Annotated in this window: 201 protein-coding genes, 3 tRNA genes, 3 pseudogenes and 1 CRISPR repeat array (2 of these 208 only partly in view); of the genes and pseudogenes, 132 read left to right on the top strand and 75 right to left on the bottom strand. The window is 71.9% G+C overall.

Annotated elements, in window-relative coordinates; genetic code table 11:
- From ACGFRB_RS17945 to ACGFRB_RS17925, 5 genes are all read left to right on the top strand, one after another.
- A protein-coding gene (locus ACGFRB_RS17945; RefSeq protein WP_393244003.1) for a response regulator transcription factor crosses the window boundary here: on the top strand, positions 1–18 show its 3' portion. 654 nt of this gene lie to the left of the window's left edge; 18 of the gene's 672 nt are visible here — the last part of the coding sequence; the start codon falls outside the window, past its left edge; its stop codon occupies positions 16–18.
- The gene (locus ACGFRB_RS17940; RefSeq protein WP_393244001.1) at positions 15–1,436 is read left to right on the top strand and encodes an ATP-binding protein; all 1,422 of its coding nucleotides are present in this window, start codon (positions 15–17) and stop codon (positions 1,434–1,436) included. The genes ACGFRB_RS17945 and ACGFRB_RS17940 overlap by 4 nt, the downstream gene beginning before the upstream one ends.
- Positions 1,437–1,870: 434 nt before the next feature.
- Complete coding sequence (locus ACGFRB_RS17935; RefSeq protein WP_393243999.1) at positions 1,871–2,569, top strand: DUF4232 domain-containing protein; 699 nt, start codon at positions 1,871–1,873, stop codon at positions 2,567–2,569.
- Positions 2,570–3,244: 675 nt separating this feature from the next.
- Positions 3,245–4,462: a Shedu anti-phage system protein SduA domain-containing protein gene (locus ACGFRB_RS17930; protein WP_393243997.1), complete on the top strand. Its 1,218-nt coding sequence runs from the start codon at positions 3,245–3,247 to the stop codon at positions 4,460–4,462.
- Positions 4,459–4,785 carry a hypothetical protein gene (locus tag ACGFRB_RS17925; protein WP_393243995.1) on the top strand — a complete coding sequence of 109 codons (327 nt, stop codon included), beginning with the start codon at positions 4,459–4,461 and terminating at the stop codon, positions 4,783–4,785. The genes ACGFRB_RS17930 and ACGFRB_RS17925 overlap by 4 nt, the downstream gene beginning before the upstream one ends.
- A gap of 64 nt (positions 4,786–4,849) precedes the next feature.
- Here the strand turns inward: ACGFRB_RS17925 and ACGFRB_RS17920 are convergent.
- A tRNA-Gly gene (locus ACGFRB_RS17920) sits at positions 4,850–4,920 on the bottom strand.
- 157 nt (positions 4,921–5,077) lie between these two features.
- On the opposite strand from ACGFRB_RS17920, the gene ACGFRB_RS17915 reads away from it, so the two are divergent.
- From ACGFRB_RS17915 to ACGFRB_RS17905, 3 genes are all read left to right on the top strand, one after another.
- Positions 5,078–5,251 carry a hypothetical protein gene (locus ACGFRB_RS17915; protein WP_393243993.1) on the top strand — a complete coding sequence of 58 codons (174 nt, stop codon included), beginning with the start codon at positions 5,078–5,080 and terminating at the stop codon, positions 5,249–5,251.
- 116 nt (positions 5,252–5,367) lie between these two features.
- Positions 5,368–5,943 (top strand): dCTP deaminase, encoded by a 576-nt coding sequence (gene dcd, locus ACGFRB_RS17910; RefSeq protein ID WP_363005659.1) that lies wholly within the window; start codon positions 5,368–5,370, stop codon positions 5,941–5,943.
- 10 nt (positions 5,944–5,953) lie between these two features.
- Positions 5,954–6,451, top strand: a complete 498-nt coding sequence (locus ACGFRB_RS17905) for a phosphoribosyltransferase (RefSeq protein ID WP_361228841.1) — start codon at positions 5,954–5,956, stop codon at positions 6,449–6,451.
- 121 nt (positions 6,452–6,572) lie between these two features.
- Here ACGFRB_RS17905 and ACGFRB_RS17900 read toward each other — a convergent pair whose 3' ends face one another.
- The 3 genes from ACGFRB_RS17900 to ACGFRB_RS17890 all read right to left on the bottom strand — a co-directional run bounded on the left by ACGFRB_RS17900 (position 6,573) and on the right by ACGFRB_RS17890 (position 10,981).
- Entirely contained in the window at positions 6,573–7,670 is a 1,098-nt protein-coding gene (locus ACGFRB_RS17900; RefSeq protein WP_393243991.1) for a Yip1 family protein, read from the bottom strand.
- Between the two features lie 209 nt (positions 7,671–7,879).
- A complete protein-coding gene (locus ACGFRB_RS17895) occupies positions 7,880–10,144 on the bottom strand; it encodes a (Fe-S)-binding protein (RefSeq protein WP_363005655.1) in 2,265 nt (754 codons plus the stop codon).
- A gap of 120 nt (positions 10,145–10,264) precedes the next feature.
- Positions 10,265–10,981: a sugar transferase gene (locus ACGFRB_RS17890; RefSeq protein WP_393243989.1), complete on the bottom strand. Its 717-nt coding sequence runs from the start codon at positions 10,979–10,981 to the stop codon at positions 10,265–10,267.
- A 241-nt stretch (positions 10,982–11,222) separates the two neighbouring features.
- Between ACGFRB_RS17890 and dnaK the strand changes: the two genes are divergently transcribed.
- The 4 genes from dnaK to ACGFRB_RS17870 are packed head-to-tail and all read left to right on the top strand — an operon-like array spanning position 11,223 to position 15,395.
- Positions 11,223–13,064 (top strand): molecular chaperone DnaK, encoded by a 1,842-nt coding sequence (dnaK, locus tag ACGFRB_RS17885; RefSeq protein ID WP_363005653.1) that lies wholly within the window; start codon positions 11,223–11,225, stop codon positions 13,062–13,064.
- On the top strand, positions 13,064–13,708 hold the full coding sequence (gene grpE / locus ACGFRB_RS17880) for a nucleotide exchange factor GrpE (protein WP_363005651.1): 645 nt from the start codon (positions 13,064–13,066) through the stop codon (positions 13,706–13,708). The genes dnaK and grpE overlap by 1 nt, the downstream gene beginning before the upstream one ends.
- A 30-nt stretch (positions 13,709–13,738) precedes the next feature.
- Complete coding sequence (gene dnaJ / locus ACGFRB_RS17875; RefSeq protein ID WP_363005649.1) at positions 13,739–14,923, top strand: molecular chaperone DnaJ; 1,185 nt, start codon at positions 13,739–13,741, stop codon at positions 14,921–14,923.
- 4 nt (positions 14,924–14,927) lie between these two features.
- Positions 14,928–15,395, top strand: coding sequence for a heat shock protein transcriptional repressor HspR (locus ACGFRB_RS17870; protein WP_363005647.1), 468 nt, complete (start codon positions 14,928–14,930; stop codon positions 15,393–15,395).
- A 129-nt stretch (positions 15,396–15,524) separates the two neighbouring features.
- Here the strand turns inward: ACGFRB_RS17870 and ACGFRB_RS17865 are convergent, their stop codons facing one another.
- Complete coding sequence (locus ACGFRB_RS17865; protein ID WP_363005645.1) at positions 15,525–16,505, bottom strand: helix-turn-helix transcriptional regulator; 981 nt, start codon at positions 16,503–16,505, stop codon at positions 15,525–15,527.
- Between the two features lie 131 nt (positions 16,506–16,636).
- Here ACGFRB_RS17865 and ACGFRB_RS17860 point away from each other — a divergent pair, with 131 nt between their 5' ends.
- On the top strand, positions 16,637–17,026 hold the full coding sequence (locus tag ACGFRB_RS17860) for a hypothetical protein (RefSeq protein ID WP_363005643.1): 390 nt from the start codon (positions 16,637–16,639) through the stop codon (positions 17,024–17,026).
- Entirely contained in the window at positions 17,023–17,355 is a 333-nt protein-coding gene (locus tag ACGFRB_RS17855) for a (2Fe-2S)-binding protein (RefSeq protein ID WP_361228814.1), read from the top strand. Before ACGFRB_RS17860 ends, ACGFRB_RS17855 begins: the two co-directional genes overlap by 4 nt.
- Before the next feature lie 256 nt (positions 17,356–17,611).
- On the opposite strand, the gene ACGFRB_RS17850 is transcribed toward ACGFRB_RS17855, so the two are convergent.
- Positions 17,612–18,025 (bottom strand): pyridoxamine 5'-phosphate oxidase family protein, encoded by a 414-nt coding sequence (locus ACGFRB_RS17850; RefSeq protein ID WP_361228811.1) that lies wholly within the window; start codon positions 18,023–18,025, stop codon positions 17,612–17,614.
- A gap of 176 nt (positions 18,026–18,201) precedes the next feature.
- Between ACGFRB_RS17850 and clpB the strand changes: the two genes are divergently transcribed.
- The gene (clpB, locus tag ACGFRB_RS17845) at positions 18,202–20,811 is read left to right on the top strand and encodes an ATP-dependent chaperone ClpB (protein ID WP_393243985.1); all 2,610 of its coding nucleotides are present in this window, start codon (positions 18,202–18,204) and stop codon (positions 20,809–20,811) included.
- 81 nt (positions 20,812–20,892) lie between these two features.
- Here clpB and ACGFRB_RS17840 read toward each other — a convergent pair whose 3' ends face one another.
- Positions 20,893–21,447, bottom strand: coding sequence for a hypothetical protein (locus tag ACGFRB_RS17840; protein WP_393243983.1), 555 nt, complete (start codon positions 21,445–21,447; stop codon positions 20,893–20,895).
- 180 nt (positions 21,448–21,627) lie between these two features.
- Between ACGFRB_RS17840 and ACGFRB_RS17835 the strand changes: the two genes are divergently transcribed.
- Entirely contained in the window at positions 21,628–22,176 is a 549-nt protein-coding gene (locus ACGFRB_RS17835; protein ID WP_361228799.1) for a YbjN domain-containing protein, read from the top strand.
- 116 nt (positions 22,177–22,292) lie between these two features.
- On the opposite strand, the gene ACGFRB_RS17830 is transcribed toward ACGFRB_RS17835, so the two are convergent.
- Positions 22,293–22,556: a type II toxin-antitoxin system Phd/YefM family antitoxin gene (locus ACGFRB_RS17830; protein WP_393243980.1), complete on the bottom strand. Its 264-nt coding sequence runs from the start codon at positions 22,554–22,556 to the stop codon at positions 22,293–22,295.
- Between the two features lie 138 nt (positions 22,557–22,694).
- Complete coding sequence (locus ACGFRB_RS17825; RefSeq protein WP_393243978.1) at positions 22,695–24,542, bottom strand: NlpC/P60 family protein; 1,848 nt, start codon at positions 24,540–24,542, stop codon at positions 22,695–22,697.
- A gap of 357 nt (positions 24,543–24,899) precedes the next feature.
- On the opposite strand from ACGFRB_RS17825, the gene ACGFRB_RS17820 reads away from it, so the two are divergent.
- A complete protein-coding gene (locus tag ACGFRB_RS17820; protein ID WP_363005634.1) occupies positions 24,900–25,628 on the top strand; it encodes a response regulator transcription factor in 729 nt (242 codons plus the stop codon).
- Here ACGFRB_RS17820 and ACGFRB_RS17815 read toward each other — a convergent pair whose 3' ends face one another.
- From ACGFRB_RS17815 to ACGFRB_RS17795, 5 genes are all read right to left on the bottom strand, one after another.
- Complete coding sequence (locus ACGFRB_RS17815; protein ID WP_393243976.1) at positions 25,629–27,332, bottom strand: sensor histidine kinase; 1,704 nt, start codon at positions 27,330–27,332, stop codon at positions 25,629–25,631.
- 314 nt (positions 27,333–27,646) lie between these two features.
- On the bottom strand, positions 27,647–28,870 hold the full coding sequence (locus ACGFRB_RS17810; protein WP_393243974.1) for an ABC transporter permease: 1,224 nt from the start codon (positions 28,868–28,870) through the stop codon (positions 27,647–27,649).
- Entirely contained in the window at positions 28,867–29,586 is a 720-nt protein-coding gene (locus ACGFRB_RS17805) for an ABC transporter ATP-binding protein (protein WP_393244160.1), read from the bottom strand. Before ACGFRB_RS17805 ends, ACGFRB_RS17810 begins: the two co-directional genes overlap by 4 nt.
- A 71-nt stretch (positions 29,587–29,657) precedes the next feature.
- Positions 29,658–30,896, bottom strand: a complete 1,239-nt coding sequence (locus ACGFRB_RS17800) for a peptidoglycan-binding protein (RefSeq protein WP_393243972.1) — start codon at positions 30,894–30,896, stop codon at positions 29,658–29,660.
- A gap of 94 nt (positions 30,897–30,990) precedes the next feature.
- The gene (locus ACGFRB_RS17795) at positions 30,991–31,581 is read right to left on the bottom strand and encodes a hypothetical protein (protein WP_393243971.1); all 591 of its coding nucleotides are present in this window, start codon (positions 31,579–31,581) and stop codon (positions 30,991–30,993) included.
- Positions 31,582–31,772: 191 nt separating this feature from the next.
- Between ACGFRB_RS17795 and ACGFRB_RS17790 the strand changes: the two genes are divergently transcribed.
- Positions 31,773–32,258, top strand: a complete 486-nt coding sequence (locus ACGFRB_RS17790) for a prevent-host-death family protein (protein ID WP_393243969.1) — start codon at positions 31,773–31,775, stop codon at positions 32,256–32,258.
- Positions 32,255–32,605 (top strand): hypothetical protein, encoded by a 351-nt coding sequence (locus tag ACGFRB_RS17785; protein ID WP_393243967.1) that lies wholly within the window; start codon positions 32,255–32,257, stop codon positions 32,603–32,605. Before ACGFRB_RS17790 ends, ACGFRB_RS17785 begins: the two co-directional genes overlap by 4 nt.
- Before the next feature lie 75 nt (positions 32,606–32,680).
- Here the strand turns inward: ACGFRB_RS17785 and ACGFRB_RS17780 are convergent, their stop codons facing one another.
- Positions 32,681–33,853: a pyridoxal phosphate-dependent aminotransferase gene (locus tag ACGFRB_RS17780; protein ID WP_393243965.1), complete on the bottom strand. Its 1,173-nt coding sequence runs from the start codon at positions 33,851–33,853 to the stop codon at positions 32,681–32,683.
- Positions 33,854–33,976: 123 nt separating this feature from the next.
- On the opposite strand from ACGFRB_RS17780, the gene ACGFRB_RS17775 reads away from it, so the two are divergent.
- From ACGFRB_RS17775 to ACGFRB_RS17735, 9 genes are all read left to right on the top strand, one after another.
- Positions 33,977–34,270, top strand: a complete 294-nt coding sequence (locus tag ACGFRB_RS17775) for a hypothetical protein (RefSeq protein ID WP_393243963.1) — start codon at positions 33,977–33,979, stop codon at positions 34,268–34,270.
- 442 nt (positions 34,271–34,712) lie between these two features.
- Positions 34,713–35,231 (top strand): DUF2617 family protein, encoded by a 519-nt coding sequence (locus ACGFRB_RS17770; protein ID WP_361228781.1) that lies wholly within the window; start codon positions 34,713–34,715, stop codon positions 35,229–35,231.
- Positions 35,232–35,313: 82 nt separating this feature from the next.
- Entirely contained in the window at positions 35,314–37,194 is a 1,881-nt protein-coding gene (locus tag ACGFRB_RS17765; RefSeq protein WP_393243961.1) for a spermidine synthase, read from the top strand.
- 130 nt (positions 37,195–37,324) lie between these two features.
- Entirely contained in the window at positions 37,325–38,410 is a 1,086-nt protein-coding gene (locus ACGFRB_RS17760) for an SRPBCC domain-containing protein (RefSeq protein WP_393243959.1), read from the top strand.
- 232 nt (positions 38,411–38,642) lie between these two features.
- Positions 38,643–39,437 (top strand): aldose 1-epimerase, encoded by a 795-nt coding sequence (locus ACGFRB_RS17755; RefSeq protein ID WP_393243957.1) that lies wholly within the window; start codon positions 38,643–38,645, stop codon positions 39,435–39,437.
- Between the two features lie 93 nt (positions 39,438–39,530).
- The gene (pyrE, locus tag ACGFRB_RS17750) at positions 39,531–40,079 is read left to right on the top strand and encodes an orotate phosphoribosyltransferase (RefSeq protein WP_363005616.1); all 549 of its coding nucleotides are present in this window, start codon (positions 39,531–39,533) and stop codon (positions 40,077–40,079) included.
- A 241-nt stretch (positions 40,080–40,320) separates the two neighbouring features.
- Positions 40,321–41,343, top strand: coding sequence for a class II fructose-bisphosphate aldolase (gene fbaA / locus ACGFRB_RS17745; RefSeq protein WP_361228769.1), 1,023 nt, complete (start codon positions 40,321–40,323; stop codon positions 41,341–41,343).
- 218 nt (positions 41,344–41,561) lie between these two features.
- Positions 41,562–42,746 carry a MalY/PatB family protein gene (locus ACGFRB_RS17740; RefSeq protein ID WP_393244158.1) on the top strand — a complete coding sequence of 395 codons (1,185 nt, stop codon included), beginning with the start codon at positions 41,562–41,564 and terminating at the stop codon, positions 42,744–42,746.
- 157 nt (positions 42,747–42,903) lie between these two features.
- The gene (locus tag ACGFRB_RS17735) at positions 42,904–44,520 is read left to right on the top strand and encodes a DHA2 family efflux MFS transporter permease subunit (protein WP_393243955.1); all 1,617 of its coding nucleotides are present in this window, start codon (positions 42,904–42,906) and stop codon (positions 44,518–44,520) included.
- A 123-nt stretch (positions 44,521–44,643) separates the two neighbouring features.
- Here the strand turns inward: ACGFRB_RS17735 and ACGFRB_RS17730 are convergent, their stop codons facing one another.
- Complete coding sequence (locus tag ACGFRB_RS17730; protein WP_363005612.1) at positions 44,644–45,069, bottom strand: DUF3151 domain-containing protein; 426 nt, start codon at positions 45,067–45,069, stop codon at positions 44,644–44,646.
- A 379-nt stretch (positions 45,070–45,448) separates the two neighbouring features.
- Between ACGFRB_RS17730 and ACGFRB_RS17725 the strand changes: the two genes are divergently transcribed.
- From ACGFRB_RS17725 to ACGFRB_RS17700, 6 genes are all read left to right on the top strand, one after another.
- A complete protein-coding gene (locus tag ACGFRB_RS17725) occupies positions 45,449–46,240 on the top strand; it encodes a DUF3152 domain-containing protein (RefSeq protein ID WP_393243953.1) in 792 nt (263 codons plus the stop codon).
- A 131-nt stretch (positions 46,241–46,371) separates the two neighbouring features.
- On the top strand, positions 46,372–47,238 hold the full coding sequence (locus ACGFRB_RS17720; RefSeq protein ID WP_363005608.1) for a tryptophan 2,3-dioxygenase family protein: 867 nt from the start codon (positions 46,372–46,374) through the stop codon (positions 47,236–47,238).
- Positions 47,231–48,553 (top strand): kynureninase, encoded by a 1,323-nt coding sequence (kynU, locus tag ACGFRB_RS17715; protein WP_393243950.1) that lies wholly within the window; start codon positions 47,231–47,233, stop codon positions 48,551–48,553. The genes ACGFRB_RS17720 and kynU overlap by 8 nt, the downstream gene beginning before the upstream one ends.
- Before the next feature lie 155 nt (positions 48,554–48,708).
- Entirely contained in the window at positions 48,709–49,578 is an 870-nt protein-coding gene (locus tag ACGFRB_RS17710) for an alpha/beta hydrolase (protein ID WP_393243948.1), read from the top strand.
- A gap of 159 nt (positions 49,579–49,737) precedes the next feature.
- Positions 49,738–51,204 (top strand): sensor histidine kinase, encoded by a 1,467-nt coding sequence (locus ACGFRB_RS17705; RefSeq protein ID WP_393243946.1) that lies wholly within the window; start codon positions 49,738–49,740, stop codon positions 51,202–51,204.
- Positions 51,201–51,863: a response regulator transcription factor gene (locus ACGFRB_RS17700; RefSeq protein ID WP_361228749.1), complete on the top strand. Its 663-nt coding sequence runs from the start codon at positions 51,201–51,203 to the stop codon at positions 51,861–51,863. The genes ACGFRB_RS17705 and ACGFRB_RS17700 overlap by 4 nt, the downstream gene beginning before the upstream one ends.
- 115 nt (positions 51,864–51,978) lie before the next feature.
- On the opposite strand, the gene ACGFRB_RS17695 is transcribed toward ACGFRB_RS17700, so the two are convergent.
- A complete protein-coding gene (locus ACGFRB_RS17695) occupies positions 51,979–53,613 on the bottom strand; it encodes an ABC transporter permease (protein ID WP_393243944.1) in 1,635 nt (544 codons plus the stop codon).
- The gene (locus tag ACGFRB_RS17690) at positions 53,610–54,560 is read right to left on the bottom strand and encodes an ATP-binding cassette domain-containing protein (RefSeq protein WP_393243942.1); all 951 of its coding nucleotides are present in this window, start codon (positions 54,558–54,560) and stop codon (positions 53,610–53,612) included. The genes ACGFRB_RS17695 and ACGFRB_RS17690 overlap by 4 nt, the downstream gene beginning before the upstream one ends.
- Before the next feature lie 209 nt (positions 54,561–54,769).
- Between ACGFRB_RS17690 and ACGFRB_RS17685 the strand changes: the two genes are divergently transcribed.
- The gene (locus ACGFRB_RS17685) at positions 54,770–55,210 is read left to right on the top strand and encodes a GbsR/MarR family transcriptional regulator (protein ID WP_393243940.1); all 441 of its coding nucleotides are present in this window, start codon (positions 54,770–54,772) and stop codon (positions 55,208–55,210) included.
- Positions 55,211–55,701: 491 nt separating this feature from the next.
- A CRISPR array of direct repeats spans positions 55,702–56,157; the repeat unit is 29 nt; unit sequence GGGACCACCCCCGCGTGCGCGGGGATCAC.
- A 322-nt stretch (positions 56,158–56,479) separates the two neighbouring features.
- Positions 56,480–57,673 (top strand): collagen binding domain-containing protein, encoded by a 1,194-nt coding sequence (locus ACGFRB_RS17680; RefSeq protein WP_393243938.1) that lies wholly within the window; start codon positions 56,480–56,482, stop codon positions 57,671–57,673.
- Positions 57,674–58,320: 647 nt separating this feature from the next.
- Here the strand turns inward: ACGFRB_RS17680 and ACGFRB_RS17675 are convergent.
- Together ACGFRB_RS17675 and ACGFRB_RS17670 are read right to left on the bottom strand one after the other, a co-directional pair.
- On the bottom strand, positions 58,321–60,327 hold the full coding sequence (locus ACGFRB_RS17675) for a hypothetical protein (RefSeq protein WP_393243936.1): 2,007 nt from the start codon (positions 60,325–60,327) through the stop codon (positions 58,321–58,323).
- A 52-nt stretch (positions 60,328–60,379) separates the two neighbouring features.
- Entirely contained in the window at positions 60,380–61,234 is an 855-nt protein-coding gene (locus ACGFRB_RS17670) for a diacylglycerol kinase (protein WP_393243934.1), read from the bottom strand.
- A gap of 144 nt (positions 61,235–61,378) precedes the next feature.
- Between ACGFRB_RS17670 and ACGFRB_RS17665 the strand changes: the two genes are divergently transcribed.
- The 3 genes from ACGFRB_RS17665 to ACGFRB_RS17655 all read left to right on the top strand — a co-directional run bounded on the left by ACGFRB_RS17665 (position 61,379) and on the right by ACGFRB_RS17655 (position 63,928).
- A complete protein-coding gene (locus ACGFRB_RS17665) occupies positions 61,379–62,662 on the top strand; it encodes an adenylosuccinate synthase (RefSeq protein ID WP_363005592.1) in 1,284 nt (427 codons plus the stop codon).
- A 376-nt stretch (positions 62,663–63,038) separates the two neighbouring features.
- On the top strand, positions 63,039–63,569 hold the full coding sequence (locus ACGFRB_RS17660) for a DUF6232 family protein (RefSeq protein WP_363005590.1): 531 nt from the start codon (positions 63,039–63,041) through the stop codon (positions 63,567–63,569).
- The gene (locus ACGFRB_RS17655; protein ID WP_393244178.1) at positions 63,566–63,928 is read left to right on the top strand and encodes a hypothetical protein; all 363 of its coding nucleotides are present in this window, start codon (positions 63,566–63,568) and stop codon (positions 63,926–63,928) included. Before ACGFRB_RS17660 ends, ACGFRB_RS17655 begins: the two co-directional genes overlap by 4 nt.
- 264 nt (positions 63,929–64,192) lie before the next feature.
- On the opposite strand, the pseudogene ACGFRB_RS17650 reads toward ACGFRB_RS17655, so the two are convergent.
- A pseudogene (locus tag ACGFRB_RS17650) lies at positions 64,193–64,354 on the bottom strand (TerD family protein); the annotation flags it as partial.
- A gap of 373 nt (positions 64,355–64,727) precedes the next feature.
- Here ACGFRB_RS17650 and ACGFRB_RS17645 point away from each other — a divergent pair.
- Positions 64,728–65,027, top strand: a complete 300-nt coding sequence (locus ACGFRB_RS17645; protein WP_363005584.1) for a DUF6342 family protein — start codon at positions 64,728–64,730, stop codon at positions 65,025–65,027.
- A 104-nt stretch (positions 65,028–65,131) separates the two neighbouring features.
- On the opposite strand, the gene ACGFRB_RS17640 is transcribed toward ACGFRB_RS17645, so the two are convergent.
- The 3 genes from ACGFRB_RS17640 to ACGFRB_RS17630 form a co-directional block, all read right to left on the bottom strand.
- Positions 65,132–65,608 (bottom strand): hypothetical protein, encoded by a 477-nt coding sequence (locus tag ACGFRB_RS17640; RefSeq protein ID WP_393243931.1) that lies wholly within the window; start codon positions 65,606–65,608, stop codon positions 65,132–65,134.
- Positions 65,609–65,968: 360 nt separating this feature from the next.
- Positions 65,969–67,936 (bottom strand): serine/threonine-protein kinase, encoded by a 1,968-nt coding sequence (locus ACGFRB_RS17635; RefSeq protein WP_393243929.1) that lies wholly within the window; start codon positions 67,934–67,936, stop codon positions 65,969–65,971.
- Positions 67,937–68,018: 82 nt separating this feature from the next.
- Entirely contained in the window at positions 68,019–69,500 is a 1,482-nt protein-coding gene (locus ACGFRB_RS17630) for a substrate-binding domain-containing protein (protein WP_393243927.1), read from the bottom strand.
- A 246-nt stretch (positions 69,501–69,746) separates the two neighbouring features.
- Between ACGFRB_RS17630 and ACGFRB_RS17625 the strand changes: the two genes are divergently transcribed.
- The gene (locus ACGFRB_RS17625; protein WP_393243925.1) at positions 69,747–70,700 is read left to right on the top strand and encodes an NADP-dependent oxidoreductase; all 954 of its coding nucleotides are present in this window, start codon (positions 69,747–69,749) and stop codon (positions 70,698–70,700) included.
- 34 nt (positions 70,701–70,734) lie between these two features.
- Here ACGFRB_RS17625 and ACGFRB_RS17620 read toward each other — a convergent pair whose 3' ends face one another.
- Together ACGFRB_RS17620 and ACGFRB_RS17615 are read right to left on the bottom strand one after the other, a co-directional pair.
- Complete coding sequence (locus ACGFRB_RS17620) at positions 70,735–70,974, bottom strand: DUF397 domain-containing protein (protein ID WP_393243923.1); 240 nt, start codon at positions 70,972–70,974, stop codon at positions 70,735–70,737.
- Positions 70,971–71,804, bottom strand: coding sequence for a helix-turn-helix domain-containing protein (locus tag ACGFRB_RS17615; protein ID WP_393243921.1), 834 nt, complete (start codon positions 71,802–71,804; stop codon positions 70,971–70,973). The genes ACGFRB_RS17620 and ACGFRB_RS17615 overlap by 4 nt, the downstream gene beginning before the upstream one ends.
- Positions 71,805–71,988: 184 nt before the next feature.
- Between ACGFRB_RS17615 and ACGFRB_RS17610 the strand changes: the two genes are divergently transcribed.
- The 6 genes from ACGFRB_RS17610 (at position 71,989) to ACGFRB_RS17585 (ending at position 76,830) form a co-directional block, all read left to right on the top strand.
- Positions 71,989–72,378 carry a hypothetical protein gene (locus ACGFRB_RS17610; RefSeq protein ID WP_393243919.1) on the top strand — a complete coding sequence of 130 codons (390 nt, stop codon included), beginning with the start codon at positions 71,989–71,991 and terminating at the stop codon, positions 72,376–72,378.
- A complete protein-coding gene (locus ACGFRB_RS17605; RefSeq protein ID WP_393243917.1) occupies positions 72,375–72,719 on the top strand; it encodes a hypothetical protein in 345 nt (114 codons plus the stop codon). Before ACGFRB_RS17610 ends, ACGFRB_RS17605 begins: the two co-directional genes overlap by 4 nt.
- A 262-nt stretch (positions 72,720–72,981) precedes the next feature.
- Positions 72,982–74,343, top strand: coding sequence for an aspartate aminotransferase family protein (locus tag ACGFRB_RS17600; RefSeq protein ID WP_363005566.1), 1,362 nt, complete (start codon positions 72,982–72,984; stop codon positions 74,341–74,343).
- A gap of 396 nt (positions 74,344–74,739) precedes the next feature.
- Positions 74,740–75,444 carry a GntR family transcriptional regulator gene (locus ACGFRB_RS17595; protein WP_393243915.1) on the top strand — a complete coding sequence of 235 codons (705 nt, stop codon included), beginning with the start codon at positions 74,740–74,742 and terminating at the stop codon, positions 75,442–75,444.
- Between the two features lie 186 nt (positions 75,445–75,630).
- The gene (locus ACGFRB_RS17590) at positions 75,631–76,284 is read left to right on the top strand and encodes a hypothetical protein (RefSeq protein WP_393243913.1); all 654 of its coding nucleotides are present in this window, start codon (positions 75,631–75,633) and stop codon (positions 76,282–76,284) included.
- A gap of 60 nt (positions 76,285–76,344) precedes the next feature.
- Positions 76,345–76,830: a GNAT family N-acetyltransferase gene (locus ACGFRB_RS17585; protein WP_393243911.1), complete on the top strand. Its 486-nt coding sequence runs from the start codon at positions 76,345–76,347 to the stop codon at positions 76,828–76,830.
- Between the two features lie 93 nt (positions 76,831–76,923).
- Here the strand turns inward: ACGFRB_RS17585 and ACGFRB_RS17580 are convergent, their stop codons facing one another.
- A complete protein-coding gene (locus ACGFRB_RS17580) occupies positions 76,924–77,694 on the bottom strand; it encodes an SLATT domain-containing protein (RefSeq protein ID WP_363005560.1) in 771 nt (256 codons plus the stop codon).
- Positions 77,695–78,087: 393 nt separating this feature from the next.
- On the opposite strand from ACGFRB_RS17580, the gene ACGFRB_RS17575 reads away from it, so the two are divergent.
- From ACGFRB_RS17575 to ACGFRB_RS17550, 6 genes are all read left to right on the top strand, one after another.
- A complete protein-coding gene (locus ACGFRB_RS17575) occupies positions 78,088–78,426 on the top strand; it encodes a YbaB/EbfC family nucleoid-associated protein (protein WP_363005798.1) in 339 nt (112 codons plus the stop codon).
- A gap of 209 nt (positions 78,427–78,635) precedes the next feature.
- Positions 78,636–79,235: a recombination mediator RecR gene (gene recR / locus ACGFRB_RS17570; protein ID WP_363005558.1), complete on the top strand. Its 600-nt coding sequence runs from the start codon at positions 78,636–78,638 to the stop codon at positions 79,233–79,235.
- A gap of 47 nt (positions 79,236–79,282) precedes the next feature.
- The gene (locus ACGFRB_RS17565; RefSeq protein ID WP_363005556.1) at positions 79,283–79,972 is read left to right on the top strand and encodes a DUF5063 domain-containing protein; all 690 of its coding nucleotides are present in this window, start codon (positions 79,283–79,285) and stop codon (positions 79,970–79,972) included.
- Positions 79,973–80,320: 348 nt separating this feature from the next.
- Positions 80,321–81,601 (top strand): aspartate kinase, encoded by a 1,281-nt coding sequence (locus tag ACGFRB_RS17560; RefSeq protein ID WP_361237637.1) that lies wholly within the window; start codon positions 80,321–80,323, stop codon positions 81,599–81,601.
- A gap of 482 nt (positions 81,602–82,083) precedes the next feature.
- A complete protein-coding gene (locus tag ACGFRB_RS17555) occupies positions 82,084–82,767 on the top strand; it encodes a SigE family RNA polymerase sigma factor (protein ID WP_363005554.1) in 684 nt (227 codons plus the stop codon).
- Positions 82,764–84,269, top strand: coding sequence for a hypothetical protein (locus ACGFRB_RS17550; protein WP_393243908.1), 1,506 nt, complete (start codon positions 82,764–82,766; stop codon positions 84,267–84,269). Before ACGFRB_RS17555 ends, ACGFRB_RS17550 begins: the two co-directional genes overlap by 4 nt.
- Before the next feature lie 237 nt (positions 84,270–84,506).
- On the opposite strand, the gene ACGFRB_RS17545 is transcribed toward ACGFRB_RS17550, so the two are convergent.
- Both ACGFRB_RS17545 and ACGFRB_RS17540 read right to left on the bottom strand, forming a co-directional pair.
- Entirely contained in the window at positions 84,507–85,247 is a 741-nt protein-coding gene (locus ACGFRB_RS17545; protein ID WP_393243906.1) for an SURF1 family protein, read from the bottom strand.
- A 219-nt stretch (positions 85,248–85,466) separates the two neighbouring features.
- Positions 85,467–87,359, bottom strand: coding sequence for a prolyl oligopeptidase family serine peptidase (locus ACGFRB_RS17540; RefSeq protein WP_393243904.1), 1,893 nt, complete (start codon positions 87,357–87,359; stop codon positions 85,467–85,469).
- Between the two features lie 237 nt (positions 87,360–87,596).
- Here ACGFRB_RS17540 and ACGFRB_RS17535 point away from each other — a divergent pair, with 237 nt between their 5' ends.
- Positions 87,597–87,986 carry a hypothetical protein gene (locus tag ACGFRB_RS17535; RefSeq protein ID WP_363005546.1) on the top strand — a complete coding sequence of 130 codons (390 nt, stop codon included), beginning with the start codon at positions 87,597–87,599 and terminating at the stop codon, positions 87,984–87,986.
- On the opposite strand, the gene ACGFRB_RS17530 is transcribed toward ACGFRB_RS17535, so the two are convergent.
- Positions 87,983–89,434: an MFS transporter gene (locus ACGFRB_RS17530; protein ID WP_393243902.1), complete on the bottom strand. Its 1,452-nt coding sequence runs from the start codon at positions 89,432–89,434 to the stop codon at positions 87,983–87,985. The two genes, ACGFRB_RS17535 and ACGFRB_RS17530, sit on opposite strands and share 4 nt — an antisense overlap.
- A 22-nt stretch (positions 89,435–89,456) precedes the next feature.
- On the opposite strand from ACGFRB_RS17530, the gene ACGFRB_RS17525 reads away from it, so the two are divergent.
- From ACGFRB_RS17525 to ACGFRB_RS17510, 4 genes are all read left to right on the top strand, one after another.
- Positions 89,457–90,110 carry a MerR family transcriptional regulator gene (locus ACGFRB_RS17525; RefSeq protein ID WP_393243900.1) on the top strand — a complete coding sequence of 218 codons (654 nt, stop codon included), beginning with the start codon at positions 89,457–89,459 and terminating at the stop codon, positions 90,108–90,110.
- A 105-nt stretch (positions 90,111–90,215) separates the two neighbouring features.
- Positions 90,216–91,049, top strand: coding sequence for a class I SAM-dependent methyltransferase (locus ACGFRB_RS17520; protein ID WP_393243898.1), 834 nt, complete (start codon positions 90,216–90,218; stop codon positions 91,047–91,049).
- A 128-nt stretch (positions 91,050–91,177) separates the two neighbouring features.
- Positions 91,178–92,272 (top strand): YdcF family protein, encoded by a 1,095-nt coding sequence (locus ACGFRB_RS17515; protein WP_393244156.1) that lies wholly within the window; start codon positions 91,178–91,180, stop codon positions 92,270–92,272.
- A gap of 244 nt (positions 92,273–92,516) precedes the next feature.
- Positions 92,517–92,798: a hypothetical protein gene (locus ACGFRB_RS17510; protein WP_363005536.1), complete on the top strand. Its 282-nt coding sequence runs from the start codon at positions 92,517–92,519 to the stop codon at positions 92,796–92,798.
- Positions 92,799–92,851: 53 nt separating this feature from the next.
- Here ACGFRB_RS17510 and ACGFRB_RS17505 read toward each other — a convergent pair whose 3' ends face one another.
- A complete protein-coding gene (locus ACGFRB_RS17505; RefSeq protein WP_393243896.1) occupies positions 92,852–94,012 on the bottom strand; it encodes a serine/threonine-protein kinase in 1,161 nt (386 codons plus the stop codon).
- Between the two features lie 441 nt (positions 94,013–94,453).
- On the opposite strand from ACGFRB_RS17505, the gene ACGFRB_RS17500 reads away from it, so the two are divergent.
- The 4 genes from ACGFRB_RS17500 to ACGFRB_RS17485 are packed head-to-tail and all read left to right on the top strand — an operon-like array spanning position 94,454 to position 97,516.
- Entirely contained in the window at positions 94,454–95,443 is a 990-nt protein-coding gene (locus tag ACGFRB_RS17500) for an AfsA-related hotdog domain-containing protein (protein ID WP_363005534.1), read from the top strand.
- Positions 95,440–96,132 carry an HAD-IA family hydrolase gene (locus ACGFRB_RS17495; RefSeq protein WP_393243894.1) on the top strand — a complete coding sequence of 231 codons (693 nt, stop codon included), beginning with the start codon at positions 95,440–95,442 and terminating at the stop codon, positions 96,130–96,132. The genes ACGFRB_RS17500 and ACGFRB_RS17495 overlap by 4 nt, the downstream gene beginning before the upstream one ends.
- Positions 96,117–96,317: a hypothetical protein gene (locus ACGFRB_RS17490; RefSeq protein WP_393243892.1), complete on the top strand. Its 201-nt coding sequence runs from the start codon at positions 96,117–96,119 to the stop codon at positions 96,315–96,317. Before ACGFRB_RS17495 ends, ACGFRB_RS17490 begins: the two co-directional genes overlap by 16 nt.
- On the top strand, positions 96,314–97,516 hold the full coding sequence (locus ACGFRB_RS17485; protein ID WP_363005530.1) for a cytochrome P450: 1,203 nt from the start codon (positions 96,314–96,316) through the stop codon (positions 97,514–97,516). Before ACGFRB_RS17490 ends, ACGFRB_RS17485 begins: the two co-directional genes overlap by 4 nt.
- A 134-nt stretch (positions 97,517–97,650) precedes the next feature.
- Here the strand turns inward: ACGFRB_RS17485 and ACGFRB_RS17480 are convergent, their stop codons facing one another.
- Entirely contained in the window at positions 97,651–98,010 is a 360-nt protein-coding gene (locus ACGFRB_RS17480; protein ID WP_363005528.1) for a helix-turn-helix transcriptional regulator, read from the bottom strand.
- 202 nt (positions 98,011–98,212) lie between these two features.
- On the opposite strand from ACGFRB_RS17480, the gene ACGFRB_RS17475 reads away from it, so the two are divergent.
- The 3 genes from ACGFRB_RS17475 to ACGFRB_RS17465 all read left to right on the top strand — a co-directional run bounded on the left by ACGFRB_RS17475 (position 98,213) and on the right by ACGFRB_RS17465 (position 102,450).
- Entirely contained in the window at positions 98,213–99,685 is a 1,473-nt protein-coding gene (locus tag ACGFRB_RS17475) for an MFS transporter (protein ID WP_393243890.1), read from the top strand.
- 5 nt (positions 99,686–99,690) lie between these two features.
- Positions 99,691–101,286 (top strand): FAD-dependent monooxygenase, encoded by a 1,596-nt coding sequence (locus tag ACGFRB_RS17470; protein WP_393243888.1) that lies wholly within the window; start codon positions 99,691–99,693, stop codon positions 101,284–101,286.
- A gap of 141 nt (positions 101,287–101,427) precedes the next feature.
- Entirely contained in the window at positions 101,428–102,450 is a 1,023-nt protein-coding gene (locus tag ACGFRB_RS17465) for an aldo/keto reductase (protein WP_393243886.1), read from the top strand.
- 158 nt (positions 102,451–102,608) lie between these two features.
- Here the strand turns inward: ACGFRB_RS17465 and ACGFRB_RS17460 are convergent, their stop codons facing one another.
- Positions 102,609–104,015 (bottom strand): hypothetical protein, encoded by a 1,407-nt coding sequence (locus tag ACGFRB_RS17460; protein ID WP_393243884.1) that lies wholly within the window; start codon positions 104,013–104,015, stop codon positions 102,609–102,611.
- 417 nt (positions 104,016–104,432) lie between these two features.
- Complete coding sequence (locus ACGFRB_RS17455) at positions 104,433–104,732, bottom strand: hypothetical protein (RefSeq protein ID WP_393243882.1); 300 nt, start codon at positions 104,730–104,732, stop codon at positions 104,433–104,435.
- Positions 104,733–105,911: 1,179 nt separating this feature from the next.
- On the opposite strand from ACGFRB_RS17455, the gene ACGFRB_RS17450 reads away from it, so the two are divergent.
- On the top strand, positions 105,912–106,553 hold the full coding sequence (locus ACGFRB_RS17450) for a hypothetical protein (protein ID WP_393243880.1): 642 nt from the start codon (positions 105,912–105,914) through the stop codon (positions 106,551–106,553).
- Positions 106,554–106,706 carry a hypothetical protein gene (locus tag ACGFRB_RS17445; RefSeq protein ID WP_329533063.1) on the top strand — a complete coding sequence of 51 codons (153 nt, stop codon included), beginning with the start codon at positions 106,554–106,556 and terminating at the stop codon, positions 106,704–106,706.
- Positions 106,707–107,091: 385 nt separating this feature from the next.
- Here ACGFRB_RS17445 and ACGFRB_RS17440 read toward each other — a convergent pair whose 3' ends face one another.
- A complete protein-coding gene (locus ACGFRB_RS17440) occupies positions 107,092–108,135 on the bottom strand; it encodes a serine hydrolase domain-containing protein (protein WP_393243878.1) in 1,044 nt (347 codons plus the stop codon).
- 110 nt (positions 108,136–108,245) lie between these two features.
- Positions 108,246–108,524, bottom strand: a pseudogene (locus ACGFRB_RS17435) (glycosyltransferase); the annotation flags it as partial.
- Here ACGFRB_RS17435 and ACGFRB_RS17430 point away from each other — a divergent pair.
- Positions 108,508–109,692: a LacI family DNA-binding transcriptional regulator gene (locus ACGFRB_RS17430; RefSeq protein WP_393243876.1), complete on the top strand. Its 1,185-nt coding sequence runs from the start codon at positions 108,508–108,510 to the stop codon at positions 109,690–109,692. The pseudogene ACGFRB_RS17435 and the gene ACGFRB_RS17430 overlap by 17 nt on opposite strands.
- A gap of 70 nt (positions 109,693–109,762) precedes the next feature.
- Here the strand turns inward: ACGFRB_RS17430 and ACGFRB_RS17425 are convergent, their stop codons facing one another.
- From ACGFRB_RS17425 to ACGFRB_RS17415, 3 genes are all read right to left on the bottom strand, one after another.
- Positions 109,763–111,775 (bottom strand): hypothetical protein, encoded by a 2,013-nt coding sequence (locus ACGFRB_RS17425; protein WP_393243874.1) that lies wholly within the window; start codon positions 111,773–111,775, stop codon positions 109,763–109,765.
- A gap of 272 nt (positions 111,776–112,047) precedes the next feature.
- A tRNA-Pro gene (locus ACGFRB_RS17420) sits at positions 112,048–112,121 on the bottom strand.
- A 212-nt stretch (positions 112,122–112,333) separates the two neighbouring features.
- A complete protein-coding gene (locus tag ACGFRB_RS17415; protein ID WP_363005507.1) occupies positions 112,334–113,275 on the bottom strand; it encodes a metallophosphoesterase in 942 nt (313 codons plus the stop codon).
- Between the two features lie 74 nt (positions 113,276–113,349).
- On the opposite strand from ACGFRB_RS17415, the gene ACGFRB_RS17410 reads away from it, so the two are divergent.
- Positions 113,350–113,814 carry a GatB/YqeY domain-containing protein gene (locus ACGFRB_RS17410; RefSeq protein WP_363005505.1) on the top strand — a complete coding sequence of 155 codons (465 nt, stop codon included), beginning with the start codon at positions 113,350–113,352 and terminating at the stop codon, positions 113,812–113,814.
- Positions 113,815–113,917: 103 nt separating this feature from the next.
- Here ACGFRB_RS17410 and ACGFRB_RS17405 read toward each other — a convergent pair whose 3' ends face one another.
- On the bottom strand, positions 113,918–116,227 hold the full coding sequence (locus ACGFRB_RS17405; RefSeq protein ID WP_393243871.1) for a transglycosylase domain-containing protein: 2,310 nt from the start codon (positions 116,225–116,227) through the stop codon (positions 113,918–113,920).
- Positions 116,228–116,599: 372 nt separating this feature from the next.
- Here ACGFRB_RS17405 and ACGFRB_RS17400 point away from each other — a divergent pair, with 372 nt between their 5' ends.
- On the top strand, positions 116,600–116,944 hold the full coding sequence (locus tag ACGFRB_RS17400; RefSeq protein ID WP_363005501.1) for a WhiB family transcriptional regulator: 345 nt from the start codon (positions 116,600–116,602) through the stop codon (positions 116,942–116,944).
- 279 nt (positions 116,945–117,223) lie between these two features.
- Here ACGFRB_RS17400 and ACGFRB_RS17395 read toward each other — a convergent pair whose 3' ends face one another.
- Both ACGFRB_RS17395 and ACGFRB_RS17390 read right to left on the bottom strand, forming a co-directional pair.
- Entirely contained in the window at positions 117,224–118,624 is a 1,401-nt protein-coding gene (locus ACGFRB_RS17395; RefSeq protein ID WP_393244154.1) for an ArsA-related P-loop ATPase, read from the bottom strand.
- Positions 118,625–118,719: 95 nt separating this feature from the next.
- Positions 118,720–119,817, bottom strand: coding sequence for an ArsA-related P-loop ATPase (locus ACGFRB_RS17390; RefSeq protein ID WP_393243869.1), 1,098 nt, complete (start codon positions 119,815–119,817; stop codon positions 118,720–118,722).
- Between the two features lie 259 nt (positions 119,818–120,076).
- Between ACGFRB_RS17390 and ACGFRB_RS17385 the strand changes: the two genes are divergently transcribed.
- The 5 genes from ACGFRB_RS17385 (at position 120,077) to ACGFRB_RS17365 (ending at position 123,735) form a co-directional block, all read left to right on the top strand.
- The gene (locus tag ACGFRB_RS17385; RefSeq protein WP_005314434.1) at positions 120,077–120,238 is read left to right on the top strand and encodes a DUF4177 domain-containing protein; all 162 of its coding nucleotides are present in this window, start codon (positions 120,077–120,079) and stop codon (positions 120,236–120,238) included.
- Positions 120,235–120,711 carry a RidA family protein gene (locus ACGFRB_RS17380; protein WP_393243867.1) on the top strand — a complete coding sequence of 159 codons (477 nt, stop codon included), beginning with the start codon at positions 120,235–120,237 and terminating at the stop codon, positions 120,709–120,711. The genes ACGFRB_RS17385 and ACGFRB_RS17380 overlap by 4 nt, the downstream gene beginning before the upstream one ends.
- 145 nt (positions 120,712–120,856) lie before the next feature.
- A complete protein-coding gene (locus ACGFRB_RS17375) occupies positions 120,857–121,840 on the top strand; it encodes an NUDIX hydrolase (RefSeq protein ID WP_393243865.1) in 984 nt (327 codons plus the stop codon).
- Complete coding sequence (locus ACGFRB_RS17370; RefSeq protein WP_363005493.1) at positions 121,837–122,667, top strand: MBL fold metallo-hydrolase; 831 nt, start codon at positions 121,837–121,839, stop codon at positions 122,665–122,667. The genes ACGFRB_RS17375 and ACGFRB_RS17370 overlap by 4 nt, the downstream gene beginning before the upstream one ends.
- 183 nt (positions 122,668–122,850) lie before the next feature.
- Positions 122,851–123,735 carry a prohibitin family protein gene (locus ACGFRB_RS17365; RefSeq protein ID WP_363005491.1) on the top strand — a complete coding sequence of 295 codons (885 nt, stop codon included), beginning with the start codon at positions 122,851–122,853 and terminating at the stop codon, positions 123,733–123,735.
- Between the two features lie 118 nt (positions 123,736–123,853).
- Here the strand turns inward: ACGFRB_RS17365 and ACGFRB_RS17360 are convergent, their stop codons facing one another.
- Positions 123,854–124,528: a Crp/Fnr family transcriptional regulator gene (locus ACGFRB_RS17360; RefSeq protein ID WP_046910193.1), complete on the bottom strand. Its 675-nt coding sequence runs from the start codon at positions 124,526–124,528 to the stop codon at positions 123,854–123,856.
- A 213-nt stretch (positions 124,529–124,741) separates the two neighbouring features.
- Here ACGFRB_RS17360 and nth point away from each other — a divergent pair, with 213 nt between their 5' ends.
- From nth to ACGFRB_RS17345, 3 genes are all read left to right on the top strand, one after another.
- Positions 124,742–125,647 (top strand): endonuclease III, encoded by a 906-nt coding sequence (nth, locus tag ACGFRB_RS17355; RefSeq protein WP_393243862.1) that lies wholly within the window; start codon positions 124,742–124,744, stop codon positions 125,645–125,647.
- A 182-nt stretch (positions 125,648–125,829) separates the two neighbouring features.
- A complete protein-coding gene (locus ACGFRB_RS17350; protein WP_363005488.1) occupies positions 125,830–126,528 on the top strand; it encodes a CoA pyrophosphatase in 699 nt (232 codons plus the stop codon).
- 46 nt (positions 126,529–126,574) lie between these two features.
- Positions 126,575–127,774 carry a MarP family serine protease gene (locus tag ACGFRB_RS17345; protein ID WP_363005486.1) on the top strand — a complete coding sequence of 400 codons (1,200 nt, stop codon included), beginning with the start codon at positions 126,575–126,577 and terminating at the stop codon, positions 127,772–127,774.
- Positions 127,775–127,957: 183 nt separating this feature from the next.
- Here ACGFRB_RS17345 and ACGFRB_RS17340 read toward each other — a convergent pair whose 3' ends face one another.
- The 6 genes from ACGFRB_RS17340 to ACGFRB_RS17315 form a co-directional block, all read right to left on the bottom strand.
- Positions 127,958–128,146, bottom strand: coding sequence for a hypothetical protein (locus ACGFRB_RS17340; protein WP_393243859.1), 189 nt, complete (start codon positions 128,144–128,146; stop codon positions 127,958–127,960).
- 111 nt (positions 128,147–128,257) lie between these two features.
- Complete coding sequence (locus ACGFRB_RS17335; RefSeq protein ID WP_393243857.1) at positions 128,258–129,205, bottom strand: alpha/beta fold hydrolase; 948 nt, start codon at positions 129,203–129,205, stop codon at positions 128,258–128,260.
- Positions 129,202–129,696 (bottom strand): phage holin family protein, encoded by a 495-nt coding sequence (locus tag ACGFRB_RS17330; RefSeq protein WP_393243855.1) that lies wholly within the window; start codon positions 129,694–129,696, stop codon positions 129,202–129,204. Before ACGFRB_RS17330 ends, ACGFRB_RS17335 begins: the two co-directional genes overlap by 4 nt.
- Positions 129,697–129,742: 46 nt before the next feature.
- Positions 129,743–131,167, bottom strand: a complete 1,425-nt coding sequence (nhaA, locus tag ACGFRB_RS17325; RefSeq protein WP_393243853.1) for a Na+/H+ antiporter NhaA — start codon at positions 131,165–131,167, stop codon at positions 129,743–129,745.
- 213 nt (positions 131,168–131,380) lie between these two features.
- Entirely contained in the window at positions 131,381–133,336 is a 1,956-nt protein-coding gene (acs, locus tag ACGFRB_RS17320; protein WP_363005476.1) for an acetate--CoA ligase, read from the bottom strand.
- 192 nt (positions 133,337–133,528) lie between these two features.
- Positions 133,529–135,049: a carbonic anhydrase gene (locus ACGFRB_RS17315; RefSeq protein WP_393243851.1), complete on the bottom strand. Its 1,521-nt coding sequence runs from the start codon at positions 135,047–135,049 to the stop codon at positions 133,529–133,531.
- Positions 135,050–135,305: 256 nt separating this feature from the next.
- Here ACGFRB_RS17315 and ACGFRB_RS17310 point away from each other — a divergent pair, with 256 nt between their 5' ends.
- Positions 135,306–136,640, top strand: a complete 1,335-nt coding sequence (locus tag ACGFRB_RS17310) for a hypothetical protein (RefSeq protein ID WP_393243849.1) — start codon at positions 135,306–135,308, stop codon at positions 136,638–136,640.
- On the opposite strand, the gene ACGFRB_RS17305 is transcribed toward ACGFRB_RS17310, so the two are convergent.
- Positions 136,618–137,604: an ATP-binding protein gene (locus tag ACGFRB_RS17305; RefSeq protein WP_393243847.1), complete on the bottom strand. Its 987-nt coding sequence runs from the start codon at positions 137,602–137,604 to the stop codon at positions 136,618–136,620. The two genes, ACGFRB_RS17310 and ACGFRB_RS17305, sit on opposite strands and share 23 nt — an antisense overlap.
- A 102-nt stretch (positions 137,605–137,706) precedes the next feature.
- Here ACGFRB_RS17305 and ACGFRB_RS17300 point away from each other — a divergent pair, with 102 nt between their 5' ends.
- Positions 137,707–138,525: an oxidoreductase gene (locus ACGFRB_RS17300; protein WP_393243845.1), complete on the top strand. Its 819-nt coding sequence runs from the start codon at positions 137,707–137,709 to the stop codon at positions 138,523–138,525.
- Positions 138,526–138,916: 391 nt separating this feature from the next.
- Here ACGFRB_RS17300 and ACGFRB_RS17295 read toward each other — a convergent pair whose 3' ends face one another.
- On the bottom strand, positions 138,917–139,756 hold the full coding sequence (locus ACGFRB_RS17295) for an HAD-IB family hydrolase (protein WP_363005468.1): 840 nt from the start codon (positions 139,754–139,756) through the stop codon (positions 138,917–138,919).
- A gap of 450 nt (positions 139,757–140,206) precedes the next feature.
- Here ACGFRB_RS17295 and ssd point away from each other — a divergent pair, with 450 nt between their 5' ends.
- From ssd to ACGFRB_RS17260, 7 genes and pseudogenes are all read left to right on the top strand, one after another.
- On the top strand, positions 140,207–141,385 hold the full coding sequence (ssd, locus tag ACGFRB_RS17290; RefSeq protein WP_393243843.1) for a septum site-determining protein Ssd: 1,179 nt from the start codon (positions 140,207–140,209) through the stop codon (positions 141,383–141,385).
- Positions 141,382–142,533, top strand: a complete 1,152-nt coding sequence (locus ACGFRB_RS17285) for a TadA family conjugal transfer-associated ATPase (RefSeq protein WP_393243841.1) — start codon at positions 141,382–141,384, stop codon at positions 142,531–142,533. The genes ssd and ACGFRB_RS17285 overlap by 4 nt, the downstream gene beginning before the upstream one ends.
- A 91-nt stretch (positions 142,534–142,624) precedes the next feature.
- Positions 142,625–143,500: a type II secretion system F family protein gene (locus ACGFRB_RS17280; protein WP_393244152.1), complete on the top strand. Its 876-nt coding sequence runs from the start codon at positions 142,625–142,627 to the stop codon at positions 143,498–143,500.
- Positions 143,497–144,255, top strand: coding sequence for a type II secretion system F family protein (locus ACGFRB_RS17275; RefSeq protein WP_393243839.1), 759 nt, complete (start codon positions 143,497–143,499; stop codon positions 144,253–144,255). The genes ACGFRB_RS17280 and ACGFRB_RS17275 overlap by 4 nt, the downstream gene beginning before the upstream one ends.
- Positions 144,256–144,467: 212 nt before the next feature.
- Positions 144,468–144,665 (top strand): DUF4244 domain-containing protein, encoded by a 198-nt coding sequence (locus tag ACGFRB_RS17270; protein ID WP_363005790.1) that lies wholly within the window; start codon positions 144,468–144,470, stop codon positions 144,663–144,665.
- Positions 144,652–145,008: a TadE family type IV pilus minor pilin gene (locus ACGFRB_RS17265; protein ID WP_393243837.1), complete on the top strand. Its 357-nt coding sequence runs from the start codon at positions 144,652–144,654 to the stop codon at positions 145,006–145,008. Before ACGFRB_RS17270 ends, ACGFRB_RS17265 begins: the two co-directional genes overlap by 14 nt.
- Positions 145,005–145,304, top strand: a pseudogene (locus ACGFRB_RS17260) (Rv3654c family TadE-like protein); the annotation flags it as partial. The gene ACGFRB_RS17265 and the pseudogene ACGFRB_RS17260, both read left to right, overlap by 4 nt.
- Positions 145,305–145,344: 40 nt before the next feature.
- Here the strand turns inward: ACGFRB_RS17260 and ACGFRB_RS17255 are convergent.
- Positions 145,345–147,921, bottom strand: a complete 2,577-nt coding sequence (locus tag ACGFRB_RS17255; RefSeq protein ID WP_393243835.1) for a DEAD/DEAH box helicase — start codon at positions 147,919–147,921, stop codon at positions 145,345–145,347.
- Between the two features lie 79 nt (positions 147,922–148,000).
- Here ACGFRB_RS17255 and ACGFRB_RS17250 point away from each other — a divergent pair, with 79 nt between their 5' ends.
- From ACGFRB_RS17250 to ACGFRB_RS17180, 15 genes are all read left to right on the top strand, one after another.
- Positions 148,001–148,354, top strand: a complete 354-nt coding sequence (locus ACGFRB_RS17250; RefSeq protein ID WP_361234308.1) for an STAS domain-containing protein — start codon at positions 148,001–148,003, stop codon at positions 148,352–148,354.
- A gap of 96 nt (positions 148,355–148,450) precedes the next feature.
- Positions 148,451–148,909, top strand: a complete 459-nt coding sequence (locus ACGFRB_RS17245) for an ATP-binding protein (protein ID WP_361234305.1) — start codon at positions 148,451–148,453, stop codon at positions 148,907–148,909.
- Between the two features lie 482 nt (positions 148,910–149,391).
- Positions 149,392–151,746: a sodium-translocating pyrophosphatase gene (locus ACGFRB_RS17240; protein WP_393243832.1), complete on the top strand. Its 2,355-nt coding sequence runs from the start codon at positions 149,392–149,394 to the stop codon at positions 151,744–151,746.
- Between the two features lie 244 nt (positions 151,747–151,990).
- Positions 151,991–152,728 (top strand): small secreted protein, encoded by a 738-nt coding sequence (locus ACGFRB_RS17235; RefSeq protein ID WP_393243830.1) that lies wholly within the window; start codon positions 151,991–151,993, stop codon positions 152,726–152,728.
- 253 nt (positions 152,729–152,981) lie between these two features.
- Complete coding sequence (locus ACGFRB_RS17230; RefSeq protein ID WP_393243828.1) at positions 152,982–154,574, top strand: methyltransferase; 1,593 nt, start codon at positions 152,982–152,984, stop codon at positions 154,572–154,574.
- The gene (locus ACGFRB_RS17225; protein ID WP_393243826.1) at positions 154,571–155,587 is read left to right on the top strand and encodes a winged helix-turn-helix domain-containing protein; all 1,017 of its coding nucleotides are present in this window, start codon (positions 154,571–154,573) and stop codon (positions 155,585–155,587) included. The genes ACGFRB_RS17230 and ACGFRB_RS17225 overlap by 4 nt, the downstream gene beginning before the upstream one ends.
- A gap of 122 nt (positions 155,588–155,709) precedes the next feature.
- Complete coding sequence (locus ACGFRB_RS17220) at positions 155,710–156,753, top strand: ATP-binding cassette domain-containing protein (RefSeq protein WP_393243824.1); 1,044 nt, start codon at positions 155,710–155,712, stop codon at positions 156,751–156,753.
- A 50-nt stretch (positions 156,754–156,803) separates the two neighbouring features.
- Positions 156,804–157,571, top strand: coding sequence for an ABC transporter permease (locus ACGFRB_RS17215; RefSeq protein WP_393243822.1), 768 nt, complete (start codon positions 156,804–156,806; stop codon positions 157,569–157,571).
- Positions 157,572–157,582: 11 nt separating this feature from the next.
- Complete coding sequence (locus tag ACGFRB_RS17210) at positions 157,583–158,374, top strand: ABC transporter permease (RefSeq protein ID WP_393243820.1); 792 nt, start codon at positions 157,583–157,585, stop codon at positions 158,372–158,374.
- A gap of 249 nt (positions 158,375–158,623) precedes the next feature.
- Entirely contained in the window at positions 158,624–158,821 is a 198-nt protein-coding gene (locus ACGFRB_RS17205) for a hypothetical protein (RefSeq protein ID WP_393243818.1), read from the top strand.
- 711 nt (positions 158,822–159,532) lie between these two features.
- Positions 159,533–162,418, top strand: a complete 2,886-nt coding sequence (gene topA, locus ACGFRB_RS17200; protein ID WP_393243816.1) for a type I DNA topoisomerase — start codon at positions 159,533–159,535, stop codon at positions 162,416–162,418.
- Positions 162,419–162,702: 284 nt separating this feature from the next.
- Positions 162,703–166,116, top strand: a complete 3,414-nt coding sequence (gene tmk, locus ACGFRB_RS17195; protein ID WP_393243814.1) for a dTMP kinase — start codon at positions 162,703–162,705, stop codon at positions 166,114–166,116.
- 168 nt (positions 166,117–166,284) lie between these two features.
- Complete coding sequence (locus tag ACGFRB_RS17190) at positions 166,285–167,487, top strand: DNA polymerase III subunit delta' (RefSeq protein ID WP_393243812.1); 1,203 nt, start codon at positions 166,285–166,287, stop codon at positions 167,485–167,487.
- Between the two features lie 248 nt (positions 167,488–167,735).
- On the top strand, positions 167,736–169,310 hold the full coding sequence (locus ACGFRB_RS17185; RefSeq protein WP_393243810.1) for an alpha/beta hydrolase: 1,575 nt from the start codon (positions 167,736–167,738) through the stop codon (positions 169,308–169,310).
- Positions 169,311–169,406: 96 nt separating this feature from the next.
- Positions 169,407–169,480, top strand: a tRNA-Thr gene (locus tag ACGFRB_RS17180).
- A gap of 105 nt (positions 169,481–169,585) precedes the next feature.
- Here ACGFRB_RS17180 and ACGFRB_RS17175 read toward each other — a convergent pair.
- Positions 169,586–169,849, bottom strand: a complete 264-nt coding sequence (locus ACGFRB_RS17175) for a hypothetical protein (protein ID WP_393243808.1) — start codon at positions 169,847–169,849, stop codon at positions 169,586–169,588.
- 267 nt (positions 169,850–170,116) lie between these two features.
- Here ACGFRB_RS17175 and ACGFRB_RS17170 point away from each other — a divergent pair, with 267 nt between their 5' ends.
- Complete coding sequence (locus ACGFRB_RS17170) at positions 170,117–170,737, top strand: HNH endonuclease (protein WP_393243806.1); 621 nt, start codon at positions 170,117–170,119, stop codon at positions 170,735–170,737.
- A gap of 20 nt (positions 170,738–170,757) precedes the next feature.
- On the opposite strand, the gene ACGFRB_RS17165 is transcribed toward ACGFRB_RS17170, so the two are convergent.
- Both ACGFRB_RS17165 and ACGFRB_RS17160 read right to left on the bottom strand, forming a co-directional pair.
- On the bottom strand, positions 170,758–173,268 hold the full coding sequence (locus ACGFRB_RS17165) for an FtsX-like permease family protein (RefSeq protein WP_393243804.1): 2,511 nt from the start codon (positions 173,266–173,268) through the stop codon (positions 170,758–170,760).
- Positions 173,262–174,158: an ABC transporter ATP-binding protein gene (locus tag ACGFRB_RS17160; protein ID WP_393243802.1), complete on the bottom strand. Its 897-nt coding sequence runs from the start codon at positions 174,156–174,158 to the stop codon at positions 173,262–173,264. Before ACGFRB_RS17160 ends, ACGFRB_RS17165 begins: the two co-directional genes overlap by 7 nt.
- A 151-nt stretch (positions 174,159–174,309) precedes the next feature.
- Between ACGFRB_RS17160 and ACGFRB_RS17155 the strand changes: the two genes are divergently transcribed.
- Together ACGFRB_RS17155 and ACGFRB_RS17150 are read left to right on the top strand one after the other, a co-directional pair.
- A complete protein-coding gene (locus ACGFRB_RS17155) occupies positions 174,310–175,599 on the top strand; it encodes a sensor histidine kinase (protein WP_393243800.1) in 1,290 nt (429 codons plus the stop codon).
- Entirely contained in the window at positions 175,599–176,243 is a 645-nt protein-coding gene (locus ACGFRB_RS17150; protein WP_363005424.1) for a response regulator transcription factor, read from the top strand. The genes ACGFRB_RS17155 and ACGFRB_RS17150 overlap by 1 nt, the downstream gene beginning before the upstream one ends.
- A 168-nt stretch (positions 176,244–176,411) precedes the next feature.
- On the opposite strand, the gene lepB is transcribed toward ACGFRB_RS17150, so the two are convergent.
- The gene (gene lepB / locus ACGFRB_RS17145; protein ID WP_363005422.1) at positions 176,412–177,212 is read right to left on the bottom strand and encodes a signal peptidase I; all 801 of its coding nucleotides are present in this window, start codon (positions 177,210–177,212) and stop codon (positions 176,412–176,414) included.
- 246 nt (positions 177,213–177,458) lie between these two features.
- On the opposite strand from lepB, the gene ACGFRB_RS17140 reads away from it, so the two are divergent.
- Together ACGFRB_RS17140 and ACGFRB_RS17135 are read left to right on the top strand one after the other, a co-directional pair.
- Positions 177,459–178,154: a pyridoxamine 5'-phosphate oxidase family protein gene (locus ACGFRB_RS17140; protein ID WP_393243798.1), complete on the top strand. Its 696-nt coding sequence runs from the start codon at positions 177,459–177,461 to the stop codon at positions 178,152–178,154.
- A 239-nt stretch (positions 178,155–178,393) separates the two neighbouring features.
- Positions 178,394–178,753 (top strand): VOC family protein, encoded by a 360-nt coding sequence (locus tag ACGFRB_RS17135; RefSeq protein ID WP_393243796.1) that lies wholly within the window; start codon positions 178,394–178,396, stop codon positions 178,751–178,753.
- 73 nt (positions 178,754–178,826) lie between these two features.
- Here the strand turns inward: ACGFRB_RS17135 and ACGFRB_RS17130 are convergent, their stop codons facing one another.
- Together ACGFRB_RS17130 and ACGFRB_RS17125 are read right to left on the bottom strand one after the other, a co-directional pair.
- Complete coding sequence (locus ACGFRB_RS17130; protein WP_393243794.1) at positions 178,827–179,780, bottom strand: sigma factor-like helix-turn-helix DNA-binding protein; 954 nt, start codon at positions 179,778–179,780, stop codon at positions 178,827–178,829.
- Positions 179,781–179,914: 134 nt separating this feature from the next.
- Positions 179,915–180,316: a DUF6479 family protein gene (locus ACGFRB_RS17125; RefSeq protein WP_361234241.1), complete on the bottom strand. Its 402-nt coding sequence runs from the start codon at positions 180,314–180,316 to the stop codon at positions 179,915–179,917.
- Between the two features lie 265 nt (positions 180,317–180,581).
- Between ACGFRB_RS17125 and ACGFRB_RS17120 the strand changes: the two genes are divergently transcribed.
- Positions 180,582–181,091 carry a SigE family RNA polymerase sigma factor gene (locus ACGFRB_RS17120; protein WP_361234238.1) on the top strand — a complete coding sequence of 170 codons (510 nt, stop codon included), beginning with the start codon at positions 180,582–180,584 and terminating at the stop codon, positions 181,089–181,091.
- A 327-nt stretch (positions 181,092–181,418) separates the two neighbouring features.
- Positions 181,419–182,732 carry a hypothetical protein gene (locus ACGFRB_RS17115; RefSeq protein ID WP_393243792.1) on the top strand — a complete coding sequence of 438 codons (1,314 nt, stop codon included), beginning with the start codon at positions 181,419–181,421 and terminating at the stop codon, positions 182,730–182,732.
- Between the two features lie 662 nt (positions 182,733–183,394).
- Here the strand turns inward: ACGFRB_RS17115 and ACGFRB_RS17110 are convergent.
- Together ACGFRB_RS17110 and ACGFRB_RS17105 are read right to left on the bottom strand one after the other, a co-directional pair.
- Positions 183,395–185,107 (bottom strand): bifunctional 3'-5' exonuclease/DNA polymerase, encoded by a 1,713-nt coding sequence (locus ACGFRB_RS17110; protein ID WP_393243790.1) that lies wholly within the window; start codon positions 185,105–185,107, stop codon positions 183,395–183,397.
- Positions 185,108–185,305: 198 nt separating this feature from the next.
- The gene (locus ACGFRB_RS17105; protein ID WP_393243788.1) at positions 185,306–186,586 is read right to left on the bottom strand and encodes a LuxR C-terminal-related transcriptional regulator; all 1,281 of its coding nucleotides are present in this window, start codon (positions 186,584–186,586) and stop codon (positions 185,306–185,308) included.
- A gap of 262 nt (positions 186,587–186,848) precedes the next feature.
- Between ACGFRB_RS17105 and ACGFRB_RS17100 the strand changes: the two genes are divergently transcribed.
- The 3 genes from ACGFRB_RS17100 to ACGFRB_RS17090 all read left to right on the top strand — a co-directional run bounded on the left by ACGFRB_RS17100 (position 186,849) and on the right by ACGFRB_RS17090 (position 189,000).
- Positions 186,849–187,766, top strand: coding sequence for an NADP-dependent oxidoreductase (locus ACGFRB_RS17100; RefSeq protein ID WP_393243786.1), 918 nt, complete (start codon positions 186,849–186,851; stop codon positions 187,764–187,766).
- Between the two features lie 181 nt (positions 187,767–187,947).
- The gene (locus ACGFRB_RS17095; RefSeq protein WP_393243784.1) at positions 187,948–188,424 is read left to right on the top strand and encodes a hypothetical protein; all 477 of its coding nucleotides are present in this window, start codon (positions 187,948–187,950) and stop codon (positions 188,422–188,424) included.
- Positions 188,425–188,490: 66 nt separating this feature from the next.
- Complete coding sequence (locus ACGFRB_RS17090) at positions 188,491–189,000, top strand: DUF4265 domain-containing protein (RefSeq protein WP_363005404.1); 510 nt, start codon at positions 188,491–188,493, stop codon at positions 188,998–189,000.
- A gap of 54 nt (positions 189,001–189,054) precedes the next feature.
- On the opposite strand, the gene ACGFRB_RS17085 is transcribed toward ACGFRB_RS17090, so the two are convergent.
- Complete coding sequence (locus ACGFRB_RS17085) at positions 189,055–189,582, bottom strand: nuclear transport factor 2 family protein (RefSeq protein WP_393243782.1); 528 nt, start codon at positions 189,580–189,582, stop codon at positions 189,055–189,057.
- Between the two features lie 17 nt (positions 189,583–189,599).
- Positions 189,600–190,295, bottom strand: a complete 696-nt coding sequence (locus ACGFRB_RS17080) for a hypothetical protein (protein ID WP_393243780.1) — start codon at positions 190,293–190,295, stop codon at positions 189,600–189,602.
- A 192-nt stretch (positions 190,296–190,487) separates the two neighbouring features.
- On the opposite strand from ACGFRB_RS17080, the gene ACGFRB_RS17075 reads away from it, so the two are divergent.
- From ACGFRB_RS17075 to ACGFRB_RS17065, 3 genes are all read left to right on the top strand, one after another.
- Positions 190,488–191,693, top strand: coding sequence for a DUF2786 domain-containing protein (locus tag ACGFRB_RS17075; RefSeq protein ID WP_393243778.1), 1,206 nt, complete (start codon positions 190,488–190,490; stop codon positions 191,691–191,693).
- Positions 191,694–192,176: 483 nt separating this feature from the next.
- Entirely contained in the window at positions 192,177–194,222 is a 2,046-nt protein-coding gene (locus ACGFRB_RS17070) for an FUSC family protein (protein ID WP_393243776.1), read from the top strand.
- Between the two features lie 323 nt (positions 194,223–194,545).
- Positions 194,546–194,767: a DUF397 domain-containing protein gene (locus tag ACGFRB_RS17065; RefSeq protein ID WP_361234364.1), complete on the top strand. Its 222-nt coding sequence runs from the start codon at positions 194,546–194,548 to the stop codon at positions 194,765–194,767.
- A gap of 343 nt (positions 194,768–195,110) precedes the next feature.
- Here the strand turns inward: ACGFRB_RS17065 and ACGFRB_RS17060 are convergent, their stop codons facing one another.
- Positions 195,111–195,626 (bottom strand): ATP-binding protein, encoded by a 516-nt coding sequence (locus ACGFRB_RS17060; RefSeq protein WP_393243775.1) that lies wholly within the window; start codon positions 195,624–195,626, stop codon positions 195,111–195,113.
- A gap of 329 nt (positions 195,627–195,955) precedes the next feature.
- Between ACGFRB_RS17060 and ACGFRB_RS17055 the strand changes: the two genes are divergently transcribed.
- The 4 genes from ACGFRB_RS17055 (at position 195,956) to ACGFRB_RS17040 (ending at position 199,917) form a co-directional block, all read left to right on the top strand.
- Positions 195,956–196,828: a helix-turn-helix transcriptional regulator gene (locus ACGFRB_RS17055; protein ID WP_363005392.1), complete on the top strand. Its 873-nt coding sequence runs from the start codon at positions 195,956–195,958 to the stop codon at positions 196,826–196,828.
- 162 nt (positions 196,829–196,990) lie between these two features.
- Entirely contained in the window at positions 196,991–198,451 is a 1,461-nt protein-coding gene (locus tag ACGFRB_RS17050) for an aldehyde dehydrogenase family protein (RefSeq protein WP_393244149.1), read from the top strand.
- A gap of 211 nt (positions 198,452–198,662) precedes the next feature.
- A complete protein-coding gene (locus ACGFRB_RS17045) occupies positions 198,663–199,229 on the top strand; it encodes a DinB family protein (RefSeq protein WP_393243773.1) in 567 nt (188 codons plus the stop codon).
- 73 nt (positions 199,230–199,302) lie between these two features.
- Positions 199,303–199,917 (top strand): PadR family transcriptional regulator, encoded by a 615-nt coding sequence (locus tag ACGFRB_RS17040; RefSeq protein ID WP_393243771.1) that lies wholly within the window; start codon positions 199,303–199,305, stop codon positions 199,915–199,917.
- Between the two features lie 34 nt (positions 199,918–199,951).
- Here ACGFRB_RS17040 and ACGFRB_RS17035 read toward each other — a convergent pair whose 3' ends face one another.
- Entirely contained in the window at positions 199,952–201,370 is a 1,419-nt protein-coding gene (locus ACGFRB_RS17035; protein WP_363005386.1) for a glutamate decarboxylase, read from the bottom strand.
- A gap of 96 nt (positions 201,371–201,466) precedes the next feature.
- The gene (locus ACGFRB_RS17030; protein ID WP_393243769.1) at positions 201,467–202,789 is read right to left on the bottom strand and encodes an ion channel protein; all 1,323 of its coding nucleotides are present in this window, start codon (positions 202,787–202,789) and stop codon (positions 201,467–201,469) included.
- Positions 202,790–202,915: 126 nt separating this feature from the next.
- Here ACGFRB_RS17030 and ACGFRB_RS17025 point away from each other — a divergent pair, with 126 nt between their 5' ends.
- Positions 202,916–203,677: a MerR family transcriptional regulator gene (locus ACGFRB_RS17025; RefSeq protein ID WP_393243767.1), complete on the top strand. Its 762-nt coding sequence runs from the start codon at positions 202,916–202,918 to the stop codon at positions 203,675–203,677.
- Between the two features lie 102 nt (positions 203,678–203,779).
- Here the strand turns inward: ACGFRB_RS17025 and ACGFRB_RS17020 are convergent, their stop codons facing one another.
- Positions 203,780–204,148 (bottom strand): YbjQ family protein, encoded by a 369-nt coding sequence (locus ACGFRB_RS17020; protein WP_361233793.1) that lies wholly within the window; start codon positions 204,146–204,148, stop codon positions 203,780–203,782.
- 358 nt (positions 204,149–204,506) lie between these two features.
- On the opposite strand from ACGFRB_RS17020, the gene ACGFRB_RS17015 reads away from it, so the two are divergent.
- Positions 204,507–205,568 carry a VTT domain-containing protein gene (locus tag ACGFRB_RS17015; protein ID WP_393243765.1) on the top strand — a complete coding sequence of 354 codons (1,062 nt, stop codon included), beginning with the start codon at positions 204,507–204,509 and terminating at the stop codon, positions 205,566–205,568.
- A gap of 66 nt (positions 205,569–205,634) precedes the next feature.
- Here the strand turns inward: ACGFRB_RS17015 and ACGFRB_RS17010 are convergent, their stop codons facing one another.
- The gene (locus tag ACGFRB_RS17010; protein ID WP_393244147.1) at positions 205,635–207,305 is read right to left on the bottom strand and encodes a threonine/serine exporter ThrE family protein; all 1,671 of its coding nucleotides are present in this window, start codon (positions 207,303–207,305) and stop codon (positions 205,635–205,637) included.
- A 131-nt stretch (positions 207,306–207,436) separates the two neighbouring features.
- The gene (locus ACGFRB_RS17005; RefSeq protein WP_361233783.1) at positions 207,437–207,928 is read right to left on the bottom strand and encodes an inorganic diphosphatase; all 492 of its coding nucleotides are present in this window, start codon (positions 207,926–207,928) and stop codon (positions 207,437–207,439) included.
- 105 nt (positions 207,929–208,033) lie between these two features.
- On the opposite strand from ACGFRB_RS17005, the gene dacB reads away from it, so the two are divergent.
- From dacB to folE, 6 genes are all read left to right on the top strand, one after another.
- Positions 208,034–209,590 carry a D-alanyl-D-alanine carboxypeptidase/D-alanyl-D-alanine-endopeptidase gene (gene dacB / locus ACGFRB_RS17000; RefSeq protein WP_393243763.1) on the top strand — a complete coding sequence of 519 codons (1,557 nt, stop codon included), beginning with the start codon at positions 208,034–208,036 and terminating at the stop codon, positions 209,588–209,590.
- Positions 209,591–209,913: 323 nt separating this feature from the next.
- On the top strand, positions 209,914–211,065 hold the full coding sequence (locus ACGFRB_RS16995) for a zinc-dependent metalloprotease (RefSeq protein WP_393243761.1): 1,152 nt from the start codon (positions 209,914–209,916) through the stop codon (positions 211,063–211,065).
- A gap of 306 nt (positions 211,066–211,371) precedes the next feature.
- Positions 211,372–212,445: a tRNA lysidine(34) synthetase TilS gene (tilS, locus tag ACGFRB_RS16990; protein ID WP_393243759.1), complete on the top strand. Its 1,074-nt coding sequence runs from the start codon at positions 211,372–211,374 to the stop codon at positions 212,443–212,445.
- 50 nt (positions 212,446–212,495) lie between these two features.
- Complete coding sequence (gene hpt / locus ACGFRB_RS16985) at positions 212,496–213,035, top strand: hypoxanthine phosphoribosyltransferase (protein ID WP_361233823.1); 540 nt, start codon at positions 212,496–212,498, stop codon at positions 213,033–213,035.
- Between the two features lie 201 nt (positions 213,036–213,236).
- Positions 213,237–215,258: an ATP-dependent zinc metalloprotease FtsH gene (gene ftsH, locus ACGFRB_RS16980; protein WP_363010819.1), complete on the top strand. Its 2,022-nt coding sequence runs from the start codon at positions 213,237–213,239 to the stop codon at positions 215,256–215,258.
- Positions 215,259–215,389: 131 nt separating this feature from the next.
- Positions 215,390–215,995 (top strand): GTP cyclohydrolase I FolE, encoded by a 606-nt coding sequence (gene folE, locus ACGFRB_RS16975; RefSeq protein ID WP_363010821.1) that lies wholly within the window; start codon positions 215,390–215,392, stop codon positions 215,993–215,995.
- Between the two features lie 115 nt (positions 215,996–216,110).
- On the opposite strand, the gene ACGFRB_RS16970 is transcribed toward folE, so the two are convergent.
- The 6 genes from ACGFRB_RS16970 to ACGFRB_RS16945 all read right to left on the bottom strand — a co-directional run bounded on the left by ACGFRB_RS16970 (position 216,111) and on the right by ACGFRB_RS16945 (position 221,281).
- On the bottom strand, positions 216,111–216,611 hold the full coding sequence (locus tag ACGFRB_RS16970; protein WP_393243756.1) for a DUF3180 domain-containing protein: 501 nt from the start codon (positions 216,609–216,611) through the stop codon (positions 216,111–216,113).
- A gap of 52 nt (positions 216,612–216,663) precedes the next feature.
- On the bottom strand, positions 216,664–217,263 hold the full coding sequence (gene folK / locus ACGFRB_RS16965; RefSeq protein WP_363010825.1) for a 2-amino-4-hydroxy-6-hydroxymethyldihydropteridine diphosphokinase: 600 nt from the start codon (positions 217,261–217,263) through the stop codon (positions 216,664–216,666).
- A complete protein-coding gene (gene folB / locus ACGFRB_RS16960; RefSeq protein WP_363010827.1) occupies positions 217,260–217,619 on the bottom strand; it encodes a dihydroneopterin aldolase in 360 nt (119 codons plus the stop codon). Before folB ends, folK begins: the two co-directional genes overlap by 4 nt.
- Positions 217,620–217,897: 278 nt before the next feature.
- The gene (locus ACGFRB_RS16955; RefSeq protein WP_393243753.1) at positions 217,898–218,485 is read right to left on the bottom strand and encodes a nuclear transport factor 2 family protein; all 588 of its coding nucleotides are present in this window, start codon (positions 218,483–218,485) and stop codon (positions 217,898–217,900) included.
- On the bottom strand, positions 218,482–219,345 hold the full coding sequence (gene folP, locus ACGFRB_RS16950; RefSeq protein ID WP_363010831.1) for a dihydropteroate synthase: 864 nt from the start codon (positions 219,343–219,345) through the stop codon (positions 218,482–218,484). Before folP ends, ACGFRB_RS16955 begins: the two co-directional genes overlap by 4 nt.
- 34 nt (positions 219,346–219,379) lie before the next feature.
- The gene (locus ACGFRB_RS16945) at positions 219,380–221,281 is read right to left on the bottom strand and encodes a phosphatidylglycerol lysyltransferase domain-containing protein (RefSeq protein WP_393243751.1); all 1,902 of its coding nucleotides are present in this window, start codon (positions 221,279–221,281) and stop codon (positions 219,380–219,382) included.
- Positions 221,282–221,458: 177 nt separating this feature from the next.
- On the opposite strand from ACGFRB_RS16945, the gene ACGFRB_RS16940 reads away from it, so the two are divergent.
- Positions 221,459–222,571, top strand: a complete 1,113-nt coding sequence (locus ACGFRB_RS16940) for an alpha/beta hydrolase-fold protein (RefSeq protein WP_363010835.1) — start codon at positions 221,459–221,461, stop codon at positions 222,569–222,571.
- Between the two features lie 103 nt (positions 222,572–222,674).
- On the opposite strand, the gene ACGFRB_RS16935 is transcribed toward ACGFRB_RS16940, so the two are convergent.
- The gene (locus ACGFRB_RS16935; protein ID WP_393243749.1) at positions 222,675–223,793 is read right to left on the bottom strand and encodes an ABC transporter ATP-binding protein; all 1,119 of its coding nucleotides are present in this window, start codon (positions 223,791–223,793) and stop codon (positions 222,675–222,677) included.
- A gap of 151 nt (positions 223,794–223,944) precedes the next feature.
- On the opposite strand from ACGFRB_RS16935, the gene ACGFRB_RS16930 reads away from it, so the two are divergent.
- From ACGFRB_RS16930 to ACGFRB_RS16915, 4 genes are all read left to right on the top strand, one after another.
- Positions 223,945–224,652, top strand: coding sequence for an ABC transporter permease (locus tag ACGFRB_RS16930; protein ID WP_393243747.1), 708 nt, complete (start codon positions 223,945–223,947; stop codon positions 224,650–224,652).
- A gap of 1 nt (position 224,653) precedes the next feature.
- Positions 224,654–225,508, top strand: coding sequence for an ABC transporter permease (locus ACGFRB_RS16925; RefSeq protein WP_393243745.1), 855 nt, complete (start codon positions 224,654–224,656; stop codon positions 225,506–225,508).
- Positions 225,501–226,505, top strand: coding sequence for an ABC transporter substrate-binding protein (locus ACGFRB_RS16920; RefSeq protein WP_393243743.1), 1,005 nt, complete (start codon positions 225,501–225,503; stop codon positions 226,503–226,505). Before ACGFRB_RS16925 ends, ACGFRB_RS16920 begins: the two co-directional genes overlap by 8 nt.
- A gap of 131 nt (positions 226,506–226,636) precedes the next feature.
- A protein-coding gene (locus ACGFRB_RS16915; protein WP_393243741.1) for a hypothetical protein crosses the window boundary here: on the top strand, positions 226,637–226,969 show its beginning. It continues 930 nt past the right edge of the window; 333 of the gene's 1,263 nt are visible here — the first part of the coding sequence; its start codon is at positions 226,637–226,639; the stop codon falls past the right edge of the window.

Genomic DNA, 226,969 nt, shown 5'->3' with positions numbered 1-226,969 from the left:
CTCGAAACCGGCTCGTGACGGCGCCCGCGGCCGGTGCCGGGACGCCTGGCGCCACTGTCGGGAAGCCGGCCTCCGGTATCCGGCTGGGGCCGCTGCGCCGGATCCCCATCGTGCTGCGTCTCGTGCTGGCGGTCGCCGCCGCCATGACCGTCGTCCTCGTCTCGGCGGCGGGATTCGTCTACTGGCGGGTCGAGTTCGCTCTGGACCAGCAGCTCGACGGCGACCTCTCGGCGTACGAGGCGGACCTGGTCCACTCCCTCACCGGCCGTACCCCGGCGCCCCGCGGCCCGGAGGGCAGCGTCTACCAGATCGTGCGGCCCGACGGACGCGTCCTGCACGCCGGCCCGGAACTGAGCGACGAGCGGTTGCTCACTCCTGCCGACCTCGCCGCGGTGGCCCGTGGTGCCACCGTCCAGCACGACGTCGGCGCACTGCTGCCCATCGATCCCGCCGCACTGCGGCTCCGGGCGACCCGGGTCCGGCTGCCCGGCCGGACGCTGGTCGTCGTCGCCGCCATGGAGCGTGCCCATCGCGACGAGGCCCTGCGTGAACTGCTCGCCCAGCTCGCCATCGCAGCCGGTCTGACCCTGCTGGCGTCCTCGCTTGTCGGCTACCGCACCGCCCGCGCCGCCCTCGGACCGGTCGAACGCTACCGCCGCAGTGCCGCCGAACTCGCCGATCACACCGCGGGTACCCGCCTGCCCGTCCCCGCGGACCGCGACGACGAACTCACCCGCCTCGGTCACACCCTCAACGGCATGCTCGACCGGCTGGAGGACGCCGCCGAGCGCGAGCGCCGATTCCTCGCCGACGCCAGCCACGAACTGCGCACGCCGCTCGCGCTGCTGCGTGCCGAACTCGATGTCGCCCTGCACCGCCCGCGTACCGCCGCTGAACTCACGGACACCCTCGCGGCGGTGGACGCCGAGGTTCAACGGCTGGTCGATCTGACCAACGCGCTCCTCGACCTGGAGGAGATCGGCGGTACGGAGCGCGTCACCCGCACCCCCGTGGACGTGGAGAGCCTGGTGCGGTCCACCGTCGACCCGTACCGGACGAACGCCGGCCGCGGCCGGCGTGCCCTGACCGTCGACGCCGAGTCCGTCACGGCACGGGTGGACGCCCGCTGGATCCGGCCCGCTCTCGGCAACCTCATCGACAACGCCCTGCGCCACGGGACCGGGGACGTGCGCATCACCGCCGTCGTCCGGGACGGGCGGCTGCGCCTGTCCGTGGCCGACGAGGGCACGGGCTTCCCGCCCGGATTCCTGCCGCACGCCTTCGACCGGTTCAGCCGCGCCGAGACCAGCCGGAGCACCCCCGGGTCCGGGCTGGGGCTGGCGTTCGCCGCCGCCGTCGCGGCGTCGCACGGCGGCGTCGCCCATGCCGACAACACGGCCGACGGCGCCGTCGTCACCCTGGACATCCCCTGCTGAGCTGGACCGCTCCCGCCGCGGCGGCCCGGCCTCCGGGTGGTCATGAGGCCGACTACGGCAGGCGCATGCACGCGGGACCGACGCGCGAGTCCGGGCGGCTCGCAACAAGCCGAAGGCCCCACTGGGGCAGGTGCGAGAAGCCTGACGCTTCGGGGTCGGGGAGGCCGGAACGTCTCCCCGACCCCGAAGACAGGTCATCCCGGAGTGTCTGCGGGGCCAGGGTCTCTCGTTTGGATCATCGTGCGGACCAGAGGAAGGGCAGGTGCCGCCGTGTCGAGGGACGGCAGCAGGGCGTAAGTGAGGCGGTAGCCAGACGCAAGCGGCAGACGGAATGCTTCATATGCCAGCAGGTCAAGCGGGGGAGCGGCTCGCCGCGCGTTCCCGGGCCGTGACTGCACCTCCGTACTCGACCGCCACACATTCGGGGAATTCACGTGCATACGACGTTCCACTCCCGCAAGCGCACCGCCGCCATCGGCGCAGCACTCACCGCCGTCCTCACTCTCGCCCTCACCGCCTGCAACGGCGACAGCGGCGCGTTGGGCAGCACGCAGGCCGGCCCCACCGCGTCGGCGGACAAGGCGGGCGGCACCGGTGGGGCGGGCAAGGCGGACCAGAGCGCCGGCATCGGCACCGGCACCGGTGGGAGCGACCAGAGCGCCGGCGCCGGCACCGGCACCGGCACCGGTGGCAACAGCGGCGGCAAGGTCGACATGTGCCGCTCCGGCGTGCTCGACGCCACCGCCGCCAACAACACCACGGACGAGACGAACGGCGTCGTCACCGTCACCTTCAAGAACTTCGGCAGCGCCGACTGCCGCATCAGCGGCTTCCCGGGTGTCGATATCAAGACGTCCCTGGGCGACACCGTCTCCGTGGACCGCAACGGCGAGCAGGCCGTACCGCAGATCCTCCAGGAGGGCGATACCGCCGCCTTCAACATCACGTTCCCGGTCAACAACACCGGCGGCACGGGCGTGAAGCTGACCGACCTCGTGGTGACGCCCCCGAACGAGACCGAGCCCTTCACCCTGAGGTGGCCGGCGGGCACGCTCGCCGCCACTGACGGCGAGGACGGCGGGAAGATGGAGATCAGCCCGGTGAGCAAGGTCAGCGACTCACCGGCCGGCTGACCCCGCTCAGGAATTGCCGCGGGGGCGCCACCATGATGTGGAACGCGTGCGCCCACCCCTCCGCCACCCCGGAGAACAGCAGCGTGAAGTGCTCCTGCCCACGTTGACCCCTCGCCAGTTCCCGCGGTGGCGAGTCGCCCTGTGGCGTGCGGACGCGTCTCCGGCCAGGGCATTCCTGGAGGTCAGGGCACGCGGAGGGCACGGTAGGCCCCGAGAGGTCCGGACGACGAAGGCCCAGGTCGTTGACCTGGGCCTTCGTTCAAGAGCGGATGACGGGAATCGAACCCGCGCTATAAGCTTGGGAATCACCCGGAACTTGGACCCGCTTATGGCCTCTCACCTGCGCGAACGTTCTGTGCTGGCCGCAGCTGGGCCGCTTCGTCCTGTCCTCGGTTGACCGCTGTTCACCGCCTCTACTGGCACGTAGTGGCACGCCCCTTTGGGTGCCGCGCGGGTGCGTCGGTGACCACCTCATGACGGGGTGAGACGTCAGATCGAGACAACGGCGGAACCTCAGGTCTCGGACCTGGGGCTGCTGTTTACTGCTCCCAGGGACACGGTTGGGGCACAGAGCGCGGGGGCCTCACCCCTGCGGAGACTCGATTGTTCGAGCCGGTCCGGCCACGATCTACCCAACCCGGCGTCGTTGTCAGTGCCTCCTCCTAAGGTCACCGCATGACGACATTCCGTTCCGGTTTCACGCTCTGGCAGATGGTCAGGGGAGCTCGGGAGCTCACTGAGCACCCGAGCGTGCTGGAGCGCATCGATGCAGTGCTGCGCGTCATGGGTCCTGCCTTCGGCGGAACTGGGTACGGCAAGGGCAGGCCGTTGGTGAACGCCTTGGAAGATGTTGCCCAAGAATCGGTCCTGATCGGAGACTTCGCTCTTGCGCGGCGGTTCCAGCGCTTCGCCGCATACGCCGGCGGCGAACTGTTCCTCGAAATTCTGGAGAACTACTACGACGAGGATGCTCGGCATCGTAGCGAGGAAGGCATGCGGAGGCTGGTGGCCATGGGCGCCGATCGAGCGGTGGCCGTTCTGGACGCTCTCTCCAAGGACAACCCCGAGGCGACGGTGGCCGATGCACGGGACCTCTTTCGCGGTATAGCCCTGTCCGTGGACCACTTGGGTCTCGGTACGGGAGAGGGTGGGATTCGGCTGCCCACTCGAGAGAGGAGGCGACTCCAGCAGTACGGGCACATGGAGCTGGTCCTGAGGAACCTGCCGCGACCGGCCTCGACCGAGGCGGCGCGGATGGTGGGCGACTTCCTCGCGGATGCCGACGCGGGGTTGCTCGCTCAGTTGCTGGAGCTGAAGGCCCGGCGAGCGGGTCTCGACGCTCTGCGTGCTGTGGTGGAGGACGAGACGAGTTCGGAGAGCGCCCTTCACGCCCGTCTGAAGAATCAGGAGTGGATCTTCGGCGGTGCCTATGTGGCAGAACTGGCACGTCGGCAGTACACCGCGGACGCGATTCTGGATATCCCTCTTCTGCGTGGTGATGGGTCTCTTCACGTGGTGGAACTCAAGCGCGCCAACATCAAGGATCTGGTGATCCGCCGCAGCGGCCACCTCATGTTGGGTGCCGCGGCCCACCACGCGGTGTCGCAGGCGCAGAACTACCTCCGCACCATGGACGAGAACCGCAAGGCCATCCTCGCGGACCATGGAGTTGATACCCGTAGAGCCTCGGCAACGGTTGTGATTGGGCACCCGCGATTTGTCAGTGGGGGCATTACCCCACAGGACATTGCGGAGACATTCCGCACCTACAACACACACACGGCACGCATTGAAGTGATCACGTACGAAACCCTGCTGGAGTCAGCAGCCCGGATGCTGGCCCTCGCATCGGCGCAGCAGAATCAGGACCCGACCGAGGAGCCCACGGCGTGACCGAAGACAACCGGCCTGGGATCGAACAGCTGCTGGCCCGCCTGTGCGGTGGAGTGATTGCAGGCAAGGACTACGTCGGCTACTTCCTCAACGAGCACGGAGAAGAGCTCGTCTTTGCCCAGCGCAGAGGAGAGAAGACCGCCCGGTTTTGGCACAGCGACGCCGACTGGCAGATGTTCCGCGTCGGCGACCACTCAGTACGGGTCGGCAGCGTGATGGGCGGGGTGATCACCGTCGGCGACCTGATCATCGATCGCAATGAGGCGACATGGCTGTCCTCATGCCTTGCTGCCTCCCGCCACCTGCGTCAGAAGCGCGGCTGACACGTAGCTCGGAGAACGGGCAATAACGAAGCCCCAGGCCGCTGACCTGGGGCTTCGTCCGAAGAGCGGATGACGGGAATCGAACCCGCGCTATAAGCTTGGGAAGCTCATGTTCTACCATTAAACTACATCCGCGCGTATGCCGCTCGAAGATCGAAGCCGCATCGTCGCACACTGTACCCCATCCCGCACGCCAGGCGAAGTCCGGATTCCCGGGGTGCCGGGTCGGGTGGGGTCCTGTTGATCCCCTAATGTGGCTGTCTCGTCCACCACTTGTCGGGGAAGGGACTTGATGGGTTCGATGGAACGCACCGTCGTCCGCTGTGCCGAAGGGCACGTGTTCAGTACTGCTTCGTTCCCGCTCCAGCGGCTCGGTGCCGGGCGGCTGGGGCCCGGGCGGCTGATCCGGTGTCCACAGTGCGCGCGGTTGCGGCACGCCGTGCCGGTGGAGTTCGAGCAGCGCTGACGTGCGGCCGGAATGCGGCTGACGTGCGGCTGAGGTGACCGGGGTCTCCCCGGGAATCCGGGGCGTGGGGCCTTCCCGATTGGGGGAGCTCCGCGCCCTCTGCGTATCGTGGGAGGGTGCTTCTCTCAGACAAGGACATCCGGGCCGAGATCGACGCAGGCCGGGTGCGCATCGACCCGTACGACGAATCCATGGTGCAGCCCTCGAGCATCGACGTGCGGCTCGACCGCTTCTTCCGGGTGTTCGAGAACCACCGCTACCCGCATATCGACCCCGCCATCGAGCAGGTCGACCTCACCCGCGAGGTCGAGCCCGAGGGCGACGAGGCGTTCATCCTGCACCCGGGCGAGTTCGTGCTCGCCTCGACCTACGAGGTCATCACGCTGCCGGACGACATCGCCTCCCGCCTGGAGGGGAAGAGCTCGCTGGGGCGGCTCGGTCTGGTGACGCACTCGACCGCCGGGTTCATCGACCCCGGCTTCTCGGGGCACGTGACCCTGGAGCTGTCCAACCTCGCGACCCTGCCGATCAAGCTCTGGCCGGGGATGAAGATCGGGCAGCTGTGCATGTTCCGGCTCAGCTCGCCGGCCGAGCACCCCTACGGGAGCGAGCGTTACGGGTCCCGGTACCAGGGCCAGCGGGGGCCGACGGCCTCGCGCTCCTTCTTGAACTTCCATCGGACCCAGGTGTGAGGCAGCCGGCATGACTGAAGTACGCGAGAACCTGACGTACGAGGGCTTCGGCCTCGCCGTCCGTGAGCTGGCCCAGACGATCGCCGACGACGGCTACGAGCCCGACATCGTGCTGTCCATCGCCCGCGGCGGTGTCTTCGTCGCCGGCGGTCTGGCATATGCCCTGGACTGCAAGAACATCCACCTCGTGAACGTCGAGTTCTACACCGGCGTCGGCACCACGCTCGAGATGCCGGTCATGCTCGCGCCCGTCCCGAACGCGATCGACTTCTCCGACAAGAAGGTCCTGATCGCCGACGACGTCGCCGACACCGGCAAGACGCTCAAGCTCGTGCACGACTTCTGCAAGGACCACGTCGCCGAGGTCCGCTCCGCCGTCGTCTACGAGAAGTCGCACTCGCTCGTGAAGTGCGAGTACGTCTGGAAGAAGACCGACGACTGGATCAACTTCCCCTGGTCGGTCCAGCCGCCCGTCGTCAGTCGCGTGGGCCAGGTGCTCGACGCCTGATCGCGGGCGTCCGCATCCGCATTCGTACGGACGAGGAAGGGCCCTGCCGGAACGTTCCGGCAGGGCCCTTCCCCATCTGTATCCGTGAAGCGAGACGTACGCGCGCGTGGCGGGCGGACTCCTACAGTGTGCCCAGCTTGATCAGGCTCAGCAGCGCCACCAGCTGGATCGCCGAGGCGCCCAGCGCCTTGGGCCAGGGCAGGTCGTGCGAGCGGCTCACCATGACCGTGAACAGCGCGCCCGCCGCCAGCCAGGTCAGCCAGCCGAGGATCTGGACCACGGCGTTGTCGCCGCCCGCGAAGAGGGCGACGAGCAGCCGCGGGGCGTCCGTGAGGGACATGATCAGCATCGACAGGCCGACGGTCGGCTGCCAGGAGCCGTCGCCGCCGAGCTGGCGGGCCAGGGTGTGGGTGACCATGCCGAGGACCAGTCCGCCGAGGACGAAGCCCACGCCGGTCAGCAGGATGTACGGGACGACCGTGGACAGCGTCGCGTTGATCGCGTCCTCGCGGGCCTGGTCGAAGCCGAAGACGGCGAGCAGGCCGTACAGGAACGTGACGATGAGCGCCGGGCCCCAGACCGGGTGGTCCCGCGTCTGCAGGAACGTATCGGCGGGGCGCGTCACGATGCCGCTCAGCAGGGCCTTCCAGGGCAGCCTCGGGCCGACCGGGACGGGTGCGGGACCGGGGCCCGCCTGGTACGGGGCGTCCTGCCCGTAGGGGTCCTCGTGGATGCTGAAGGCCTGGGTGTGGCCCGGGTTGTTCGCGGCGTACTGCTGCTGAGGGTGGGGCGCCTGCGGGGCGTGCGGGTCGCCGAAGTACTCCGGCTCGCCGTGCGCGGCGGGACCGCCGCCCTGCCGCCGGCCGCGGCCCTGGCCTTGGTCGTAACCCTGGTCGTACCCCTGGCCCTGGCCGTACTCCCGGCCGTAGCCCTGACCCTGACCACCCTGGCCCTGGCCGTACCCCTGGTCGTAGCCCTGACTCTGGCCCTGGCCGTACCCCTGGTCGTGCCTCTGCCCGGGCCGGCCCTGCCCCTGCCGGCCCTGACTCCGACCCTGGCCCTGCCCCTGCCCCTGCTGCCCCCACTGCACCGGCTGCTGCTGGTGCTGCCGAGGGTACGACGGCGGGGGCGCCTGGTACCCGTACGGCGCCTGCTGAGGTTGCTGCGGTTGCTGCGGGGGGCCGCCCGGCCGGCCGCGTCCGTTCCTGAATCCAGCCACGTCCATGAACGTACCCCGTCCGGGCGTGACCTGGTCCTTCCGGGGCAGAGTGCCGCAGAGCTGTGACATCCCCTAGGGGATCTCCGGGGATCTCCGGGAACCCCGGGAGGCCTCGTGCGAAGACGCCCGTGAGCAGCGGAGAGAAGCGGAAAGGGCCGCCCCCGCGCTCTTCGCGCGAGGACGGCCCTCCTTGGTGCCCGGGTACGGCGTTACGCGGCCGGCTCCGGCTCCGGGGCGTCCGCCGGGGCGCCCTCGGCCGGGTCCGCCGGCGTCTTCACCGAGTCGAGGAGCAGCTGGGCCACGTCCACGACCTGGAGGCTCTCCTTGGCCTTGCCGTCGTTCTTCTTGCCGTTCACGGAGTCCGTGAGCATGACGAGGCAGAACGGGCAGGCGGTGGAGACGATGTCCGGGTTGAGGGACAGGGCCTCGTCGACGCGCTCGGTGTTGATGCGCTTGCCGATCCGCTCCTCCATCCACATCCGCGCGCCGCCGGCGCCGCAGCAGAAGCCGCGCTCCTTGTGGCGGTGCATCTCCTGCTGACGCAGGCCCGGGACGGCCGACATGATCTCGCGCGGGGGCGTGTAGACCTTGTTGTGGCGGCCCAGGTAGCACGGGTCGTGGTAGGTGATGAGGCCCTCGACCGGGGTCACCGGGACGAGCCGGCCCTCGTCGATGAGGTGCTGGAGCAGCTGGGTGTGGTGGATGACCTCGTAGTCGCCGCCGAGCTGCGGGTACTCGTTGGCGATGGTGTTGAAGCAGTGCGGGCAGGTCGAGACGATCTTCTTCGAAGCCTTCGGCTTCTTCGTCGACTCGTCCTCGTCATCCTCGCCGAACGCCATGTTCAGCATCGCGACGTTCTCCTGGCCGAGCTGCTGGAACAGCGGCTCGTTGCCCAGCCGGCGCGGGGAGTCACCCGTGCACTTCTCGTCGCCGCCCATGATCGCGAACTTGACGCCCGCGATGTGCAGCAGCTCCGCGAAGGCCTTGGTGGTCTTCTTGGCGCGGTCCTCCAGGGCGCCGGCGCAGCCGACCCAGTAGAGGTAGTCGACCTCGCTGAGGTCCTCGACGTCCTTGCCGACGATCGGGACCTCGAAGTCGACCTCCTTGGTCCACTCGACGCGCTGCTTCTTGGCGAGACCCCAGGGGTTGCCCTTCTTCTCCAGGTTCTTGAGCATCGTGCCCGCCTCGGACGGGAACGCGCTCTCGATCATCACCTGGTAGCGGCGCATGTCGACGATGTGGTCGATGTGCTCGATGTCGACCGGGCACTGCTCGACGCAGGCGCCGCAGGTGGTGCAGGACCACAGGACGTCCGGGTCGATGACGCCGTTCTCCTCGGCGGTGCCGATGAGCGGACGCTCGGCCTCGGCGAGCGCGGCGGCCGGCACGCCGGCCAGCTGCTCCTCGGTGGCCTTCTCCTCGCCCTCCATGGTCTTGCCGCCACCCGCGAGCAGGTAGGGCGCCTTGGCGTGGGCGTGGTCGCGCAGCGACATGATGAGGAGCTTCGGCGAGAGCGGCTTGCCGGTGTTCCAGGCCGGGCACTGCGACTGGCAGCGGCCGCACTCGGTGCAGGTGGAGAAGTCGAGGATGCCCTTCCAGGAGAACTGCTCGACCTGGGAGACGCCGTAGACGTCGTCCTCGCCCGGGTCCTCGAAGTCGATCGGCTTGCCGGCCGAGGTCATCGGCTGGAGCGCGCCGAGGGCGGTGGAGCCGTCCGCGTTGCGCTTGAACCAGATGTTCGGGAAGCCGAGGAAGCGGTGCCAGGCGACGCCCATGTTGGTGTTGAGCGAGACCGTGATCATCCAGGTGAAGGACGTGACGATCTTGAGGGCGGCGAAGAAGTACGTGAGGTTCTGGACCGTGCCGAGGTCGGCGCCGTCGATCAGCGCGATGAGCGGGTACGAGGCGAAGAAGCCCGGCTCCCAGCTGGTCACGTGGTGCTGGACACCCTCAAGGGCGCGCAGCGTCATGATGCAGACGCCGACGATGAGGATGACGGCCTCGACGAAGTAGGCCTGGCCCGTCTTGGAGCCCGCGAAGCGGGACTTGCGGCCGGCCTGGGTCGGCTTGCTGAGCTGGCGGATCACGATGAGCGTGACGATGCCGAGGACGGTCATCAGGCCGAGGAACTCGGTGAAGATCTCGTACGGCAGCCAGTCGCCGATGATCGGGATCAGCCAGTCGGCCTGGAAGAGCTGGCCGAAGGCGTTGACGATCGTGAGCAGAAGGGAGAAGAAGCCCACCGCCACGAACCAGTGCGCGACGCCGACGACGCCCCAGCGGTTCATCCGGGTGTGGCCGAGGAATTCCTTGACCAGCGTGATGGTGCGCTGCTTCGGGTCGCCGGTGCGCGTCCCCGCGGGCACCGGCTGACCCAGCCGCACGAAGCGGTAGATCTGCGCGATGGCGCGGCCGAACAGCGCGACGGCCACCACCGTGATGACGATCGACACGACGATCGCGGCGAGTTGCATGTGGGGCTCCTCGGGCGGGCCTCAGCTTCGGGCCTACTAAGCGGTAACTTATTGAGTCCGTGCTGAGGGTACCCGTTTGGGGCGCCGTACTGTAGCGGACCAAACGGTGATCTGTATCGCTCAGGCGACCCTTGCCCGGCGGCCGGAAGTGCGGCCCTCCGCGCGGGTCGTCGAGTGACGGCGACGGACTGCTGGAAGCGTACGCGCCAGGATGGCCAGATCCATGCCGAGCCAGTGATGGTCCACATAGTGGAGATCCAGGAGTTCGCGCTCCTCCCAGGGCAGCTCCGAGCGTCCGCTGATCTGCCAGAGACCGGTCATTCCGGGGCGTACGGAGAGCCGGCGGCGCCCCTCGCCGCGCGACTCCCGGTGGCCGGGAGCCAGCGGGCACGGCCCGACGAGCGACATATGCCCGCGTACGACGTGCAGCAGTAGCGGCAGTGAGGCCAGCGGGCCCTTCATGCGGAACGTCAGCAGGGTGAAGGGGGCGTCGTCCCGGCCCGCGACCGGGCGGCGGCGCAGGACGCCGTTTCCCGGCGCTACGCGCGCGCTGCCGCGGGCGTCCGCCCCTGCGCGCGCGTTCCCTGTTCCTGTACGCGGCTCTCCCGTACGCGGCCCCACGCGCGCGAGGCTCTGGGCCTCCCGCATGCCCCGGGCGTCCCGGCCGTTCCGCGCGCCCCAGACGCCCCGCGCGCCCCGCGCGGGACCGGGCCAGGCGTTTCGGGCGTTCCGTGCGTCCTTGAGGGCGAGGGAAAGAGCGAGGGCGGCGGCGACCGGGGAAAGCAGGACGAGGAGGGCGAGTCCGACCGTGAGATCCAGCGCGCGCTTCGCCGTCATGCACCCACACCTTCCGGTTCCGGGCGAGAACATGGGATATGTCCGGACCCTCTCATGTCGTACCCGTTCCGCCCGGGAACGACGCGCGCGTCCCCCTCGTTGAGCGGAGGAGAGGGGGAAGAGTTGAGCGGGTGAGACTCAAGTCTGTTGACGCGGGAGCGGGAGTTGTGCATCCTTGAGTCAGCTTCACTCAAGTCAGTCAGCGACAGCAGGCAGACAGCATTCAGCTGGAGGAATCGAAATGGCACGTGCGGTCGGCATCGACCTGGGTACGACTAACTCCGTCGTCAGCGTTCTCGAAGGCGGCGAGCCCACCGTCATCACCAACGCCGAGGGCGCCAGGACCACGCCGTCCGTCGTCGCCTTCGCCAAGAACGGCGAGGTGCTCGTCGGCGAGGTCGCCAAGCGTCAGGCGGTCACCAACGTCGACCGGACCATCCGGTCCGTGAAGCGTCACATGGGCACCGACTGGAAGATCGAGCTGGACGGGAAGAGCTTCAACCCGCAGCAGATGTCCGCCTTCGTCCTTCAGAAGCTGAAGCGCGACGCCGAGGCCTACCTGGGCGAGAAGGTGACCGACGCGGTCATCACCGTCCCGGCGTACTTCAACGACTCCGAGCGTCAGGCGACGAAGGAGGCCGGCGAGATCGCGGGCCTGAACGTCCTGCGCATCGTCAACGAGCCGACCGCCGCCGCCCTGGCGTACGGCCTCGACAAGGACGACCAGACCATCCTCGTCTTCGACCTCGGTGGCGGCACCTTCGACGTGTCCCTCCTGGAGATCGGCGACGGTGTCGTCGAGGTGAAGGCCACCAACGGTGACAACCACCTCGGTGGTGACGACTGGGACCAGCGCGTCGTCGACTACCTGGTGAAGCAGTTCCAGTCCGGTCACGGCGTGGACCTGTCCAAGGACAAGATGGCCATCCAGCGTCTGCGCGAGGCCGCCGAGAAGGCGAAGATCGAGCTGTCCTCCTCCACGGAGACCTCGATCAACCTGCCCTACATCACGGCGTCCGCCGAGGGCCCGCTGCACCTGGACGAGAAGCTCACCCGCGCCCAGTTCCAGCAGCTCACCTCCGACCTGCTGGAGCGCTGCAAGACGCCGTTCCACAACGTCATCAAGGACGCGGGCATCGCGCTCTCCGAGATCGACCACGTCGTTCTCGTCGGTGGCTCCACCCGTATGCCGGCCGTCGCCGAGCTCGTCAAGGAGCTGACCGGCGGCAAGGAGGCCAACAAGGGTGTGAACCCGGACGAGGTCGTCGCCATCGGCGCCACCCTCCAGGCCGGTGTCCTCAAGGGCGAGGTCAAGGACGTCCTGCTGCTCGACGTCACCCCGCTGTCCCTCGGTATCGAGACCAAGGGCGGCATCATGACCAAGCTGATCGAGCGCAACACCACGATCCCGACCAAGCGCTCCGAGATCTTCACGACGGCCGAGGACAACCAGCCGTCCGTGCAGATCCAGGTCTACCAGGGCGAGCGCGAGATCGCGGCCTACAACAAGAAGCTCGGCATGTTCGAGCTGACCGGTCTGCCGCCGGCCCCGCGTGGCGTCCCGCAGATCGAGGTCGCCTTCGACATCGACGCCAACGGCATCATGCACGTGACCGCCAAGGACCTGGGCACGGGCAAGGAGCAGAAGATGACCGTCACCGGCGGCTCCTCGCTGCCGAAGGACGAGGTCGACCGGATGCGCCAGGAGGCCGAGCAGTACGCGGAGGAGGACCACCGCCGCCGCGAGGCCGCCGAGACCCGCAACCAGGGCGAGCAGCTCGTCTACCAGACCGAGAAGTTCCTCAAGGACAACGAGGACAAGGTCCCGGGTGACGTGAAGTCCGAGGTCGAGGCCGCCGTCGCCGAGCTGAAGGAGAAGCTCAAGGGCGAGGACGGCGCCGAGATCCGTACGGCCACCGAGAAGGTCGCGGCCGTCTCCCAGAAGCTCGGTCAGGCTCTCTACGCCGACGCGCAGGGCGCCCAGGCCGCCGGTGGCGCCGAGGGTGCCCAGCAGGCCCAGGACGACGACGTCGTCGACGCCGAGATCGTCGACGACGAGAAGCCGAAGGGCGGCGCAGCCTGATGTCGGAGGAGAACGCGGGCTTCGAGGAGAAGCCCGACGTCCCCGCCGACGGCACGCCCGAGGAGACCGAGGCCGCCGACTCCGCCGCGAAGGCGGACGGGGCGGCCCCGGCCGGGGACACTGCGGACGTCGGCCTGCTGGCCCAGCTGGACCAGGCCCGTACGGCGCTCTCCGAGCGCACCGCGGACCTCCAGCGGCTCCAGGCCGAGTACCAGAACTACCGGCGCCGGGTCGAGCGGGACCGGGTCACGGTCAAGGAGATCGCCGTCGCGAACCTCCTGTCCGAGCTCCTGCCCGTCCTCGACGACATCGGCCGGGCCCGCGAGCACGGCGAGCTGGTCGGTGGCTTCAAGTCGGTCGCCGAGTCGACGGAGAGCATCGTCGCCAAGATGGGTCTCCAGCAGTTCGGCAAGGAGGGCGAGCCCTTCGACCCGACCATCCACGAGGCCCTGATGCACAGCTACGCGCCGGACGTCACCGAGACGACCTGCGTGGCGATCCTGCAGCCGGGGTACCGGATCGGCGAGCGGACCATCCGGCCCGCCCGCGTGGCCGTCGCCGAGCCCCAGCCGGGCGCGGCTCCGGCCGGCAAGGACGAAGAGAAGAAGGCCGACGAGGAGAGCGGTGGCCCCGAGGCGGGCTGACGCGACGATCGTCCGAGAGGAGGGACGTCGATGAGCACGAAGGACTTCGTCGAGAAGGACTACTACAAGGTTCTCGGCGTCCCCAAGGACGCCACCGACGCCGAGATCAAGAAGGCGTACCGGAAGCTCGCCCGCGAGAACCATCCGGACGCCAACAAGGGCGACACCGGCGCCGAGGCGCGCTTCAAGGAGATCTCCGAGGCCAACGACATCCTCGGCGACCCCAAGAAGCGCAAGCAGTACGACGACGCGCGCGCCCTGTTCGGGAACGGCGGCTTCCGGGCCGGCGGCCCGGGCGGCGGCGGCTCGTTCAACTTCGACCTGGGTGACCTCTTCGGGGGCACCCAGGGCGGGGCCGCCGGCGGGCCCGGCGGCTTCGGCGGCGGCATCGGGGACGTGTTCGGCGGTCTGTTCAACCGAGGCGCGGGCGGCGCGGGCACGCGCGTCCAGCCGCGGCGCGGCCAGGACATCGAGTCCGAGGTGACGCTCAGCTTCACCGAGGCGATGGAGGGCGCGACCGTACCGCTGCGGATGTCCAGCCAGCAGCCCTGCAAGGCGTGCTCCGGCACCGGCGACAAGAACGGCACCCCCCGGGTGTGCCCGACCTGTGTCGGCACCGGGCAGGTCTCGCGCGGCAGCGGCGGCGGCTTCTCGCTGACCGACCCGTGCGTGGACTGCAAGGGCCGGGGCCTGATCGCCGAGAACCCCTGCGAGGTCTGCAAGGGTTCCGGCCGGGCCAAGTCCTCGCGGACCATGCAGGTCCGGATCCCGGCGGGCGTGTTCGACGGGCAGAAGATCCGGCTGCGCGGCAAGGGAGCCCCGGGCGAGCGCGGCGGGCCGAACGGCGATCTGTACGTCGTCGTGCACGTCGACGCCCACCCGGTCTTCGGCCGCAAGGACGACAACCTCACCGTCACCGTGCCCGTCACGTTCGACGAGGCGGCGCTCGGCGGCGAGATCAGGGTGCCGACCCTGGGCGGCCCGGCGGTGACGCTGAAGCTTCCCGCCGGCACCCCCAACGGCCGCACCATGCGCGCCCGCGGCAAGGGTGCGGTCCGCAAGGACGGCACCCGCGGCGACCTGCTGATCACGGTCGAGGTCGCGGTGCCGACGGAGCTGGCCGACAAGGCCCGCGAGGCCCTGGAGACATACCGCGAGGCCATGGTGGACATGGACCCCAGGGCAGAGCTGTTCCAGGCCGCGAAGGGAGCATGAGGACATGGAAGGACGCCGCCGACATCCCGGATTCGCCGACCGGGCGTACGAACTGACCGAAGAGACCCCGGTGTACGTCATCTCGGTGGCGGCCCAGCTCTCCGGTCTGCACCCGCAGACGCTGCGCCAGTACGACCGGCTCGGTCTGGTCTCGCCGGACCGTACGGCCGGCCGGGGCCGGCGCTACTCGGCCCGCGACATCGAACTGCTCCGTCAGGTGCAGCAGCTGTCGCAGGACGAGGGCATCAATCTGGCCGGTATCAAGCGCATCATCGAGCTGGAGAACCAGGTCGCGGCACTTCAGTCGCGGGTGGCCGAGCTGTCCAGCGCGGTCGAGGGCGCGGCGGCGGCGATGCGTCAGCGCGAGGCTCAGGTGCATGCCTCGTACCGGCGCGATCTGGTGCCTTACACGGATGTGCAGCAGACGAGCGCGCTCGTCGTGTGGCGGCCGGGGCATCAGCGCGGGCAGTGAACCACCCTCGCGCGCGGGCTCCTTCGTGATCCTTCGCGAGCTGTATCACCAAAAGGCCCCCTCCTCGGAGGGGGCCTTCCGCGTTGGCGGGGGCGAGGGCGGGGCAGCGGCGCCCGCCCGGGCCCGCGCCTACGCCTCGCGTTCGAGGATGCCGGACTGGGCGATCAGATAGCCGAGCTGGGCCCGGCTGCCGCTGCCCAGGGCGGCGGCGAGCTTGGCTATGTGGGCCCGGCAGGTACGCACGTTCATGCCGAGGCGGCGCGCGATGGCCTCGTCGACATGGCCCTCGACGAGGAGCTTGGCGATCGAGCGCTGGACGCCGCTGATGCCGTCCGTCTTGAGGTCGTAAGGGATCTCGTCCCTTATCGGGACGGCGAGCTGCCAGAACTGGTCGAAGACGCCGCTGAGATAGGCGACCAGGCCCGGGTGGCGCAGTTCGAGCGCGATCTGCCGGTCGCGGCTGGCCGGAATGAAGGCGACCTCGCGGTCCACGATGATCAGCCGGTCGATGATCTCTTCGAGCGTGCGGACCTGCACCTCGGGGCCGACGTGTTCCAGGTAGGCGAGGGTGAGTTCGGTGTGCCGGGCGGTGTGCTGGTAGAGCGTGCGCATCCGGATGCCCCGGCCGAGCAGCGGGGCGACCCGGCGCAGGGCCTCGGAGAGGGCGTGCGCGGGCCGGCCGCCGCCGGGCTGGATGGTGAGGAGCTCGCTGCGGCAGTTCGCGACGACGCGGTCCAGCGTGGAGTTGATCCGGTCGATGCCCTCCAGAACCGAAATGGCGTGCGAGGACGGCGCGTCGTGTGGGCTGATGGCCATGAACGGCGCGAAAGTGTCGGAGAGGGCGACGGTCAGCCGCCGGCGGTCCAGGATCTCCCGCTCGATGGGCTGCAGGAGTTGCGCGAGAGCGGCGGACGGCGGGACGGGCCGCAGCCATTGTGGGTCGTCCGGGTCCGGGTGCAGCAGGGAAAGATCGAGGAGGCAGGGCGCCTCCACTACCTCTGACCGGCGTATTCGCCCCGTTCGCAAGGCCGCTGTGTACAGCTCGGACCCCGCCGAGCACAGCTCCTCATGCGAGTGAGGGTGCCCGAATTCGTCCGCCTCTTTCTGCATATGTACACCCCCAGGCTCCTGCATCTCAGGAACATGATGCATGGGTTTGGTGGTGCGCGCGCAGAGACTAAGCCATCGTCTTACTTGCGGGGGTCGGAAATCACGTTTCCTTCAAGTGAGGTTGCTCGGTGATGAAGAAGAAGCTCATAAGCGCGGTGGCTGGAGTCGCCTTCATCGCGGCTGCGTCAGTCGGCGCGGGCATCGCCCTTGACCCGGGCTGGCACACGGCACCCGCCGGCGCGCTCGCAACGGCAGCCGACCCGGGCTGGTCGGTCGCCCCGGCCGGTGGCGTGAAGGATCCGGGTTGGTCGGTCGCCACCCCCGCGGTCGCCAACGACCCGGGCTGGCACGTGAACACCCCCGCCGTGGCCAACGACCCGGGCTGGCACCTGAGCGTCCCGGCCGTGGCCGGTGACCCGGGCTGGTCGGTCGCCACCCCCGCGGTCGCCAACGACCCGGGCTGGCACCTGAACACCCCCGCCGTCGCCGCCGATCCCGGGTGGAGCTTCGTGGGCGCATGAACGTACCCGACGACTCCCGGTTCCGACGGGAGATGGCCTCGGCCTACCGCTCCGGATGGCACTTCATCGACTTGGTCACGGCGATCCCCCACCGTGGTGACTCATTGATGGTGACCCTTTTCGGAGAGCCGATCGTCATCGCCCGCGAACAGGACGAGGACGTCCGTGCCTATCGCTGCCTGCGCCGCCCGCGAGGTGCGCCGCAGCCCGTCCGCTGCGCGATCCGATACGGAATGATCTTCGTCAATCTCGACCAGCGCGACCATCAACTGGTCGAACCCCAGCTGGTCACCACCGAGGCCATCACCGCCACCCCCCGCAGTGCCTGAACGATTCCCCCGTCGTAGTAGATCGTTCGGGCACTTCCCCCACACAGCGGCGCCATCGCGGACCTGAAACGCGATGGCGCCGCTGTGCTTTTTCCGTCAGTCGCCGGCCGCCGGTCGTCAGTCACCGGCTATCGGCTGCCGGTAGCCGCTCACCGACCGCCGGTTCCGTACGCCCGCCCCACGCGCGCGTACGGGACCGGCGGTTTCGCGTTCTGTCCTGTCCGGGTGTCCGGGTGTCCGGGCGTACGGCAGGCGCTCAGGCCCGGCCCATCGCGCGCGTGAGCGCGATCTCGATGACGACCCGGTCCGGGTTCGGGGCCGGCGTCCGGTCGTAACGGGCCGCGTACCGCTCGACCGCGTCCGCGACGACATCCTCCTCGGTACGGATCCGCGCCACGCCCTCCAGCGTCGCCCAGCGGCCCCCCTCCACCTGGCAGACCGCGACCCGCGCGCCCTCGGGGCCCGCGGCCAGCACGTTGGCGACCTTGCGGCTGTTCTTGTTGGTGATGATCCGGGCGATGCCCTTCTCGCCGCCCTCAGGGTCGTACGTGGCGCCGACGGCCACCACGTGCGGGGTGCCGTCCGGGCGCAGGGTCGTCAGGGTGCAGATGCGGTACTCGCGCCAGAAGTCGAGGTACGAGTCGCCGGGCTTGCTCGGGTCGATGGCCATGCCCGGAAACTACTCCGCGTACGGCCCGCGACACGACCCCGGGGAGGGCGGCTTCGCCGGGCGGCAGGTCGTTCCGACGGCCGGAAAATACCTTGAGCGGAATGGACTCAACTTTGTGTATGTTGGAGGGGTCATAGGAGTCGTAGAGCAGACGGATACCGGAGGAGACCCCGCACGTGGACGCCGAACTGACCAACAGGAGCCGGGACGCGCTGAACGCGGCGAGCAGCCGTGCCGTGTCCCAGGGGCACGCCGATCTGACCCCGGCGCATCTTCTCTTCGCGCTGCTGGCGGGTCAGGACAACGAGAACATCACCGACCTGCTCGCCGCCGTCGAGGCCGACCAGGCCCTCGTGCGCTCCGGCGCGGAGCGGCTGCTCGCCGCCCTCCCGAGCGTCACCGGCTCCACGGTCGCGCCCCCGCAGCCGAACCGCGAACTGCTCGCCGTCGTCGCCGACGCCGCCGAGCGCGCCAGGAAGCTCGGCGACGACTTCGTGTCGACCGAGCACCTGCTCGTCGGCATCGCCGCCAAGGGCGGCCAGGCCGGCCAGGTGCTCGACCAGCAGGGCGCCACGGCGCACCGGCTCCAGGACGCCTTCGAGGCGGCGCGCGGCAGCCGCAGGGTCACCACGCCCGACCCGGAGGGCTCGTACAAGGCCCTGGAGAAGTTCGGCACCGACTTCACCGCCGCCGCTCGCGAGGGCAAGCTCGACCCGGTGATCGGCCGCGACCACGAGATCCGCCGTGTCGTCCAGGTCCTGTCCCGCCGTACGAAGAACAACCCGGTCCTCATCGGCGAGCCCGGCGTCGGCAAGACCGCCGTCGTCGAGGGTCTGGCCCAGCGGATCGTCAAGGGCGACGTGCCCGAGTCGCTGCGCGACAAGCGGCTGGTCTCGCTCGACCTCGGCGCGATGGTCGCCGGCGCGAAGTACCGGGGCGAGTTCGAGGAGCGCCTGAAGACCGTCCTCTCCGAGATCAAGGAGAGCGACGGCCAGATCATCACCTTCATCGACGAACTCCACACGGTCGTCGGCGCGGGCGCGGGCGGCGACTCCGCCATGGACGCGGGCAACATGCTCAAGCCGATGCTGGCCCGCGGCGAGCTGCGCATGGTCGGCGCCACCACCCTCGACGAGTACCGCGAGCGGATCGAGAAGGACCCCGCGCTGGAGCGCCGCTTCCAGCAGGTCCTGGTCGCCGAGCCGACCGTCGAGGACACCATCGCCATCCTGCGCGGTCTCAAGGGCCGTTACGAGGCACACCACAAGGTCCGGATCAACGACTCCGCGCTGGTGGCCGCCGCGACCCTGTCCGACCGCTACATCACCTCCCGCTTCCTGCCCGACAAGGCCATCGACCTCGTCGACGAGGCCGCGTCCCGGCTGCGGATGGAGATCGACTCCTCCCCGGTGGAGATCGACGAACTCCAGCGCGCCGTCGACCGGTTCAGGATGGAGGAACTGGCCCTGTCCAAGGAGACGGACGAGGCCAGCCGCCAGCGCCTGGAGAAGCTGCGCCGCGACCTCGCCGACCGCGAGGAGGAGTTGCGCGGTCTGACCGCCCGCTGGGAGAAGGAGAAGCAGTCCCTCAACCGCGTCGGCGAGCTGAAGGAACAGGTCGACGAGCTGCGCGGCCGCGCCGAACGCGCCCAGCGCGACGGCGACTTCGACACCGCTTCCAAGCTGCTGTACGGGGAGATCCCGGCCCTGGAGCGGGAGTTGGAGGAGGCCACCGAGGCCGAGGCGCGCCAGGAGGCCGCCAAGGGTGCCGAGGGCGCCAAGGACAGCATGGTCAAGGACCAGGTCGGCCCGGACGACATCGCCGATGTCGTCGGCGCCTGGACCGGCATCCCCGCCGGCCGGCTCCTTGAGGGCGAGACGCAGAAGCTGCTGCGCATGGAGGACGAGCTGGGCAAGCGGCTCATCGGCCAGAGCGAGGCCGTCCGGGCCGTCTCGGACGCGGTGCGCCGCACCCGCGCCGGGATCGCCGACCCCGACCGCCCCACCGGCTCCTTCCTCTTCCTCGGCCCGACCGGCGTCGGCAAGACCGAACTCGCCAAGGCGCTCGCCGACTTCCTCTTCGACGACGAGCGGGCCATGGTCCGCATCGACATGTCGGAGTACGGCGAGAAGCACTCCGTCGCCCGTCTCGTCGGCGCGCCTCCCGGCTACGTCGGCTACGAGGAGGGCGGCCAGCTGACCGAGGCGGTGCGCCGGCGCCCGTACAGCGTCGTCCTCCTGGACGAGGTGGAGAAGGCCCACCCCGAGGTCTTCGACATCCTGCTCCAGGTCCTCGACGACGGCCGGCTGACCGACGGCCAGGGCCGTACGGTCGACTTCCGCAACACGATCCTGATCCTCACCTCCAACCTGGGCAGCCAGTTCCTCGTGGACCCGCTGACCAAGCCGGAGGAGAAGCACCGGCAGGTCATGGAGATCGTCCGGGCCAGCTTCAAGCCCGAGTTCCTGAACCGGCTCGACGAGACCGTGGTCTTCTCCGCCCTGGAGAAGGACGAGCTGGGCCGGATCGCCCGCCTCCAGATCGACCGGCTGGCCCGCCGTCTCGCGGACCGCAGGCTCACCCTGGACGTCACGCCCGAGGCGCTGGCCTGGCTGGCCGAGGAGGGCAACGACCCGGCGTACGGCGCCCGTCCGCTGCGCCGTCTGATCCAGACCGCGATCGGCGACCGCCTGGCCAAGGAGATCCTGGCGGGCGAGGTCCGCGACGGCGACACGGTGCGGGTCGACCGCTTCGAGGACGGGCTGATCGTGGGGCGGGCGGAGTAGCGGGAGCCGGGGCGGGCTTACGTGGTGCGGGCCCGGGGCGAGCGCGGGTCCGGGCCAGGTCCGGGGCGGCCCGGGCCGGGCTCAGATGGTGTAGGCCGTGACGGTGACGAGAGCGGTGCCCCCGCCCTCGTACCGCACGGAGACGTTCACGCCGGCCGCGTTCTGCCCCGGGCCGTCGTACCAGGCGATCTCGTGCTCGTCCGACAGCAAGTGGAGGCAGAAGTCCTCGCCCTTCGAGCAGTGCAGGGCGGTCTCGCTCCGGATGCCCGGCCAGGTGCCGGCCACCCAGCCCGCGACCTCGGCCGCGGGCATCCGGAAGTCGGCCTGGTCGTGGACGTCCAGCCAGCTTGACTCGGTGCAGCGGGCGCCCTCGGCGCTCTTCGGCAGCGTCGCCCCCGCCCAGTCCATCACCAGGGCGCAGTCGAGCGGACGGGCTTCGCCGGCCTCGTCCAGGGCCGGCATGGCCCACACCATGAGGGCCACCGGCCCGCCGATCACGACCGCCCCCACGACCGAGACGACGGTCCAGATCCGCGTCCGCCGGCTCCACTGGCTCCACCGGGGCCACCAGCGCCGCCGGGTGGGACGGGGCGGACGCGCCGGATGGGTCGGATGGCCGTGCTGCTTCTCCCCCATGGACCGGATCATGTCAGCCGGGGGTGGTCGTACGGGGCGGGTCGGCCGATCCGGGCGTGGGCCGGGCCCCTGTCCCTGTCCGCCCGCAGCGGATATCGCCGACCCGGCGTGGTGGGGACTTGCCAGCGACCGCCTGCCATGGGAGAGGATGGCGGCTATCCGTACGAAGGGAAGAACCCGGTGAGCATCGACCCGTCCTCGATTCCTAATTTCGGGGCCCAGCCCCAGCCGCAGGCCGGAGGACCGGCGGGCCCCGTCGTTCCCGACCAGGACCTGGTCAAGCAGCTCCTCGAGCAGATGGAGCTGAAGTACGTCGTCGACGACGAGGGTGACCTCGCGGCGCCGTGGGAGGACTTCCGCACGTACTTCATGTTCCGCGGCGAGGCCGAGCAGCAGGTCTTCTCGGTCCGGACGTTCTACGACCGGCCGCACGCCGCGGACGACCGCGCCAAGATCCTCGACGCGATCGACGACTGGAACCGCCGCACCCTGTGGCCCAAGGTCTACACCCACCTCCACGAGGAAGAGGACGGCTCCGCCACCCTCCGCCTCATCGGCGAGGCGCAGATGCTGATCGGCACCGGCGTGGCGCTGGAGCACTTCGTCTCCTCGACCGTCAGCTGGGTCCGCGCGTCGATCGAGTTCGACAAGTGGATCGTCGAGCAGTTCGGTCTGGCCGCGCCGGAGGACAAGGAAGACGGCGCCGAGGGCGAGACCGACTCCGAGTAGTCGCCCCGCAGCCACGCGCGCGTAGCGAGAGCCCGGCCGGGCCCGCGGTCACAGCAGTGATCGCGGCGCTCCGGCCGGGCTCTCGTGTGTTCGGGGGTGGGGCTTGTCAGCCCTTGTCAGTCGTCCGCGGCCGGTTCGCGTACGGTGCCGCCGCCGTTTTCCAGCTCGTCGATGGAGGCGAGCAGGCGACGGGCGTTCGCCGGGCTTCGCAGCAGGTACGCCGTTTCCTTCTCGGATTCGTGGTCCGTGGGGGAGACGATGGCGACCGGCTCGTGCCCGGCCCGGCCTCGGGGGTGGCCGATGAGGCCGGTCTCTTCACGGTCGTCGGTGGCGGGGTTCGGCACCTCGGCGGACCGCGCGCGTGACTCTGGATGGGTCATGGTCTTCATCATCGCCCTCCTCACGTACAAGGAAGTCGTATGCGAGGAGGGTGGGGGGAGGCAAGGACCTCGCCGCCCGTGCCCCCGCCGGTCCCGTGCGCGCGCCGAAAGCCCAAGCCCCCCCTCGGGGACGGCGGCTCAGAAGCGCCGGATCACCCGCAGCGTGTTGGTGTACAGGTCGCCGTTGACCGTCGGGGACTTCGGGGTGCCGTTGAGGATCGACTTGCCGCCGATGTCGCCGATGGTCGGCCCGTTCGGGGACTTGCGGCTGGAGACGAAACGCATCTGGCCGTGCTGGTCCGGGCCCAGGTAGATGCCGATGTGGCCGCCCTGGTCGGAGTCCTCGTCGGTGTCGAAGAAGACCGTGTCGCCGATCCGCAGCCCGTCCAGCGGCGGCACCTGCCCGGTCCCGCTCTCGGCGATCTTCACACCGGGTCCGGAGGCGGCGATGTGCCTGGACTCGCGCGGCAGGTTGCGGCCGTCGAACTGCTGGTAGCGGACCATCGGCAGCCCCATGTGGTGGCCGTAGACCATCCGGACGAAACCCGAGCAGTCCAGCCGGCCGGCGAACTCCGGCCTCGCGGAACGGGTCTCGCCGCTCGCCTCGAAGGTCCAGTCGAGCCCCATGTACTCGTGGAAGTCGGCCCCGACGGTACGCAGCCCGGTCACCGGATCGGCCGGGCTGTAGCCGGCCTCGCCGAGGACCTGGGTGCCCGGGCGGGCGGGGTCGGTGACGGCGGGGAAGAAGGGGCGGTACATGCAGGAGTACGCGAGCGCGTCCGGCGAGGTGTCGCCCGCCCACGCGCGGATCCGCTGCTCGATCGCGGGGGTCCACTCGCCGTCGAAGGGCTCGGGCAGGACCCGTACCCAGGTGTCGTGGGTGATCAGCGGCGCGTCGGTCCAGACGGCCGAGTCGATCCTGAAGTCGTAGACGCGGGCCTGCGGGGCCACGGTGGCGCCGACGGAAGCGAGGCCGCGGACACCGACGCGGCCGGTCGGGAAGACCCGGTAGGAGGGGGCCTCCCCCTGGTCGTACACACTGTGGTGCCAGGTGGTGGGTTCCTCGACCCCGGCGCCGTGCTTCCAGGCACGGGCCCGCAGCAGATCGCCGGCCTTCTCGACCCGGACCCACCAGTGGTCGAACGCCGCGAAGCCGGTGCCGACGGTGACCGCCGCGTTCAGCTCCTTCACGGCGTTCTCCAGCTCCTTCTCCAGGACGAGCCGCACCTCGCCCGCGGGCGTCACGATCAGACGGGCCCGATAGTGGTTGTTCACGTCCTCGGCGGCGAAGACCAGGGCGAGCGAGGCGGTCGCGCCGACCGGCAGCCGGTCGAAGGAGAACCGCGCGGCGGCGTACACGTCGCCGATGGCGCGGTCGGCCAGCAGGGAGAACCGGCTCTGGTTCGGGGAGAGGGTGATGGCCGCCCGGCCCTGTTCCACGAAGAAGTCGGTGGCGGTGCCGTTGTGGTGCGTCCAGGTGCCGCCGCCGGGCGACTGGCCCCAGCCGCCGGTGAGGGTCCGGGAGAACGGGGCGTCGACGGTCTTGGGCTGCTCCGTGAACCAGCGTCTCGGCCCACGCAGCGTCACCGTCCGCGCCTTGGTGGTGAGGGTGGCGAGCACGCCCCGGTCGTCCGAGACCTCGACCCCGCCGGGGACCGTACGGGGGGTCAGGGCGCCCGCCGGGTGCGGGGCGATGTGCCAGGGGTCGGTCGGGTCCGGCAGCATCGGCAGCCGCGTCCAGGGGCCCTGCGGTCCGGCCGTCCCGGCGGCGGAGCCGGCGGCCGTCCCGGCTGCGGTTCCGGCTGCGGTTCCGTTGGCCGGGGCGGCCGGGGCGGCCGGGGCGGCCGGGCTCGCGGGGCTTGCCGGGGAGCTTTCCGCCGCCTGTGCGGCCGGTACGGCGGTCAGCGGCAGCGCTCCGCCCGCCGCCGTCCCGGCGAGGGCGAACAGGGCCGCTCTGCGGCTCGGCTGGAACTTCGGTGTCGACATGCGCGGATACCCCCCAGGTTCCGGAAACGTGATGATCGTTTCGCACGGCGTGGGGGGACCCTACTCAGGCGGAGGGGGCGCGGCCAGGGCCGGGAGCCCGGCCCGACCGGCCGGCGGCAGGGCCAGGGCCAGAGTGAGGGTGAGGGCGAGGCGTAGTCCGGCGGCCCTGCCGCCCCCTTGCCCCGTCGCCCCGCATCGCGGACGGCGGGGCTTCGCGCGTACTGGCCGAAAGGCTCGTACGCGCGCGCCGGACGGCCATCGCGGAGGTGGGGATTCCGGGGGTGCCTTGGTAGGACCTTGGTGGGGCCTTGGCAGGAACGGTTCCGGAGGCGTACAGGGACCCGCTGAGGAGAATCGTTGAGCGCGCGCGTTCTCGTCGCCGAAGACGACGAAAAGCAGTCCCGTCTGATCCGCATCTATCTGGAGCGGGAAGGTCATGCGGTCCAGGTCGCGGCCGACGGCCGGGCGGCGCTGGAGCGGGCCCGCTCGACGGAGCCCGATCTCATCGTGCTCGACGTGATGTTGCCGCTCGTCGACGGGCTGGACGTCTGCCGCATTCTGCGGGCCGAGGGCGTCGAGGTGCCGATCCTGCTGCTGACCGCCCGCAGTACCGAGGAGGACCTGCTGCTCGGCCTCGACCTGGGCGCCGACGACTATCTCAGCAAGCCCTATAGTCCCCGTGAACTCACCGCACGTGTACGGGCGTTGCTGCGCCGGTCGGGGAAGGGGCGGCCGGCCGGGAGCGAGCTGCTGCGTGTCGGCGTGGTGGAACTGGACACCGCCCGCTTCGAGGTACGGGTGGCCGGCCGGCCGGTGGTGCTGACCGCCAAGGAGTTCTCGATCCTGGAGGCCCTGGCCCGGGAACCCGGGCGGGTGTTCACCCGGGCCCGGATCATCGAGCGCGCCTTCGGCTTCGACAGCGACGTACTCGAACGCACCGTGGACGCCCATGTACGCAATCTGCGGCGGAAGTTGGGAGACGACCCGGCCCGGCCGCGCTTCCTGGAGACGGTGTACGGCCGGGGCTACCGGCTGGTGGACGACGCGGCGCCCAACCCGGCGCGTACGGGGTCCGGCCGGGACTGATCAGCCGGTGAAGTCGGTGGCTCCGGTGCCGCGGGAGAGGCCATCAAGGCCGTCGGAATCACCGAACCCCTCGGCTTCGGTCGGCGCGGACCGGGCCGCCGGGAGGACGACGGTGAAGGACGTCCCGACGCCGACGGCGCTCTCCACCTCGATGGTCCCCCGGTGGTCCGCCACGATCTGCCGGGCGATGGACAGCCCCAGGCCGCTCCCCCCGGTGGCGCGGCCCCGGTCCGCGTCCGCCCGCCAGAAGCGGTCGAAGACGTGCGGCAGACTCTCGGCGGGTATCCCCTTCCCGGTGTCCCGCACCTGGACGAGCATGAGATCGCCGTGCCCGATCAGGGCCAGCGTCACCGCGCCGCCCGGTGCCGTGGCCCGCAGCGCGTTGCCGACCAGGTTGCCGAAGACCTGACGCAGCCGGTCCGCGTCGGCGACGACGTACCCGGGCCGAGGGGTCTCCAGCCGGAGGGCGACCCCCGCCGTGTCGGCCCGCGCGCGGTGGGCGGTCGCGGCGGCCTGGAGGAGATCGCGCAGGTCGACGTGGGTGCGGTGGTAGGTGAGCGCGCCGGCCTCGGCCAGGGCGAGATCCTGGAGGTCGTCCACGATCCGCTGCTGGAGCAGCGCTTCCTCGTGGAGGGAGTCGAGCAGTTCGGGCGTCGGCTCGACGATCCCGTCCCGCAGGGCCTCCAGATAGCCGCGCAGGTTGGCCAGGGGGGTCCGCAGTTCGTGGGCGATGTCCCCGGTGAGGCGGCGCTGGCGCTCCTCGGCGGCCTGGATGGAGGCCGCCATCCGGTTGAAGGCGCGGCCCAGTCGGGCGATCTCGTCGCGGCCGGATACGGGGACCCGCCGTCCCAGGTCTCCCTCGCCCAGTTCGCCGGCGGCCAGGGTCATGGCGCGGACCGGACGCAGCACGGCCCGGCTCAGGAGCAGGGCGCCCAGCACGGCGGCGAGGGCGACCCCCGCGGCGACGGCCACCGTGGGCGCGGCGGCCAGGGTGGGCGGGGACTCGTCCAGGACGCCGAGACGGACCTCCAGACGGGGCGGGGCGGCGGAAGCCACGCGCTCGTTGAACACCCGTTGCAGGCAGGCGGTGATGCGTGGGTCGGCCTCGCACGTCGAGAGGGCCTTGAGGTCGTCCGGTGTCCGGGGATCCCTCTCCCAGTCCGGTTCCGCGCAGTGCGTGGCCCGGCCGTCCGTGGCGATGTCCGGAATGCCCATGTCGTTCGGCCGGGCGGTCGGCTCGGTCCCCGCCCGGGTCAGGCAGGCCGCGTAGGACACCGCGGCGCGGTACCGGCTGACGGCGATCGCCGTCTGTTTGATCCCGAGCCGAGGCGGCCCTCCTTCGGGAAGCCGCAGGACGGGACGCGGGTCTACGAGGAGCGAGGGCTGATTGCTCACAGGGCGGGGGGTGCGGCCGTCGAGCGTGTCGGAGTCGGCGAGCAGGACGCCGGTGCCGGTGGCGACCTGGATGCGCTGGCCAGTGTCCTTGGCGAGGCGCCGCACGGTCGGTGCGAGGCCGTCCCACGTGCCGTGTGTGAAGCCGTACGTACGGAGGTCGCCGGTGATCCGGGAGACCTCCTGCCGCCCCGCGGTGACGGTCTCCTGAACCTGGAGGTTGGCCTGGCGCAGCGTCAGCCAGGCGGTGGCGGCGGTGGCCGTGAGCGCGATGAGCATCAGCAGGGCGAGCACCCGCAGACGCAGGCTCATCGCGGGTCGCCCGGCTCGTTGGCCTGGATGGACGCGGTGTTCAACACGGCTCCTTCAGCTGTCGGTTCGTCGGGCGATGAAGGGGCGGGGGTCGGGAGCGTCGCGTACGCGTCGAGGGGGCGGCTTCGGTTGATGCGGGCGCCGGGACGGTCCGTATCCCATGAAGTCGCGTGCTGGGGACACCCGTCCGGAGAGTAGTGGGAGCAGGAGGCAACAGGGGGAAAGAATCCGGCTAGTTGGCGCGGGTAGCGGTGAGGGGAGGACCCGGGGGCCGGGGCCGCCCCTCACGTATGCCGTACGACAGGGCCGGTCGCTCAGGTGCCGGACAGGGCCTCGGTCGGCGACAGCCGGCTCGCCCGGACCGCCGGATACAGTCCGGCGATCATGCCGATGCCCAGGGTGCAGCCGATCCCCGCCGCACTCGCCCACACCGGGACGACCGTCGGCCAGTCGCGGCTGAGGGCGTAGCCGGCCGTGATCGCCGTCCCCAGCACCGTCCCGCCGAGACCGCCGATGAACGACAGCAGCAGCGACTCCGCCACGAACTGGGTCCGGATCTGGCCACGGGTCGCTCCCAGCGCCCGGCGCAGACCGATCTCCGGGCGCCGTTCCAGCACCGAGATGACCATCGTGTTGCCCACGCCCACGCCGCCGACGAGAAGGGAGACACCGCCCAGGCCGAGCAGCAGCCCGGTCAGCGCCGACTCGGTCGCCTCGCGGGCGGCGAGCGCGTCGGAGGGCCGCGAGACGCGGACCTCGCCCGGCTTCGCGGGGGACGCCGTGGCCGGCAGCACCGCCCGTACCCGCGTCACCTGGCTGTCCTCGGCACGGACGTAGACCGTCGACGGATGACCGTCGAAGTGCAGGTACGTGCGGGCGGCGGGCCGGCCGACCAGCGCAGCGCCGTCGATCTCCGGCGCGAGCGGCGCGGGGTCGAGGACGCCGACGAGGGAGAACCAGCGGCCGCCGAGCCAGACCCGGGTCCCCGGGGTGTACACGTCGAGCCGGTTCGCGGCCGTGGCGCCGAGCACGACCGCCGGGTAGTCCTCGGTCGCGGAGTCGAGCCAGCGGCCCCGGCCGATGTGGCCGCCGACGGCGGGGAGCAAGTCGGCGTCGGCTGCCAGGACTTGGATGGATCCGGTGCGGCCGATCGCGATGCGCTCGTTGCGGTAGATGTGCGCGTCGGTCGCGCCGGTGGCGGCGACCTGCCGTACGGGCGGAATCCGACGGATCATCGCGACGGCTTCCTCGGGCAGCTTGGCCTTGGTGCCGTTGAGGGAGTCACCGGGGGCGACCCGCAACAGGTTCGTGCCGAGCGCGTCGAGCCGGCGGTCCACCTCCGCGCGCCCGGATCCGGAGATGCCGACCACCGCGATCATGGCGGCGACGCCGATCGCGATGCCGAGCGCCGAGAGGAAGACGCGCAGGGGGCGGGTCCGCAGCCCGGTCCCGCCGAGCCGGATGACGTCCCCGGGGCTGAGGCGGGCGGCCCGCAGCCGGCCGGGCCGGCGGCCGCTCGCCGCACCGTCGCCGGTCATCGGTCCGCTCCCGTGGCGTCGGCCGTGAGGGACGCCATGGTGTCCCTCACCACGCGGCCGTCGCGCATCTCGATCCGGCGGGGCAACTGGGCCGCGATCTCCCGGTCGTGGGTGATGATCACGACGGTGGTCCCGGCGGCGTGCAGCTCGCGCAGCAGCCCGAGTACGGCCGCGCCGGAGGCGGAGTCCAGGTTGCCGGTCGGTTCGTCCGCGAGCAGCACCGCCGGTTCGCCGATGACCGCGCGGGCCACGGCCACCCGCTGGCGTTCGCCGCCGGACAACTGGTGCGGCAGGTGGTCGACGCGGTGGCTGAGGCCGACCCGGTCCAGAGCCGCCGCCGCCCTGGCCCGGCGGCGGCGCGGCGGCACGCCCGCGTACAGCAGCCCGTCGGCCACGGAGTCCAGGACGGGGACCCCGACCGCCAGATGGAACTGCTGGAAGACGAACCCAATTCGGGTGGCGCGCAGCGCCGACACCTCGCGGTCCGTCAGCCGTGCCACGTCGTGGCCGTCGACCAGGACCCGTCCGGTGGAAGGCCGGTCGAGGCTGCCCATGAGGTTCAGCATGCTGGATTTGCCGGAGCCCGACGGGCCGACGACGGCGACGAGTTCGCCGCGTCCGATGCGCAGGTTCACGTCCCGTACCGCCGCCACACCGCCGGGGTACGTCTTGGACACCGCGTCGAACTCCACGACCGTCTCCGCGACCGGATTCACGGCCGTCTCCGCCCAGCCCGTCTCCGCTCCGGTCGGCGTGCCGTCCGTCCACCCGGCCGCAGCCGTTCCGCTCACTCGGGGATCCTCACCTTCATGCCCTCGCGGACCGCGCTTCCGCTCACTTCCACCCGGCCGTCCGCGAACAGCCCCGTCTTCACGCTGACGAACCGGCCGTCCGAGGTCTCCAGGCCGTGCCCGCCCTCGGCCAGGGCGACCAGCGCGGCGACGGGGACGGTGAGGACGTCGCGCCGTTCCCGGCCCACGTACTCGACGCTGACGGGCGCGCTCTCCAGTCGTCCCACGGCCTTCTGGTCCTTGATGGTGATGGTCACCGGAACCGTCGCCGGGGCCCCGGAGCCACCTTCCCCGCCGCCGCCCTCCGGCGTGGTCGCGTTCTTCCCGACCGAGGCGATCTCGCCCTTCACGGAGGTGCCATCGGGCAACGCGATCGTGACGGTGTTGCCTCGGACGGCCCAGGAGTCCTCCGCGGCCGAGGCGTTGACCACGACCTTTCGCGAAGAACCGGTGTAGGTAAGGGTGTTCTCGCCGGCCGCGGCGCCGAGCCGGACCCCCGCGTGGCCGATCCGCACGGGGCCGGCGGAGTAGACGACATCGGCGACACCCACCGTGCCGGTCTGGGGGAGTCCGAGCGACTTCTGCCAGCGCTTGACGGCACGGGCGGTGAAATCGTTGAACTTCTCGTCGACGGTGAAACCGGAGTAGCCCAGCGCGGCGAGATTGCTCTCGAACTGGAGGACGTCCATCCCGCGCAGGGTGGTGGCGATGGTGCCTGTGGTTCCGGCACCCCCGGGCGCCGGTGGCGGCGTTGTGGAGGTCGCGGGGTTCCCCTTGCCGCCTCCTTGTCCGGCACTGTCCTGGGCGCCCTGCCCCGTGTTCCGCCCGATGTTCCCGGCGTTCTGCTCCGTCCCCTGCGGGGTGCCCGTGGGCAGGCCCAGGTCCCGGTACATCGGCAGCGTCCCGTACAGCAGCACCACCGGCCGGTCGTCGACGCGCAGCAGCGTGCCGCCGCGTTTAACCGTCGCGCCCTCCTCGGGCAGCCAGGTCACGGTGCCGGTCGCCTTGACGGCCAGTGGAATCTCGTTGCCGTATCCCAACTGTCCGTCCACCGTGGTGCGTTCGGTCAGCGTGGTCCGGGTGACGGGGACGGTGGAGCCCGCTCGGGGCGGTGCGGCGGAGCCGTCCTTCGTCCCGTCTCCGCCGAGCCCCAGCGCCCCGGCCACGGCGACCGCCGCCACGACGACCAAGGCCGCCGCGATCAGGGCCGTACGCCGTCCACGGCGCCCGGGCACGCCACGCCGTCCGCTCGGTGGCGGTGTGGCGTCCGTTCCGCCCCCGCCGGTCGCCTCGCCCTCGAAGGGGGTCCGCGTCACTGATTCGGTCATCTCAGCCCTTGCCCGCGTCCGGGTTCGGCGAATCGCCGATGATCGGGGCGCAGATACGGGTGGCACGGGTGGCCCCCGCCGATGTCTGGTTCCATTCGGTGCCCTGCGCGGTTCCGTCAGGACCCGGGTCGGGGAAGTCGGGGGCGCCGTTCTTCTGCATACAGGCGGCGTAGTCGAGCTTCACCTTGATCTGCTGCGGAGTGAGCTTGGGCCGGTTACCGTTCTCGACGCTCTCGGGAACAGGCACCAGGAGCGACTCGCACTTCGCGGAGGCTTTGAGGTACTTCGTGTCCTTCTTCAGCGCCAGACTGTCGCCGCCGAAGTCGACCTGGCCCTTCGCGTTCGGGTCGGGGGCGTCGACCCCGTTCTCCCGCAGGCATTTCACCCACTTGCGCTGGGCGTTCACATAGGTGGCCAGTTCGTCGCCGCCGTCCCCGTCCGCGCCGCCCTTCGTGCCGCCCGCGGTGGCGGACGCGCCGCCGTCGGCCGCCGTCGGAACCTCGGGGGCATCTCCTCCACCGCCGCAGCCGGCCACGGTGACCGCCATCACCGACGCCGTCAGCACGGCCATCAGTACCCGCTTCGTCCTCATCGGATCTCCCGCCTCCTGTCGGACCCGGCCCGGCCCCTCGTGGGGCGTGTCGAGCGGGTCGAACGTAGGCGGGAGCCGATGAAGAACCGATGAAGAACCTGTCACCTGGGCATGCGGACTATGCGGGGCGAACACGCCGAGTGAGAGATGACTGATTGCGGTCAGAATGCAATCTGAGTAACCTCTGAGTTATGACTGCCACGCGTATGAGAGCAGAGAGCGAGTCCGTCTCCTTCACCGACCTCTCCCGCAACCCCAGGGGTGTCGCGGCCAGAGCGGCCGCCTTGGGGCGTCTCCGCGTCACCCATCGGGACGCGCCGGACATGGTGCTGACCACGGCCGTACGGGCGGAGTGCGCCGAAGAGAACCTGACCACCGCTTCGCGGCTCTTCCTCGCCCTGATGAAGCAGGACGACGGCGCCAAGTCGCTCCTTCTCGCGCTCCCCGAGGTGTTCCCCTGGGTGCGACACCTGGACGCGGAAGAGGTCCGGGCCTTCACCGTCGAACTCCTCGAAGCACTGTCGGACGCCGCCGAACTGGGCGCGGGAGAGGCTGTGCACCGCGCGATCGTCTCCTGGCGCGCCACGGCTCGCATCAATGCCGATCCCGATCAGCTCAGGGAGTCCGTGCGTCCGCTCGACGGTGACGACCTCGGCCCGGTCGAGGTGCGTGAGTGAGTCCGAAGAAGGGGGATCGGGTCAGCGTTCCGCCCCTCGACGGGTGGAACGTCGTCTTCGGGACCACAGAGGCGGCGACCGGCTGGGAGGAACTGTGCCGGGTTGCGTTGCCGAGCGCGCATCGCTGTCTGGAAGCACTCCGAAGCGACCCCCTGACCCGATCCAACTGGAGCCGTCAGCATCAGCTGCGGGGAAGGCACGCCACCAAGGCGTGGAAGGGATCCGACCTGGAGCAGTGGGAGTACGAGGTCACCAGCGGTGGTCGAGTGCGCTACCTGGTCAGCGCGGAGACTTCCACCGTGATCCTGGTGTACGCCTCCCCGCGGCATCCGAAAGACACCGAGTAAGCCTCGGGCAGGTCCGGGACGGGGTCCGTGAGCAGGCCCCGTCCCCGCCGTCCAGGCCGTAGTCCCCGCCCTCCGTCAGGGCGCCAGCCGCCCCAGCCGGTCCACCGCCTCCCGCAGGACCGCTTCCTTCTTGCAGAAGGCGAAACGGACGAAGGGCGCGCCCTCGTCGCGGTTGTCGTAGAAGACGGCGTTGGGGATGGCGACGACGCCGGCGCGTTCGGGGAGGGCGCGGCAGAAGGCGAAGCCGTCCTTCTCGCCGAGGGGGCGGATGTCGGTGGTCACGAAGTAGGTGCCGGCGGGGCGGTGGACGCCGAAGCCCGCCGCCGTCAGGCCGTCGACGAGCAGGTCCCGCTTGGCCTGGAGGTCCGCGCGCAGGGTGTCGGTGTACGAGTCGGGCAGGCGCAGCGCCTCGGCGATGGCGTACTGGAACGGGCCGGAGGCCACGTACGTGAGGAACTGCTTGGCGGAGCGCACCGCGCTCGTCAGCTCCGGGCTCGCGGTGACCCAGCCGACCTTCCAGCCGGTGAAGGAGTACGTCTTGCCGGCCGAGCCGATGGTGACGGTGCGCTCCCGCATGCCGGGCAGGGTCGCGAGCGGGATGTGGACGGCGTCGTCGAAGACCAGGTGCTCGTAGACCTCGTCGGTGACGACCAGCAGGTCGTGTTCCTGGGCGAGTTCGGCGATCGCGGTGAGTTCGGCGCGGTCGAGGACGGTGCCGGTGGGGTTGTGGGGGGTGTTGAGGAGGATGAGCCGGGTGCGCCGGGTGATCGCCCCGCGCAGTTCGTCGAGGTCGAGGGTGAAGGCTCCGTCGCGCGGGCGGAGGGTGACCGGGACGCGGGTGCCGCCCGCCATGGCGATGCAGGCGGCGTACGAGTCGTAGTACGGCTCCAGGGCGACGACCTCGTCGCCGGGTTCGAGCAGGGCGAGCAGGGTGGCGGCGATGGCCTCGGTGGCGCCGGCGGTGACCAGGACCTCGCTGTCGGGGTCGTAGGCGAGGCCGTAACGGCGCTGCTGGTGCTCGGCGATCGCGGTGCGCAGTTCGGGGACGCCGGGGCCGGGCGGGTACTGGTTGCCCCGGCCCTCGCGCAGGGCGCGGACGGCGGCCTCGCGGATCTCCTCGGGGCCGTCGGTGTCGGGGAAGCCCTGGCCCAGGTTGATCGCCCCGGTGCGGGTGGCGAGCGCGGACATCTCGGCGAAGATCGTGGTGCCGAACTCCGCGAGGCGGCGGTTGAGCAGTGTCCTGGTCATGACGCCATCCTGGGGCGAAGCTCTGGAGTTGCTCAAGTGTGCTTCGGGCGGGTCGGGGGCGGGCATCCCCCTCGCACAGCCCGTGGCGACATGCCGGGCTCGGACAAACGTACGGGGGATGACATGGAGATCTTTCCGATCATCGGGCTGGGGCTTCTCGTGGTCGTCGGCTTCACTCTGGCGGTGGCGAGCGGGCGGTCGGCCAAGCAGCGGCGGCGCAAGCGGCGGGGCGGCTGGGCGGGCGGGGGCGGGAGCTCCAGCGGCGGAGGTACGTACATCGGGGGCGGCTGCGGTTCGTCGTCCTCGTACGGCTCCTCGTCGTCGTCCTCGTGCGGTTCCTCCTCCTCGTCCTGTGGCTCGTCATCGTCGTCCTGCGGGGGCGGCGGTGGCGGTTGCGGCGGTGGGGGCGGCAGCTGACGGAGCCCATCAGGCCCGACGGGGCCTGATGGGTGGGGAGAAGGGCCGACGGCGCCGGACCGCGAGGGACGCGGGCCGGCGCCGACCGGTGTGGCGCGAGGGGCGCCGGGTGGTGTCGCACGGCGCGGATTCGCGCCGGGCGACACCGCTTTGTGCGTACAACAGGCGTCCATATCCGACCTGTTGGGCAATCCGCCGGCCGTGGGGGGAACCGGCGATCGAATCCTTTTGAACACGTGAACCGTGGAGCCCCCGGGGGGATGGAAACCCCGTCAAGTTGGGCAAAAACCCTGTGAGCCACCCGCGGTTCGTGATTCCCTCGCTGTGGAGAACATCCAGCCCTCGGACCGTGTGGAACCGAGCCGGCGATCCCCACTCCTGGCCGAAATCCTTCACCAGGACGCCCCGGCCCACCCGCCAAGTGTGTTTGCGGAGCCGACTCATGCTCACGACCCTGAAAACCTCCTACACCGATACGCGTGCGGCCGACCTGGCCTGGGCGCTGGGGCGCGAACCCCTGCCCGCGCTGGCCGTGCTCGATCTCGAACTCGCCGGAGCGAAGCTCCAGTTACGACTGCTCGGCGCCTCTCACCAAGTGCTCCTGGAGGAAGCGGACCGCAGTTGCTCGGAGACCGTCGCCTGCATGCCCGGCAGCAGCACCCCACTGCCGCTCGGCGTGTCCAAGCGGGTGGGCGAGTGGGAGTACGAGTTCGCGGCCCGCGTCGAGACCCTGAACCAGGGCTCGTTCGCCGGCCGCGCGCAGGAACTGCTCGCACTCGTCGCCGACCATCCGAACGGCCTTGCCGGAACGTTCCCCGGCTCGCCGCACGCCTTCACGGCGATGCTCGCGCAGCGTCACGAGGGCCAGGTGCGCTGGCGGACCTGGCACGCGTACCCGCAGGAAGGGCAGTTGGTGGTGACCAGAACCCGGATCGGGGCGCGCATGCCCGCGATGCTCTGACCCCGGGGCATGGGGGCGTACGCCTCAGATGCACTCGTGTGGGTGACCGTTCGGGCACCGAGCGTGACGTAGCGTTACGAGCATGATCGACCCGCCCGTGACGCTGCCGACCCTGCCCACCCTGCCCCGGCCACCTCGTCAGGTGGTGCGTCCCCCTGTCCGGCCGGGGGCCGTGCGGTATCCGGTGCTCGCCGTGGTGTTCGTCTGCTCCGCCTGCGGACTGGTCTACGAGCTCGAACTGGTCGCGCTCGCCTCGTATCTGATCGGCGACTCCGTCACCCAGGCGTCCGTCGTGCTGTCCGTCATGGTCTTCGCGATGGGCATCGGTTCGCTGCTCGCCAAGCGGCTGCGCTGCCGCGCGGCGGTCGGCTTCGGGCTCATCGAGGCCGGCCTCGCGCTGGTCGGCGGCTGCTCGGCGATGGCGCTGTACGCGGCCTTCGCCTGGTTCGGCGCGTCGCAGTACGTGCTGGTCGCGTTCGCGCTGGCCATCGGCGTGCTCATCGGGGCGGAGATCCCGCTGTTGATGTCGCTCATCCAGCGCGCGGAAACGTCCCGCTCGCGCGGCGCGGGGCTCGGCCCGGGCCGGGGCCCGGGGCGGGGCGAGGAAGCGGACCTCGGGGTGTCCCCGGGGAGGCCCGGCCGTCCGGGAGGAGCCGGCCGTTCGGGTCGCTCGGGCCGCTCGGCGTGGGGACGGCGGCGGCGCGCGCGCCGGGCGGCGCGGTCGCCGAGGGATCCGTACGACGCGGCCGGGACGGTCGCCGATCTGTTCGCCGCCGACTACGTGGGCGCGCTGGTCGGCGGACTCGCCTTCCCGTTCCTGCTGCTGCCCTGGTTCGGACAGCTCACCGGCGCGCTGGTCACCGGCGCGGTCAACGCGTTCGCGGGCGGCGGGCTCGTCCTGTGGCTGTTCCGGTACGACCTGACGCGCCGCTCCCGCAAGCTGCTCATCGGCGCGAACGTCTCGGTGCTCGCCCTCCTCGGCACCGCGACCATCCTTGCCGCCCCCTTCGAGCAGGCCGCGCGCCGCGCCGTCTACGGCGACCGGGTCCTGGTCGCCGAACACACCGGACTCCAGGAAGTGGTGGTCACGGGCCGGCGGGGCAGCCCGCCCGATCTGTTCCTGGACGGCCGGCTCTGGGTGGGCGGCCGGGACGAGTACCGCTACCACGAGGCCCTGGTGCACCCGGCGATGAACGGCCGCCACGCGCGCGTCCTGATCCTCGGCGGCGGCGACGGGCTCGCCGCCCGCGAGGTGCTGCGCCACCCGGACGTCCGCTCCCTCACCGTCGTCGAGCGCGACCCCGGTGTCGTACGGCTCGCCCGTACCGACCCGGACCTGGCGGCGCTCAACAGGCGGGCGTTCCAGGACCGCCGGGTCACCGTCGCGTACGAGGACGCCTTTCGCTGGCTGCGCGCCCGAGGCGGAGACGGCAGAGGCGGCGAAGACGGCGGACACGGTGCGAGTGGTGGGGGAGACGAGGGTCGCGGTCCGGTGCGGGAACGGTTCGACGTGGTGATCTGCGATCTGCCCGACCCCTCGACCACCGCCGGCGCCACGCTCTACTCGGAGGAGTTCTACGGGCTCGCCGCCGGAGTCCTCGCGGACGGCGGGCGGCTCGTCGTCCACGCCGGCCCGGCCGCCGCCCGGCCCGCCACGTACTGGACCGTCGACGCGAGTCTGCGCGCGGCCGGGTTCGCCACCCGGCCGTACGGGATGAAGACCGATCCGGGGGCGCGCCCGGGAAGCGGCCCGGGACGAGGAGCGGGGACGGGGGAGGACTGGGGCTTTCTGCTGGCGGCGCCCGGCGGCCGGGCACCCGCCCTCGGACTCGCCACGGACATCCCCCGGCCCCGCTCGCTCACCCCGGCCGTCCTCGCCGAGGCCGCCGCCCGCGCCGATCGCACCCGCGCCGACGCCCCGCCCCGGCTGCCGCCCTCCACCCTGGTCCACCCCCGCTACTGAGAGCGCTGGAGAGAGTGCCACCGAGAACGCTTCCGAGAGGGCGGGCGACCCGGCCCGCCGGGTGGCCGTCCGGCGTGGGCGGCGGGGCAACAGGCGACGGGCGGGGTCGCGCTGAGTAGGCTCGACTCCCATGGAGCATGAGGTGTACGTCCCGGTCCCCGCCGAGGTCCTGCGCGCCACCCTCGCCGACCCGGCGCGGCTCGCGCGCTGCGTCCCCGGGTTCCAGCAGGACGCCGACGCGGCGTCCGGCCCGCTCACGGGCCGGCTGAAGGTCCGTGTCGGCGGCAACACCATCACCTACCGGGGCACGTGGCGCGTCACCGGGCGGCCCGGCGGTTTCGCCGTCGCGGGCGAGGGCACCGAGGTACGCGGCAAGGGCACGGTGACCTGTGGAATCACCCTGACGCTCGGCCCGGCCTCCGGGGGCACCCTGCTCGGCTTCACCGGCTCGGTCACGGCGACCGGGCGGCTCGCCGACGCGGGCGAGGAGGCCCGGAACACGGCCGGGGCCCGGCTGCTCGGCCGGTTCGCGGAGGCGCTGGCCGCCGTCGCGGACGTCGAGGCCGAACTGGCCGCCGAGGACATGGCCGAGGGCCCGGCCAAGACCACGGCCGAGGACGCGCACGAGACCGCGCCCGGGGAGACCGGGCACGCCAACGCCGACACCGAAGCCGACAACAAGGCCACTGCCGACGCGGCCGATGCCACCGACGACGACGGGGTGGACGACGGCGCGGAGGAGCCCGGCGGGCGTCCCTCGGTCTTCGACACCCCGGTCCCGCCGCCGTCCCTGGACCCCCGCGCCGACGCGGAGTTCGACCGGGACTCCGGCAAGGGCACCGGGCAGGACAGGGACAAGGACACGGGCAAGGACAGGGACAAGGGCAAGGCGGTGGACGGCACCCCGTCCGCCGAGCCCGGCGGCCCGTCGAAGAATGGATCCTCCAGGGAAGGCGCTCCGAAGAACGGCAAGCGGGACGAGGCCGCGTCCGGCCGGGGCACCCGGCAGCCCGCCGAGGCCGCCCACGCCCGCCGCACGATGATCGGCCGCAGCGCCGAGGAGGTCGACCACGCCCCGCCGCGCGGCCGGTACGCCCCCATGCCCGCCGCCGAGGCCTCCCACGCCGCCGCGACCCTGCGCTGGATCGCCCCCGCCGCCGCGCTCGCCGTCGCCTCCGCCGTCGTCGTCCACCGCGCCCTGCGCCGTCGCCGCTGAGCCCCCGGTCCCGTCGACAGAGCCGTCGACGGGACCGCCCCGGAGCCGCCCCCCCCCCGGGTCTCCCGGAGCCGGTCGCGGCATCAGGGCGCGTACCCCCGCAGCCCTTCGTGCAGCGGGAGAGGCACCCCCGCCTTGTGCGTGCTGCCCGGCGGCCGAAGGCCGGGCCGAAAGAGCAGGAGCCCGCTTACGGATCGGGCCCGAGTCAAAAGACATGCCCTAGGGTCGGAGCGTGAGCAATCTGACGCGACTGACGGCCGGCGACGCCGAGCTGACCATCGACCCGGACCACGGCTGCCGCATCGAGAGCCTGCGCCTCGGGGGCGCCGAACTCCTCGTGAGTGGCGAGCACTTCGGCTCCTTCGTGATGGCGCCCTGGGCGGGCCGGACCGGGAACGGACGGTTCCGCGACGGCGCCACCGTCCACCAGCTGCCCGTCTCCGGACACGCGGCGCCGCACGCCATCCATGGCACCGTGCGCGACCAGCGGTGGAAGACGGCCCACGTCACCGACACGACGGCCGCCTTCACCACCGGGCTCGGGGACCCCTGGCCGTACGCCGGCCGGGTCACCCAGACCGTGGAGCTGGCCGAGGACTCGCTCACTCTCCAGCTCGGTATCGAGACCGACGGCGACTCGTTCCCCGCGCAGGCCGGCTGGCACCCCTGGTTCCGCCGCTCGCTGGACGGCGGCCAGGACGTGCGGATCGACTTCGCCCCCGCCTGGCAGGAGGAGCGCGGGACGGACCACCTCCCGACCGGCCGCCGGATCGACCCGCTCCCCGGCCCCTGGGACGACTGCTTCGGCATGCCGGACGGTGTCGATGTCACTCTCACCTGGCCGGAGCTGCTGGAGCTGCGGATCACCAGCCGGGCCGAGTGGGTGGTGGTCTACGACGAGCCCGCCGACTCCGTCTGCGTCGAGCCGCAGTCGGGCCCGCCGAACGGCCTCAACACTCACCCGCGCCTCGTCACCCCGATCGACCCCCTGGAGGTCGCGACGACGTGGACCTGGCGCCGGCTCTGACCATCGCCTCGACCGTCACCCCGACCGCCACCCCGACTATCGCCCCGACCGCCGTGACCAGCGGCCCCGCGCCCAGGCCCTAAGCTCGTGAGCATGACTGACGTACGTGCTGAGCTGCTCCAGCAGATCAAGGACAAGGCCGTGGTGCACGGCAAGGTGACCCTCTCCTCGGGTCTTGAGGCCGACTACTACGTGGACCTTCGCCGGATCACGCTCGACGGTGCGGCGGCGCCGCTGGTCGGTCAGGTCATGCGCGAGCTGACCGAGGGCCTGGAGTTCGACGCGGTCGGCGGTCTGACCCTGGGCGCCGACCCGGTCGCCACCTCGATGCTGCACGCCGCCGCCGCGCAGGGCGAGCGCCTGGACGCCTTCGTGGTGCGCAAGGCCGCCAAGGCGCACGGGATGCAGCGTCAGGTCGAGGGCCCGGACATCAAGGGCCGCCGGGTCCTGATCGTGGAGGACACCTCGACCACTGGCGGTTCGCCGCTGACGGCCGTCGAGGCGGCCCGGGCGGCCGGCGCCGAGGTCGTCGCCGTCGCCACGATCGTGGACCGCGCGACCGGCGCGGGCGAGAGGATCAGCGGTACGGCCGGGGTGCCGTACCTCTACGCGTACGCGCTGGACGAGCTGGGCCTCGCCTGATCGGACCGCATACCGAGACGCCGGCACACCGGGTCCCAGAGCCCTGCCGGCGTCCTGGGACACGGTTCTGACCTGGTGTTTTTTCGAGGGGTGGAGTGTTTCACGTGAAACGCTCCACCCCTCGGCGCGTACGGGGCCGTGGGACCCCGTACCGGAGTCTGCGAGGATATGGGCGACGATGACGTCGCCCCCAGGTCAGGGACAGCAACGCACATACCCGCACATCACAAGGAGCGGACGAATGCCCATCGCAACCCCCGAGGTCTACAACGAGATGCTCGACCGGGCGAAGGCAGGCAAGTTCGCCTACCCGGCCATCAACGTCACCTCGTCCCAGACCCTGCACGCGGCCCTGCGCGGCTTCGCGGAGGCCGAGAGCGACGGCATCATCCAGATCTCGACCGGTGGCGCCGAGTTCCTGGGCGGCCAGCACAAGAAGGACATGGTCACGGGCGCCGTTGCCCTGGCCGAGTTCGCTCACATCGTCGCCGCGAAGTACGACGTCAACATCGCGCTGCACACTGACCACTGCCCCAAGGACAAGCTGGACGGCTATGTCCGCCCGCTGATCGCCCTCTCCGAGGAGCGCGTCAAGGCAGGTGGCAACCCGCTCTTCCAGTCGCACATGTGGGACGGCTCGGCCGAGACCCTCGCCGACAACCTGGCCATCGCCCAGGAGCTGCTGCCCCGCGCCGCCGCCGCCAAGATCATCCTTGAGGTCGAGATCACCCCGACCGGTGGCGAGGAGGACGGCGTCACCCACGAGATCAACGACGAGCTGTACACCTCGGTCGAGGACGCGCTCCGCACCGCCGAGGCCCTCGGCCTGGGCGAGAAGGGCCGCTACCTGCTGGCCGCCTCCTTCGGCAACGTCCACGGCGTGTACAAGCCGGGCAACGTCGTACTCCGTCCCGAGCTGCTCAAGGACCTCCAGGCGGGTGTCGCCGCGAAGTCCGGCAACGCCGCCCCGTTCGACTTCGTCTTCCACGGCGGCTCCGGCTCCACCGCCGAGGAGATCGCCATCGCCATCGAGAACGGCGTGGTGAAGATGAACCTCGACACCGACACCCAGTACGCGTTCACGCGTCCGGTGGCGGACCACATGCTCAAGAACTACGACGGTGTCCTGAAGGTCGACGGCGAGGTCGGCAAGAAGTCCACCTACGACCCGCGCACCTGGGGCAAGCTCGCCGAGGCGGGCATGGCCACGCGCGTCGCCGAGGCGTGTGTCGCGCTCCGTTCGGCCGGTCAGAAGATGAAGTAAGGGGGCGATTCGCCTCCGTTCACGAGGGCCCGGCACCGTCTCGACGGGGCCGGGCCCTCGCCGTATCCGAGCCGTTCCCACCACCGGAAAGAGGCATCGTGTCCGACTTCGCGGCCGACCCCGCGGCCGACTCCGTGACCGTCCCCTCGGCCGAATCCGCGCTCGCGCTCGCGCCGGCGTCCGAGCCCACGCCCCCGCCCGCGCCCGCGCCCGAGGACATCTCCGCGTTCGACTTCGACCGGGAGATAGACCGGCGGGGGACCTGGTCCATCCAGTGGGACGGGATCACCGACCGCTTCCCCGTCCCCGATCTGCTGCCGTTCACCATCTCCGACATGGACTTCGCGTCCCCGCCCGCCGTCCTCGACGCACTGTGCGACCGGGTCGGACACGGCGTCTTCGGCTACACCGACTGGCGGCTCGGGGAGTTCCGGGAGTCCATACGGGACTGGTACGCGACCCGCCACGGCGCCGCCGTCGACCCCGAGGCGATGGTCTACGCGCCCTCCGTGCTCAGCCAGCTCTCCCAGCTCCTCCAGATGTGGACCGAGCCCGGTGACGGTGTCGTCGTGCACACCCCCACCTACGACGGCTTCCGCAAGGCCGTCACCGGTCTCGGCCGCGAGCTGCGCGGTGTCCCGGTCGGCGACCCGGAGGCCCTGGAACGCGAACTGGCCCGGCCCGACAGCCGGATGCTGCTGCTCTGCTCCCCGCACAACCCGACCGGCCGGGTGTGGACCGAGGAGGAGCTGACCGGGTTCGCGCGGCTGGCCGAGCGGTACGGCGCCGCCGTGGTCAGCGACGAGATACACGCCGACCTGACGAGCGCGGGCCACCGCCACCTCCCGTGGACCGAGGTCGCCGAAGCGGGTGCGGGCCGGCGCTGGGCCCTGATCACCTCCGGCACCAAGGCCTTCAACTTCCCCGCGCTCTCCGGTTCGTACGGCTTCATCGGCGACCCGGCCGACCGTGCCGCGTTCGTCCAGCGGATGGAGACCGGGCAGGGTCTCGCCTCCCCGGCGGTGCTCTCCCTCACCGCTCACATCGCCGCCTACCGGCACGGCGCCCCCTGGCTGGACGCGCTGCGCGGCTATGTCGCCGGCAACCTGGAACTGGTCCGCGGCCGGCTCGCGGACGAGAAGGACGGCCTTCCCGAGCTGGGCTGGACCCCGCCGCAGGCCGGCTATCTGGCCTGGATCGACCTGCGCCCGCTGGGCATCGACAGCCCCGAGCGGGAGGCCGCCCTCCAGGAGGAGCTGGTGTTCCGGGAGAAGGTCGCGATCATGCCCGGCGGCACGTACGGCAACCCGGGCTGCGTCCGGCTGAACGTCGGCTGCACCCGGGCCAAGGCCGAACGGGGCGTGGACGCGCTGATCCGCGCAGCGCAGCGGCTGCGGGACTGACACGACCGCGGGGGCCGGTACGACTGTGGGGAGGTGCCCCCAGCGGCCCGGCGTTCCCGGACGGCGGCGCCCCCGGTCCCAGCCGCCGGCCCTGGCCCCCGCCCCGAGAGGGTGTCGCCCGGCTGCGGAGCCGGGCCGTCCGGGGGAGCATGCAGGCATGGCCAAGGGTGACGGCGCGGAAGCAGCGAGCACGGGCCCGGGCACGGGTCCGGACCCCGGCCCCGGCCCGCACGGGAACACCGGGCCGGGACACGGACCCGGACCCGGATCCGGACCGCTCCCGGGCGGGGTCCGGCTGGCCTCCGGGACCGGACGGTGGATCGTGGTCACCACGGTCCTCGGTTCGAGCATGGCGATGCTCGACTCCACCGTCGTCAATGTCGCCCTGCCCCACATCGGCAGATCGCTGGGCGCCGACCTGGCGGCCCTCCAGTGGACCGTCAACGCCTACATGGTCACCCTCGCGGGCCTGATCCTGCTGGGCGGTTCGCTCGGCGACCGCTACGGACGGCGGCGGGTGTTCGTCATCGGGGTGGTGTGGTTCGCGGTGGCCTCGCTGCTCTGCGGCATCGCCCCGACCAGCGGCGTCCTCATCGCGTCCCGCGCCCTCCAGGGCGTCGGCGGGGCGCTGCTCACCCCGGGATCGCTCGCGCTGATCCAGGCCAGTTTCCACGAGGACGACCGGGCGAAGGCGGTCGGCCTGTGGTCCGGGTTCGGCGGGGTGGGCGCGGCGATCGGGCCGTTCGTCGGCGGTTGGCTGGTGGACGGGCCCGGCTGGCGCTGGGTGTTCTTCCTGAACGTTCCGCTCGCGCTGATCTGTGTGCCGATCGCGCTGCGGCACGTCCCCGAGTCCCATGACGCGGCCGCGCGCGGCCGGTTCGACGTGCTCGGCGCGGTGCTCGGCGCGCTGGGGCTCGCGCTCGTGACGTACGCGCTGATCGTCCGGGTGTGGTGGGCGGGCGTGGCGGGGCTCGCGGTCGGTGCCTGGTTCGTCCTCGCGGAGCGGCGGCGCGGCGAGCGGGCGATGGTGCCGCCGTCGATCTTCCGCTCCCGCACGTTCACCTCGATCAACCTGGTGACGCTGTGCGTGTACGCGGGGTTCAGCGGCTTCTTCTTCCTGGCCGCGCTCCAGCTCCAGGTGGTGTCCGGCTACTCGGCGCTCGCCGCCGGTACGGCCCTGCTGCCGACGACGATCCTCATGCTGCTGCTGTCGGCGAAGTCCGGTGAGCTGGGCGAGAAGACCGGGCCCCGGCTGCCACTGACTGTCGGGCCGCTGCTGTGCGCGGCGGGCATGCTGCTGATGCTGCGGGTAGGACCGCACGCCGCGTACCTCACGGAGGTCCTGCCCGCGCTGCTGGTCCTCGGTCTGGGCATGGTCACCCTGGTGGCGCCGCTGACCGCGACCGTGCTGGCCTCCGTGGACGTCTCCCGGGCGGGCCTGGCCAGCGGCATCAACAACGCGGCGGCCCGGGCGGCGGGCCTGATCGCGGTGGCCGCGCTGCCGCTGCTCGCGGGCATGGGCCCGGAGGCGTACCGCTCGGCGACCCAGTTCGACGCGGCGTTCGGGCGGGCGATGGTGATCTGCGCGGGTGTCCTGGTGGCGGGCTCGCTGCTGGCCTGGATCACCCTGCGCACCCCGCCCCGGCCGGAGCTGCGCCCCGAGTGCCAGATGCACTGCGGGGTCGGGGCCCCGCCGCTGGATCCGGGGAGGGTGAACGAGGCGAGCGGTGAGGGCGGCGGGCCGGCGGCGGCCCCGGGGCCGGGCCCGGCCTGAGCGGGGCGCCCGGCGCCCGGGCCGCGGCCGTGCTGCAGTCCGGGCCGCCGCCCGGCGTGGACCGCGAGTCACCCTCGGGGACAGTCCTCGGGGACAGTCCTCAGGGACCGACCGGGGCAGTCCTCAGGGGCGCAGCTCGGTGTACGCCTCTTCGCTGCTGTCCTTCAGGAACTGCCGGCAGCGCTCCTGCTCCTCCGTCTCGCCGATGTCACCGGCGGCGCGAGCCAGGGCGGCGAGGCAGCGCAGGAAGCCGCGATTGGGCACGTGGCTCCACGGCACGGGGCCGTGGCCCTTCCAGCCGGCGCGGCGCAGGGCGTCGAGGCCGCGGTGGTAGCCGGTGCGGGCGTACGCGTACGACTCGATCACGCGCCCGCCCGCGTAGGCGTCCTCGGCGAGCGTGGCCCAGGCGAGGGAGAACGTCGGGTACCGGCCGGCCACCTCGGCCGGGGTGGCGGAGCCGTCGGCCAGCAGTCGGGAGGCGTTCTCGTTGTCGGGCAGCAGCGTCGGGTCGGGGCCGCCGAGCAGGTTCTTGTGCGTGTGGGTCGTCATGGGGGAAGTCTGCCACCGGCCCGCGACGGGCCCGCCCGCGCGCGAGCGCTCCCCCTCCCCGTACCCCTGGCGTCTCACCCGTGCCCGCCTTCCTCGCTTCCGTCCCGTTTTCCCTCCTGTCCGGCCCGTCTTCGGTGGGAACTTTGGGCCGAGGGACCCCGTCCTTCCCCCACAGGGGGGACGATGTTCGATGTTGTTCGAGCGATGGATACCATCCCCCGTACCGCGAGCCAGGGGGGAAACCGTCGTGGGAACCAGAGGACGGGGCCGGCAGCAGAGCCGGAACACCGGAGACCACGGATCCACCGGATCCACCGGAAGGCGCAGCGCGGGCAACGGCCGCCAGCGGCGCGGCAGTCGGCGTACGCGACGGGGCCGCGTGCTGCCTGTGCTCGCCTTGGTCGCCGTCGCGCTCGTCGGCGGCATCGGGCTCGCGCGCTACCAGCAGGAGCACACGGGCCCGGCCACGGCGGCGGCCGCCGAGCCGACCGGGGACACGGCGACGGACCCGAAGGCCGCGGGCGGCCCGGACGCCACGTCGCCCACGCCCACGCCGAAGCCGAAACCCAAGCCGAAGCCCACGCCGACCGAGAAGAAGATCGTGGTGCCGGCGTCCGGCCCGGGCACCTTCACCACGGCCCAGGCGGACGGCGAGGCCGTCGGCACCACGGGCACCCTGCGCCGCTACCGCGTGCAGGTCGAGGACGGTGTCGATCTCTCCGCGCACGAGGCCGCCCAGGAGATCCAGGCGATTTTGGCGCACCCGCGTGGCTGGGCCGCGCACGGCCGGGGCCGGTTCCAGCTGGTCTCCTCGAACGCCGACTTCATCATCCGGATCGCCACGCCCGCCACCGCCGACAAGCTCTGTCTCGCCAACGGTCTGGACACCCACGGTGAGCTGAACTGCGAGACCACCACAGGTGTCGTGGTCAATCTCAAGCGCTGGATGACCGGCTCGCCGACCTTCACGGGCCCGCCCACCGAGTACCGGCATCTGCTCATCAACCACGAGGTCGGCCATGAGATCGGCATCCGGACGCACATGGGCTGCCCGGGGCCGGGCAAGCCCGCACCCGTGATGATGCAGCAGATCAAGGGGCTTCATGGCTGCATATCGAACGCCTATCCGTATACCGAACAGGGGATCTACATCACCGGTCCGGCCGTGTAATGATGCGCGTGGGAGCACGTGCGACGGCGCACGCCTCCTGAGGGGACCGGGGCTCCTGAGTCGGACGTCGTGAGACGGGCCGGACGAGAGGAGCAGACCGCTACCCGGTAGTTCGTATCGAGGAGACAGAAATGTCAACCTTTCCAGGTTCCCCCGATCACTCCGGAGCCGGTGCGGTCGCCGCCACCGACGCGCCGAACCTCGACTTCGCGGGCACGACCCCGTACGAGGACTACGTCCAGGCCGACGTGCTCACGCACCTCCAGCACCTGCGCTCCGACGATCCGGGCGAGATGGTCTTCCTGGTCACCACCCAGGTCATGGAGCTGTGGTTCACGGTGATCGTCCACGAGTGGGAGACCGCGTGCCACGCCCTGCGTGGCGACGACCTCCCCGTCGCGATGGACGCGCTGAAGCGCTCCCTGCGCGAGCTGGAGGCGCTCAACCACTCCTGGCGGCCGCTCGCCCAGCTCACCCCCGCCCAGTTCAACTCCTACCGGGGCGCGCTCGGTGAGGGTTCCGGCTTCCAGTCGGCGATGTACCGGCGCATGGAGTTCCTGCTCGGCGAGAAGTCCGCGTCCATGCTGGTGCCGCACCGCGGTGCGCCGCGCGTGCACGCCGAGCTGGAGAAGGCGATCCAGGAGCCGAGTCTGTACGACGAGACGCTGGCCCTGCTCGCCCGGCGCGGCCTGCCCGTACCGGCCGAGGTCCTGGAGCGCGACCTCTCGCAGCGCTACGAGCCGTCCGCCGAGGTGGAGCGGGTCTGGACCGAGATCTACGCCGACTCCGACCAGAACGCCGAACTCGTCCGTCTGGGCGAGGTGTTGAGCGATGTGGCCGAACTCGTCTGGCGGTGGCGCAACGACCATCTGGTGGCGACTCGGCGCGCCATGGGCGCCAAGACGGGAACCGGCGGCTCCGCAGGCGTAGCCTGGCTGGAGAAGCGGGCGCAGAAGAACGTGTTTCCCGAACTGTGGACGGCGCGCAGTTATGTCTGAGACCACTGAGACCACAGAGTTTTCCGCGACCTCCGACCCCTCCCAGGCTTCCGACCTCCCCTCGGTTGCCGGCCAGGCCTTCGGCTCCTCCCCGGCCGCCCGGACCGCCAACTCCGCTCCCTCGCTTGCCGAGCGGGCCACCCGTCTGGACGCGTCCGACGAACTGGCGGAGCACCGCGAGAAGTTCGCCCTCGACGACACCGTCTACCTCGACGGCAACTCGCTCGGCGCACTGCCCGCGCACGTGCCCGCGCGGATGGCCGATGTCATCTCCCGCCAGTGGGGCGAGCTGCGCATCCGCTCCTGGAGCGAGTCCGGCTGGTGGACCGCGCCGGAGCGGATCGGCGACCGGATCGCCCCGATCGTCGGCGCCGCCGAGGGCCGGATCGTGGTCGGCGACTCCACCAGCGTGAACGTCTTCAAGGCCGTCGTCGCCGGTGCCCGTCTGGCGGGCGAGGGCCGCGACGAGATCCTGGTCGACGCGACGACGTTCCCCACGGACGGCTACATCGCCGAGTCTGCCGCCCGGCTGACCGGCCACCGGATCGTGCCCCTCGATCCGGCCGACATGGCCGCCGCCGTGACCGACCGCACCGCGCTCGCGCTGGTCAACCATGTCGACTACCGCACCGGCCGGCTCCGCGACCTGCCCGGCCTGACCGCCGCGCTGCACGCGGCGGGCGCGCTCGCCGTCTGGGACCTGTGCCACAGCGCGGGCGCGCTGCCGGTCGGTCTCGACGAGCACGGCGTGGACCTCGCCGTCGGCTGCACGTACAAGTACCTGAACGGCGGCCCCGGTTCGCCCGCGTACCTGTACGTCGCCGAGCGCCACCAAGGCCGCTTCGACTCCCCGTTGCCGGGCTGGAATTCGCATGCCGATCCCTTCGGCATGACGCCCGGCTACGAGGCCGCCGACGGCGCGGTGCGCGGTCGCGTCGGCACCCCCGACATCCTGTCCATGCTGGCCCTGGAGGCCGCCCTGGACGTCTGGGACGGGGTGCGGATCGAGGACGTACGGGCCAAGTCCCTCGCCCTGACGGACTTCTTCCTGGAGTGCGTCCGGGCCCACGCCCCCGAGGGCCGGGTCGACTCCGTGACCCCCGAGGCGTACGAGGAGCGGGGTAGCCAGGTCGCGCTGCGCTGCGCCGAGGCGCCCGCCGTCATGGACGAGCTGATCCGGCGCGGAGTGGTCGGCGATCTGCGCCGCCCCGACATCCTGCGGTTCGGATTCACGCCGCTGTACGTCGGGTTCGCGGACGTGGAGCGCGCCGCGCGCGTCCTGGGCGAGGTGCTGAGGGACATACCGCGGGCATAGTCGGACCCGATTCCGACCACCGCCTGTTGGCGGTCCGACGCCCCTTCGCTCAGGGCCCGCTACAACGCCTGAGCCCCTGCTCACGGGGACGGTACGCCTGGTACCGTCCCCGCTGACCGGGCCGATCGGCCCCGTCCGAGGAGAGGTTGGAGCAGATGTCGGACCCCGCCGCGCGCGACGCAGCCGAAGAGGCGTCCGCCTTCTCCCATCCGGCCGTCGCCCCCGACGTCTTTGCCGCGTACGGCGACCACCCCGATCAGGTCGTCGACTTCTACGCGCCGCGCGACGGACGTACCTCCGCACCGCTCGTCGTCGCCCTGCACGGCGGCGTCTGGCGCGCGCCGTACGACCGCCAACACATCAGCCCCTTCGCGGACTTCCTCGCCCGCCGCGGCTTCGCCGTGGCCAACGTCGAGTACCGGCGCGGCAGCGACATCCCCCGCCAGGGCGCCGCCGCCCCGGTCGCCGGGCGCTGGCCCGAGACCTTCGACGACATCGCCGCCGCGCTGGACGCGATCCCCGAACTCGCCGCCGCGCACCTGCCGTCGGCCGACCCGCGCCGGATCGTGCTCACCGGACACTCGGCGGGCGGACACCTCGCGCTGTGGGCCGCCGCCCGGCACGTCCTGCCGGCCGGCTCCGCCTGGCGGCTGCCCGCACCGCCCGCGCTGCGCGGGGTCGTCGCCCTCGCCCCCATCGCGCACTTCGGCCGCGCGGTGGAACTGGACGTGTGCGGTGGTGGCGTGACCGAATTCCTGGGCGGCAAGGGGCACTTGGCGGACCGGATGCCCTTCGCGGACCCGTCCGTCCTGGTGCCGACCGGCATCGCCACCACCGTCGTGCAGGGCCGTACCGACATCGTCGTGCCGCCCGCCGTCGCCGAGGCGTACGTGACGGCGGCCGCGGAGGCCGGGGAAATGGTCGGCTTCACGCTCCTGGAGGACGTCGGGCACTTCCCGCTGATCGACCCGGCGGCGGACGCGTGCGCGGTGGTCGCGGAGGAGATCGCCCAGCTCGCCTGGTAGCGGCGGGCGAGGCGCCTGGTGGCCGGCGACGAGACGTCAGGCCAGGTCAGGAGGCCGGACCGCGGGCCCCGAGGGCGGGCGCGTAGTCCTCAAGGGGGACGCCGGGAAATCCGTACACAGCCGGACGACCCCGGCGGACGGCTTTCGTACCGTGGGACCGTGACTTCGACCCGGACCACCCCCGCATCCGCCGCCCCCTCCCCGCCCGACGGCCTCGCCGCCCGCAGCCCCGAGGCCCGGCTGGCGCTGGACGCGTTCGGCGGGCTGCGCGCCGATCTCTTCCAGAACGCCTTCGCCTACCGGCCGTTGCCCCGCATGAACACGGACAGCGGCCCGGCCCGCTATCTCCCGTCGGGGATCCGGATGTACCTGGGGCTGCTCCCGCACGCGGTCGTCACGGTCCTCGCCGCGATCGTCTTCGCGATCGGGTTCGGGAGGGCCTCCGGCCACCTCGGAGCGCCCGCCCTCTTCCTCTCCTGCGCACCGGCCGCGATCGTGCTGCTCACCCTCGTGCGGCCGGTCCTCGCCTTCTGGGCCTCGCTGCTGTCCACGCCGTTCATCGGGTTCTTCACCGGCTGGGACGGCTGGCCCTGGTCGCGGAGCGCCTTCGCCACCCATCTGGTCGTCCTGGTCCTGGTCGCCGCCCGTACCCGACCCCGGGTGGCGGGCTGGATGTGGGTGGTGACGGCGGGCCTCACGCTGTTCATGGAATTGTTCCTCGGGTACGGGCTGACCTCGAACTCCGTGCCGTTCCTGTTCCTCTCGGCCCTCGCCCTGCTCGCCGTCTCCGTCGTCCAGATCCGCCGCGACGCCAAGCGCCAGGTCACCGCCGAGCAGACGGTGACGGCCGTCGAGCGCTCCAAGCGGACCGTCCTCGAAGAGCGCACGACGATCGCCCGCGAACTGCACGACGTCGTCGCCCACCACATGTCGGTGGTCGCGATCCAGGCCGAGGCCGCCCCCTACCGGGTGGAGAACCCGCCGCCCGAGCTGGAGAAGGCCTTCGCCACCATCCGTGAGAACGCCGTCGCCGCTCTTTCCGAACTCCGCCGCATCCTCGGCGTGGTCCGCGCCGAGGACTACGAGGCCCCCGACGCGCCGCAGCCGACCCTCGCCGACCTCGACGACCTGATCGCCAACGTCCGCGAGGCCGGACTCGACGTGACCCGGACGGTGACCGGCGCGCGCCGCGAACTGCCGCAGGGCGTCGAGCTGTCGGCGTACCGGATCGTGCAGGAGGCCCTGTCGAACGTGCTGCGCCACGCGCCCGGCGCCACCGCCGCCGTGGAGGTCTCGTACGTGCTCGGCGGCCTCGGTCTGCGGATCGTCAACGGCCCTGCGCGCGGTCTGACGAAGCCCTCGCCGGGCGCCGGCCACGGCATCACCGGCATGCGGGAGCGGGTCGCCATGCTGGGCGGGGAGATGACCGCGGGGGAGGCGGCGGACGGCGGGTACGAGATCGCGGTGTACGTGCCGGTGGCGCGCGGCGAGCAGGCCGAGCAGGCCGAGCAGGCCGAGCCGCCCGTACCGTCCGAGCAGTCCGAGAAGCCCGAGCAGCGGCCGGAACCGGGGCCGGAATCCGGACCGGCGCGGGCCGGCGAGACGCGCGAGGAGTCCCGGCCGTGATCCGTGTCCTGATCGTCGACGACCAGATGATGGTCCGCGAGGGATTTTCCGTGCTGCTCGGCGCGATGCCGGATATCGAGGTGGTCGGCGAGGCCGTCAACGGCCGGGAGGCCGTCGACCAGGTCACCGCCCTGCGTCCCGACGTCGTCCTGATGGACATCCGTATGCCGGAGATGAACGGCATCGACGCCACCCGCGAGATCTGCGCCGCCGACGGCGAGGCCAAGGTGCTGGTCCTGACCACGTACGACCTGGACGAGTACGTCTACCAGGCGCTGCGCGCCGGGGCCTCCGGCTTCCTGCTCAAGGACGCCTCGGCCCGGCAGCTCGCGGAGGGCGTCCGGCTGGTCGCGGCGGGCGAGGCGCTGCTCGCGCCGACCGTCACGAAGCGGCTGATCACCGAGTTCGCCCGGTCCGCGGGCGACGGGCCGAGGCTGCCCGCGGCGGCCCGGATCGGCGAACTGACCGAGCGCGAGACGGAGGTTCTCGTCCTCATCGCGCAGGGCCTGTCGAACGCCGAGATCGCCGACCACCTCGTCGTCGCCGAGTCGACCATCAAGACGCACGTCAGCCGTGTCCTCGTGAAGCTCGGGCTGCGGGACCGGACGCAGGCGGCGATCTTCGCGTACGAGGCGCGGCTGGTGCGGGTGGGGGACTGACGCGAGTGTCGTAGAGGGAGAGGCCGAAGCGCCAGAAGCGGTGAAGGCCCGAGCCGGGGTGGGAGGTGCCCCGGCTCGGGCCTGGCCGCGTTCTTCGGGATCGGTACGGGTGGTGTCAGTTCCGCAGGTCCCGGCGCCGCAGGCCCGCCAGCCCCGCCGTCAGCAGTACCGCCGCGAGGGCCGGCAGGGCGAGGACCGGGCCCCAGGCCATCTCCTGGCCCGGCAGCTTCGGCAGATGCCCGTACGGGGAGAGGTCGAGGACGACCTGCGGGAGGTTCAGCGCGGGGCCGACCCAGCCGATGGCCAGGAAGAGCCCGGCCACGCCCCACCCCGCCGAGGCGGCCTTCGGGAACGCGCCCCACAGCAGCACCGCGAGCCCGGCCAGCGTCCAGATCGCGGGGAGCTGGACGAGCGCGGCGCCGAGGATCGGACCGAGGTCCTTCCCGTACGTCGTGGCCAGGCCGAGCCCGCCGAGCAGCATGATCACCACCGAGCCGCCGAACGCGATCACCAGGTGCCCGGCCGCCCAGCGCAGCCGGCCGACGGGCGCGGCGAGCAGGGGTTCGGCGCGCCCCGAGGTCTCCTCGCCGTGCAGCCGCAGCACGGAACCGACCGCGAACAGCGACGCGATCATGCCCAGCATGCCGACCATGGTCGCCAGGAAGGCGTCGGTGAGGGCGCTCTGCCCGCCCATCCGCTCGAAGATCTCGCGGGCCTGCTCGTTGTCGCCGACGATGTCCGCCGCGCCGCCGACCATCCCGCCGAAGACCAGCCCGGCGGCGAGGAAGCCCACGGACCAGCCGGCCAGGGTGCCGCGCTGGAGCCGCCAGGCGAGCGCGCCGGTGGTCGCGAGCCGCCCATCGGCCGGACCGGGGCGGGTGGACAGGAAGCTCATGCCGACATCGCGCCGCGCGGTGAGCCCGTACGCCACCGCCGTCTGGACGACGACGGCCGCCGCGATGAGCAGCAGCACCCACCAGCGTTCGCCGGCGAAGGCGCGGACGTGCTGGGCCCAGCCGATGGGGGAGAGCCAGGTCAGGACGGAGTCACCGGAGGCGGAACCGGCGTCGCCCGCCGCGCGCAGCACGAACGCGAACCCGAGCAGGGCGCCCGTCGCGCCCTTGGCGAGCCGGGCGCTCTCGGTGAGCTGGGCGACGATCGCGGCCATGCTCGCGAACACCATCCCGGTGCCGCCGATGGCGAGTCCGAGCGCGAGGGCTCCGGCGAGGCCCTGGCCGGCGAGGCCGGCGGTGACGAGGAGGGCGATGGCGGCGTTCGCGGTGAGCGCGGTGAGGAGGGCGGCGGACAGCGGGGCGCGGCGGCCGACCGCGCCGGCCGAGAGCATCTCCTGACGGCCCGACTCCTCCTCGTCGCGGGTGTGCCGGACGACGATCAGCAGGCTCGCCACGGCGGCGAGGACGGCGGCGAAGGTGCCGAACCGCCAGGCGACGAGACCGCCAAGGGAGTCGTCGAGCACCGGACCGTAGAACGAACGCATCGAGCTGTTCGCGGTCATGGAGGCGGCGAGCTGGGCGCGCTGCGCCGCCGTCGCGTACAGGGCGCCGAGGGAGCCGGAGCCGCTGGCCACCATGCCGCCGGTGATCAGGACCCAGAGCGGGATCATCAGCCGGTCGCGGCGCAGGGCGAGGCGGGTGAGGGGGGCGGTGCCGGTGAGGGGGCCGGTGCCGGTGAGGGGGCCCGTGCGGGGGTCGGGCCGGCGTCGGGGGAGGGTGCCGCTGGTCGCGCTCATGACGCGGGCACCTCCTCCGTCTCGCCGTTCCCGCCGATCCCGCCGGTCCCGCCCGTTTCGTCGGGCTCGTCGGTGTAGTGGCGGAGGAAGAGTTCCTCCAGGGTGGGCGGGGTGCTGACGAGGCTGCGGACGCCGGACGCGGTGAGCGCGCGCAGGACAGCGTCGAGCTTGTCGGTGTCGACCTGGAGGCGTACACGGTTGCCCTGGACGTCGAGGTCGTGGACGCCGGGGAGGCGGGTGAGGCCGTTCGGCGGGGCGGCGAGTTCGGCGACGACGCTGGTACGGGTGAGGTGGCGCAGCTCGGCCAGCGAACCGGACTCGACGGTACGGCCCTTGCGGATGATGCTGACCCGGTCGCAGAGGGATTCGACCTCGCTGAGGATGTGGCTGGACAGCAGGACGGTCCGGCCGCGCTCGCGCGCTTCCTCGACGCACTCCTGGAAGACCTCCTCCATGAGGGGGTCGAGACCTGAGGTGGGTTCGTCGAGGACGAGGAGGTCGACGTCGGCGGCGAAGGCGGCGACCAGGGCGACCTTCTGGCGGTTGCCCTTGGAGTAGGAGCGGCCCTTCTTGGTGGGGTCGAGCTCGAAGCGCTCGATCAGCCGGGCGCGCCGGGCGGGGTCGAGCGGGCCGCGCAGCCGTCCGTAGAGGTCGATGACCTCGCCGCCGGTGAGGTTGCGCCAGAGGGTGACGTCGCCGGGGACGTAGGCGAGGCGGCGGTGCAGCTCGACGGCGTCGTTCCAGGGGTCCTTGCCGAGGAGGCGCACGGCGCCGGAGTCGGCGCGCAGGAGCCCGAGGAGGACGCGGATGGTGGTGGACTTCCCGGAGCCGTTGGGGCCGAGGAAGCCGTGGACCTCGCCGGTCTCGACGTGGAGATCGAGGCCGTCCAGTGCCTTGGTGCGGCCGAACGCCTTGTGGAGTCCGGCGACGCTGATTGCCTTCGTCATGGTTCTGAACGTACGCTTGTTTCACAAAATTGTGAAGTTAAGGAAGCGTAAAAAGCGGGGGTGAGATAGTGGAAGACATGACCGACCGCATAGACGACCGCGTGGGCCGTGACGGTAGTGAAGGGCCGGGGGGCCAGGGAGGCCAGGGGAGCCAGGGAGATTCGGAGGGGCGTGAGGCCGGGAAGCGGGCCGAAGAGGCCGGGCGCTTCGTGGAACGCTTCGCGTCCGAACTGAGCCAGGCCGGGATGCAACGCATGGCGTCCCGGGTCTTCGTGGCCCTGCTGGCCTCCGAGGACGGCGCGATGACCTCGGCGGAGCTGGCCGAGCGGCTTCAGATCAGCCCGGCCGCCGTGTCGGGCGCGGTGCGCTACCTCGGCCAGGTCGACCTGGTCGGCCGGGAGCACGTGCCGGGCACGCGGCGGGAGCGGTACGTGCTCCACAACCACGTCTGGTTCGAGACCTTCACTCGCCGGGACCAGCTGCTCAGCAGGTGGGGACGGATGCTGCGGGAGGGCGCGGAGACGCTCGGCCCGGATACGGCGGCGGGCCACCGGGTCGCGGAGACGGCCGAGTTCTTCGACTTCCTGCACGACGAGATGGCCCGCATCATGGACCGCTGGCGGGAGATGAAGGGCGCGGAGCGGGGGTAGCCCGCAGGGGGTGGGTGGGACGTGTCATAGCGGGAGGTGCGGGTGGGTGTGACGTGGTGTCCGCCCTCCTTCCGAGAGTCGCGCCTTCCAGCGCCGCGTCAAGGGCGCTCCCTTCGGTCGCGTCACTGCGTGATGGGCTGCGCCCACCCTTGACCCGGCGCTTCCAGGCGCGAAAGACACTCTCGGAGGGCGGCCCGGGGGAAAGGTCCACGCGGGGGCGATGCTCGCGCTGGGCGCCGTGGGCGGGTGGCAGGCTGGTGGGTGTGGTGGGGCCCGGGTATCGCTCCGGTGGTTCTGTTGCCTGCGGGCCAGTGGGGTGGGGCTCGGTTCGCGGCCCGGGCCGGTGGGACCGCGCCCGCCGGCCCGGGGTGCGCAACAGTGAAATGGGGCGGCCCGGCCCGGCTTAGCGAGTGACGGCCTGTCGTCTGGCAGGGATTCATGCCCCGCTGGTCACCGCCCGTGGCACTGAAGAATTCGCAAGCGCCCGCATGGGCATCACCCCCGCGTGCGCGGGGATCACTCGGGCTGTGCGACGGCGGACGACTGCCAGACGGGACCACCCCCGCGTGCGCGGGGATCACAAGCGCGGCGCGGTGTCGAGCTGGGTGTAGCGGGGACCACCCCCGCGTGCGCGGGGATACCTCGCGCACACCTCTACCCGGTATTGCAGCGCGGGACCACCCCCGCGTGCGCGGGGACCACCACCGGCCGCCGCCGTCTGGACACCGCCCGCAGGGGACCACCCCCGCGTGCGCGGGGATCACGATGAGCGCCAACTCACCGAACCGAGTCAATAGGGACCATCCCCGCGTGCGCGGGGATCACCGGCGGCCGTTCTTCTCCATGCGGTCGAGACGGGGGCCACCCCCGCGTGCGCGGGGATCACTGTTCGCTGCCAAGGCTGAGGTCGATGCGCCCGGGACCACCCCCGCGTGCGTGGGGATCACAGGAGCTGACCTGCGGCTTCACATCGCCAGACCCCGGATTTTATCCACTTCACCAAGGTGCGACTTGAGCCAATATTCCCGCTTCAAATAGGGCAGTTGTGAACTCCCGTGACTCCAGAGGCCCTTCCGGACGCTCGCGAGCACACTAACTCGCGCGGTCGGGCGGAAGGTGCCGCTCCGCCCCTCGGCGGGGCGGGGAAGGGACTCGCGTGACGGCAGGGGTGATGGGGGCCGCCGTGGGCGGGGGCCATTCGCATGGTCCCGGGTGCGGGGAAGAGCGTGTTGCGGTATACGGCCGCGGCGGGTTCACAAGATGTCATTTATGAGGAGAAGTCTGGCAAGACTCGGGCTGCTGGTGGCGGCCCTCCTGCCGCTGGCCACCGTGCAGAACGCCTGGGCGCAGGGCGACCAACTGACACAGCTCACCCTGGACAAGCACATGACCAGGGAGACCCGGCTGCGGGGAAATCTGCATCCCGGGGACGTGGCCCGGTACGAGTACGTCATCACCAACAACCGCGACACCACGGTCACCGACGTCTACGTCACCGACGACCACAACCCCGTCCACTGCCCCGGCAGCGTGCTGCCCGGCCGCCGGCAGATGACGTGCACCGGGTCGTACACGATCACCCAGGCCGACGAGGACCGCGAGTCCGTCACCAACACGGCCGTCGCACACGGCAGGAACGGCATCACCGAGATCGCCTCGCCGGCCAGCCAGGAGATCGTGCCCACGGACGACGGCCCGCAGGCGGCGCCCATGATCGTGCACAAGATCGATGCCACGACCGGAGAGCCCGTGCCCGGTGCCGTCTTCGAGTTCTGGACGGAGAGCAACGGCATCCCCGGGCTCCAGACCACCGGGGACAACCCCGACTATTTCGTTGCGCGCTGCATCTCGAACATCATGGGCGAGTGCCGGGTCAACTCCCTCGTCTTCAGGGACTACTACATGCTGGAGGCCGTGACTCCCGAGGGCTACGAGCCCCCCGCCGACCCCGTCACCGGGCCCTTCGTCTTCAATGACGCCTACTATCCCGACGGCCTCACCATCACGCGGACCAACACTCCGATCGCGGAACCCTCCCGGGGCCGCATCACCGTCGTCAAACGCGATCAGGAAACCGGCCGGCCGCTCGCGGGCGGCACCTTCCAGCTCTGGATGGAGACCAACGGAGTCCCCGGCCTCCAGACCGACGGCGCCGACCCCGACACCCTCGTCAACGTCTGCACCACCGGCTCCTCGGGCACCTGCGGGTTCAACGACCTCGAACTCGGCACGTACTACCTGAAGGAAACCGCCACCCCCGATGGATTCCTCGCCCCGGCGGACCCGGTGTCCGGCCCCTACACGCTCACCGAGGAGAACGCGGAGGCAGGGCTGACCGCTGAAATCTCCAACAGCCGCACACCCGGGAAGCCCTGCAAACCCGAAGAGAAGCCCTACGGGGACGACACCTACGGGGACAGCCCCTACGGCAACGACCGTTACGGAGACAATCAGCACGTGTGACCGGTAAATGGATCACTTGAGGCGCCGGGTGGTGGGTCGGTCTCACTCACCCGACCCCGGGGTGGAAGGCGATACTCCGCACCCGCCGTGGGGCAGCTGTTAACTCGTGTGACTCCAGAGGCAATCCAGTCCTGCTCGGTCACCGCGCGAGCGGGGTTTCCCCCACCCCACCCGCCGGGGGTGACCAGCGGGGCATGAATCCCGACCAAACGACGGCGATCATCCGCTGAGACGTCCCGGGCCGCCCCATTCCACGACCGCGTACCCCGAACCGGCGGACACTGTCCCGCCCACCCCAGCCGCGAACCGAGCCCCACCCCACCGGCGCACAGACAGCAGAACCACCGGAGCGATACCCGAACCCCACTGCCCCGACCCCGCACCCGCCCACGACGGCCCGCACAAAAGAAGCTGCCGCGTGGACCCTTTCCCCCGGCCCGCCCTCCGAGTGTGAAAAGGCCGCCGTAGCCGGGCGGTCAAGGGCGAAGCGCAGCGGAGTCGCGCAAGCGACGCGACCGAAGGGAGCGCCCTTGAGGGCCCGGCGGAGGGGGCCACACTCGGAGAGAGGGCGGGCCACCACCCGAACCCACCGCCAACGCCCACCCATAGGACCCGCTCTTCGGCTTCGGCTTCCTACGGACCCCCGGCTACCGAGGCGGAGCCACCGACTCGCCCGAGCCGCCGGGTTCGGCGGTCGGAGCCGAGACATCGGAATCCGCCGCTGTCGAAGCGCCGGCGTCCGGCGCTGCCGCCGCACCCGGCCCCGAGCCCGGCGCCGTCCAGGAGCCCGCCCCGATCGTCAGAGCCAGCTGTTCCGTGAACGCGGCGAACTCGGGCGTCCCCGCTTCCAGGTAGGGCTCCATCGGCCACAGCGTCCGGCCGTCCACCCGGGCCACGACGGCCGGGCTTCCGTCCACGCCCACCTCCTGCCAGCCCCGCAGCTCCAGCGTGCCGGTCGGCGCGTCCGGCAGATTGTGCGGCAGTAGCCGCAGCAGCCCCTCGGGCCGGTCGTCGGGCCCGCCGTGCGCGGAGAAGACGACGAGCACCGGCGCGGTGCCGCCCTGGTGGCCGAGCAGGACATAGCGCTTCGGCACGGGAACGGGCGCGTTCGCGGCGCGGGCGAGGATGCGGGCGACGGGGAGGCCGAGCCGTACGAACCGGGTGGCGTTGACGGCGCTTCCGAACAGCGTGAACAGTCCGACGACCCACATTCCGCTGGAGCCCCCGACCCACCACATCACGGCGAAGCAGGCCGTCATGGCCAGGCTCACCAGGAGGGAGTGCAGCCCCGAGAGGCGCCGCAGACCCGGGATCCGCCACCACGGCACCCCCTGCCGGATGTCCGGCTCCGGGCGGCGCGGCGGGCTCGGCCGCTTGCCGGTCCACGCGCGGGCCGCGATCCGGGCGTACGTGACCTCGGCGGCAGATCCGCCCCCGCCCCCGGACACGTTCCCATCCCCGCGCTTGCCTCCGGCGGCCGCCAGGCTCACCGGGTACGCCGGGCCGACGGCCGGGATGCCGAGGTACGCCGCCTCAAGCCGCTCCTTCCGCCGGCGCCGTCGTACGTAGGCCACCGTGCCGCCCACCAGCCCGGCGAACAGCACGAACATCCCGGAGACTCCCATGAACACGACATAGTCGGCGACGGCCGGCCCGCCTCCCCCCGATTCCGGCACGGGGTAAAGCTCGCCCTTCCACGGCCCGTACGAGACGACATAGGCCTTCTCCCTCACGGAGACAGCCGGGGTCGCGTCGTCCGAGCAGTGGAACGGCCCGGTCCGGCTCTCCCCGTCGAAGGGGTCCTCCCAGGTGACCGTGCAGCTGTGGTCGGCCCGCATGCTGGTGATGAAGACGTCGATGCGCGGATCGTTCTGGGCCGCCTGATCGAACCGGAGGGCGGTACCGAGCAGAATCGCGCCCACTACGATCACCCAGCGCCACGCCCCCCGCCGCCGCGACGCCGCAGGCCGGGCCTTCGGCGCGGACACGTCGTACGAGAGCGCCCCGCCCTGCGAAAGTACCTCGCCCTTCGGAAGCCCCCCGCCCTGCGGCCGGCCCTCCGCCGTACGACCCTCCGCCGTACGGCCGAGCAGCCCCTCGCCCATCGCCCTGGCAACGGCCCGCCGCCGGTTTCCCTCGCTGCGTATCCGCGTCGTCCAGACCAGCGAACCGCCGCCCGGCTGGGACAGCACCCCGCCCCGGAGCGGATCGCCGCACCACCACATCACGCCGCTCGCGTCCGGCTGCGCGAGGTGGAGACGCGGCTGGACCGTCCGTACGACCAGGGCGAACGCCTCTCCCGTCGCCGGGTCGCTCAGCGCGATCTTCATCATGCCCATCCCGCGCGGCACGATGACGGCGGAATGCGCGGTCCACGGCCCGGCGGCGAGGGCGCGCCGCATCCGCCGCCCTGCCACCATCCCCGCCAGCCCGAGCACCATCGCGCCCCCGCCGAACGTCACGCACCCGCCGGGGATGTCCCCGGCCAGCCCTTCGCCGCTGAGGACGCCGAACAGCACCACCCCGGTCACGAAGGCGAGCAGCCCGCCGCCCGACCAGGTCCGGGCCCGTGCCCGGTACGCGGTCAGCGCGTCTCTCGTCGCCGGCAGATCGAGCGCGGTCGCCGCGCGCGTCTCACCGATTCCTTCCGTCATCAAGACCCCCCAGGCCTCCTGGGACCTGCGGAAACGGCCCCTGAGGCGGAGCTTATGAGGGGGCCGGAACCATCAGCCCCCAGGCCCCCTCCCGCAGCGTCCAGGTCCGCCGTCGCACCGGCCCCGCCACCAGCGCGTCGGTGCGGTAGCGGAAGCCCGGGCCGGTGACCGTGAGCATCCGGGCGGAGGTGTGGACGGCCGGGGCGTCGGCCGGGACCAGCGTCAGGGCCGCCGTCCCGTCGCCCAGGTCCGTCGCGCTCAGCCCCTCCAGCGGCGTGTCCAGGTCGCAGAGCAGCACCCCGTCCGCCTCGATCCGCAGCCGGTGCGTCCCCACCGCGAGGCCCGCCGGCGCCGGGGCGGGCCGCACCAGGGTGCGGACCAGCGAGCGGCAGGTGTCCCAGACCGTCGGCTGCGCCGGGACCATGGCCCGCGCGGCCGGTACGTCGAGCCGCGTCAGGACGATCCCTCCGACGTCGTCCACGAGCAGGTCCCGCCGCCGCACCACCCCGTCGAGCGCCGCCCGCGCCGCGCCCACCGCGCCCTGCGGGACCCCGAGCGCCCGGGTCGTCTCCAGCCCGCCCGGCGCCCCGATCGGCACCACCGCCACAGCCGTGTCCGGCTCCGGCACGTCCATCGGCGCGACGGCCATCAGGGTGGAGTCGCGGCCGTCCCGCTCGCGCTGGAGCAGCGTCACGAGGCGCAGCAACGCGCGGTCGTCGCCGACGACGACAGGGCGCCGGTGGCCGCGCCGGGCCAGCGCGCGGGCGAATTCCTGGGGGCCCTGTGGCAGGCAGATCTTCGTGTCCGCACCCGCTGACAGCACGTCTTTCGCGATCCGTACGGACTCGCCGTCCAAACGGCGGGCGACCGGGTCGACGAGGACCAGTAGCTGGTCGTGATCCGACACCTCGGTCCTTCCTCGGGTAGTCTCTTTGTGCAAGAGCCCCTTGCGCTATTGCGCCAGGGGCTTCGTCTATTCCGGGGCACACCGGTGAGGCGGCGTTCGGCCCCCTGACCTTGGACATGCCCCGCCCGGAAGGGGTGTACGCCTGTGCCCGCACTTGTGCTGCTCGGTGCTCAGTGGGGTGACGAGGGCAAGGGAAAGGCCACCGACCTGCTCGGTGGGTCCGTTGACTATGTAGTGCGCTACCAGGGCGGCAACAACGCCGGCCACACGGTCGTCGTCGGCGACCAGAAGTACGCGCTGCACCTTCTCCCGTCCGGAATCCTCTCCCCGGGATGTACCCCGGTCATCGGAAACGGCGTCGTCGTCGACCCGGCGGTCCTGCTCTCCGAGCTGAGCGGACTGAACGAGCGCGGCGTCGACACCTCCAAGCTCCTGATCAGCGGAAACGCCCACCTGATCACGCCGTACAACGTCACGCTCGACAAGGTGACGGAACGGTTCCTCGGCAAGCGCAAGATCGGCACCACCGGCCGCGGCATCGGCCCGACCTACGCCGACAAGATCAACCGCGTCGGCATCCGGGTCCAGGACCTGTACGACGAGTCGATCCTGGAGCAGAAGGTCGAGGCGGCGCTGGAGGGCAAGAACCAGCTGCTCGCCAAGCTCTACAACCGCCGCGCGATCGAGGCCGGTCAGATCGTCGAGGAGATGCTCCAGTACGCGGAGCAGATCAAGCCCTTCGTGGCCGACACCACTCTGATCCTCAACAACGCGCTGGACGAGGACAAGGTCGTCCTGTTCGAGGGCGGCCAGGGCACCCTGCTCGACGTCGACCACGGCACGTACCCCTTCGTCACCTCCTCGAACCCGACCGCCGGCGGTGCCTGCACCGGTGCGGGCGTGGGTCCGACGAAGATCAGCCGGGTCATCGGCATCCTCAAGGCGTACACGACCCGTGTCGGCGCCGGCCCGTTCCCGACCGAGCTGTTCGACGAGGACGGCGAGGCGCTGCGCCGTATCGGTGGCGAGCGCGGTGTGACCACCGGCCGTGACCGCCGCTGCGGCTGGTTCGACGCGGTCATCGCCCGCTACGCGACCCGCGTGAACGGTCTGACCGACTTCTTCCTGACCAAGCTCGACGTCCTCACCGGCTGGGAGCAGATCCCGGTCTGTGTCGCGTACGAGATCGACGGCAAGCGCGTCGAGGAACTCCCGTACTCCCAGACCGACTTCCACCACGCGAAGCCGATCTACGAGATGCTGCCGGGCTGGTCCGAGGACATCACCAAGGCCAAGACCTTCGGTGAGCTGCCGAAGAACGCCCAGGCGTACGTGAAGGCCCTGGAGGAGATGTCCGGCGCCCAGATCTCCGCGATCGGTGTGGGCCCGGGCCGTGACGAGACGATCGAGATCAACTCGTTCCTGTAAGGGATCCGCGTTCCGCGGAGGGGTTCCCGCAAGGGATCCGCGCTCCGCGCACGGATGAGAGAAGGGGCCCGCGCCCCGGCTTCGGCCGGGACGCGGGCCCCTTCCGCGCGTGTGGGGGGCAGTGGGAAAACGGCTTGTTCGCGCGTTGTGCGCGGGCGGAGACTTCGCTTGTCTCGGCTTCCCGTCCACGTGGCCTCAGGGGGACATGATGACCACACCCGACCAGCCGTACTCTCCGCCGCCCTCGATGCCGCTCCCACCGAGCGCACCGCCACCGGGCGCGTCACCGAACGCATCACGGAGCGCGCCGCCACCGCCCGCACCCTCGGCGCCCCCGGCGCCGCCTCCGCCCGCGCACGCGACACCCGCTCTCGGTGTGGACCTGAGCATCAGCAAGCGGCTGCTGTGGGTCGCCGGAGCGGCGTACCCCTTGCACAACATCGCCCGCGTCTACACGTTCCTGTTGCGCCCTCGCAGGGCCGAGGCCGTGCGGCGCTTCCTGAAGTACGCGGGCCTCACCTTCGCCGCCGCGATCGCGCTCACGATCATCGCCGGGCTCTCCACCTTCGGGAGGGAGTCGGACTCCAGCGGGATGATCACTTTCGTCTGGGTGGTCGCGAGTGCGGCGACTCTCTGGTTCTTCGCCGACATGCTCAAGGTGGCGACCGCTCCCGTCCGTTATGTTCTCGCGGTCGAGTCGAACGGCCAGTCCACGGCCCTGGTCACCGCACCGGATCCGGCCACTCTCGATCGCCTCGTCGGATCGATCGCCCACGCGATCGAACATCCCGAAACCGAACTCCAGGTGCGGGTCGAGCGGTTGGTGATCGGCAGCCCCAGCAACTACTACTTCGGCGATACGGTCAACATGTACGGCGGTTCGGGCAACGTGGGGATGGCGGCGTGAGCGAAGGCAGTGGCAACAACTTCTTCTACGGCAACACCGTGAACATGCACGGAGGTTCGGGCAACACCGGCATGGTCGTCCAGTCGCAGAACGTCAACGCGGCAGGCAGTAACGAGGAGTTGACGCGAGCGATGGGCGAACTCGTCCGCCTGCTCGCCGAGCTCCGGCCCCAGCTGTCGTCCCAGGACGCGGAGGTGGTCGACGCGAGCCTCCCGGTGATCACCGGCCAGGAGGAGGCCGAACCGACCCGGCGCCGGCAGGCGCTGATGACGGTCCTCGGCATCGCCTCGCTCACCGAGACGCTCGGCCCGCCGGTCGTGGCCGCGATCCGCAGCGTCCTGGGCCTGCTCGGCGGCTGACCGGGTACGGGGCGGGGGCAATGCTCGGCCGCCCCGCCGCTCAGCCGTCCAGCCGGGCCACCACCGTGCCGTCGGCCGTGACCGCCTGCGCGTACAGACCGGGGACCTGCCCGAACACCCCGTCGTCGCAGAAGGCGGCGACCAACACCCGCTCGACGGCCGGTTCGATCCGCGGCAGGTCCAGCTCCAGCCACTCGGCGAGTGCCCGTCGCCCGCCCCCGTGCCCAGGTGTCGTACGCCTCCGGACGGATGCGAGGGCTGGCCGTGGAAGACGATGTCGGCGTCTCCGCGCACCGAGCCGGTTGCGTCGAGCAGCAGGGCGGCGACCTCCACCGTCGGGCCTCCGGGCACCTGGAGGCGTTCTGCGGCGACTCTCAAAGTGACGGTCGGTACAGGGGTGTTGGCCCCCTTGGGGAGGTGCGTCATGCGGCACATGGTGACAGCGGGGGCGATGTGAAGAACGGGTGCAGGGGAGTCTTGAGGGAATCGCGGCACTATGTCCCGGTTGGCTGGCGTGGGATCGCCCCCGCATGGCCGAGATAGTTGTCTTTGGCTGACTTTCTCCTCTCTCATGCATGCAAAATCAGCCAAGGTTTGATCAAGGCTGACCTAAAGAGAAAATTTTCGGAAGATCGCACTCCTTTCGTGAGGGTGCTGGGTAGATTCTCGGCTGACCCGGGTGGAGCAACGCCCCACCCGGACAGGGGAGTTCTTTCACTGGGCATGCCCGACCGGACCTCACGCCGTCACCCTGCGGCGGAGACGGATCGGCGGCCCGCACAGCAGGGGAGAAAGCATCATGGCTGACGTCGATCTCGGTGTGGCTTCGGGCTGGGACGAGGGCGATTTCCACGGCCGCGTCAAGCTCCAGAACAACCGGACCTACCCGGACACGCCCGAGAAGGACGTGCTCATCACCAGCCCGAACAGCATCGAGCTGGTGATGAACGGGAACCACAGCTCTTCCCAGGAAGCGGACAAGATCTACTTCACGACCTACCACGGCTCCTCGCGGAAGGTCGTCGGCATCCTGGACTCCGACGGCAACCTCCGCATCGCCGGCAAGGTCATCACGGACCAGAAGGACATGGACCTGTAGGTCCTGCCGTCCGGTTCTGACGCTATGCGGGGCGGCGCCGGTCCGGCGCCGCCCCGCGCTGTCGGTGCCGCTCCAAAACGCTATCAATGGCGGGGAGATGACCTTCAGGCGCTCGGAGTCGCCCGCTCGCCGCCGCCGAGGCTGTAGCGCTTCTTCAGAACCGCGTCGATCTTGCCCGAGCGCCAGATCGACATGGCCCAGGCCGTGGGCAGTTGGAGCGTGAACAGAGCCAGGCCCGAGTAGATGGCCGCGGCGTTCAGGAGTTCACCCGGATTCGTCCAGCCGTCGGCGATCGTTCCGGCGACGCCGAGGACCAGCATGTAGAGGGCGCCGTCGACGAGGACGGTCCTCCAGCGTGGCAGCGGCGAGAGCAGCCGGCGGGCCAGGGTGAGGACGGTGAAGCAGATGGCCAGGAAGACGGCCTGGTACTGGCACCACAGGAGTTTGTCGGTGCCGAGGGGGCCGGGTTCGTCGCCGAAGGCGAGCGAGGTCGCGGTATCCACCACGGTCCCGGTGACCCATGAGATCAAGGTGACCCAGGCGGCGTAGCCGAGTGCGCTGCGCCAAGGGGTGAACATCATGATGCTCCCTTCGCGGCCCCGCTCGGAGCCGCCGGCGCAGTCATCATTCCACTTCCGCGCGAGCGCGACTCGGCGGGTTCTCGTCACCAACATGCCCTGTTGCCCGGGCCTGTTGGGTGATAGCCGAAGAGGCGTCAGGGCAAGGGAAGATGGCCCGCCCGGTGTGCGGGTGCCTGATCCCGTGACCTGCGGTGGCCCTCGGGATGTGTCGCATTCACGGGGACTCAAGGACTGGCGGGGCATCGCCTCCCGCGACGGCAGAACTCCCGCCGGCTACCGTGCCGGCCTCCACCTACGGGCCTCGATGATCTGGATCAAGGACCTCACCAGGCGCCCGTCGATCACCACCCGATACGCGCCCTAGCTCCGCTCGAAGTCGCTCGGCTCGCTCTCCGGGACCAGGCCGTAGGAGAACAGGTGGTCCTTGCCCTTGACGCGGACGATCCGCAGGCTGCTGGGGCCGTTCTCGACGCAGTCGTCGTCCCAGACATCGGGGTCGCGGGTCTCCGGGCCGATGACGAGGAGCGGGCCCGCGCCCGCGACGACGGCCGTGGTGACACAGTGGGTGTCCTCGGAGGTCGGATTCCCCTCGGCGTCCATGCGCGGGTACCGCTGCTCGAAGCGGACGAGCGGGGCGCCGACCGGCCCCTGGGAGATCGTGAGGTAGTAGCCGTAACGCTCTGCCTCGCCCGGCGGGGGGACGGCGAGCGGGGTTGCCTTCCAGTCGCCGAGGAGCGCGGCGGGGACGGCGCTCGGGCCGGATCTGGCCCGCTGGAAGGTGGCCTTGGCGGCCCCGGAACTCCACTCCACCACGTCGTTCGACCGTAGCCGCAGGGTCTGGCGGGCGGACGGGGTGCAGCGCCGTTCGGGGATGCTCGCGGTGATCTCCCCTTCGCCGAGGACGAGTTCGCTGTCGTTCGCGGACTTCAGGACGGCCCGGCCGATGCAGAGCAGTTCCTCGGTGGTGTGCGTGTAGACGGCGGTCCTGGCGCCCGCCGCGCCCTGCGTGATCTCGATCCGGACGGTCTCGTTCGGCAGGTCCGCCGTACCCTTCAGGACCCCCTCCCAGGCGCCGAGGAACGCCGTCGGAATGATCCCGGGCGGGCGGGTCGCGCCCGTGTACGCGGTGCTGCCGCCGTCGGTCGCACCGCTGCCGGGTTGGGGCCAGAAGGTGTACGCGAGCCCCAGCGCGCCCGCCACGACGACGGCCGTCGCCCCGAGCAGCAGCCCCCGCCGGCGCCGCCGGGGGACGGTCGTGGGCGCTTGGTCGCCGAGGGGGCCGGGGGCGGGGGCGGGGGACGGGTTCGGGTTCGGCCCTGGGCCCGGGGCGGGGGTCGGGGTGGGGGTCGGTTCCACTGCCGTCTCGGAGGTCGGCAGCGGTTCGGGTACGGGCCCGGCCGCGCCCTCCCCGTACGTCCCGGCCGCCCCCGCCGGGGCCGGGTCCTCCGCCTCCAGCAGGCGCGCCGCGTGGCGGCCGAGCCGGGCGAGGACGGCGGCGGGGAGCCAGGGATCGGTGACCGTGAGCGTGCCGGCGAGGTCGGCCGCCGTCGGCCGGCCCGCCGGGTCCTTGGCGAGGCAGGCCCGGATCAGCCCGGTGATCTCCGGCGCGACCCCCGCCAGATCGGGCTCCTCGTGTGCGATCCGGAACATCGTGGAGTGCAGCCCGCTCTCCGACCCGCCGAACGGCACCCGCCCGGCCGCCGCGTACGCGAGCACCGATCCCAGGCAGAAGATGTCCGACGCGGGCGTCACCTTCTCGCCCCGCACCTGCTCCGGCGACATGAACCCGGGCGAGCCGACGACCGCGCCGGTCGCGGTCAGCCCGCCGTTCGTGACCGTGTCGAGCGCGCGGGCGATGCCGAAGTCGATGATCTGCGGGCCGTCGACGGTGAGCAGGACGTTCGCCGGCTTCAGATCGCGGTGTACGAGCCCGGCGGCATGGATGTGGGTGAGCGCGCGGGCGAGCCCGGCGGCGAGGCCGCGGACCGTGTAGGGCGGCAGCGGGCCGTGGTCGTCGCCGACGACCGTGCGCAGGGAGGGGCCGGGTACGTACGCCACGGCCACCCACGGTGTCCTGGCCTCGGTGTCCGCCCCGAGGACGGGCGCGGTGCCGACCCCGCCCATCTTCTCCAGGGCGGCGACCTCGCGCGCGAACCGCAGCCTGAACTCTTCCTCCGCCGCGAGTTGCGCGTGCACGACCTTCACCGCGACCACCCGGCCGCCCGCCGAGCGGCCCAGGTACACCCGTCCCATCCCGCCCGCGCCGAGTCGGCCGAGCAGCCGGAACGGCCCTATGGAGGACGGGTCTTGTGCGCTCAATGGATCCACGTCGGAAGAGCATGCCAGAGGAGACCCCCTGGCTCCTCGCCGATCCGCCGCCGACTCTCCGCGAGACGGTCGCCGTCTTCGGTCAGCCCCCGCCGCAGATCCTCAGACCCTTGGGCGTCGCGCACGGCAGATGCCCGTGCGTCCCGATCACGGCCTGGCCGCCGCCCCGGGTGAGATACGTGAGGAAGGCGGCGGCGAGCGAGTCGGCGGGCGGCCGGCCGTAGGTGTAGACGTACTCGATCTCCACATACGGATAAGGGGAGTTGCCGATCTCGTCCACGTTCGGGCGGCGGCCGTCGAGGGCGATCCGATGGAGTCCCGGCAGGCTGGTTCCGGAGCGCAGTTCGGTGGAGCCGATGGCGCCCGGAATCCGGGCGACGGCCGCCAACACCTGCTCCGTGCTGTCGAGTTCACAGCGCAGCACCCGGGCGTCCGGGTCGTCCCGGCTCACGCAGTTCTGGGAAGAGTTGGCGGGCTCGTTGCGGCCGAGGACCCGGCGCTGGAAGATCTCCCGCGTACCGGAGTTGGCGCCCCGGCTGACGATCCGCACCGGCAGATCCGGTCCGCCCAGTTGCTTCCAGTCGGTGACGTCCCCGCGGTAGAGACGGCGGAGGTCGGCGAGAGTCAGGTCGTCCAGCGAGACGGCGTCGTTGACGACGACCGTGTAGAGGGAGACCGCGACCGGATCCTCGCGCAACTGCGGGTAGCCGGCGGGCTTGCGGCCGTCGGAGAGGGCGAGGAGCGCGGGAGACCCGGCGGACGTCTTCGCCCCCTGCTCGGCGAGCTGCCGGATCCCGGCCGTGGACCCGTGCGGGTCGACCACGATGGTCGCGCCCTCGCACTCCTTCTCGTACTGCCGGGCCAGATCGCGCACCACCGGCGCGAAGGCCGTCGACCCGGTGACGGTGAGCGTGCCGCGCGCGCAGCCCATCGGCGGCCGGGAGCCGTCCCGCAGCACGATGATCGACGCGAGGACGATCACACAGGCCGTGAGCGTGACGACGACCGCGCGGGCGGCCCGGCCGAAGAGCGGGGGCTTGTCGTCGAAGGTCGTGCTGTGGTTCGGGTGGATGTCCCCGTCGCGGATCTCGCCGGTCACGACGACCGGACTGCCCACCGGCCCGCCCGTGAGCAGCACGAGCAGCTTGAAGTACTGCCCCCGGTTCAGTGCGATCTTCGGCAGCCGCACCTCGGAGCCGCCGTGCCGGACCGCCGCCGCGCTGAACGGCGCGTGGGTGAGGGCGACCGCCCGCACCGTACGGGCGGTGAAGTCCACCGTCAGCCCGTGGGTGTCCAGGTTGTAGTCCTCCCGGCCGATCGAGACCGAGCCGTCGTTCTCGATCCGCAGCAGGACGAGGGTGGCGTCGGCCATCCCCGGCTGCTCGTTGAACAGCCCGAGCCGGGCGTCGTCCCGCTCCCCGACCGTGGTGTCGAGCTGGACGCGGTGCCCGATCCGCTTGCGGCGCGGCACCCGGCGCTCGATCAGGAGGACGGCGAAGGTCACACCCACGCCGAGCAGCGCCGTGACGACGGCGATGACGTTCTCGGGGCTGATCCAGTCCACGGGCGAGACGGTACGGACGCGTGTGCGGGACTGGGGGCGGGGTCGTGCGTCCGCCGTCCGGTGTTCGTCCTTCCGTCACCTGGAGCCCGGCGGGTGGGGGCGCGGGTGGGGGTGCGGCCGGGGTGTGGGCGGGGCTCCGGCCGGGGCCGTCACGCAGGGCTTCCACCTGGTGCCAGCATCTGTTGCCGGGGTCGGCGGGCGTGGGTGTAATGGCCCCGAGGGGGCTTCCGTAGGAGGAGATCACCCATGCGTGTCGTCGAAGTGACCACCTACGGCGGACCCGAGGTCCTCGACATGGTCCGCCGTCCCGAGCCCGCGGCCGGAGAACGGCCCGGCCGGGTGCGGGTACGGCTGCACGCCGCCGGTGTCACCATCACCGACCTGCGGATCCGTGCCGGTCTGTACGCCGACGAGCTGAGCCCGCTGAAGCCCCCCTTCGTCCTCGGCGCGGACTTCGCGGGCAAGCTGCTCGACCCCGCGCCCAGTCCCGAGGGCGAGCTGCCGGTGGGCACCCGGGTGGCGGGCTTCGTGCCCTGGTACACCGAACGGAGCGGCGAGGGCACCTACGCCGAGATCGTCCAGGTCGAACCGGGCTGGCTCGCGCCCATTCCCGACGACATCGAGTTCACCCAGGCGGCCTCGGTCCCGCTGGCCGCCGTCACCGCCCACCAGGGCCTCGCCCGCCTCGCCCTGCCCAGCGGCTCGACCGTGCTCGTGACCGGGGCCAGCGGTGTCGTGGGGCGCTTCGCCGTCCAGTTCGCGGCGGCGGCCGGGCTGAACGTGATCGCCGTCTCCTACCCGGGCGACGAAAGCGAACTGAAGGTCCTCGGCGCACAGCACTGTGTACGGCGCGGCGACGGGGAGGAGATTCTTGCGGCGGTCCGCGCGGTCGCCCCCGACGGGGTCGACGGCCTCTTCGACGGCGCACTCGTCAGCGAGACGGCGCTGCCCGCCGTGCGGAACGGCGGCGCCTTCATCGCCCTCGCGGACGACCGCACGCCGGTCCCGGTACGTGACATCCGCGTGGAGACGGTCCTCGGCCGACCGGACGCCGTGTTGCTGGCCAAGCTGCTCAAGCAGGTCCAAGCCCGCGAGCTGATCACCCGAGTGGCCGATGTGATGCCCCTGGAGGAGGCCTCCGAGGCCCACCGTCGAGCGGAGGAGGGCCGCCGGCCCGGACGCATCATCCTGATGATCTGAGGATGGAACGGTCCGGGCCCGCCGGTGTGGTGCGTCAGCCCTGCCAGGACACGAAGGTGTCCCAGGCCGTCGGTGTGACGGTGAAGGTGGGGCCGTCCTGGACCTTGGAGTCGCGGAGGTGGACGGAGTGGGGGCAGGTGGCGACCTCGACGCAGTCGGCGCCGCTGTCGTCGCTGTACGAGGACTTACGCCAGTCGAAGGCGGCTTCGACGCAGTTGCCGCCGCTGCCATCGCTGTAGGAGGACTTGAACCAGCGCAGAGTGGACTTGCTCATGTTGTTTCTCCCGCCAACCGCTCGATGAACGCCAGCGATTCACGGGCGCTCAGGGCCTGTGTCCGAATCTTCGCATAGCGCTGGGTGTAGACGCTGACCTTGGCGGGCTCGGTGAAGATCAGACTTTCATCCTGGACCTCTGCGTAGGCAATCCGGTTGTGTTCGTTGGTCTCGGCCACGTTCAACACGCCTCGCGCACCCGCGAATTCGCCCATCAGGGCGGCATCCAGAGGAAGGACGAAGATGCTGACGTTGCGGCGGCGGGCACACTCCGCCAGGTGCTCCAGTTGTTCGCGCATGATCTCCATGCTGCCGAACGGGCGTCGCAGCGCCGCCTCGTCGATCACCAGCTCGATCTGGCACGGCGGTTTCCGGTCGAACAGCACCTTGCGGCTCATGCGTCCCTGAACCAGCTCCTCGACTCGTTCCTCCGTCTTCTCCGGGAAGCCTCCTGCGATCAGAGCGCGGGCGTACCGCTCCGTCTGGAACAGGCCGTGGACGATGTAGTTCGCGTAGAGGAACAGAGCCAAGGCCGCCTGCTCGATAGGAAGATAGTTTTGGAACTTCTTCGGGAGCTTCTCCAGGCGGACCCAGAACCGCATCTCCTCGAAGCACTCCACGTCGCCCAGGGCCTGCCCCAGCTGAACCAGCATCTCGTCGCTCACCGGCTGGGCCAGGGTCTCCATGGCGCTCACTGCCGCACCGGTGTATCCAATGCGCGCCCCCAACTCGTCCTGGGTGAGCCCCATGCGCTGGCGCATATGCCTGACGACGAATGCCACCATTCGCGCCGCCGGTCCGGCCGTTTCCTTGTTCTTGGAGCCTGCCATTCGATTATTCCTTTCGAAACGGAACCGGACTCAACCGGTCTCAACCAGACCTCGCCGAATTCAACTGCGTGCAAGGTGAGTTAGCCCTGGTTGAGGGCCTACTGAAGTGCCTTCGCAGTCGTAGAAAACGCTATCCCCGGTACGGGACGATGTGCAGGTGATCTCAGAAAAGAGCCAGCGAAATATGGCTGCCTGTGATTGGGTTCCGCCTTCCGGCTTTCAGCTCCGCAAGGCCGGCATCCATTTCGACGCCGTCCGCGTCGACGGCGACGACGGCCGTCGCCTCCTCACCTGGATGGCCGGCCTGACGGGCGACGATCCCGGGCCCGTCGTCATTGAGGAGAGCGGTCGGCGCGGGGTCTACTTCCTCGTCGCGCCCGGTTCCACGGCGCACCGCTTGTGGCCGCCGGGCGTGACGCCGTTCAACCGCACGCCTGGGCACGTCAGTTACGTCCCCGTGCCCGCGCTCACCGGTGACACCTGGCCCCTGACCTGGGGCTTCCCGCCGACCGCCCCCGGCCGCTTCGTCCACACCCTGCTCCTGCGGAGCGCGGCGACGGAGATGTTCTCGTGACGGGGAGCGGCGGCCCGGGAGAGGCGATCCCGCGCCCCAGGCCCACGCCCGACGCCCTGTGGTCGGCCCTCGCGAGCGTCGCGCCGCACCGGCTCCGGGAGATGGAACGGCAGCGGGACACGGCCTTCTCCCTCGCCGCCGAACGCGACTCCCTCGGGCCCGTCCGCGGCTGGGTGGCCGTCTGGACGAGGGAAGTGGAGATCGAACGCCGTCCCCACCTCGCCCAGCGCCGTCAGCGCGCGTTGGACCTCCTGCACCGGACGAGCGGCAAGACCGCCCCCGCCTTCCGGGTCGCCATGGCCGAACTGCGGGCCATCGAGGACGAAGCGATACGGGAGTGAGGGCGGCGCGCCCCTCTCTCCGTACACCCGCACTCTCCGTACCCCGGCCGGGGTCGGCGCCCCGGCCCCCAGTCAACGCCCCCCCCGGCCCCGCCCCTGGCCTGCCGTTTCGACCCCGGCCCGACCCCGATCTGACCTTCGGTCCCAGCCCCTTACCCCACCCGAGCCCCCGCCCCGTCCGGCACTCTGTCTCGTCCGTCCGGGTCTCGGTGGACAGGATGGTCATGGCCGTCCGTACTCCGGTGTCCCTACCCTCGGCCCCATGACCCCTCACGTCGAACCCGACCCCCAGGCCGGGGCGGCCGTCAAGGCCGCCGACCGCGCGCACGTGTTCCACTCCTGGTCCGCCCAGGGCCTGATCGACCCGCTCGCCGTCGCCGGTGCCGAGGGCTCGTACTTCTGGGACTACGACGGCAACCGCTACCTCGACTTCACCAGCGGTCTCGTCTACACCAACATCGGCTACCAGCACCCCAAGGTGGTCGCCGCGATCCAGGAGCAGGCCGGGAAGCTGGCGACGTTCGCGCCCGCGTTCGCCATCGACGTACGGTCCGAGGCCGCCCGCCTGATCGCCCAGCGCACCCCGGGTGATCTGGACAAGATCTTCTTCACCAACGGCGGTGCCGAGGCCGTCGAGAACGCCGTCCGCATGGCCCGGCTGCACACCGGCCGGCCGAAGGTGCTCTCCGCGTACCGCTCGTACCACGGCGCCACCTCCACCGCGATCAACCTGACCGGTGACCCGCGCCGTTGGCCGTCCGACACGGCCGCCGCCGGTGTGGTGCACTTCTGGGCGCCGTACCTCTACCGTTCCGCCTTCTACGCCACCACCGAGGCGGAGGAGACCGAGCGCGCGCTGGCCCACCTGGAGTCCACGATCGCGTTCGAGGGTCCGCAGACGATCGCCGCGATCATCCTGGAGACCGTGCCCGGCACCGCCGGCATCATGACGCCGCCGCCCGGCTACCTCACCGGCGTGCGCGAGCTGTGCGACAAGTACGGCATCGTGTTCATCCTGGACGAGGTCATGGCCGGCTTCGGCCGGACCGGAAAGTGGTTCGCCGCCGAGCACTTCGACGTCGTGCCCGACCTGATGACCTTCGCGAAGGGCGTCAACTCCGGTTACGTGCCGCTCGGCGGTGTCGCGATCAGCGAGAAGATCGCCGCGACCTTCGACACCCGCCCGTACCCGGGTGGCCTCACCTACTCCGGCCACCCGCTCGCCTGCGCCGCCGCCGTCGCGACGATGCGGGTGATGGAGGAGGAGAAGGTCGTCGAGCACGCCGCCCACATCGGCGAGACCGTCCTCGGCCCCGGCCTGCGCGACCTGGCCGAGCGTCACCCGTCGGTCGGCGAGGTACGCGGCATGGGCGTGTTCTGGGCGCTCGACCTCGTCAAGAACAAGGAGACGCGCGAGCCGCTCGTCCCGTACAACGCGGCGGGCGAGGCCAACGCGCCGATGGCCGCCTTCGGCGCCGCCGCCAAGAAGAACGGCCTGTGGCCGTTCATCAACATGAACCGCACGCACGCCGTCCCCGCCTGCAACATCAGCGAGACCGAGGCCAAGGAGGGCCTGGCGGCCCTCGATGCCGCGCTGAGCGTCGCCGACGAGCACACGGTGTGAGTCGACATGGTGTGAGTCGACACGGTGTGAGCCCCACGTGGTGGGAGACCACGTGGGGCGCGTCCATACAGCGGGAGGCCACCCAGGGCGGGCCCACATGGTGCGACGGCACACGGCGGGATCCCACCTGGTGTGACGTCATCTGAGGCGGCGGCACATGGCCGTACGGCATGGAGCGGGACGGCACATGGCTTTACGGCACACAGTGGGCGCGCACATGTGGCAACCACCCATGGTGATCGCGCACACGGAGTGTGACCGTCGCGTCGCACACAGGAGCCCCCGGGTGGCGTCGAGATCACCTCGCGCCACCCGGGGGTCACGGCGTGTTGATCTTGATTCCGCCCGGCCTGTACTAGGGTGTCCCCCGCGAATTCGGACGGAGGGGGGCCGACCATGCCCTTGGGTGGAGCTGTCACCCGCAACACCCTCCGTCGCCAGATCGCGGATGCGCTCCGTGACGAAGCCCTCGCGGGGCGTCTCCGTCCCGGCGAGGTATTCACGGTCAAGCAGGTCGCCGATCAGTACGGGGTGTCCGCGACGCCCGTCCGAGAAGCGCTCGTCGACCTCTGCGCCCAGGGACTTCTCGAATCCGACCACCACCGGGGTTTTCGCGTCCACGCGTTCTCGGTGGACGACTACCGGGGCATGGTCCACGCCCGGATGCTCGTGGTGGACGGCATCTTCCGCAGCCGGAACCTGTACGGCCCGTCCGCCGGCGCCGACTTGTCGTACGGCGGCGAACTCGTCCCGATACGGCGCCGGGGCGAGGCGGCGGCCCGCGCGGCGCGCGCCGGGGACCTGGACGTCCTCATCGGCTACGACATCCGCTACTGGGACGAACTCGGCCGGATCATCGCCGACAACGACTACATCGCCTCCTTCCTGAACCGGCTGCGCGTGCAGGCGTGGATGTTCTCCGTGCCGCACATGCGGTGCGACAGCTACCGGCTGGAATGGCTGTGGAGCGGACACGTCGGCCTGGTCGACGCGATCACGCGCGGCGACGCGGACGGGGCCGTGGCGATCGTCCGCGACTACAACCTGCGCTCCCTGGAGTGGGCCGACCTGCTCGACGGGCGGGACGGCGCCACGGGTTGAGGCGGGGCTTCCCCGGGCAGGCACCCAGGACACCCCTCGGGCGTGCGGGGGTCACGGGACCCGCACTACCCTGGCCGTTCCCGCACCGATCCCGTACGGGGCCCGTTCGGACACACCGCACGGGCGCGCACGGGATCGGCGCGGTTCCCGCACCGACTCCTTCAACTGACGGAGAGCGAGCCTCCCTTGGCCTGTGACCTGTGGCTGGTCCCCCTCGTCGACGTGCTGTGCCACAGCCCCGACAACCCCTTCAGCGAGGAACTGGCCGTCTACGACCAGGCCCTGACGGCCGCCGGCATGCCGACCGTGCCCGTCTACTCGTACATGCCGGGCCTGTCCGGCGACGTCGCCCCGGTCGCGGGCTTCGACTACGAGGCCCTGCACTTCCTGCGCCGCGCCTTCCTGCTCCAGATGTGCGGGCTGCCCGTGGAGCCGGTCGGTGAGCTGGGCGGGGACTACGAGCAGCTCCTGGAGATGTTCGAGGCGACGGCGCAGCAATCGCACCTGGTGTGGCACTACGACCACGCGGGCGCGTATGTGCCGGTCGACTTCCCCGTACCCCTGACCTCCGACGCGCTGCTGGAGGGCGGCGGGCCGCTCGGCTCCTCGCACGGGCTGCTGCGCGAGCTGCAGTTCGTCGCGCCCGCGATCGGGATCGATCCGATGAACCCGCCCGCCGCGCCGCTGCCGCCGGAGCGCCCCACCGCCCTGGAGGAGCCGGCGGCCCCCACGGCCTTCCCCGACGACCACCCGTTCGCGCGCGAGCGGCACGTCTGGCTGGGGCTGCACGCGGCGGCCACCCGCAGCCTGGGACAGGGATCCATGATCGTTTTGAGCTAGCGGCGGTCCGGCGCCGCGTCTATGCTCACCCCACTTGACCAGCAGGTATGTGGGGGAAGCGTGACGCAGGGGATCAGTGACGGGCAGGGCCGGACCGTGGTCCTGGAGGAGATCACGGACGGCAACTGGCGCGAGGTCGCCGACGTGGCTCCCGCCGACGACCAGCGCCGGTACGTGGCCGCCCTCGCGGCGCGCTACCTCCTGCTGTCGCTGAAGGGCGGGGTCTGGACCTCGCTCGGCGTGCGGGCCGGCGACGACATCGTGGGCCACGTCATGTGGGCGTACGACGACGAGGACGGCACGCACTGGATCGGCGGCATGGTGGTGGCCGCTGCCGAACAGGGCCGGGGAGTGGGGCGCGCCACCATGCTGGCCCTGATCGAGCGGCTGTCGGCGCTGCCCGAGTGCCGGGAGATCCGTCTCTCGTACCACCCGGACAACACCGCCGCCGGCCACCTCTACACCTCGCTCGGCTTCCGGCCGAACGGGGACTTCGAGGACGACGAGATCGTCGTGGCGCTGACGGTCGGGGCCCCGGCCGCCTGACGGCCGGGGCGGAAACTCGGGGGCGGGGCGACGCTCAGGCGCAGGCTCGCGCCCCCAGCGCCGCCCCGAGCCCCCAGCCCCTCCCGGCACCGCTCAGCGCGGATCCGGCGGTCGCTGGCGCGGCATGTTCGGGCGGGTGCCCGGCGGCAGCGGGAAACGGCCGGGGGGCAGCCCGGCGTCGGCGGTACGGGCCGGGGGCGGGCCCGCGATCCGTACGGCCAGCGGGGTCGGACCGGTGCGGAACTCCACCATCCAGTCCGACGTCTCGGCCCGCACCAGCTCCGTCACGTCCTCCTCGAACCGGCGCAGCACCCCGAGGCAGCGTTCCGCCGCCTCGCTCGCCGTGCCCTCCGCCGGGCCGAGCACCTCGCGCACGCTCTCCGAGGCCCAGTCGAACTGGAGCGTCTGAAGCCGCCGCTGTACGGCCTGCGCGGTGGCCACGCTGCGCATCCAGCCCGAGGTGAGCCCGAAGTAGCGGTCGCAGCCGAAGCAGGCCGCGCCGATGAGCAGCGAGAGATAGCCCCAGCCGAGGCTGCCGGGGGAGGCCCCGGCCACGTCGAGCACCGGCAGCGCGGCACCCGCGATCACCCCGGCGGCGGTGCCGATCCGCAGGGCGCGGGCCGCCCGGCGCTTCCAGACCCGGTCGGTGAGGTACCACTCGGCGGTCCGCAGGGCGTGCGACTCCACCCAGCGGTACAGCTCGTCGAGGCACGCGGCGGGGGAGGCCCAGTCGCCCACCGGGAAGGGTTCCCCGGTCAGATCCGGCTTCGGGTCCGGTTTTGGGTCGGGTCTCGCGGCCGGACCGTGAGCCTTCCCGGGAATCCCCGGCTGAGGCTGCGGCGGCATGTCCGGCTGCTGACTCACCGGGGGACTCCTCTGTTGTGCTCTGTGCCGATCTGTTCTGTTTCCGCGCTGCGGATGTTCCGCTCGGCGCGGCTCTGTCCGGCTCAGAGCCCGCGAGCCCGCCCCGCGTCCGCCCTTCCTACCGCCGAATGGTGGGCCGCGTGCTCGGAAACGGGGGATATCCGCCCGCAAGAGGGTGGTGATCAGGTAGAGGGGCCCGGGTTTCTCACTCGAAAGAGTTGCCTCGGCGGTGCGGTCGCGGACCACGTAGGCTCGGGATACCGGCATATGGGCGACCGGGACAGCCGACGCCCGTCGGCCGTCGTATGACCTCGTACGACCCAGACAGCACAGCCAGACCAGTCAGACCAGTTCAGCTCAGACAGCTCAGACACACAGCAGGAGTGAGTGACCGTGATCCCCGGTGGTGGCCAGCCCAACATGCAGCAGCTCCTCCAGCAGGCCCAGAAGATGCAGCAGGACCTCGCCCGCGCCCAGGAGGAGCTGGCGAAGACCGAGGTCGACGGGCAGGCGGGCGGCGGCCTGGTGAAGGCCACCGTGACGGGCTCCGGCGAGCTGCGCGCCCTCGTGATCGACCCGAAGGCGGTCGACCCGGAGGACACCGAGACCCTGGCCGACCTGGTCGTCGCCGCCGTGCAGGCCGCCAACGACAACGCCCAGCAGCTCCAGCAGGCCAAGCTCGGCCCGCTCGCGCAGGGCCTCGGCGGCGGCATGCCGGGCCTCGGTTTCTGATCAGGCTTCCTGCCCGATCGGGAGCTCTGATCAGGGACTCCGATCGGGAACTCTGATCAGGGACTCCGATCAGAACTCCGATCAGGGGCCCGGGCCGGGATCCGACGAGGTTTCCGGCCCGGCTCCCCGATCCGGCGGCCGCTGCACCTTCTGCGGCCGCACCCCAGCCACTACCGTAAGAATCAAGTACCCCAGGGAAGGCGCCGAGCGTGTACGAAGGCGTGGTTCAGGACCTCATCGACGAACTGGGCAGGCTGCCCGGCGTCGGCCCCAAGAGTGCCCAGCGCATCGCCTTCCACATCCTCCAGGCCGAGCCGACCGATGTGCGCCGGCTCGCCCAGGCGCTCCTGGAGGTCAAGGAGAAGGTCCGGTTCTGCGCGGTCTGCGGCAACGTGGCACAGCAGGAGCAGTGCAACATCTGCCGTGACCCGCGCCGGGACCTGGCCGTGATCTGCGTGGTCGAGGAGCCGAAGGACGTCGTGGCGATCGAGCGGACCCGCGAGTTCCGCGGCCGCTACCACGTGCTCGGCGGCGCGATCAGCCCGATCGAGGGCGTCGGCCCCGACGACCTGCGGATCCGCGAGCTGCTCGCGCGGCTCGCGGACGGCACGGTCACCGAGCTGATCCTGGCCACCGACCCCAACCTGGAGGGCGAGGCCACCGCGACGTACCTGGCGCGGATGATCAAGCCCATGGGCCTCAAGGTCACCCGCCTCGCCAGCGGTCTGCCCGTCGGCGGCGACCTGGAATACGCCGACGAGGTCACCCTCGGGCGTGCCTTCGAGGGGCGACGCCTGCTAGATGTATGACGACCGGGTTCGTGCGCACCACGGCGCGCTCTCAGGGAGGCACCTCGATGTCTGACGCCACGCTGCACTCCATCACGCAGGATCCCGACGACTTCGCGGTGCAGATCGCGGACTCGATCGAGAGCTTCATCGTCGCCACGGCGGAGGTCGCCAAGGGCGACGAGCCGGACAGCGCGGTGCCCTTCCTGCTCCTGGAGGTCTCCCAGCTGCTGCTGGCCGGCGGGCGGCTCGGCGCGCACGCGGACATCGTCCCGGAGGAGCGCTACGAGCCCGATACGGGGCCGGACCTGGACGTGGACGAGCTGCGCGAGCGGTTCGCCGCGATGCTGGACCCGGTGGACGTGTTCTCGGAGGTCTTCGACCCGTACGAGCCGCGCAAGGCGCCTGTGCCGGCCCGGATCTCCGACAGCCTCGCCGACATCGTCATGGACCTGCGGCACGGGCTCGCCCACTACCGGGCGGGACGGATCACCGAGGCGCTGTGGTGGTGGCAGTTCTCGTACTTCTCGAACTGGGGCCCCACCGCCTCCGCCACCCTGCGCGCCCTCCAGTCGCTCGTGGCGCACGTCCGCCTCGACCAGCCGCTCGCGGACCTGGCCGGGCTCGACACCGACGAGGCGATCGGTGACGAGGACCTCGCCGAGGAGGCCGGGCGCGTGATGATCGAGGAGATCGCCGGGCCGCTGGGCCTCGGGCGGGCGGAGCTGACGCCGGAGGCGGACGTCCACCAGAGCTGAGCGGGCGAGCGGCCGGGCGGCCGGGCGGCCGGGCGGCCGCGGGGGCCTCGGGGCGTACGAAGAAGACGGAACCGGAACGGCGGTCACCTCACGGTGGCCGCCGTTCCGCGCCTCCGCCGGCCCCTGCCGGACCTGCTTCCGGACCTGCTCCCGGTCCCCCGCCGGACCCTTCCGGACCCGTTCCAGGACCTTCTCCCCGGCCCCGACCTGCTGGTGGACCACGGAATGATCACTCTGTGAGTCCGGTATCTCAGGATGTGATATCTCGGGGGTGTTTTCCGGACGCTCGTTAAACTGACGCCGACCGCCGCAGCGACAGCTGTGGTGACAACCGAGCGAGGAGCGCACGTGGGCCTTGTCGTGCAGAAGTACGGAGGCTCCTCCGTTGCCGATGCCGAGGGCATCAAGCGCGTCGCCAAGCGAATCGTGGAAGCCAAGAAGAACGGCCACCAGGTGGTCGTCGTGGTCTCCGCGATGGGCGACACGACGGACGAGCTGATCGATCTCGCCGCGCAGGTATCCCCGATGCCGGCCGGCCGCGAGTTCGACATGCTGCTGACCGCCGGAGAGCGGATCTCCATGGCCCTGCTGGCCATGGCGATCAAAAACCTGGGCCACGAGGCCCAGTCGTTCACGGGCAGTCAAGCGGGTGTCATCACCGACTCGGTCCACAACAAAGCGCGCATCATCGATGTCACGCCGGGCCGGATCCGTACCGCCCTCGACGAGGGCAACATCGCCATCGTCGCCGGCTTCCAGGGGGTGTCCGCCGACAAGAAGGACATCACCACGCTGGGCCGCGGCGGCTCCGACACGACCGCCGTCGCGCTGGCGGCGGCGCTGGACGCCGAGGTCTGTGAGATCTACACGGACGTCGACGGCGTCTTCACCGCCGACCCGCGGGTGGTGAAGAAGGCGAAGAAGATCGACTGGATCTCCTTCGAGGACATGCTGGAGCTCGCCGCCTCCGGTTCCAAGGTGCTGCTGCACCGCTGTGTCGAGTACGCGCGCCGCTACAACATCCCGATCCACGTCCGGTCGTCCTTCTCGGGCCTCCAGGGCACCTGGGTCAGCAACGAACGCCCTGTCGAGCAAGGAGCCCAGAAGGTGGAGCAGGCCATCATCTCCGGTGTCGCCCACGACACCTCCGAGGCGAAGATCACCGTCGTCGGCGTGCCCGACAAGCCGGGCGAGGCCGCGGCCATCTTCCGCGCCATCGCGGACGCCGGGATCAACATCGACATGATCGTGCAGAACGTGTCCGCCGCGGCCACCGGCCTCACGGACATCTCCTTCACGCTCCCCAAGGCCGAGGGCCGCAAGGCCATCGACGCCCTGGAGCGGGGGCGCGGCACGATCGGCTTCGACTCGCTGCGCTACGACGACCAGATCGGCAAGATCTCCCTGGTCGGCGCCGGCATGAAGACCAACCCCGGGGTCACCGCGGACTTCTTCCGCGCGCTGTCCGACTCGGGCGTCAACATCGAGCTGATCTCCACCTCCGAGATCCGGATCTCGGTCGTGACGCGCGCCGACGCGGTGAACGAGGCCGTCCGCGCCGTCCACACCGCCTTCGGTCTGGACAGCGACACGGACGAGGCCGTCGTCTACGGCGGCACCGGCCGCTGACGCGCCGCCACTCCTGACGCGCCGCCTCTTCTGACGCGACGCCACTTCTCCACGCGCCGTACGGCTTTGGCCGTACGGCGCTGTGGTGTGCGCGGACGGGACCCGGCGGCCCCGCCCCGGAAATCCGCACGAGCACGCGCACGCGCATCCGCATGGGCATCGGCAAGGGAATTGGCGGCACGCCTCCGTTGAACTTTGTAGGATCTGTGAACGCCTTGTGAGCAAGTCGGCCTCGGACGCCTCTTGAACAGGTCAGATGTCCTGAACGACGATGCTCTTCCCGCCGTACCGCAACCGGCGGCCGGACGGGAGCGTCTCCGCGTGCGCCCGATTCCATGCGGCGAAAAGCACGGGAGAGAGCGGGCCATTGGGGGAGAACGGGTGCGCATGAGGACGATCGACGCACCGCCAAAAACGGTGGCGTACGCGTACAACCCTGGCGGGGGGAAGCGTGTCCAACAGATGTGGCAGAGGTACTCGACATGGCAGCGGTCATCCCGCTGCACGGCACGAGGGTGCGACCGCTCGGGCGGCAGCGCCCGTCCGGCGGCATGCCGGTGATCGCGCCCGTGCCCCTCAGAACCCGGCAGGCCCGGGAATCCCGGTCGGCCCGGCCGCCCGCCGTGAACGGCATTCCGACGCCCCGCGAGGGCGCTGACGACACGATGGCTGCCGGTACGACGGTCGACCACCTGACGGAGACCTATCGCGCGCACTACCGTTCGCTGCTCGGCCTCGCGGCGCTGCTCCTCGACGACACCGCCTCCTGCGAGGACGTCGTGCAGGAGGCGTTCATCCGGGTGCACTCCGCGCGTAACCGCGTGCGAGACCCCGAGAAGACACTCGCCTATCTGCGGCAGACCGTGGTCAACCTGTCGCGTTCGGCCCTGCGCCGCCGCATCCTCGGGCTCAAGCTGCTCTCGAAGCCGATGCCCGACATGGCGAGCGCCGAGGAGGGCGCGTACGACCAGCTGGAGCGTGACGCGCTCATCAAGGCGATGCGCGGACTCCAGCGGCGGCAGCGCGAGGTCCTGGTGCTGCGATACTTCGCGGACATGACGGAGGCACAGGTCGCCGAGACCCTCGGGATCTCGCTCGGTTCGGTCAAGGCGTACGGCTCGCGAGGCATCGCGGCGCTGCGCGTCTCGATGGGGGCCACGTCATGAGCGGGCCGGGCAGACCACAGGTGCCGGGCGCCGAGCCGCCCGCGCGCGGGCCGCGCTCCGGCGGGCCCGAGGAGTACGAGGAACACGAACCCGGCGCCGCGCCCTTGAAGCGCGAGCGGCGCGGCGCGGAACCCGGAGACGACGCGCACGACCGCCGGCCCGGGCCGCGTGGGCTGGACGAGTCCCGCGAGCCGGACGAGCGGAGTGACCGGCGTAACCGGCGTGAACGACACGAGCGGTATGAGCGTGATGAGCGGTACGAGCAGCACGATCGGCGTGAGCAGTACGAGTCGCATGAGCGATACGGGCAGCATGAGCAGGACGAGTACGGCCGGCGGCACGAGCGACGTGAGCGGAACCGGCAGGACGAGCAGGGCGAGCAGGGCCGGCGGTACGGGAACGCCCCGCACGACGACCGGGACGATGTGAGTGGGCACGCGATGGTGAACGAAGCACCGGAGGGTCCGGAGGGCGGCCTGCCCGACGAGCTCGCGCTGCGACGGCTGCTCCAGGGCGCGGTGTCCGGGCTCGAACCCGCTCCGGGGGTGCTCGACCACCTGCGCCAGGCGGTGCCCGCCCGCCGGGCCCGCAAGCGACAGGCCGTCGTCGGCCTGGCCGCCGCGATCGTCCTCGTCGGCACCGCCGTACCCGCCCTGGTGCACGTCGCCTCGTCGGGCGGCGTCGTCAGCGACCAGGCCGTCAACGCGGGCCACGGCGAGCAGGCCCAGGGCGGTACCGGCAGCGAGACCGGCGTCGAGGGCGGCAAACAGCAGCCCGCCGGCCCCGGTACGGGCGCGAGCGCGTCTCCCGGCGGCGGCAGCGAGGGGAGCGGCGAGACCGACACCCCGGACTCCGGCACGGCCGGCGGCGAGGACGCCTCCGCCACTCCCTCCGGCGCCCCGGCCGGAGTGGCGGGCTGCCAGGCCGCCCAGCTCGGCGTCACCTCGGCGCGGACCGAGGCGCCCGACGCGGCGGGGAAGGTCTACGGCAGCTTCCGCATCGCCAACATCTCCGGCCGCGAGTGCGTGGTCGAGGGCGCGGGCACGGTCGGCTTCCAGGCGCGCGGCGCGGCCGACCAGAAGAAGATCGCGGTCGTGGAGCACATCTCGGGGGACGCGGCGGCCGGCCTGCCCGACCCCTCCAAGGAGTCGACGAAGCTGCTGCTGCCCCCGGACAACGCGTACGAGGTGCGGTTCGCCTGGGTGCCCAGCGACGCCTGCGTCCCGAGCGGCGGCGGCGTTCCGGCGACCCCGCTCCCGGATCCGTCCTCCGATGGCGGCGAGGGCACCGGCGGCGACGCCGGCGGTGCCGGCGGGACGAGCGGATCAGCGCCGGCCGACAGCGGGTCCGCGCCCCAGCTCGGGGTGGCGGACGGTGCCTCGGCGGAGGGCAGTGTCGCGGTGTCGCACACGGCGGAGCCGGGCGGTCCGGTCGCCGAGACGACGATCCCCAACGCCTGCGCGGGCACCATCTACCGAACCGGGGTCCTGGGCGCCTCCTGACGCGCGACGCGCGACGGGTGATGCGTCAGGCGCCGGGTGCCGGGGTGTCGGGCGTCACGCGCGGCATATGCCAGACCCGACGGACACGACGGACATGCGTACGGCCCGACGGTTCATGCCGTCGGGCCGTACGCATGTCTGTCATATGCCGCGATGCGCGATGCGCGATGCGCGATGCGTGATGTACGGCGGTGTGCCGTCGTGGCGTCCGGCGGGCGTCCGCCGGACGCCCGGCCGTTACAGGCCGAGCGCCGCGTCCCGGGAAGCCTCCAGCTCACGGCGCAGCAGGCGGAACCACATGAAGACCACGAAGCCGGCGAAGACGAACCACTCGGCGGTGTAGCCGAGGTTCTGGAACGCCTTCAGGTCGAGCCCGGTGCCCGCGGGCGCCGTCGCCGGTACCGGGGTCAGCCCGGCGGGGGAGTGGGTGAGGGTGATCCAGGCGTCGTACACGTCGTCCGTCACCACGTTGACCAGAGCGGCGGCGCTGATCATGCCGAGCTGCCCCTCGGGCAGCCCGCCGCCCGTCCGCACGCCCTTGGAACCCGGGCTCTCGGACGCCTGGAGCGCGCCCTCGACGGTCACCCGGCCGGCCGGCGGCGCCGGCGCCTTCGCGCCGTCGGGCAGCCAGCCCCGGACCACCGGGAGCGCCCGGCCGCCGTCCGTCTTCAGCAGGGTGAGGACATACGCGCCGGAGCGGCCGTCGAGGTCCCGGCCGGGGACCATGAACTGCTCCCCGTACCGACCGTCGGCCCGGGCGATCCGGCCCGAGGTCTCGGTGTCCACGGGCAGCAGCGAGTCCAGCGCCTCGGCCCGCGCGGAGGACGGGTCGGGCCGCTCTTCGGCCGCCCGGTGGGAGTCGACCTTCTCCTCGAACTTCCCCAGCTGCCAGGTCCCCATGAACACGCAGAACGGGATGGCGAGGAGGACGAAGACGTTGATCCCCCACCAGCGGGGCGTTCTCAGGAACCGGTACACCCCTCCACGGTACGGGGACCCGCCCGCTCCCCGGCGGCCCGGGTCCCCCTCCTTTCCCCTGGTGTGTCCTGTCCGGCTCCCGTACGGGACACAGCGCCGCTCCCGTACGGGGACGGACGGGCCGGTGGCCTCCGCGCCGGGGCCGGTGTCCGACGTCCGTACGGGGAGGGAGCCCGGCTCCCCTACGGGGCAGGCGCCCCCCGCTACGGGGCCGCTGCCCTACTCGGCGACCGGGGCCGGGGCCGGGGCCGGAACCGCGACCGTGCCCGGCTTCGGCGTGCCCAGGTGCCGGGCCGCGAAGTCGAGGTCGAGGCGCAGCTGCTTGATCCGCTCCTCGACCACCAGCGAGCCGTGGCCCGCGTCGTACCGGTACACCTCGTGCACCGCGCCGCGGGCGGCGAGCCGGTCCACGTAGTTGTCGATCTGGCGGATCGGGCAGCGCGGGTCGTTGACGCCGGCCACGATGTGCACCGGCGCCTTCACCTGGTCCACGTACGTCAGCGGCGACGAGGCCGCGTACCGCTCCGGGACCTCCTCGGGCGAGCCGCCGAGCAGCGTGCGGTCCAGCGCCTTGAGCGCCTCCATCTCGTCCTCGTACGCCGTCACGTAGTCGGCGACGGGCACGGCCGCGAGGCCGAGCGCCCACGCGTCCGGCTGGGTGCCGAGGCCGAGGAGGGTGAGGTAGCCGCCCCACGAGCCGCCGGACAGGACCAGCTTCGCCGGGTCGGCGAGACCGGACTCCACCGCCCACGCGCGGACCGCCGCGATGTCCTCCAGCTCGATCAGACCGACCCGGTGCTTGAGCGCGTCCGTCCACTCCCGGCCGTAGCCGGTGGAGCCGCGGTAGTTCACCCGTACGACGGCGTACCCGTGGTCGAGCCAGGCCGCCGGGGCCGACGCGAAGGCGTCGCTGTCGTGCCAGGTCGGGCCGCCGTGCACCTCGAACACCGTCGGGAACGGGCCCTCGCCCGTCGCCGGCCGCTGCACCAGCGCGTGCACCCGGCCGCCCGGGCCGTCCACCCAGACGTCCTCCACCGGCAGCGACGCCGGGGCCTTCGCGCCGGGCGGGTCGAGGACGATCGAGCCGTCCGTGGAGCGTACGACCGGCGGCACGGCGGCCGACGACCACAGGTACTCGACCGTGCCGTCCGGGCGGGCCGTCGCCTCCGCGACCGTACCGGCCGGGGTCTCGACCCGGACCAGGGCGCCGGTGGCGATGTCGTACCGCCACAGCTCCGTCCGGGCCTCGTAGCCGTGCTCGATCAGCAGACCGGAGCCGTCGGGGTACCACTCGGCCGACACGTCGCCCGGCAGGTCGAGCCGCAGATCGGTCTCCGCGCCCGTCGCCACGTCCCACAGCATCGGCTCCCAGCGGCCGCGCCGCTGGTGCCCGACGAGCAGCCGGGTGTCGCCGGCCCGCGGCGCGAAGCCGAGGACGCCGAGGCCCAGCTCCTCCGTACCGCCCTTGGTGTCGTCCAGCTCGGCCACCACCGTGACACCCGGGGTGCCCGCTTCCGCGTCCGTGTCCGCGTCCACGCGTACGACACGGATCGCCGAGTGCATCGCGTCGCCGTGCTCGGTGTGCTCGATCGCGATCAGGCTGCCGTCGTACGACAGATCGCCGACCCCCGCCGACTCGCGGTGCCGGTAGATCTCCACGGTCTCCTCGGCACCGGGCAGCCGCAGATGCACGGTCGAGCCGTCCTCGTCCGTGGACCGGCCGACCACGACCGTGCCGTTCCGGCCGAGCGCGAGCCCGGCGGAGTACGAGGCGGCGAGCCCCGGCACCGCCGGCTCGTCCGCGCCGCCCTCGAAGGGCTGACGCATCCACACCCCGAACTCGTCGCCGTCGGAGTCCGCGAACCACCAGATCGAGCGACCGTCCGGGCTCAGCGTGCCGTCCGTCGTCCCGTTCGGCCGGTCGGTGACCTGCCGCTGTTCGCCGGTCGCCCGGTCCCACGCGTACAGCTCGAAAGTCCCCGTCGCGTTCGACACGAACAGCGAACGGTCCGGCGCGTCCTCCGCCCACTCGGGCAGGGAGACGCGCGGCGCGCGGAACCGCTGCTCCCAGACGGGCATGGTCTCGGTCTCAGCATCAGTCATGCCTCCCATCAAACCCGATGGCGCGAGTGCGGTGGCACGAGTCCGGTGGAGCGGCCCTGAGCGGCGGCTCGGCTTCCGGTGCGAACGTCGGCCACCGCCTCCCGAATCGTTCCGCCGCGCCGAAGGCACCGGCCGGCCGGGCCGGAGGCGGAATGAGCCGAACGAGCGGACTCGGTGATCGGCGGCAGGGCACCGGGAACGCTCGATTCGCACCCACCACACCGATTCGCAGAAATGGAGGCAGGGATGAGGAATCTCCGCATTCCCGCTCTCGTCGCCGCCGTGATGGTCACCGCCGGGGCGGGGCTGGCGGTCGCGCAGGACGGCGACGCCGGGAAAAAGGCCGGCGTATCCGGTACGCGTCAAGCGGCCGTGAAAGCCCCATTCCTGAGTTACTACGGCGATCTGGTGACCGTTCCCGCCGGGCAACTCGGCAGCGCCTCGGCCTACTGCCCTTCGGGGATGGTCGCCGTCTCGGGGGGATTCGTGGACGTCAATATCTCGTCGTCCGACGACATCGCGCGAAGCTTCCTGGTCGGCTCGCTGCACCACGGCACTTACTGGGAGGCCATTGTCAGAAACACCAATGTCATCGACGAAGGGGTGAGGGCCCAGGTCGTCTGCACCACTCCTTAGGGGCTGTCCGGTGCGCCTGTACGTGATCCCGTGCGGGGATGCGGGGTACTTCCGAACAGGGCCGCCGCTTCGGCGGCGGTGCCCTCGGCCCACCGGCCCGTGCTCACCAGGCCGAGGAGTACGATCCCCAGCCCCAGACCGACCACCGTCCACCACACGCCGTGCGCCGCCCCGGTGAAGGCCGGGCCGTCGCCGGGCGGGACCGCCGCCACGATCGTTCCGGAGACCGCGACGCCCAGGGTCGTGCCGGTCTGCCGGCCGGCGGAGGCCAGCGAGGCGGCCACGCCGGCCATCGAACCGGGCATGCCGGACACCGCCGTGTTGGTGATCGGCGGGTTCACCGTGCCGAGGAAGACACCGAACAGCAGATAGGTCGCGAGCACCATCGGCAGCGGGGTGCGCGGCCCGAGCCACAGCGACGCCCCGCCGCCCAGTGCCAGCGCGGCCCCGGCGACCAGCAGCGGAAGCCGGGGGCCGCGCGCGGCGACGAGCCGGCCGGTGAGCGGCGAGAGGGCGACGATCAGCGCGCCGACCGGGAGCAGGCACAGTCCGGTCGTCAGGGCCGGCAGACCGCGTATGTCCTGGAGGTACTGGGTGGTCACGAACAGGAACGCGCCGAACCCGCACAACGCGAAGAGCGCCATCAGGAGCGCCGACCCGAAGGGCACGCTGCGGAACAGGCGAGGTTCCAACAGCGGGTCGGCGCGCCGGGGTTCGTAGCGGAGGAGGCCGAGCACGGCCAGGGTGAGCAGGCCCAGGATGACCGGTGAACTCCAGCCCAGCCGACGGGACTCGATGACGCAGAAGACGATCCCGCCCAGAACCAGGGCCACCAGGCTCTGGCCGACGGGGTCGAACCGGCGTGCCCGGGCGGCGCGCGACTCGGGTACGAACAGCGCGGCGCACACGAACGCGGCGGCCACGACCGGCACGTTGATCCAGAAGACGGAGTGCCAGCCGAAACCGTCGACCAGCGCGCCGCCGAGGATCGGCCCCAGGGCCAGTGCGAGGCCGGTCGTCGAGCCGAACACGCCGATGGCCCATGCCCGTTGGCGCGGCTCGGGGAAGGCGGTGGCGACGATGGCCATCGCCACCGGATTGAGCATGGTGCCGCCGGCCGCCTGTAACACCCGCGCCCCGATCAGCCAGGGAAGACTCGGGGCCAGGCCGCACAGCAGCGAGCCCGCTCCGAAGACGGCGAGGCCGGTCAGGAAGACGCGGCGGCGGCCGAACCGGTCGGCGGTCGATCCGGCGAGCACCAGGAAGCCGGCCAGGACCAGGGTGTACGCGTCGACCGTCCACGCGAGGCCGGACGCCGAGGCGTGCAGCTCGCGGCGGATCGACGGCAGCGCGACGTTGACCACGGAGATGTCCATCACCACGACGATCGCGCTCGCGCAGCAGATCGCGAGTATCAAGTGGCGTCGGTGGAGGCTTGGTTCGGGCATGCGGCTTCTTCCGGAGGGAGGGGTGACGACTGGCTACGAAGCTAGAATCGAGAGCGTGGTCGAGGTCAATGCCGAGCCGGAGCCGGAGCCGGAGCCGGAGCCGGAGCCGGAGCCGGAGCCGGGGGCGGAGCCGGGGGCGGAGTTGGGGCTGGGGACGGGGCCCGAGTCCGAGCGGGAAGCGAAGCCGGAGCCCGAGGCCGAACACGCGCGGAAACCCGAATCCGGGCACGAGCACGCGCACTCGCGGGACGACATTCCGCGGGAGGGACTCGGCATCGGCGAAGCCGCCCGCCGCACCGGCGTGAGCGTGCACACCCTGCGCTACTACGAACGCGTCGGCCTGGTCGTCACCCCCGTCGACCGCACGCACAGCGGGCGACGCCGCTACCACCGGCTCGACCTCGAATGGATCACCGTCTGCACCCGGCTGCGGGCGACCGGCATGCCCATCCGGGGCATCCGCCGTTACGCCGAACTCGTCGCGGCGGGCCGGGGCAACGAAGCGGACCGACTGGAGCTGCTCGCGTCGCATCGCGCCGAGGTGCTGGCCGGTATAGCGGAACTCCAGGAGAATCTGAGGCTCATCGACCACAAGATCGATGTCTACCGGGACCGGCTCGCCGACGGTGACGCCGACCGCCTGTGGGCGCCGCACCGTTCACCGGACGCGCGCTGAGCGGCCCCGGAAGGCCCTGTTCGGCCCCGGAAGGCCCCGGAGCGCCCGGAGTGGCGCCGGGTAATTCGCTCGCGTGATCCCCAGGCTGTGGATAACCTCGCGCACATGTACGGACCGATGCCTGAGGACTGGTACGAAGCCAACCGCACCTTCTGGGACGAGCGGGTGCCGATCCACGCGGCCGGCGACTTCTACGCACTCGACCGCTTCCGGGCCGGCGAGGACCCGCTGCGCGCCTTCGAGCGCGAGGAGGTCGGCGACGTCACCGGCCGCTCCCTGCTGCACCTCCAGTGCCACTTCGGCCTCGACACCCTCTCCTGGGCCCGGCACGGCGCCGCGCCCGTCGTCGGCCTCGACTACTCCGAACCGGCCGTCGAGACCGCCCGCTCCCTCGCCGCCGACCTCGGGTTCACCGCGGACCGGGCGGCGTTCGTCGCCGCCGACGTGTACGACGCCGCCGGGGCCGTGCCGGACTCCTCGTACGACATCGTCTACACCGGCGGCGGCGCGCTGTGCTGGATGCCGGATCTCGACCGCTGGGCCGAGACGGCCGCCGCGCTGGTGGCCCCCGGCGGTTTCCTCTACGTCGCCGAGTTCCATCCGATCGTCGACTCCTTCGACGACGCGACCGGAAGCCGGCTCGTCCACGACTACTTCGTCCGCGAACCGTGGGTGGACACGACGACCGGGACGTACGCGGACCGCACCGCCGCCACCGTCCACAACCGCACCGTGGAGTGGGTGCACCCGGTCGGCGAGGTCGTCACGGCCATCGCGCGGGCCGGACTGCGTATCGAGTTCCTGCACGAGCACGACCTGACACTGTCCCCGCGCTACGAGAACCTTGAGCGGCAGGACGACGGCACGTACCGCTTCCCGGCCGGGCACCCCCGGATCCCGCTGATGTACTCGATCAAGGCCTCCAAGCCGGGCGAGTAGGGGCGGCGTCCGGGGCTGGTGAGGCGAGCGGGCGGGCGGCCGGGCGGGCGGTCGGGGCTCCACGGCCCCTGCCCCGCAAGGTCGTTGACACGGATGGACCATCGGGCGAGATGGCTACGATGGCGGGCATGTTCGCCTTCGCGGTCGCAGCGGTGTTCCTCCTCCTCTTCGGAGCCGGCGTCCTGCGCGACCGGCGCCGCTTCCGCAACGCGGTGTACCTGGGCCTCGCCACCACCTTCCTCGGCGCCGGCCTGCTCGCCGCCATCGAGGACGCGCCGCCCGGCATCGCCGGAACGGCGCTGATCCTCCTGCTGCTCGTCGTCGCCCTCGGACCGGTCGCGCTGGCCGCCCTGCTGTGCGCCAACGGCGTGAAGATGATCCGCAAGGAGGGCCGCCGCCCGGCCAACCTGCTCTCGCTCCTCGCCGGGCTCGGGATGTTCGGCGTGATGGCACTGGCCGCCGTCGCCGTCGTCACCCACTCCAGGCTGCTCGGCGCCGCCGTCCTCACCCTCCTGCTTCTCCTCGGGTACGTCTCCTTCCTCTTCCTCTGCTTCGTCGGCTACGCGGCCCTCTACCGGCGGATGCCGGTGCGCCGCGAGGCGGACTACGTCGTCGTCCTCGGCGCCGGTCTGCTCGGCGGCCGCCGCGTACCGCCGCTGCTCGCGAGCCGGCTGGAGCGGGGCCGGCAGGTGTACGAGGGGCTGGCCGAGCGGCGCGGACCGGACGCGCCCGCCACCGCCACCCCCGGCCCCCAGGACGAGCCCGACCTCCAGGCCCCGGGTGCGGCCAAGGCTCGTACCCCGCTGCCCCCGCTGCTCGTCACCTCCGGCGGCCAGGGAGCCGACGAGGAGCTGCCCGAGGCGCACGCGATGGCCGACTACCTGGTCGACCGGGGCTTCCCGGCCGACCGGATCCTGCGCGAGGACCGCTCGCGGACGACCGAGGAGAACCTGCGCTTCAGCAAGGCGCTGATGGACGCCGAGCGGCCGGACGCCGAGTGCGTGATCGTCACCAACGACTTCCACGCCTTCCGGGCCGCGCTGCTGGCCCGGCGGACGGGCGTGAACGGCCAGGTCGTCGGCTCGCCGACCGCCGCGTACTACTGGCCGACCGCCACCATTCGCGAGTTCGCGGCGGTGTTCCTCACGTACCGGCGGGTCAATCTGGCGATCTGCGGCGCCCTGCTCCTGCTGGGCGCCCTGGCGTTCGTGGCCGCGCTCTGACCTGCGGCGGCGCCCCTGACCGCCGCGGGCGGGCCGTACCGGAGCATCGGCGCGTCACCGGCTTACTACCGCATGTCGGATGTACCGGGAGGTTCTACGCTGGAGTGAACGGCCGCCGGAGTGGGCGGCCCGGATGCGGCGGCCCCGGCGGACCGGGACCCGGAGCCGGCCCGGAAGCAGGGGCGCCGGCCCCGGAGACGGGTGCGCCGGACGTGGACGCGGCAAAGGCGGCGGAGGCGACGGCATGAGAGCACGGCACCACTTCCACATCGAGTACGGGGGTCACTCGGTCAGCGCCACGGTCCAGACCGGCGACCCGGGTGCCGTGGAGGTCCTGGTGGACGGCAAGGAGACCGGGAACGTCACAACGCACGACGACCGCCCGGTCACCGTGCACGTCGAGCTGCCGGCCGAACCGCCGATCCCGGTGACCGTCCGTGCGATGCCGGGCCCGGGAGTGCCGCGCTGTCTGCTGCTGGTGCCGGAGGAAGCGGAGCCGCATGTGATGGCGCCGCGCATCTTCTGAGAGCCTCGGGCCCCCATCCTCGGGCCCCCATCCTCGGGCCCCCATCCTCGGCCTCAGCTCAGCCAGACCATGCCTATCAGCAGGAAGACGACGAACGCGATGGCTCCGGCGACGGCCGCCGTGCGGCGCGGGCGCCGGATGGAGAGCTCGGTGAGGGAGCGCTCCGTCGACGGCTGAGCCCGGCGCGAGCCCCGGGCACCCGGCGGTACGGCCAGGGACGGCGGCGTGTGCGCCGGCGGTGCGGCCGGGGGGAAGGATGACGGGGGCGTGTGCGCGGGAGCGTGCGGGTGTACGGGGCCGCCCGGCGGCCCGGGCTGGGGCATCATCGGGGGAGCGGCCTGCGGGTGCTGTCCGTGCTGCCCGTGCTGTCCGTGCCCGTAGGGCTGCGGATGCTGGTCCCGCCAGGCGCCGGAGGCGAACCAGTCGGCGATGACCTGTGCCTGCGGCCGGTGCTCCGGCTGCTTGGCGAGCAGTGACAGCAGGAACGTCTCGAAGGCGGCGGGCAGCGGCACCCCCAGCTGTCTTGGCGGCGCGGGTGGCGTGTCGATGTGCTGGTACAGCAGGGCGGTCGAGCTGTCGGCGCGGAACGGCGGCTGGCCGGTGAGCAGTTGGTACAGCACGCAGCCCAGCGAGTACACGTCCGAGGCGGGCGAGGCCGGCTGGCCGAGTGCCCGTTCCGGCGCGAGGTACAGCCCGGTGCCGACGATCTGCCCGGCGGTGGTGAGCGCGGCCGAAGGGTCGTCCACGAACCGCGCGATGCCGAAGTCGGCCAGTTTCACGGTGCCTTGGGAGTCCATCAGGAGGTTGCCGGGCTTGATGTCCCGGTGCACCACGCCCTGTCGGTGGGCCGCCGCGAGGCCGGCCGCCGCGTGCGCGGCCACCTTCGCCACCTGCTCGGCGGAGAACGCCATCGCGCGCGCCTGGTCGCCGGCGAGGCTGTCGCCGTCCACCAGCTCCATGACGAGGAACAGCTTTCCGTCCCACGTACCGAAGTCGAAGACGCCGACGACATGCGGGTGGGTGAGCCGGGCGGCGGTCTGCGCCTCCAGCCGGAACCGGTCGGCGGCGGACGGGTCGTGTTCGTGACCCAGCATCAGTTTCACGGCCACGTCGCGCCCGAGAACCTCGTCGGTGGCCCGCCACACCTCGCCCATGCCGCCACGCCCGACACACATCTGCAGCCGATATCGGTCCGCGACCAGCACCTGAGCCACCCTTCTCCTCGACGACTCATCGTAGAGCGGTTGCCAACTCCCCCCACCCCCGCACCCGCCGCGCCCGGCCCGGCTCCCGCGCCGGGGCACCGGCGAGTTCCGGCCAGGGGGAGAGGGCGGCCGGTGTGGGGGTCGGCTCCTTCCGCCGGGGCGCGCGGGGCGGGTTCGGCGCGCGCGTGGCGTACCCCCGGTGCGAGGACGAAGGCGGGACGAGGGCGGAGGGGGCCGTGCGCCGGCGTAAAGGTGACGGAAGACGGACGGTCACCTGACATATGCAAGGTGTGGCGCGTTGCATATTCGCACCTGAACATGCCGTCTGGCCAGGGTCTTTGTCCGGGGCGCGGGCGGCCGCGCCCCGGCCCCGGCCAACTCGCGAGCCATCTCCCACCGGACGCAGGTATGGTTTTTTTCGTACCTGCATGCATTCAAGGGGAGATTGTCATGGCAGCGACAATGTTGAATTTCTCGACCACGGTCCCGCGCGCGCTCGTGCACCGGGAGGCCCTGGCCGAGGTGTTCCTGACCGACTATCAGCCAGCCGGTGACGGCCTTTCGGTCGCCGCCCAGCTTCCGCGGACGCACAGCTACTACAACGATCACACCAGCAGCCCCGCGCTGTACGACCCGCTCGTGATCATGGAGGTGCTGCGGCAGTGTGGCATCCTCGCCTCGCATGCCCTCCTTGGCGCGCCGGAGGATTCGAGCATGGTCTTCGACACGGCCACGCTGGAGGTGCTCGACACGGCGGCACTGCGCGTCGGCCCGCGTCCCACCCACATCACCGTCGACTTCCAGCCGGAAGAGGTGAAGGAGCGCGGTGGCCGGGCCAGCGGGGCCGTGTTCCGGGCCTCCGTCCTGCTGGACGGCGCCGAGGTCTTACGGGCGCGCCTGGAGTGGCGCTGGATGACCCGGCGGACCTGGCAGGCGCTGCGGGAGCGGGCCCGGGCGACGCTCGACCTCACGCCCCGCGCCCACCTCACCGGGCTGCGGCTGCCGACCTACCTGGTCGGCCGGGGCACGGCGAAGAACGTCGTGCTCTCCGGCGCCGTGACCGAGGGTGACCTGGTCACCGGGCACGTGGTGGTCGACCGGGAGCACCCCGGACTCTTCGACCACCCGCTGGACCACATCTCGGGCGCGCTCATGTTCGAGGCGTTCCGCCAGACCGCCCTCTACGCCGCGAGCGAGGTACACGGCCTCGCCCCGCGCGGACTGGCCGTGACCTCGGTGGCCACGGAGTTCCTGCGGGTCGGCGAGTTCGAGCTGCCGACCGACTGCAAGGCGCGGGTCGGGGCGCTCGGTGAGGACGGCGTCCTGGTCACCATGGACCTGGTCCAGGAGGAGCACACCATCGCCACGGCGCGCCTGGGCCTGGAGCGGTCCTCCTGCTTCGCGGCCTCCGCCGCCGGGGCCGAGCTGGTGTCGGCGTGAGCGCGGCCTTCCCGGCCGCGGCCGGTCACCGGTCCGCGCCGACGGTGTGGTTCGACTTCGGCGGAGTGCTGTCGCCGCCCCTGCCCGAGCTGTTCCGGTCGTTCGAGAAGAAGACGGGCATCACCCCGGAGCAGATGTACGACGCGCTGGCCGAGGTCGAGCGCGAGCTGGGGGTCCCGGTCCTCGAACCCATCGAGCTCGGCACGATGCCCGAGACCGAGTGGGCCGCTCTGCTCTCGGCCGCGCTCCGCCACAGGTGGCCCGAGGTCGACCAGTCCCGGGCGGACTGGCGCCACTTCGGACGCCAGTGGTTCGACGGAATCACGGTCGACGAGGACATGGCCGCGGCGGCCGGGCTGCTCCACCAGGAGGGCTTCCGGGTGGGCGTCCTCTCCAACAACGTCCGGGAGTGGGGACCGTACTGGAAGAAGATGATCGGATCCGTCCCGTTCGACGTCATGGTGGACTCCTGCGACCACGGGGTCCGCAAGCCGCAGCCGGAGATCTACGAGCTGGCCGAGCGGACCGCGCGGGTGGCGGCGGACGACTGCGTGCTCATCGACGACCTGGCGGAGAACTGCGCCGCCGCCGAGGCCGCGGGCTGGACGACGGTCCACTTCCGCGACACCCGCCAAGCCCTGCTCGAACTGAGCGCGATCACCGGTGTCCGGCTGTGCCGCCTGCCCTGACGGGCCCCTGCCACCGCCATTGCCGCAGCCACTTCCGCTCGTACTCGCGCACAGGCACCGGCGCCCGTACCGGCACCGGCACCGGCACCGGCACCCGCGCCGGCACCGGCGTCCGCACCCGCTCGCGCACCCGCACCGGCATCCGCGCCCGCATCTCTCCCGTTTCTCTCCTGGAGCACGCATGACCACGCTCGTTCCCGAAGTGGCCGGCCTCGAAGGCATTCCGAACCTCGACCCGGTCCCCACCTTCACCCCGCTCGCAGAGCGCGGGCCGGGCGGCATCGCCCGGATCGTCCTGCCCAGCGGGCACACGGCCCTGCACCTCACCCGCTACGCGGACGTGCACCGGGTCCTCACCGACCCGTCGTTCGGCCGCACCGCCACCAACGTCGAGGGCGGGCCCAGCTTCCTGCCGACGATCATGCCGAAGGAGCTGCTGCTCAACCTCGACGCGCCCCACCACGCGCGGATGAAGACGTTCGTCAACGCCGACTACAGCGCGGCCGGTGTGGACAAGCTCCGGCCCGTCGTACGCGAGCTGGTCCTCGCCAAGGTGGCGCGCCTGCGGGCCGAGGAGCGGCCGGACCTCTACACGACGGTCCTCGACCGGCTGCCCGCCGAGGTCAACGGGCGCTTCCTCGGCATCCCCGACGAGGACATCCCGTTCTACCGCCCGCTGTCGCACACCGTGCAGATCGCCTCCCACGAGGACGTTCCCGGGCTCGTGGCGGACTTCACCGCGCTCTACGGATATCTGACGGACCTGGTCACCGGGGTCCGGCCGCGTGCGGAGGGCGGCCTGATCGACCGCTTCGTGGCCGCGCGCGACACCGCCCAGCCGCCGCTGGACGACGCGGAGCTGGTGGGCATTCTGCTCGGCTCGGTGCTCGGCGCGGACCAGAACGTCCTGTCCGTCGCCGCCAAGGTCGTGTACGCGCTGCTGTGCAGGCCCGCGCTGTGGCAGCGGCTGGTCGACCGCCCCCAGGACACCGGCCTGATCCTGGAGGAGCTGATCCGGCTGATCCCGCTGGGCAACATCTCCGCGTTCCCCCGCGTGGCCACCCGCCGGGTCGAGCTCTCGGAGGGCGTCGTCGAGGCGGGCGAGACCGTGTACCCGGACGCCTTCCAGGCCAACCGGGACCCGGAGGTCTTCCCCGACCCGCTGGTCGTCGACCCGGACCGGCAGGGTAAGCGGCACCTTCAGTTCGGGTACGGGATGCACCACTGCATGGGCGCGGCCCTGGCCCGGATGGAGATCACCGAACTGCTCACCGTCCTCGCCGAGGAGCTGCCGGGGCTCGCCCTGGCGGCCGACGCGGAGAGCCTGCCCTGGGACACCGGGGTGGTCCTGCGCCGTCCGGTGTCGCTGCCTGTGCGCTGGTAGCACGGGGCGGGGGCCGTTCACCGAGACTCCGTACGCGCGTGTCCCCCTCACGCGTGCGTGCTTGTCTTCGCTACGCGCGTGTGGAGCGCCGTACGCGCGTGTGGAGCGCTTTCACCACCCCCGCGCGAGGCGCTTCACGCACCCACCGTCTCGTTCGGGGCGATGTTCGCCAGGCCCGCCGGCGTCGGGTTGTCCGCGATGAGCTTCAGCAGGCCGGGGAAGCGGTCCTCGATCTCCTGCCGGCGCAGTTGCGCGCCGTGGCTGTTGCCCCGGTCGACCTGACGGATCAGACCGGCCTCCCGCAGGGCGCGGAAGTGGTGGGTGCGGGTGGACTTCGACACCGGCAGCCCGAAGGACGTGCAGGTCCGCTCGATGTCCTCGGACTGGCGTACCAGGGCGGCCATCACCTGGTAGCGCATGGGGTCCGACAGTGCTTTGAGCACGGTGAACAGGTCCATCTCCCCGGTGGTGGGGTGCCCTTTGGGGTCCGGCATGCCGCTGCTCCTCACGGGGTGCGCTGCTGTGGCGTCACGTTCCCTCAAAGGTACTACTTGCACCGCACCTTGGTCCTGTGTCAGCTTTAGGTTCGACCGAAATCGTACCTCCCAAGGGTGGCGGTTCCGCGTGAGCGCTCATCGCCGCCCGCCGCCCGCCCTCCCCCGAAGAGACGCCCGCCCAACGAATCCGGAGACTTCCGTGGCCACATCGACCACCGATCCCGTGACCTCCCCACGCCCCGCCCCCCAGGACGCCCGGACGGGCTCGGCGGCACCCGGCGGTACGGGACTGACCATGTTCGCCGTGCTGCTCGCGGTGTTCGTCGTCCCCATCTCCATCTCCGGCACGGCCGTCGCCCTGCCGGAGATCGGCGCCGACACCGGCGCCGGCTCGGCCTCCCTCCAGTGGGTCGTCAACGCCTTCAACGTGGCCTTCGCCTGTTTCACGCTGGTGTGGGGGACGCTCGCCGACCTGATCGGCCGCATCCGGGCCTTCACCCTGGGCGCCGCGATCTTCGCCGTCGCCTCGCTGGTGTGTGCCTTCTCCCCGAACATCTACGTGCTCGACGGCGCCCGCGCGCTGGCTGGCCTGGGCGGCGCCGCGATCTTCGCCTGCGGCAGCGCGATCCTGTCCTCCGCGTTCGACGGCCCGGCCCGCGCCAAGGCGTTCGCCCTGTTCGGCACGGTCGCCGGAGTCGGCGTGGCGCTGGGCCCGACGGTCTCCGGCCCGGCCGTCGACGCGCTGGGCTGGCGGTGGATCTTCGGCATCCAGGCCGCCGTACTGGCCGTCGTCCTGCTGTGCGTACCGGCCGTCAAGCGCCAGGTGAAGGAGCAGCCCGCCGGCGGCGGACGCCTGGACGTGCGCGGCGCGGTGGTCTTCGTCGTCGCCATGGCCGCGCTGACGTACGGCATCGTCCAGGGCTCGGCCTGGGGCTGGACCTCACCCGGCACCCTGGGCCTGCTGGTCTTCGCGGTGGTGCTGCTCGCCGTCTTCTCCGCGCTCGCCAAGCGCACCGAGGCACCCCTGCTCGACGTGTCGCTGCTGCGCAACCGCCGCTTCGTCGCGTACACCCTGGTGCCGGTCGCGGCCTCCTTCGGCTTCGTCACCCAGCTCACCTACCTGCCGTCCTACCTGGCCGCCGTCGCCGGGTACAGCGCCTCCACCGCGGGCGTCACCATGCTGCTGCTGACGATCCCCGTCCTGGCCCTGCCCATGGTGGGCGCCAAGCTGGTCCAGCGGGGCACCTCGCCCGTGGCCGTCATCGTCGTGTCACTGCTGTGCCTCGTCGTCGGTGACCTCGGGCTGCTCCTGATCGGCCCGGAGGCCTCGTTCGCCGTCATGGCGCCCGCCATGCTCGTCACCGGCGCGGGCATGGGCCTGTCGGCCGGACTCGTCGACGGTCAGGCCCTCGCCCTCGTCGAGCCCGCCAAGGCCGGCATGGCCGCCGGCTTCATCAACACCCTGCGCCTGGGCAGCGAGGCCATCGCGGTCGCCGTCTTCGGCTCCCTCCTGGCCTCCCTGGCGGCCGACGGCTCCGGTACGGACGCGGCCGCCTCCTACGACGGCGCCTTCCACACCCTGCTGTGGGCGATGGCCGTGGTCTGCCTCATCCTCGGCGTCCTCGTCGTGGCCCTGACCCGCGGTTCGTCCCGCGCCGAACACGCCGGGTGACGGCGGTGACCTCCTCTTCCTCCACCCCCGCCGCCGCGACCGCGCCCGCCACCGCCGCCGCGACCGCGCCCGCCCGCGCGACCGCGCCCGCCCGGGATTCCCGGCACGCCCCGGTGGCCGTCGTCGGCGGCGGACCGGTCGGCATGCTCGTCGCCGCCGAACTCGGCCGGTACGGCGTCCCGGTCACGGTCGTCGAACAGAACCCCGACACACTCGACGTCCCCAAAGCCGGAACCCTGCACGCGCGCACCGCGCAGACGCTCGCCCGACGCGGATACCTCGCCACGCCCGAGCCCACCGTGGAACTGCTCGGCGAGGAACGCGCCCAGCCCTTCCACTTCGCCGGGCTGCCCGGACTGACCATCACCGGTCCGGCCGTGGAGGGCGAACCCATCGTCGGCCGCTCCCAGGGCGACCTGGAACGGCTCTTCGAACGCGTCGCCCGCGAGCACGGGGCCACCGTCCTGCGCCGCCACCGCGTCGTCGCCCTGGAGCAGGACGAGGAGGAGGTCACCCTCACCCTTGAAGGACCCGATGGCCGGTCGTCGCTGCGCGCCGGCCACGTCGTCGGCGCGGACGGCGCCCGCAGCCTGGTACGCGAACAGGCCGGCTTCACCTACGAGGAACACCTGCCGCGTACCCAGGCCGTCCTCGGCGTGGTCGACCTGGAGGACGTGTACGCCGCACCGGCCGGCTGGACCGTCACCGAACGCGGCTGGACCGTCATCGGGCCGAACCCGTACGGGCCCAGCCGGGTCGCCGCCTTCGACTTCGCCGGCCCCCGCCCCGACCGCGGCACCCCCCTGACGCTGGCGGAACTCCACGCCACCGTCTCCCGGATCGCGGGACGCGACATCCCCATGCGCGACGCCCGCTTCCTCGACCGCTTCAGCGACTACGCCCGCCTCGTCCACACCTACCGCGCGGGCCGGGTCCTGCTGGCCGGCGATGCCGCCCACGTCCACTTCCCCGTCGGCGGACAGGGGCTCAACCTCGGCATTCAGGACGCCGTCAACCTCGCCTGGCGCCTCGCCCACCGCCTGCGCGGCTGGCCCGGCGCCGGCCTGCTCGACGACTACACCGCCGAACGCCGGCCCCCCGCCGCCCGCACCATCGACAACACCCGGGCCCAGCTCGCCCTCATGACCCCGGGCGCCGCCCACGACCCGCTGCGCTCGCTCTTCACCGACCTGCTGCGCAACCCGGCGGTCAGCCGGCAGCTCGGCGACATGATCAGCGACCAGGACGTCCGGTTGCCCCGCACCCCGGGGCAGTCGGCCTGGACCGGAATGTTCCTGCCCAACCTCCCGCTGCTCGTCGACGGCGAGCGGACCGCCGTGGCGCGCCTGACCCGCTCCGGCCGCGTCACCCTGCTGCTGCTCGACCCGGACACGGCCCCCGCCCTTGAGAAGGCCGCCGCGCCCTGGCGGGAGGCCGTGGACGTGGTCCACGCCCGGACACAGACGCCGCTGCCGTTCACCGCTGTGCTCCTGCGGCCGGACGGCTACCTCGCGTGGGCCGGCGACGAGACGGCGGACGGCGGCCCGGGACTGGAACGCGCACTCGACGCGCTCCTCGGGCGACGCGTCCCCGCCCCCTGACCCCGGCCCCCGTATCCCCGTACCACCGAGGACGCCCGCCCCGCGCGGTCCGCGCCGGGCGGGCGTCGCCCGTCTCAGCAGCACCCGAGCACCCGAGCACCCGAGCACCCGAGCACCCGAGCACGCGACAGGAGCAGAGGAATGAGCGCCATCGGACCCGCCGGCAGAGCCGGCCGCCCCACCGTCGAACTCGGCCGCGGCGGCCCGGCCGTCGGCGTCCAGGGACTGGGCTGTACGGGCATGAGTCTCACCCCCGGGCACATCGACAGGTCCACGGTCCGCGCCACCCTGGAACGCGCCCTCGATCGGGGAGTGACCCTCTTCGACACCGCCGACGTGTACGGCGCGGGCGCGAACGAGGAACTGCTCGCCCCCTTCGTCCGGGCCCACCGCGACGAGGTCGTCGTCGCCACCAAGTTCGGTATCGCCCCGGACCCGTTCGACCCCGCGCGGCGCATCGTCCGCGGCGACCGGGCCTATGTCCGCAGCCGCGTCGAAGGCAGCCTGCGCCGCCTGAACACGGACCGCCTCGACCTCTTCTCCCTGCACGGCCGTGACCCGTCGGTGCCGATCGAGGAGACCGTCGGGGCGATGGCGGAACTCGTGGCCGAGGGCAAAGTGGCCCACCTCGGACTCAGCGAGCCCACCGCCCCCGACGTGCGCGCCGCCGCGGCCGTCCACCCGATCGCCGCCGTCCAGTGCGCGTGGTCGCTCTTCGACCGGGCCGTGGAGGACGACATCGTGCCCGCCGCGCGCGAGACGGGGGCCGCGCTGGTGCCGTCCGCCCCGCTCGGCGGGGGGTTCCTGGCCCGGATGCTGCGCGCCGAGGAGGACGAACTGCACCCCGGCGACCTGCGCCGCGTCCTGCCCCGGTACGCCGGCGAGCCCGCCCGGTCGAACCAGGCCCTGCTGTCGCCGCTGCGCCACGTCGCCCGCCGGCACGCCGCGGCCCTCCCCCAGATCGCCCTGGCCTGGGTCCACCACAGGGCGCCCGCGCACGGACTGCCCGTCGTTCCCCTCCCGGGAACGCGCCGCCCCCATCGCGTGGACGAGAACACCGCGGCCGCCCGCATCACCCTCACCCCCGGCGACCTGTGCCTGCTCGAACCACTCGCCTCCCAAACCGTCGCCCCCCACCACCCGGAACCGGCCCTGGCGGTGTGACCCGCCGACAGGCACCCGTCCCGGCGCCCGGCCCCTGCCGGCATTCCCGGATCTCCCGGCGACCCTGCTCCCGTCCCGCCACGGGGGAGGGGACGGGAGCCGACCAACTCCCCCGTCCCCTCCCCCTGGCCTCGCTTCCTCGCTCCCTCTCTCCCCCGCTACCGCTCCATCCGGTCGGCGCAGGGGTCGCAGCAGGAGCGGGCGGGCTCGACGCAGACGGTCACGGAGTCGGTGTTGTCCGCGGGGTCGGGGTCCTTCTCCAAGGCGGTGGCGGTGGCGGTGTTGACCACCGCGCCGGCCGTGGTCGCCTTCGCGCGCAGCACGAGCGTCGCCCCGGCGCCGTCGGGCAGGTCGCCCACGGCCCACCGCCCGGTGGCGGGGTCGTAACGGCCGGGGCCGTCGGCGGACAGGAAGGTGAGCCCGGCCGGGAGCCGGTCGGCGACGGTGACGCCGGTCGCCTGGTTCGGTCCGGAGTTGCGGACGGTGACGCGGTACGTCACCGTCTCGCCGACCGCCACCGTCGTCCGGTCGGCGGCCTTGGCCACCGACAGATCGGCGGCCGGGTTCACCTTGGTGACCTGCTCGTTCGAGGTGGCGGTCAGGGGCTGCGGGGTGTCGCCGAGCCGGTTCTCGTACGTGGCGCCGGCGGTGTTGCTGACCTGCTTGCCCCCGCTCGCCCGGTCGATGACGACCCGGTACTCGACGGTGGTCCCGGCCGGCACGGTCTCGGTGCTGGCGAGACTGCCGCCCGCCGAGGCGGACGCCCCGTTGCCGAGATGGAAGACGACCTTCCGCGCCCCGGTGTCGTAGTACGCCTGGTCGTCACCCTGGGCGTCGGTCTTCACGCCGGAGTTCGGGCCCTCGATGATCCGCAGCGAGCCCGGCAGGTACGTCGTGCCGTCCGGGATCACATCGCCGAGCACGAGATTCTCGGCCGCGCCGCCGCCCTCGTTCCGCGCGTTGATCCGGTACGTGATGACATCGCCGATGTCCAACGGCCCCGTGGGCGATGCGGACTTGGTGAGCACCACGAAGGGCGGGGTGCCGAAGAAGATGCCGTCGAGGAAGTTGCCGATACCGCGGTTGCCGCCGGCGGCGGAGACGGATCGGAAGGCGAACCGGGTGGTCGTCTGGCCGACGGGGACGACATACGTGCCGGTGTAGTGGCCCCAGGCGGTGTTGCCGTCCGTGAACCGCCGCTGCTCGATGGCGTTCCCGGGCGCGCCGATGTCCAGCGCCATCGTGTCATTGCCCAGCCGGCCCCGGTGGTACAGCTGCCAGTACAGCGTCGTGCCGGGGGTGGTGGGCAGGTCCTGGTAGAGCGTGGAGACCTCGTTGGCGTTGAGCTCGGCGAACTGGACGCCGTCGGCGGACGGCACACCGTTGAAGCCCGAGTGCCACAGCTCGATCAGATGGTCGGAGGCGGTGGTGCGCCAGCCCGGGACTCGTTTGGTCGCCTGCGTCTGCGAGGCGTCCGGCAGGAACTCGACATCGGTGACGGCCGGCTGCTCGAAGCTGCCGTTGACCAGGGTGACTCGGAGCGGAACGGCAGGAGGGGTGGACATGGTGCGGCTCCTCGCGTCGGACTGCGCACAGCGGGACTGCGCCGCCGCACCCGCCCCGCGTAACCGTGTACGCCGGACGGATGCGGCGACACCCCGTAGCGCACCATGCGTGGCGCGTCACGATAAGGGGCGCCCGGCCAGGACTGGCCATTCCCGTACGACGGGTTTGCGCCCCGTGCCCCCGGCGTACGCCGCCCCACCGCCCCCGCGCCACCTCCGCCGCGCCGCACCTCCCCCACCCGCCCGACGGACCCCACCGGCCCAGCGGCGGGCGTGGCCGAATTCCTACGGCCCCAGGCGTGTACTCGCCTGGGCTCCGGGTGAATCACCTTGTGCGGAATGGACATCCGATGGCCCCCCTCCGCCCGGCGGAGGGGGGCCATCGGCCGGGACGGATCGTCCTGATGAGCCGGACGGTCAGCAGGGCGCGTAGCGGAGATTTCCGCAGTAGATCCAGCCGGTGGCCGGGAAGACGGTGTGGTACCAGCGGTTGCCCGAGGAGTTGACCTTCGAGGAGTCCCAATCGACGCTCTGGCCGGCCGACGTCTGGAGGACCACGGCGCAGCTCGCGGCGGCGCAGCTGCGGATCGGCCCGCCGAGGGACTCGTCGTAGGTCGTCGCGGCGGCCTGCGCGGGCGCTGTGGTGACCGCTCCCGTCATGAGGGCACCGGCCAGTACGCCGGCCGCGGCGAAGGTGCGGACGCGGGTGGTGAGCATGGAGATACCTCCGTTGCCGATGGCCCCGGGGAGTCGGGGCCGGACCGAGCGACACTCTGTCCTGGGCGGAGGGGCCTCCGGAAGGCGAAAGGCCGTCCGGGACGCGTCCCGGACACGTCCCGCAGCCTGTTCCGGCAGTCAGCCCTGTCGGCCGAGGTACGTGTCCCAGGCGGTTCCGGGCCGGCGCCCCGAGTCGTTGGGGGAGCCGGATCTCGAAGCCGGTCCCCAGCGGCTCCCAAGGCGCCCCAGAAAACCACTCAGGGGCCTGATCCGATTTCTCGGATCAGGCCCCTGACCTGGTCTTACTGGCTGTCGGGGTGGCGGGATTTGAACCCACGACCTCTTCGTCCCGAATGAGGTCCGGCGAAGATCGTCATCAGCTTTGATGATGTTTTCCCTGTTCAGAGGGTTGGTGTGGATAGGAGCGGGGCGGTCTTGCGGGGGTTCGGGGAACGAATCGGCTCCCCAACGGCTCCCAGGTGATACGTCCTACTCTCAAGGCTCGCAGGGGGCGGGGATGCGGGAGTGGGGAGCCAGACGTCGGAAGGCCGGAAGCCTCGGCACGTTCTTCGGTGGTGTGGTGCAGGTCACTCAAGATTCCGGGGTGGGGATTGCCGGTTCGGGGCGTTGCGGCGCCCGAGAGAGGACAGGCTCGCCCATCATCTACCGGAGGCACCACCCATGACGCCGGAAGCTCTCGAAAAACCGCAGGCATTGGAAGCGGCGGCACCGCCTGTAACCGTCCCACCCCGCCAGGCCGATGTGTCAGAGACGGAAGCTGAGGACCTCGACACCCTTTACGCGCGGTATGGCCTAGTCAGGCGGTGGCGGGTACTTCCTGAGCCGAAGCCCGTACCTGTTGATCCACAGTCCACTCGCGGCCTCCCTGTATTGGGTGAGGGCGACCTCATCGCGTACGGGGGCGATGGGGGAGTCCGCGACAGCTCCTACTTCTATTTCGGCAACGAAAGGGACGGTGGACGACTGCTGGTAGGACGCTTGTTCCTGGACTGCCCTCGACTCGAACCTTGGGAGATCGTGCGGACCTGGACAGAGGGGGAGGTCGACCGCCCATGCAGTGGAGCGGCCATCGCCGCGAAGCCCAGCTCCCCGGAGGCTCAGGCAGAGGCCCGTGAGGCCAGGCTCGCGGCACGCGCCGTGGAAGCACGGAACGAGGCGGTGCTCGGCAACACCGAGCTCATCGAGAAGTTCATGGCCGTCGACCTCGGCCTGTGGCGGGGAGCTCGCTGGCAGGAACCGGTGACCACGGCTCTCCTTGGCGACTGGGCGAGCACCCTGTACACGCACGGCACCATCCGCCGGGGGGCTCTCTCCCAGCTGATGCGTGAGGTGAGGGAGATCCACCGACAGCTCACGCCACTGTGGCGTCGACGCTGCGCCGGAGAGCGGCTGCTCAGCCTTGATGTCCCCGTTCTGGAGAATGGGCTGACTCTCGCCGACCTCGTTGCAGGAGGGCCCGACCCGGCCGACATCCTTACGGGGATGCTGCCTGATGATCCGCATGTGCTCGCCGTGCTGGAGCAGATGTTCCCGATCGAGAGAGCCGTCGCGCTCGCCTGGTCCCGTTCGGGGACGTCGAGTTGGACCGAGGCGGCCGCCATGGTGTTGGCCCTCACCTCGCAGGCGTACGTGCAGGGTGACGCTGAGGCTCTGGGTGAGCGAGTACGCCGCAAACTCAAGCGGCTCGGTCGCCGCGCGCGTCACAGTCGGGACGGTGATGAGATGTCCCGTTTCCGAGCGGCCCAGTCGCCTGCTGTCGGTCGAGCCGATGACCGCACAGCGGAAGCGCGGGAGGCGTGAATGCCTGACACATTGACTCTCGCCCTGATCGCCATGGTCGGCTGCTTCGTCGTGCGCGAATCTCGGCGCGACGAACGACTAGGCGCTGCGCTCTTGGTCGGTGTTGCCGTTGTGGCACTGATGCTGACGCTGTACGGGGCAGGTCCTGACTGACCGCGCTCGGCTGAAGCCCACTTGGCGGCCGGCGCAAAGCCGACAGGGGCCTGACCCGTGATGTGGGTCAGGCCCCTGTCCTGGTGTTTCAGCTGCCGGGGTGGCGGGATTTGGACCCACAACCTCTACGTCCCGAATGAGGTTCGGTCCGGATCTGCACCGGCCCGTTTGCCGTTTCACCTGGTCACAGCGTTGGTGTGCGGTGGGCTCGGGTGGTCTCGCGGGGGCTTGGGGAGCAGGCCGGCTCCCAGACGGCTCCCAACGGGCAGCGATCAGCGTGATTCATCGAGGTTACGCATCAGCTCGGAGATTAGCGTCTGACTACTGGCCCCACTCGGCTGCCGTGGCACCGTCGCCGACTGACCGCCAACGGGGGTTGAGCCCCTTAGGAGAAGGCCAGACCACGAAACGTGTTGCGGACATCCGTCAGTGGTTGGCGGTCCCGGGTGTAGTAGAGCTTGTTGGTCAGCAGCACGGCCCACCGGTCCTGGGTGGGGGAGATCCACATTCCGGTGCCGGTGAAGCCGTAGTGGACCCAGACGTCCTGCTCGCCGGTGGTGCCGGGGGCCGGGTGCCAGAACAGGCCGCGCTCGGGCTGGAGGCCACCGGTCTGCACGGTGAGGGAATGGGCGGTCCAGTCCGCGCCGAACCCGGCCTCTGCGGAGGCCGCGGTGGGGGCGAGCATGTAGCGCAGGAAGACGGCCAGGTCGGCGAGGACGGTGAAGACCCCGGCGATGCCGCACACCCCGCCGAGGAGCCGGGCGGAGAAATCGTGGGCGATGCCCTTGAGGTGGGTGCCGGTGTCCTGGTCGACTTCGGTGGGGGCGCACCGGGACGCCACCTCGGCGGGCAGCGGGCCGAAGCGTGTGGAGTCCATGCCCAGTGGGCGCCAGGTCCTCTCCTCGGAGAACTGGTCGATGGGTCGGCCGGAGAGGTATTCGGCGAGGTAGCCGAGGATGAGGGCGGCCCGGTCGGTGTACTCGACCGCTTCGTCGGGAGGCCGGTTGAGGGCTTCGCGCAGGACTCCGCGTCGGATGTCGGCGGGGTCGGTGCCGTAGAGGTTCTTCAACTGGGCCCGGAGAGGGAGGCCCGCGGTGTGGGTCAGAAGCTGCCGCGCGGTCACGCCCCCAAGCGGGTGGCCGGCGGCCTCGTCCCAGAACGTGCCGAGCGGGGCGTCGAGGTCGAGGACGCCGTCCTCCCACAAGGCTCCGACGGAGGCCCAGACGGCGAGGATCTTGGTGAGGCTGGCTGCGTCGAAGATGGTGTCCGGCCGCATCTTCACGCCCGGCTCGTCGGGGTCCAGGACACCGGTGGCGCCCGTCGCCCGGACTCCGCCCGAGTCGCCGACGGCCCATGCCGCGCCCGGGTAAACCTTGTCGCGGACGCCTTCGCTCAGCAGGTGCTCGATCCGGTCGGTGCGGTACGGCATGGTCTCCCTCTTCGTCTGGGCATCCCGTGGGCCAGCGTAGTGAGCCCGCTCGGGTGGGCCGGGCAATGGCGTGCCGCCGGTCGCCTCGGCGGTGACTGACTGGTCGGGTGTCAGGTGAACTGTCGGCTGAGGCCGGCCAGTTCTCGGGCGGTCTTCGACAGGGGATAGCGGGCGGCGTTTGCGTATCCGGCCTGCCGAAGGGCGGGCAGGAGCCCGGGTTCGTTCCGCAGGCGGTCCAGGTCCCGGGTGAGGGCGGTGGGGTGGGTGAAGTCGGTGGCCACCCCCGAGGCGGCGAGGGCTTCGCTGAGGCCGGGGACGGGCTGGTAGAGGACAGGGAGTCCGCAGGCTTGGGCTTCGAGGGCGACCAGGCCCATGGCCTCCAGGGTGGAGAAGCAGGAGCGGGCCCTGTACGCGGCCTCCAGCGTCAAGACCTGGCGCTCTACACTCCACCTGATCCTCGAAGACGCGATCGACGAGGGCCTGATCACCTCCAACCCGGCGGCCAGGCGGCGCGGGCGCGGCAAGCGCGCCGGCCGCTCACGCGACCGCGGACCGGAGAAGGTCATCACCGACGCACTCGGCATCCTGCTCATCGCCGAACGGGCCTCCCTGCTCTCCGGCCGTGACGACGAGTTCGTCGCCGTCGTGCACAAGGGCTACACCGGCGTGCGCTGGGCGGAAATGGTCGGCCTGGAGACGGAGTTCGTCCGAACCGGATCCTTCCGCGTCGAGTGGCAGCTGTACGAGCTGGACACCGGAGAGCTGGTGCGTGTCCCGCCCAAGGACGACAGCTACCGCACCCTCGACTCGCCAGACTGGCTCTCCGCCCTGGTCGCCAACCACATCGCCCGCACGAAGCCGGCGCCCTGCTCCTGCCACGGCAAGACCTACGTCTACCGAGGGTTCGGGGCGGCCCGCACCGGCGGCCATCAGGGAGCCAAGCTCGCCGACGTCGCCCGCCGCGCCGACGTCTCCACGGGCACGGTGTCCAACGTCCTCAACCACCCCGCCCGCGTCGCCGAGGCCACGAGGGCAAAGGTGGAACAGGCCATCGCGGATCTCGGGTTCGTACGAGGCGGCACCGTGTCGGAACACGCAGCTCACTGGCGCCGCAACGGCTCCGCCACCTGGCTGTTCACCCCGGCAGTCTCCGGCTGGTACCCGAAAAAGGCACCCCAGGAAGCCCGCCCCGTCCCGCTCCTGGGCGAACCGTGGCCCGGCGTCCCGTCCCGGGGCCGCAACGCCACCGACCGAGCAGACGCCTGCTGGCTCCCGATCGCCAAGGGCCTCACGCCGCACGGCCTGCGCCACACCCACCGAACGATGATGGAGGACCTGGGCACCGAGAAGGTCCTCATGGACGAGCGCATGGGGCACATCGACGGCTCCGTCTCAGCCCGCTACGCCCACGTCACCCCGGGCATGCGCCGCCGCCTCATGGCCGGCCTGACCGAGCAGTGGGAGGCGGCTCTCGACGCCCGCCTGGCGATGTGTCGCAGGTCTCCGGTGCGGGTCCTCGACGAGCTGTTGAGGACGCGCCCGGCTGCAACTCGGTAGTCGACGTCAGGGGAGCTGGTCAACGCGGTCAGTTCCCCTGAGGGCCACCTGACGCGAGTTCCCCCGCGTCTCACCGCTGGTCCGAAGGGGTATCTCTGTGGCCCTGCGCTCGCTGGGAGGCGATGTGTATCAGTTGCTCGAAGCATTCCACCCAGAAGCCGCTTATCAGCTTTCTACGAAGACTCAGCTTCGGGTCGATCACGATGCCTACGCCGCGCGTCATCGCCAGCCGGACGAAGCGATCGAATTGGTCGTCGGTCAGGATCGCCGACACGGTGAAGTCCGGGAGCTCGATGCCGCATCGGGCCCAGTTCGCGACGTATGAGTCCAGATCCAGTGGGTTGTGGAGCAGGGAGATCACGCCGTCCACCACGACGGGCTCGCCGGTCTCCGCGTCTACCAGGTAGGCGAGCGGGGCGTAGTACTGCTTGCAGTCGGAGTAGGCGTCTCCGATGGCCCGGCTGTATCGCACGGGAGTCGCTCCTGTGCAGAGGACAGGGTCGTGGCCTTGGCCGAGGAGCTGAGAGTAGGAGCCGGACATAGAGCCGTCGGCCGTGTAGCAGAGAGGGTCGCCAGCCTGGCCGGCCTCGGAGATGTGCTGGCTCATTTCCTCTGCGGTGTCTGTGGCGCGACGAGCCGAGAATCGCATAACTCGCCCACGGTCCATGACGTAGCGCACGGTTCCGTCTTCCAGAGACAACTCGACGCACCAACTGCCTTGCGAAAAGTTGTCGTACTCGGACTTCCAGGCGATGGGCGCGAGCTTCAGTGACGACCTCAGAAGGCCACCAAGCAACCACTGCCCTCCCTGAGCTGCCGTCAGCCACCCCTTGTAGTCGAAGTTTCGCAATCGCCCGTTCTCCCGGAACAGGGCTGCGTCGACGCCTCCGAGGACGCGGTCTGTGGGTGTGCGGCATGCTTCGTGGACCAGACCGATGTCTGCCGGCACGCCCTCCTCGTCCACTTCGACCAGGGGTGCCCCGTCTTCCGAGATGGGGTCGCCGCAGTGCCTGCACAGAAAAGGGTCTTCGATGCCGGCGGCCAGCATGGCGCACTGGGCTCCATGGGCGAGCGCTGCGAGTGACCTGTTGGGGTCGTCCGCGGGATTGGCGGGCGCCACGACTACCCGTTTGTCTTGGTAGTCGTCGGCATGACGCTGTAGGTAGCGTTCGAGCCCTGTGCTGGTGGCCCAGCGGCCGACGATTTCCCACCGCTCTTCCGGGGCTAGCTCCACGTGGCCCTCGCCGAACTTCAGGCGTCTCGCCCCGGTGTCGTCGAACCGTCTGAAGTCCGCGATGAGGAAGTCGCAGTCCTCGAAGGGGGCCCGTGCCAGTACAACCTCTCGACCATAGGAGAGTCCGGCGAGGAGGTCCTCCGTGAAGAGCTCTGAAGCAGCGCCGCCGTTGCCCTCGTCATGTCGGCTCACGTACCGCCCCATGCGCTCCTTCAATCCGGTGGCGGTGATGGAGAGACGGTCTCTCGCCAGTGAGACAGCGAACGCGACCAGGCTGCCCCACAGCAACTGGGGAGGGACCACGGCTTTGCTGCCTAGCATCATGAGAGCAGCGGTTTCCAGGGACCCTCCCTCTCGGATGTCCAAGGAGCAGATCCGCATTCTGGCCAGGATGTGTTGGATGTCTTCCTGAGAGAGGGCAGTCCCTGTCGCGGCTTGATAGTGATGGCGGATGATTGCCTCGGTCTTGCCCAGTACGTCCTTCTCCCCGTTCGTGAGGGGCATCGTCGTGCTGCCGGATCTGTTGAGCCGAGCCGCCTCGGTCAGCTTGCGAAGTACCTTCCGAACGTTGGAGGAAGCCTCGGTCGACGTAGCAAGTACGTACACGTCGTCAGCCTGTTTGTCGCCCACATATTGACCAACAAACTGGGCCAAGACGGACCCGAAGTCCGATGAGGGGTCTGCCGACAAGCTGATCGTGTTCTTCGCCTGGATGAAGAGTCGTCCATCTGGGCCGACCAGCACGAGATCGTCGATGTTGTCGGCGGTCTCGAAGCGCAGCTCGTCGACCCGCACGCTGCCGAACCCCAGGAGATCCAGGTCTGAGGTGTCGCACAGTATGTGGCTCATGACGAGAGCTGCGATGCGCTGCTGAAAGTCGACCCCGGAGTGTGTAGCAGCGCCGCCGCTGTTCCCCATTGAAGCTCCACTCCCTGGCAGACGCATGGATCTGCCGATCGTCGTTCAACCAAGATCCATGGCCATCTGGACTCTCGGGACGGTAGTGCTCAGGGGGCGTGCAAGGAGTCGGCTCCCAAACGGCTCCCAGGGCGCCCCCGGAAACCACTCAGGGGCCTGATCCGATTTCTCGGATCAGGCCCCTGACCTGGTCTTACTGGCTGTCGGGGTGGCGGGATTTGAACCCACGACCTCTTCGTCCCGAACGAAGCGCGCTGCCAAGCTGCGCTACACCCCGATGTCGCTGTTCCGATTTTTTCATCTCGTCGCGGCGACATCGATTACTTTAGCCCACCGGCGCCCAGAGACGAAATCCGGTTCTCGCGAGCCCCCGCCGCAGGTCGGAAGCGGTGCCCCGGGCGTGACTCCCGGCTGTGCGCCGTGCCCCGCCCGGCCACCTCCGGCCCGGCCCCGCCCAGCCCCCGCCTGCGGCAGGGGCCCCTACCGGCCTCAGCCCCGCGCCGCCGTCAGCGTCAGCAAGGTCGCCTCCGGCGGGCAGGCGAAGCGGACCGGGGTGTAGCGGTTGGTGCCGCAGCCCGCCGAGACGTGCAGATACGAGGTGTGGCCGTCGGCCGTGTGGGTGGACAGGCCCTTGACCCGGTCGGTGTCCAGGTCGCAGTTGGTGACCAGCGCCCCGTAGAAGGGCACGCACAGCTGCCCGCCGTGGGTGTGGCCGGCGAGGATCAGGTCGTAGCGGTCCGCCGTGAACGCGTCGAGCATCCGCAGGTACGGCGCGTGCACGACGCCCATCGAGAAGTCGGCGTCCTGCTCCGGGCCGCCCGCGACCCGCTCGTACCGGTCCCGCTTGATGTGCGGGTCGTCGACGCCGGTGAAGGCGAGTTCCGCGCCCGGCAGCTTCAGCCGGCCGCGGGTGTTGGTGAGGTCGACCCAGCCCGCCGCGTCGAAGGCGTCCCGCAGGCCCTCCCACGGGTTGTGCAGGGCGCCCTTCACCGGCGGGTTGCCGTTGAGGCCGTGCTTCCCCTGCATCTTCTCCTTCAGATACAGGGCGGGGTTGCGCAGCCGGGGGCCGTAGTAGTCGTTGGAGCCGAAGACGTAGACACCCGGGAACTCCATCAGCGGCCCGAGCGCGTCCAGCACCTCGGGCACCGCCTCGGGGTCCGAGAGGTTGTCGCCGGTGTTGACGACGAAGTCGGGGCGCAGTCCGGCGAGGGACTGCAGCCAGGCGCGCTTCTTGCGCTGCCCGCTCACCATGTGGATGTCCGAGACCTGGAGGACCCGCAGGTCGCGCATGCCCCGGGGGAGCACCGGGATGGTCACCCGGCGCAGTCGGAAGGAGCGGGCTTCGAAGCCCGCCGCGTAGACGAGTCCGGCCGCGGCCGTCGCCGTGAGACCTGCCGTGATCTTCAGGGGGATCCCGTACCGTGCGCGCATCCCCTTATCGTCGCAGACCCGCCGGACGTAAATGCGCGGGCGCCGGGAGCCGGGCACCTGACACACTTGGGGTCATGACCACGCTCAAGGCCAGGCTTAAGGACGACCTCAACGCCGCGATCAAGGAGCGCGACGAGCTGCGCTCCTCGACTCTGCGGCTGACCCTCACCGCGATCCAGAAGGAAGAGGTCGCGGGTACGACGAAGCGCGAACTCTCCGACGACGAGGTGCAGAAGGTGATCGCCAAGGAGGCGAAGAAGCGCCGCGAGGCCGCGGACGCCTTCGCCCAGGGCGGTCGCGCGGAGTCGGCCGAACGCGAGCGGGCGGAGGGTGTCCTCCTCGACGCGTATCTGCCGCAGCAGCTGACCGACGCGGAGCTGGAGGCCATCGTGGCCGGCGCCGTCGAGGAGGCGAAGGCGGCGGGCGCCGAGGGGCCGCGGGCGATGGGCGCCGTCATGAAGATCGTCAACCCGAAGGTCGCGGGCCGTGCCGAGGGCGGCCGCGTCGCCACCGCCGTGAAGCGGCTGCTCGCCGGCTGAGCCGGGGCACCCGCTCCGTACCCACGCGAAGAGGGCGCCCCTCCCGGAACCGAACGGTTCCGGGAGGGGCGCCCTCTGTCATATGCCAGGCCGGGCCCGCGGTCTACGGGTTGCCGCCGTTCCCGTTCCCCTGGCCTCGGCCGCCCGTACCGCCGATCATGCCGGGCGGGAAGATCCCGCCGGGAAGGGTCGGAGTACCGGTCCCCGGCTGCCCGCCGCCCGGCTTGTCGTTGCCGTTGCCGTTCCCATTGCCGTTCCCGTTGCCATTGCCGTTCGCGCCGCCGTTCCCGTTCCCGTTTCCGGCGTCGCCCGGCTGCTGCGCCCTGCCCTTGTTCGGGTCGTCACCGCGCGCCACGTCGACCGGGACGAAGGACGGGGTCTGGTCGGCGTCCAGGGCTCCGGTCATCGCGATCTTCCAGATCGGGCCCGGCAGACAGCCACCACAGACCTTGGGGTAGAACTGCCCGCCGATGGTGATGTCGTACATCGGGGTCTTCTCGCCGATGTCGTCACCGACCCACACCGCCGTGGACAGGTTCGGGGTGTAGCCGACGAACCAGGCGTCCTTGCGGTCGTTGGTGGTACCGGTCTTGCCCGCGTTGTCCCGGTCGGTCAGGCCGGCGGTGGCGCCCGTACCGTCCTCGACGACACCCTTCAGCATCTGGTTCACGGTGTCGGCGGTGTGCTCGCTCATCGCGCGCGAGCAGCTGGACTTCGGGACCGGCAGCTTCTGGCCGCCCGCCGTCGTGATCGACTCGATCGCGACGGGCGTGCAGTACGTGCCGCGGTTGGCGAAGGTGGCGTAGACGGCCGCCATGTCGAGCGGGGTGCTCTCCAGACCGCCGAGGGTCGCCGACGGCTTCTGCTGGAGCGGCTTGCCCAGCCCGCGGTCGTAGCCGACCTTCTTCGCCATCGTCAGCGTCTCGCAGAGACCGGCCATCTGCTCCAGCCGCGCGAAGTACGTGTTGATGGACTTGCCGAGGGCACTCGTCATGTCGTAGTGGCCCTTTTCCGACTCCAGCTCGTTGTTGACCTCCCACTGGCCGGAGCCGGCGGGCGTGCCGTCACAACGGGAGTAGCCGTTCTCCGGGACCGTGATCTGGGTCGGGTCATTGAAGCTCTGCGCCGTGCTCAGACCCTTTTCGAGCGCCGCCGCGGCCGTGATCGGCTTGAACGTCGAACCGACCTGGAAGCCGAAGGTCGTACCGCCCATCTTGCTGCCGACGGACAGGTTGAGCGTCGTCTGGTGCAGCTTCTGGTCCAGGCCGTACGGGCGGGACTGGCCCATCGAGAGGATCTTGCCGCTGCCGGGCTGGACCTGGACCACCGTGGCGGCGACCGTGTCGTCCTTGTCGACCTTGGCGACCGCGGCCTCGTTGGCGGCGGCCTGGGCGGTCGGCGAGAGCGTGGTCCGGACGGTCAGACCGCCCAGGTTCCACAGCTTCTGCCGCTCCTCGGCCGTCTTGCCGAAGACCGGGTCGCTGAGGATCGTCTTGCGGACGTAGTCGCAGAAGAAGCCGGCGCCGTCGACGGCGGTGATGCAGCCGTTCTTCGGAGCCTTCACCTTCAGCGTGATCGGGGTGGCCTTCGCCTGGTCGGCCTCTGCCTGGGTGATGTCCTTGTGGTCGGCCATCCGCTGGAGCACGACATTGCGGCGCTTGGTGGCCTCCTGGATGTCGTTGACCGGGTCGTAGCGGCTCGGCGACTGCACCAGGCCGGCCATCATGGCGGCCTCGGGCAGGGTCAGGTCGGCGGCGTGCTTGGAGAAGTAGCGCTGCGAGGCGGCCTCGATGCCGTAGGCCTGCTGCCCGAAGAAGGTGATGTTGAGGTAGTTCTCCAGGATCTTCTTCTTGCCCAGCTCCTCCTCGACCTGGATGGCGAACTTCAGCTCGCGCACCTTGCGGCCCATGGTCTGCTGGGTGGCGAGGGCGACCTTCTCCGGGTCGTCGCCCGCCTCCTCGACGAAGACGTTCTTCACGTACTGCTGGGTGAGTGTGGAGGCGCCCTGCGACACGCCGCCCGACTGGGCGTTGCGGTTGATGGCGCGCAGCACGCCCTTGAGGTCGATCGCCCCGTGCTCGTAGTAGCGGCCGTCCTCGATGGCGACGATGGCCTTCTGGATGTACGGGGACATCTTGTCCAGCGGGACGACCTGGCGGTCGCGCGAGTACACGGTGGCGAGGTGCCCGCCCTGGGAGTCGAGGATCGTCGTGCGCTGACTCAGAGGTGGCGTCTTCAGGTTGGACGGGATCTCGTCGAAACCTTCGACCGTGCCCTTGGCCGCCAGCCCGACCACACCGGTGGCCGGCAGGGCGATGCCCGCCAGCACGGCTCCGGCGAGCACGCTGACTCCGAGGAACTTGGCGGCCTGCTGGGTCCCGGTCAGACCTCCGCCCGAGCGCTTCTTTGGCATGGAGGCAGCCTACGTTCTCATTCGCCGGACACGCGTATATGCCTTGGCCTAAGCTGCTCCCAACTGTCACAGCAGAGTGGTCGCGTACCACGATTCATGCATGACGGCGGCGTGTATCCCGGCGTACCCGAAACGTCTGGAATCCATGCCCGATTGAGGCGTGAATTCGGCTCATGTCCGATAGGTTCATCATGCCCTTCCATCACTCCTCTGGGTGATCTCCCGCGCACGCATAGTCCGTTCGGGCCATTCAAGATTGGGCCCGACGGGGGTGTTGCGCTGTCCCTACCTTCCGTAACGTCCCAACTGGCAGCGGTGAATATGCCGCTGCCGCCGTGGGGGAGCCTCGATTCGGGAGAGGACGGCGCCGGTATGGGCTGGGTAGCTGACTGGAGTGCGCAGGCCGCCTGCCGCACTACCGATCCGGATGAACTATTCGTGCAGGGTGCGGCGCAGAACAGGGCGAAGGCGGTGTGCACCGGATGTCCGGTGCGGACCGAATGCCTCGCCGACGCCCTCGACAACCGTGTGGAATTCGGTGTGTGGGGCGGGATGACGGAGCGCGAACGGCGCGCTCTGCTGCGCCGACGGCCGACCGTCACCTCGTGGCGGAGATTGCTGGAGACCGCGCGCACGGAGTACGAGCGCGGCGCGGGCCTGCTGCCCGTGGCGCTCGACGAGGACGCGACGTACGAGGCGTACGCGGCGGTGGGCTGACCTCCCCGGATTCCTCCGGGCAGGGCGGCTCCCGCACCGGCCGGGCGGCCATGGGCCGGCGGGCCGGGCCGTCGCGTGCGGACGCGTGGGTACGCGGATACGTAAACACGTGTACGTGAGTACACGGACACGCGAGTACGTCGTGTGGCGTAAGAACGGTACGTACGACGCATGGGCGGGACGTACGGAGTGGGACCGAGCGTGAGGGCCGCGGTACGTGGCCGGGGGCCGGTGCCGGTGTCGGGGGCTGGGTCCGCCGTACCGGCTACGGCACGTGGGCTACGACGGTATCCGCCCGATCGCCAGACGCTCGCCGATGGCGCGCAGACCGTCGAGATCGTGCACATCACCGGGCAGGGCGGCCACTTCGGCGACCGAGACCTCGGGGTGGAGCGCGGTGAAGCGGTCGCGGGTGCGCTGCTCACGCGCGAGCACCCGCATCCGTTCGGCGTGGAGACGGAGCAGCCCGGCGGTGAGTTCCCGGACGTCGGGCGCGCCGGGTGCACCGGAGGCATGCGGTGCGGAGGGCGGCTCGCCGTGCTCCCCGTCGGCTGTGGGGGCAGCTTCGGGTGCGGACGTACGGACGGGCTCGGGTACGGCGGTGGTTCCGGTGGTGGATCCGGCGGCGGTGGCGAGGTCGGGCACGGGGCCTGCGGTGGGGGCCACAGGGGGGTCTGACGGCTCGGGAGAGATGGCCCGGGGGCCACCTCCAGCAGTCTTCCCGGCCCCCTGATCCACAATGCGGCCCTCGTCAAGATTTTCGGCCGCGGCCCGCGCCCGCTCGGCCGACAGCCAGGCGGCACCGCTGCCGTGTACCCGGTTGAGGACGAGTCCGGCCAGCGGCATCCCCTCCGCCGCCAGCCGCTCCACGAAGTACGCCGCCTCGCGCAGCGCGTCCCGCTCGGGGGTGGCGACCACGAGGAAGGCCGTGCCCGGCGCCTGGAGCAGCCGGTACGTGGCGTCCGCCCGGGTCCGAAAGCCGCCGAACATCGTGTCCATCGCGGCCACGAAGGTCTGCACGTCCTTCAGGAACGGCCCGCCGAGCAGCTTGCCCAGCGTCCCCGTCATCATCGACATGCCGACGTTCAGGAACTTCATCCCGGCCCGGCCGCCGACCTTCGCCGGAGCCATGAGCAGTTTGATGAACTTCCCGTCCAGGAAAGACCCGAGACGCTTCGGCGCGTCCAGGAAGTCGAGCGCCGAACGGGACGGCGGGGTGTCGACCACGATCAGGTCCCACTCGTCCCGGGCCCTCAGCTGGCCCAGCTTCTCCATCGCCATGTACTCCTGCGTACCGGCGAAACCGGCCGACAGGGACTGGTAGAAGGGGTTCTCCAGAATGGCCCGCGCCCGGTCGGCGTCCGCGTGCGCCTCGACGATCTCGTCGAAGGTCCGCTTCATGTCGAGCATCATCGCGTGCAGTTCGCCGCCGTCCGAGCCCTTGATGCCCGGCACCCGGCGCGGCACGTTGTCGAGGGAGTCGATGCCCATCGACTGGGCGAGCCGGCGCGCCGGGTCGATGGTGAGGACGACCACCCGCCGCCCGCGCTCCGCAGCCCGTACGCCGAGCGCCGCCGCGGTCGTCGTCTTGCCGACCCCGCCCGCGCCGCAGCACACGATGATGCGGGTGGCCGGGTCGTCCAGCAGCGGATCGAGCGCGAGGACGGACACGCTGTCCAGCCCGCCCCCGGCGCCCCCGGTTCCAGCGCCAGGGCCGACGCTGCCGCCCGTCCCGGCGTGCTCCGCCGCCGTCCCTTTCGTCGTCCCCTTCGCCGTCACGCGCCCGCCCCCTGTCGGCCCGTTCCCCGTCCGCCCGTGCTCTGCCCGCCCGTGCTCTGCCCGCCCGTGCTCTGCCCGCCCGTGCTCTGCCCGCCCGTGCTCTGCCCGCCCGTGCTCTGCCCGCCCGTGTCCTGCTCGCCCACCCCTTGGGCGCGCAGTGCTCTAGCCAGCCGGTACAGACCGGCGATGTCCGCCCCGTCCCCCAGGAAGGGGAGTTCGTACGTCGGGACCCCGATCGTGTCCAGGACCGCGCGCTGGGTCCGCTCCAGCTCCACCCGCCGCGCGTGCTCCGCCGCCTCGTCGAGCAGGGGATCGACCAGGAGCGCGCCGTCCTTGACGCCGGCGGACACCAACGCCCCGGCGACGGCGTCCCGGTGGGCGCCGGAGGCGGCCCGCAGCGCCGCCTCGTCCAGGACGTGCGGGCGGACCATGTTCACGATGGCGCGGCCGACGGGCAGCCCGGTCGCGCGCAACTCGGCGATGCCGTCCGCGGTCTCCTGGACCGGCATCTCCTCCAGGAGCGTCACCAGATGCACCGCGGTGTCCGGCGACTTCAGGAAGCCCATGATCGCCTGGGCCTGGTGGTGTATCGGGCCGATCCGCGCGAGCCCGGCCACCTCGTCGTTCACATTGAGGAAGCGGGTGATGCGGCCGGTGGGCGGTGCGTCCATCACCACGTGGTCGTAGGTGAATCCGCCCTGCTTCTCGCGCCGGCGCACCGCCTCGCACGCCTTGCCGGTCAGCAGGACGTCCCGCACGCCCGGCGCTATCGTCGTCGCGAAGTCGATCGCGCCGAGCTTCTTCAGGGCCCGGCCCGCGCCGCCCAGTTTGTAGAACATCTGGAGGTAGTCGAGAAGGGCCCGCTCGGCGTCGATGGCCAGCGCGAACACCTCGCCGCCGCCCGGCGCGACGGCGATCTTGCGTTCCTCGTACGGCAACGCCTCCGTCTCGAAGAGCTGTGCGATGCCCTGCCGGCCCTCCACCTCGACGAGGAGGGTCCGCTTGCCCTCGGTGGCGAGGGCGAGCGCGAGTGCGGCGGCGACCGTCGTCTTACCGGTACCGCCCTTGCCGCTGACGACCTGGAGCCTGCTCACGTATTCGAGCCTAACCACTGGCGCCCCGCACCAATCAGAGGGCCGCCCCGGACAAGGCCCGGAGACAACCCCCGAGAAAACCCTGACGCGTCGACAGGCGAACCCGCGGGCGCGAGCGCGGCCGAACCGCGGCGAACCCGGCCGGCGGCCTTCGGCGGCGGGCCCGGGACGCCCCGCGGGGCGGCCAGGGGACTGTGGCCCGTCCCGCCGGGCCGGTCGCCCCGGCGGGCGGCCTCGCGCCAGCGGCTACAGTCGCCTCATGACCAAGTGGGAGTACGCGACTGTGCCGCTTCTGGTGCACGCGACGAAGCAGATTCTTGACACCTGGGGCGAGGACGGCTGGGAGCTCGTCCAGGTCGTGCCCGGACCGAACAACCCCGAGCAGCTCGTGGCCTACCTGAAGCGGGAGAAGTCCTCGTGAGCGGGGCGGGAGCCGTCGAGGCGAAGATCGCCGAGCTGGGCATGACCCTGCCGGAGGTCGTCCCGCCGCTGGCCGCCTACCAGCCCGCCGTGCGTTCGGGCGTGCACGTCCACACCTCGGGCCAGCTCCCGATGGTGGCGGGCAAGCTGCCCGTGACCGGCAAGGTCGGCGCCGAGGTCACCGCCGAGGAGGCCAAGCAGCTCGCCGCCACCTGCGCGCTCAACGCGCTCGCCGCCGTGAAGTCGGTCGCCGGTGACCTGGACCGGATCAAGCGGGTCGTGAAGGTGGTGGGCTTCGTCGCCTCCGCCCCCGACTTCACCGGCCAGCCGGGCGTCATCAACGGCGCCAGCGAGCTGCTCGGCGCGGTCCTCGGCGAGAAGGGCGTGCACGCGCGCAGCGCGGTCGGCGTCGCCGTCCTCCCGCTGGACGCGCCCGTCGAGGTGGAGATCCAGGTCGAGCTGATCGAGGACTGACCGCCTCGCCCCGCGACGGCACCCGCGCCGCGCGGTAGGACCGTTCGTACCGCGCGCGGGGCGCCCCGCACGACACGGAGCCGGTTCCTCCCCCCGGGAGGAATCGGCTCTCGTGCATTCGGAAGCTTGCGCATAGCATCCGGCCATGTCGAATGGTCAGTCGAACGGTCAGTCGGGCGGTCAGCCGAACGGGCAGTGGTACCCGCCGGAATGGCCCGACCGCATCCGTGCCCTCGCCGCCGGGGAACTCGTCGCCGCCGCCCCCCGGCGGGCCGCCACCGTGCTGCTCCTCAAGGACGGCGCGGACGGCCCCCGTGTCCACATGCTGCGCCGTCGCGCCTCCATGGCCTTCGCGGGCGGGGCATATGCCTACCCGGGCGGTGGGGTCGACCCCCGCGACGAGCAGCCCGTGCGCTGGGCGGGACCCTCGCGCGAGCGGTGGGCGGACCGCCTCGGCCTCACGGACCCCGCGCAGGCCCAGGCCGTCGTCTGCGCCGCCGTGCGCGAGACGTACGAGGAGGCGGGCGTCCTGCTCGCCGGCCCGACGGCGGACACGGTCGTCGGCGACACGACGGGCGACGGCTGGGAGAAGGACCGGCAGGCGCTGGTCGCCCGCGATCTGTCCTTCGCCGACTTCCTGGACCGGCGCGGTCTGGTGCTGCGCTCCGACCTGCTGGGCGCGTGGGCGCGGTGGATCACGCCGGAGTTCGAGCCGAGGCGCTACGACACCTGGTTCTTCGTGGCGGCACTCCCGGCCGGCCAGCGCACCCGGAACGCCTCCACCGAGGCCGACCGCACGGTGTGGATCCGCCCGGCCGACGCCGCTGCCGGCTACGACCGGGGCGAGCTGACGATGATGCCCCCGACCATCTCGACCCTGCGCGTGCTGGAGCGGTACGGGACGGCCGCCGAGGCCCTGGCCGCGGCACCGGCCCAGGACATGACCCCGGTCCTCGCCCGGGCGCGACTCGACGGCGACCAGGTGGTGCTGAGCTGGCCGGGTCACGACGAGTTCACCAAGCACGTCCCGGCGGACGCGACCCCGCACGCGGCCACGGGCCCGGACGCTCCCGGGACCGGCACCGGCCCGAGCACCCCCGGCACCACCGAGGCCGGAGGCGCGGCATGAGCGACGCCGCGGCCCTTCCCGGCCAGCCGCGCGGCACGGTGGTCTCCGGACCCGGCACCACGCGCGCGTACAACGTGCTCGCGCCGAACCCGTCCGCCATGACCCTGGACGGCACCAACACCTGGATCGTCGCCGAACCGGACTCCGACCTCGCCGTCGTCGTCGACCCCGGCCCGCTCGACGAGGGCCATCTGCGCCGCGTCGTGGACACCGCGGAACGGCTCGGCAAGCGGGTCGGGCTCACTCTGCTCACCCACGGCCACGCCGATCACGCCGAGGGCGCCGCGCGGTTCGCCGAGCTGACCCGCAGTGCCGTCCGGGCCCTCGACCCCGCGCTGCGGCTCGGCGACGAGGGGCTCGCCGCCGGGGACGTGATCACCACCGGTGGCGTCGAGCTGCGGGTCGTCCCCACCCCGGGGCACACCTCCGACTCGCTGTGCTTCCACCTCCCCGCCGACGGGGCGGTGCTCACCGGCGACACCGTCCTCGGGCGCGGCACGACGATGGTGGCCCACCCGGACGGGAAGCTCGGCGAGTACCTGGACTCGCTGCGGCGGCTGCGCTCGCTCACCGTGGACGACGGGGTCCGCACGGTCCTGCCCGGCCACGGGCCGGTCCTGGAGGACGCCCAGGGGGCCCTGGAGTTCTACCTGGCGCACCGGGCGAGCCGCCTCGCGCAGGTGGAGACGGCGGTGGCGGCGGGCCACCGGTCGGCCCCCGAGGTCGTGGCCCATGTGTACGCGGACGTCGACCGGTCCCTGTGGCCGGCGGCGGAGCTGTCCGTACGGGCGCAGCTGGAGTATCTGCGGGAGTCCGGCCGGATCTGACGGCCCGCCGGGTACCCGCGCGCCCGCGCCGGCCCGTCCTTCCGGAACGGCGGTGCGGGCGGTGTGGGTGGCGGGGGCGGTCGGGCATATGACCGGCGAATCCGTGGCCGGGACCGCAACCTTTTCGCTTCCTCCAGTGTCTTATGTTCCGCTTATATTCGGCCGGAACTCTGGGGGAAGCCCGTGTTCGTCCTCGCCATTCTGCTGGCCATAGCGGCCGCGGTGCTGTACATCGTCGGCCGCGTCAACGACACCCGCGGCCTGAAACTGGGCGCCGTCGGTGCGCTGCTGGCCGGCCTGTTCTCCCTGGTCGTCAGCATGACGTACGTGATCAGCGCGTACGAGGTCGGCGTTCCGGTCGCCTTCGGCAAGGTCGGCACGCCGATGTCCTCCGGCATGCACCTGACGTCGCCGTTCACCAGCGTGACGACCTTCTCCACCCGGCCGGTGGACCTCAACCTGTCCGACAAGGACGTGGTCGAGGTGCGTTCCTCACAGGGCGGCGTGATGTACGCCGAGGTCACCGTGAAGTGGGCGGTCCACCCGTCCAAGGCCGTCGAGCTGTACAAGCTGGCCGGCAGCGAGGACGCCATCCAGCAGCGGCTCGTCTACCCCGACAGCCGCGAGATCGTCCGCAACGTCTTCGCCCGCTACACGAGCGAGCAGGGGTACGCCTCGGAGCGCGAGAAGATCAACGCCGACATCGCCGCCCAGGTGAAGCAGCGGCTCGCCCCGCGCGGCATCGACGTCACCACCGTCAACCTGCGCAATGTGAAGCCCTCGAACGCGCTCCAGGACCAGGTCGACCGCAAGATCCAGCAGCAGCAGGCCACCGAGCGCGCCCTGGAGGCCGCCCGTACCGCCAAGGCGGAGGCGGACCGGCGCCGGATCGAGGCCGAGGGCATCGCCCGCGCCAACAAGATCCTCAACGAGTCGCTGACCGACAAGGTCCTGACGAACCAGTGCATCGACGCGTACAAGGAGGCCGCGGCGAAGAACCCGGTCTACGCGGTGCCGTGCGGCGGCGGGGGCTCGAACCCGCTGATCGTCGACGGGACGAAGCGCTGACGTCCGTAGGCGTCACGAGGACGTGAGGACGTGAGGACACGGAAGGGGGCCGCCCGGTTCGACCGGACGGCCCCCTTCCATACGTACGGGGAACCCGTGACGTGCGGCTCGACTCGGCTCAGCGCGAGCGCTTCGCGAGGCGCTCCACGTCGAGCAGGATCACGGCGCGGGCCTCCAGGCGAAGCCAGCCGCGCTGCGCGAAGTCGGCGAGCGCCTTGTTGACGGTCTCGCGGGAGGCGCCGACGAGCTGGGCCAGCTCCTCCTGGGTGAGGTCGTGGACGACGTGGATGCCCTCCTCCGACTGCACGCCGAAGCGGCGCGACAGGTCGAGGAGCGCGCGGGCGACACGGCCCGGGACGTCGGAGAAGACCAGGTCGGACATCTGGTCGTTGGTCTTGCGCAGCCGGCGGGCGACGGCGCGCAGCAGGGCGCTGGCCACCTCAGGGCGGGCGTTCAGCCAGGGCTGGAGGTCGCCGTGGCCGAGGCCGAGCAGCTTGACCTCGGTCAGCGCGGTCGCGGTCGCGGTGCGCGGGCCCGGGTCGAACAGGGACAGCTCGCCGATCAGCTCGCCGGGGCCGAGGACCGCCAGCATGTTCTCGCGGCCGTCGGGCGAGGTGCGGTGCAGCTTCACCTTGCCCTCGGTGACCACGTAGAGCCGGTCGCCCGGGTCGCCCTCGTGGAACAGTGCGTCGCCACGGGCGAGCGTCGCCTCACTCATCGAGGCGCGCAGCTCGGCGGCCTGCTCGTCGTCGAGCGCCGCGAACAGCGGCGCGCGTCGCAGAACGTCGTCCACGAGTTCTCTCCTATGTCGACCTCAGTGCGATCAATCACAACAAGTTTGACTCACTGGGCGGCCTTTCCGTACGTCAGGGGCCCGATTGGGTCCCGATCGGGTGCGCGCGGGGCGGATGAGGACGGCGACGCCTAGGCTGGCCGGGTGTCCAACTCGCCGGTGAGAGCGCAGGCCAAGGGGGATGGAAGAGTGCCGGAGGAAGGCGATTCCGCTGTGGGCGAACACGGTGCGTCGAAACGGGTGAATGCGGCAAAAAGCGCACCCCGGGGTGCGGCGAAGACCGCTAAGGGAACGGTCGTGGCGAAGGCGCCCGCGGCCCGGAAGGGTGCCTCAACGGGTGCCGCCAAGCCCGAGTCGCGGCTCGCGATGGTCCGGCGCGCCCGGAAGATCAACCGGGAGCTGGCCGAGGTCTATCCGTACGCCCATCCCGAGCTGGACTTCCGCAACCCCTTCGAGCTCCTCGTCGCCACGGTGCTGTCCGCCCAGACCACGGATCTGCGGGTCAATCAGACGACCCCCGCGCTCTTCGCGGCCTACCCGACCCCCGAGGACCTGGCCGCCGCCGTCCCCGAGGAGGTCGAGGAACTGATCCGGCCGACCGGGTTCTTCCGTGCCAAGACCAAGTCGATCATGGGCTTGTCCGCCGCCCTCCGCGACGAGTTCGGCGGCGAGGTGCCCGGCCGGCTGGAAGACCTGGTCAAACTGCCCGGCGTCGGCCGCAAGACCGCCTTCGTCGTCCTCGGCAACGCCTTCGGCGTGCCCGGCATCACCGTCGACACCCACTTCATGCGGCTCGCGCGGCGCTGGAAGTGGACCGAGTCCGACGACCCGGTCAAGATCGAGGCCGAGGTCGCCGCGATCTTCCCCAAGAGCGAGTGGACGATGCTCTCGCACCGGGTGATCTTCCACGGCCGGCGCATTTGCCACGCCCGCAAGCCCGCCTGCGGCGCCTGCCCGATCACCCACCTCTGCCCGTCGTACGGCGAGGGCGAGACCGACCCCGAGAAGGCGCGGAAGCTGCTCAAGTACGAGAAGGGCGGCTTCCCGGGCCAGCGGCTGAACCCGCCCCCGGGCTACCCCGGACGCCCGGCGCCCCCGCTGGGCGGTACGGCGTCCTGAGCCACGGCTCCTGAGCCGGGGCGACGCCCGGCGGCCGTCCGGGCGCCGCCCCATGCCCCCTGCCGGCCCCCGGCGGGCCGGGCCCGGCCCGCTGTCCCCCACAGGAGCGAACGTGCGCCGGAAGACGGCGGCGGGGGAACGAATGAGGACGCCGACCGCGTTGTGAGATCACGGGGGTGCCAATGACGCGCACGGGTGAAGAGATTCAGGGAACGGGCGGCCTGCTCAGCCGGGACGGGCTGCCCGGCTGGCTGGCGCCGGTCGATCATGCGGCCCGCAGGGTCGAGCCGGGACAACTGAGCAGCTTCCTGCCGCCCGAGGACGGCGGCGGACGGCAGTCCGCCGTGCTCATCCTCTTCGGCGACGGGGAGCGCGGTCCCGAACTGCTCCTGATGGAGCGCTCCGGCAGCCTGCGCAAGCACGCCGGGCAGCCGTCGTTCCCCGGCGGCTCCCTGGACCCCGAGGACGGCGCCCCGGCCGACGGCGGCCTGCTGCGCGCCGCGCTGCGCGAGGCCCGCGAGGAGACCGGCCTCGACCCGTCCGGCGTGCAGCTCTTCGGGGTGCTGCCCCGTCTCTACATCCCGGTCAGCGGCTTCGTCGTCACGCCCGTGCTCGGCTGGTGGCGCACGCCGAGCCCGGTCGGAGTCGTGGATCCCGCCGAGACCGCCCGGGTCTTCACCGTCCCCGTGGCGGATCTCACGGACCCCGCGAACCGCGTCATGGCCGTCCATCCGAGAATCCACGACGGCCCCGCGTTCCTCGTCGCCTCCACCCTGGTCTGGGGTTTCACCGCCGGAGTGATCGACCGCATCCTGCACTACGCCGGCTGGGAGCGGCCCTGGGATCACACCAGGAAGGTCACGCTGGACATCCGGTCGTGACAGGCTGGGCCGGGCGACCGAAGACGAACATGTGAGGCTACCGACGGTGAACGTGCTGGACATTCTGCTGCTGCTCGCCGCCGTGTGGTTCGCCGTCATCGGCTATCGCCAGGGCTTCGTCGTCGGCATCCTGTCCGTGATCGGCTTCCTCGGCGGCGGCCTCGTCGCCGTATCGCTGCTGCCCATCCTGTGGAACCAGCTGACCGAACACAGCCAGGTCACCACGGCGGTGACCGTCGTCTTCGTCATGGTGGTCATCGTCTGCGCCTCCGTCGGCCAGGCGTTCACCACCCACCTCGGCAGCAAACTGCGGGTGCACATCACCCTGGCCCCCGCCCGCGCCCTGGACGCCACCGGCGGCGCGCTGGTCAATGTCGTCGCCATGCTCCTGGTGGCCTGGCTGATCGGCTCCGCGCTGGCCCGTACCGCCATACCCACCCTGGGCAAGGAGGTCCGCGACTCCAAGGTGCTGCTCGGGGTCTCCCAGGTGATGCCCGCTCAGGCGCCGGGCTGGCTGGACGACTTCTCCTCGGTCCTCGCCCAGAACGGCTTCCCGCAGGTCTTCAGCCCCTTCGCCAACGAACCGATCACCGAGGTCCTGCCGCCCGACCCGGCCCTCGCGGGCAGCCCCGTCGCCGCCCGCGCCCAGCGTTCCATCGTCAAGGTCGTCGGTACCGCGCCCAGCTGCGGCAAGGTCCTCGAAGGCACCGGCTTCGTGTTCGCCGACCGCCGTGTCATGACCAACGCCCATGTGGTCGGCGGCGTCGCCGAGCCCACCGTGCAGATCGGCGGCGAGGGCAAGCTCTACGACGCGAAGGTCGTGCTCTACGACTGGCAGCGCGACATCGCCGTCCTCGACGTGCCCGACCTGGACGCCAAGCCGCTCCAGTTCACCGACCAGGACGCCCGCAGCGGCGACGACGCCATCGTGGCCGGCTTCCCGGAGAACGGCGACTACGACGTCCGCTCGGCCCGCGTCCGCGGCCGGATCAGCGCCGACGGCCCGGACATCTACCACCGCGGCGAGGTGCGCCGAAACGTCTACTCGCTCTTCACGACCGTCCGTCAGGGCAACTCCGGCGGCCCGCTGCTCACCGAGGACGGCAAGGTGTACGGCGTGATCTTCGCCCGCTCCCTCGACGACGCCCAGACGGGCTACGCCCTGACGGCCGACGAGATCCGCGACGACATCGTCCGGGGCCGGAGCGCGGTCCAGCAGGTCGACAGCCAGGGCTGCGCCCTCTAGGCCAGGGCCGCCTCTGGAGGGAACAGCCAGGGCCGCGCCCTCCAGGGGCGGTCCGGCCCCGGGCCTCAAGGGCGTGAGGGCTCCCGTACGGGGGAAGCGGCGTCGGTACGGCCGGCGGCCGCGTACGGGAGCGGGAAACGCGCGCGGTGGTGAACGAGTGCGCGGGAGCGGATGGGCGCGCGACTACGAACGGGCGTGGCGCAGCCGCGCCGAGACCCAGCGGGCACGACGGCGCAGGATGCGTGAGATGCCCACGTCCCGCGCCGGATGCGCGTGGCCCTGGTTCTGTCCGCCACCCCGCTCGGGGGCGTCGGATGCGCCGATCGAGCGGCGGTCGCGTGCCGTTTCACCGTAGTCGTGCGTCCAGCTCATACCGGGACGTGTGCCCGGGCCCCAAGGTCGGTAACCGCCTGGGGGCCCGCCAATTGGCGTATGCGCGAGGCACATGGCGAATCGGCGTACGCCCGTGCGACAACGGCCCCCTCAGCGGTCCGGTTCAGGGTCCTTCAGCCAGTTGACAAGCTCGGTGGTGAACGCGGCCGGGTCCTCCTCGTGGGGGAAGTGCCCGAGGCCGTCGAAGAGCCGCCAGCGGTACGGCGCCTCCACGAACTGACCGGAGCCGGCCGCGCTGCGGGTGCGCATCACCGGGTCCAGGGAGCCGTGCAGATGGAGCGTCGGCACCCGCACCGGCCGCTTCATGCGCCGGTTGAACTGGACGCCGTCGGGCCGAGCCAGGGACCGCACCATCCAGCGGTACGGCTCGATCGAGCAGTGCGCGGTCGACGGGATGCACATGGCCCGCCGGTAGACGGCCAGCGCCTCGTCGTCGACGGCGGACTTCAGATGCGGACCGGACCAGTCCTCGATGAGCCGGCCCACCAGCGCCCCCTCGTCCGCGACGAGCTGACGCTCCGGAATCCACGGCCGCTGGAAGCCCCACACATACGAGCCGGCGCGGGTCTGCGCGAAGTCGGACAGCATCGCCGAGCGCCAGCGGCGCGGGTGCGGCATCGAGGAGACCACGAGACGGCGCACCAGCTTGGGCCGCATCACGGCGGCCGTCCAGGCGAGATAGCCGCCCAGGTCGTGGCCGACGAGCGCCGCGTCGGGCTCGCCGAGCGAGCGGACCACGCCGGTGATGTCGAGGGCCAGGTTGGCGGGGTCGTAACCGCGCGGGGTGCGGTCGCTGCCGCCGACGCCCCGCAGGTCCATCGCCACGGCGCGGAACCCGGCCTCGGCGAGCGCGGGCAGCTGGTGCCGCCAGGTCCACCAGAACTGCGGGAAGCCGTGGAGCAGCAGCACCAGCGGCCCGTCGCCCATCTCGGCGATGTGGAAACGGGCGCCGTTGGCGGCGACGTCGCGATGGGTCCAGGGTCCGTCGATACGGACCAGGCCGGCGCCGCCGGCGCCGCCGCTCTCGGGGAGGGTCATGCGGAGGAGCGTGCCACAGACGCGGACTTGTCCTGGGTCGCCGGGACCGTGACGGTGGCCGGACGCGGGTGCGGCTTCACGTTCTGCACGATCGCGGCGGTCTCCTTGGCGGAGGCGAGGGACTTCTCCGGCTTCTTGATCTTCTTGAACCTGGCATACGCGAACAGGAAGAGCAGCACGGCCAGCAGGAAGCTCGCGCCGAAGGAGATCAGGAAGCACACGGCGAGGTTCAAGCCGCCGTCGCCGTTGTGACCGCCGGTCCAGGCGTTGATGCCATATGCCAGAGCGAAGCTCAGCATCGGCAGCGAGAACAGCAGCACCACGACCCCGAAGATGCCGAACGCGCTCCCGAGCAGGCCGCGGTTCACATCCCGCTTGATCTCCGCCTTGGCCAGGGCGATCTCGTCGTGCACCAGTGCGGACATCTCGGCGGTCGCCGAGGCGACCAGCTGGCCGAGGCTGCGCTCGGTTCCGTCGAACGGGTCGCTCATGGCTGCTCCCTCTTCTCCCCTTACGGGCCGGTTAGTGGCTCTCAGATCATGCCGGACGGTCGCCCTCGTCGCGCGATGCCCCCGCCAGTCGGGCGCGCTCACGGTGCTCGGCGGCCTTCCGTTCATGGATCTCGGCCATTCTCAGGTGATACGCCGGGTCGTCCTGCTCGTACACGTCGGGAACCCCGTCGTGGTCTTCGTCACGGTCCTCCTCGGCACACAGCGCCTGGTAGTGGCGGACCCGCAGTTTCAGCAGGATCGAGGCCAGGACGGCGGCGATGAGCGAGCCGATCAGGATGGACGCCTTGACCTCGTCCGTCAGGGTGGTGTCGCCCGCGAACGCCAGTTCGTCGATGAGCAGCGAGACGGTGAAGCCGATGCCGGCGAGGGTGGCGAGCGCGAAGACGTCGGGCCAGCGCAGATCGGGGTTCAGCTCCGCCCGGGTGAAGCGGGTGGTCAGCCAGGTGCCGCCGAAGATGCCGAGGGCCTTGCCGGCCACCAGTCCGAGCAGCACGCCGAGCGTGACGGGCTGGGTGAAGACATCGCGCATGGCGCCCCCGGAGAGGGTGACGCCGGCCGCGAAGAGGGCGAACAGCGGGACCGCGAGACCGGCGGACAGCGGGCGGATCAGATGCGCGACCCGCTCGCCGGGGGAGTGCTCCTCGCCCTCGCGGGGGGTGCAGCGCAGCATCAGGCCCATGGCGACACCGGCGATGGTGGCGTGGATGCCGCTGTTGTACATCAGGCCCCAGACGACGAGCGCGAGCGGCACGTACACGTACCAGCCGCGGACGTTCTTGCGCACCAGCACCCAGAAGACGGCGAGACCTGCCACCGCGCCGCCGAGGGCGACGAAGTTCAGGTCGCTGGTGAAGAAGACCGCGATGATCAGGATGGCCAGCAGGTCGTCGACGACCGCGAGGGTGAGCAGGAAGGCGCGCAGCGCGGAGGGGAGCGAGGTGCCGATCACGGCGAGGACGGCGAGCGCGAAGGCGATGTCGGTGGCGGTGGGCACGGCCCAGCCGTCGAGGGTGCCGCCGCCGATCGCGTTGACCAGCGTGTAGACGAGGGCGGGGGCGGCCATGCCGCACACCGCGGCGATGACGGGCAGCGCGGCGGCCCGGGGATTGCGCAGCTCGCCCGCGACCAGTTCGCGCTTGAGTTCGACACCGGCGACGAAGAAGAAGATCGCGAGCAGCCCGTCCGCGGCCCAGTGCTGGACCGACAGATGGAGCCCCAGGGCCGCCGGGCCGAAGTGGAAGTCCCGGATGGCCGCGTAGCTCTCCTGGAGCGGGGTGTTCGCCCAGACGAGTGCCACGACGGCGGCGATCAGGAGCAGCATCCCGCCGACGGTCTCGGTGCGCAGGGCGTCGGTGAGGAACCTGCGTTCAGGGAGCGGGAGACGGCCGAGGAACTTGCGGGTGGTGGGCGCGGGCACTGGGTGTACCTCCGGTGGGTGGGCATGACGCATCGCATGCCGACCAGACTTCCCGGCGCACCTAGGTAAACCTCCACCTTACCCAAACGAGCCCGGCCGCGCGCGGTGATCTCCGTATGCCGTGTGCGACGGCCGCCCCGGCGGACGGGACCACCCGGGCGGCCACCGGCCGCCGAAGCGGTCGCGGACCAAGCGAAAGCGCCCGCCCCGGATCTCCGGGACGGGCGCTCACCCGCGCTTTTCCGATCAGCCCTCGTTGGGCGAGGACGGCAGCTTGGTCTGGATGAGATCCATGACCGACGAGTCGGTCAGCGTCGTCACATCGCCCAGCTCGCGGTTCTCGGCGACGTCGCGCAGCAGACGGCGCATGATCTTGCCGGAACGGGTCTTCGGCAGTTCGGCCACCGGGAGGATCCGCTTCGGCTTGGCGATCGGGCCGAGGGTGGCGCCGACGTGGTCGCGGAGCGAGGCGACGAGGCCGTCGTCCTCGGTCGCCGTGCCGCGCAGTATGACGAAGGCGACGATCGCCTGGCCGGTGGTCTCGTCGGCGGCGCCGACCACGGCCGCCTCGGCGACGGCCGGGTGGGAGACCAGCGCGGACTCGACCTCGGTGGTGGAGATGTTGTGGCCCGAGACGAGCATGACGTCGTCGACCCGGCCGAGCAGCCAGATGTCGCCGTCCTCGTCCTTCTTGGCGCCGTCGCCGGCGAAGTACAGGCCTTCGAAGCGGGACCAGTAGGTGTCGATGAAGCGCTGGTCGTCGCCCCAGATGGTGCGGAGCATCGCCGGCCACGGCTCGGTGAGGACCAGGTAGCCGCCGCCCCCGTTCGGGACCTCGTGCGCCTCGTCGTCGACGACGGTGGCACAGATGCCGGGCAGCGGGCGCTGGGCCGAGCCGGGCTTGGTCTCGGTGACACCCGGCAGCGGGGAGATCATCATCGCGCCGGTCTCGGTCTGCCACCAGGTGTCCACTATCGGGCAGCGGCCGCCGCCGATGTGCTCGCGGTACCAGACCCAGGCCTCGGGGTTGATCGGCTCGCCGACGGAACCGAGGACGCGCAGCGACGACAGGTCGAACTTGGCGGGGATGTCGTCGCCCCACTTCATGAACGTGCGGATCGCGGTCGGCGCCGTGTAGAGGATCGTGACGCCGTACTTCTGCACGATCTCCCAGAACCGGCCCTGGTGCGGGCTGTCCGGGGTGCCCTCGTACATGACCTGGGTCGCGCCGTTGGCCAGCGGCCCGTACACGATGTACGAGTGTCCGGTGACCCAGCCGATGTCGGCGGTGCACCAGAAGACATCGGTCTCCGGCTTGAGGTCGAAGACCGCGTGATGGGTGTACGCGGCCTGGGTGAGATAGCCGCCGGAGGTGTGCAGGATGCCCTTCGGCTTCCCGGTGGTGCCCGAGGTGTACAGGATGAACAGCGGGTGCTCGGCCGGGAACGCCTCCGGGGTGTGCTCGGTCGACTGGCGGGCGACGATGTCGTCCCACCAGACGTCCCGGCCCTCGGTGAAGGCGGTGTCCTGGCCGGTACGGCGGACCACCAGGACGTGCTCGACCTGCGGGCACTTGGTCACGGCCTCGTCGATCGCCGGCTTGAGCGCGGACGGCTTGCCGCGGCGGTAGCCGCCGTCGGCGGTGACGACCAGCTTGGCGTCGGCGTCCTGGATCCGGGAGGCGACGGCGTCGGCCGAGAAGCCGCCGAAGACGACCGAGTGGGCGGCGCCGATGCGGGCGCAGGCCAGCATCGTGATGGCCGCCTCGGGGATCATCGGCAGGTAGACCGCGACCCGGTCGCCCTTGCGGACGCCGAGTTCGAGCAGCGCGTTGGCCGCCTGGGAGACCTCGTCCTTGAGCTGGGCGTAGGTGATCGCGCGGCTGTCGCCGGGCTCGCCCTCGAAGTGGATGGCCACCCGGTCCCCGTGACCGGCCTCGACGTGCCGGTCCACGCAGTTGTACGCGACGTTCAGCTCGCCGTCGGCGAACCACTTGGCGAACGGCGGGTTCGACCAGTCGAGGGTCTCGGTGGGCTCGGTGGCCCAGGTCAGCCGCTTCGCCTGCTCGGCCCAGAAGCCCAGCCGGTCCGCCTTGGCCTGCTCGTACGCCTCCGCCGTGACATTGGCGTGCGCGGCCAGCTCGGCGGGCGGTGCGAACCGCCGCTCCTCGCGCAGAAGGTTGGCCAAGGATTCGTTGCTCACGACTTCTCCCTTTCCCAGGGCGCCTTATGTGCCTTTGTGTCCCGTCGCCTAGCTCACCAGCCAGACGCCCGGGTGGCAAGAGTTTCCGGGCAAGTGGTTTAGACCTATGAGTACGGGCGAACGTGACCCCCGCTCTCCCGGGCGGGGGAGAGTGGGGGCCATCCACTTACACGCGCGAGCGGAACGGACGGTTCAGGAAACGGGAGCGGTTTTCAGGTCTTTCTCCGTCCATCCGGGAGGGCCGATCGGGTCGGTCGGGGTGGTGATGGCGTTCGGGTCGCTTGCGTCCGGCGCGTCAGGAGCGGGCGGTACATGTGTGAACACGTCGTCGTACCCGTAAACCTCCGCGGCGTCCGGGGCCAGCAGATAGACCTGGGCCTCGCCCACGTGGAAGTACATCCCGTGCAGGCTCAGGCCGCCCTCGGCGAGTCTCCGTGCCACCGACGGGTACGCCCGCAGGTGCTCCAGCTGTTGCACCACATTGGTCAGGCACAGTTGTTCGATCTCATCGGCCGGCAGGCGCCCCGAGATCCGGACCCAGGAGTGGCGTCTGTTCCGCATCCGGGCCAGGCTCGGCCGGGCGTGCCGCAGCCAGCGGCGCAGCGGGGTCGGCGCGCCGTCCGCGGCACCCTGGAGGAGGGCCTGCATCGCGCCGCAGCCGGAGTGGCCGCACACCGTGATCGACTCGACCCGCAGCACCTCCACCGCGTACTCGATCGCGGCCGCCACCGAGTCGTCCCCGCCCTCCTCGCCGGGCGGCGGCACCAGATTGCCCACATTGCGCACGGTGAACAGGTCGCCCGGCCCGCTGGCCGTGATCATGCTGGTGACCAGCCGGGAGTCGGAACAGGTCAGGAAGAGATGGGTCGGCCGCTGGCCGTCCCGGGCGAGCCGCGCCAGCTCGGCTCTGACGAGCGGCGCCGTGTCCCGCTGGAAAGCACCCACACCGCTCGCCAGCCGGTGCCCGGTGGCTTTCGGCTCAGGCGGCGCCCCGGGGCCGCCGGTACGGTGTCCCTCGCCGTGCCGGTGGCCGGGCCAGGGCGTCCAGGGGCGGCGGGGATGCCCGACGGACCGCCCGCCGGCGTCCATCGCCGGGCCGGCTGTCGGGGCGGGGGTCGAGGCCGCCGCTGGGCCGGTTGTCGGTCCGGGCATCGAGCCGGCTTCGAAAAGCCCTTTGGACGGCGGCCGTTCGGCGGTCGGCTCCCCGACCGGGCCGTTCGTCGCCACGGTGCCGCCGAAGACCCGGTGCGTGGCCTGCCAGTCGTGCGGCGTCTCGTGCGCCGCGTGGTCCATGAACGAGCCCTCCAGTTCCACGACGGCGTCGGCGCCCGCCGGGATCTGGTGCGGTGCCCGGCTCGGCCGGGGCGCCGCGAGAAAGGTCAACTGGCCTTTGATCCTCGCCAGATGGGAGCCGCCCCGGGTCACCACGGTCAGTCCGGCGGCGGGGCCGCTGACCTGTAGCGGGGAGCCGCCGAGGCGGCCGGCGACGATGCCGCCGACGGCGGCGGCCACCAGGCCGGTCTGGAGCGGTGCTCCGGCGGCGAGGGCGATGCCGAGGGAGAGCGGCAACGCGATCAGGAAGACGGCGAGGGACGCGGATACATCCGCGCCCGCGAGGGCGAAGCGGCGTGGTCCGCCCGGCGGCGCGTGGGGCCGCTGGGCGCGTGGTCGGCTGGTCGTGCGGGCGGGTGTGTCCGGGCTGCAGAGAGTCATTTCCCGTCTCCTCCGGGTCGGCCGCGGACGCGGCTCGTGCGGGGTGCGATGGCGGGGCACCGATCAACGCTCGGTAAATGGATGGTAATGGAGAGTAAAGACTCTGGCAGGAAAAACAGGGCAAATGGGCTAACGATTCACTGGTTCCGGTGACAGAACGTAGCCACGCCGCTTGTCGTTGACGCCCTTCGGCTTCTTGGGTGCGACGTTGACGCCGCTTGTACGTAAATCTGAGAATCCGAAGAGAGGCGGGCGGATGTCAGCCACCGGGAGAAGGAACGCGAGACGGGGCAGGAGCAGAACCACCCCACAGAGGAAGGCGCTTGCCCTCGGCGCCCTCACCGTCGCCCTGACGGCCGGTCTCGCCGGCTGCTCCGGCGCGGGCGGCCCCGCCCAGAAGGGCACTTCGGGCGCGGACGGAGTGAAGAAGGGGGCCGCCGCCCCGCAGGGAGCGGTGCGTCTGATCGGCGACGGCTCCACCGCCTTCACCGGCACCCAGCCCCACCAGCCCACCTGGGCGCGCCTGAAGCAGGGGCAGGAGCCCCCGCAGTTCGTGGTGTTCTCCTGGGACGGCGCGGGCGAGGACAGTCAAAAGCTCTTCTCGCACTTTCGCGAGGTGGGCAAGAAATACGGCGCCACGATGACGTACTTCCTCAGCGGTGTGTATCTGCTGCCTGAGGAGAAACGTAACCTCTACAACCCGCCGCAGCACTCCCCGGGCCGCTCCGACATCGGCTTCAACGACCTCCAGGGCATCCGCGACACTGTGCGCGAGCTGCGCGGCGCGTGGGAGGAGGGCAACGAGATCGGCACCCACTTCAACGGCCACTTCTGCGGCGAGGACGGCGGAGTGGGCACCTGGTCGGTCGACGAGTGGAAGAGCGAGATCAACCAGGCCAAGTCCTTCGTCAAGCACTGGAAGACCAACTCCGGTTTGAAGTCGGAGCAGCCGCTCCCTTTCGACTACGACAAGGAACTGGCCGGCGCCCGCACCCCGTGCCTGGAGGGCCGCAAGAACTTCGTCAAGGCCGCCTCACAGCTGGGCTTCCGCTATGACACCAGCGGCGTCAACGACCAGATCTGGCCCAAGAAGGACCATGGTCTGTGGGACCTGTCGATGCAGCTCGTCCCGGTCCCCGGCCGCGAGTTCGAGACTCTGTCCATGGACTACAACTTCATGGTCAACCAGTCCGGTACGGCCACCCAGGGCGACCCGTCCCAGCACGACTACTGGGGCAACCAGATGCGCGACGGCCTCGTCGAGGCCTTCGAGCGCTCCTACCGGGGCAACCGTGCGCCGCTGATCATCGGCAACCACTTCGAGTCCTGGAACGGCGGCACGTACATGCGCGCCATCGAGGACACCATCTCCACGGTCTGCGTGCAGAAGAACGTCAGGTGCGTCTCCTTCCGCCAGCTCGCGGACTGGCTGGACGCCCAGGACCCGGCCGTCCTCGCCAAGCTCCACACGCTGAAGGTCGGCGAGGCCCCGCCGGGCGGCTGGACGTCCTTCCTGGCCCCGAAGCCCGCCGCTCCGGCGGGGGCCCCGGCGGCCAAGCAGGCCGGCGTCAAGCAGGCTGCACCGCACTGAGCCCTTCGGACAGCGTGAAGGCGGGGTCGACCTGCGCCGCCAGGTCGGCCCCCGTCCGGGCGTTGCCCCAGCTCTGCGCGTTGCGCAGATGGAAGTGGACCATCTGACGCGTGTACCGCTCCCAGTCGCGGTGCGCGTACGAGTCGTCGGCGGTGCGCTGGAGCGCGCACAGGGCCGCCCGGTTGCGGTCCTCCAGGGCCGCGAACGGGGACGGGCGGCCCTTCTCCATGGCGCGGACCCAGTCCGAGTGGCCGACCGTCACCAGGAGGTCGTCGCCCACCTCGGCGCGCAGGAAGTCGACGTCGTCCTCGCCCTGCACCTTGTTGCCGACGACCTTCAGGGCGACACCGAAGTCCCGCGCGTACTCCTTGTACTGGCGGTAGACGGAGACGCCCTTGCGGGTCGGCTCGGCGACCAGGAACGTCATGTCGAAGCGGGTGAACATGCCGGAGGCGAAGGAGTCGGAGCCGGCCGTCATGTCGACCACCACGTACTCGCCGGGGCCGTCCACCAGGTGGTTCAGGCACAGTTCGACCGCGCCGACCTTCGAGTGGTAGCAGGCCACACCGAGGTCCGACTCGGTGAACGGCCCCGTGGCCATCAGCCGGATCCCCTGGTCGTCGAGTGTCACTGGCCGCGCGCAGGCGTCGTAGACCGGGTTGTCCTCGCGCACCCCGAGGAGCCGCGACCCCTCCCCGGGCGGAGTGGTCTTGATCATCGTGTCGGCGGAGGCGATCCGCGGGTTCGTGCCCCGCAGGTACTCCTTGATCAGCGGCAGATGCGCCCCCATCGCGGGGAGCGCGGCGGTCTCCTCGTCGGAGAGGCCGAGCGCGGCGCCGAGGTGCTGGTTGATGTCCGCGTCGACCGCGATGACCGGGGCTCCGGTGGCGGCGAGGTGTCGGATGAAGAGGGAGGACAGAGTGGTCTTGCCACTCCCGCCCTTCCCTACGAAAGCGATCTTCATGTTCACCTAGCGTAGTAGCCGTGATGCGGTCCGTGGTCAAGGTGCGTGAAGAAGACCACTCCAACGTGGGGCGGCGGCCCGGGGCGCGTAGCCTCCCTACTTATGAGTACGCACGCCTCTGACCCCCTGGCCGCCCTCGGCTCCCTGCCGGGCGTCGCCGACTCGGTGGACTCCGTACGCAAGGCGGTCGACCGGGTCTACGGCCACCGCGTGATGCGCCGCCGCAGCAACGAGATCACCTCCGAGGCGGCACTGCGCGGGGCGCGCGGCTCGGCCGCGCTCGCCGGTGCCGACTGGGCCCTGGAAGAGGTCCGCCGCCGGACCGACTTCAGCGCCGACCCGGAGGCCCGCACCGTGGGCGCGGCACTGCGACTGAGCGCCGAAGGCGGGCAGTTGCTCTCCATCTGGCGCCAGTCGCCGCTGCGGGTGCTCGCCCGGCTGCACCTGGTCGCCGAGGGCGAGCCGCTCGACTCGACGGGCCGGCCGCGACAGGCCGGCGAGCCGGTCGACGAGCCGCTGATCGAAGCACCGCTGCCGACGTCGGCGGAGGTCTCGGGCCGGCTCGACGGGCTCGCGGAACTGATCATCGCGGGTGGCGAGGCACCGGCCCTGGTCACGGCGGCCGTGGTGCACGGTGAACTGCTCGCCCTGCGCCCCTTCACCACGCACAACGGGCTGATCGCGCGGGCCGCCGAGCGGATCGTGCTGGTCGGCAGTGGTCTCGACCCCAAGTCGATCTGCCCGGCCGAGGTCGGCCACGCCGAACTGGGGCGGGACGCCTACCTGGCCGCTTTCGAGGGCTACGTCTCGGGGACCGCGGAGGGCATGGCCGCCTGGATCACGCACTGCGGGCGCGCGGTCGAGCTCGGGGTCCGCGAGTCGACGGCGGTCTGCGAGGCGCTGCAGCGCGGAGCGGCCTGAGCCGCCCGAGAGTTTTGCGCACAGGGTTGCGGCGGTACCGGTTCCGGTACCGCCGCTGGCACGTCCACCCAGTTACCAAGCGTCCTCGTGATGTGCCCATCAGGCGGGGTTGCTTTGCCCTTCGCCTGGTGCGGCTGGCCCTTAATCGAAGGGTCGACGTCGCGTGGGTGCCAGGTTTCTGTGCGTCAGGTCCGTGGGGCCTTCTTGCTCAACAGGTGATCCTCTCGGATGTCCCAGGTCTCGCGGGCCTGATTCCTTTCTACTCCTGTCCGGAAAGAAGCGAAAGTCCTGACTCCGCTTCTTTGCCTTCCCCGCGGGGCGGGGCGGAACGATCCGCCCGGCCCGGGGTCTTCGTGGCCTTCGTGCCCCGGCCCCGCGCGGGAGACAGGCCCTACGCGCAGCGGGCGGCGGAGGTTCGGCGGCGGCGTCCGGCGTACCAGACGAGTCCGGCCGTGACGGCTGCCGCGCCCACGGCGACCGCGGCCACGAGCGCCGGGCGGGCGGGCATCGCGGGCAGCCGCTGCTTCAGCCGGACCGGCTTGTCGAACACCAGCACAGGCCACTCGCGCGCGGTCGCCTCGCGCCGCAGCGCCCGGTCCGGGTTCACCGCGAACGGGTGGCCGACGGCCTCCAGCATCGGCAGGTCGGTCGCCGAGTCGCTGTACGCGTAACAACGCGCCAGGTCGTAGCCCTCGGACGCGGCCAGCTCCCGGACCGCCTCCGCCTTGGTCGGGCCGTACGCGTAGTACTCCACCTCGCCGGTGAAGCAGCCGTCCTCGCCGACCACCATCCGGGTCGCCACGACCCGGTCTGCGCCCAGCATGTCGCCGATGGGCTCGACGACCTCGGCCCCGGAGGTCGAGACGATCACCACGTCGCGGCCGGCGGCGTGGTGCTCCTCGATGAGGGAGGCGGCCTCGTCGTAGATGATCGGGTCGATCAGGTCGTGCAGGGTCTCGGCCACGAGTTCCTTGACCTGTGCGACGTTCCAGCCTTTGCAGAGCGCGGAAAGATATTCACGCATCCGCTCCATCTGGTCGTGATCGGCTCCGCCCACCAGGAACACGAACTGGATGTACGCCGTCCGCAGTGCGGCACGGCGACTGATCAGTCCGCCCCGGTAGAAGGACTTGCTGAAGGTCAGCGTCGAGGACTTCGCAATGACCGTCTTGTCCAGGTCAAAGAAGGCGGCCGCACGCGGCATCGAGTGGTTTTCCACGAGCCCGAGCATAGGTGCCCGCCATTCGGCGTACGCTGGGGCGCGTGGGTTTGCCTGAGAAGGCTCTCGGGTACACCATGGAAGTCACGGATCGTTCGCGACCGTGCTAACCCGGTCCGGCTCCTCCCCCCCCGAGTCGGCCGGAAAGACGACCCCCGCTCTCCCCCCCGGCGGGGGTCGTCGCATGTCCGGAGCGGTTTTCGCCCGTCGACTCGTCATCGCCACCCCTTCCTCGGCCCGCGCACGGGCGGACGGCACGAGGTCGAGACCGACCCCGATTCGTCACTCAGCGTAGTCGATGGGGCGCTCTCCGGGCAGGACCGGTTCGGGTGGAGAAGTTATTCACAACCGGTGGGTTATCCACAGTTTTTCAGCAAGATCCACAAGATTTCCGAGATGGCTGCACGGTGATTCCGGTCGCGAAGTCCGCGAACCGCCGGAATCACACGAGGAGTGTGCGCCATGAAGGGATCGACCGCTCGCGGAAGGACGCGGGGAGACGGCTCGGCCACCCGCCCGGACAACGGACCGGACCGCGCCGGGACCACGACGAGCCCCGTTTCCGGGCGAGAGACGGCGCGGGCGGCCCGCCCGCTGATCGTGACGGAGGACCTCGCGCTCCTGGACGACCTGCTGCGGCTGTGCGCCGCGGCCGGCGCCGAACCCGAGGTGTTCCACGCCGTGCCCGAACCCCGCTCCGGCTGGACCCGCCCACCCCTCGTCCTCGTCGGCGACGACGCGGCGAGCCGCTGCCGGGGCGCCACCCGCAGGCCGGGTGTCCTGCTCGTCGGCCGGGACCTGGGCGACGACCCCGGCAAATGGCGGCGCGCCGTCGAGATCGGTGCGGAAAGCGTCCTTGACCTGCCCCGCGACGAGAGCCGGCTCGTCGACCTGCTCGCCGACGCCGCCGAGGGCGTCGGCCGGCCCGCCCTGACCGTCGGCGTCCTCGGCGGTCAGGGCGGCGCCGGGGCCTCGACCCTGTCCTGCGCCCTCGCCCTCGCCGCCGCGCGGACCGGGCGGCGCACCCTGCTCGTCGACGGCGACCCGCTCGGCGGCGGACTCGACGTCCTGCTCGGCGGCGAGCGCGCCGAAGGCCGGCGCTGGCCCGACTTCGCCGCGTCGAAAGGGCGCGTGGCGGGCGCCGCCCTGGAGGAATCCCTGCCCCTGGTACGAGGCGTACGGGTGCTCAGCTGGGACCGCGGCGACCCCGTCCCCGTACCGCCCGAGGCCGTGCGCTCGGTGCTCGCGGCCGCCCGCAGGCGGGGCGGCGCCGTCGTGGTCGACCTGCCCCGCCGCATCGACGCCACCGTCACCGAGATCCTCGCCCAGCTCGACCTCGGACTGCTGATCGTCCCCGGCGAACTGCGCGCCGTCGCCGCCGCCCACCGGGTGGCCAGGGCGGCCGGCCGGGTGCTGCGCGACCTGCGGGTGGTCGTCCGCGGGCCGTACGCCCCCGGCCTCGACGAACGGTGGATCGCCGACGCCCTCCGGCTGCCCCTCGTCGGCGAACTCCCCGCCGAACCCGGGCACGCGACGGCCGGGGACGGTGGCCCGCCACCGGGCGCCGACGCCCGCGGCGGACTCGGCCGGTTCTGCGCCGGGTTCTGGGAGCGCGCCCTCCTCGCGGAGCGTGCGCTTTGAGCGGCCCGGCCCTGCTCGACGCGGTGCGCCAACGGCTCGCGCAGAGCGGCGCGGACCCCACCCCGGCGCGGGTCGCCGCCGCGCTGCGGGCCCAGGGGCGCCTGCTGGGCGACACCGAAGTGCTCGGCGCCGCCGAGGAACTGCGCAGCGAACTCGTGGGCACCGGCCCCCTGGAACCCCTGCTCGCTGACCCCCGCGTCACCGACGTGCTGGTCTGCGCGCCCGACCGGGTCTGGGTGGACCGCGGCACCGGACTCGAACCGACCGGGGTGACCTTCCCGGACGCGGCGGCGGTCCGCAGGCTCGCCCAGCGGCTCGCGGCCGTGGCCGGCCGCCGTCTCGACGACGCCCGGCCCTGGGTGGACGCCCGGCTTCCGGACGGCACCCGGATGCACGCCGTGCTGCCCCCGATCGCCGTCGGCTCGACCTGCCTCTCGCTGCGAGTGGTGCGGCCGAGAGCCTTCGCCGTGGCCGAACTGACCGAGGCGGGCACCGTCCCGCCCGGCGGCGAGCCGCTGCTGCGGGCCCTGATCGAGGCCCGGATCTCGTTCCTCGTCAGCGGAGGCACCGGATCCGGCAAGACCACCCTGCTGTCCACCCTGCTCGGCCTCGTGGGCCCACGTGAGCGGATCGTCGTCGCCGAGGACTCGGCCGAACTGCGCCCCGACCACCCGCATGTGGTGCGCCTGGAGGCCCGGCCGCCCAACCAGGAGGGCGCCGGTCTCGTCACCCTGCGGGACCTGGTGCGCCAGGCCCTGCGGATGCGGCCGGACCGGCTCGTGGTCGGCGAGGTCCGGGGCCCCGAGGCGGTCGATCTGCTGGCCGCCCTCAACACCGGCCACGCCGGCTGCGGGACCGTCCACGCCAACACGGCGGCCGACGTACCGGCCCGGCTGGAGGCACTCGGCACCTCGGCGGGGCTCGACCGGGCCGCCCTGCACAGCCAGTTGGGCGCCGGACTCTCGGTGGTGCTGCACCTGGTGCGGGACCGGTCGGGGCAGCGGCGGATCGCCGAAGCGCACGTCCTGGAACGGGACCGCGAGGGGCTGGTCACGACCGTGCCCGCGCTCCGCTGGGCGGCGGGCGGGTTCACACGGGAGCGGGGCTGGGAGCGGCTGTGGTCGCTGATCGGGGACGGCGCCCGATGAGGGCCCGGGACAGGGGACGGCGATGGGGGCGGTGAGGGGGATGCCGGTGATGGCGGGGGTGACCGCGACGACCGGTACGGCGACGGGCGCGATGACGGGCGCGGCGGTGCTGTGCGCGGCGGTGGCGTGCGCGGTGGCCCTGTGGTGGTGGACGGACGGGCACGGGAAGGGGCGGCGCCGGGCCCGGGCGGTCCTCGCTCTGCCGGCCGGGGCGGGCGGGCCGTCGGGCGGAGCGGACGCGCCGTCGCTGATCACGGCCGTCGGCCGCTGGTGGGGCATGGTGCGCGGCCGGCGGGAGTGGCTGTGTCTGCCGGGTTCGGCCGTCGTCGCGCTGCTCGGTGCCTCTCCCCTGCCGCTGCTCGCGGGGGTGGCGGCGGTCCCGCTGGTGGGACGCGGACTGCGGACCGCCCGGGAGCGGGCGGAGCGGGAGGCGCGCGCCGGCCGGGTGGTGGCCCTGTGCGGGGCGGTCGCCGGTGAACTGAAGGCCGGCTGGCAGCCCGCTCAGGCGCTGGCGTTCGCGGCACGGACGACCGGGGCGCTCGGCGGGCAGGAGGCGGCGGTTCTCGCGGCGGCCCGGTTCGGCGGGGACGTACCGGAAGCGCTGCGCCGCGCGGCCCGGCGGGACGGCGCGGGCGGACTGGCCGGGATGGCCGCCTGCTGGCAGGTCGCCGTCGACGGCGGCGCGGGACTCGCCGCCGGCCTGGACCGGCTGGAGATGGCGCTGCGCGCCCACCGGGACCAGCGGGAGCGGGTGCGGGCCCAACTGGCCGGCGCCTGGGCCACCGTGGGGGTGCTCGCCGTCCTGCCGGTGGCCGGGCTCGGACTCGGGGCGGCGCTCGGGGCCCGGCCGCTGCGGGTCCTGCTGCACACCCCGGCGGGCCTGGGCTGTCTGCTCGTCGGGGGCGCCCTGGAAGCCCTGGGGCTGTGGTGGGCGAGCCGGATCGTGCGGGGCGGTGAACGGCTGTGACCGGGCTCGTCGCGGTGGTCTGCGCGCTGGTGACGGTGGCCGGCGCGGTGGCCGAACGGCGCCGGGGACGGCGGACGCGCCGGTGTCTCGCGCTGCTGCTCGGGTCCGGGCCGGCGGCCCCGGCCCGCAGGCGTCGCCCCCTGCCGCCCCGGCTGCGGGCCTGGGGGATGCCCGGTGCGGCGGGGGTCGCGACGTACGCGCTGATCGGTGGTCTCGCGGGACCCGTGGCCGGGGCCGGCGTCGCCTGGGGCCTGTGGCGGTGGCGTTCGCACCGGAGGCGCGCCACACCGGAGAACGAGGCCGAACAGGCGGAGATGGAGCGCCGGCTGCCGCTCGCCGCCGACCTCCTGGCGGCCTGTGGCTCGGCCGGCGCCGCGCCCGGGGAGGCGGCCGAGGCGGTCGGCCGGTCGCTGGGCGGACCCGTCGGCGAGCGGCTGGTCCGCACGGCGGCGGAGCTGCGGCTCGGCGGCGAACCGGCCGAGGTGTGGCGCGGCTTCGGGTCGATACCGGGCGCCGAGGCCCTGGCCCGGTGCCTGGAGCGCGCCGCCCTGTCCGGTGCCCCCGCGGCCGAGGCCGTGGCACGGCATGCGGAGGGACTGCGGGCGGCCCGCGCCCGGGCGGCGGCGACCCGGGCCCAGCGGGCGCAGGTGCTGATCACGGCGCCGGTCGGGCTGTGCTTCCTGCCCGCCTTCCTGGCGGTGGGGGTGGCCCCGGTGGTCATCGGGCTGGCGAGCGGACTGCTCGCCGGCCGGTGACGGACGCGGCAGCACAGCCGGGGTGAGTCCGTGAGGACGAGTCGGCGGCACCGGCGAGTCGGTCGATGCGCGAGCCGGCAGACGCACAAGCCGATGGATCCACCAGTCGGCAGACGCACAAGCCGATGGATCCACGAGTCGGTCGATCAACGAGACAGCGAATCAACGAGACGACGAGTCAAGGAGACGTTCCGATGACAAGGGTGAACGTAATGAAGCGGTTGGCGGGCTGGTGGCGGGTCCGCGTGGCGGGGCTACGGCGCGACGCGGGCATGAGCACCACCGAGTACGCGATGGGGACGATCGCCGCGGCGGCGTTCGCGGCCGTGCTCTACAAGGTGCTGACGAGCGGCACGGTGGCGAAGGCCCTGGAGTCGGTGATCGGCAAGGCCCTCGATGCGCCGTTCTGACCGGGGGTCGGTGACCGCGGAGGCGGCCGTCGCCCTGCCCGCGCTGGTCTTGTTCACGGCGGCCCTGCTGTGGGGTCTGGCCGCGGCCGCTGCCCAGATCAGGTGTGTGGACGCGGCCAGGGCCGGGGCGCGGGCGGTCGCCCGTTCCGAGCCGGAGCCGGCCGCCCGGGCCGCGGCCCGAGCGGCAGCCCCCGACGGCGCCCGGGTCACCGTGGCGCGGGACGGCGAGCTGTGGCGGGTCACGGTGGAGGCGAGCGCACCCGGTCCCGGCGGGCTCGGGCTGACCCTGCGGGCCGGCGCGGCGGCACTCGCCGAGGACACGGTGGGGGAGGCGGCGCCATGATCCGGCACCGGGACGGTCGGCATCGGGGCGGCCGGGGCCGGGGCGACCGGGGAGTGGCGACGGTGTGGGCGGCGTTCGCCGCGTGCGCGCTGTGCGTGGTGTTCGGTGCGGTCCTCGCCCTCGGGCAGGCCGTGACCGCCCGCCACCGGGCCGGTTCCGCGGCCGACCTGGCGGCCCTCGCCGCCGCGGACCGCTCCCTGTGGGGAGAGCGGGACGCCTGCGCCGCCGCCGGCCGGGTGGCCGCGGCCCACGGCGCCGCTCTCGCCCGCTGCGCTGTCCGCGAGGACGTGGCTGAGGTCACCGCCCGGATCGCCGTCGGCCCCTGGGCGGCGGAGGTCAGGGCTCGGGCGGGGCCCCCGGCGCCTCGGGGTCTGACGGGCCTGACGGGCCGTCCGGCGACGGCGCCGGAGCCGGCGGACCTGACGGATTCGACAGGTCCGCCGGATCTGACGGCTCACCCGGATCCGCCGGGGCCCCGCGCAGGAGTTCCGTGAGGAGGCGTACGGCACCTCGTTTGTGGAGCGGGTCGTTGCCGTTGCCGCACTTCGGGGACTGGACGCAGGAGGGGCAGCCGGAGTCGCACTCGCAGGAGGCGATGGCCTCCCGGGTGGCGGTCAGCCAGGCGCGGGCGGTGTGGAAGGCGCGTTCCGCGAAGCCCGCGCCGCCCGGATGGCCGTCGTAGACGAAGACGGTCGGCAGCAGGGTGTCGGGGTGCAGCGGTACGGAGACCCCGCCGATGTCCCAGCGGTCGCAGGTGGCGAAGAGCGGGAGCATGCCGATGGAGGCGTGTTCGGCGGCGTGCAGGGCTCCGCCGAGGATCTCCGGGTTGATCCGGGCGGCGTCGAGCTGGTCCTCGGTGACCGTCCACCACACGGCCCGGGTGCGCAGGGTGCGGGGCGGCAGGTCGAGCTTGGTCTCGCCGAGCACCTCGCCGGTCACGAGCCGGCGGCGGAGGAAGGAGACGACCTGGTTGGTGACCTCGACGGAGCCGTAGCAGAGGCGGCCGGCTCCCCAGGGGATCTCGGTGTCGGTGGACAGGACGGAGATGGAGGTGGTGTCGCGGGCGGTGGTGGAGTACGTCGGGTTCGCCTCCTCGACCAGGGCCACGGAGTCCGTCAGGTCGAGCTCGCGGACCAGATAGGTGCGGCCCTGGTGGAGGTGGACGGCGCCCTTGTGGACGGACGCGTGCGAGGCGGCCTCGTCGACGGTACCGAGCAGCCGGCCGGTGCCCGTCTCGACGATCCGGACCGGGTCGCCCCCGCCGCCGCGGATGTCGGTGAGGTCGGCGGCCCGTTCCCGGCGGGTCCAGTACCAGCCCGTGGCCCGGCGGCGCAGCAGTCCGGCGGCCTCCAGCTGGGGCAACAGCTCGGGCACGGCGGGGCCGAAGAGTTCCAGATCGGCTTCGGTGAGGGGCAGTTCGGAGGCGGCGGCGCACAGATGGGGGGCGAGGACGTAGGGGTTGTCGGGGTCCAGGACGGTCGACTCGACCGGCTGCCGGAAGATCGCCTCGGGGTGGTGCACCAGGAAGGTGTCGAGCGGGTCGTCCCGGGCGACCAGGACGGCGAGCGCGCCCTCGCCCGACCGGCCCGCGCGGCCGGCCTGCTGCCACAGCGAGGCCCGGGTGCCGGGATAGCCGGCGATCACGACGGCGTCGAGGCCCGAGACGTCGACGCCCAGCTCCAGGGCGGTGGTCGCGGCGAGGCCGAGCAGTTCGCCGGAATGCAGGGCGCGTTCCAGGGCCCGGCGTTCCTCGGGCAGGTAGCCGCCTCGGTAGGCGGCGACCCGGCGGACCAGGGAGCGGTCGACCTCGGCGAGGCGTTCCTGGGCGATGACCGAGACGAGCTCGGCGCCGCGCCGGGAGCGTACGAAGGCGACCGAGCGGACGCCCTGCACGGTCAGATCGGTCAGCAGGTCGGCGGTCTCGGCGGTGGCGGAGCGCCGGACGGGGGCGCCGTGCTCGCCGTGCAGTTCGGTCAGGGGCGGCTCCCACAGGGCGAACACCAGCTCGCCGCGCGGGGAGGCGTCGTCGGCGACCTCGGTGACGGGCAGTCCGGTGAGCCGGCCCGCGGCCCGGGCCGGGTCGGCGGAGGTGGCCGAGGCGAGCAGGAAGACCGGCTCGGAGCCGTACCGGGCGCAGACGCGCCGCAGCCGCCGCAGCACCTGGGCGACATGGGAGCCGAAGACGCCCCGGTAGGTGTGACATTCGTCGACGACGACATAGCGCAGGGAGCGCAGAAAGGAGGACCAGCGGGGGTGGGAGGGCAGGATCCCGCGGTGCAGCATGTCGGGGTTGGTGAGCACGTAGTTCGCGTACTGGCGGACCCATTCGCGCTCCTCCACCGGGGTGTCGCCGTCGTAGACGGCGGGCCGGATCCGGTTGCCGAGCGGGGCGGCCAGTTCGCGTACGGCGCGCCGCTGGTCGGCGGCCAGGGCTTTCGTCGGGGCCAGATAGAGGGCGGTGGCGCCCCGCCCGTTCGCGGCCTCGGAGCCGTCGAGGAGCGTGGACAGGACGGGAGTGAGATAGGCGAGCGACTTGCCCGAGGCGGTTCCTGTGGCGATCACCACTGAGGTGCCGTCCAGCGCGTGCTCGGCGGCCTCGGCCTGGTGGGCCCAGGGATGGGCGATCCCGGCTTTCTCGATCGCGGCGATCACCTCGGCCCGGACCCGGTGCGGCCACACGGCATGACGGCCCGTACGGGCGGGCAGATGCTCCGTATGAGTGATGCGCGCGGCCCGGCTCTCACCACTGGAGAGCCGGTCGAGGACCTCGCCGGGAGAGGGGCGGCTGCCCGGTTCTCCGGCGGGTCGGCGGGGGCGGTGTTTCTCGGCCATCGGCACCGAGTGTGTCACCGGCGTGACGGACAATGCTCCCAAGGCGTCGTGCATGGCAGCCGGTAAGTGATTGAATGCCATCGCGGCCGGCGTTCCGTCCCGTGGCTCCACACGGGAGTTCCGAGGGACGGCCGCTCGATAGCTAGGTGCTGGAGGACCCGTGGACCTGTCTCTGTCGACTCGCACTGTGCCCGGCCCCAATGGCGACCGTACGGTCGTCGAGGTCGGTGGCGAGATTGATGTGTATACCGCGCCCAAGCTGCGCGAGCAGTTGGTCGAGTTGGTGAACGACGGCAGCTACCACCTGGTTGTCGACATGGAAGGCGTGGACTTCCTCGACTCGACCGGCCTCGGCGTGCTGGTGGGCGGCCTGAAGCGCGTGCGCGCGCACGAGGGATCGCTGCGCCTGGTGTGCAACCAGGAGCGCATTCTGAAGATTTTCCGGATCACCGGGCTCACCAAGGTGTTCCCGATCCACACCTCGGTCGAGGACGCCATCAACACCGCCGACTGAGACCGGGCGAGGCCCCGTGGGCTTGACCCGTCCGGCGCGGATCCGCCGGACGGGTCCGCCCAGCCCCGCGAACCGTCGAGAATCCCAGGGGATCGCATGGCCACCGTTGAACTGCTCTTCAGCGCTCAGCCCGAGCATGTCCGCACGGCTCGTCTGGTGGCCGCCGCGGTGGCCAGACGGGCCGGGGTCGACGAGGCGGTCCTCGACGAGGTCCGGCTCGCCGTCGGCGAGGCGTGCTCCCGCGCGGTCGGGCTGCACCGCAGCAACGGGGTCACCACTCCGGTGCGGGTCGCGCTGACCGAGGAGGAGAAGTCCTTCTCGATCGAGGTCGGCGACGAGGTGCCCGGTGCGGGTGTGGCCGCCGCCGACGCCGCCGGGGTGCCCGGCGCGCGCGACGCGGCACCGGCCGAGGACTTCGACGATGCCGACGGCGAAGACGAGATGGGTCTCGCGGTGATCCGCGGGCTCGTCGACGACGTCGAGGTGAGCGCCGGCGAGGAGGGCGGCACCATCCGGATGCGCTGGCCCGCCAACCCGGACGCCGCGTTCGGCTGACCTGACCCGGTTCGGCCCGGTCTGGCCTGGGCTGACCGGTGCGGGGCCCGTATGTCCGCCCGGTGCGGGGGTCCGTACCGCCTGGCGGCGATCGCGGAGCTCCGTACACCAGGCGCACAGAGGTCCGTATGTCCGGCGGATCGCACGAAGTCCGCGTCGGACCGTGAAAGACCGCGCGGGCCAGGAATGACCGTGGCGGATCGCATACGACCGTGCCGGATCACGTATGACCGCGGGAGACCGCGAAAGACCCAGAATGACCCCGAATACGCCGAAGAGGCCCTGTCCCGCAGGGCCTCTTCGGCGTATTCGAGGACTTCGGCCGTGCGGCGTGGCGCGATTCGTTCGTCATCGCGTTCGTTACCGCGTTCGGTGGCACTTGGGAGGGATTCCGGGCGGCGGAATGCGGAGGCCCGGTTTGCGTGAGTTCACATCCATAGAATCCGCTTTGTCCTGACTTCGCGCTGTCACGGAGGGCGGAAATGGTGGACCTCGCCGCCGCGGTGCTCACCCACGGGAACCGTGTGATCGTGGCCGTCGTCGCGGGCGTCGCGCTGGTGGCGCTCCTGGCGGCCCGGCTGCTGGCCCGCCAGGTCCTCAAGGCGGGCGAGGGCACGGAGACCATGCGCCGGATCGCGGCGGCCGTCCAGGAGGGCGCCAACGCGTATCTGGCACGGCAGCTGCGGACGCTCGCCGTCTTCGCCGTCGCGGTGTTCTTCCTGTTGTTCCTGCTGCCCGCCGACACCTGGGCGCAGCGCGCCGGACGCTCGCTCTTCTTCCTGGTCGGCGCGCTCTTCTCGGCGGTCACCGGTTACGTGGGCATGCGGCTCGCGGTCCGGGCGAACGTACGGGTCGCCGCCGCGGCACGGGAGGCGACGCCCGCCCCCGGCGAGCCCGCGCCGCCCCGGTCCGCCGTCGCGCGCCAGGCCATGCGGATCGCGTTCCGTACCGGCGGTGTGGTCGGCATGTCCACCGTCGGCCTCGGCCTGCTCGGCACCTCCTGCGTGGTGCTCGTCTACGCCGCCGACGCGCCCAAGGTCCTGGAGGGCTTCGGCCTCGGCGCGGCGCTCATCGCGATGTTCATGCGGGTGGGCGGCGGCATCTTCACCAAGGCGGCCGACGTCGGCGCCGACCTGGTCGGCAAGATCGAGCAGGGCATCCCCGAGGACGATCCGCGCAACGCGGCCACCATCGCCGACAACGTGGGCGACAACGTCGGCGACTGCGCGGGCATGGCCGCCGACCTCTTCGAGTCGTACGCCGTCACGCTCGTCGCCGCCCTCATCCTCGGCAAGGCGGCCTTCGGCGACATCGGACTCGCCTTTCCCCTCGTGGTCCCGGCGATCGGGGTGGTGACCGCGGTGGCGGGCATCGTCGCGGTCGCCCCGCGCCGCGGCGATCGCAGCGGCCTGACCGCCGTCAACCGGGGTTTCTTCCTCTCCGCGCTGTGCTCGCTCGTCCTCGTCGCCGCGGCCACCGTCGTCCTCCTCCCGTCCTCGTACGCCGACCTCGAAGGCGTCACGGAGGCGGGCATCCCCACCCACGGCGGCGACCCGCGCGTGCTCGCCATGGCCGCCGTGGCGATCGGCGTCGTGCTCGCCGCGCTCATCCAGCAGCTCACCGGCTACTTCACCGAGACCGGCCGCCGCCCCGTCCGTGACATCGCCGCGTCGTCCCTGACCGGCGCCGCCACCGTGGTCCTGGCGGGGGTGGCGATCGGCCTGGAGTCCGCGGTCTACACGGCCACGCTGATCGGCCTCGCCGTCTACGGGGCGTTCCTGCTCGGCGGCTCGTCGATCATGCTGGCGCTGTTCGCGGTCGCCCTCGCGGGCACCGGGCTGCTCACCACGGTCGGGGTGATCGTCGCCATGGACACCTTCGGCCCGGTCGCCGACAACGCGCAGGGCATCGCGGAGATGTCCGGCGACGTGACGGGTGAGGGCGCGCGGGTGCTCACCGACCTGGACGCCGTCGGCAACACCACCAAGGCGATCACCAAGGGCATCGCGATCGCCACGGCCGTCCTCGCGGCGGCCGCGCTGTTCGGCTCGTACCGGGACACGATCGCGACCTCCGTCGCCGAGGTCGGCGCGCGGGCGGGCCAGGCGACTTTGTCCATGGACATCTCGCAGCCGAACAATCTCTTCGGGATGGTGCTCGGCGCCGCGGTCGTCTTCCTCTTCTCCGGGCTCGCGATCAACGCCGTCTCCCGGTCGGCGGGTGCGGTGGTCTTCGAGGTGCGGCGGCAGTTCCGCCGCCATCCCGGGATCATGGACTACAGCGAGACGCCCGAATACGGCCGGGTCGTCGACCTCTGCACCAGGGACGCGCTGCGCGAACTCGCCACGCCCGGACTGCTCGCCGTGATGGCCCCGCTCGCGGTCGGCTTCGCCCTCGGAGTCGGCCCGCTCGGCGCGTTCCTCGCCGGAGCCATCGCCGCCGGCGGGCTGATGGCCGTCTTCCTCGCCAACTCCGGCGGGGCCTGGGACAACGCCAAGAAGCTGGTCGAGGACGGCCGGTACGGCGGGAAGGGCGGCCCCGCGCACGCGGCGACCGTCATCGGGGACACGGTCGGCGACCCTTTCAAGGACACCGCGGGGCCGTCGATCAATCCGCTCCTGAAGGTGATGAACCTGGTCGCGCTGCTGATCGCGCCGGCGATCGTGCGGTTCGGGTACGGCTCCGGGGCCCGGCCCTGGGTGCGCGCGCTGATCGCGGCCGTGGCGCTCGCGGTCATCGTCGTCGCGGTCGGCATCGCGCGGCGGCGGCCGGTGGCGATCGGGGGCGACACGCCCGGACGGAACGACGCGTCGCCGGGCGCGGCCGTGACGCCGTGACGCCGTGACGGGGTGGCTGAGGGAGTTGCTTCACGGGGCGCCGTACGGTCTTGGCACCGTCCGGCGCCATCCTTGTCGGCGGGCTGTCAAGGCGCGTCGCAGGAGGGTGCTCTGACGTGACGTCCGCCCCCTGTCTGCTGGTTCAAAAGGCTTCAATATGGGATGAACCGGTCGCACGATCGGTGGGTGCCCTGCACATGACGTGTATGTTCCGGGGCCGAGAGCCTTGGAAGGGACCGATCCGGTGAACAAGAAGCTTGCGGCCGCACTGTCCGGCGGCGCGGTACTGATGCTCGTGCTGTCCGGCTGCGGAGGGGACGACGGCAACAAGGTCGACGACTGGGCCAAGACGTTCTGCGACGAGGCGAAGCCGCAGATCCAGAAGCGCGCCAACGCCAACCAGCTGATCATCTCCACGGCTGCCGACAGCAAGCCCGCCACCATCCAGGCCGCCGACTCCAAGGCCTTCGCGGACATCGCCGCCGCCGACCGCGCCCTGGCCAAGGCGGTCGAGACCGCCGGGACGCCGCCGGTCGAGAACGGCGAGACGATCAAGCAGGACGCGGTCAAGCAGCTCAACGACACGGCCGCCGCCTACGACGAGCTGAAGAAGCAGGTCGACGGGCTCGACACGTCGGACCAGCAGAAGTTCGCCGACGGGCTCAAGTCCGTCTCCGACAACCTGGCGAAGATCCAGAACATGGACCAGGCCGCCATCACCAAGCTCCAGTCCGGCGAACTCGGCCAGGCCATGGCCAAGCAGCCGGGCTGCCAGACGCCGAAGGCCTCCGTGCCGCCGTCGCCCGAGAGCGGTTCCGAGCCGGCCGGCGGCGAGGGCGCCGCAGGCGACGGCTCCAAGAGCGACGGCACGAAGAGCGACGGCACGAAGAGCGACGGCTCCAAGGACAGTTCCAAGGACGGCTCCAAGGACGGGTCCAAGAGCGGCGACGGCAAGACCGAGAGCACGAAGACCGAGGGCTGACGGTCAAGGCACTCAAGGCCCTCAAGGGCCGCTCCGCGGCGAGGGCTCCGGGTGATCCCGTACGGGACGTCGCCCGGGGTCCGTGGCCGTGCGACGGGGCCGGTACGGCGTTCCGCGCCGGGCCGGCCCCGCTTCACGCGGCGCGGCTGCCCCGTACGGACGCTGCCCGCAACGGCGGTCGCAACCGCGTTCGCCGCGCCGCCCGCGCCCGCGATGGTGGCGGTGGCGGCGGTTGTCGGTGGCGCCCGTCACAATGGGGCACGTGAGTACGACCAGCACCACCCCCAGCCTCCCGGTCCCCACGCACGCCGCCCCGCTGCGCGAGGCCCTGCTCGCCGCCGACTTCACCGCCGACGGTCTGCTCGACCTGCTCGGCGCCCAGGCGTACGCGGCCCTCGCCCGCAGCGAGACCGTGCCCGCCCTGCGCGCCACCCGCGGCGACGCCCCGCTGGACACCCTCATCCGGCTCTTCCTGCTCCAGCAGGACGTGGCGTACGACCGGGCCGCCGCCGCGCTGCCCCTCGCGGACGCGCTCGCCGACGGCTGGGTGGTCCGTGAGGACGACGCCGTACGCGCCACGGTCGACATCCGTCCGTACGGCGGCCCGGACGGCGAGGACTGGTTCATCGTCTCCGACCTCGGCTGCGCCGTCGGCGGCGCGGGCGGCATCGGCAAGCAGGGCCGTGACGTGGCGGGCGAGGCCGTCGTCCTCGGCGTCGGAGGTGCCTCCACCACCCTCGCCGGCATCACCGTCCGCACCCCCGTGGCCGCCGCCCTCGACCTCGGCACCGGCTCCGGCATCCAGGCGCTGCACGCCTCCCGGCACGCGACCCTGGTCACCGCCACCGACCTCAACCCGCGCGCCCTCGACTTCACCCGGCTCACCCTCGCCCTGTCCGGGGCCAGGGGCGCCGAGCTGCTGGAGGGCTCGCTCTTCGAGCCGGTCGACGGCGACACGTACGACCTGATCGTCTCCAACCCGCCGTTCGTGATCTCCCCCGGCGCGGGCCTCACCTACCGCGACGGAGGCATGGGCGGCGACGACCTGTGCCGCACGCTGGTGCGGCAGGCCGGCGAGCGGCTGAACGACGGCGGATACGCCCAGTTCCTCGCCAACTGGCAGCACGTCGAGGGCGAGGAGTGGCAGGACCGGCTGCGTTCCTGGGTGCCGGCCGGCTGCGACGCCTGGATCGTGCAGCGCGAGGTCCAGGACATCACCCAGTACACCGAGCTGTGGCTGCGCGACAGCGGCGACCACCAGGGCGACCCGGAGGCGTACCGGCGGGCGTACGGCCGCTGGCTCGACGAGTTCGAGGCGCGCAAGACCAAGGGCATCGGCTTCGGCTGGATCACGCTGCGCAAGAACGCGGCCGTCGCCGCCGGCGCGGTCGAGCCGTCGATCGTGGTCGAGGAGTGGCCGCACCCCGTCGAGCAGCCCCTCGGCGACACCGTGCGTGCCCACTTCGAACGCCAGGACTATCTGCGCGGTCACGACGACGCGGCGCTGCTCGCCGGTCACTTCGTCCTCGCGTCCGAGGTCGTCCAGGAACAGGTCGGCCTGCCCGGCTCCGAGGACCCCGAGCACGTCCTGCTGCGGCAGAACCGGGGGATGCGCCGCGCCACCCGCGTCGACCATGTCGCCGCCGGCTTCGCGGGCGTCTGCGACGGGACCCTGAGCGCCGGGCGGATCCTGGACGCCATCGCCCAGCTCACCGGCGAGGACCCGGTCGTCCTGCGGGACCGTACCCCGCAGGCCATCCGGCTGCTTGTGGAGGAGGGCTTCCTGCTGCCGGCGGCGTCGAGCGCGTCGACCGCGCCGAACGCGGCGGACGGGGGCGCTGCTTGATACGGATCGAGCTGGACGAGGCGGCGCTCGGCGCGACCCGGATCGCGATGAGCCCGCTGCGCGACGCGTTCTGCGCCGCGCACCTCCAGTTGCCGGGGCGCACCCCCTCCTGGCCGTACCAGGAGTGGGTGGGCCACGCGCGCGAGGTGTGGCGGGAGGACGACCGGCTGCGGCCGCTGTGGGAGCTGTTCACCGAAGGGCCGCCCGGGGTCTCGGACTTCCTGATGCCCCGGCCGCTCGGCACCCCCGACGTGTACGAGGAACTGGACCGGTTGCGGGCCACCGACCCGGACTTCGTCCGCGAGCAGGTCGCCGTCTGCTACCCCGGTTTGGAGGAACTGCCTTTTGTGCGGCCGTATCTGACGGATCCGCAGGCGGCTTGCGCGGCGCTCGCCGACGCGTACGCCGCCTGGTGGCAGGAGGCCATCGCCCCGCACTGGCCGCTGATGCGCCGTCTCGTGGAGGACGAAGTCCTCGTGCGGGCCCGGACGTTCGCGACCGAGGGCGTCGACGCACTGTTCGTGGGTCTGGAGCGGCGGGCGCGCTGGGAACGGCCCGTGCTCGAACTGACCAAGTACATCGACGTGGAGTACGCGGCCGGGGAACGGCGGCTGGTGCTCGTGCCGCTCGTCTTCGCCGAGGGCTGTCGGCTCTACTCCACCGACGACCCCGAGGTCCTGGCCGTCTCCTTCCAGGCCAGGGGCGCCGGCGCGCTGCGCGAGCGGGCGGCGGCAGAGCCCGCCGGGGGTGGCGACCGGCTCGGACTGCTCCTCGGCCGAGGCCGCGCCGCCGTCCTGCGCGAACTGGCCGGCCCGCTGACCACCGCCGGTCTCGCCGACCGGCTCGGCCTCGCGCCCAGCACCGTCTCCGAGCACCTGTCGCTGCTGGCCGGCGCGGAGGTCGTCACCCGGCACCGGGTGGGGCGTTCGGTCTACTACCAGCTGACGGACACCGGGCGTTCGCTCCTCGCGCTGCTCGCGGGCGAGGGGGTCCTGGGCGCCGCGGCGGCCTGAGCGCCCGAGCGCCGGGGGCCGCAGACTGGGGCTGGAACCGGGGGCCGGGGCCGGCGCGGCCGTCGATTCGGGCGGTCCCGAATCGATGGCACCACCCCGCTCCGCCTCCGCAGACTCCCGCCATGCTCGCCATCGAAGCGGACGCGCTGCGCCGCACCTACACCAGCCGGACCGGATGGATCCGGCCACGCCGTACCGAGACCGAGGCCGTGCGCGGGGTCACCTTCGAGGTGGTCCCCGGTGAACTGTTCGGCCTGCTCGGACCCAACGGCGCCGGCAAGACCACCACGATCAAGATGCTCAACACCCTGCTGCTGCCGACCTCCGGCACGGCCCGGGTGTTCGGCCACGACGTGGCCCGCGACCCCGTCGCCGTACGCCGCCGGATCGGCTACGTCTTCGGCGGCGACCGGGGCTTGTACGACCGGCTCAGCGCGCTCGACAACCTCCGCTACTTCGCCGAGCTGTACGGGGTCGAGGCCCGCTCCCAGCGGCGGCGCATCGCCGAACTCCTCGACCTGGTCGGCCTCACGGGCCGGGAGCGCGAACGCGTCGAGGGCTACTCGCGGGGCATGCGGCAGCGGCTGCACATCGCGCGCGGCCTGCTGCACCACCCCGACGTCCTCTTCCTCGACGAGCCGTCCATCGGTGTCGATCCGGTCGCCGCCCGCGATCTGCGCCGTACCGTCGCCGACCTCACTGCCGCGGGCACGACCGTGCTTCTGACCACCCACTACATGGCCGAGGCCGACGAGTTGTGCGACCGCGTCGCCGTCATCGCGGGTGGCCGGATCCGTGCGCTCGGCACCCCCGAGAGTCTCAAGTCCCGGGTCGGGGACCGGGATGTGCTCGACATCGAGGTGTACGGGGCGGGGGAGGACGCGCTCGAACGGATCCGCCGGATCGCCGGCGTCCGCGGAGTCAGCGTGACGGAACGCGGCACCGCGCAGACCCTCACCGTGCAGACCGACCGCGGCGCCGAACCGCTCGCTCCCGTCCTGGCCGCGCTCGACGGCATACGCGTCGGACGGGCCGCCGCTCGCGAACCCTCCCTGGAGGACGCGTACATCGCGATCGTGGAGGAGGCGGACACCACAGTGGACACCGCGGATACCGAGGCCGGCACGGACGCGGCCCCCTCCGAGCCGGTGGAGGTGACCGCGTGACGCACGTGACCGGTGCGGCGCGGGGGATGCGGCCGTCGAGGATCGCGCGAATGATCGGGGTCGGGGTGCGCACCCATGTCTCGTACATGTCGCGCTCCCCGCTCGAAATCACCTTCGCCGTGCTCGTCCCCCTCGTCTACGCCACGCTCGCCGTCTACCTCTTCCGGGCCGCCGGCGATTTTGGACGGCTGCTCGACGCCTCCGTCGGCGCCGGACTCATGGGCATCTGGGGCTCGGTGCTGTTCGGTTCGGGCGGCGCCGTACAGAACCAGCGGTGGCTCGGCACCCTGGAGACGCTGGTCGCCGCGCCGACGCCGCTCGCCCTGGTGCTGCTGCCGATCACCCTCGCGACCGCCGTCATCGGCACGTACGCGATGGGCGCCACCGTGCTGTGGGGCGTGGTTCTCTTCGGCGTGCCGCTCGACTTCGCGCACCCGCTGCTCTTCGTTCTCGCCGTCCCGGTCTGTGTGCTGGCCCTCGGGATGATGGGGCTGCTGCTCGCCGCCTGCTTCGTGCTGCTGCGCAATGCCAACGCCCTCGCGAACCCGCTCGACACGCCCGTCTGGCTGCTGTCCGGACTGCTCGTGCCGGTGACCGTGCTGCCCGCCTGGACACATCCGCTGTCGTGGGCGCTGCCCACCACCTGGGGATCCCGAGCCGTGCACGCGGCGGTCTCCGGCGGACCGGCCACGGCGGACGTACTCGTTCCGCTCGGCGTCGCCGCGGGCCTCGGCGCCGGGTACGCCCTGGCCGCCGTACTCGTCCTCGGCCGGGTGGAGCGCCGGGCCCGGGCCGCCGCCACCCTCGCCCTCGCCTGAAAGGCCGACAGATGTTCCGCTTCCGTGCCTCCGCCCGGCTGCTCGTGGTCGGCGGGGCGATCTCCTACCGTGCCCTGTTCAACTGGACGACCCCGCCCATGTTCATCGGAACGCTGCTGGCCGGGCCGCTGCTCCAGGTTTTCTTCTTCGTCTTCCTGGGGCGGGAACTCGGCGTCGCGGACGACCGTTTCCATCTTGTCGGGAACGCCGTCCTCGCAGCTTCCGCCTCCTGCGTGTACGGCGGCACCATGGCCGTCGCCAACGAGCGCTGGTACGGCACGCTGGGCGCCGTCCTGCTCTCGCCCCGGCACCGGGTCCCGCTGTGGGCCGGGCGTGCCCTGCCCTATGTCCTCAACGGGCTGGTCGTCAGCGCTTTCGTGCTCACCGCCGCCGCGACACTGCTCGGCCTGCCCGTGCCGGCGAGCGCGCTGCCCGGGCTCGGACTCGTGCTGCTCACGGGCGCCGCCGCGTGCTCGGCGTTCGGGCTCGCGCTCGGGGCGCTCGGGCTGCGCTTCCGGGACGTGTTCCTGGTGTCGAACGTGGCGAGTTCGCTGCTCCTGCTCCTCACGGGTGCGGCCGTGCCCCGCGAGACCCTGCCGGAGTGGATGCGCGTGGCCGGCGAACTGCTGCCGCTGACCCACGCGGCCGACGCGGCACGCCGCCTCACCGCGGACGGTGGGCTCGACGGCCGGCTGCTCGGGGCCGAGGCCCTGGTCGGCGCCGGGTACGCGGTGCTCGCGGTGCTGCTGCTCGCGGTCTTCGAACGGGACAGCAGGCGCCGGGCCACCCTCGACGTCATGTGACGGACGGACCGGAGAGCGGGGTGGGGGGAAAGAAGGGACGAAAGGGGTGGGGAAGAGGAGAGGACAGGGGGACGGGAGGTAAATCGGAAAGGGGTGTTCCGGGCGGAAGCAGGGGGCAGCCGGGCCTTCCACGCCGTTCACCGGGAGTTCGCCGTGCGGATGCCGGGGGCTGTCAGCCTCGGCGTCGACGGGGCCGAAAAGTCCCGCCGTGGGGCCTGTAAGGCCTGGGCGAGGGAACGGGGTACGGCAATGGAGAGCGGTCCGGCACTCTTCGCGGGGGCGGCGTTCACGCTGTTCGGCGCCGCGCTGCTGCTGTGGACGGGCGTCCGGCTGCGGAAGGGCGAGCCCGTCGCGCTCGGGGTGGAGCCCCGTACCGCCGCCGTGGTCGCCGGGCTGTCCGGGGCGGCCTTCCTGCTGCTCGGCGTCTGGTGCTTCGGTCGGTTGTGACGCGTCGGCGGGGGCGCGTCGGCTGTGACGGATCGGCGGGGGCGCGTCGACTGTGACGGATCGGCGGTGGCGCTCCGGCGGGAGTTCCGGCGGTGAGGGCCGCGTGCTGCCGGCTCGGCGACACCTCGCCACGCCGGGTGGCTTCCCCTGCCCGCTGCCGGGCACGCGTTTCCCGGCCCGCGCCCCCGCCGTACCTCCGCGGGTGCCGCCCGCGTGGCCCGGTCCGGGGCCCCTCCGCCGTACGCCCGCCCGTAGCCCCGGCCGTACCCCCGCGCGCCCTCGATCCGCCCCCGACCCGCCCCTGACCTCGGGCGCGACCGCGCCGGCGGCCACCGCCCGGGCCCGCCCCACGCCTGCCCCGCACCCGTCCCCCGGCTTCCCCGCGTCCGTACCGCGACCGTGCCCCGACGGCCCGGTCCCGGCGCTCGGTCCCGCCCGCCGGAGGGCTTCCACGCGGAGGTCCCCCGGTGACGTCCTTGTGCCGGTCCGGGAGTCCGGGCGGCGAGATGGGCTGGAGTCGGGTTACCGTTCGAGTGGCCGTTGCGGGCTTTTGCCGTTTGACACGGGGGCGGGTTGTACCGTCACACTCCGCAGCGACGACAGTGTCACCGTACGTGCACTGCCGTGCGTGCCAGCACCGTACGTGCGCCGTGCCGTCGTGCGCAGTACGCAGTACGTGCCAGAGAGCGTCGACCGGAGAGAAGAGCGAAGTTGTCCCCGACCAGCGAGACCGCAAAGGGCGGCCGCCGACTCGTCATCGTCGAGTCGCCTGCCAAGGCGAAGACGATCAAGGGCTACCTCGGCCCCGGCTACGTTGTCGAGGCGAGTGTCGGGCACATCCGGGACCTTCCGAGCGGCGCCGCCGAGGTGCCGGAGAAGTACACCGGTGAGGTCCGCCGGCTCGGCGTCGACGTCGACCACGACTTCCAGCCCATCTATGTCGTCAACGCCGACAAGAAGGCTCAGGTCCGCAAGCTGAAGGAACTGCTCGCGGAGTCCGACGAGCTCTTCCTCGCCACCGATGAGGACCGCGAGGGCGAGGCCATCGCGTGGCACCTCCAGGAGGTCCTGAAGCCCAAGGTCCCCGTCCACCGGATGGTCTTCCACGAGATCACGAAGGACGCGATCCAGCAGGCCGTGCGCAACCCGCGCGAGCTGAACAAGCGGATGGTCGACGCCCAGGAGACCCGCCGCATCCTCGACCGCCTGTACGGCTACGAGGTCTCCCCGGTCCTGTGGAAGAAGGTCATGCGCGGCCTGTCGGCCGGCCGTGTCCAGTCCGTCGCCACCCGGCTCGTCGTCGAGCGCGAGCGCGAGCGCATCGCCTTCCGCTCCGCCGAGTACTGGGACCTCACCGGCACCTTCTCCACCGGCCGCACCGGCGACCCCTCCGACCCGTCGTCGCTGGTCGCGCGGCTCGCGTCGGTCGACGGCAAGCGGGTCGCGCAGGGCCGTGACTTCGGCGCCGACGGGCAGCTGAAGAACGCCGGCGTGCTCCACCTCGACGAGGAGAAGGCGCGCGCGCTCGCCGCCTCCCTCGACGGCACCCGCTTCGCCGTCCGCTCGGTCGAGTCGAAGCCGTACCGCCGCTCCCCGTACGCCCCCTTCCGCACCACCACCCTCCAGCAGGAGGCCAGCCGCAAGCTCGGCTTCGGTGCGAAGGCGACCATGCAGGTGGCGCAGAAGCTGTACGAGAACGGCTTCATCACCTACATGCGTACGGACTCCACGGTGCTGTCCGACACCGCCGTGACGGCGGCCCGCGCACAGGTCACCCAGCTCTACGGCGCCGACTACCTGCCGGAGAAGCCGCGCGTCTACGCCGGCAAGGTCAAGAACGCGCAGGAGGCGCACGAGGCGATCCGCCCCTCCGGCGACCGCTTCCGCACCCCGGCGGAGACCGGTCTGACCGGCGACCAGTTCCGGCTCTACGAGCTGATCTGGAAGCGGACCGTCGCCTCCCAGATGAAGGACGCGACCGGAAACTCCGTCACCGTCAAGATCGGCGGCACCGCGGCCGACGGCCGCGACGCCGAGTTCTCGGCCTCCGGCAAGACCATCACCTTCCACGGCTTCATGAAGGCGTACGTGGAGGGGGCCGACGACCCGAACGCCGAGCTCGACGACCGCGAGCGGCGGCTGCCGCAGGTCGCCGAGGGCGACGCGCTCGCGGCCGAGGAGATCACGGTCGACGGCCACGCCACCAAGCCGCCCGCCCGCTACACCGAGGCCAGCCTGGTCAAGGAGCTGGAAGAGCGCGAGATCGGCCGCCCGTCGACGTACGCCTCGATCATCGGCACCATCCTCGACCGCGGCTATGTATTCAAGAAGGGGACGGCGCTCGTGCCGTCGTTCCTCTCCTTCGCCGTCGTCAACCTCCTGGAGAAGCACTTCGGGCGGCTCGTCGACTACGACTTCACCGCGAAGATGGAGGACGACCTCGACCGCATCGCGCGCGGCGAGGCCCAGGCCGTGCCGTGGCTCAAGCGCTTCTACTTCGGCGAGGGCGACGGCCCCGGCGCCGGTGGTGCGGCGGACGCCGGCAACGGCGACGGCGACCACCTCGGCGGTCTGAAGGAGCTGGTCACCGACCTCGGCGCCATCGACGCCCGGGAGATCTCCTCCTTCCCCGTCGGCGACGGCATCATGCTGCGCGTCGGCCGCTACGGCCCGTACGTCGAGCGCGGCGAGAAGGACCAGGAAGGCCACCAGCGGGCCGACGTCCCCGACGACATGGCGCCCGACGAGCTGACCGTCGCCTACGCGGAGGAGCTGCTCGCCAAGCCGAGCGGCGACTTCGAGCTGGGCGCCGACCCGGAGACCGGCCACCAGATCGTCGCCAAGGACGGCCGCTACGGCCCGTACGTGACGGAGATCCTGCCCGAGGACACCCCGAAGACCGGCAAGAACGCGGTCAAGCCGCGTACCGCCTCCCTCTTCAAGACGATGTCCCTGGACACCGTCACGCTGGAGGACGCGCTCAAGCTGATGTCGCTGCCGCGGGTCGTCGGCACCGACGCCGAGGGCGTCGAGATCACCGCGCAGAACGGCCGCTACGGCCCGTACCTGAAGAAGGGCACGGACTCGCGCTCCCTGACGGACGAGGAGCAGCTGTTCACGATCACGCTGGAGGAGGCGCTGGCGATCTACGCCCAGCCCAAGCAGCGTGGCCGGGCCGCCGCCAAGCCGCCACTGAAGGAACTGGGCACCGACCCCGTCAGCGAGCGTCCGGTGGTCGTCAAGGACGGCCGGTTCGGCCCGTACGTGACGGACGGCGAGACCAACGCCACCCTGCGCACCGACGACAGCGTGGAGACGATCACGCCGGAGCGCGGTTACGAGCTGCTCGCCGAGAAGCGGGCCAAGGGTCCCGCGAAGAAGGCGGCCAAGAAGGCGCCGGCGAAGAAGACCGCCGCCAAGAAGACCACGGCCGCCAAGACCACGGCCGCGAAGAAGACCGCGGCGAAGAAGACGGCCACGAAGAAGACCACGGCCTCGGCCACGAAGACGGCCGCGAAGAAGACGGCCGCCAAGAAGGCCACCACGGCGGCGAAGGCGGCCGCCGGGACCGCGACGGACGACTCCGGGGCGGAGTAGTCCGGGGCGGAGTGGTCCGGGCGTTCTCGCCGGACCGGCGGACCGGATAGGGATGAACGGAAAGGGGGAGGACCAGGCCTGCGGGCCCGGTCCTCCCCCTTCCGTATGTCTGCTGGTCCGCCCCTGTTCCGTACTGTGCGACCGGCCCGGTGACCCCTCCCCGGCCGGTCCCTCCGCGTACCCTCCCGCCGGTTTCCTTCCCCTTTCCTCCGGCCGTTCCTCCGGCCGTCCGTCTGTTCGGTCGCAGGCCGCGAGGAGCAAGGCCGTCCGGATAGGGTGGACGGATGACGCGAGCAGAGCAGCCAGACACCGACGCCGCACTCGTCGCCGATTCCCGGGAGCGTGCCGTACGGGCCCTCTTGCGCCATCAGCCACTGCGGAGGCTGTGGAGCGCCCGGCTCGTCGGGGGCACGGGCGACGCCCTCGCCCTCCTCGTCCTGATCCTGCTGGGCTTCCAGGCGGCCACCGCCGGGGACCTGCTGGGCGGCGGGTACCGGGGGGCCGCGTTCGCCGTGGCCGCCGTCGTCGGCGCCCGCATGCTCGCCACCGTCGTCTTCGGCGCCGTGCTGCTCGGGCCGCTCACCACGCTGACCGGCCCGAAGGGTCCGTTCGACCGCCGCTGGACCATGATCGGCGCGGACATCGCGCGGGTCGGACTGCTCGTCGTCGCCCCGCTGTGGATCGACTGGACCTCCGACAAGGCGCTGTGGTTCCTGCTCGGCACCGTCTTCGTGACCGGCGCCGCCGAACGCGTGTGGACCCTCACCGAGGAGTCCGCCGCGCCCGCGCTACTGCCCGCCCCGCCGATCGAGGGCGCCGCCGTCCGGCCGCTCCCCGACCACCTGGCCGCGCTGCGCACGCTCTTTCTGCGCACCGGTTTCCTCGCGGTACCGGCCGCCGCCGCGGTCCTGCTGGTCGCGGGGCTGATCGGCGAGCTCCTCGGCACCGGGGTCGACTGGTTCGACCTGCACCAGGCCGCCCTCGGCTCGTACGTCGCCGCCGGACTCTTCGCCGCCTCCGTCAGCGTCCTGTGGTTCCTGCCGCTGCCGGGCGTCGCCACCCCGCGCCCCCGCTCGCCCCTGGAGGGCCTGCGCCCGCCCGTGTACGCCAGCGGCGTCGAGAAGGGCCGTACCGGCGCCCTCGGCCCGCTCGTCCTGGCCTCGGCCACCGTCGCCTGCGCCATCGCCGCGGCGGCCTCGCTCGCCGTCCTGCACGCGTACGACCTGGACGGCGGGCCCGTCACGTACGCCCTGCTGATCCTCGCGCTCACCGGCGCGACCGTCGTCGGCATCCGTACCGCCGGATCCGTGCTGACCGTGCTGTCCCGGCGCCGGCTGTTCGCCCTCGCGCTCGCCGTCACCGGTGTCGCGCTGCTCGCCATGGGCCTGGTACCGGACACCGCGACCGTGCTGATACTCGCGGTCCTCGCCGGATACGCGGCCGGGGTCGCCGCCCGCACCGGGCACAGCCTCGTCGACCAGGAGACCGAGGAGCCCCGCCGGGCCCGGGTCACCGCCCATCTCCAGGCCGCCGCCCGGGTCGGCATCGGCGCGGGCGCGCTCGGCGCCCCGCTGCTCGCCGCCGCGATCGGCCCGCACCGGCTCGCCTCCGGCAGCTTCGTCTTCGCGCACGGCGGCGCCGCCTTCACCCTGATGCTGGCCGGCGCGCTGCTGCTGCCGGTCGCCGCGCTCGTCCTCGCCAAGACCGACGACCGCGCGGGCGTCCCGCTCCGCCGCGACCTGCGCGACGCGCTGCGCGGCGGCGACCCGGCCGAGGCCTCGTCCCCCACCGGCTTCTTCATCGCCCTGGAGGGCGGCGACGGCGCCGGCAAGTCCACCCAGGCCAAGGCGCTCGCCGAGTGGATCCGTGCCAAGGGCCACGAGGTCGTCGTCACCCGCGAGCCCGGCGCCACCCCGATCGGCAAGCGGCTGCGCTCGATCCTGCTCGACGTCTCCAGCGCCGGCCTGTCCAACCGCGCCGAGGCGCTGCTGTACGCCGCCGACCGCGCCGAACACGTCGACTCGCTCGTCCGGCCCGCCCTCGAACGCGGCGCCGTGGTGATCTCCGACCGGTACATCGACTCGTCCGTCGCCTACCAGGGCGCCGGCCGCGACCTGTCGCCGACCGAGATCGCCCGGATCAACCGCTGGGCCACCGGCGGGCTCGTCCCGCACCTCACCGTGCTCCTCGACGTCTCCCCGGAGACCGCGCGCGAGCGCTTCACCGAGGCCCCGGACCGGCTGGAGTCCGAGCCGCCCGAGTTCCACGCGCGCGTACGGGCCGGATTCCTCGCCCTCGCGGCCGGCGACCCGGGCCGCTACCTCGTCGTCGACGCCGGTCAGGACCCGGCGTCCGTCACCGCCGTCGTCCGCCACCGGCTCGACCGCATGCTGCCGCTGTCCGAGGCCGAGGTGAAGGCCCAGGAGGAGGCGCGCAAGGCCGCCGAGGAGGAGGCCCGGCGCAAGGCGGAGGAAGAGGCCGCCCGCAAGGCCGAGGAAGAGCGCCTGGAGCGCGAGCGCCAGGAGGAGCTCGCCCGCATGCGGGCCGAGGAAGAGGAGCGCAAGCGGCGCGAGGAGGAAGAGGCCCGGCGCGTCGAGGCAGAGCGGCAGGCGGAGGAGGCCCGGCAGCGCGCCGAGGAGGCCCGGATCGCCGCCGAGGAGGAGCGCAAGCGGCGCGAGGCCGAGGAGAAGGCCCGCCGCGAGGAGCAGGAACGCCTCCGCAAGCGTGCCGAGGAGGAGGCCCGGGTACGGGCCGAGGCCGAGGAACGCCGCCGGGAGAAGCAGCGCAGGGCCGAGGAGGCGCTGCTGCGCGCCGAGGAGGCCCGCAAGCTCGCCGAGACCGCGGCGGCCAAGGCCGCTGAGGAGGACGCCCGCAAGGCCGCCGAGGAGGCGGCGCGGAGGTCCGCCGAGGAGTCCGCGCGCAAGCAGGCCGAGGCGGCGGAGCGGGCCCGGGCCGCCGAGGAGGCGCGCCGGCGCGAGGCGAAGCGCGTGGAGGAGTCCGCGAACGAGATCACGGTGGCGACGCCGATCGTGAAGCCGGGGGACGCGCGGCCGGAAGGCGCGCGGCCGGGGGATGGTAAGTCGGAGGGCGCGAAGCCGAAGGACGCTGAGCCGGGTGATGTGCGGCCGGGCGGTACGCGGTCGGGTGACGTGCGGCCGGGTGACGCGAGGCCGGGAGGCGACCCGCGCCTCTCGTCGAACGAGGTCACCGTCCCGACGCCGGTCGTGCGGCCGGGCGCGGGCGGCAACGATGACGAGACGAAGGTCATCCCCCGGATCAAGGACCCCCGCGAGGCGGGGCCGGGCGGCGGCGGGGCGGCGGGGCGCGGCTCGGCCGGACGCGACTCGGCCGCCGAGGAGACGACCGTGCTGCCTTCCGTACGGGAGAAGGACCCGGCCGACCGGGTGCCGCAGGACTTCTTCCGCGACGAGGCACGGGGCGGCCCGGACGCCGCCCGGGGCGGCGCCGGCGGGAACGACCGGACGCGCGAGCTCCCGCAGCTCGACGAGCAGGGCAGGCCGCGCCGCCGTTCCGACTGGGCGGAGGAGACCCCGCTGGACGACCTGCCGACCCTCGCCGACGAGCTGCTGGGCGGCTTCGGAGGGTTCGGCGGTCTCGGTGACGAGGACGGCGAGGACGGCGAGGACGGCGGGGACGGCAGGGACGGCGGGGGGAACGGCCGGCGCGGCAAGCGCTGAGGCCGGCCGGGACGGGCGCGACTGCCGGGGCACGGCAGTCGCCTCCGTCGCTTCCGTGGCTTCTGTCGTTTCCGTCGACGCGGTGACCGAGGCGCCCGAGGTCGGTTTGGGCGGGACTGTCGGTGTGGTGCCCCACAATGGAACGCGTACCTGAGGAGGGCATCGGACATGGCCGTATGGGACGACCTCGTGGGCCAGGAGAAGGTCGAGGAACAGCTCGCCGCCGCGGCGCGCGACGCCGACACGTTCGTGACCGCGCATGCCGCGGGCGAGCCCGTCCCCGAGGCGTCGAAGATGACCCACGCCTGGCTGTTCACCGGGCCGCCCGGATCCGGGCGGGACACGGCGGCCCGGGCGTTCGCGGCGGCGCTCCAGTGCGTGAGCCCCGACCGGGCGCTCGGCGGGGCGCCGGGCTGCGGGTTCTGCGACGGCTGCCACACGGCCCTGATCGGTACGCACGCGGATGTCGAGGTGGTCCGTACGGATCTGCTCTCGATCGGCGTGAAGGACACCCGCGAACTGGTCCGGCGGGCCCAGCTGTCACCGGCGGGCGGCCGCTGGCAGGTCATCGTCCTGGAGGACGCCGACCGGCTGACCGAGGGCGCCGCCAACGTCCTCCTCAAGGCCGTCGAGGAGCCCGCGCCCCGCACGGTGTGGCTGCTGTGCGCGCCGTCCTTGGAGGACGTGCTCCCCACCATCCGTTCCCGCTGCCGGCACCTGACGCTGCGCACCCCGTCGGTGGCGGCGGTGGCGGACGTACTGATCCGCCGCGACGGTATCGAGCCGGAACGCGCGCGGTTCGCCGCGGCGGCCACCCAGGGGCACATCGACCGCGCCCGGCGGCTCGCGACCGACGAGCGCGCGCGGGCGCGCCGCGCCGTGGTCCTCAAGCTGCCGCTGCGGGTCGGCGACATCGGCGGCGGCCTGCGGGCCGCCCAGGAACTCGTCGACGCGGCGGCCGAGGACGCCAAGCAGGTCGCCGAGGAGATCGACGTCAAGGAGACCGAGGAGCTGAAGGCGGCACTCGGCGCGGCCCAGGGCGGGCGGATGCCGCGCGGCACGGCGGGCGCGATGAAGGATCTGGAGGACCGGCAGAAGCGCCGCCGCACCCGTACCCAGCGCGACAGCCTGGACCTCGCGCTCTCCGACCTGACCGGCTTCTACCGCGATGTGCTCGCCCTCCAGCTGCGCGCCACGACCCCCCTCGCCAACGAGGACACGCGCGACGCGATCGAGCGGATCGCCGAGGACACCGCCCCGGAACGGACCCTGCGCCGCATCGAGGCGATCCTGGCCTGCCGCGAGTCCCTCGACCGGAACGTGGCGCCGCTGCTCGCGGTCGAGGCGATGACGATGGCTCTGCGCGACTGAGGGACGAGTCTCTTCGGGCCGGAGCTTCCGGGCGGCCGGCGGTCCGAGGGGACCGGGCCCGTGTCCCGGACGCGCCCGGTGGGTCGGCGGCCCGAGGGACCAAGAGCCCGCGGGCCCGAGGGGCCCCGTGCCCCGATTCACGACCGACAGGCCGCCGGGCGCCGCGTGGCCGGTTGTCATCCCTGCCCACCAAGGGGCGATCAGGGCGATTGGACACGTTCCGTACCAATCCCGATACGCTCCGAGGCATGGACTCCAGGCGACTGCTCCGTCTCTCCGCCACCGCCCTCGCGGCCGGTGGTCTCGTTCTCTCCGGTTGCGCGGGAGGGAGCGGGGCCGCCGCTCCCTCCCGTGAATCCGCCGCGGCGGCCTCGTCCGCCGGCACGTCCGGGGGGCCGGGGGGCGAGATCTCGACCGCCGCGCTGGGGAAGTACTACGCGCAGAAGGTGTCCTGGCGCAGCTGTGGCGCCGCGAACTTCCAGTGCGGCACGGTCCGTGCCCCGCTCGACTACGCCAAACCCGACGGCGGCGAGGTGAAGCTCGCGATCTCCCGGGTCCGCGCCACCGGCCCCGGCAAGCGGCTCGGTTCACTCCTGGTCAACCCGGGCGGGCCCGGCGGTTCCGCGGTCGGCTACCTCCAGGGGTACGCCGGTATCGGCTACCCCGCCCAGATCCGGGCCCGCTACGACATCGTGGGCGTCGACCCGCGCGGCGTTGCCCGCAGCGAGCCGGTCGAGTGCCTGACGGGCGCGCGCATGGACGCGTACACGCAGGTCGACCAGACTCCTGACACCCCGGCGGAACAGAAGGCGCTCGCGGCGGCCTTCAAGGAGTTCGCGGCGGCCTGCCAGAAGCGCGCGGGCAAGATCCTGCCGCACGTGTCCACCGTGGAGACGGCGCGGGACATGGACATCGTGCGGGCGGTCCTCGGCGACGAGAAGCTGACGTACGTGGGGGCCTCGTACGGCACCTTCCTCGGCGCCACGTACGCCGAGCTGTTCCCGTCACGGACCGGCCGGCTGGTCCTGGACGGGGCGATGGACCCGTCCCTGTCGGCCGAGACCCTCAACCGCGACCAGACCGCCGGCTTCGAGACCGCGATCCGCGCGTTCGCCGCGGACTGCGTCACGAAGACCGACTGCCCGCTCGGCACTAAGTCCGTCCCGGCGGCCCTCGACGCGCTGGACCGCTTCTTCCGCGACGCCGACGCCAAGCCGGTGCCGACGGGGGAGGGCCGGCCGCTCGGCGAGGCCCTGGCCACCACCGGCGTGATCGCGGCGATGTACGACGAGACCGCCTGGCCCCAGCTGCGCGAGGCCCTGACCCGCGCCATGGGCGGCGAGGGCTCGGCGATGCTCGCCCTCGCCGACAGCTACTACGAGCGCGAGCCGGACGGCGCCTACGCCAACCTGATGTCGGCCAACGCGGCCGTGAACTGCCTCGATCTCCCGCCGGCCTTCGCGGGCCCCGCCGACGTCCTGAAGGCGGTGCCGTTCTTCGAGAAGGCGTCCCCGGTCTTCGGCCGCAACCTCGCCTGGGCCGCCCTCAACTGCACCTACTGGCCCACCCCGGCCACCGGCAAGCCCCACCGCATCACCGCCGAGGGCGCGGCCCCGATCGTCGTGGTCGGCACCACCCGCGACCCCGCCACCCCCTACAAGTGGGCCCGCTCCCTCGCCGACCAGCTCTCCTCCGGAGTCCTGTTGACCTACGAGGGCGACGGCCACACCGCGTACGGCCGGGGCAGCGACTGCATCGACACGGCGATCAACACCTACCTCCTGGACGGCACCCCGCCCAAGAACGGAAAGCGCTGCTCATAGCCCTGCCGCCCGCCGTTCCCGGGGGTGGACGGAGCACCCCCGGAAACTGTGTAGACTTGGCGACGCTGCTGCACCCACCATGGGGGCACGGAGCGTGCCGCCTTAGCTCAGTTGGCCAGAGCAACGCACTCGTAATGCGTAGGTCTCGGGTTCGAATCCCGAAGGCGGCTCTGCGAAACCCCAGGACTCACTCGCCGTGACCTGGGGTTTTGTGTTTTTCGGACCGGCCGGGGCGAAACTCGATGATCTTCGTACCTTCCTGCGTGCCCTCGGTGTCAGAAACCGGGGTCTGACCAGACAGGCGACTGAGGGCCGACTGCGCGATCTCTTCGGCGGTCCGGCCTTCCTGCTGTGCGGCGGTGCGGTTCGGTGACGAGCTCGATCGTCTCGGCGGCGATCCGGTTCACGGCCCGGGTGCCCGGAGTGCTCTCGGCGATCCGGCGCACGTCGGCGTCGGAGAGCGCGCCGAGCTCGGCGAGACCGGCCTCGGCCCCGACCTCGTACGCCTCGGTCACGGCCGAGAACACCTCAAGCTGCATTGCCGATGCGAGGGTGCCGACGACGCCCTGCGCCGCCCCCCCCGTAGGGGCTGAATGTCCGCCAGCTTGGCGACCGCCCACCCCGGAGCCTCGAACCCGCCGTCGAGCTGAGCGAGGATGCGTCCTCGATGGGCGGGATGTTCAAGAGCAGGGCGAGCAGGTCGCGCCACTCCCGCACGCGCTGTCTCTCTCCGTCGAGCGAAGCCGGCGTACCGCTGCGGCAAGTGCGGGAACCTGTTTCCCGACCCATGCGAGAAGACCACGACGGTGACCACCTACCGGTCCGTGCACGGCGAGCGATGGATGGACGGTCGCGGTCTGCTCTCGGGACCCGAGCTGAGAGCTCTTTGCGATGCCCCGAAGTCGCAGTTGAGCATGCGCCCGGCGCGATGGGAACGGATCAGGCAGGCGCTTCTCGACGCCGGCGGCCAGGCCCCTCTGGTCAAGGACATCGCCGCAGCCACGCGGGTGGCTGCCGCAGGCGGCCACAGGAAGTCGGTGACGCGCGTACGCATCGGCCAAGATGCCTTCCGTAAAGAGCTGTTGCGACAGTACGGCGAGACATGTGCTTTCACGGGCCCCGCGCCGGCTGACGCCCTGGAGGCGGCTCACCTCTACAGCTACGCGGAGACCGGCGAGCATCACGAACACGGCGGGCTGCTGCTGCGCCGCGACATACACCGGCTCTTCGACCTCGGGCATGTGGCTGTGAACACCGCATTGGGAAAGCTCGATGTCGCCCCGGCTCTGCACTCCTACCCGGACTACATGAAGCTGCAGGGGCAGTCGCCGGCCGTGCAGTTGAGGCCGGAACACAAGCGGTGGCTGGATGCCCACTGGCGTGAGCACCGGCTGGACAGCGACGGACCGGCAGCTCTCGGGGCGTAGAGACCGCGGGGCGGCGGTGGCTACTCGCGGGCGCCCGCCAGCTCCACAGGGCGGGTGCGCAGGGCGAACGCGGCGGGCAGGGTCGCCGCCACGGCCGCGAGGAGGGCGGTGACGGCTGTCACGGCGGCCACCTCCAGCCAGGGCACGACGATGCCGGACCCCACGTCGAGCAGTCCGAGCGCCGCCCGGACACCGAGCAGATTCACCGCGGAGGCGGCGGCGCCGAGGACCGCGCCGGCCGCTACGACCGTGACTGACTCGACCGCGACCAACCTCAGGACCTGGGCCTTCGTCGCGCCGGTCAGCCGCAGGAGCGCCAGGTCGCGGGCCCGGCCGGTGGTCGCCATCACCAGGGTGTTGGCGAGGGCGATGCCCGTGTAGACGAGGGCGATGGCCAGGATCATCAGCAAGCCGAGGCGGGTGGACCCGCTGGTACGCGGGTGGTGCGCGGTCATCCACGGGCCGGCGGGCATCACATCGACGCCGTGCGCCGCGCCCGCCGCCCTCAACTGCCGTTCCACATCGGCCCGGTCGGTGTCACCGGTCACCGCGATGTCGGCACGGTCGACGCCCGCGCCCGCCGCGTTGGCGGCGGTGACGTACACGCCGTTGCTCCCGGTGCCCACCGCGAGGACGGCGGCGATCCGCAGGCGCGCCCGGCGGCCGTCGCCCAGCCAGACCGGGACCTTCTCGCCGACGCGGGTGGTGAGCCACTCCTCGTTGACGACGATGCCGTGGTCGTCGAGGTCCGACAAGGACCCCGCGACGACGGGGAGTTCGGACACCGCGGCCAGTTCCTCCGCGCTGTCGACCGCGTGCGCTTCGGAGCGGACGAGGGCCGTGCCCTCCTCCAGGACGGTCACCTCGGTGGAACGGGAGGCGCTGACCGTGACACCCGGCACCGCGCGGGCCTCGGCCAGGAACGCCTCGGGCAGTGCCCGCCCCGCGCCGCCTGCGGAGGCGATGAAGTCGGCCCGGGACTGGGCACGGACCTCGGCGGCCTTGGCCTCGCCGATGGTGGCCGTCGTACCCGGCAGAGAGCAGGCGAGCGCCACGGTGACGATCACCGGCGCGGCGACGGCCGCCGTCCTGCGCACCCCGGCCACCGCGTTCTGTCTGGCCAGCATGCCCACAGCGCCGGGCAAACGAGCGGGCAGCCAGGTGAGCAGCCGGGTCAGCGGGCGCATCAGGACCGGGGCGAGAAGCGCGAACGCCACGATGAGGAACAGCGGTTGGGTGAGGTACGTCTTGCGCTTGAGGATGTCGCCGGGGTCCGTCGCCAGGTCCACGACCAGCAGTCCGAGACCGGCGAGCAGGACGGCCGAGGCCGCCAGGCGCCGGCTCCACGGCATGGTGTCACTGTCGACCGCCGCCTCCCGCAGCGCCGCCGTCGGACCGGTCCGGCCGGCCCGGAAGGACGCCGCGGTCACTCCGGCGAGGGCGACCGTCAGGCCCGTCCAGAAGGCGACGTGCAGCGGCCAGCTCTGCTCGCCGATCCGGAACCAGGCCGGGGCGATGTCCTGCCCGGACATCCAGCCGGCCAGCCGAGGCGCGCCCCACCGGCCGAGCGCACAGCCCGTGCCCGCCGCGAGCACCCCGATCGCCAGCGCCTCCGCGTACACCATCCGCCGTACCTGGCCGGGCGTCGCGCCCGCCATCCGCAGCAGCCCGAACTCCCGCCGGCGCTGCGCCACCGCGAACGTGAACGTCGAGGCCACCACGAACACCGACACGAACGCGGTGATGCCGGCGGCGGTGCCGAGCAGCGCGTTCACGGAGACCAGGGCCTTCTCGTCGCGGTCCGGATCCGGGTCGGCCCGGCGGCGGTCGGCACCGGCCAGGACCGTCATGCCCGAACGGTCGCCGAGTGCCGCGCGGACGGCGGCCGGATCGGCGTCCACCGTCACCCGGTCGATCCGCGGCGCGATCCGGGCGGCCTCGGCGGCGGTGAAGAACAGGGCTGTCTCGAACCCGGCGGACGGGACGGTGCCGACCACCGTCCGGGTGCCGGTTCCCTCGGGCGTTCCTACCTCGATCCGGTCGCCGGTACGGATCCGGGCGCCGGGCCCGGTCGTGACGACGACCTCGCCAGGCGCCGCCGGGGCACGCCCGGAGGAGAGCCGGTACGGGGTGGCGGCGGCGATCCCCCATGGGTGGCCGACCGGCGGTGCCCCCGCCCCCCGACCCCGACCGAGCACCGCGCCGTCGGACACGGAGACCGGGAACGTACGGTCCTCGGCGACGGCACCCACCTCGGCCAGCCGGTGTGCCCACTTCCGAGGTACGGCGGGAGGGTTGGCGAGCGGTGAGGTGCGCACGCCGATCGGTGTGCCGACCGCCAGTTCACGGGAGGCCTGCACCACCACCCGCGCCCCGGCGAACCGCTCGGTGCCCCGCTCCGGAGCGTCGAACGTCGCCGCGAGCGCGAGGCCCATGGTGGCGATGAGTCCCACGCCGAGCGCGAGTGCCACGAACGAGCCGACGAAGGTGACCCAGCGGGTGCGCATGCCGCGCAGCGCGAGACTCAGCACGATGCCACCGCCCGGTCCTGGCCCCGGCCCTGATCCCGGTCCTGGCCCCGGCCCTGATTCCGGTCCTGGCCCTGGCCCTGGCCCTGGCCCTGTCCCCGGCCCTCGCCCGCGTACTGGGCTTGGCCCTGCCCCCGGTCCTCGCCCTGGCGGGGCGGTGCGGCGCTCAGGGCCGCCATCCGCCCGGCGACCCGCTCCACTGACGGCGCGCACAGCTCGTCGCGGATCCGGCCGTCGGCGAGGAAGAGCACCCGGTCGGCGTAGGAGGCGGCGACCGGATCGTGCGTCACCATGATCACGGTCTGGCCCTGGTCGACCATCCCGCGCAGCAGCGTGAGGACTTCGCGGCTCGTGGTGGAATCCAGGGCGCCGGTCGGCTCGTCGCCGAACAGCACCTCCGGCCGGGTCACCAGGGCCCGTGCCAGCGCCACCCGCTGCTGCTGCCCGCCCGACATCTCGCCGGGCCGGTGCCCGGCCCGCTCCCGCAACCCCAGCCGGTCGAGCACGTCGAGGACTTCGGACCTGCGGGGGCGGCGGCCGGCGAGCCTGAGGGGAAGGCCGACGTTCTGCTCGGCGGTCAGCGCGGGCAGCAGGTTGAAGGACTGGAAGACGAACCCGATGCGCTTCCTGCGCAATAACGTCAGCTTCTTCTCGCTCAGCCGGGTCAGCTCGGTCTCGCCGAGGAACACCTGCCCCGAAGTCGGCCGGTCGAGCCCCGCCGTGCACTGCAACAGGGTGGACTTGCCGGAACCCGAGGGGCCCATGACAGCGGTGAACGTGCCCCGGGGGATGTCGAGGTCGACCTGGTCGAGGGCGATGACCGTGTTCTCGGGGAGGCGCCCGGCTCCGTAGGAGCGGGTCACGGAGCGGAGCCGGACAGCTGCGGGATTCATGCCATTCATCCAACTGGGCACACAGGAAGGGCACATCTGATGGAGGCGTAGTCTTCCGGGTGGAGGTATCTCTACCCTCGGCCTTCCAACTGCCTGTACAGAGCGCTGTTTTCGCTGTGATCGGCCTGACCTGCCGCGTACCGTGCGAGGCATGTCCTCCCCCGCCGTGAGCTCCCCGTCGCGACCCGGGCCGCTCCGTCACCTCCTCGGCGGCCGGCCCTGGCGCGCGGCGCTGTACCTGCTCAGCAGCGTGCCGCTGGGTGCGGCCACCCTGCTCACGCTCGTACTGCTGGCCGTGGTGGGCGGGGCGCTGAGCCTGATCGTCATCGGCCTTCCGCTGCTGCTCGTGCTCGTTCTCACGGGCATTCCGCTCGCCTCGCTGGAGCGCCGCAGGCTGCGTCTGATCGACCCTGAACCGATCGCCGACCCGCACCGCGACCCCGACCGCACCGGCCTCGCCGCCTGGCTGCGCACCCGTCTGCGGGAGCGCGCCACCTGGCGCGAGCTGGCATACGCGGTGCTCTTCGGCTTCCTGCTGTGGCCCCTGGAAGCGCTGGTCGTGGGCTTCGTGCTCGCCGTGTGCGGGGGGCTGATCGCGACTCCGGTGATGCTGGCGATCGACGGCGAGGAGGCCAGGGTCCTCAAGATCTGGATCGTGGAGAGCCGGCCGGCGGCGCTCGGGCTCGCCTTGGCCGGGGTGCTGTTGTTGGCCGTCTTCGCGTATCCGGTCCGGGCGGCGGCTGCGGGACGCGCGGCCCTGACCCGCTTCCTGCTGTCCTCCCCGGAAGGCGAACTGGACAGCAGAATTCAGGAGTTGGGTAGATCGCGCATGCGACTCGTGGACGCCTTCGAGGCCGAGCGGCGCCGTATCGAGCGCGATCTGCACGACGGGGCGCAGCAACGACTCGTCGCCCTGTCCATGACGCTCGGCCTGGCCCGGCTCGAAGCACCCGGGGCGCCCCTGGACGGGCTGCTCGCCAAGGCGCACGACGACGCGGCCGCCGCCCTCGTCGAGATCAGGGAACTCATCCGCGGCATTCATCCCCAAGTCCTCACCGACCGAGGCCTCGTGGCGGCCGTCGACGACCTCGCGGACCGCTCGGTGATCCCCGTCGACGTCGACTTCGACCTGCCCGTCCGGCCCGTCGAGGCGGTCGAGGCGGCCGTGTACTTCGCTGTGGGCGAGGGCCTCGCCAACGTCGCCAAGCACAGCGGCGCGAGCCGCGCCGCCGTACGCGGCCGGCTGGAGAAGGGGACGCTGGTGGTGGAGGTCGAGGACGACGGCCGCGGCGGGGCCGGCACCGACCACGGCACAGGCCTGCAGGGCGTAGCCGATCGCGTCTCGGTGCTCGACGGACGGCTGCTAGTGTCCAGTCCGCCCGGCGGCCCCACCCTGCTGCGCCTTCAAGTGCCGTGTCCCGCCGCCAGATTGAGGAACTGATGCTGCGCGTCGTACTGGCCGAGGACAGCGTTCTGCTCCGCGACGGCCTGATCGGCCTCCTGGAACGCTTCGGCCACCGGGTCGTCGCCGCCGTCGGCACCGCCGGCGACCTCGTCGCGGCCGTCGCGGAATACGGCCCCGACGTCGTCGTGACCGACGTCCGGATGCCGCCCGGCTTCTCCGACGAGGGACTGCGTGCCGCCATCGAACTGCGCCGGCACCGGCCCGGGTTGCCCGTCCTGGTGCTCAGCCAGTACGTCCAGCGCAGCTACGCGGAGGACCTGCTGGACTCCTGCGACGGCTCAGGCGTCGGCTACCTCCTCAAGGAACGCATCGGTCACGTCGAGGAGTTCGTCGACGCCGTGCGCCGGGTCGCCGAAGGAGACACGGTCGTCGACCCCGAGGTCGTACGGCAGCTGATCCGGCACCGCCGCGACCCGCTGGCCCGGCTGACCGCCCGCGAGCAGGAGGTGCTCGCGCTGATGGCCCAGGGCAAGTCCAACGCGTCGATCGCGGCGGCGCTGGTGGTCGGCGAGGGCACGGTCAGCAAGCACTTCGGCTCCATCCTGACCAAGCTCGACCTGTCGCTCGACGACTCGACCAACCGCCGTGTCCTCGCGGTCCTCGCGTACCTCAGAGGCTGACCCGGATCCGTTCGGCGGCACGTCATGACGGCATCTCAGGGTGAAGGCAGCTCATGGTGACGGCAGTTCACCTCGGCCCTGTGGCGGGGCACCTCGTGACGAAGTCCAGGTCGGTTGTCCGGTCTGGACTTCGTCAGGGGTGGTTCGGCGGGCGGTGCGGCGCGCGGCTCAGTGAGCGGGGGCGAGGCCCGGCTGCTTGAACGTGTCCGGCACCGGCAGCGTGGACCAGTGGGGGATCGGCCAGGCGACGACGACGGCGCGGCCCACGACATCCGACAGCGGCACCATGCCGCCGTTCTTGTCGGTCTGGTGGTAGCGGGAGTCGGCCGAACTCTGCCGGTGGTCGCCCATCACCCAGATCCGGTCGTTCGGCACGGTCACCTTGAACTGACCGGGTTCGTCCGAGCTGCACGGGGTGTTGCCGGCGTAGACGTACGGCTCGGAGAGCGGCTTGCCGTTCACCTTCAGCGGGCCGGTCCCCGTGCACTCGATCGTGTCGCCGGCGACACCGATGACCCGCTTGATCAGATGCTGTTCGCCGGCCGCCGGCATCAGCCCGATGAAACTGAGGAACTTCTGCGCCGCGTTGGGCTCCGGCACCGGATTGCCCAGCAGCCAGTTGTCCGGATCGCGGAAGACGACGACCTCGCCGCGGTCGGGCTCGGAGCCGAACCAGGGGGTGAGCTTGTCGACCAGCACCCGGTCGTCCACCTGAAGGGTGTTCTGCATCGAGCCCGAGGGGATCAGGAACGCCTGCAGCAGAAACGTCTTGATCAGGAAGGCCAGGCCCAGTGCGATCACGACGAGGAATGGCAGCTCCTGCCACATCGGGCGTTTCCGCTTGGCCTCCGCCCCGCGTCCGCGCCTTCGTCCGCGTCCGTGCCCGTCTCCGGGAGCGTCGGCCTCTTCGGCGGGTCCGCCCTCCGGGCCGTCCCGCCCGTCCCGGGCGTCGATCACCACGTCCCCCATGTCATTCCTCCGCATCCGCGCTTGCCGAACTCCTGCCGTAGGGATCGAGCCTATGCCCGCACCGCCCGGAACCGGGCCCGCCATTTGTCTCTTCACCACGTACGAGTGATGCGCGAGTGACCCGCCGGGGCGGCCGGGACGGCGGAGCCGGACCCGTAGGGGAAGCGTTCGGAAGGCGCGTCCTTAGGATGCCTCCGGTCGCGCGCGATGGGCGCGCGGAGTGCGGGCGGCGAGGAAGGGGTGGGCATGGAGCAGGAGTTGGAGGTCACCGAGCGGACCCGGCTGCGGCGGATGCGGGAGAAGGGGAGCCACCGGAGGGCCGATCTGGACGCGGTGCTCGGGGCCGGATTCCTTTGTCATCTCGGGGTCGTCGTCGACGGGGCACCGATGGTGGTGCCGACGGTGTACGGAGTGGACGGGGACCGTGTCTACGTCCACGGGTCGGTCGCGAGCCGCAGCCTGGTACGGGCGCCCGGCGCGATGGTGTGCCTGAGCGTGACGCATGTGGACGGGCTGGTCCTGGCGCGCTCGGTGTTCGAACACGGGGTGAACTACCGCAGCGCGATGATCTACGGCGTGCCGCGTCTCGTGATCGACCCGGAGGAGAAGCTGAGCGGGCTGCGGGCGCTGACCGAGCAGTCCGCGCCGGGGCAGTGGGAGTACGTACGGCAGCCGAGCCGCAAGGAACTGGCCGCGACCGCGCTGCTCGCGCTCGACCTGGCCGAGGCGTCCGTGAAGGTGGCGAGCGGGCCGCCGGACGACGGGGAGGGGACGGACGCGGAGCTGGGGGTGTGGGCCGGGGTGCTGCCGCTGGTCACGCGGTTCGGGGCGCCGGTCGCCGATCCGCTGCTGCCGGCCGGGATCGAGCCGCCCGCGCACATCGCGGAGCGGGCGGGGACGGTGTTCGGCGGGGTTCCGGGGGACGGCGGGGTGGCGGACTAGGGCGGGGTGACGGGGGACGGGGCGCCGGGGGAGGGGCGTAGGAGGCGGTGGCGGCTCAGAGGCTTGTACGGGGCGTGCGGGGTGCGTGGGGGCGTGAGGGGCGCGTGGGGTGACGTTGTCCGGCCGGACGGCGGTGTTCGGGCGGCCCGTGCGGCCGCGGCTGTGCGATGACTGAGGGAGGGGAGAAGGACGAGGGCGCCGGCGGCAGCGCCGGGCGACAGGAAGGAACACCCACCCCCATGACCACGACCACGAGCATGAACACCGTGATCTATCCGGTGAAGGACCTGGAGCGGGCGAAAGCCCTGTTCACCGCCCTGCTCGGGACCGGGCCCAGCGTGGACCAGCCGTATTACGTCGGGTTCGACGCCGGAGGGCGGCATTTCGGTCTCGATCCGCAGGGACACGGCAAGGGGCTGACCGGAGCGGTGCCGTTCTGGGACGTCGACGACCTTCCCGGCACGCTGGAGGCGCTGCTCGCCGCCGGGGCGCGGACCGTGCAGGAAGTGCAGGACGTCGGGGGTGGGATGCGGATCGCCACGGTGAAGGACGCCGACGGGAACATGTTCGGGCTGCGGAGCGGTCCGAAGACGGCGTAGGCGTGGGCAGGGCGGATCCGGGGCGGCAGCGTGCCGGTGATCCGCAGCCCGGGTGATCCGAGCGGGTGGGGGTCTAGTGTGCGGGCTCGGTTTCGGGTGCCAGCCGGAGACGGGACAGATGGGCGGGGTCGGCGAGGGCGTCGACGGCCGTGATCCGGTCGTCGAGGACGGTGAACGCGAAGACCGTCCGCGGCGTCCCGTCCGGGGCCGCCCGCACCAGGCCCGCCAAACCGTCCACCAAGGCGGGCAGGGCCGCCTTCGCCCGGTCCGCGAGGGTCCGTGCCACCGCGCGTGCGCCGTGCGCGGGCGGGGGTGCGCCGGTGTCCGAACGCAGGACGACATCAGGGTCGAGCAGGGCGTGCAGCGCTGCGAGATCGCCGCCCCGGGCGGCGGAGCGGAAGGCGGCGACGGCGCTGCGCTGGCGCTCGGGGTCGGGCTCCGGCATCTTCTCGGTGCCTTCGAGGCGCCGCCGGGCACGGGTGTCCAGGCGGCGGGTGGCGACGGGCGTGCGTTCGATGATCGGGGCGATTTCCTCGTACGGCAGGGCGAACTCGTCGTGGAGGACGAAGACGACCCGCTCGGAGGGCGTCAGGGCGTCCAGGGCGGCCAGATCGTCCTGGACGCCCTGGGCGTCCTGGGTGTCCGTGTCGCCGGGGTGGTGGCGGCTCTCCGGCCAGGCGCGGTCCCAGGGGCCGCGGGGGACGGGGCGCAGGGATTCCCGGGCGCGCAGGAGTTCCAGGCAGGCGCGGGTGATCTCGGCGGGGGCCGTCGTCGGGGTGGCGGCGGGGCGGGCCCGGGACACCGCCCGCACCGCCTGCGCGGCCTCCTCGGGGGAGCCGAGCAGACGGTGGGCGAGCGCGAGGAGACGGGGGCCGCGGGCGGAGGTGCCGGAGCCCGCGCTTCCTTCCATGCCGACCGCGCCGCCGGCCTTGTCGGCCGCGTCGGACGCGCCCGAGACGCCTGCCGCGCCCGAGACGCCTGCCGTGCTCGTGGTGCCGGCCGTGTCCGTCGTGTTCGCCGTGCTCATCGGGTTCGCCGCCTTCGCCGGAGGGGGTCGCCGGGTGGGGGTGGGGCCTGTCCTTTGGATCAGGCTGGATCTGTTGGGCCGGCCCGGGCCAGGCTTCGGATCAGGTCGGACCCGGGCCTGACCCGGGAGTCGGATCAGTCGCCGTGGCCCGGTCCGCCGCTGCCGAAGCCGCCGCTGGAGATACCCCCCCACTTGCGCTTTTCCTCGCTCGGCGGGTCGGGCGAGGTTTCGGTGCCGGACGTGCCGCCGTCCTTCAGCTGGTACGGCATCAACCGGTGCTCGCCGTCGGTGTGCGGCATCTCGGCCGGGCGGCGGTACTCGGACATCTCCCCGGGCGGCCGTTCGGTCTCCGGCCGGTGCGGCTGGGTCTCGGGGTCGGGGGGCGGGAGCTCCCGGTTCTTGATCCAGATACCGAAGGCGAACGCGCCGATCAGGACGAGGACCAGGATCAGACCGGCGAGGACCTGGGCGAGTCCGGATTCCCAGACACCGTGGGCCAGGGTGACCGGGGCGGAGCCCGTAAGGAAAGTGTTCATATCGACATGATTACTCCTTTTCGCCCTCTTTGCCTTGGTGGGGGGGCGGGGCCTCCGTGGCCGTCGGGGCTCCCGAGGTCCAGGGGCGGCCCACGGACGGGGCAGGGAACGGCAGGGAACGACAGGGGAGGCGGAGGGGCGGAAAGCGGAGGAGTGCAAAACCAAGCTGAAACATTTCCCGTGGGCCACCGCGTCAATGAGGTGAGGGCGCGAAACAAGCGAACGTGCCACAGCGACGGAGGGGAGGGGCATGAAGGGGAGGGGGATGAAGCAGTCTCGCGCGGACGGGTTTCTGGAATTCGCTTCTGCCCGCTCGGGGCATCTGTACCGGTCGGCATGCCTTCTGACCAGCGGCGACACTCATCTCGCCGAGGATCTGGTGCAGGAGACCCTGGGCCGGATGTACGCCCTGTGGGGCCGGATCGGCCGGGTCGGCAATCCCGCGGGGTACGCGCAGACCGTGCTGATACGGACCTTCCTCAGCCACCGCAGGCGACGCTCGGCCACCGAGCGTCCGCTTGGGGAGCTGCCCGACCGGGCTCCGGACGGCGGCGAGGATCCCGCCTTGCGGGTCGCCCTGCTCGACGCCCTCGCCGGGCTCGCGCCCAAGGACCGGGCGGTGGTGGTGCTGCGGTACTGGGAGGACCGCAGCATCGAGGAGACCGCGGACGCCATGCATGTCAGCACGGCGGCCGTCCGCACCCGCTCCACGCGGGCCCTGGCGAAACTGCGGGAGCGGCTGGGTGGCAACGTCGCCGAGCTGGTCGCCCGCTGACCCGCTTTCCCGCTCGTTCCCGCTCGCTGCTCCCCTTCGGTGAACACGGCCTTGACCCCGGGCCTGGCCCGGCCCCTGGCCGCGGGCTTCGGCGGGGTGTCGCCACCGGTGCTCGGGGTCGGATGGCGCGAAGCGGCCGGGGCGTCCTCGTCCCGGTGGCCCAGCTGCCGTCACGGCTTCTGTCCGGTCCCGGCGGTACGTCGCATCACCCGCGCACGGACGTACTTCACCAGTCGCACCACTCGCAGGATCCGCACCACCGTGCGACATCACGCTTTCGCACCTCGCCCTGACTTCCACTCCTGGACCCGGAACGGTGATCCCACCATGCCTGACCACAAAGACCACGATGTGACGAAGACCCGATTCGAAGAGGAACTGAGCGAGGCCCTGCGCCGTGCCGGCGAGGGCTTCGAGGCCGACGACCGCCGCGGACTCGCCGCGGGCGGTCTCGTCCGCGGGCGCCGGCAGCTGCTCCGCCGTCGCGCGGCGACGATGGGAGGTGTGCTCGCGCTCGCCGCGGTCAGTGTGGGCGGGGTGTACGGCGGGTCCCTGCTCGGCGTCGGCCACGAGCGCGTCTCCGCCGCCGGGACCGGCGGCTCGGCTCGCGGTGGCGGAAGCGTCGACGGCGTGACGAGCGTGGCTGGTGAGCCCGCCGGAACGCCGGTCACCGGCGCTGATGTCGCCACCGTCCTTCAGGCCAACACGCCTGCCGGCAAGTGGACGTTCGACGACCTGCACGCGAATGGTCAGGCGGTCGCCACCGGTGTCTACGACGACGGCAAGGGCAAGGCCGGCGTCTCCGTCGACCTCTACCGGGCGGCGACGACCGGGCGGGGCGAGGCGGGCCGGGACCTGGTGACCTGTCCGGACCGGGTGATCACGCCGTACGACGACTGCACCGAGCAGGCGCTGCCCGGCGGTAGCCGGCTGATGATCTTCCAGGGGTACGAATACCCGGACAAGCGGGTCCTCACCAAGAACTGGCGCGCGGTCCTGCTCACCAAGGACGGCTCCGTCATCGACGCGAGCGAGTACAACGCGCCGACGGAGAAGGACTCCGCGATCAGCCGCCAGAACCCGCCGTTCGACCCCGCCCAGCTCAGGGCACTGGTCACGGCGGACGGCTGGTACCCGCTGCTGGAACAGCTGAAGCAGCCGGGCAAGAACGACGGCAAGCCGACCGCCGACCCGTCCGCCCCGGTCCACGAGGAACTGGACACCACCCGGGTGACGGCGACGCTTCGGTCGCTGCTGCCCCATGGACATGGGCTGAAGGTCGTCGGCCAGGGCGCCGGCTATCTGATCGTCGACGACGGCGCCGGCCGGAGTATCGTCCAGGTCAATGTCCAGGAGGACATGGGGTCGGACCGGGACGATCTCTTCTCGGGCGATGGTGTCACCACCGAACCCGATGGCACCCTCGTGAAGGTCACCAAGCGGGCCGGGGAGAAGGGTGTCGAGGGCTCCGTCTGGTGGATGGCGGACACCATGACCAAGGACGGCTTCCGGGTCGTCGTCTCCGCCTTCAACGCCGGCAGCCAGCTCGAGCCGCCGACCCGCCCTGAGCCCGCTCTGACCACCGCGCAGCTGAAAGGGATAGCCACCAACCTCAAGTGGCGCACCCTGGCCCGGGGATAACGCGTCGGCGGAGATTCCGGCCAGCCAGGTTGGCCCGACTGGACCGGTCGACTGGACCGGACTGGATCGGACTGGATCGGACTAGATCGGACCGAACCGGGATGGACTGGCCCCGGCCCCAGCCCCGGGTCGGCTCCGGACCTGGTCGGGGCAGGAGAAGGCTGGACCCTGCCCCGGCTTACCCGGTCCTGGAGCGACTGGGCCGGCATGTCCGGAGCTGCTCTGACCCGCCCGATCTGCTCGATCTCGACCCGGTCGGCTTGGTCGGCCTGACCTGGTCGGGGCCGAGCGGCCTGGTCCGGTTGGGGGACGAGTTCGATTGGTCGGGCTCGACGCGATCGCAGGCGGCCCAGGTGCTTTCCGGCAGGTCGTTCTCGACTCGCTTGATCTGTTGGCCGGTTGGGAGTGGGGGCCTGGCGGGGCCGGGACAGACGGGTCAGGGGCGGTCCGGCGCTGAGCGGCGTCACACGGCTTGCTGCCCGATGCGGGGCCGCCAGTCCTGGTTCGGCCTGGGACAGGGGCGGTTCGGACGAGCACGGGTCGGCCTGGACCAGTTGTGCCCCTGGCTTCCGTCCGCCTGGCCCCGGGCGAACGGGGACTGGAAGCCACCGCAGCGCGAAGGTGGGGGGGCGGAGGGGGAGGGCGGGGGCGGGGGAAAGGCCCTACTTCGCGTCCGAGTAGCGCTGAACAGTGGCCGTCGTGAACGGGAAGCGGACCGGCGTCTCGCCGAAGGCGATGCGTCCCGCCTCGTCGCCGGCCGCGCGGATCGCGGCCGTGACGGCCTCGGTTTCCTCGGCCGGGCAGTGCACGATCACCTCGTCGTGCTGGAAGAAGACCAGTTCGGCCCGCAGACCGGTGGTGGCGCGGCGCAGGGCGGCCAGCATGAGCAGGGCCCAGTCGGCGGCGCTGCCCTGGACGACGAAGTTGCGGGTGAAGCGGCCCCGGGCGCGGGCATCGGAGGAGGCGTATCCGGGGGTGTACTGCTCCGGTCCGTCCTCCCGGGACGTGGCGGCGGACGGGAGATCCTGCGGCAGGCCGGCCTCGCCCGGGCCGTCGTCGTCCGCGCTCACCGCGCGCGGGCTGGTCCGGCCGAGCCAGGTACGGACGAGCCGGCCCTCCTCGCCGGCCCGGGCGGCGTCGTCCACGTAGGCCACGGCGCGGGGGAAGCGGCGGCGGAGAGCCGCGAGGTTCTTGAGGCCGTCGCCGCTGGTCTGCCCGTAGATCGCGCCGAGCAGAGCCAGTTTGGCGTGGTCGCGGTCGCCGGAGAAGGCGCGGTCGGACAGCCGGGTGTACAGGTCGTCCGGGTGCCCGGCGACCTCCATCAGACCAGGGTCGCGGGAGATCGCGGCGAGGACCCGGGGTTCCATCTGGTCGGCGTCGGCGACGACGAGCCGCCAGCCCTCGTCGGCGACCACCGCCTGCCGGATGACCTTGGGGATCTGGAGCGCCCCGCCGCCGTTGGTGGTCCAGCGGCCGCTGACGGTGCCGCCGGGCAGGTACTCCGGGCGGAAGCGGCCGTCGCGGACCCAGTCCGCGAGCCACGACCAGCCGTGTGCCGTCCAGATTCGGTACAGCGTCTTGTACGCGAGGAGCGGGGCGACCGCCGGATGGTCGACGTCCCGCAGTTCCCAGCGCCGGGTGGAACGCACCCGGATCCCGGCTCCGGCGAACGCCCGGACGACGTCGGCGGGCAGGTCGGGCCGTACCCGGCGGCCGAACGCGGCGGACACCTCGTCGGCCAGTTCCGCGAGCCGGCGCGGCTCGCCGCCGCCCGCGTACCGCTCGCCGAGCAGCCCATGGAGCACCTCCCGGTGCGCATCGGCCCGCCAGGGCAGTCCTGCCCGGTGCATCTCGGCGGCCACCAGCATGCCCGCCGACTCGGCCGCCGTCAGCAGCCGCATCCGTCCCGGGTGCTCAACCCGGTCGTGCCGGCGCTGCTGCTCCGCGTACACCTCGAGCAGGGAGTCGAAGGGGAGTGGGGCGGTGGCCCGTGGTTCGAACAGCGAGTCCTGCGCCGCCGCGCTCTCAGCCTGCCGGACGGGCGGGTCGGGCGGCACCGGCGCGTGGTGCAGCCGTGCCCAGGACGCGGCGGCCGAGCGAGGCTCGCCCAGGCGGCCCTCGTGGCCGAGGAGGAGCTGTTCGGCGGCTTCGATGTCGTAGCACCGTTCGACCCGCACTCCGGCGGCGAGCAGCCGGGGGTACACCTCGGCGGAGTTGCGCCACACCCAGCGGGTCACATCCGGCCGTGCCCGCACGGCCGCCGCCAGATCGGGCTCGCGCAGCACCTCCCCGGCGGGCAGCCCGTCGCCCCCGAGCGGTACGAGCAGCGCCCCGCCGCCCTCCGGCTCGGGCGCGACGGCCCACCTTTCGTTCACACGAGCGAGTCTGGCACCCGCCACTGACAATCCGGTGGTGCGTGGAGTCGCGTCGTTCCGGAGGGGGCCCGGGAGGTGCGCCCGGGCTGCCCCGCCGCTTCACCGGACTCGCCTGCTCGCCCCGCCCGACTCGCCGCCCGCTCTGTTCGCCCCTGCCCCGTTCGCTCCTGCCCCGCTCGTTGCGACCCGCCGCCCCCGCTACGCGGCCTGGTGGAAGAGGGCGGCGGCTTCGCCGCGGGAGGCGACGCCCAGTTTGGTGAGGATGTTGGCGACGTGGAACTTCACCGTGGACTCGCTGATGTGCAGGTCCTCGGCGATACGGCGGTTGCGGTGGCCGCGGGCCAGGTGGCCGAGCACCTCCACCTCGCGTTCGCCGAGCCCGGTCAGCGGGTCCAGCGCGCCGGCCGGGGATTCCGGGAGCGCGAGGGGGACGGTGGCCGTGATCGTGGTGCCCCAGCCGGGGACGGCGTCGACGGTGAGGCCCCCGCCGAGGACCTCGAGCCGGTCGGAGACGCTGCCCGCGCCGAGCGGGCAGGCGTCCAGGAGGCCGGGCCCGTCGTCCCGGATCGAGGCGAGGAGTTCGTGCGCGGTCACCGTCCAGCCGACCCTGACCCGGGAGACGGGCTCCTGGTCGAGGACGATGAGCAGCAGCGCGCGGACGACGGCCCGCACACCGTGCGCCACGTCGCCGGGCAGGGTCCGGGCGGCGGACGGGCCCTCGGGCGGGGCGAGTTCGAGCCGTACGGGGGAGTGCCGCAGCATCGGGCGCAGGCCGTCCGCGAGCCGGGCGAAGGACTCGGTGGCCCGTTCCCCGGCGATCGACCGGTCACGCAGCGACTCGGCCCGCAGCTCGGCCAGTGCCGATACGGCCAGTTCGGTGGCGGTGGCCCGGGCGACGTTGTCGTCCAGGGCGCGGCTGCGCAGCACCCCGAGCACCCCGGACAGCGCGGCGGCGTGCGCGGTGCTCAGCTCCGCCGTGACCCGCGCGCGGGTGTCGGCGGCGGCCCGGGAACGGGCCAGCGCCCCCGGCATCGCCTCCGTGGCGAACCGGTCGAAGTGGCTGGTGACCAGGTCCCACAACAGTTGCGTCAGGGCGAGCGCGGGCGCGTCCACCGGGACGGCGCCGTCCTCTCGTACGAGGACGAGGACCGAGCCGCGGGGAGTGGCGTCGCTCCGTACCGCCACCACCTCCCGCTCCGCCCCGCCGATGGTCGCGCGTCCCTGCCAGGGGTGGCCGGCGGCGGGGCCGTGGGTGTAGAGCGGTTCCAATTCGGCTGCGGTGACCGGGAGTTCAGGGCCACCCGCGTACTTGAACGGCGAGTGGGCGCAGTGCGTGGAGAGTTCGGCCGCGGCGTGGTGCGGGATCAGCGGCTCCAGGACCTCGGACAGGCGCGGCAGGACCGTGCCCAGCGGGCGGCCGATCACGTCGCGGGCGGCCAGCAGGGCATCGGTCGCGGTGAGTTCCAGAGCCGTTTCCATGAGCGTCAGCGTAGGCAACGGCGGGCCGTTCGGCTCTCCTTTCGGCCAGGTGTGACTGTCCGTTCGGGTGGCGGAGCCGGGGTGGTGCGCGACGGAAGCTTGAGGCAGCCGAGGAGATCGGCGAAAGAGATCACCGGGAGCGGCGGCGCGCGACGGCGCCGCGCGGAACAACAGCCCGGCGGATCAAGCGAGTCGTCCGTCACGGACGGCGAAGGAGGAGCGGCGGGTGAACCGCCGCCGACGACCCACGGGGGAGCGGAACATGGAAGCGATCGTGTACGAGGAGTTCGGCGGCGCCGACGTACTGCGGCACGAGTCCGAGGTGGCCCTGCCGGTGCCCGGACCCGGCGAGGTGCGGGTGAAGACGGCTGCGGTGGGCGTCAACCCGGTGGACTGGAAGCGGCGTTACGGCTGGCTGGAGCTGTTCTATCCGACCAACTTCCCGGCCGTTCCGGGCCTGGAGTTCGCGGGAACGGTCGACGCGGTCGGCGACGGCGTGACCGAATACGCCGTCGGCGACGAGGTGTTCGGCTGGAGCGCGACCGGCGCGTACGCCGGGTACGCGATCGCCGACATCGTCGCCCCCAAGCCCGCCGGCCTGTCCTGGGAGCACGCGGTGGGCATCCCGGTCGCGGGTGAGACCGCCCAGCGCGTGCTCGACGCGCTCGGCGTACGCGAGGGAGAGACCCTGCTGCTGCACGGTGCGGCGGGCGCTGTCGGCTCGGTGGCCGTCCAGTTGGCGGTCGCGGCCGGTGTGACGGTGATCGGTACGGCGTCGGAGCGCAACCACGCGTTCCTGCGCGAACTGGGCGCGATCCCGGTGACGTACGGGGACGGGCTCGCCGACCGGGTCCGCGCGGCGGCCCCGCAGGGCGTCGACGCGGTCTTCGACGCCGCCGGGCACGACACGCTCCCGGTCTCGATCGAGCTGCTCGGCGGGGAGACCTCTCGTATCGTCACCATCGCCGCCACGGACGCGGACGCGCACGGTGTCGTCTTCTCCGGTGTCCGCGTGGCCGACGACCTCGCCCGCCGCTGGCTGACCGAGCACGCCCGCCTGGCCGTCGAGGGCCGGCTCCGGCTCGACGTCGCGGAGGTCCTGCCGCTGAAGGACGGGGCCCGCGCCCAGGAGATGAGCGAGTCGGGACACACCCGGGGCAAGATCGTGCTGGTGCCGTAGCGTCACGCGTCCGGCGCGTAAGAGGTCCGGGGGTGGGGTCAGGGGCAGGGTCCGGGCGGGCGTCAGGGCAGGGGCGGGCGGCAGGGCAGGGCAGGGCTGAGGCCGACCCGGCCCCGGCTCGGATCCTGGCCCCCGGAGTTGGACCCGGCCCCGGCCCCAGGTGCAGTGAGAAGGGAACCGTATGGCCAGGGAAGAGAACGAGATGTTCGTGCTGCCGCGCGGCGCCACGGGCTTCTTCCGCCCCGGGGACGGGCCGCTTCCGGAGACCGACCCGCGGGCCTTCCGGGCGGCGCTGCACACGGCGGCCCGGGCGGCCGGCGGCCGGGTGGGCGGGGTGGAGGAGCAGGCGCGCCCGCGCACGTTCCATACGGCGGTCATCGAGAGGGCCGACGGGCCCGTCGTCGTCCTCTGTCACGCCCACCACCCGTGGATCGCCTTCGCCCGGGAACAACGGAACTGGTACACAGAGGAGTTCCTCGCACCGCCGCCCTGGGCCGGGGCCTTCGCCGATCGGGGATTCACCGTGCTCGACCGCGCGCTGCTCGCGCGGCCGCTTCCCGAGGTCGACACCTCGGTTTTGAGCGCCAGTGAGTGGCGTGGGGTCCGTATCTACGGCATCACCACGCTGGGTGGCGTGCTCTTCAACGCGTGGGACTGAGGCCCCGGCAGGCAGCTGCGGAGCCCGGGGCGGGGGCATGGCGGGAGGACGAATTACGCTCGCCCGGTGGACACGACCCCCGCCGCTCCGGCCGACCCGGCCGCCGTTCCCGCCGACCGCGTCAAGGTCTGGTTCCGCTTCGTTCCGCGCGAAGGGTGGCTCCCGCAGGACACGGAGGGGTTGTGGGCCCTCCCGGTGGGCCCGGGCACGGCCCGGGTGGTCAATGTGCCGTTCCTGCAGGACGGGGTGGCCGAGGGAGACGTGGTCCGGTACGTGACGGACGGCGAGGGCCTGCACTGGGCCACGGGCCGGGAGACGGCATCGGGCAACGTCGCGATCCGGGTCCTCCCCGTGCCCGGCGGCCCGCTCGGCCCGAGCGCGCGGGCGGTGGGGGAGCGGTTCGCGCCCTACGGCCTCGGCGGGGAGTCGTTCAGTGCGGAGTTCCCACTGGTGGCGCTGACCGTGCCGGCCGGAGCGCCGATGGCCGGGATCAAGGAGCTGCTCGCACGAGGTACGCGCGAGGGCTGGTGGCACTGGGAGACCGGATGCGCCACGGACGCCTGGAACGCGGCATGACCCCCGCCGAAGCGGAGGCCATGGCACGTTCCTGGCCGTCCGTCCGCAGGTCTGTCAGGCGGTGGCCCGGGCCGGAGAAGCGGCGGCGAAGTCGTCCGGCAGGCGCGGGGGAGTGCCCTGGGTCCACGCGATCCGCAGCGCCGAGGCGGAGATCCGCCAGCCGTCGGCCGTCCTGACCAGGGTGCTCTCGGCGTGGCCCGCGGAAATGAAGACGTTCCCTGATCCCGACCCTGATCCCGACCCTGATCCCGGCCCCGAGCCGTCCGCCAGGACGTGGGTGCTCAGCTGGGCGCCGCGGACCGTGGCCCGGTCGCCGTCGACCTCGATGACGTAGTTGGTGCCCAGGTGCACGGTGCGGTCGAACAGCGCCATTCCGCGCCGGACCCGGGCCGTCAGGGCGTCGCGGCCGTGAATGGTGCCGATCGGCATCTCCGCGGTGACGTCCTCGGTGTGGAACGCGCGGGCCCATTCCTCGTCGAAGACTCCGTCGTCGAGCGAACGTACATAGCGGTTCATCAGGTCGGTGATCTCGGCGCGGTCGGTCAGGGACTGTAAACGGCGCTGCGTCTCTTCGATGTCCATGACGGAAGAGTCACTCCTCAAGCGCGCTTGAGGTCAAGCTCGTCCGGAGAGTCCCTCGGACAAGTTCCTCGTGCGGGGCCATCGGGCATCCCCTCGGGGAGTTCCCCGAGGGGGCGCCGCGCGGCCGTGAGGCGGTGCCAGGTCGCGCCCGCGAGGGTGTCGCCGAGGCCCGTTTCGAGGAGGGAGACACAGTAGGCGCGGGTTTCCGGGGCCGCGGTGCGCAGCGCCTCGGCCAGGGCGGTCAGGCCGGTCCGGGCGCGGGAGCCGCGGGCGTGGGCCAGGGCGGCGAAGGCGGCACCGGCGAGATCGGCGTGCGCCGCGCCGACGGCGGTGACGGGCGGGGTGTTCGCGGGCGACAGGACCAGCGGCCGCAGGCTCAGGGTGGGCCAGCAGCCGAGCCCCGTGGTGAACGGGCCGGCCGCCCAGGTCGCCGCGGAGCGGTCGGCGCAGACGGCGAGCAGGACGGTGGGAAGGGCGTACCGTTCGCGCAGTTCCGGCAGATGGACGGTCCACCCGCGGGCGCGTTCGGGGTCGCGGCGCCCTCGGACGTCCAGGGCGAGGACGAAGGTCCGGCCGGGCGAGGGCGGGACGACCCGCAGCACGCTGTCGAGGCCGGCCGCGCCCGGCAGCACCTGCACCACGGCGTCCGGCGGGCAGGCCAGGCCGAGCAGCCGGAACACCGGTGTCGGGATGAAGCGGGGGAGCGTGAGCATGGCGGCACGGTAGGGGCGCACAAGGGGAGCGCGTAATGCCTATGGCATATGACCACTCCTGAGGGTGATCGGCAGCCCGCGCCGATGACGCCCCCGCCCCCCAGGTTCCCTCGCCGCCCCGCGGTCCTCTCCCCACCCCCTCGAATGCGACCATCGAAGGAGCGGGGACGAGAGGCAGGCGAGGCGGCGCGCATGAGCGACAGCACGGTGACGGAGGCGCTCAAGGCGCTGTACGAGGCAGGGCCGAGCGGCGGCAAGGGAGGCCGGGGAAGCCGGGGGCGTGGTGGCCGGCGTGGCGCGGGCGCCGGGAGCGGTGACGACCGGGCGCTGGACACGGCGGCCTCACTGCTCGCCGCCGACCCCGCCGCCGACGCCGAACTGAACCGGCGCGGCGAGGAGTTCGTCCACAGCCTGTGGGCACGGGGCTGGCAGCCCGCCGATCTCGTCCGGATGGCCCGCCGCGAACTCGACGACGAACACGTCCGCCTCCTCGCGGCGCTCGTCCGCACCGAGACCGCCCGGTACGAACGGCTGCCGCGCCGCTGGCAGGCCCAGCTCGACGCGCTCGACGACCTGCCCGTCTGGACGGCGCCCGACCGCTTCTCGTACGCGACCGCCGTCCTGCGGCTCTACCGGCTCCTCGTCCGGCTGCCCCGCCTCGACGCCGTCGGTCCCGCGCCCGGCGAGGCCCTGCCGCCCGCCACCATCGGCGAGCCGAAGACGCTGACCCGGATCAGGGCGCTGCTCGCGAAGGCGGAGGCGACCCCGTACCCGGAGGAGGCCGAGGCGCTGACCGCCAAGGCCCAGGAGCTGATGGCCCGGCACAGTCTCGACGAGGCGGGACTCGCGGCGGCGGGGCCCGCGTCAAAGACGCCGGGCGCGCTGCGGATCGGGGTGGACGCGCCGTACGAGCAGGCCAAGGCGATCCTTCTCGACGCGGTGGCGACGGCGAACCACTGCCGGGCCGTGTGGAACGAGGCCCTCGGCTTCTCCACGGTCGTCGGGTTCGAGGCCGACCTCGACCCGGTGGAGCTGCTCTACACCTCGCTGCTGGTGCAGGGGACGGCGGCGATGACCCGGGCCGAGGCCGAGCAGCGGGCCGGCGGACGCAAGCGGACCAAGTCCTTCCGGCAGTCCTTCCTCCTCGCCTACGCGAACCGGCTCGGCGCCCGTCTCGCCTCCACCAGCCGCCGGGTCGCCGCCGAGACCCCGACCTTGCTCCCGGTGCTCGCCTCCCGCGAGGTCGCGGTCGGCGCCCGTACCGACGAACTCTTCCCCGAGACCCGCGCGACCCGGGTCCGCGCCGCCTGGGACGAGGCGGGCTGGAACCACGGCACCTCGGCGGCCGACCAGGCGGGCCTGCGGGCCCCCGGGGCCCGGGGCGAGATCCGCCACTAGGCCCACGGGCTGCGGGATCCGGGCCGGCGGCCTGCCGGCCGGGTCTCCTGGCCTTGGGGCCGTCCGGCCCCGGGCCGCTCGTTGCCTGTGCCTCGCCGACCGTCGTACGGCCCGTGCCTCGCCGACCGTCGTACGGTCCGGGGGGCCCGCGCGGTCGTACGGTCCGGGGGTGCCCGCCCGCCTGCCGGATGCCACCAACCCCGGCGCTCGACCCGCTCGTGCCCTGGCGCCTGCCGCGCCATCACCCCGGCACTCGGGCCCGGCCCTGCCCCGTACGTCGGAACCCCCGTACGTCGGAACCCCCGTACGCCGGAACCCCCGTACGCCGGAACCCGGGCCCGGGCCGCCTGTCCCGCGTCGCCGGGCGCGCCGACTCGCCGGCCCCACCGCATCACCGCCCGGCCCCACCCCGCCTAACCGGATCGGCGCCACCCCAACCGCCCCGAATGCCCGGTTCATCCGCATCGCGGATAGGCTCGCCTCATGAGCTGGCTCCGGGCGCTGAAGGAGACCGCGCGCTCGGGGCTGACCGTCGAGCGGCGGCGGCTCGAACCGCTGATCGCCCTGCGCGGCGCGTTCGGTCTGGCGCTGGTCATCGGGGTCTCCCTGACCCTGTTCGGGGCCGAGGTGGCGGTGTCGTCGGCGTTCGGCGCGTTCCAGGCGGCGATCGCGACCTTCCAGCGCTCGTACCGCCCCCGCCCCACCCTCGCGCTCGCGTCCGGCGCGAGCCTCGCCGTCTCCACCTTCATCGGCTATCTGGTCGGCTGGAATCTCTTCCTCTTCATGATCCTGCTGGCCCTGTGGACCTTCCTCGCCGGGATGTCCTGGGCCGTCGGCCCGAACGTCGGCGTCATCGCCGCGTCCAACGTCGCGATGATGCTGATCACGGTCACCCTCCCCGGCTCCATCGCCGCGGCCGCCGGGCACGCCGCGATGATCATGGTCGGTGGTCTGGTGCAGGCCACGCTCGTCGTCCTGCTGCCGATCCGCCGCTGGGGCGCGCAGCGCGACGCGCTCGCCGACGCGCTCGCGGCCGAGGCCGACTACGCCCGGCGGCTGCGCCATGACCCGACCGCCGACTTCGACCCGCTGCCGCTGATGACGGCCCGCAGCGCCGCCGCCGTCACCCGCCGTCAGGCCCGCAGCCGCCCGTCCGAACTGTCCGGGGCGCGCGGGCTCGCCGAGCGGATCCGGCCGGTGCTCGCCTCGCTCGCGGACCCGGCGCTCGGCGTGCCGGCCGAAGGCCCGCAGCGGGACCGGGCGCGCGAGCTGCTGGCCGCCGCCGGCGAGATCCTGGACGCCGCCGCGCACGCGATCCGGCACGGCACCCCGGTCGCGCTGCGGCCCGCCGCCCTCGCCGTGCTCCGTACCCCGGACACCGGCGCGATCCTCACCGGCGCCCCGCGCCGGGCCGCGCACCGGCTCGCCGCGCTCCTCGACGACGTCGTCGAGGGGGCGGAGCCGAGCGGGGAGACGGCCCCGACCGCGCTGCGCCGCCCCACGCTCCTCGCGCTCGTGCCGGTCGCGATCCGCAAGGCGCAGGCCGAGCTGCGGCACGAGTCGCCCGTCCTGCGGCACGCCATGCGGGTGACGACGGTGGCGACGGCGGGTTACGCGCTCGGCACCGTCCTCCCGCTCGGCCACGGCTACTGGGCGCCGCTGGCCTCGGTGATGGTGATGCGCCCGGACTTCTCGCAGACGTACGAGCGGTCCGTCGCCCGTTTCATCGGCACCCTCGTCGGCGTGGCCCTGGCGACCGGGATCGTCCGCTACACCCATCCGGGCCCGTACCTCTCGGCGCTGCTCGCGGTGGTGTGCGCGTTCGGGATGTACCTGCTGATGCGTACGGGCTACGCCACGGGCCAGGTCTTCATCTCCGCGTACGTCGTCTTCCTGCTCGGCATGGCGGGCGCGGGCCTCGGGCAGACGGTCCGCGAACGCGTCCTGCTGACCCTGCTCGGCGGGCTCCTCGCGATGCTGGCCTACGCCGTCTACCCGGCCTGGGAGACCCCACGGCTGCGCAGCCGGCTCGGGGACTGGCTGAAAGCGGACGGGCGGTACGCGGCCGCGGTCGTCGGCCACTACGCGCAGCCCGCCGACACGGCGCTCGCGGACGTCCGCGAGACGCTGCTCTCGACACGGGCGGCCCGGATCGACTGGCAGGAGACCCTGGAGCGGGCCACCCACGAGCCGGTCCGGCACCGGGGGCTCTCGCACGCGGCGGCGCAGGACGCGGAGGAGGCGGTGTCGCAGTTCGGCCGGGCCGCGATGCTCCTGGAGGCCCACCTCCCCGAGCGCGGCTCCCCGCCCGTGGAGGGCGCGGCGGAGCTCGCGACGGCGCTGCGCAAGGTGACGGAACGAGGTGCGAAAGAGGTACGGGACCGCAAGACGCCGCGCTGGAACGAGCTGCGCACGCTGGTCGAGGCCTGGGAACGGGGGGAGGGGGCGCCCGACCACTTCCTGCTGCGGAAAGGGGCGGTGCTGCTCCTGGAGAAGCTGGACGAGGTGTCCGAGGCGCTGGAGAGCTGAGCGGGCGCGGAGGGCTGGGCCGCTGGGCCGGTCGGGGGATGGCCGGGAGTGTTCCGGGGGCTGTCCGCGCCCCGTCGGCGCCCCGTTCGGGCCCCTTCCGGACCCGCCCGGAAGGGATCGAACAGCCCCTTGCCGAAGGGGCTTTGACCTGGTCGACACGGTGAGTCGTGTAGTCGATACGCGACCCCTCGTGCACGTGCATCCGCGCGTGCATCTGCTCATGCAGAGGCACGTGAACAGGGCTATGATCCGAGCAAGTTGACACCTGCACCGATATCTCGGGGGAGCTCCCAGTGCACCACGCGCACCACGCGTACAACGGCATGGCGGCCACGGAGCTTCGTGGTGTCGTGTGGCAGAAGAGCCGGCACAGCAACTCCCAGGGGTCCTGCGTGGAGTTCGCCAAACTGCCCGGCGGCGAGGTCGCCGTGCGCAATTCGCGGTTCCCCGGCGGCCCCGCGCTCGTCTACACGCCCGCCGAGATCGAGGCGCTGCTGCTGGGCGTGAAGGACGGGGAGTTCGACCACCTGGTGTCACAGCTGTAGCACACGCGGTGCGGCGCTGCGCGGTGCGGTACGCGGAGGCGGCGGTGTCATCGGGAACGAACCCGGAGGGCCGATTCCCGGGCCGGGGGAGCCGAGAGCGGCGGGCACGAGAGCGGTGACACGAGAGCGGTGGCACGAGCAAGGGTCCCGGCGGCGACTGCCACCGGGACCCTTGCTCTCCCCCGTCCCCCGTATCCCCCTGTGTTTCCCCCGTTTTCCCCGGATCCCCCGTGACACCCGGGGAGCTTTTGCCGGCGTCGGAATCCGACGCCGGGCCGGCCGGCCGGTCGTCCCGTCCGCCGGCCGGCTCGTCAGTCCATCGGCTCGTCAGTCCATCGGCTCGTCAGTCCATCGGCCGGTCGGACGTCAGCCGGAACAGCGCCCAGACCACCTTGCCCTGGAGGGCGCCCGCGAGCGGGTGCCAGCCCCAGCCGTCGCTGAACGACTCGACGAGGAACAGCCCACGGCCGGATTCGGCCGAGCAGTCCTCGTCCCCCTGTCGTGCCGCCGGGCTGTCCTGGCTGGGGTCGCGCACCGCGCACACCAGGCGCGACGCCCAGTGCATGAGGTGCAGCCGGACGGGCGGATTCAGGCCATCCTGGCGCGGCGGTTCGGGCTCCCCCGGTACGGCGTGCCGCAGCGCGTTGGTGACCAGTTCCGACACGACGAGCGAGACATCGTCGAAGCGGTCGGCCAGGTTCCACTCGCCGAGCGTCGACCGGGTGAACCGCCGTGCGCCGCGCACCGCTTCGAAGCAGGTGGGCAGGGCGCAGGAGGCCGAATGGGAGACGGTGGTGGGATCGATCGGAGGAAGCCCTTGTCGTAACGGCTCCAGAATGGCCGATGCGTTCGTCCCCATGCGAGGCACTCCCGGGAATCGCGACGTGTGGTGCGACAACTGGTGCGACACGCGGCGACACGAACGAATACGCGGCTGCGCGGACACCATCGTTCCCAATGCACCCAAGGGATGCAAGGGCAGATGCACGTGCACGCGCCTGACCTGTCCGCCCGCGCGCCGATTCTGTGCATAAGTCGTCCGCCGCCCTCCGCCGTACGCGCCGAACCTGCCCGGAACGCGGCCCCGATGCGTGACCGCGTGTGTACGGGCTGAAGTGTTTAGTGGCAGAATCCGGGGCTCAGTGGGGGGCGTTCGGGGGCAGCACCGTGAATGGGGAGGCGTGAGCCGTGACGGCGGGCGAATCGAGCGGGGCGAGCGGGAGTGTGGTGCGCCGCATCCTGCTGGGCTCCCAGCTGAGGCGACTGCGCGAATCGCGTGGCATCACCCGGGAGGCCGCCGGATATTCGATCCGGGCATCCGAATCCAAGATCAGCCGTATGGAGTTGGGAAGGGTGAGCTTCAAGGCCAGGGACGTCGAGGACCTGCTCACGCTCTACGGAGTCCACGACGAGTCGGAGCGCGGGGCGCTCCTCGGTCTCGCGCGCGAGGCCAACCTGGCGGGCTGGTGGCACAGCTTCGGCGACGTCCTGCCCGGCTGGTTCCAGACGTACGTCGGCCTCGAAGGGGCCGCCTCCCTCATCCGTATCTACGAAGTCCAGTTCGTGCACGGCCTGTTGCAGGCCGAGGACTACGCCCACGCCGTCGTCGCGCGCGGCATCCCGGACGCCCCGCGGGCCGAGGTCGACCGCCGGGTCGCCCTCCGCCTGGAGCGGCAGAAGATCCTCTTCTCCGAGAACGCCCCGCGGCTGCACGCCGTCCTCGACGAGGCCGCGCTGCGCCGCCCGTACGGCGACCGAGCCGTGATGCGGGGGCAGTTGAGGCATCTCATCGAGATCTCCGAGCACCCGAACGTCACCCTCCAGGTCATGCCGTTCAGTTTCGGCGGACACGCGGGGGAGAGCGGTTCGTTCACGATGCTCAGGTTCCCCGAGTCGGACCTCTCCGACGTGGTCTATCTGGAGCAGCTCACCAGCGCCCTCTACCTGGACAAACGCGAGGAGGTGGCGCAGTACACGCGGGTGATGGAAAGGCTCCAGCAGGACAGTCCGGACCCTGCGGAAAGCCGCGACCTTCTCCGTGGTCTCCTGCAACTCACCTGATACATCAGTACGATGACGGCGTTTCAGTATGCGGAGCGCAATGCAGTGTGCAATGTGGAGTGACCGCCGTGACGCCGGCCAGGGCGCAACGGCCGTCCGCCGCCGATCGCCGTCGTCCGTCATCGCGGGCGGGTAAGGAGTCTCGTTCCCATGACGACGTCGATGTCCTCCCACTTCGCCGAACTCGCGCACCAGTACATCGACGGTGAGTGGAAGCCCGGCAGCGGCTCCTGGGACATCATCGACTTCGACCCGTACACCGGGGAGAAGCTCGCGGCGATCACCGTGGCCACGGCGGGCGAGGTCGACCTCGCCTACCGGGCCGCCGAGCGCGCCCAGACCGCGTGGGCCGCGACCAACCCGTACACCCGCCGCCTCGTCCTCGAACGCGCGCTGCGCCTCGTCGAGGAACGCGAGGAGGAGATCACCGCCCTCATCCGCGCCGAACTCGGCGGCACCCGGGTGAAGGCTGCCTTCGAACTGCACCTCGCCAAGGAGTTCCTGCGCGAGGCGGCCTCGCTGGCGCTGCGCTCCGAAGGCCGGATCCTGCCCTCCCCGGTGGACGGCAAGGAAAACCGGGTCTACCGCGAGCCGGTCGGGGTCGTCGGCGTCATCTCCCCGTTCAACTTCCCCTTCTTCCTCTCCCTCAAGGCGGTGGCACCGGCCCTCGCCCTCGGCAACGCCGTCGTGCTCAAGCCGCACCAGAACACCCCGGTCTGCGGCGGCACCCTCGTCGCGAAGATCCTGGAAGACGCGGGGCTGCCGGCCGGACTGCTGAACGTCGTCGTCACCGACATCGCCGAGATCGGCGACGCCCTCCTCACCCACCCCGTGCCGAAGGTGATCACCTTCACCGGCTCCGACCGCACCGGCAAGCACGTCGCCGCCGTCTGCGCCGGACACCTCAAGCAGACCGTGCTCGAACTCGGCGGCAACAGCGCCCTGATCGTCCTCGACGACGCCGACCTCGACTACGCGGTGGACGCGGCCGTCTTCAGCCGCTTCATCGACCAGGGTCAGGTCTGTATGGCCGCGGCCCGCGTCCTGGTGGACCGGTCCGTGGAGGCGGAGTTCACCGCGAAGTTCCTTGCCAAGGTCGAGAGCCTGCGCGTCGGCGACCCGTCCGACCCGGACACCCACATCGGCCCGCTCATCAGCCCCCAGCAGGCGCGGGCCGTCCAGGGGGTCGTCGACCAGGCCGTGGCGGGCGGTGCGACCGTACTGCTGCGCGGCACCGCGCAGGGCAGCCTCGTCTCCCCGACCGTCCTCACCGGCATCCCCGCCGACGCGCCCGTGCTCGGCCAGGAGGTCTTCGGACCGGTGGCCCTGATCGTGCCGTTCGACGGCGAGGACGATGCCGTACGGATCGCCAACGACACCCCGTACGGGCTCAGCGGCGCCGTCCACACCGGCGATATCGAGCGCGGGGTACGGGTCGCCAAGCGCATCCACACCGGCATGATCCACATCAACGACGGCACCGTGCACGACGAGCCGATCGTCCCGTTCGGCGGCGAGAAGCACTCGGGGGTGGGGCGGCTCAACGGCGACGCGATGATCGCGGCGTTCACCACCCAGAAGTGGATCTCGATCCAGTACGACCGGAGCACGTTCCCGTTCTGAGCCGGCCCCGGCCCCCGGCTCCGACCCCTGGCCCGGCCTTCGGCTTCCGGCGGGGCCGGCGCCCGGCGTCCGAAGCCTTCTCCGGGCCTTTTCCCGTCCCCTTCGCGCCGACTTTCCCAAGGCGGACACCCCCTGTCCTAGTCGGTCCCTAACGTGGCCCCTGTCGGTGAAGAAAACGACGAATTCCATTGCGGAAGCAGGGATGGCGGACATGACCACGACACTCCCCACGGATATGCCCGGCGACGAGCTCGGCACGCTGCTCAACTGTCTGGAGGCGCAGCGCGCCGCCCTCGTCCGGGCCTCCTACGGGCTCACCGAGGAGCAGGCGGCGAGCCGTCCGACCGCCAGTGAACTGAGCCTCTCCGGTCTGATCAAGCACGTGGCCGAGGGACAGACGAACTGGCTGCGGATGGCCCAGCGGAGGCCGAGCGAGGTACGGCGGAGCCCGGAGACCTGGCACGAGAGCTTCCGGCTGGTCGGCGAGGAGACGATCCCGCAGGCGCTCGCCTTCCTGGACTCCGTCAACAAGGAGCTGACCGAGTTCGTCCGGAGCGTGCCCAGCCTGGACGAAACCTTCCCGCTGCCCGACGTGCCCTGGTTCCCTCGGGGGGAGGTCTCGATCCGCTGGATGCTGCTCCATCTGATCCGTGAGATGGCCCAGCACACCGGCCATGCCGACATCATCCGGGAGTCCCTGGACGGCAAGACCTCCTCCGAACTGGTCGAGCTGGAAGCGGCCGAAGCGCACAAGGGCACGGAGAAGGAAGCGCGGTAGGAAGCGGAAGAGGCGGCGGAGACGGATCACCGTCTCTAGTCAACGTTGATCAGTTCCTCATTAGACTCGGGGCATGTCAGCGATCCGACTTCTCGTCCTGGGCGCGGTCGAACAGCACGGCCGCGCCCACGGCTACCAGGTCCGCAACGACCTGGAGTACTGGGGCGCGCACGAGTGGTCCCACGCCAAGCCCGGCTCGATCTACCACGCGCTCAAGCAGATGGAGAAGCAAGGACTGCTGCGCGCCCACGAGAGCGCGCCGAGCACGGCCGGTGGTCCGCCGCGGGTCGAGTACGAGATCACGGACGCGGGCCACGAGGAGTACCTGCGCCTGCTGCGCACCTCCCTCGCCACGTACGACCAGGCGACGGACGTTCTGTCGGCCGGCATCGGGTTCATGGTGGACCTGCCGCGCGCCGAGGTGACCGGGCTGCTGCGCGAGCGGCTGCGCGGCCTGGACGCGTGGCGCGCGGAGGTCACCACGTCCTACACGCCGGAGGGCGGGCCCGGACAGCTCGGCCACATCGGCGAGATCATGCACCTGTGGACGCACACCGCCGATGCCGGCCGGGCCTGGACCGCCGGACTGATCGAGCGGATCGAGGCGGGGGCGTACACCTTCGCGGGGGAGGGCGAACCCTTCGTGGGCGTCCTCGCCGACGGGCAGGAGAACCCGTACGCCCACTGAGGCGCCCCTGGCCCCGTCCGGCTTCCCGCCCCCCTCAGTGGTGGAACGAGGTCGCGGCCGTCTTGTCGTGGGTGAGCGGGCGGGGCTGGCGGCGCAGCTCGGGCAGCAGCCGTTTCAGGTCCTCCACGAACAGCTCGGCCAGATCGGCCGAGAAGCCGTTGCGGCAGACGACCCGCAGCACGGACAGGTCCTCCCGGTTCTTGGGGAAGGTGTACGCGGGCACCAGCCAGCCGCTCTCGCGCAGCCGCCGCGACACGTCGAAGACGTCGTAGGCGGTGACGTCCGGGCCCGTGGTGAAGGCGAAGACGGGCAGCTCGTTCCCCCGGGTGAGGAGCCGGAAGTCGCCCATGGCCTCGACCCGTTCGGACAGGCCGCGGGCGACGTCCCGGGCGGTCTGCTGGACCGCGCGGTAGCCGGCCCGGCCCAGCCGCAGGAACGTGTAGTACTGCGCGACCACCTGCGCGCCGGGCCGGGAGAAGTTGAGCGCGAAGGTCGGCATGTCGCCGCCGAGGTAGTTGACCCGGAACACCAGCTCCTCGGGCAGCTCCTCGGGGGTGCGCCACAGCGCCCAGCCGACCCCCGGATAGACGAGCCCGTACTTGTGCCCCGAGGTGTTGATCGAGGACACCCGGGGCTGCCGGAAGTCCCACTCCAGGTCCTCGTCGAGGAACGGCGCGATCATGCCGCCGGACGCCCCGTCGACATGGACGGGGATGTCGAGGCCGGTCCGTTCCTGGAGCGCGTCGAGCGCGGCGCACAGATCGGCGACGGGCTCGTAGGAGCCGTCGAAGGTGGAGCCGAGGACGGCGACGACACCGATGGTGTTCTCGTCGCAGAGCGCCGCCGCGGCCTCCGGATCGAGATGGAAACGCTCGCCTTCCATGGGGACGAGCCGGGGCTCGACCTCCCAGAAGTTGCAGAACTTCTCCCAGCAGACCTGCACGTTGATCCCCATGACCAGATTGGGGCGGGCGCCGGGGTAGCGGTCGGCGTTGCGCCTGGTCCAGCGCCGCTTGAGCGCCATTCCGGCGAGCATGCACGCCTCGGAGGAGCCGGTGGTGGAACAGCCGACGGCCGCCGACGGGTCGGGGGCGTGCCACAGCTGGGCGAGCATGGCGACGCAGCGGCGCTCCAGTTCGGCGGTGCGCGGGTACTCGTCCTTGTCGATCATGTTCTTGTCGCGGCACTCGTTCATCAGCACCCCGGCCTGCGGCTCCATCCAGGTGGTGACGAAGGTGGCCAGGTTGAGCCGCGAGTTGCCGTCGAGCATCAGCTCGTCGCGTACCAGCTGGTACGCGCTCATCGGCGGCAGCGGCCCGTCGGGCAGCCGGTGACGCGGTGGGGCCTCGGTCATGCCGCCGACGGGGTTGGCCTCGCCGTAGAACGGGTTGAAGGCCAGTTTCCGGAACGGCTTCTCGGCCTCCGGCTCCTCGGGGCCCTTGTGCAGCGCCACGGTGGACTCCTTCCGGTGAGTGCGGGAGATGCGGGGGATGTGACGGATACGGGGGTGTCGGGGACGGCGGGGGTACGGCCCTGGGGCGGGCGGGCCTCAGCGCAGGGCGTGACCGCCCTCGTCGAGTTCCAGCAGGGGGCGTCCGGTGACGGCCAGCCAGGCGGGCAGGGACGCGAGACAGAGCAGCGCGAGGACCGCCGGGGAGGCGGCGACGACGGCGGCGACGAAGAGGCTCACCCAGCCCTGCCGGGTGGTGGCGAGCAGCACACCGAGGACCGCGGAGGAGACCGCCACCGCCGGATGGATCGCGGGCACCACCGCCTGGGCGGCCAGCCCGAACGCGGCGCCGATGAAGACCATGGGGAAGACCCGGCCGCCGCGGAAGCCGGCCGAGGCGGCGACCAGCAGCGCGGCCGACTTGACCACGGCCAGGCCGAGCAGCTCGCCCCAGCCGTAGGAGGCGGAGGAAGTGACCAGTTCACGGGTCTCGGTCAGGCCCTTGAAGAGGGTCAGATGCCCGCCGAGGACCCCGAGCAGGCCGAGGACGAGCCCGCCGAGCGGCAGCACCAGCATCGGATGCCGGAGCCGGCCGAGAGCCCGGTGGAGGGCGGGGAACACCGCGCAGGCGAGCAGCCCGAAGAACGCCGCGAGCGTCGCGACGACGAGGGCGGCGAGCAGATCCCCGAAGCCGGGGGAGTCCAGCGGCGGCAGCCCCATGGCGAAGCTGGGGTGCGAGGCCAGCTGGGTGGTCAGCGCCCCGGCACCGGCCGCCACCAGCGGCGCGAACAGCCGGTCCCACAGCGAACCGCCCGCCCCGCCCGCCCCGCCGGGCCGAGGCGCCCCCGGCTTGGCGGCGAGGGTCTCGGACAGGACGAGCGCGGCGGCCACGGGCGTGCCGAACAGGGCGCCGAAGGTTCCCGCGGTGGCGAGCCCCACCCACAGCGCGCCCGGCGGCGCCGGCCGGCCCGGGCGGGCGGCCAGCCGGCCGAGCCAGTACGCGAGGGCGACGGCCGCCGCGATCGTCGGGTTCTCCGGACCGAGACTGACCCCGCCGGCCAGCGACAGGGTGCTGGCCAGCAGCAGCCCGGGCACCACCCCGGCGGCGAGCGGCGGCCCGCCGAGCCCCGAGGCCGCCGGATCGGGCCCCGCGTGCCCGTACACCTTCCAGACGACCAGTCCCACCGCGATCCCGGTCGCCGTGAGTACGGAGATCATCCACAGCGCGGAGTAGCGGCCGATGCCCAGCGCGTCCGGCAGGGTGGACCACAGCACGTGCTGGAGCTGTTCGGCCAGCGCGCTGATGCCCAGGAACAGCAGCCCCGCGCCCACCCCGACCACCAGCGCGGGCAGGATCTGGGGCAGCAGCGTCCTCAGGGGCGTCCCGGGGACGGGAGTGGGGGCGGGTGCTTCGACGGCCACGGGCCCACCATAAGCGGGCAAAAGGGGCGCGACATCCTGAGAATCGGGTCGGTCCGGGGCTTGCACCTCACGTCGCGTCAGGACTCAGAGTGGGACGCGACCAGTACGGGAAGCGGAGGAAAACCGATGGAGTACGCGGTCGGACAGGTCGCCGGGTTCGCCGGGATCACGGTGCGCACCCTGCACCACTACGACGCCATCGGACTGCTCTCCCCGAGCGGCCGCAGCACGGCGGGCCACCGCCGTTACGGCGACGCCGACCTCGACCGGCTCCAGCAGATCCTGTTCTATCGGGAGCTCGGCTTCCCCCTCGAAGAGGTCGCCGTCCTCCTGGACGACCCCGGCGCGGACCCGCGCGCACACCTGCGACGGCAGCACCGGCTGCTCACCGTCCGCATCGGGGAACTCCAGCGGATGGCGGCGGCCGTCGCACACGCCATGGAGGCGAAACGTATGGGCATCAACCTCACGCCCGAGGAGAAATTCGAGGTCTTCGGCCACAAGGACCCCGAGCGGTACGCCGAGGAGTCGGCCCGCAGGTGGGGCGGCACCGACACCTACGAACGCACCCAGGAGCGCGTCGCCGCGTACACCAAGGACGACTGGCAGCGCATGAAGAACGAGATCGACGCCTGGGGCACCGCCTACGCGGCCCTCATGGACGCCGGCGAGCAGCCCGGCTCCGCGCTCGCCATGGACCTGGCCGAGGCCCACCGCGCCCACATCACCACCTGGTTCTTCGACTGCCACCCGAAGGTCCACCAGCACCTCGCCGAGAGCTACGTCGCCGACGAGAACTACCGGGCCTTCTACGACTCGATCCACGAGGGCCTCGCGGAGCACCTGCGCGCCGCGATCCATGCCAACGCGCGCCGCCTGGCCGCCTGACCCACCCGCGCGACCGGGTGCCGGGAGCGGGGCCGGCCTCGGCCCGCCGGGCCGCCGGCCCGGCCCGGCTCCGCAATGGCTCCCCGACTCCGTCCGGACGGATCAGGCGCGCGGCGCGATCACCACGGCCGTGCCGTAGGCGCACACCTCCGTACCCACGTCGGCGGCCTCCGTGACATCGAAGCGGAACATCAGCACCGCGTTCGCGCCGCGCGCCCGCGCCTGCTCCACCAGTCTTTCCATCGCCTGGTTGCGGGTCTCCACCAGAGTCTTCGTCAGACCCTTCAGCTCACCGCCGACCAGCGACTTCAGCCCGGCGCCGATCTGGCTGCCGATGTGCCGCGAGCGGACGGTCAGTCCGAAGACCTCGCCGATGACCTGCTTGACCTCGTATCCCGGCACGTCGTTGGTGGTCACCACCAGCACGTCCGACTGGGACGTCTGACCGCCGCCGTACTCCTCGATGCCCATGCGCATGTACCTCCTGGCCCCTGCTTTTCCTGCTTCAAGCTTGGCTTCCGCCAAGATCGTACGCATCCGGGAAAGCCCCCATACGTCCCTGAGTCCCCCCTGAGGCACCCCGGATCGCCCGCCGGATCCACCCTTTCCGGCCCTTGCCCCGCACCCGGTCCCCACGCCCGCCCCGCACCCCGACTCCGTGCCCGCCCCGCCCCCGCCCCGCGCCGGTCTTCGGGCCCCCGGGCGTGGATCGCTGGAACCGTGGGTGTTCACTTCGCGTTGATAGCGTGGATGGGGTCGTCCGTACGACAATCCTTCGCAGGCCCCCCGCCTCAGCCCCGCCCCCACCGACCGCAGGAGTCCGGAACCCGTGAACACGCTTGCCCTCGGACCGAGCTGGCTGGACCCGGACTATCTGATCCAGACCTTCGGCCTGATCGGCGTCCTCGTCATCATCTTCGCCGAGTCGGGACTGCTCATCGGCTTCTTCCTGCCCGGTGACTCGCTGCTCTTCACCACCGGCCTGCTCGTCACCACGAACAAGCTGGACACCCCGCTGTGGGCGGTGTGCGCGATGGTGGTCGCGGCGGCCGTACTCGGCGACCAGGTCGGCTATCTCTTCGGCCGCAAGGTCGGCCCGGCCCTCTTCACGCGCCCCGACTCCAAGCTGTTCAAGCAGGAGAACGTCGAGAAGGCGCACGAGTTCTTCGAGAAGCACGGCCCGAAGTCGCTGATCCTGGCCCGCTTCGTGCCGATCGTCCGCACCTTCACGCCGATCATCGCCGGCGTCAGCCGGATGAACTACCGCTCCTTCATCGTCTTCAACCTCATCGGCGGTCTGCTGTGGGGCGCCGGCGTGACGCTGCTCGGCTCGGCGCTCGGCAAGATCGAGTTCGTCAACAAGCACATCGAGCTGATCCTCGTCGGGATCGTGCTGATCTCCGTCGTCCCGGTCGCCATCGAGGTCCTGCGCGCCCGCGCCCAGGCCAAGAAGAACCCCGCGCCGCAGACGTACGACGCCCACGACGCCCACGGTGACCAGGGCACGTACGGGGACCAGGGCTCGTACGGGGACCAGGGTTCGTACGGCAGCCAGGGCGCGTACGGCGACCACGGCGACCAGGGCACATACGGCAGCCAGGGTTCGTACGGGGACCAGGGCTCGTACGGCAGCCAGGGCACCTACGGCAGCCAGGGCACCTACGGCAGCCAGGACTCGTACGGTGACCAGGGCACCTACGGCAGCCAGGACTCGTACGGTGACCAGGGCACCTACGGCAGCCAGGGCACCTACGGAGACCAGGGCTCGTACGGCAGCCAGGGCACCTACGGTACCCACGGCGACCAGGGCGGCTACGGCGACCAGGGCACCCACGGCACCGGCGGCCCCCAGAACCCGCCGCCGGAGCGCGGCCGCCACGCCAAGCGCTGACACGACACGACGGTGGCCCGGCACCCCCCGAGGGGTGCCGGGCCACCGTCGTACCCGCGTCCGGGGTCAGAAGCCTCGGGTCCGCTTCGCCGCCCGGCGGGCCGCCGCCGCGCCCGGAGCCTGCATGAACATGCGGGCCAGTTCGCTTCCGAGGTTCACCCCGATGGCGATCGCCAGCGCCAGCGCCGCCGCCTTCGCCAGCGAGGTGAAGCCCGCGTCCAGGTTGTTCTGGGCTATCGCGAGGACACCGAAGTACGTCGCCGAACCGGGCAGCAGCGGACCGATCGCCGCCGTCACGTACGGCAGCGACGAGGTGTGGTGGTAGCGGGCGATCAGCTGGCCGAACAGACCGACCAGACCGGCCGCCACCGCCGTCGCGACGACCGCGGACCCGCCCGCCGTCACCGCTATCGACGCGTAGATCACCCAGGCGACCCCGCCGTTCAGCGTCGCGAACAGCACCGTCGCCCGCGACTGCTGCAACAGGATGGCGAAGGTCAGGCACAGCACCATCGACGCCAGGATCTGCACCACCGGCCGCTCCACCGGCCGCAGGACGCCCTCCGGGTTCAGCGGCGCCCCGATCTGCACCGCCAGGTACAGCACCGACAGCACGCCCACCACGATCGCGACGAAGAAGTACCCGACTTCGAGGAGCCGGGCCGAGGCCGTGATGTAGAAGCCGGTCAGCCCGTCTTGAACGGCCGCGACCAGCGCCCGCCCCGGGATCAGCGCGAACAGTCCACCGGTGATCACCGCCGACGGCCGCAGATCGGCGTGCAGCACCGTCAGGGCCACCCCCATCGCCGCCGGCGGCATCGCCGCGACGAGGAACTGGTAGAACTCCGGCAGCCCCTGACCCGCGCACAGCCACGCCAGCCGGTCGCCGAGCATCGCGCCGAGCGCCGCCACGAAGAACACCGTCGGACCACCGCCGAGCAGCACCGACGCCGCGCCCGCCAGTACTCCGGCCGCGGCCGTGAGCACCCAGCCGGGGTAGGGGTGCCGGTTGCGCCGGATCTCCGCGAGCCGCCGGTACGCCTCCTCCGGCGGTACGTCGTGGTCCGGGTCGGCGATGTCGGCGAGCAGCAGGTACACCGCCGCGAGCCGGGTGTAGTCGGTGCCCCGGCGCCGGACCGTGCGGTTCGCGGTCACCGGGTCGTCCACCAGCGAGGGCTGATGGGTGATCGACAGGAGCGTGAACGTCACCGTCGGCTCGCAACGGTCAAGCCCGTACGAGCGGCAGATCGCGAACATCGCCGCCTCGACGTCCTCCGCGCCCTCGCCGCCCGCGAGCAGCAGCTCGCCGATACGCAGCGTCAGGTCGAAGACACGGGCGACCGACGGCCCCGCCTCGTCCTCCGCGTGCACCGTCTCCGGCACCGGCCGGTCGGCCAGCGGCAGCCGCAGCATGGTCCGCATCCGGTCCTGCCAGGGCGCGTCCTCCGACATCCGCACCAGCGGTATGCCGTACGCGGGAGTGAAGGCGGGCGGTGAGGTCTTCGTCGAATACGTCGCCGGTTTCGCGAAGGCGGAACCTTCCTGCTCCGGCGTGGACGGCGCGGACTCCGGCGCGAAACCGCTCGGCAGCGCGAATTCGGACGTCGAATGCTGCTCGTCCTCCACCGGCTCCGGCGTCTCCACCCCGGCCGGCGGTACGAACGCGCTGCGAGCCTCGTCCGATTGCGGCTTCCGGTCCTCCGGCGCCTCGTCGGGCCCCTCCGGTTCCGCCACCACTCTGTCCGCCCTCATTTTGGCCTGGTACCCGTACCGCCGGATCCCATTCCGGTTCGGCTGATGCCCAGTATGTACGCGCGAAGGGCGGCGCACCTCAGCAGGTGCGCCGCCCTTCGTGAGCCGGGAGACCGTCAGTGGCCGCCCTGCTCCTTGAAGCGCTCGTAGGACTTCACGATCTCGGCCTCGGCCTCGACGCGGCCGACCCAGTCGGCGCCCTCGACGGACTTGCCCGGCTCCAGGTCCTTGTAGACCTCGAAGAAGTGCTGGATCTCCAGGCGGTCGAACTCCGGCACGTGGTGGATGTCGCGCAGGTGCTCCATGCGCGGGTCCGTCGCCGGGACGACCAGCAGCTTGTCGTCGCCGCCGGCCTCGTCCGTCATGCGGAACATGCCGATGGCGCGGCACTTCACGAGGCAGCCCGGGAAGGTCGGCTCGTCCAGGATGACCAGCGCGTCCAGCGGGTCGCCGTCCTCACCGAGGGTGTTCTCGACGAAGCCGTAGTCCGCCGGGTAGGCGGTCGACGTGAAGAGGCGGCGGTCCAGGCGGATCCGACCGGTCTCGTGGTCGACCTCGTACTTGTTCCGCGACCCCTTCGGGATCTCGATGGTGACGTCGAACTCCACGGGTGGATCTCCTCCTGAATCAACACATGTCAATGCTCGCGACGACGCGCGGTGATTAAGTGTCTCTCACACACGCACCTGATCGCGAAAGGGGCTGGTCGCCACATGCCGGATTCGAGAACCTGGCAGGTCGTGGCGGGTTCCGCCGCACTCGGCCTGGCCTTGGCGGTGGGCGCCGTCACCGCTTCCGGCCCGTGGGACTCCGGTCAGCGTAAGGCCGAGCGGGACCGCGCGGTCACCGGCGGTGTCCGAGGTGGCGCACATCACTCCGGCGACCGGGTCGCCGCCGACCCGCACCGGCCCGCGCCCGCTCCCAGCGCACCCGCCGTGCTCGGCGCTCTCACCGCCGCCGGCGGGCCCGGCAGCCACGGCAACGCCCCCTCCTCGACGATCACCCGGCCGGGCGACGACCCCGCCGCCCTCGCCGCCGCGCTCACCCCTCTGCTCGCCGATCCCGGCCTCGGCCCGCTGCGCACCGCGACCGTCGTCGACGCCACCACCGGCAAACGGCTGTACGGCGAGGGCGCGAGCACTCCCATGACGCCCGCGTCCACCATCAAGATCGCCACCACGGCCGCCGCGCTGTCCGCCCTCGGCCCCCGGCACCGCATCGCCACCACCACGGTCGCCGGCCCCGACGGACGCACCGTCACCCTCGTCGGCGGCGGCGACCCCACGCTCGACCGCGCCCGTCTCAAGGCCCTCGCCAAGGCCACGGCCCGCGCCGTGAAGGCACCCGGCGCCCGGGCCCCCGGCGCCGCGGGTAGCGGAACGGCGGCCTCCGGTACAGCGGGTGCCGAGGCCCCCGAGTCCGTACGCCTCGCCTACGACACCAGCCTCTACCAGGGCCCCGTTCTGCACCCCATCGGGCCGAACGAGAACATCTCCCCGGTCACGGCCCTCATGACCGACGAGGGCCGGCTCGACCACAGCCACCACGGCCCCGCGCCGCGCAGCGCCGACCCGGCGGGCGACACCGCCACCGCCTTCGCCGGCCTGCTGGAGGAAGCCGGCCTCACCGTCCAGGGCGACCCCCGGCCCGCGAAGGCCCCCAAGGGCGCCCGCCCGCTCGCCCGTACCGACTCCGCGAGCCTCGACGACCTCGTCGAACGCACCCTCACCCACAGCGACAACGACCTTGCCGAAGCCCTGGCCCGGCAGACCGCCCTCGCCCACCACCGGCCCGCGAGCTTCGCCGGAGCGGAGCGGGCCGTCCACGACGAACTCGGCCGCCTCGGCCTCCCGCTGGCCGGCACCCGCTTCGCGGACGGCAGCGGACTCGACCGCGCCGACCGCGTCACCGGCGCCCTGCTCACCGGCGTCCTCACCCGGGCGGCCGACCCGGCCCGCCCCACTCTGCGGACCGTCCTCACCGGACTGCCCGTCGGCGGCTTCAGCGGCACCCTCGCCGGACGTTTCGGCACCACCGTCGGCTCCGCCGCCGAGGGCGCGGGCCTCGTCCGCGCCAAGACCGGCACCCTCACCGGCGTGAACACCCTCGCCGGCACCGTCGTCACCGCCGACGGCCGCCTCCTCGCCTTCGCCTTCCTCACCGGCCGGACCAGCGCGCCCGACGCCGCCCAGTCCGCCCTCGACCGGCTCGCCGCCGTCCTGACCCGGCCCGTCGGAGCCGCCGCGGGGCCCGCCAAGAAGCGGCACTGACCCGGCCCCGTACCGACCCTGACCCGGCCCCGTACCGACCCTGACCCGGCCCCGTACCGACCCCGCACCGGCACTGACCCGGCCCCGCGCCGAACCCGAACCGGCCCCGCCCGGCCGGCTGCGGGCCGGTTGCCCGGGGTCCCCGGGGCACCCGGAAGGACCCTTTTTTGCTCCGGCGCCCGGTGACCCCCGACCCACCCCCGAACGAACCCTGATCCCCACCCCGGGACATCCCCGAGCCCGTGGCCCGCCCGTCCCGGAACCCTCCCCGAACCAGCGCCCGAACCCTCACCGAATACGCGCCGAGAACGTACCGTTGACGCATGACGAGCATCGGTGACGCAGGCACATCGGGGATGGTCGACTGGAACCTCGCCGTCGCGACGGCGACCCGCCTGGTCCGGCCCGGCCCGGAAGTCGGCCGTGACGAGGCCCGCCGTGTCGTCGCCGAGCTCCGCGAGCACGCGAAGGCCGCCGAGGAACACGTCCGCGCCTACACCCGGATGTTCCCCGAGGGCCGGGACCCGGGCGACTACGCCGACACCCCCGTCCTCGTCGTCGACCGGGCCAGCTGGGTCAAGGCCAACGTCGCCGGTTTCCGCGAACTGCTCACCCCGCTCCTCGACAAGATGCGCGAACGGCGCTCCACCACCCCCGGCGGCGCCGTCCTCAGCGCCGTCGGCGGCAAGGTGACCGGTGTCGAACTCGGCATGCTGCTGTCCTTCCTGGCCTCCCGCATCCTCGGCCAGTACGAGACCTTCGCCCCCGCCACCCGCGACCTGCCCGCCGCCGCGGGCGGCGGCGGCCGGCTGCTGCTCGTCGCGCCCAACATCGTCCACGTCGAACGCGAGCTGGAGGTCGACCCCCGCGACTTCCGCCTCTGGGTCTGCCTCCACGAGGAGACCCACCGCACCCAGTTCACCGCCGTCCCCTGGCTGCGCGACCACCTCCAGGGCGAGATCCAGGCATTCCTCGCCGCCACCGACGTCGACCCCGCCACCGTCGTCGAACGTCTCCGCGAGGCCGCCCAGGTCCTCGCCGGCGGCAACCGCCCCGAGGGCGAACAGGGCGAACCCGGCCCCACCCTCGTCGAACTCGTCCAGACCCCCGAACAGCGCGAGATCCTCGGCCGTCTCACCGCCGTCATGTCCCTCCTCGAGGGCCACGCCGACTTCGTCATGGACGGCGTCGGCCCCGACGTGGTGCCCTCCGTCGCCGAGATCCGCGAGAAGTTCCAGCAGCGCCGCGCCCGCGGCGCCTCCCGCCTCGACCTCGCCCTGCGCAAGCTCCTCGGCCTCGACGCCAAACTCCGCCAGTACCGCGACGGCGAGCGCTTCGTCCGCGCCGTCGTCGACCAGGTCGGCATGGACGGCTTCAACCGCGTCTGGACCTCTCCCAACACCCTCCCCACCAAGTCCGAGATCGCCCGGCCCGCCGACTGGGTGACGCGCGTGCACCGTAAGGCAGACTCGTAGACCGGAGTACGGAGCCACGGAGTACGGAGCACGGAGGCCGACGTGCGGCACCCGCGCGGCGGACGACGGACGCGCGGAAGGGACCCGCCCCACGGCCCTCTGGACCACCGGGGTATCCCGCACACCCCGCCAATCACCCATCCGAGGGACCGTAGACGGCGGGTGAGGCGTGCAATGCTCGGGCAACGACCGGATTCTGTCACCATCGACGCACTCTGAGTGACCGAAGCGAGTGACCGAACCCCCACCTCCGGCCGTTAAGACTCCGACCGAGGCACCCCACACTCATCACGAAGGGCACCGGACATGGGTCCCCATCCTGCGGTCGCGGCGATACGCCTGGCGGTCCGCCGCGTACTCCACGACGTTCTCACCGAGCACCAGACCACCCCTCCCCCCGGCGCACCCCCCGGCGAGCACCCGCTCGTGCTCGTCGCCTGCTCCGGCGGCGCCGACTCCATGGCACTCGCCTCCGCGCTCGCCTTCGAGGCCCGCAAACTCGACGTCCGCGCCGGCGGCATCACCGTCGACCACGGCCTCCAGCCCGGCTCCGCCCAGCGCGCCCGCGAAGTCGCCGACCGGATGACCGCACTCGGCCTCGACCCGGCCCTGGCCATCGCCGTCAACGTCGGCCCCGCATCCACCGCCGCCGCCCACGGAGCCGCCTACACCGGTGGCGCCGCCCGCCGGGTCGGCCCCGAGGCCGCCGCCCGCGACGCCCGTTACGCCGCTCTCGACGCCGCCGCCGAACGCCACGGTGCCGCCGGCATCCTGCTCGGCCACACCCGTGACGACCAGGCGGAGACCGTCCTCCTCGGCCTCGCCCGCGGCTCCGGGATCCGCTCCCTGTCCGGCATGGCCGCCGTCTCCGGCGTCGCCGGCCGCTACCGCCGCCCGTTCCTGGAACTCGATCGCCAGACCGTCCGCAAGGCCTGCATCGCCCAGGAACTCGCCATCTGGGACGACCCCCACAACACCGACCCCGCCTACACCCGCTCCCGGCTCCGCCACGAGGGCCTGCCCGCCCTGGAGAAGGCGCTCGGGAAAGGCGTCGTCGAAGCGCTCGCCCGTACCGCCCAGCTCTCCCGCGACGACGCCGACGCCCTCGATTCCTGGGCCGCCCACGCCGAAGCGGACGTACGCGACGAAGCGGGCCGTCTCGAATGCGCCAAACTCTCCGGACTGCCCCCCGCCGTACGCCGCCGCGTCCTGCGCCGCGCCGTGATCGCCGAGGGCGCCCCCGCCGGTTCCCTCTTCGCCCGGCACATCGAGGAAGTCGACCGGCTGATCACCGGATGGCGGGGTCAGGGGGCCATCAATCTGCCCGGCCGCGTCGAGGCACTGCGCCAGGGTGGCAGACTGGTCATTCGGCAAGGCTGACAGCAAAGTCGCAAGCTGCAACGAAAGTGACCCGGGTGAACGAGAAGGACATGGGTACCGACCTCCAGTCGGTCCTCATCACCAAGGAAGAGATCGACGCGAAGCTGGCCGAGCTGGCCGCGGAGATCGATGCGGAGTACGCGGGCAAGGACCTGCTCATCGTCGGCGTCCTCAAGGGCGCCGTGATGGTGATGGCGGACCTGGCGCGCACGCTGTCCTCCCCCGTCACCATGGACTGGATGGCCGTCTCCTCCTACGGAGCCGGCACCCAGTCCTCCGGTGTCGTCCGGATCCTCAAGGACCTCGACACCGACATCAAGGGCCGGCACGTCCTGATCGTCGAGGACATCATCGACTCGGGTCTGACCCTGTCGTGGCTCCTGTCCAACCTCGGCTCGCGCGAGCCGGCCTCCCTCGAGGTCTGCACCCTCCTGCGCAAGCCGGAGGCCGCGAAGGTCGACATCGACGTGAAGTGGATCGGCTTCGACATCCCCAACGAATTCGTCGTGGGATACGGCCTGGACTACGCCGAGAAGTACCGGAATCTCCCGTTCGTCGGCACGCTCGCCCCGCACGTCTACGGCGGCTGAGTCCCCCGTAACTCCCCCGGACCCCCGGGGAACCCGCACCGCCTTCCCTCCGTTGAAGCATCGGAAGGCGGTCGCGGGTGACAATGCTGGGGTACCGTCCGAAGAACAGCTTTTTCACACCGCAGCTCTTCTCAGCAGCATTTCCCTAACAGCATTCACCTACGGGCAGGAGGGACGGGGCGCCGCTTACGCCCCGTATGGATGGACGTGAAGCGATACTTCCGTGGGCCGGTCATGTGGATCGTGCTGGCCGTCCTCGCCGTGGTCGTGCTGATGCAGGTCGTCGGCTCGTCCGAGGGCTACAAGACGGTGGACACCGGCAAGGTCGTCCAGGCGATCGACAAGAACCAGGTCAAAACCGCAAAGATCACCACCGGTGACGAACAGGTCGTCAAGATCGACCTCGTCGACGGTGTCCAGATCAACAAGAGCAGCAAGGTCCAGGCCAACTACATCGGCACGCAGGGTGTCACCCTGGCCGACAAGCTCCAGGAGAAGTTCGAGGCAGGGCAGCTCAAGGAGGGATACACCATCTCTCCGACGAAGCAGTCCCCCTTCGTCTCCGTGCTGCTCTCCCTGCTGCCCTTCGTCCTCATCGTGGTCGTCTTCCTCTTCCTGATGAACCAGATGCAGGGCGGCGGCTCCCGCGTCATGAACTTCGGGAAGTCCAAGGCCAAGCTCATCACCAAGGACACCCCCAAGACGACCTTCGCGGACGTCGCGGGTTCCGATGAGGCGGTCGAGGAACTCCACGAGATCAAGGAATTCCTCCAGGAGCCGGCCAAGTTCCAGGCCGTCGGCGCCAAGATCCCCAAGGGTGTGCTGCTCTACGGCCCGCCCGGAACCGGCAAGACCCTCCTGGCCCGCGCCGTCGCCGGCGAGGCCGGAGTGCCGTTCTACTCGATCTCCGGTTCCGACTTCGTCGAGATGTTCGTCGGTGTCGGCGCCTCCCGCGTCCGCGACCTCTTCGAGCAGGCCAAGGCCAACGCCCCGGCCATCGTCTTCGTCGACGAGATCGACGCGGTCGGCCGCCACCGCGGCGCCGGCCTCGGCGGTGGACACGACGAGCGCGAGCAGACCCTGAACCAGCTCCTCGTCGAGATGGACGGTTTCGACGTCAAGGGCGGCGTCATCCTCATCGCGGCCACCAACCGGCCCGACATCCTCGACCCCGCCCTCCTGCGCCCCGGCCGCTTCGACCGCCAGATCGCCGTCGACCGCCCGGACATGCAGGGCCGTCTGGAGATCCTCAAGGTCCACCAGAAGGGCAAGCCGGTCGCCCCGGACGTCGACCTCGGCGCCGTCGCCCGTCGCACCCCCGGCTTCACCGGTGCCGATCTGTCCAACGTCCTCAACGAGGCGGCGCTGCTCACCGCCCGCTCGGACAAGAAGCTGATCGACAACGCGTCGCTCGACGAGGCCATCGACCGCGTGGTCGCCGGTCCGCAGAAGCGGACGCGGATCATGTCGGACAAGGAAAAGAAGATCACCGCGTACCACGAGGGCGGACACGCCCTGGTCGCGGCGGCCTCCCCGAACTCCGACCCGGTCCACAAGATCACCATTCTGTCCCGCGGCCGGGCCCTGGGTTACACCATGGTCCTGCCCGACGAGGACAAGTACTCGACCACGCGCAACGAGATGCTCGACCAGCTCGCCTACATGCTGGGCGGGCGCGCCGCCGAGGAACTTGTCTTCCACGACCCGACCACCGGCGCCGCCAACGACATCGAGAAGGCCACCGCCACGGCCCGCGCGATGGTCACCCAGTACGGCATGACCGAGCGGCTCGGCGCCATCAAGTTCGGCGGCGACAACACCGAGCCCTTCCTCGGCCGCGAGATGGCGCACCAGCGCGACTACTCGGAAGAGGTCGCCGCGCTGGTCGACGAAGAGGTCAAGAAGCTCATCGAGACCGCGCACAACGAGGCGTGGGAGATCCTGGTCGAGAACCGCGACGTTCTCGACAACCTGGTCCTGGCCCTCCTGGAGAAGGAGACCCTGGGCAAGGAGGAGATCGCCGAGATCTTCCAGTCGATCATCAAGCGCCCGGCTCGCCCGGCGTGGACCGGCTCGGCCCGCCGTACCCCCTCCACCCGCCCGCCGGTGCTCTCGCCGAAGGAGCTGGCCCTGACCAACAGCGCCAACGGCTCCTCCACGACGCCGCCGGTGGACACCACCAAGACGATCGAGGTGTCGCCGGAGGACACTCCCGACGCCTGACCGGACCGGAACCGGCCGCCGGGAGACCGGCGGCCAGGCCCCGGAATGGAAGCCGCGCCCCCGCAGGTTTTAGCCTGTGGGGGCGCGGCCTATTTCGCGCCATGTCAGTAGACAGACGGAACGAGGCACACATGACCGACCCGGTGACGCCGACCGGCGAAGGCACGATCGGCGAGTACGACGAGAAGCGCGCCGAGAACGCCGTACGGGAGCTTCTCATCGCGGTCGGCGAGGACCCGGACCGCGAGGGCCTGCGCGAGACGCCGGCGCGCGTGGCACGGGCGTACAAGGAGCTGTTCGCGGGCCTCTGGCAGAAGCCGGAGGAGGTGCTCACGACGACCTTCGACCTCGGACACGACGAGATGGTCCTCGTGAAGGACATCGAGCTGATGTCGCAGTGCGAGCACCATCTGCTCCCCTTCCACGGCGTGGCGCACATCGGTTACGTTCCGGCGGAGTCGGGCAAGATCACCGGGCTGTCGAAGCTGGCCAGGCTGGTGGACGTGTTCGCGCGCCGCCCCCAGGTGCAGGAGCGGCTGACCACCCAGGTCGCCGACTCGCTCATGGAGATCCTGGAGGCCCGGGGCGTGATCGTCGTCATCGAGGCCGAGCACATGTGCATGACCCTGCGCGGGGTCCGCAAGCCCGGCGCGAAGACGACCACCTCGGCCGTGCGCGGGCAGCTCCGCGACGCGACCACGCGCGCCGAGGCCATGTCGCTGATACTCGCGCGCTAGGCGGCCGAGGGCCTCGCTCACCAAGCGGGCCGAGCCGTACGCGTACCGAAGCCCCTGGGGCCGACCCGACCGGGTCGCCCCCAGGGGCTTCGTCGTGAGCGCGCGGCCCGGCCGGTCAGGAGGCCGGGGCGCGGCCCGGTGTGTCGTGGGCGCTGTCGTTTCCGTCGTCCTCCGGGAGCTTGCAGACACGCTCCAGGAACAGGGCGGCGGCGATGACGCCGATGCCCGCGACGACGGAGAGGCCCGCGTAGAGGGCCTGGTCGCGGCGGGCGGGGATGTCCAGGGAGCCGAGCAGGAAGACGCCGACGCCGCCGTAGAGGCCGGCGACGAGGGCGGCGACCAGCGCGCTCGCCTGGCCGAAGACGAGCGCGCGGGCGGCCATCAGGGGCTCGACGCCCTTGGCACCGGGACGGCGCTCGCGCTGGGCCTTGAGGCGGGTGCGCAGCGAGAGGGCCGTGGCGGTGAGGACGACGGCGATGACCGCGAGCACGATGGGCGCGGCGAGCGGCACGCTGGGGAGTGTGCCGAGCGCGTCCCAGAGGCGGGTGGCGCCCCAGGACAGGACGCCGGCGGCGACGAACAGTCCGGCGAGCACCTTGAGCCGCAGTTGTTTCACCGGGGGTCCTTCGTCGGGGCGGGTGGACGGGGGTCTTCGACGAGACTAACGACTACTCGGGCAGCCGCAGTTCCAGGTCGCCGCGCGCCACGACTCCGTCGCGGCCGACGGCGGCGAGCAGGTCGGCGACGGCGCCGTGACCGGGCACCTGGGCCTCGGGGTCGACGTCGTGCCAGGGCGCGAGGACGAAGGCGCGCTGGTGGGCCCGCGGGTGCGGGAGGGTGAGCGCGGGGTCGTCGGAGACGACGTCGGCGTACGCGATGATGTCGACGTCGATGGTGCGCGCGCCCCAGCGCTCGTCGCGGACCCGGTCGAAGGCCTCTTCGACGGCCTGGGCCCGCTCCAGCAGGGAGGACGGGGGCAGGGTGGTCTTCACGAGGACGACGGCGTTGAGGTACGAGGGCTGGGTGCCGGGCTCGACGCCCCAGGGCTCGGTCTCGTAGACGGGGGAGACGGCCTTGACCCTGAGGCCGGGGGTGTCCTCCAGCGCGTCCACGGCGCCCTGGAGGGTCTCCAGGCGGTTGCCGAGGTTGGAGCCGAGGGCGAGGACGGCCCACTTGGGGTTGGAGAGGGTGACGTCGGCGGCGTCGACGGCCGCGGTGACGGCGGCCGGGACGGGCTGCACGGTGGGATCGCTCTGCGGATTCTTCATGCGCGACTCCGGGTGATGGTGACGGTCACGTCGTCGAAGGGGACGGTGATCGGCGCGTCCGGCTTGTGGACCACGACCTCGACCTCCTGGACCACGGCGTGCTTGAGGCACTGCTCGGCGATGCGCTCGGCGAGGGTCTCGACGAGGTCGACGGGGTCGCCCTGGACGATGTCCACGACTTCCTCGGCGACGATGCCGTAGTGGACGGTCTTCGTCAGGTCGTCGTCGGCGGCCGCAGGGCGCGTGTCGAGGCAGAGGGTGACATCGACGATGAAGGTCTGGCCCTCCTCGCGCTCCTTGGGGAAGACGCCGTGATGGCCTCGGGCCTTGAGGCCGCGCAGCGCGACACGATCCACGCGAATCACTCCTGCCTGTCGTACCTTGTCGTACCTGTCGTATGTGTCTGGTTTCGCGGTGGTCACGTGGCCTGTCCGGACGGCCGGTGTCCTCGGTCGAATCTACCCGCGGGGTCGGACGGCCGGTCCGGGGGCTCTCGTCCTGGCTGCCCCCGGGGCGGGCTCGTCGGCTCTGACCTGCGCTTTTGCGAAGGGGTGGGGGCTTGTCGGGGGCGGGGCGAGGGCGTGGGGACGGCTTGTCGGGAGTTTCGGCCGGGCCGGTGGACGGGGTGGAGGCCTCAGGCGGGGGTGCCGCCGTGGCCCCGGCCGTCGCCGGATTCACCGTTTTCTCTGTGTTCTCTGTGTTCTCTGTGTTCGCCGGTTTCACCGGGTTCGGCCTCCGGCATGACCGGTGAACCGTGGTGGGACCACACCTTCCACCCGTCGGGCGTCCGGCGGAAGACGTTGGTGGCGACCACGAGCTGTCCGACGAGCGGGCCGAGTGTGGCGCCGTCCTCGGCGGGGCCGCCGCTGAGGATGTTCTCGGTGCAGGTGACCAGGGCGATGTCGGCGGTGAGGGAGATCTCGACGTCGGTGAGGAAGAACTGGATGTAGTCCGTGTTCGCCATGATCAGGGCGTACGAGCGGAGCACCTCGCCGCGGCCGCTGAGGACGGGCCAGCCGGGGTGGACGCAGGAGACGGGGGTGGCGCCGTCGTCGAGCCAGAGGTCGCTGAGGGTGTCGAAGTCGCCGCGTTCGACGGCCTCGTAGAAGGCGGTGTTGGCGGCCTCGACGGCGGCCCGGTCCGCGGCGCGGCTCGCGGCTCGGCCGGTGGCCCGGCCGTCGCCCCGGGCGCCGTCCCGTTCCTCGTCGCGACCGCCGGTCACCGGGCTCCTTCGACGGCTCTGGCGACCCGTACGGCGTCGGCGGTGGCCCGTACCTCGTGGACCCGGACGGCCCAGGCGCCCTCGTGGGCGGCCAGGGCGGAGACCGCGGCGGTCGCGGCGTCGCGCTCGCGCGCGGGCGGCGGGGCGGCGCCCTCGTGGGCGGTGAGGACATGGCCGAGGAACCGCTTGCGCGAGGCGGCGACGAGCAGGGGCCGGCCGAGGGCGCGCAGCTCGGGGAGGTGCGCGACGAGCGCGAGGTCGTGCGGGGCGAGCTTGGCGAAGCCGAGCCCGGGGTCGACGATGAGCCGCTCGGGGGCGATGCCGCCGTCGACGACGGCCTCCATGCGGGTGCGGATCTCGGCGACGACCTCGCCGACGACGTCCTCGTACACGGCCCGGCTGTTCATGGTGTCGCTGAAGCCGCGCCAGTGCATGACGACGAAGGGGACCTCGGCGGCGGCGACGGCGGGCACCATGCCGGGGTCCGCGAGGCCGCCGCTGACGTCGTTGACGAGGGCGGCGCCCGCGGCCACGGCCTGGGCGGCGACGGTGGCGCGCATGGTGTCGACGGAGACGGTGACGCCCTCGGCGGCGAGGCCGCGGACGACGGGCAGGACGCGGCGCAGTTCCTCGTCCTCGTCGACGCGGGGCGCGCCGGGACGGGTGGACTCGCCGCCCACGTCGACGAGGTCGGCGCCCTGGGCGACGAGGTCGAGGCCGTGCTTGACGGCTGCGGTGGTGTCGAACCAGCGTCCGCCGTCGGAGAAGGAATCGGGGGTCACGTTGACGACGCCCATGACCGCGCAGCGGTCCCACTCCGGCAGGCCGGGCACCGTGCCCCGGTCGATCTTCGTACTCATGCTTCCAGCGTAGGGGGTGGTTTCCGGCCGCGTTTCAGGCCGCGCGGATCTCCTGCTCGGCGGGGCCCGGGGCGCGGTGGGCGCGGGGCCCGGAGTCGTCGCGGCGGAAGCGGCGGGCGAGGAACCGGGGGATGGGCAGGGAGAGGTTCACGAAGCCTTCGGCCTGCATGGCGGCGAAGCCGATGCGGGGCAGATCGCTGCTCTTGCGGTAGACGACGAAGCGGGGCTCCCAGCGTGGCTGGAACTTGGCGTTGAACTTGTACAGGGACTCGATCTGGAACCAGCGGGAGAGGAAGACGAGCAGTCCGCGCCACATGCGCAGGACGGGTCCGGCGCCGATCTTCTCGCCGCGGGCGAGGGCGGCGCGGAACATGGCGAAGTTGAGGGAGATCCGGGTGATGCCGAGCCGGGGGGCCTGCTGGAGGGCGGCGACGATCAGGAGCTCGTTCATGCCGGGGTCGGCGGACCGGTCGCGGCGCATGAGTTCGAGGGACATGCCGTCGGAGCCCCACGGGACGAAGTGGATGATCGCCTTCAGGTCGCCGTACGGGGAGTCGGTGCCGGTGCCGGTGCCGGTGCCGTCCGGGCCGCCGGGCCGGTCGGGGTCGCCGGGGGAGTCGGCCTTGTGGGCGGTCGCTATCACCGCGTCGCCGTCGCCGGGGCCGCCGATGCGGCCGAGTGCCATGGAGAAGCCGCGCTCGGTGTCGGTGCCGCGCCAGTCCTCGGCGGCGCGCCGGATCCGGGCGAGTTCGCCGTCGCTGAGGTCGCGGACGCGGCGGACCTTGGTGGTGTAGCCGCCCCGTTCGATGCGCTTGACCATCTGCCGTACGTTGCGCATCGCGCGGCCGGAGAGGGAGAAGTCGGCGACGTCGACGATGGCCTCGTCGCCGAGTTCGAGGGCGTCGAGTCCGGTCTCGCGGGTCCAGACCTGGCCGCCGGTCTCGGAGCAGCCCATGACGGCGGGGGTCCAGGAGTGGGCCTTGGCCTCGTCCATGAAGCGTTCGATGGCGCCGGGCCAGGCCTCGACGTCGCCGATGGGGTCGCCGCTGGCGAGCATGACGCCGGAGACGACGCGGTAGCAGACGGCGGCCTTGCCGCTGGGGGAGAAGACGACGCCCTTGTCGCGGCGGAGCGCGAAGTGGCCGAGGGAGTCGCGGGCGCCGTGCCGTTCGAGGAGGGCGCGCAGCCGGGCCTCGTCGTCCTCGGTGAGCCGGGCGGCGGGGTGCTCGGGGCGGAAGGCGAGGTAGGCGGTGGTGAGGGCGGTCAGCATGCCGAGGGCGCCCAGCGAGTAGCCGACGGTCCAGTCGGTGTTGCCGGTGTAGGAGACCGGGCCTTCGAAGCCGAACAGGCCGTAGAGGACGTGTTCGAGGCGGTCGGTGAGGCTGGGGCTGCCGACGACCCGGCGCGGGTGGGCGCTGACGATGACGAGCCCGAGGACGAGGGAGCCGGCGCCCATGAGGACGAAGTTGGCGAGTGCGCGCCAGCGGCTGCGGGGGTCGGGCAGGGCGGCGAACTGGTCGCGGTGGCGTACCAGCAGGGCCAGGAGCGCGAGCGACAGGACGACGCCGGTGACGGAGTGGCGCCAGGCGAACTGGGCGGCGGCGCCGAGCGGCAGCAGGACCACGGCGGCGCGCCAGGCGCGGCGTTTGTTGCGCTTGAGGCCGTGGGCGAGGAGGAGGAGCAGGACTCCGGCACTGAGGGAGAGGGCCGCGGAGAGCGGTCCGAGGGTGCCGGGGAGGACCTCGGCGACAGCGTGCATCCGGCTGGCCCGGAAGCGGGGGAAGACCCCCGCGACGATGTCGATGAGACCGATCAGGGTGCAGGCCGTTCCGACGAGTGCGGGTACCTTTTCGGGCTGTGGCCCCCGGGGAATCCAGCGTGTGCGCCCCCGTTCCGGAACCGATCCTGAATTGTCCCCATCTACCGTGACAGACATCGCTTCCCGTGCTTCCCGTGGATCCGCGAGTGATCGTTGATCCTCCGGAGGCCGTGTGGTGGCTTTCGGGCCGTACCGGAGGTTTGCGCCTTCTAGGACGGTCCAGCGGTGGGGCGGGTTCACTCCGCCGTCAGGGAAATTTCCGGGGAAGATCAGGGTAGAAAGCTCGGGCGACACATGGGTCTCACCAGCAAATACGTTCTCGCGCTGGCGGTCACCGCGGCGATCGCGCTGTTCGTTGTCACCGTGTGGCTGTGGCCGCGCCTCGCGCGCGGCGGCTGGCGCACGGTCCTGGGCCGGGTCGGGCTGCTGCTCGCCACCCAGCTGGCTCTCTTCGCCTCGCTGGGTTTCGCGGCCAACAACTCCTTTCTCTTCTACGGCTCCTGGGCGGACCTGTTCGGCCAGGAGCAGGGCATGGGGGAGGTCGTCACCCACGCGGACGGCACCAGGGAGGTGAAGGTCGTCGGCCGGCAGCCGCTGGACGTGCCGGGGGCCGGGAGCCCGGCGATCGGCGGGCAGATACAGAAGGTGGTGATGACGGGTCGGGAGTCGGGGATCACCTCTCCGGCGTACGTGTATCTGCCGCCCGAGTACTTCCAGCCGCGCTACGCGAGGACGACGTTCCCCGCGGCCGTGGTGCTGACCGGTTATCCGGGCACGGCGGAGAACCTGATCAAGGGGCTGCGCTATCCGAAGACGGCGTACGAGCAGGTCAAGGGCGGCCGGATGCGGCCGATGGTGCTGGTGATGCTGCGTCCGACGGTGGCTCCGCCCAGGGACACCGAGTGCGTGGACGTGCCGGGCGGCCCGCGGACCGAGACCTTCTTCGCCGAGGATCTGCCGGCGGCGGTCTCGGCGGCGTACCGGGTCGGGACGCAGGCGCGGAACTGGGGCTTCATGGGGAACTCGACCGGTGGCTACTGCGCGCTGAAGATCGCGCTGCACCACCCGGACCGGTTCTCGGCCGCGGCCGGTTTCTCCGCGTACTACAAGGCGGCGGACGATGTGACGACCGGTGATCTGTTCCACGGCGACGAAGCCGCGCGCAAGCGGGCGGACCTGCTGTGGAGCCTGGACCACGAGCCGCGGCGGAAGGTGTCGTTCCTGGTCACGACCTCGCGGCACGGGGAGGACAACCTCAAGCCCACGATGGCCTTCATCCGGAAGGTGAAGCCGCCGGCCCGGGTCGCCTCGATCGTGCTGCCCAGCGGCGGCCACAACTTCAACACCTGGAACCGGGAGATCCCGCCGGGTCTGGTGTGGATGAGCCGGCAGCTCAGCGCGGACTGAGTGGACCGGGTGGATCGGGTGGACCGGGTGGTGGCGCGGGCTCGGAGCGGACACGTTCGGACCGGCCCCGGACCCGTTCGGACCGGCCCCGGACCCGTTCGGCTCAGCGTGGGCCGACGGGTCCGGTGCCGCTCTCCCCGGCCGTCCGCCGGCGCAGGGCCCGGTGGACGCCCGCGGTGGTGAGGGTGCCGAGGATCCGGGCGGGGTCGCCCGGCGCGTGGACGGCGATCAGTCCGGCGTCGTCCTGGAGGAGGGCGGCGAGGGCGTCCTTGAGGGAGACCCCGAGCGGGAGGCGCGGGGCGCCGGGGGCGGGGTTCTCCCGTAGGGGACCGGAGCCCTTCCGCGGGGGGAGAAGTACGGGTGCGGGTACGGGCCCGGGGGCCGGAGCCGGGTCCCCTACGGGTGCCGGTCCGGCCACCGGGTCGAGATCGGCCTCGGTCAGCGGGGTGACGGCGAGCCGCCGCAGCGCGCGGTCCGCGCCGACGAAGTCGGCGACGTACGGGTTCGCGGGCGCCGCGAGCACCGTGGCCGGCGTGTCGAACTGTTCGATGCGGCCCTGCCCGTAGACGGCGATCCGGTCGCCGAGCCGTACCGCCTCCGCCAGATCGTGGGTGACGAGCAGGACCGTCTTGCGGACGGTGGCCTGGAGGTTCAGGAACTCGGTCTGGAGGCGCTCGCGCACCACCGGGTCGACGGCGCCGAACGGCTCGTCCATGAGGAGGACGGGCGGGTCGGCGGCGAGGGCGCGGGCCACGCCGACCCGTTGCCGCTGGCCGCCGGAGAGCTGCTCGGGGTAGCGGCGGCCGTAACGCCCGGGGTCGAGACCGACCAGGTCGAGGAGTTCGGCGGCGCGCTCGCGGGCTCGCGCCTTCTTCCAGCCGAGCAGGGCGGGCACGGTGGCGGTGTTGTCGAGGACGGTGCGGTGCGGGAAGAGGCCGACCTGCTGGATGACGTAGCCGATGGTGCGGCGCAGCCGGACCGGGTCGACGGCGGCGACGTCCTCGCCGCCGAGCAGGATCCGGCCGGAAGTGGGCTCGACCAGCCGGTTGACCATCTTCATCGTGGTCGTCTTGCCGCAGCCGGACGGGCCGACCAGGGTGACCAGTTCTCCCTCGGCGACGTCGAAGGTGAGGTCGTCGACGGCCGGGGGGCCGTCCGCGCCGCCCGTGCCGCCGCCCGCGCGGTCTGCGTATCGCTTGGTCACATGCTCGAACCGGATCATGGGTCCCCATTCTGGTCGCGGCTCCTCGCAGTGTGAAGAAAGTATTTCCAGGGTGTAGGGGCCTTGTCAGTGGTGAGGAATAGGGTCGCCAGAAGCGGCGATCGGTGCGACGGTTGTCCGCGAGCGCGCGTGAACGGGGGTGAAGCGGCGCATGACCGAGGCGAACTGCCTGGTGACGAACGACTGGATCTGCGGGGAGTATCTGCGCACCCGCGCCCAGGAGTTGACCGACGCCACTCTTCAACACATCGGCATCACGGTCGTGTCCGTGCTGCTCGGGATCGTCGTCGCGTTCCCCCTCGCCCTGCTCGTGCGGGCCCGGCCGCGCTTCGCCGGCCCGGTCCTCGCCCTCACCACCCTCCTCTACACGATCCCGTCGCTCGCGATGTTCTCGCTGCTCCTTCCGCTGTTCGGACTGTCGTCGGCGCTGGTCGTCACCGGCCTGTCGCTGTACGCGCTGACGATCCTGGTCCGCGGCATCCTGGCCGGTCTCGACGCCGTGCCCGCCGAGACCCGAGAGGCGGCGCGCGGCATGGGATACGGGCCCGGCCGACTGCTGTGGGAGGTCGAACTGCCGCTCGCGCTGCCCGCCCTGATGGCCGGAATCCGGATGGCCACGGTCTCCACGATCGCGCTCACCACGGTCGGCTCCCTCGTCGGCCGAGGCGGGCTCGGCAATCTGATCGAGGACGCGATGCCCACCTTCTTCAAGGCCCAGGTGCTCACCGCCGCCGCCGCGTGCGTCCTCCTCGCGATCGCCGCCGATCTGCTGCTGCTCGGTCTCCAGCGGCTGCTCACCCCCTGGACCCGGCAGCGGGCGGGCGGCGGCGGCCGGGTCAGGCCCGGGGAGGGCGGCTGACATGGGCGTACTCACGGACGCGTGGACCTGGCTGGCCACCGGAGCGCACTGGACCGGCGAGGAGGGGATCGGCCACCGGCTCGCCGAGCATCTGTACGTGAGCGGCGCCGCGCTGCTCCTCGCCTCGGCCGTCGCTCTTCCGCTGGGCCTGTGGCTCGGCCACCTCGGCCGGGGCGGCGCCCTCGCCGTCAACATCTCCAACGCCGGGCGCGCCGTCCCCGTCTTCGCGGTCCTCGCCCTGTTCATGGTCTCGCCCCTGCGCAACACCGGCTATCTGCCGACGATCGTCGCGCTCGTCCTGTTCGCGATACCCCCGCTGCTCACCCACGCGTACGTGGGCGTACGGGAGGTGGACCGCGCGGTCGTCGAGGCCGCCCGGGGCATGGGCATGTCCGGCGGGCAGCTCTTCCGCGCGGTGGAACTGCCCCTCGCGCGTCCGATGCTGATGACCGGTCTGCGCTCGGCTGCGGTCCAGGTGGTGGCCACCGCGACCCTCGCGGCGATGGTCGGCCTCGGCGGCCTCGGCCGGATCATCACGGCCGGGTTCAGCAGGTACGACACCGCGCAGGTCGTCGCCGGAGCCGTCCTGGTGGCCGCGCTCGCGCTGCTGGTCGAGGGGGTGCTGGTGGCCGCCGACCGGCTCGGCGGGCGGGCGCTCGGCGGCCGGCCCGTAAGCGGGGCGGGTGCCGGGGCCCGGGGCGTGAGCGGGAGGGGAAGCGGGGCGGGTGCGCAGGGCCCGGACGGGACCGAGGGGCGGCGGACCGCAGGACAGCGGACCGCAGGACAGCGGACCGCGGGGCGGCGGACCGCTGTCCGGGACACGGACGTTCGCAAGAAGGACAACGGGAATGGGTGATCTGGTGGGCAGGACCTCGCGCATCGTGGGCGCGGCACTGGGCGTGGCGGCACTGACGCTCTCGCTGGCCGCGTGCGGCGGCGACAGCCTGGAGAAGTCGAAGAACGGCGGGTCCGGGGACGGCGGCACGGGCGGCAAGGGAGGCGGCGCCAAGGGCACGCTTGTCATCGGCGCGGCCTCCTTCACCGAGTCGAAGGTGATCGCCGAGCTGTACGCGCAGTCACTGCGCGCCGCCGGATACGGCACGAGCATCACCACGGTGCGCAATCGCGAACTGTACGAACCGTCCCTGGAGAAGGGCGAGATCGACATCGTGCCGGAATATGCCGCGACGCTCGCGGAATTCCTCAACGCGAAGACGAACGGGCCGAAGGCGCCCGAGGAGAAGCCCGTCGCCTCCGGCGACCCGGTCGCCACCACCGAGGCGCTGAAGAAGCTCGCCGAACCCCGCGGACTGAAGGTGCTCGCGGTCGGCGAGGCCGTCGACCAGAACGCCTTCGCCGTGAGCGCGGAATTCGCCCGCGAACACAAGCTGGAGACACTTTCCGATCTCGGCAGGTCGGGGCTGAAGGTGAAGCTCGCTGCCGGTGACGAATGCGCGGTCCGGCCCTTCTGCGTGCCCGGTCTGAAGAAGACCTACGGCATCGACGTGACCGGCGTCGATCCCAAGGGAGTCGGCACCCCGCAGGCCAAACAGGCCGTCAAGGACGGCGTGGACCAGCTGGTTCTGACCACGACCACCGACGCCACCGTCGAATCCTTCGGACTGGTCTTCCTCAAGGACGACAAGAAGCTCCAGAACGCGGACAACGTCGTGCCCGTCGTCCACGCCAAGGACGCCGGCACACCGGGGATAGCCGCCGCCCTCGACAAGGTCAGCGCCGCCCTGACAACGGCGGATCTCGCCGAACTCAACCGCAAGGTGGACGCCGAGCGGGCGAAGCCCGCGGACGTCGCCAAGGCCTATCTGGAGACGAAGGGGCTGCTCAAGAAGTAGCCGCAGGACAGGGGGAATCGGCAGGTCCGGTCCGGGAATGAGGATGGGCCGGACCCGCCACGGCGAGAACGCGCCAAGAGTTTGCCGGGGTCGTCCCCCATACGCCGCCTACGCACGGTAAATTTCAGGCCATGCCACGTGGACGTCACCGCCATTCCCCACCCCTGCACAAGCTCCTGCCACCAGCCTCGGTCGCCGGGGCTGCTGTCGTCTGTGCCGCAGGCGCCTGGCTGTTCGGTGAACCCGTGGTGCTCAGACTCCTCGTCGCCGCGGCGGCGGCCGCCGCCGTCACCGGCGTCGTCCTCATGCGCCGCCGCGACCACAGCGCCGGCCGTCAGGTCGCCGAACTCACCCGCGCCCGCGCCGCCGACCAGTGGAAGACCGAGGAACGGATCGCCGAGCTGGAGTCCGACCTGGAGGAGTCGCGCGAGCTGCGTGCCCGCCTCGACGCCAAGCTGCGCGCC

Origin of the sequence: Streptomyces sp. NPDC048718, from assembly GCF_043198875.1 — a bacterium.
Classification (GTDB): domain Bacteria; phylum Actinomycetota; class Actinomycetes; order Streptomycetales; family Streptomycetaceae; genus Streptomyces.
Note: the sequence above shows the minus strand (reverse complement) of the source record. Positions and strands in the feature narration are given on the sequence as shown.

Excerpts from the sequence above, each read along its gene's own strand:
- ACGFRB_RS17930 (WP_393243997.1), top strand. The coding sequence starts at position 3,245 with ATGACGACATTCCGTTCCGGTTTCACGCTCTGGCAGATGGTCAGGGGA.
- ACGFRB_RS17915 (WP_393243993.1), top strand. The coding sequence starts at position 5,078 with ATGGGTTCGATGGAACGCACCGTCGTCCGCTGTGCCGAAGGGCACGTG.
- ACGFRB_RS17905 (WP_361228841.1), top strand. The coding sequence starts at position 5,954 with ATGACTGAAGTACGCGAGAACCTGACGTACGAGGGCTTCGGCCTCGCC.
- ACGFRB_RS17895 (WP_363005655.1), bottom strand. The coding sequence starts at position 10,144 with ATGCAACTCGCCGCGATCGTCGTGTCGATCGTCATCACGGTGGTGGCC.
- ACGFRB_RS17890 (WP_393243989.1), bottom strand. The coding sequence starts at position 10,981 with ATGACGGCGAAGCGCGCGCTGGATCTCACGGTCGGACTCGCCCTCCTC.
- dnaK (WP_363005653.1), top strand. The coding sequence starts at position 11,223 with ATGGCACGTGCGGTCGGCATCGACCTGGGTACGACTAACTCCGTCGTC.
- grpE (WP_363005651.1), top strand. The coding sequence starts at position 13,064 with ATGTCGGAGGAGAACGCGGGCTTCGAGGAGAAGCCCGACGTCCCCGCC.
- dnaJ (WP_363005649.1), top strand. The coding sequence starts at position 13,739 with ATGAGCACGAAGGACTTCGTCGAGAAGGACTACTACAAGGTTCTCGGC.
- ACGFRB_RS17870 (WP_363005647.1), top strand. The coding sequence starts at position 14,928 with ATGGAAGGACGCCGCCGACATCCCGGATTCGCCGACCGGGCGTACGAA.
- ACGFRB_RS17865 (WP_363005645.1), bottom strand. The coding sequence starts at position 16,505 with ATGCAGAAAGAGGCGGACGAATTCGGGCACCCTCACTCGCATGAGGAG.
- ACGFRB_RS17860 (WP_363005643.1), top strand. The coding sequence starts at position 16,637 with ATGAAGAAGAAGCTCATAAGCGCGGTGGCTGGAGTCGCCTTCATCGCG.
- ACGFRB_RS17855 (WP_361228814.1), top strand. The coding sequence starts at position 17,023 with ATGAACGTACCCGACGACTCCCGGTTCCGACGGGAGATGGCCTCGGCC.
- ACGFRB_RS17850 (WP_361228811.1), bottom strand. The coding sequence starts at position 18,025 with ATGGCCATCGACCCGAGCAAGCCCGGCGACTCGTACCTCGACTTCTGG.
- ACGFRB_RS17840 (WP_393243983.1), bottom strand. The coding sequence starts at position 21,447 with ATGGGGGAGAAGCAGCACGGCCATCCGACCCATCCGGCGCGTCCGCCC.
- ACGFRB_RS17830 (WP_393243980.1), bottom strand. The coding sequence starts at position 22,556 with ATGACCCATCCAGAGTCACGCGCGCGGTCCGCCGAGGTGCCGAACCCC.
- ACGFRB_RS17825 (WP_393243978.1), bottom strand. The coding sequence starts at position 24,542 with ATGTCGACACCGAAGTTCCAGCCGAGCCGCAGAGCGGCCCTGTTCGCC.
- ACGFRB_RS17815 (WP_393243976.1), bottom strand. The coding sequence starts at position 27,332 with ATGAGCCTGCGTCTGCGGGTGCTCGCCCTGCTGATGCTCATCGCGCTC.
- ACGFRB_RS17810 (WP_393243974.1), bottom strand. The coding sequence starts at position 28,870 with ATGACCGGCGACGGTGCGGCGAGCGGCCGCCGGCCCGGCCGGCTGCGG.
- ACGFRB_RS17795 (WP_393243971.1), bottom strand. The coding sequence starts at position 31,581 with ATGAGGACGAAGCGGGTACTGATGGCCGTGCTGACGGCGTCGGTGATG.
- ACGFRB_RS17790 (WP_393243969.1), top strand. The coding sequence starts at position 31,773 with ATGACTGCCACGCGTATGAGAGCAGAGAGCGAGTCCGTCTCCTTCACC.
- ACGFRB_RS17780 (WP_393243965.1), bottom strand. The coding sequence starts at position 33,853 with ATGACCAGGACACTGCTCAACCGCCGCCTCGCGGAGTTCGGCACCACG.
- ACGFRB_RS17775 (WP_393243963.1), top strand. The coding sequence starts at position 33,977 with ATGGAGATCTTTCCGATCATCGGGCTGGGGCTTCTCGTGGTCGTCGGC.
- ACGFRB_RS17770 (WP_361228781.1), top strand. The coding sequence starts at position 34,713 with ATGCTCACGACCCTGAAAACCTCCTACACCGATACGCGTGCGGCCGAC.
- ACGFRB_RS17765 (WP_393243961.1), top strand. The coding sequence starts at position 35,314 with ATGATCGACCCGCCCGTGACGCTGCCGACCCTGCCCACCCTGCCCCGG.
- ACGFRB_RS17760 (WP_393243959.1), top strand. The coding sequence starts at position 37,325 with ATGGAGCATGAGGTGTACGTCCCGGTCCCCGCCGAGGTCCTGCGCGCC.
- pyrE (WP_363005616.1), top strand. The coding sequence starts at position 39,531 with ATGACTGACGTACGTGCTGAGCTGCTCCAGCAGATCAAGGACAAGGCC.
- fbaA (WP_361228769.1), top strand. The coding sequence starts at position 40,321 with ATGCCCATCGCAACCCCCGAGGTCTACAACGAGATGCTCGACCGGGCG.
- ACGFRB_RS17735 (WP_393243955.1), top strand. The coding sequence starts at position 42,904 with ATGGCCAAGGGTGACGGCGCGGAAGCAGCGAGCACGGGCCCGGGCACG.
- ACGFRB_RS17730 (WP_363005612.1), bottom strand. The coding sequence starts at position 45,069 with ATGACGACCCACACGCACAAGAACCTGCTCGGCGGCCCCGACCCGACG.
- ACGFRB_RS17720 (WP_363005608.1), top strand. The coding sequence starts at position 46,372 with ATGTCAACCTTTCCAGGTTCCCCCGATCACTCCGGAGCCGGTGCGGTC.
- kynU (WP_393243950.1), top strand. The coding sequence starts at position 47,231 with ATGTCTGAGACCACTGAGACCACAGAGTTTTCCGCGACCTCCGACCCC.
- ACGFRB_RS17710 (WP_393243948.1), top strand. The coding sequence starts at position 48,709 with ATGTCGGACCCCGCCGCGCGCGACGCAGCCGAAGAGGCGTCCGCCTTC.
- ACGFRB_RS17695 (WP_393243944.1), bottom strand. The coding sequence starts at position 53,613 with ATGAGCGCGACCAGCGGCACCCTCCCCCGACGCCGGCCCGACCCCCGC.
- ACGFRB_RS17690 (WP_393243942.1), bottom strand. The coding sequence starts at position 54,560 with ATGACGAAGGCAATCAGCGTCGCCGGACTCCACAAGGCGTTCGGCCGC.
- ACGFRB_RS17680 (WP_393243938.1), top strand. The coding sequence starts at position 56,480 with ATGAGGAGAAGTCTGGCAAGACTCGGGCTGCTGGTGGCGGCCCTCCTG.
- ACGFRB_RS17675 (WP_393243936.1), bottom strand. The coding sequence starts at position 60,327 with ATGACGGAAGGAATCGGTGAGACGCGCGCGGCGACCGCGCTCGATCTG.
- ACGFRB_RS17645 (WP_363005584.1), top strand. The coding sequence starts at position 64,728 with ATGGCTGACGTCGATCTCGGTGTGGCTTCGGGCTGGGACGAGGGCGAT.
- ACGFRB_RS17640 (WP_393243931.1), bottom strand. The coding sequence starts at position 65,608 with ATGATGTTCACCCCTTGGCGCAGCGCACTCGGCTACGCCGCCTGGGTC.
- ACGFRB_RS17625 (WP_393243925.1), top strand. The coding sequence starts at position 69,747 with ATGCGTGTCGTCGAAGTGACCACCTACGGCGGACCCGAGGTCCTCGAC.
- ACGFRB_RS17620 (WP_393243923.1), bottom strand. The coding sequence starts at position 70,974 with ATGAGCAAGTCCACTCTGCGCTGGTTCAAGTCCTCCTACAGCGATGGC.
- ACGFRB_RS17615 (WP_393243921.1), bottom strand. The coding sequence starts at position 71,804 with ATGGCAGGCTCCAAGAACAAGGAAACGGCCGGACCGGCGGCGCGAATG.
- ACGFRB_RS17610 (WP_393243919.1), top strand. The coding sequence starts at position 71,989 with ATGGCTGCCTGTGATTGGGTTCCGCCTTCCGGCTTTCAGCTCCGCAAG.
- ACGFRB_RS17600 (WP_363005566.1), top strand. The coding sequence starts at position 72,982 with ATGACCCCTCACGTCGAACCCGACCCCCAGGCCGGGGCGGCCGTCAAG.
- ACGFRB_RS17595 (WP_393243915.1), top strand. The coding sequence starts at position 74,740 with ATGCCCTTGGGTGGAGCTGTCACCCGCAACACCCTCCGTCGCCAGATC.
- ACGFRB_RS17565 (WP_363005556.1), top strand. The coding sequence starts at position 79,283 with ATGTCTGACGCCACGCTGCACTCCATCACGCAGGATCCCGACGACTTC.
- ACGFRB_RS17555 (WP_363005554.1), top strand. The coding sequence starts at position 82,084 with ATGGCAGCGGTCATCCCGCTGCACGGCACGAGGGTGCGACCGCTCGGG.
- ACGFRB_RS17550 (WP_393243908.1), top strand. The coding sequence starts at position 82,764 with ATGAGCGGGCCGGGCAGACCACAGGTGCCGGGCGCCGAGCCGCCCGCG.
- ACGFRB_RS17540 (WP_393243904.1), bottom strand. The coding sequence starts at position 87,359 with ATGGGAGGCATGACTGATGCTGAGACCGAGACCATGCCCGTCTGGGAG.
- ACGFRB_RS17535 (WP_363005546.1), top strand. The coding sequence starts at position 87,597 with ATGAGGAATCTCCGCATTCCCGCTCTCGTCGCCGCCGTGATGGTCACC.
- ACGFRB_RS17530 (WP_393243902.1), bottom strand. The coding sequence starts at position 89,434 with ATGCCCGAACCAAGCCTCCACCGACGCCACTTGATACTCGCGATCTGC.
- ACGFRB_RS17520 (WP_393243898.1), top strand. The coding sequence starts at position 90,216 with ATGTACGGACCGATGCCTGAGGACTGGTACGAAGCCAACCGCACCTTC.
- ACGFRB_RS17515 (WP_393244156.1), top strand. The coding sequence starts at position 91,178 with ATGTTCGCCTTCGCGGTCGCAGCGGTGTTCCTCCTCCTCTTCGGAGCC.
- ACGFRB_RS17510 (WP_363005536.1), top strand. The coding sequence starts at position 92,517 with ATGAGAGCACGGCACCACTTCCACATCGAGTACGGGGGTCACTCGGTC.
- ACGFRB_RS17500 (WP_363005534.1), top strand. The coding sequence starts at position 94,454 with ATGGCAGCGACAATGTTGAATTTCTCGACCACGGTCCCGCGCGCGCTC.
- ACGFRB_RS17485 (WP_363005530.1), top strand. The coding sequence starts at position 96,314 with ATGACCACGCTCGTTCCCGAAGTGGCCGGCCTCGAAGGCATTCCGAAC.
- ACGFRB_RS17480 (WP_363005528.1), bottom strand. The coding sequence starts at position 98,010 with ATGCCGGACCCCAAAGGGCACCCCACCACCGGGGAGATGGACCTGTTC.
- ACGFRB_RS17465 (WP_393243886.1), top strand. The coding sequence starts at position 101,428 with ATGAGCGCCATCGGACCCGCCGGCAGAGCCGGCCGCCCCACCGTCGAA.
- ACGFRB_RS17460 (WP_393243884.1), bottom strand. The coding sequence starts at position 104,015 with ATGTCCACCCCTCCTGCCGTTCCGCTCCGAGTCACCCTGGTCAACGGC.
- ACGFRB_RS17455 (WP_393243882.1), bottom strand. The coding sequence starts at position 104,732 with ATGCTCACCACCCGCGTCCGCACCTTCGCCGCGGCCGGCGTACTGGCC.
- ACGFRB_RS17445 (WP_329533063.1), top strand. The coding sequence starts at position 106,554 with ATGCCTGACACATTGACTCTCGCCCTGATCGCCATGGTCGGCTGCTTC.
- ACGFRB_RS17440 (WP_393243878.1), bottom strand. The coding sequence starts at position 108,135 with ATGCCGTACCGCACCGACCGGATCGAGCACCTGCTGAGCGAAGGCGTC.
- ACGFRB_RS17430 (WP_393243876.1), top strand. The coding sequence starts at position 108,508 with ATGGCCTCCAGGGTGGAGAAGCAGGAGCGGGCCCTGTACGCGGCCTCC.
- ACGFRB_RS17425 (WP_393243874.1), bottom strand. The coding sequence starts at position 111,775 with ATGAGCCACATACTGTGCGACACCTCAGACCTGGATCTCCTGGGGTTC.
- ACGFRB_RS17415 (WP_363005507.1), bottom strand. The coding sequence starts at position 113,275 with ATGCGCGCACGGTACGGGATCCCCCTGAAGATCACGGCAGGTCTCACG.
- ACGFRB_RS17410 (WP_363005505.1), top strand. The coding sequence starts at position 113,350 with ATGACCACGCTCAAGGCCAGGCTTAAGGACGACCTCAACGCCGCGATC.
- ACGFRB_RS17405 (WP_393243871.1), bottom strand. The coding sequence starts at position 116,227 with ATGCCAAAGAAGCGCTCGGGCGGAGGTCTGACCGGGACCCAGCAGGCC.
- ACGFRB_RS17400 (WP_363005501.1), top strand. The coding sequence starts at position 116,600 with ATGGGCTGGGTAGCTGACTGGAGTGCGCAGGCCGCCTGCCGCACTACC.
- ACGFRB_RS17385 (WP_005314434.1), top strand. The coding sequence starts at position 120,077 with ATGACCAAGTGGGAGTACGCGACTGTGCCGCTTCTGGTGCACGCGACG.
- ACGFRB_RS17375 (WP_393243865.1), top strand. The coding sequence starts at position 120,857 with ATGTCGAATGGTCAGTCGAACGGTCAGTCGGGCGGTCAGCCGAACGGG.
- ACGFRB_RS17370 (WP_363005493.1), top strand. The coding sequence starts at position 121,837 with ATGAGCGACGCCGCGGCCCTTCCCGGCCAGCCGCGCGGCACGGTGGTC.
- ACGFRB_RS17350 (WP_363005488.1), top strand. The coding sequence starts at position 125,830 with ATGACGCGCACGGGTGAAGAGATTCAGGGAACGGGCGGCCTGCTCAGC.
- ACGFRB_RS17340 (WP_393243859.1), bottom strand. The coding sequence starts at position 128,146 with ATGAGCTGGACGCACGACTACGGTGAAACGGCACGCGACCGCCGCTCG.
- ACGFRB_RS17335 (WP_393243857.1), bottom strand. The coding sequence starts at position 129,205 with ATGACCCTCCCCGAGAGCGGCGGCGCCGGCGGCGCCGGCCTGGTCCGT.
- ACGFRB_RS17330 (WP_393243855.1), bottom strand. The coding sequence starts at position 129,696 with ATGAGCGACCCGTTCGACGGAACCGAGCGCAGCCTCGGCCAGCTGGTC.
- nhaA (WP_393243853.1), bottom strand. The coding sequence starts at position 131,167 with ATGCGTCATGCCCACCCACCGGAGGTACACCCAGTGCCCGCGCCCACC.
- ACGFRB_RS17315 (WP_393243851.1), bottom strand. The coding sequence starts at position 135,049 with ATGACTCTCTGCAGCCCGGACACACCCGCCCGCACGACCAGCCGACCA.
- ACGFRB_RS17310 (WP_393243849.1), top strand. The coding sequence starts at position 135,306 with ATGTCAGCCACCGGGAGAAGGAACGCGAGACGGGGCAGGAGCAGAACC.
- ACGFRB_RS17305 (WP_393243847.1), bottom strand. The coding sequence starts at position 137,604 with ATGAAGATCGCTTTCGTAGGGAAGGGCGGGAGTGGCAAGACCACTCTG.
- ACGFRB_RS17300 (WP_393243845.1), top strand. The coding sequence starts at position 137,707 with ATGAGTACGCACGCCTCTGACCCCCTGGCCGCCCTCGGCTCCCTGCCG.
- ACGFRB_RS17295 (WP_363005468.1), bottom strand. The coding sequence starts at position 139,756 with ATGCTCGGGCTCGTGGAAAACCACTCGATGCCGCGTGCGGCCGCCTTC.
- ssd (WP_393243843.1), top strand. The coding sequence starts at position 140,207 with ATGAAGGGATCGACCGCTCGCGGAAGGACGCGGGGAGACGGCTCGGCC.
- ACGFRB_RS17280 (WP_393244152.1), top strand. The coding sequence starts at position 142,625 with ATGACGGGCGCGGCGGTGCTGTGCGCGGCGGTGGCGTGCGCGGTGGCC.
- ACGFRB_RS17270 (WP_363005790.1), top strand. The coding sequence starts at position 144,468 with ATGAAGCGGTTGGCGGGCTGGTGGCGGGTCCGCGTGGCGGGGCTACGG.
- ACGFRB_RS17265 (WP_393243837.1), top strand. The coding sequence starts at position 144,652 with ATGCGCCGTTCTGACCGGGGGTCGGTGACCGCGGAGGCGGCCGTCGCC.
- ACGFRB_RS17255 (WP_393243835.1), bottom strand. The coding sequence starts at position 147,921 with ATGGCATTCAATCACTTACCGGCTGCCATGCACGACGCCTTGGGAGCA.
- ACGFRB_RS17245 (WP_361234305.1), top strand. The coding sequence starts at position 148,451 with ATGGCCACCGTTGAACTGCTCTTCAGCGCTCAGCCCGAGCATGTCCGC.
- ACGFRB_RS17240 (WP_393243832.1), top strand. The coding sequence starts at position 149,392 with ATGGTGGACCTCGCCGCCGCGGTGCTCACCCACGGGAACCGTGTGATC.
- ACGFRB_RS17230 (WP_393243828.1), top strand. The coding sequence starts at position 152,982 with ATGGGGCACGTGAGTACGACCAGCACCACCCCCAGCCTCCCGGTCCCC.
- ACGFRB_RS17220 (WP_393243824.1), top strand. The coding sequence starts at position 155,710 with ATGCTCGCCATCGAAGCGGACGCGCTGCGCCGCACCTACACCAGCCGG.
- ACGFRB_RS17215 (WP_393243822.1), top strand. The coding sequence starts at position 156,804 with ATGATCGGGGTCGGGGTGCGCACCCATGTCTCGTACATGTCGCGCTCC.
- ACGFRB_RS17210 (WP_393243820.1), top strand. The coding sequence starts at position 157,583 with ATGTTCCGCTTCCGTGCCTCCGCCCGGCTGCTCGTGGTCGGCGGGGCG.
- ACGFRB_RS17205 (WP_393243818.1), top strand. The coding sequence starts at position 158,624 with ATGGAGAGCGGTCCGGCACTCTTCGCGGGGGCGGCGTTCACGCTGTTC.
- tmk (WP_393243814.1), top strand. The coding sequence starts at position 162,703 with ATGACGCGAGCAGAGCAGCCAGACACCGACGCCGCACTCGTCGCCGAT.
- ACGFRB_RS17190 (WP_393243812.1), top strand. The coding sequence starts at position 166,285 with ATGGCCGTATGGGACGACCTCGTGGGCCAGGAGAAGGTCGAGGAACAG.
- ACGFRB_RS17185 (WP_393243810.1), top strand. The coding sequence starts at position 167,736 with ATGGACTCCAGGCGACTGCTCCGTCTCTCCGCCACCGCCCTCGCGGCC.
- ACGFRB_RS17175 (WP_393243808.1), bottom strand. The coding sequence starts at position 169,849 with ATGCAGCTTGAGGTGTTCTCGGCCGTGACCGAGGCGTACGAGGTCGGG.
- ACGFRB_RS17160 (WP_393243802.1), bottom strand. The coding sequence starts at position 174,158 with ATGAATCCCGCAGCTGTCCGGCTCCGCTCCGTGACCCGCTCCTACGGA.
- ACGFRB_RS17155 (WP_393243800.1), top strand. The coding sequence starts at position 174,310 with ATGTCCTCCCCCGCCGTGAGCTCCCCGTCGCGACCCGGGCCGCTCCGT.
- ACGFRB_RS17150 (WP_363005424.1), top strand. The coding sequence starts at position 175,599 with ATGCTGCGCGTCGTACTGGCCGAGGACAGCGTTCTGCTCCGCGACGGC.
- lepB (WP_363005422.1), bottom strand. The coding sequence starts at position 177,212 with ATGGGGGACGTGGTGATCGACGCCCGGGACGGGCGGGACGGCCCGGAG.
- ACGFRB_RS17140 (WP_393243798.1), top strand. The coding sequence starts at position 177,459 with ATGGAGCAGGAGTTGGAGGTCACCGAGCGGACCCGGCTGCGGCGGATG.
- ACGFRB_RS17135 (WP_393243796.1), top strand. The coding sequence starts at position 178,394 with ATGACCACGACCACGAGCATGAACACCGTGATCTATCCGGTGAAGGAC.
- ACGFRB_RS17130 (WP_393243794.1), bottom strand. The coding sequence starts at position 179,780 with ATGAGCACGGCGAACACGACGGACACGGCCGGCACCACGAGCACGGCA.
- ACGFRB_RS17125 (WP_361234241.1), bottom strand. The coding sequence starts at position 180,316 with ATGAACACTTTCCTTACGGGCTCCGCCCCGGTCACCCTGGCCCACGGT.
- ACGFRB_RS17120 (WP_361234238.1), top strand. The coding sequence starts at position 180,582 with ATGAAGCAGTCTCGCGCGGACGGGTTTCTGGAATTCGCTTCTGCCCGC.
- ACGFRB_RS17115 (WP_393243792.1), top strand. The coding sequence starts at position 181,419 with ATGCCTGACCACAAAGACCACGATGTGACGAAGACCCGATTCGAAGAG.
- ACGFRB_RS17105 (WP_393243788.1), bottom strand. The coding sequence starts at position 186,586 with ATGGAAACGGCTCTGGAACTCACCGCGACCGATGCCCTGCTGGCCGCC.
- ACGFRB_RS17100 (WP_393243786.1), top strand. The coding sequence starts at position 186,849 with ATGGAAGCGATCGTGTACGAGGAGTTCGGCGGCGCCGACGTACTGCGG.
- ACGFRB_RS17095 (WP_393243784.1), top strand. The coding sequence starts at position 187,948 with ATGGCCAGGGAAGAGAACGAGATGTTCGTGCTGCCGCGCGGCGCCACG.
- ACGFRB_RS17085 (WP_393243782.1), bottom strand. The coding sequence starts at position 189,582 with ATGGACATCGAAGAGACGCAGCGCCGTTTACAGTCCCTGACCGACCGC.
- ACGFRB_RS17080 (WP_393243780.1), bottom strand. The coding sequence starts at position 190,295 with ATGCTCACGCTCCCCCGCTTCATCCCGACACCGGTGTTCCGGCTGCTC.
- ACGFRB_RS17075 (WP_393243778.1), top strand. The coding sequence starts at position 190,488 with ATGAGCGACAGCACGGTGACGGAGGCGCTCAAGGCGCTGTACGAGGCA.
- ACGFRB_RS17070 (WP_393243776.1), top strand. The coding sequence starts at position 192,177 with ATGAGCTGGCTCCGGGCGCTGAAGGAGACCGCGCGCTCGGGGCTGACC.
- ACGFRB_RS17065 (WP_361234364.1), top strand. The coding sequence starts at position 194,546 with ATGGCGGCCACGGAGCTTCGTGGTGTCGTGTGGCAGAAGAGCCGGCAC.
- ACGFRB_RS17060 (WP_393243775.1), bottom strand. The coding sequence starts at position 195,626 with ATGGGGACGAACGCATCGGCCATTCTGGAGCCGTTACGACAAGGGCTT.
- ACGFRB_RS17050 (WP_393244149.1), top strand. The coding sequence starts at position 196,991 with ATGTCCTCCCACTTCGCCGAACTCGCGCACCAGTACATCGACGGTGAG.
- ACGFRB_RS17045 (WP_393243773.1), top strand. The coding sequence starts at position 198,663 with ATGACCACGACACTCCCCACGGATATGCCCGGCGACGAGCTCGGCACG.
- ACGFRB_RS17040 (WP_393243771.1), top strand. The coding sequence starts at position 199,303 with ATGTCAGCGATCCGACTTCTCGTCCTGGGCGCGGTCGAACAGCACGGC.
- ACGFRB_RS17025 (WP_393243767.1), top strand. The coding sequence starts at position 202,916 with ATGGAGTACGCGGTCGGACAGGTCGCCGGGTTCGCCGGGATCACGGTG.
- ACGFRB_RS17020 (WP_361233793.1), bottom strand. The coding sequence starts at position 204,148 with ATGGGCATCGAGGAGTACGGCGGCGGTCAGACGTCCCAGTCGGACGTG.
- dacB (WP_393243763.1), top strand. The coding sequence starts at position 208,034 with ATGCCGGATTCGAGAACCTGGCAGGTCGTGGCGGGTTCCGCCGCACTC.
- ACGFRB_RS16995 (WP_393243761.1), top strand. The coding sequence starts at position 209,914 with ATGACGAGCATCGGTGACGCAGGCACATCGGGGATGGTCGACTGGAAC.
- tilS (WP_393243759.1), top strand. The coding sequence starts at position 211,372 with ATGGGTCCCCATCCTGCGGTCGCGGCGATACGCCTGGCGGTCCGCCGC.
- hpt (WP_361233823.1), top strand. The coding sequence starts at position 212,496 with ATGGGTACCGACCTCCAGTCGGTCCTCATCACCAAGGAAGAGATCGAC.
- ftsH (WP_363010819.1), top strand. The coding sequence starts at position 213,237 with ATGGACGTGAAGCGATACTTCCGTGGGCCGGTCATGTGGATCGTGCTG.
- folE (WP_363010821.1), top strand. The coding sequence starts at position 215,390 with ATGACCGACCCGGTGACGCCGACCGGCGAAGGCACGATCGGCGAGTAC.
- folK (WP_363010825.1), bottom strand. The coding sequence starts at position 217,263 with ATGAAGAATCCGCAGAGCGATCCCACCGTGCAGCCCGTCCCGGCCGCC.
- folP (WP_363010831.1), bottom strand. The coding sequence starts at position 219,345 with ATGAGTACGAAGATCGACCGGGGCACGGTGCCCGGCCTGCCGGAGTGG.
- ACGFRB_RS16945 (WP_393243751.1), bottom strand. The coding sequence starts at position 221,281 with ATGTCTGTCACGGTAGATGGGGACAATTCAGGATCGGTTCCGGAACGG.
- ACGFRB_RS16940 (WP_363010835.1), top strand. The coding sequence starts at position 221,459 with ATGGGTCTCACCAGCAAATACGTTCTCGCGCTGGCGGTCACCGCGGCG.
- ACGFRB_RS16935 (WP_393243749.1), bottom strand. The coding sequence starts at position 223,793 with ATGATCCGGTTCGAGCATGTGACCAAGCGATACGCAGACCGCGCGGGC.
- ACGFRB_RS16930 (WP_393243747.1), top strand. The coding sequence starts at position 223,945 with ATGACCGAGGCGAACTGCCTGGTGACGAACGACTGGATCTGCGGGGAG.
- ACGFRB_RS16925 (WP_393243745.1), top strand. The coding sequence starts at position 224,654 with ATGGGCGTACTCACGGACGCGTGGACCTGGCTGGCCACCGGAGCGCAC.
- ACGFRB_RS16920 (WP_393243743.1), top strand. The coding sequence starts at position 225,501 with ATGGGTGATCTGGTGGGCAGGACCTCGCGCATCGTGGGCGCGGCACTG.